Consider the following 222,074-nt stretch of genomic DNA (forward strand, 5'->3'; position numbering starts at 1 on the left):
TGAGGACAGTGATCAATGCCTCTTTTGCGAGGGAACGGCGTTCTTCGATAGCTTGGCAATCCATGACATCACCTTGATGGTTTGATGAGATGATTGCAGTTTGCCGGGAAAAATGCTGCAATTCCAATCGAACAACCGTCTGCATCCATAAAGAGAATTTATCCATGAAACTGTCGAAGCAGTTCCCGCTGAACGCGCTGCGCGTCTTCGAAGCCGTGGCCCGGCTCGGTAGTTTCACCAAGGCAGGCGACGAACTCGGCATGACGCAAACCGCCGTCAGCTATCAGATCAAGCTCCTGGAGGAGAATATCGGCGAGCCGCTCTTCCTGCGCCGTCCGCGTCAGATCGAGCTGACGGAAGCGGGCAAACATCTGGCACCTAAGGTCTCCGAAGCATTCAACATCCTGATCGAAGCCATGGCTTCGATGCGCAAGGCAACCGAGGAAACGCTGACGATTCATTCGACTGCGACCTTCGCCCAGCAATGGCTTTCGCGCTGCATCGGCGCGTTCCAGCTGCAGTTTCCCGATATCGCCGTCAGGCTCGTCACCTCGGGCAACATCGTCGACTTTCAGAAAGAGGCGGCCGATGTCGCGATCCGCTGGGGTCGCGGCGATTGGCCGGGCCTCATCAGCCATTGCATCATGAAGCTTGATTTCGCCCCCATGCTGAGCCCGAAGCTCGCGGCCGAAATCGGTGGCGTTCACGAGCCCGCAGATCTTCTGAAACTGCCCCTGATCAGCGCCGGCGATCCGTGGTGGGCGCAATGGTTTGCTGCCGCCGGCGTCAAGGATGCCGATCTCTCGCGCTATCCGAAAAGCGAATTCGGCACGCAGATCCTCGATGCCAGCATCGCCATGGCTGGAGGCGGTGTTGCCATGCTCAACCCAGGTCATTTCCAGGAAGACGTTGCCACCGGAAGGCTCTATCAGCCCTTCGAACTGACCGGCAACGACGGGCGCGACTATTGGCTGGCCTATCCCGAAAATAGGCGCAACGTTCCGAAAATCAGAAACTTCCGGAAATGGCTGCTGGAAAAATTCAATGTCGAGCAGGATTGAACTCGTCGCGCGAACGCGACAGATCTTAAATCTCGCTCAATAGCCCATCTCGGGCGCATAGAAACATCGCGGCGTATCCTCGTTCGGGAACAGGCAGAGATGGTAATCGCTGTCGCCCGAATGCATCGCCTTGGTCATCGGCAGCAGAAAGACATGGTAGCGCGTCACAAGTCGGTGATCGCCAGGCTTCAGCGTCAAACGATAACCATCCGGCGTGATGGCAACGGCCTTGGACGGGATCATCTGGCAATCGCCGGTTTCGGCATTTCCATTGCAACAATAGGGGTCGTAACTCCACCCAGTACCGGCGTCGTGGGCTGTCGCGAACGACGCATATGCAATCATCACGCATGTCAGAATGCTGCGCATGGGCATCTTCTCCGTCGATGAATGCGCCGCCGGTCTTTAGCGGTTTTCCACCTCATCCCGGCGGCTGCGTTTAAAAACTGTAACCCAAATTTCACATTTCAAGGAATCGGCTGTTCCACATTGGAGCATCAGCAGTGGATAAAATGCCGCAGAAATCGGCGATTTTTTAAGGCATACGAATGACACGCCCGCTCCACAGCGCAGCGCACAACCAGATTGCCACCTCAAATTGCGCGGATATAAATAATCTGATGGAAGAGCAGCGATATGCTTTCGGCCGTTTCACGCTCGACCCCGGCAGCGGCATGCTGCGACGGGACGGCCAGCCAGTTGCGCTCGGCCAGCGTGCGATTTCACTGCTCAAGGCACTGCTCGACGCCGACGGACGCCCGGTCGGAAAGGACGCGTTGATCGAAGCGGGCTGGCCGGGACTGATGGTCGAGGAAGGCAATCTTTCGGTACAGATCGCGCATCTGCGCAAGGCGCTCGGACAGCGGCCGGACGGGCAGGAATGGATCGTCACGCTGCCGCGCCTCGGCTATCGCCTTTTCAGGAGCCAGGCGCCGCTCGCCGATATCGGGGACGACGTGTTCCCTTCGCTCGCGGTGCTGCCCTTCGAAAATCTCAGCGGTGATCCTGAACAACAATATTTTGCCGATGGCATTGTCGATGACATCATAACGGCGCTCAGCCGCTTCAAATCCTTTGCCGTCATTGCCCGCAATACCAGCTTCGTCTACCGCGGCGCCGGCGACATCCGAAAGATCGCCGGCGAACTCGGCGTCAAATATGTGCTCGAAGGCAGCCTGCGCAAATCCGGCAACAGGCTGCGCATCTATGCCCGGTTGGTGGATGCCGCAGCCAATGTCCAGCTTTGGGCGCAAAGCTTCGACGGCGACCTCGAAGACGTCTTCGAGTTCCAGGACCGCATTACCGAATCCGTCGCCGTCGGGATCGAGCCGCATGTCCAGCGAGCCGAGTTGGAACGTGCGCGCCGGGAACGGCCCGGCAGCATCTCCGTCTACGACATCTGTCTGCAGGTCCTGCCGAAGATCTTGGCCGAAACCTCCGCTCAGAACGCGGAAGCCCATGCGCTGCTAACCGAAGCACTTGAGCGCGAGCCGGACAACGCCCGCATCCTGGGGCTAGCCTCTTATACGCTCGAACACCGCAGGACGATGGGTTGGCCGCCCTTTGGCCCGGATGACGCAGAAAAATGTGTCGCGCTCGCGCGCCGGGGCATCGAACTGGCGAGAGGCGACGCCACGATCATGGCCACCTGCGGCATGTCGCTCATTCAGGTCGGGCGTGAATATGATTGGGGCCTGGCGATCATGCAGGCCGCAGTCGACCTCAATCCGAACAGCCTTAACGTGGTCTTGAGGGCCGGAATTGCCCACCTTCATTGCGGCAATCTCGATCAGGCGCAGGAATATCTCATGCGCGCCCACCGCCTGAGCCCGCTTGATCCCTACGCCCACATCACCTTCAGTGGCCTCGCCGACATCGAGATGATCCGCGGCAATTACGAGCAATCGCTTCTCTGGGCGTCACGCTCTTTGGCGCTGAACCCGAATTTCGATCCAACGGTCTGGATTCTGATCACCGACAACATGCTTCTCGGACGGAAAGAAGAGGCAAAACGCTTCCTGCAGCATCTCCTGCGCATCGCGCCCGACAGCACGCTGGCAAGCATCGCGAGCGGACAGGCAACCAAAGTTCCCGAGCGCCTGGCCCTTGTCATCAACGGCCTGCGCGAGGCAGGCCTGCCGGAAGCTTAGGAATGTTTCGGCATTCTTTGGATCTTTTAGGCTGCTGCTAAAGGACCCGACGCAAGCAAGCGGGCCAATCTCCTTCCATCGCGCGCAAACAGCGCGCAGTGTGGGAGGTCCCCGATGCTATCGCCCTTGATGATCCTGTCGCTCGACCAAGGCAAGCTCACCCCTGCCCCACGGTCTGTCGGTCCATTCGATACCCGCCTGCTGGAGGACATTGCCGACTGTATCGTTGAGCCAGAGGTGCCAAGCTCAGCCGGTCCGCAGACCGCCGGACTAATGGCCTTTATCCGCAAAAGCTTGCGGTTCTGGCCGCGGACCCTTCCCGCTCAGCACAGCTGAACCGGCTGAAGCCGTAAACTAGTGCTTCTTCTGCTGCTGTTCGGCAGCCGCAACGCGGTTCAGCATCGCCACCATCTTTTTCTTGATCGAGCCGTAGGTGCCGAGTTCGAAATCGCAGCTGAAGCAGGTGATGATGTCGCTGTCGATCGGCTGCGGGCGCGGAAACTTCATGCGCGTGTTGCGGCACTTCGGGCAAGGGACTTCGATCTGCATGTTTCAGCGGCTCCTAATAGCGTCTCTGGCGATGCCTTAGCATATATGCCAAACCCAGCAAGCTCTTCCTGCAATGTCCACTGCGGGAAGAAACCCCACGATCCCCCTTTCTTCTCGTCAGAATTTCTCGCAATCTCACGAGTCGGAGGAAGAACAGGGGAACTGAATGTATGAATATGCCATAGCTTGGGAATGGCTGGCCTTTGCGGCGCGCTGGTTCCATGTCGTCACGGCGATTGCCTGGATTGGATCGTCCTTCTATTTCATTGCGCTCGACCTTGGTCTGGTGAAGCGCCCGCATCTGCCCGCCGGCGTCCATGGCGAGGAATGGCAGGTGCATGGTGGCGGCTTCTACCACATACAGAAATACCTGGTGGCGCCGGCCGAGATGCCGGAACACCTGACCTGGTTCAAATATGAGAGCTATTTCACCTGGCTCTCCGGCTTCCTGATGCTCTGCATCGTCTATTATGGTGGGGCCGATCTCTTCCTCATCGACCGCCATGTGCTCGATATTTCCAAGCCCGTCGCGATCCTGATCTCACTCGCGTCGCTCGGCTTCGGCTGGATCGTATACGACCTGCTCTGCAAGTCGCCGCTCGGCAAGAACACCTGGGGTCTGATGGCGGTGCTCTATGTCGTGCTGGTCTTCATGGCCTGGGGCTATACGCAGGTCTTCACCGGCCGCGCCGCCTTCCTGCATCTCGGCGCCTTCACCGCCACGATCATGTCGGCCAATGTCTTCATGATCATCATTCCCAACCAGAAGATCGTCGTCGCCGACCTGATCGCCGGCCGCACGCCGGATGCCAAATACGGCTACATGGCCAAGCAGCGTTCGCTGCATAACAACTACCTGACGCTGCCCGTCATCTTCTTCATGCTGTCGAATCACTATCCGCTGGCCTTCGGCACCGCCTTCAACTGGGTGATCGCAGCCCTCGTCTTTCTAATGGGTGTCACGATTCGACACTGGTTCAACACCACGCACGCCCGCAAGGGCCGGCCGACCTGGACCTGGATCGTCACAGTCGTGCTCTTCATCCTCATCATGTGGCTGTCGACCGTGCCCAAGCTGCTGACCGGCGAGGATCAGACCGTATCCGTCGCTCCAGCCTTCCAGCAATTTGCCGGCGATCCGCATTTTCCTGCGGTAAAGCAGTTGATCGGCACGCGCTGTTCCATGTGTCATGCGGCAGAACCGGTCTATGAAGGTATCGCCCGGCCGCCGAAGGGCGTAGTTTTGGAAAATGACGCAGAAATCGCCGCCCATGCGCGCGAAATCTATATACAGGCCGGCCGAAGCCATGCAATGCCGCCGGGCAACGTGACCGATATCACGCCCGACGAGCGCAGGCTGCTCGTCGCCTGGTTCGAAAGCGCAGTCGAAGGCAAACAAGAATGACCACAACACTTCTGCGCGGGCGCCTGCTCTCCTTCCGCCGCGCTCCGCTCAGCCTCGCCGATGGTGAGAGCTATTTTTACGAGACAGATGGTGGTCTGCTGATCGAAAATGGCATCATCGCCGCAATCGGCGCCTATGCTGACGTCAAGGCCAAGGCGCCTGTTGAGGTCGTCGAAATCGATCACCGTCCGCATCTGATCATGCCTGGTCTCATCGACATGCACCTGCATTTCCCGCAGATGCAGGTGATCGCCTCCTATGCCGCAAATCTGCTGGAATGGCTGAACACCTACACATTCCCGGAGGAATGCCGCTTCGTCGAAAGCGCCCATGCCGAGAGGATCGCCACGCATTTCTACGACGAGTTGATCCGCCACGGCACCACGACGGCCGTCGCCTATTGCTCTGTTCACAAGACTTCGGCCGACGCCTATTTCGCGGAAGCCATGCGCCGCAACATGCGCATGGTCGGCGGCAAGGTGATGATGGACCGCAACGCGCCGCAGGGCCTGCTCGATACACCTGAGATGGGCTACGACGAAACCCGGCAGGTGATTGCCGACTGGCACGGCAAGGGCCGCAACCACGTCGCCATCACGCCACGCTTTGCCATTACCTCGACACCGGCGCAGATGGAGGCGACGGCAGCGCTCGCCCGTGAATTTCCCGATCTTCACATCCAGACGCACCTCTCGGAAAACCACGACGAAATCAAATTCACCTGCGCGCTCTATCCTGATGCGACCGACTACACCGATATCTACGCCCGCTATGGCCTGCTTGGACCGAAGAGCCTCTTCGGCCACGCCATCCATCTTTCGGATCGTGAAGCAGATGCCATGAGCGAAAGCAGTGCAGTCGCCGTCCATTGCCCGACCTCGAACCTCTTCCTCGGCTCCGGCCTCTTCCCTCTGAAGGAGCTTGCCCGCCGGCACAAGCCGGTCCGTATCGGCGTTGCCACCGATATCGGCGGCGGTTCGAGCTATTCCATGCTGAAGACCATGGACGAGGCCTACAAGATCCAGCAGCTCCTGGGCGAACGCCTCAATCCGCTCGACAGCTATTATTACATGACGCTCGGCAATGCCGAGGCGCTGTCGCTGGCCGACAGGATCGGCACGCTGGAACCGGGTACGGACGCCGATATCGTCGTTCTCAACGCCGCCGCAACGCCAGCCATGGCCTTGAAAATGGAAGTGGTAAAGACATTGCCGGAGGAGCTTTTCCTGCTGCAGACCATGGGCGACGACCGCTCGGTGACCGAGACCTACGTGGCCGGCGTGGCGGTGAAGGGCCAGCTTTCCAAAACTGCCGGCTAAGGCAAAAACTGCCCTGGAATCAAATAGCAAAGCGCCGAAAAAGCGTGGTACATGAGCGAACTGTTCAGATCTGAAGGTTCGCTTCATGGCCAGACCGCTTACCATTGTCGATCTCAAGAAAATGGCTCAGCGTCGTGTGCCGAAGATGTTCTTCGATTATGCGGATTCCGGTGCCTGGACGGAATCGACCTATGCCGCGAACGAAGCCGATTTTCGCGACATCAAGCTGCGCCAGCGCGTGCTGGTCGACATGACCGACCGCACGCTCGAGACGACGATGATTGGCCAGACGGTGTCAATGCCGGTGGCGCTTGCCCCCACCGGTATGACCGGCATGCAGCACGCCGATGGAGAAATGCTCGCAGCCCGCGCGGCGGAAGAATTCGGCGTGCCCTTCACGCTCTCGACCATGAGCATCTGCTCGATCGAGGATGTCGCTTCGGTCACGACCAAACCCTTCTGGTTCCAGCTCTACGTCATGCGGGACCGGGATTTCGTCCTCAATCTCATAAACCGCGCCAAAGCAGCCGGATGCTCCGCTCTGGTGCTGACTGCCGATCTGCAGATTCTCGGCCAACGCCACAAGGACTTGCGAAACGGCCTGTCCGCTCCGCCGAAATTCACGCCGAAACATATCTGGCAAATGGCGACCCGCCCTCTCTGGTGCATGGACATGATGAAGACGAAGCGTCGCAGCTTCGGCAATATTCTGGGCCACGCCAAGGGCGTTACCGACCTCTCGTCGATCTCGACATTTACGCACGAGCAGTTCGACCCGCAGCTTTCCTGGAAGGACGTAGCCTGGGTCAAGGAACAGTGGGGAGGCCCGTTGATCATCAAAGGTATCCTTGACGTCGAGGATGCAAAGCAGGCCATCGATACCGGGGCCGACGCAATTATCGTCTCCAACCACGGTGGCCGTCAGCTCGACGGCGCCCCCTCCTCGATCCGCATGCTGCCTGATATCGTCGACGCCGTCGCCGACCGCATCGAGGTGCATCTGGATGGCGGCATCCGCTCCGGCCAGGATGTGCTAAAAGCCGTGGCACTCGGCGCCCGCGGCACCTATATCGGCCGTCCCTTCCTCTACGGCCTCGGCGCCATGGGCAAGGAGGGCGTCACGCTGGCACTCGAAATCATCCGCAAGGAAATGGACGTCACTATGGCGCTCTGCGGCAAACGCGATATCAAGGATGTGGACTCCTCGATTATTGCCTGATGTCAGCAAGATTGCGGCATCCGGCCAGTCGCGAGCGCGGATGCCCATTCCAGGCGGCCATTGGCTTCTGCCAAGACCGACATGGCCATGTTGTCGTATCGGATATTGCGGAATTGCGCCGTCCATCCGCTGGCCGATTTTTCCAGCACCGCATAACTCGCCATTGCGTGGCCGGTTTCGACCTTGTGCGGATAGGGTTTGTCATCGTCATAGGCGGGACCGCCGACACTGCCGGGATTGACGATAAGACGGCCGCCGGAAAGTGCTGCCATACGGGGAATATGCGTGTGGCCACACAGGATCAACGGGCTTTCGATACCTTCCGCCAGCACTTCGATCTCCGCCTGCGGCCTGAGCACCACGCTGCCGTCGGCAACGGCCATATCCAGCCAGTAGAGGTTATCGTCATGAGGCGTTGCATGGCAGAGATAGATCTCATCCCGGTAGACCAGGTCGACCGGTAGCGACCGCAGCCAATCGAAATGAGCTGCACCAAGCTGCGCATAGGCGGCGGCATCCGAGATATGCATCTCCTCCGGCGGTCCTTCGATCAGATAGCGGTCGTGATTGCCGCGCACGGTCGGAATGGAGAGCGATAGCAGACGATCCGCCACCTTGCCCGCCTCCAGCGGACCGCTGAAACAATCGCCGAGATTGACGATATCTGTAATCCCTTGGGCAGCGATGTCAGCCAACACGGCGTCCAGTGCCGGATAGTTGCCATGGATATCGGCAATAGCGGCAAAACGCATGTCAGCTCCCGCGATAGGTGGAATAGCCATAGGGCGAGATCAGCAGCGGCACATGATAATGCGCCGAGACATCGGCAATGCCGAAGCGGATCGGCACGAGGTCGAGGAAAGCCGGATGCGGCAGAGGCGTCCCGTTTGCCCTGAGGTAATCTCCGGCGTGAAAAAGCAGTTCGTAGGTACCGGCGCGAAAGCTCTCGCCGATCAGGATCGGCCCGCCATCGACACGGCCATCGGCATTGGTCTCTACGGTCTTGATATGGTGACGAAGCTCACCCTCGATGTGAAAGAGATCGATCCGCAACCCCTGTGCCGGCTTGCCGAGTGCAGTATCGAGAACATGGGTGGTCAGTCCGGTCATAGGCCTGGCTCTTTGATGATGAAGGGCTCGTCGAAGAAGAATTCTTCCAGATTGTTGCCTGGACCGTCACGGTCGACAACGAGAAAATCGCTCGGCTCTCCAAGCGCCATCAGCGGATGATGCCAGACATTGCGCCGGTAATTCACGCCCTGGTCGCCGCGGGCGAGGAAGACCCGCGGACGGCCGGGACGGCCATCTTCATCTTCCGAAACGACGACGAGGAAAGGGCGGCCCGAGATCGGCGAGAAGCTCTGACTGCCGAAAGGATGCCGCTCCATCATGCCGAGCTCATAGGGAAAGTCGCGTGGCTGGCCGCGAAAGAGATTGATGATGACGCGAGCGCCCTCGCCCACGGCTTCGGGTGCCGCAAGCGCGTGGAAGCGCTCGGTATTGCCGCCGTTGATATAACGCATGGTTGCGGGATCGGCTTCGATGACCTCACCGAAAGGTACAAAGGCGGATTTGGTAAGGGGGTGGATTTCCAGATATTGGGACATTGGACCTATTCGCCTTGGGCACGCCAGTTGCGGACAAGATCAAGCCGGTCAAGCAGATCAGGCACATCGTCTTTGGCTGTGGCCCAGACCTTCTCCAAATCAATGTCGAAATAGCCATGCGCGATGCGGTTGCGCATGCCGCGCATCGCGCCCCAAGGAAATTCGGGGTGTTCGACGGCGAATTCGGGATGGATCTTCATCAATTGAGCAGCCGTCTCCGACGCCATCAAGAGACTCATCCCGACAGCGCGCTGCAAGACGATATCCTCGAGAAACCGCTGCTTGCTGACATCAGCGATCATTGCGTGGGCCTCGGCCGCGGCTGATCGCATCCGCTCGAGAAGATACGGGATACGACTCTCGCTCATATGGGCTTGGCCTCGGAAAGAACCCGGGTGCGAATCGATTCGGGAAAATCGCCGGGGGTCAGAAGGTGGATCGACGTGCCAAGCATCATCTGCTCCAAAGCATCCTGCAAACCGCCAAGCGTCAGCAATGTGCTGCCGGGCAGCGCGTCCACCAGAATATCCAGATCGCTATCCGGCCGATCCTCGCCACGGGCTACGGAGCCGAAGACACGCGGGTTTGCTGCATTGAAGCGTTTGGTCGCTTCCCGGATCGCCTGCCTGTTCTTTTCCAACACTTCCGACGGTCTCATCGTCGTATCACTCCTGATGCCGCAAATATAAGTGACGCGCTTGAAAGAGGAAAGAACTCACGCCTTCACCTGGCACCAGTGGCAAAGGCTGGCAGGCTGGTATCAGGCGTATCGGTCATCAGGTCCCCGGAAGCATGGATGTCAGGCGCAACAGCGCGATCTTTTCGACCTCAGCTGCAGCAGTCACGAATTCCTCGTCGCTGGTATTGTCGATCCGCTTTTCGAAAGCGGCAAGGATATCGTCCTTGTTCAGCCCCTTCACGGCGATGATGAAGGGAAAGCCGAATTTCTGCGTATAGGCGGAGTTGAGTTCGGTGAAACGCGCGTGCTCCTCAGGGCTCAACCGATCGAGTCCGGCACCTGCCTGCTCCTTTTTGCTGTCTTCAGTCAGCTCACCCGATATCGCCAGCCGCCCGGCAAGATCGGGATGAGCGCGCAGGACGCCAAGGCGTTCCTCCTTGCTCGCGGCACGAAAAATAGCGACGAGTTCCGTGTGCACACGATCCACGGTCAGCTTGTCGCCGACCAAGCCGTCGTCATAGGCCCGTTCTGCAATGAAGGGCGAATGCTCGAAGACACCTCCGAAGCGGGACACAAACTCACTGCGCGAAATCATCAGACCGTTCCCGGCTTATGGTTCGCATGCCAGTGCTTCGCGATTTCGATGCGGCGCGGGATCCAGACCTTGTCGTGCTTCAGCACATATTCCATGAAGCGCTTGAGCGCCGCCGCACGTCCAGGCCGGCCGACGAGACGGCAATGCAGGCCGACGGACATCATCTTCGGGCTGCCTTCCTTGCCCTCTTCATAAAGCGTGTCGAACGCATCCTTGAGGTAGGTGAAGAACTGGTCGCCGGAATTGAAGCCCTGCGGCGTGGCAAACCGCATATCGTTGGTTTCGAGCGTATAGGGGATGATGAGGAAGGGATTTTCGTCGATGCCCTTCACCCAATAGGGAAGATCGTCGGCATAAGAATCGGAGGAATAAAGGAAACCGCCCTCCTCCTGAACCAGCCGCAGCGTATTGTCCGACGGCTTGCCCTGATACATCCCGTAAGGCCGCTCGCCCGTCAGTTCGGTGTGCAGCCGCACCGCTTCCATAATGTGCTTGCGCTCCAAATCTTCCGGAAAATCCTTGTATTCCAGCCAGCGATAGCCGTGGCTGGCAATCTCCCAGCCGGCTTCCTTCATGGCGGCGACGGCTTCCGGGTTGCGGGCCATGGCAAGCGTAACGCCGTAGACGGTCGCCTGCACCTTGAGGTCGGTGAAAAGACGCCAGAGCCGCCAGAAGCCGGCACGGGAGCCGTATTCATAGATCGACTCCATGTTGAGATTGCGCTGGTTCGGCCAGGGCTGCGCGCCGACGATTTCCGACAACAGGTTTTCCGAAGCCGGATCGCCGTCGAGGATGGAGCTCTCGCCACCCTCTTCGTAATTGATGACGAACTGCACGGCGACGCGCGCCTCGCCGGGCCACTTCGGATCGGGCGTCTTGCGCCCGTAACCGATGAGATTGCGCGCATAGGTCTCGGATACCATCAAATCACCTTTTGAAAAGTCGGGTGAAACGGTAGCATCCGTGAGCGGAATGTCGAGGCGTAAAAGTGCGTAACTGGCCTTTTGCCCGAGGCGGCGCCTCAGGCGATCCTGCGGGCGCTCACCTTGCCCATCGGATGCAGCGAGTGCACCCGGAACGGACCGCCGGCACCTTCCTCGATCATCAGCGCGACATTCGAGACCGTCACCGGATCGATAAGCACCGGATCGAAGATCGATCGCAACGCCTGCTCGATGCGCGGCATGTCGACGGCGTTGACTGGACCCGTGACCGGCATATGGAAGCGGAATTCGTCCATCACATAAGGGTTGCCCCAGCGATGCAGATTCGCGAATTGTGCAGCCGAAAGCCCGTCCGGATCGCTGCGCTCGATATCCGCCTCGGAGAGCGGCGCACGGAAACGATCGAACTCCTGAACGATCGCCGAAGCCAAGTAGTGAACCTGGTCGCAGGGCCGGATCGGTGACAGGCTGTAGAAGGTCCCGAGGCGCGCAACTTCCAGACGTGGAATCTGGAAGGGCGAAAGCGTCCCACAGAACCGCATGAGGTCGCGCAAGAGTTGCGATTCGGAAACCTCGGATGAGAGGTGGAAAGGGGCCTTCAACACGCCATGGAACCCGTAGCGCCGCGGCACCGCTGTATGAAAGGCGATCTCATGGATACCGAGGCCGCGGATTGCCGGCGGTTCGACCATTTCGCCTGAAAATACGTTGCGGCCAAGCCAATTGGCCGCCACATGCGAGAGCGGATCGCTCGCTGATGGCGTGAAGCAAATGGCATAGCGCATGCGATTTCCTCCATCTGATGAAATGAGCGCGGATCACTCCCAGCGCTCGCGATGCGCAAGCAGATAGGTGATTTGCATGACAGAATAACGAAGCGGAGCGGCTTCTAATTCACGTTTAACGTGAAGAGACTGCGATGTGGTTTGAAATTGCAAAGCTTTCCGGCAATAAAAAATCCGCGGGTGTATCGCTTGCAATGCATATTGCCGCCTCCGCCAACCGGTGCGCCAGCCCGAAGCTGACCTTGAAACCACCGGTCAGGGCAATGAGATTGTGATTCTCGGGATGCGCGCCGACCATCGGATCGCGGTCGATCGCCTTGGGGCGCAAGCCGGCCCAGCGCTCGATGACAGGCGCAGCGCGCAGCGCGGGAACCATGTCGCGGGCGGCTTCGATGAGCGCGTCAAGCTGCTCGTCCGTGGAAAAGGGATCGGCGAAGTTGTTCTCGCTGGTGCTGCCGACCGCCACATGCCCGCCCTCATGCGCAACGACATAAAGCCCGTCCCGAAAGATGGTCGGCAAGCCAGGATCGATATCGGCAGCAAGCAGCGCCGCCTGCCCTTTTACAGCTTGCCCGAGTGGTTTCTTCAGCCCCGGAGTCAGGTTCTCCAGGAGGGGAAAGGAGCGATAGCCCGCAGCAAGGATGCAGCGCCCGAAGGCGACGGCTCCGCCCTCGATCGAGGCCATTCCGCGTGCCGGATCGAGCCCTGTAATTTCCGTATTCTCCAGCACCCTCACATGGCGTGCCTTGCGCAGAAAGACCGCCAAGGCGGCGGTGAGCAAACGAGGAGCAACGCGAGCGGCAAGCGTGTCATGCACGAAACCACTTTCGCCAGCCGCCGGATCGATCCAGCCGTCACCCGGCGGCCGGTCCAGCACATGCCAGTGGAAACGCCGTTCCCCCGCCTTCCAATGGATCTCCGCATCCGCGGAATGGCCAAGTGCGATCTTGCGCAGATGCGGTTTCGGCAGGGGAATGAGCCGGCCGGAACGCCGGTAGCCGACCGAAAGCCCCGTCGCCGCCTCAATGGCCGCAATCTCCGCTTCCAGGGAGATAAGAGCATCAAACTGAAACTGCTTCTTTGCAGACCAGCGGTCCGGCATATGCGGCATCAAAGCGCCGAGCAGTCCGCCGCTTGCCCCGCTGCCGAGATGGCCGGCATCGACAAGCAGCGTCTCTATGCCGCGACGCTCGGCATGAACGGCTGCCCACAGTCCCATAATGCCGCCACCGACAATGAGGAGATCGATCGATGATTGACCCGAGGCCGGGGCGGGACTATCGGCTTTTTCCATGACAGACATCAATCCCGATCAGATCGGCGCGGGCAAGCCGCAGCCCCTCGAATGGCGCGACGGCGATATGCCTTATTCGACCGCCTTTGGCGACCATTTTTATTGCCAGACCGACGGGCGGCTCGAATGCGGCCACGTCTTCCTCGCCGGAAACGGCCTGCCCGAACGATGGAATGGCCGCTCGACCTTCCTCATCGGCGAACTCGGCTTCGGCACCGGCCTGAATTTTTCAGAGACCTGGCGACAATGGAAGCTTTACCGCCAGCCTGGCCGGCATCTGCATTTCATGTCCTTCGAACTCTATCCGATGCGCCGCGATGAAATCGATCGTGCGCTGGCGCACTGGCCCGAAATCGATGCCGAGCGCCAGGCGTTGGCCGCCCTCTGGCCGGATAGTCCTGAAGGCATCGTCTCGCTCGATCTGGATGAGCAGGCGAGGCTCAGCGTCGTCTGCGGCCGCGCAATCGATGGGGTTTCTGAAGCCGTTCCCGGTTTCGACGCCTGGTATCTCGACGGCTTCGCTCCGTCGCGCAACAGCGATATGTGGTCGGAAGAGCTGATGCGCCTCGTCTGTGAGAAGACTGTTCCCGGCGGCAGTTTTGCCACCTATGCCGCAGCAGGTTTCGTGCGCCGCAATCTCGCGGCCGCCGGTTTCGTCGTCGAGCGGCGCAAGGGCTTTGCCGGCAAGCGGGAAATGCTCTGCGGTTTGAAACTTTAGGCGGCGTGGACAAATTTAAGCCGGCATCGAACAGGGGCGACATGCACCATGCCGAGGAAACTACTGACCAACTGGTCATATCGGGTGGCGATAGCGCGGTTGATCTTGAGGTACCCAGACATCCGCTCGATACGGTTGCGCTGCTTGTAGAGGATCCGGTCATATTCGATCTTCACACGGCGGTTTGATCGGCCGGGGTTTCAAGTTTCGCTCGCTTGCGAAAATGTGAGCTTTCTACTCATTCTTGAAGGATGAGCATTTCCGCGATCAATTCCGCTGCTTTTATCTCCGAGGCGCTGCAAGGTGCCCAAGTCTGGACCATCAAAGATACGGACGGCTTCCCTACCTCGACAAACCCGTCCGGCGAAACCGCAATGCCCTTTTGGTCGTCGGAAAAGAAGGCGATGTCGATAATCGAAACTGTCCCAGCATACCGCGATTTCAAGCCGGAGCCGATTCCGTTGTCGGCATTCATCGAACGATGGCTACCGGGCTTGAAAAAGGATGGCCTCTATTGCGGCCTCAACTGGTCCGGTAAGAGGGCAACGGGATACGATCTGTCTCCGACGGATTTGATGGCTCGACTGGCAGCGGCCCAAGGAAAATTCTAATTTCGCCACTCAGCGAATTTGTCCAAGCCGCCTAGTAGCCGGAACGACCCGGCTGCAATTCACCGCGGCCGAGCCACTGGCGGATCTTGTCTTCCAGAAGTTCTGGGCTGATGGGCTTGGACATGTAATCGTCCATGCCCGCATCGAGGCAGAGTTCGCGGTCGCTTTCCAGCGCATGCGCCGTCACACCGATCACGGGCACGCGGTGCCCCTGCCCCTGTTCCTTCTGGCGGATCATTCTGGTTGCCTGGTGACCGTTCATGACGGGCATCGAGACATCCATCATAATCAGGCGCGGCGTGTACTGCTCCCAGGCCTCCACAGCCTCTTGCCCATTATTGACGACGAGGAAGGAAAGCCCGGTTCCCTGCAGGATCTGCGTGAAGACGATCTGGTTGACCTCGTTGTCTTCGGCCACGAGAACATCGACGAAATCGGCCGCCCGCTTCTTCGGAGCAAGTGTCGCCGCCGACGGTGGTGCGGCCTCCACTTCCTTCTGCAGCCGCATGATCTCGGTCTCGGAAGCTTGTTTGACGCGGCTTGCCCGTACGACCTCGACAACCGTATTGCGCATCACGTTGGCGCGTGCCGGCTTCATCAGATGCGCGTGGCCGTTTAGCGCCGCGAATTCCTTCTCCGTGCCAGAAATATCCATCGAGGTCAGGAAGATGATTGGCAAGTCTACGAAGCGGCTGTCGGCGCGCAGGCGGCGCGCGACCTCGGCGCCGTTCATGTCAGGCATATGATAATCGAGCACGACGGCATCGACCTTGATGCCGAGATCGGCAGCAGCCTCCAGAATGGCAAAGCCGGTGGCGCCACCTTCTGCGGCAACGCCGTCGAAGCCCCAGAGGCTCAGCTGTTCGGTCAGGATCCGGCGATTGACCTCGTTATCGTCGACAACCAGGATGCGCGCACCCTGCACGTTGATCGGCAGCGGCCTCGGCTCGACTCGGGCGGCGGCAACGGCGAAAGGCAGTTTGACGGTGAAGACCGAGCCCTTGCCCCATTCGCTTTCGACATTGATATAGCCGCCGAAGAGATCGACGAGGCCGGCCGTGATTGCGAGGCCCAGGCCCGTGCCTTCATGCCGTCGGGTCGATGAGGAATCGACCTGCGAAAACTTCTCGAAGACCGATTCCACCTTCTCGGTCGGAATGCCGATGCCGGTGTCCTCGATGCGCAGGTTGATCATGACCTCACCGCCTGCAGACGGCTCGAAACCGATATCCACGAAGACGTGCCCGCGCTCGGTGAATTTCACCGCATTGCCGACGAGATTGGTCACGATCTGGCGGAAGCGGCCCGCATCGCCGATGACGGCCGCAGGCAGATCAGGGGCGGCTCGAACCAGCAGTTCGATATTTTTCTCCGCCGCAGGCGAAGACAGCAGCGTCGCGACATCCTCGACAGCCTCCACCAGATCAAAAGCAGATTTGCGCAGTTTCATCTGGCCGGCATCGATCTTCGAGAAATCGAGGATGTCGTTGATGATCGTCAGCAGCGCATTGCCCGACTTGACGATGATGTCGACGAAGGTCTTCTGGCGGGTATCGAGATTGGTCTTGGCAAGCAGTTCCGCCATGCCGAGCACGCCGTTCATCGGCGTGCGGATCTCATGGCTCATATTGGCGAGGAATTCGGACTTGGCGCGGTCGGCGGCCTCCGCACGCGACAAAAGCTGCGTCAGCTCCTCCTCGCGCTGCTTGAGTTCAGTCACATCGGTAAACAGCGCCACCCAGTGCTGGCGCTCGCTGATGGTGGCTTCCATGTTCACCCAGCGCTCACCGCCGACATGGAAGACGGTGGAGATTGGCCGGCGCGCGGCGATATTAGCCCGCCACTCCTCCAGCGTTTCGACTGCCTTGTCGCGGAAATCACCGCGATTGGCGCAGAACTGAAAGAGATCGATCCAGCCTCGGCCCGCCTCAGTCAGCTCCGCCGGAATGCGCAGCACGTCGGCAAGCCCGTCATTGGAAAGCTTGATCACGCCGTCCTGGACGATCGCAAGTCCCTGCGACATGGCATGTGTTGCATCGCGCATCATCTCGCCGAGGCTTTCCAGCGCTGCGCGCGCCTCGTGGATTTCCTGCTCGCGTGCACGTACGGCGGAAATATCGGAATAGGTCAGCAGGATGCGGTTGCTCGAAATGCGCCTGGAATCGAAGATGACCGATTTGCCGGCAGCCCAGTCGAGCTCGATCGGCTCCGGATTGCTTGCCTCGAAAAGCCCTTTGCGAAATGCGTAGATCTCTTCCGGCGTTTGCGTCTCACCGTAACGGCCGAGCTCGTAATTGCGCTTGATGACATCGATGAACGGCCGCCCATCGAAGCGATCGTCGAGCGGCAGTTCCCAGATGCTGTAGAACTCGTCATTGACGTAGAGAATGGTGTGATCGTTATCGAGGATCAGCACGCCGACCGGCAGCGAACGCAGAATGCTCTCGATTTCCTGATGCAGCAGTTCTTCCTGCTCACGCGCCTCGATCAATTCCTTTTCGCGCGCTTTCAGCGGCGTGATGTCGGAGAAGGAACCGACGACGTAACGCTTGCCGTCAGGCGTCACGACCCGGTTGACACGGGAGATAACCTGGAAGATTTCGCCGTCGGTATTCGGCAGGGTGCTCTCGATCTCGGTCAGCACGCCGTTTTCCAGCGCCTGCAGGTTTTCCTGGTAGATCGCCTCGCCTGCCTCCTGCCCGAACATATCGTGCTCGGTCATCCCGAGCGCTTTGGATCGAGCGTAGCCGGTGAAGGTCTCGTAATACTGGTTGGCGTAGACCAGCCGGTGATCCTCGTCGCGCACGAAAGCGGCGACCGGAAGATCCTCCATGATGGTGCGCAGCAGGTCACGCTCCCGCACGCTCTCATGCCAGGCGCTCTCGCCTGTAGATTTGCTGCCGTCTGGCGCATACCTGCTGCCATCTGGCGCAGACCTGCTGCCCCCGCGATAGGCGGCGTTGACGATCAGCGGGCGGCCGTCTTCGGCGAAGATGCCGATCGGATGATCGAGATTTTCCAGCGCCTCGCGGATACGGCCGAGGTCGGCGGCGATCGTATCCGCAACGTCGGGAATCGCACGGCGCGTTTCGCGCGCATCGAAGATGCCGAGCACATAGGCTCGGTCCTGCGAGGGCGAAAAGCTCTCGATCAGCACCCGTTCATGGCTGAGTCCCGCGGCATCGAAGGCGATGGCGCTCTCTTCCGTGCCGAAAACCAGCGCACGGCGTTCGCGGTCCTCACGTTCTTCTTCTTCCGGCCGGTCGAAGAGTTCACGGCTGCGCCGGCCGATGAAATCGGAGATCTCGCGGCCGAAGAAGCGGGCATAGGCCTCGTTGACGGCAACATACCGGAGTTCGCTGTTTTTGACATAGGCCGGGGTATCCAGATCAGCGATCCGGCGGCAGGCCAGCTCCAAGAGTTCCCCGGTAGAAATCAAAAAATCTTCACTCCCGCAATGAATGAAATATCTCTTAGAACAACTATAACGCCAAGGCCTTTAACAAGCTGTTAACCATAAAATTCCGCAGGCAAAAATTCCGAGCCGGCTCGTGAAGGTGGTGGGTCACGGTGACAACAAGGGCTTGCACGGAGCTGACATGGTCAGAAGGTCGCGGGGAACTACCGCCAGCCCAATTCGACACTGACAAGCATGGAGAAAATTTAATCCCGGCGAGGCTTGCGCAACCATCAACGCGCCGCGATCGAGGTGGATTCTGCTCATGGCTTCAATGACAAGCCTACCACGAAAGGATTCGACATGTCCGTTCTTCATAAGACAGTGGCGGCGGGCCTGATTACACTGACATTCGCCGGTGCCTCACTGGCAACGGCCGATACCGCAAACGCCCGGCCGCACGATGCCTTCTGGGGCGGTGTTGCCGGCGGCGTCATCGGCGGCGTTGTAGGTGGGGCGATTGCCTCGCGTCCCGCTTACCCTGGACCCTACGCCTATTATCCACGGCCTTATGCCTATTATCCGGCCTATCCCGCATACCCTGCCTATTACGGTCCGCGCTTCTGCCATCCCGAGTGGCGCTATGACCGTTGGGGCGAGCCCTATCGCATCGAGGTCTGCAGGCGCTGAAGGTCTTACCGGCGCCGCTTGACCTCCCGCCGGCGCCGGGCCATGCATCGCGTGACCCGAGGGAGGATATGCGATGCCCGAACCACTCAAGAACCTTCTGCGTCCGGCGCTCGTGCACGCCATGGCGGAGATCATCGCCGCCGGCGCCCCTTCCTTCGACAGCGACCGGTTCACGGCACTCGCAACCGGCGGCATAGAATCGCTGGAGCTCATGGAGCGTGCTGCACTGATCCGCGACGCGCTTCTTGCGACCCTGCCCGAGGATTTCCCGCAGGCCGCGACAATCCTTCACGCGAGCCTGCCGGCCGCCGGCAAGGTTGGGCTGACCGGCTGGATGCTGCTGCCCGTCAACCAGTTCGTCGCCTCACGTGGCGTCGGCGATTTCGATATCGCACTCGATCTTCTGAAAGCGCTGACGCCGCATTTCACCGCAGAGTTCGGTATCCGCCAGTTCATCCATCAGGATCAACAGCGCGCGCTGGCAACGATCACCCGCTGGGTCGACGATCCCAACCATCATGTGCGGCGGCTGGCGAGCGAAGGCACCCGCCCCCGCCTGCCCTGGGCGATGCGCCTGCCGCAGCTCGTCAGGGATCCATCTCCCATCCTGCCGATCCTCACGGCCCTGATGGACGATCCCGAAGACTATGTCCGCCGCTCCGTCGCAAACAGCCTGAACGACATCGCCAAGCATCATCCCGATCTCGTCGCAACCTTCATTGCCAAACATATCGAAGAGGCTTCCGCCGAACGCCGTTGGCTTCTCAAACACGCCTCCCGGACGCTGCTGAAGAAGGGCCACGCCCAGGCGCTCGCCAATTTCGGCTTCGGCGCGGCATCGGCTCTGGAATGCGAACTGCGATTGCCCAAGCCATCAGTGCTTTTCGGCGAAGGTCTGGATTTCGAAATCCGCCTGCGCAATGCCGGCAAGGCCTCTCAATCCCTGATGATTGACTATGCCATCCATCACGTGAAGGCTGACGGCTCCCTCTCCCCAAAGGTCTTCAAATGGAAAACCGTGACGCTTGCAGCCGGTGAAGAACATGTCGTCCAGCGTCGCCACGCAATGCGGCCGATCACGACACGGCGCTACTATCCCGGCGAACATCGCATCGTCATTCTCATCAACGGTACCGAGGCGGCCTCGGGAAATTTCCTCCTTTCCATGCCCTCAGAGGTCATTGTCGGCTGATCCCCTTGACTTTCAGTGGGAAATAGACCACATGGCACTCAGCTTTCACCTTCCGGCCGCCGCGTGAGCGTGCCACTGCAACAGATGCTGAAGAAGGATAGAGCGCATTCCGATGATGCCGCGACCCAAGTGCGGCAAGACGCGCTGGAAAGCTTTTTCCAACTTACAAGTTCCCATTTCACGCGGGGTTCTTGACGCCAGATTGACACCGGACCGCATTCGGCGATCCGGCGTTTTCGTTTGGCGCGCCCTAAAAGGTTATGACTTGACCAATTTTGAATCGCTCGGTGTCTCCAAGCCGGTCGTCGCCACCCTGTTCCAGCTCGGCATCGAAACGCCGACCCCTATCCAGGAACAGGCCATCCCGCTTCTCATCCAGGGCCGTGACTTGATCGGCCTTGCCCAAACCGGCACCGGCAAGACGGCCGCCTTCGGCCTTCCGCTCATCGAGCGCCTGCTCAAGGAAGAGAGGCGTCCCGACAACCGCTCGGTCCGCACGCTGATCCTAGCGCCGACCCGCGAACTGGTGAACCAGATCGCCGACAGTCTCAGGAAGTTCATCCGCAAATCGCCGCTGCGCATCAACGTCGTCGTCGGCGGCGTCTCCATCAACAAGCAGCAGCTTCAGCTCGAGCGCGGCTCCGACATCCTCGTCGCCACCCCCGGCCGCCTGCTCGATCTCTGCAACCGCAACGCCATTACGCTGACGGCCGTGCGCTACCTCGTGCTCGACGAAGCCGACCAGATGCTCGACCTCGGCTTCGTGCATGACCTGCGCAAGATCGCCAAGATGGTGCCGAAGCGCCGACAGACCATGCTTTTCTCGGCCACCATGCCGAAGGCGATTGCCGATCTCGCCGGCGATTATCTCACCGATCCGGTTACGGTCCAAGTGACGCCTCCGGGCAAGGCTGCCGACAAGGTCGAGCAGTATGTGCACTTCGTTCCCGGCAAGAACGACAAGACGGTTCTCTTGAAGAAGTCGCTGACCGAAAACCCTGATGGCCGCGCCATCGTCTTCCTGCGCACCAAGCACGGCGCTGAAAAGCTCGCCAAGCATCTGGAGCAGGTCGGCTATTCCGTCGCCTCCATCCATGGCAACAAGAGCCAGGGCCAGCGCGAACGCGCGCTAAAGGGCTTCCGCGACGGCGCCATCAAGACGCTGATCGCAACCGACGTCGCCGCCCGCGGCATCGATATCCCTGCCGTCAGCCACGTCTTCAACTACGACCTGCCGGAAGTGGCTGAGGCCTACGTTCACCGCATCGGCCGCACGGCCCGTGCTGGCCGCGATGGGATCGCAATTGCCTTCTGCGCACCCGACGAAGCTCGCCTGCTGCGCGACATCGAAAAGCTGATGGGCATCGACATTGCCGTTGCCAGCGGCGAACCGCCGGCTGACATGCGTGCCGCTCCCCGTGCCAACAATCGCGGCCGCGGCCAGAACCAGCAGCGCGGCCAGGGTGGCCGTGGTGAAGGTGGCGAGCGTCGCGAAGGTGGCCGTCGTGAAGGCGGACGCAGCGAAACCCGCAATAGCGGCGGCCGTCCCACCGGCCATGGTGACCGCCGTCCGCGTAACGATGGCGACGTTACTGAAGTGCGCGCCGGCGAAGAGCGCCGCGCCCGCCCTCAGCACAAGAACAACCGCAATCAGGATTTCCGCGGACAGCGTCGCAACGAGCAGGCACCTGCTGTCGGCCCGGACAATGATCTGGTTTCGACCTCGGATTTCCGCCCCGCACGCAAGCCGCAGCAGCAGCGTTCGGCTCAGCCGGGTGAGGCTGCCGGCCATCATCGCGGCAACAAGCCACATGCCCATGGCCGCCCGGCACGCAACCACGGCGACCACCAGCCGAATGGCGAACAGCGCCGTGACGGCAATGGCGGCATGCGCCGCAAGGGCGGCCGCAATGGCGGCGGCCAGCGCAGCGAACGCGCTTGAGCTCGAGATATCACGAGGGGCCGGAGCGATCCGGCCCTTCCTTTTGACCGCTCGCTTTGTGATCGGCACGGACAGAGCTTGATCCGTCAGCCGGGCAGGAAATAATCACCTGCTCATCTTTTGTGCGCCATACCAGGATCGACATGAATCCGCGTCGCGCCGACTCCTGATAAATGCCCAGTTTTTCACCCGTTTTTGCATTGCAGAAGATTTTATGAATCTTCCATGCGAACTGTGCATGGTTCTTGCATTGCCCTTTGTGTTGTATTCAAATGAACAAAAAAGGGGAGCCACACCTTTGGCATTTGATGAAATGATCACCGGAGACGAAAGTCCCCGAGCGCCATATGAAAAATACTTTGAGTGGTACAACAGCCAAGACCGGGCGCACCTGATTTCAAAGTCCCGCGATGCCGAAAACATCTTCCGGAAAACCGGCATCACTTTTGCGGTTTACGGCCACGCCGACAGTTCCGAAAAGCTCATCCCCTTCGACATCATCCCGCGCATCATCTCCGCCCGCGAATGGCGCAAGCTCGCTCAGGGCATCGAGCAGCGGGTGATCGCGCTCAACGCCTTCCTCGACGACATCTATCACAAGCAGGAAATCATCCGCGCCGGCCGCATCCCGCGCGAGCTGATCGAGAAGAACGTTGCATTCCTGCCCGAGATGATCGGCTTCCGTCCGCCGGGCGGTGTCTACACTCATATCGTCGGCACGGATATCGTGCGCACCGGCGAGGACCAGTTCTACGTGCTGGAGGATAATGCCCGCACGCCCTCGGGCGTCAGCTACATGCTGGAAAACCGGGAAACCATGATGCAGATGTTCCCGGAGCTCTTCCACGAGAACAAGGTGCAGCGCGTCGAGGACTATCCCTATCTGCTGCGCCAGAGCCTGGCATCGCTCGCTCCCCCCGGCTGCAAGGGCAAGCCGCGTGTCGCGGTCCTGACGCCCGGTATCTATAATTCCGCCTATTACGAACATTCCTTCCTCGCCGACATGATGGGTGTCGAACTGGTCGAAGGCTCGGATCTGCGCGTCATCGACGGCAAGGTGAAGATGCGCACGACGCGCGGCTACGAGGCGATCGACGTACTCTACCGCCGCGTTGACGACGATTTTCTCGACCCCCTCACCTTCCGCCCGGAATCGGCCCTCGGCATTCCCGGCATCATGGATGTCTACCGCTCCGGCAACATCACCATCGCCAATGCGCCCGGCACCGGTATTTCCGACGACAAGGCGATCTATTCCTACATGCCCGAAATCGTTGAGTTCTATACCGGCCGCAAGCCGATCCTAGAAAACGTGCCTACCTGGCGCTGTTCGGAAGCCGGCAGCCTGAAATATGTGCTGGAGCACTTGGAAGAACTCGTCGTCAAGGAAGTGCATGGCTCCGGCGGCTACGGCATGCTCGTCGGCCCGACCGCTTCCAAGAAGGAACGCGCCGATTTCGCCGAGAAGCTGAAGGCAAAGCCCAGCAACTACATTGCCCAGCCGACGCTGTCGCTCTCCACCGTGCCGATCCTCGTCAACAAGGGTATCGCACCCCGCCATGTCGACCTGCGCCCCTATGTGCTGGTTTCCGACAAGGTGCAAATCATTCCGGGCGGGCTTACCCGCGTGGCGCTGAAGCAGGGCTCGCTGGTCGTCAATTCCAGCCAGGGCGGCGGCACCAAAGACACCTGGGTATTGGAGGACTGATGCTCGGAAGAACTGCAAACGGGCTCTACTGGATGTTCCGGTACATCGAGCGCGCTGAGAATATTGCACGCCTCGTGGATGCCGGCCTGCGCATGTCGCTGACACGCAGTGACGCCGGTGATGACAATTGGGACGGCGTTCTGCAGAGCGCCGGCGTGCGCGAACTCTATGATGAGAGCCATTCGAAGCTGACCGGACCCGACGTGATCGACTACATGCTGCGCGACCGCCAGAACGCGTCGAGCGTCATGTCCTGCATCGATTTCGGCCGCAACAATGCCCGCATGGTGCGCACGGCACTGACACGCGAGACCTGGGAAGCGACCAACGAATGCTGGATCGATCTCAAAGAGCTTTTGTCGAAAAAGCTGAAGGCGGCGGAGCTTCCTGAAGTCATCGACGTCATCAAGCATCGGGCGGGCCTGATCCGCGGCGCGTTTCATGGTTCGATGCTGCGCAACGAACTCTATAATTTCGCCCGCATCGGCACCTTCATCGAGCGTGCCGATAATACCAGCCGTATCCTCGACGTGAAATATTACGTGCTGCTGCCGTCGATCTCGCAGGTCGGCTCTTCGGTCGACAACGTTCAGTGGGAGTCGATCCTGCGCTCGGTCTCCGCCCATCGTTCCTATAGCTGGGCCTATGACGGCGAATACCGCGCCATGAACATCGCCGACTTCCTCATCCTGAACGGCCAGATGCCGCGTTCGCTCGCCTATTGCTACGAGAAGATCGTCAGCAACCTCGGCTACATCGCCAAGGACTATGGCGAGCGGCTCGCCGCGCACGAAACGGCGGATGCTATCCGTGCCACGCTGCAGACCCTGAAGATCAAGGATGTCATGGATCAGGGCCTGCATGAATTCCTCGAGGATTTCGTCGCGCGCAACAACAAGCTCGGCAACGAGATCTCTGATGGCTACCGGTTCTATGCTTAAGCGGGTCAGATCATGAGACTGAAAATCAGCCACCTCACCGAATACCGCTACGACGAGCCGGCGCAGTTTTCCCTGCAGCGCCTGCGCCTGACGCCGCCGACCATGATCGGACAGACCGTGATCAACTGGTCGCTGCATGTCGAAGGCGCCAGGCCCGAGGTCGAATATGACGACCAGTTCGGCAATCATGTGAACCTCGTCTCGCTGGAAGGCGAACAACAGGAGACCCGCATCGTTGCCGAAGGCGAGATCGAAACCGAGGATCGCAACGGCGTGATCGGTCCCCATACCGGCTTCTGCCCGCTCTGGCTCTTCCTGCGCGAGACGCCGCTGACCAAAAGCGGCAAGCTGGTGAAGGAACTGATCAAAGGCGTGACCGGTGAAACCGAGCTTGCCCGCATGCATGCACTGATGGCGGCGATCCACGAGGCGGTGGAATACCGGCCCGGCACCAGCGGCACCGAAACCACTGCCGAACAGGCGCTGGAGAAGAAGACCGGCGTCTGCCAGGACCACGCCCATATCTTCGTCTCCGCCGCTCGCGCACTGGATATGCCGGCGCGCTACGTCTCCGGCTATCTGATGATGGAAGAAAAGGTCGAGCAGGCCGCCACCCATGCCTGGGCAGAGACGCATATTCCAGGTCTCGGCTGGGTCGGCTTCGATCCCGCCAATAAGATCTGCCCGGATGACCGCTATGTCCGCACAGCCTCCGGTCTTTCTTACAAGGATGCAGCTCCGGTATCGGGCATGCGCATCGGCACACCTGGTGAGAAGCTGTCGGTCACGGTGAAGGTCGAGGACGGCAGCCAGATGCAAAGCCAAAGCCAGAGCTGACAAAACAGACTGATTTGCTTTGACCGTCCCGCCTGTTGAAACACGCAAAAATTGCCGTTGCAACCAATTCGCTACTTTGAACTAACCCGATGTTAAACCGGCTGGCGGAAGCTGTGTGCTCGTGGCTCGCAATTTCGTGGGCACCGGTACAGTGCGCGCCGGCCTGTTTAATTCAGCGTTTTCAGTAGGTCGTTTATGTCTCTTCTTATTATCGACGACAGCAAATCCAGCCTGCTTGCTCTCGAAACCGCCGTCCGTCGCTTCGCCAGCTGCCATATCGAGAGCTTCACCAATCCGCTGGAGGCCCTGGAGCGGACGAAGTCAGTTGAATTCGACGTCGTACTGGTCGACTACATGATGCCCGAGATCAACGGCATCGACGTTGTCCGCTGCCTGCGCGGCCAGCGCGGCTACGAGACGGTCCCTGTCGTGATGGTCACCTCCCAGACGGAGCGCTCCGTGCGCCTGGACGCCCTGGAGGCAGGCGCTACCGACTTCTTGGCGAAGCCCTTCGACCCGCTGGAGCTCGAGGCTCGAATTCTCAATCTCCTGACATTGCGCAACGCCCAGCTTGCGCTCGCCGACCGCGCCCGCTCGCTGGATAAGGCTTTTCGTCGCGCCAGCGAAGAGGCCGATATCCGCGAACAGGAGATCATCTGGTGCCTGGCGCAGGCGATGGCCTCGCGCGACGGCAATACCGGTGATCACATCGAGCGCGTTGCGAATATCGCCGAGCTGATCGCCGAAGGCCTCGGCATGGACCGCATCCAGCGCCGCAACATCTATCTCGCCGCACCGCTGCACGATATCGGCAAGATCGGCATTCCCGACGCCATCCTGCAGAAGCCCGGCAAGCTGGAGCCCGATGAGATCGAGAAGATGCGCGAGCATGTGCCGATCGGCGTCGCAATCCTGCGCAACAGCTCAGCTGAGCTTTCACGTGTCGCCACCGCCATCATTGGCGGCCATCACGAAAAATGGGATGGCACCGGCTATCCGCAGGGCCTTGCCGGCGATGAGATCCCGATCGAGGCACGTATCGTCGCCGTCGCCGACGTCTTCGACGCGCTGTGCTCCGAGCGCCCCTACAAGCAGGCTTGGCCGATGGAAAAGGCTTACCGCGAAATCATCGCCTGCAGCGGCACGCATTTCGACCCGGCCTGCGTGGCGGCCTTCCGTCGCAATTGGCCGGCAATCCGCATGCTCTTCGATCAGACCGGGGCGGAAGACGTTCGGCTTCGCTCCAGGGGTTGATACCCGGTTGGGTTAGTATTTTTCTCCCATAATACAACTTAGCATCATCATCTGACTGCCGTATTGTGCTAGAATTGCGCTGCAGGCCTGACAACTCTGGAGCGCTCTGTGTTCATTCGGACGCACAAAGGACGGTCTGGCACTTTGGATCGACGCTTTTGTGGGGGGACGTGCTATGTCATCAATCCAGACCGATACCTATTATTTGTTTGGCGTTCTCTGGCGCTTCATCGCCCGCAATCACGACACCGGCGGCACCTTCAGCCTCATCGAGGCAACCACTGCGCCGGGCGCCGGCGCTCCCCCCAACAAACATCCCGCAGACGATGAATCCTTCTATGTGCTCGAAGGGAAATACGAGTTTCTGATCCAGGGCGAAAAACGTGTCGCGACGCCAGGTACCTTCGTCAAGGTGCCCAGGGGTACCGTTCACGCCTTCACGAATATCGATGACAAGCCGTCGCGCATGCTGATCATCAACACACCCGGCTTCGTGCATGATGCATTCTTCTCTCAGGCCGGCGAGCCGATGCCGCCTGGCACGCGTGAACTGCCGCCGCCGAGCAATGAGCCGCCCGACATCCAGCGCGTGATCGATGCCGGCCGGCGCAATGGCGTCGAATTCCTGCTGCCGAAGGGCATGAGCCACTAAAAGCATGTCGCGCAAAACTGTACCGCAGTTTTGCGTCCAAAATTGCGTAAGAAAAAGAAAAGGCGGGCCAAGCCCGCCTCTCCCATATCCGTATTCCTAGAGCCTTAAACTAGTGGCTGTCCTTGCCGACAGCACTTCCGCGACATCCCTTGAGGAAGTCGAGGTCGGCGCCGGTATCGGCCCCTTCGACATGCTGCTGATGCAGGAAGGCATAGCCCGATGTCGGCAGGTCATGGTTCGGCTGCCATTCGGCCAAGCGCTTTGCCAGTTCCTCTTCGGAAATGTCGAGATGCAGGCGGCGGTTCGGCACATCGAGCTCGATCATGTCGCCGTTCCTGACGACCGCGAGCGGGCCGCCGACAGCCGCTTCCGGCGAGGTGTGCAGCACGACGGTGCCATAGGCCGTACCGGACATGCGGGCATCGGAGATGCGCACCATGTCGGTAATGCCCTTCTTGAGCACTTTCGGCGGCAGACCCATGTTGCCGACCTCGGCCATGCCCGGATAGCCCTTCGGCCCGCAGTTCTTCATGACCATGACGCAGTTCTCGTCGATGTCGAGGCTGTCGTCGTTGATCTTCGCCTTGTAGTCGTCGATGTCCTCGAACACGACCGCACGGCCCTTATGGACCATCAGATGCGGCGAAGCGGCAGAAGGCTTCAACACTGCGCCCTTCGGCGCAAGATTGCCGCGCACCACGACGATGCCGCCCGAGGACGTCAGCGCCTTTTCAGCCGGCAGGATGACGTCCTCGTTCCAGTTGACAACGTCCTTGACTTCGTCCCAGACGGTTTCCCCGGATACGGTCAGCGCATCCTTGTGCAGCAGGCCGGCTTCGCCGAGGCGCTTCAGCACGACCGGCAGGCCACCGGCATAGAAGAACTCTTCCATCAGGTACTTGCCCGACGGCATCAGGTTGACGATCGTCGGAACATCGCGGCCGCAACGGTCCCAGTCGTCAAGCGTCAGATCGATGCCGACGCGGCCGGCAATCGCCAGCAGGTGGATGACGGCATTGGTCGATCCGCCGATCGCCGCATTGGTGCGGATGGCGTTTTCGAAGGCCTGCTTCGTCAGGATCTCGGAGGGCTTCAGGTCGTCCTTGACCATCTGCACGATACGGCGGCCGGTGAGCTGCGCCATGACCTTGCGGCGGGAATCGACGCCCGGGATCGCGGCGTTGCCGGACAATGCCATGCCGAGCGCTTCAGCCATGGAAGCCATGGTGGAGGCCGTGCCCATCGTGTTGCAGGTGCCGGACGAACGGCTCATCGACGCCTCGGCCTCGAGGAATTCGGCCTGCGTCATCTCGCCGGCCTTCACCATTTCCGAGAACTTCCACAGATGCGTGCCGGAACCGACGCGCTCACCACGGAAATAACCATTCAGCATCGGGCCGCCGGTGACGACGATCGACGGCAGGTCGGTGGAGGCGGCACCCATCAGTAGCGACGGCGTGGTCTTGTCGCAGCCGACGAGCAGCACGCAGCCATCCATCGGCTGGCCGCGGATCGCTTCTTCCACCGCGAGCGCCGCCAGATTGCGGTACATCATCGCGGTCGGACGGAAGGTGTTTTCGGAGGCCGAAAAGACCGGCACTTCGAGCGGGAAACCACCGGCTTCCCAGACACCCGCCTTCACCTTTTCGGCGAGCTCGCGCAGATGACCGTTGCACGGCGTCATGTCCGACCAGGTATTGAGGATACCGATGACAGGGCGGCCGTCGAACAGGTCGTGCGGATATCCCTGGTTCTTGAGCCAGCCGCGATGGTAGATCACGTCGCGGCTCGTGCCGCCATACCATTCCTGCGACCTCAGCTTACGCGGCCATTCTGCTTTCTTCTTCATAGTCTCTGTCCTTCAGGATATCCCCTGACCGCCTCGTACGATCAAGGTTATCGCGCTTGGTCTCAAGCCAGCGTATAGGCGGTCTTGACGGTTGTATAGAATTCGGCGGCGTACTTGCCCTGCTCGCGCGGGCCGTAGGACGAGCCCTTGCGGCCGCCGAAGGGAACGTGGAAATCGACGCCGGCGGTCGGCAGGTTCACCATCACCATGCCGGCCTCGGAGTTGCGCTTGAAATGCGTCGCATGCTTGAGGCTGGTCGTGGCGATGCCCGCAGACAGGCCGAATGGCGTGTCGTTGGCAGTCGCCAGCGCCTCGTCGTAATCCTTGACACGGATGACGGAAACGACAGGTCCGAAAATCTCTTCGCGGGAGATGCGCATCTGGTTCGTGGCTTCGGTAAAGAGTGTCGGCTGCAGGTAGAAGCCGGGCGTGTCGCGCGAAATGAGTTCGCCGCCGAAGGCAAGCTTGGCGCCCTCTTCCTTGCCGATCTTGATATAGTCGGTATCGGTCTGCAGCTGGCGGGCATCGACGACAGGGCCGATATGGGTGCCGGGCTTCATGGCATGGTCGACGACGATGGTCTTCAGCTTCTCGGTCAACGCGGCAACGAACTTGTCGTGAATGCCTTCGGTGACGATCAGGCGCGACGAGGCCGTGCAGCGCTGGCCGGTGGAGAAGAAGCCGGAATTGGCGGCCGCCTCGACAGCGACGGTGAGATCAGCGTCATCGAGTACAACCATCGGGTTCTTGCCGCCCATTTCCAGCTGGAACTTGCGGTTATGCTCGATGGAAGAGGTGGCGACGCGCCTGCCGGTACCGGTCGAACCGGTAAACGTGATGCCGGCAATGTCGGGGCTGTCGAGCATCGCCTGGCCGACGACCGAGCCCTTGCCCATGACGAGGTTCAAAACGCCCTTCGGCAGGCCGGCACGGTGCAGGATGTCGGCGATCGCCCAGGAACAGCCAGGCACCAGATCGGCCGGCTTGAAGACGACGGTGTTACCGTAGCAGAGCGCCGGGGCAATCTTCCAGGCGGGAATGGCGATCGGGAAGTTCCAGGGCGTGATGATGCCGATGACGCCAAGCGGTTCGCGGGTGATCTCGACGCCGATGTTCGGGCGCACCGAGGGAACGACTTCGCCGGCAAGGCGCAGCGCTTCGCCTGCGAAGAATTCGAAGATCTGCGAGGCGCGGATCGTTTCGCCGATCGCTTCGGGCAGCGTCTTGCCTTCTTCACGGGCGAGCAGCGCACCAAGCTCGTCCTTGCGGGCCATGATCTCGTCGCCAGCCTTCTTCAGGATGACGTGGCGTTCCCAGATGCCGGAGCGCGACCAGGCCGGGAAAGCCGCCTTGGCAGCAGCGATTGCAGCCTTGGCATCCTCGGCGCTCGCCTGAGCGTAGAGGCCGACCACTTCGTTCGTGTCGGACGGATTGATGTTCTCGGCGGCATTTGTGCCGGTCCATTCGCCGGCAATGAGATTCTGATGGACGGTCATGGCCTTGGAGCCTCCTCTATGACAAATGACCGACGGCTTTCGTGGCGGCCGGCCCCTTGAGATGACAGTTGGAATCAGAGCTGCTTGACGACGATCTCTTCTTCGGCCGCAACCTTCACCGGATTGCGCAGCGGCAGGCCGAATTCGGCCACCTCGATTTCAAAGACATCGCCCTCTTCCGCCTTGATGCCATCGGCAAAGGAAAGCGTCGCCGTGCCGAACATATGGACGTGCACATCACCCGGCACGCGGAAGAGGCCATATTTGAAATGGTGATATTCCAGATTGGCGAAAGTGTGCGACATGTTCGCTTCGCCCGACAGGAACGGCTTCTCGAAGATCACCTGGTTGCCGCGCTTGATGCGCGAGGTGCCGCGGATATCCTCGGGCGCCACACCAATCCGGATCTCCGGACCAAAGCTTGCCGGGCGCAGCTTGGAATGGGCGAGGAAGAGATAGTTGATCCGCTCGGTGACGTGATCGGAAAACTCGTTCGACAGCGCAAAGCCGATACGGAACGGCGTGCCGTCCTTGGCGATGACGTAGATGCCGGCCATTTCAGGCTCTTCGCCGCCATCAAGCGCAAAAGAAGGCGAAACGAGCGGAGCGCCCGGAGCAGCAGCACCATAACCGTTGCCCTTGTAGAACCACTCGGGCTGAACGCCCTTCTGGCCGGCGGCCGGCTTGCCGCCTTCGAGACCCATCCTGAACATCTTCATGGAGTCGGTCAGCGTTTCCTCTGCCGCCTCTGATGTCTTCTTGTGCATGGAATCGCGCGTCGCAGCCGATCCCAGATGCGTCAGGCCCGTGCCGGTCAGATGCAGGTGTGCCGCATCCGGATGCGTGATCGGCGGCAGGAAGCGGCCTTCGGCGTAAGCCTTTTCAAGATCGACGGCATCGCCTAATCCGTGAGCCTCGATAACGGAAACGAGGGACTTGCCGCTGTCTGCGGCTTCCAGCGCCAGAGCATAGACGCTCTCAGCGCCCTTGACGGCCTTGGCGGCGGCACCCGGTTCGCGCACGGCGACGATGATCTCTCCGTTTGCGCCCTTGATCTGCGAAATAAGCACGGTCCTAATCCTTTCGTTTGGCGATGGCAAAGCTCCGCCGCTCCGGCTCCATCCGGAGCCGGAATTCAGTTTTCATATGACTGCGATGCGGGGGCTGAGCCTGAGCTCAGCCCTTGTTCTTGTTATAGACGTCGAAGAACACGGCAGCGAGAAGCACCGCACCCTTGACCATCTGCTGGAAGTCGATGCCGAGGCCGACGATCGACATGCCGTTGTTCATGACGCCCATGATGAATGCGCCGATAACTGCACCGGTGATCTTGCCGACGCCGCCCGAAGCCGACGCGCCGCCAATGAAGCAGGCCGCAATGACGTCAAGCTCGAACCCGACACCGGCCTTCGGCGTTGCCGAGTTCAGGCGCAGCGCAACGATCATGCCGGCGAGACCCGCAAGCACACCCATGTTGACAAAGGTGAAGAAGCTCAGGCGTTCGGTGTTGATACCGGATAGCTTGGTCGCCTTTTCGTTGCCGCCCATGGCGTAGATGCGGCGGCCGATCGTCGTACGGCGCGTGACGAAGCTGTAGGCAGCGATCAGCACCAGCATGACGATGAGAACGTTCGGCAGGCCCTTGTAGGTCGACAGCAGCCACCCGAGCCAAAGGATGGCGAACGAGATGAGGAGGTTCTGGCCAATGAAGAAGCCCATCGGCTCGACATCGATGCCGTGGCTCTCGTTCACCTTGCGGCGGCGCCAGGCGAGGTAGAAGAGAATGACCGGCAGGATGACCGTCAGGACCAGCGAGGTGAGCTGGGTCGGAACGCCGAAGATGTCGACCATGTCGCCCGGCAGGAAGCCGGTGCTGATGACCTGGAATTCCTTCGGGAACGGGCCGATGTTCTTGCCACCGAGAACGGTGAGCGTCAGGCCGCGGAAAACCAGCATGCCGGCAAGCGTCACGATGAAGGAGGGAATGCGGTGATAGGCGATGAAATAACCCTGTGCCGCGCCGATGAATCCACCGATGATCAGGCAGAGCAGACCCGCCAGCCAGAAATTCATGCCCCAGGAAACGGTGAAGATGGCCGCCAGCGCGCCGACGAAGGCAACGATGGAGCCGACCGACAGGTCGATATGCCCAGCAACGATCACCAGCAGCATGCCGAGCGCCATGATGATGATGAAGGAGTTCTGCAGCACGAGGTTCGTCAGATTGACCGGTTTGAACAGGATGCCGCCAGTGTAGAACTGGAAGAATGCCATGATTGCGACGAGCGCGATCAGCATGCCATATTCGCGGATGTTGCCGCGGATATAGTCGGCAATCGAAACGACGTTGCTTTCCTCTGATGTTGTCGGGTTGACAGGAGTCATTGTTTCTTCTCCCCTGAGCGCATGATAGCGCGCATGATGGTTTCCTGGCTTGCTTCTCCTTTCGGCAGTTCGGCGACGATGCGTCCTTCGTTCATCACGTAGATGCGGTCGCATGTGCCAAGCAGTTCCGGCATTTCTGACGAGATCATCAGAACGCCCTTTCCATCGGCGGCAAGCTGGTTGATGATAGTATAGATTTCGTATTTTGCGCCAACGTCGATACCACGTGTGGGCTCGTCCAGGATCAAAACATCGGGATCGGAGAACAGCCACTTCGACAGCACGACCTTTTGCTGGTTGCCGCCCGAAAGATTGACCGTTTCCTGGAAGATGCCCGATGACCGGATGCGCAGCTTCGAGCGATAATCCGTCGCGACCTTCATCTCCTTGATGTCGTCGATGACGGTGTTCTTCGAAATGCCGAGCAGATTGGCGAGCGTCGTGTTGTGCAGAATGTTGTCGTTCAGCACGAGGCCGAGATGTTTGCGGTCCTCCGTCACATAGGCGAGACCGGCGTCGATCGCCTTGCGGACCGTCGACGTATCGACCTTCTTGCCATCGACGAAAACCTCGCCGCTGACCTTATGGCCGTAGGACTTGCCGAAAACGCTCATGGCGAACTCGGTACGGCCGGCGCCCATCAGGCCGGCAATGCCGACGACCTCGCCCTTGCGGACATTCACGTTGATGTCGTGCAGGACCTGGCGGTCGCGATGCTGCTGATGAAAGGCGTTCCAGTTCCTGACTTCGAAGATCGTCTCGCCCACCGGCACGGAGCGCGCCGGATAACGGTCGGCGAGGTCGCGGCCCACCATGTTCTTAATGATGATGTCTTCGCTGATCTCGTCCGTGTGACAGTCAAGCGTCTTGACGGTCATGCCGTCGCGCAGGACCGTGATCTGGTCGGCGACCTTGCGGATCTCGTTCAGCTTGTGGGAGATGATGATCGAAGTGATGCCCTGCTTGCGGAATTCCATCAGCAGGTTGAGGAGCGCATCGGAATCGCTCTCGTTCAGCGATGCCGTCGGCTCGTCGAGGATGAGCAGCTTGACACTCTTCGACAGAGCCTTGGCGATCTCGACGAGCTGCTGCTTGCCGACGCCGATGTCGGTCACAAGCGTGTTCGGAGATTCGCGAAGGCCGACCTTCGCCAGAAGCTGCTTGGTGCGATTGTATGTCTCTTCCCAGCTGATGACGCCGTTCTTGGCGTTTTCATTGCCGAGGAAAATGTTCTCGCCGATCGACAGGAGCGGTACGAGCGCCAGTTCCTGATGGATGATGACGATGCCGATTTCTTCCGAATCCTTCAGGACCTTGAAATTGCGCACATCGCCTTCATAGACGATGTCGCCTTCATAACTTCCTGCCGGATAGACGCCGGAGAGCACTTTCATCAGGGTCGACTTGCCGGCCCCGTTTTCGCCCACCAATGCGTGGATCTCACCCTGGCGAACTCTGAGGTTCACATTCTCGAGCGCCTTCACGCCCGGGAACGTCTTGGTGATGTTCCGCATTTCGAGGATTGTATTTTCCATGACTAAAAACCCAACGCCGCGACCGAAACTGGCCCGGCGATCATAGAATCGAAGACCGGAACCCGCAATCACGCGGGTTCCGGTCATTCATAATTACTTCAGCTGGTCTTCGGTGTAGTAACCGCCGTCAACGAGAACCGTCTTGTAGTTCTCCTTGGTCACGGCGACCGGCTTCAGCAGATAGGACGGAACGACCTTGACGCCGTTGTCGTAGGTCTTCGTGTCGTTGACTTCAGGCTCCTTGCCGGACATGACGGCGTCAACCATCTGTACGGTGACCTTTGCGAGGTCGCGCGTGTCCTTGAAGATCGTCGAGTACTGTTCGCCGGCGATGATCGACTTGACAGACGGAACTTCGGCGTCCTGGCCTGAGACGACCGGCAACGGCTGGTCAGCCGTACCGTAGCCGACGCCCTTCAGCGACGAGATGATGCCGATCGACAGACCGTCATACGGAGACAGAACAGCGTCAACCTTGGCGTCGGTGTAGTTGGCCGAGAGCAGGTTGTCCATGCGGGCCTGGGCCGTTGCCGCGTCCCAACGCAGCGTGCCGACCTTGTCCATGCCGGTCTGGCCGGACTTCACGACGAGCTTGCCGCTGTCGATGTAGGGCTGCAGGACAGACATCGCGCCGTCATAGAAGAAGAAGGCGTTGTTATCATCCGGCGAGCCGCCGAAGAGTTCGATGTTGAACGGACCCTTGCCATCCTTGAGGCCGAGCTTATCGACGATCGTGCCAGCCTGGAGAACGCCAACCTGGAAGTTGTCGAACGTGGCGTAGTAGTCGACATTGGCAGAGTCGCGGATCAGGCGGTCATAAGCGATGACCTTGATGCCGGCGTCATGAGCCTTCTGAAGAACGTCCGAAAGGGTCGTACCGTCGATCGAAGCGATGACGAGAACCTTTGCGCCCTTCGTGACCATGTTTTCGATCTGCGAAAGCTGGTTCGGAATATCGTCGTCAGCATACTGCAGGTCGGTCTGGTAACCAGCGGCCTCAAGCTGCTTGACGATGTTGTTGCCGTCGTCGATCCAGCGGGCCGAGGACTTCGTCGGCATTGCGATGCCAACCAGGCCCTTGTCCTGTGCCAGAGCAGGCATAACGAACGATGCGACGCCGAAGGCAGCCGCAGCCATCAATGAGATAATGGATTTCATTTCTCTCTCCCTTGTTAAAGATTAGCGGACGAAAAATCGCCCGCCCCGAAACTGTGGCAGGTTCCGTATTGGATAGTTACTTCAGATGGTGAGAAACGAAGTAGGTCTCCTCCACGATCTCACACGTGTTGAGTGCCAACCAGCACACGGCGGCAAACTGGTATGGATTCCTATAACTGTCAAATAGAATAACTGGCAATATGCATAACAAATTTGGTATATCGTTAAAAAGTATTACTTTTGATGGAATGCCGTGGGGAGGCCGCAACCATGACGATTATCTCTGAGCCGTTTTCGTTGGAACATGTCGATATCAACAGCGACAATTTTGGCGATGATGGCCATTTGCGGGCGGGACTTAAGCTGAATCACCTGCGTATGATTGTCGCAATCGAAGATAGCGGGCAGATTTCGGCCGCCGCCGAGGTGCTGAACATCTCCCAGCCCGCAGCATCGCGAATGCTGTCCGATCTGGAATCGATCGTGAAGGCCCCGCTCTATGAGCGGGTAGCCCGCGGCGTGGTGCTCACCACCTTCGGACAGGCCCTCGCCAGACGTGCGCGCAAGATCCTCCTGGAGCTTCGGGAGGCGAGCCGCGAGATCGGCGAGTTGAAGAGCGGCAAGGGCGGCTCGGTCTTCATCGGCGCCGTCACCGCACCCGCCATGAGCCTCGTCGTCCCCGCCATCAACACGGTACGCAAGACCTTTCCGGGCATCGAGGTCAACATCCAGGTCGAGACCAGCAACGTGCTGGCGCGCGAGCTTCTTGCCGCCCGTCACGACTTCATCATCAGCCGCATCCCCGATGACCTCAACCCACGTCTCTTCGAAGTGCGCGAGATCGGCATTGAGAGGGCCTGCCTGATCGTGCGCAGCGACCATCCCCTACTGAAGAAGAGTAAACCGAGCAGCCTCACGGAGATCAGGGATTACGACTGGGTGTTCCAGCCGCCCGGCACGCTGCTGCGCCGCACGATCGAGGACATATTTCTGTCGCGCGCCGTTCGGCTTCCGGAAAACATCGTCAACACCTCTTCGCTGCTGCTCACCTGCGCGATCATCTGCGCGACGGATGCCATCGCCCCCGTCGCCATCGATGTCGCCCAGTTCCTTGCCTCGCAAAGTTCCAATGCATCGGATGTGCGCATCCTTCCGATCGACTTCGAGATCAACGTCAAGCCCTACAGCATGATCACCGTGCGCGAACGCGCCCTGCCGCCAAGCGCCCGGCTGCTCTACGATCTCATTCTGGAAGAAAGCACCCGCCAGGCCGAGGGCTAGGGTCTTCAAGGCGCCCGGACTGAACGACGCGCATGCTATGACAATCTTCTAAAAACGCCCGGGTAGTCCAGCACGATGCCGTCGCCGTCGACCTCGAGTTCGGCGGAAAATCCGGTTGATATGCCCTCATAGAGAAAACGGTTTCCGGCAAGTTTGGTATATCGCTGTTTGACAGGCTCGACGATCAGGTCCGGAACGGAAACATAAGCGGCGTTGATGTCCTGGGCGACGCCTGTTTTTTGTTCAAGCCGTCGAATTGGCAGGGTGTTGGTAAAGGGTGTCGCTGCAATATCGACATCTATGCACCTTGCCAAACCGGAAATCCCCGAGCCATTCTCGTTGACCCAACGACCGCAGCCATCGGACAGAATGTGCAGCCGTGGGCCATTAGCGATCTGAACCCGGACTTCGCGCACCCGCCAATGCGGGTCTATCATCAACCGGTAAGTCAGATCATATTTGCTGGCTTCGAAGTGTCCGGTCACAATACCGTCCGCAAGCACACCCTCGTCATTGTGGAGAATGGAAAGACACTCGAGTCCGTCCCCGTTCCAATCGGCCCATTGTACTGTCCGCTTCCACGCTGTCATACGCGCTCCCATTTCTCATTCGCATATGCTGTCTCTTGCCGCGGCACCCGGCTCCGGAGAGATCCCGTGATCCTGCCTCGAATCCAGCCCGGCGCCAAGTTGGCGCCGTCTAATGCGCCGCTCGAAAAGGAAGGCGCATGCTGTTCGGACAATCGATATTCCAATCCGTTCTCGAACGGTTGAAAAAGGAAGACGGCGGCGAAGCGGAAGAGCCGGCCGCCCGTCGCGTTTCCGGCTTCACCACCGGCCTCGCTTTCGATGTGATGGAAGGTGTGTCGGCGGCCTCCCAGCGTGTCGGCGAAGCCTATTTCGACAATCTCGGTCCGGAGCCCGCGATCGAGGCGCCTCCTCCGCCCGAACCCGTCATGCCCGCGCATCTGGCCCGCATTGCACCGGAAGAGATTGCCGCAGAACTTGCGATCTCATCTGCCGATACGCAGCAGACACTGAACGAGAAGCGGCGCGCCTTCGCCAAGGTCAATCATCCCGACGGCGTAGCGCAACCTTTCCGCAACAATGCCAACAGACGCATGACGATCGCCAACCTGCTGATCGACGAGGCGATGCGCCGACTGCCGCGCGCCTGAAGCTTTTCCGCCTAGTTTGCAGGCTGTTTACGCGCTTTCCTCTGACGAATCAACCGGCGCTGATCGTATCGCGATTGAATATTTCGCGCTTGAGTAGCAGATAAATCTCCAGCTTTTTGGTGCCGGCAACAGCATATTTCGGCATGCCAGGATACAGTGCCTACTCACTTTTCAGTAGGCCTCAACGCTATTTAGCGAAATTGAATGAAATACAACCTCTTGTAACATAGGCCGGTGCAAATGTTTTCAGAGGACACCCACCATGTCATCCACAGAAGACCCGAAGCTGCCCCGCAGTACTGCGCGCAGACATTTTCTAGGTGTTGCCGCTGCCGTCGGTGCCAGGCTTGCCGGCGCGGCTGCCGTGGCCACCACGATTTCCGCATCCCCGGCGAATGCGTTGGGGCGGCTTTGGGGCCGGGGCGGCTCCGGCGGGCATGGCGGTTCCGGTGGTCACGGGGGCTCCGGTGGGGGCGGTGGTTCCGGCGTCGGCGCAAATTGTTTCCTGCGCGGAACGGCGATCCTCACGGATTGCGGTGAAAAGCCTGTCGAGGATCTGCGCGTCGGCGACCGCGTTGCCCTTCTTGATGGCAATGCCCGTGCGATCAAATGGGTCGGCCGCCAAGCCTTCAGGAAGAGCGGCGCGCGCTGGCCTGAAAGCGTCGTGCCGATCCGTGTATCCCGCCATGCATTGGGCAGCCGCACGCCGCATTCCGATCTCTACCTGTCGCCAGGGCATGCGCTGTTTCTGAACGGTGCTCTGATCCGCGTGAAGGACCTCGTGAACGGCACGACCATTGCACCGGTCGTTCCGGCCGACGACGCCTCGGTCGAATACTATGCCGTGCTGCTCGATACGCATGAAGTCATCCTTGCCGAAGGGGCAGCGGCCGAGAGCTTCCGCGTCGTGAAGAACAACCATGAAGACTTCCCCAATTTTGCGGAATACAGGCGCCTCCATGACGAGGACCCCGCCGACATGACATCCTGTGCGCCGATGTTGAGCGGCGGCTGGCAGCATCTGAAAGCGCTTCTCCTGCTCGGCGTTTCGCCGCTGGTGCCGATGCGCGATCCGTTCGGGGATGCCTGCGAAAAAATCGACGCGCAAGCCAAGGAACTGTCGCCCTAACAGGACGGACATGCGCCGAAGATCGGCTTACGACACGCCAAAGCGTGCATCGGTTTTGAGATAGATAATGTGAACAACAATCTGAAGCGTGGCGCGCATCCAAAGGATCGCGACACGCTTTTATGATTCGCCCTTCTTCTCGTCTTCTATCGCCGGCTTAGCCCCGTCCCCGTCATCGTCATCGGGCGTGACGGCTGCGGCAGGTTCCGGCGGCTTGGGATCAAAGGCCCAGATCAGCATATAGAAGGAATAGGCGCCGGCACCGCCGGCAAGCATGCCCCAGAACGGGTCGCCGCCGATGAATTCGAAGATCGCCCATCCGAAACAGACCACCACGATGAGGACACGAACCCAAAGGTGTCGATAGGTCGGGTGGTTGGGGTCGATCAGCTGCATCTTTGTCTCATTGTTGTCATAGCGCCGTCTCACCCTGGTGATGACGTCACTTGTCTTTAGGATGGATTTCACAAATGTGAAAGGCCCGCGGGCTTGACGCGGCAAGCGGAAAATGGAATGAAAATTCCAAACTTATATCAATTCGGTTTATTTGTTCCGAATATAGGGAGGCAGTAATGACAGTAAGATTTGGTCTTCTCGGCGCCGGCCGCATCGGCAAGGTCCATGCGAAAGCCGTCAGCGGCGATGCCAATGCAAAGCTCGTGGCCGTCGCCGACGCCTTCCCGCAGGCTGCCGAAGCGATCGCCTCCGCCTATGGCTGCGACGTGCGTAGCATCGAAGCCATCGAAGCCGCAAAGGATATTGACGCCGTCGTCATCTGCACACCGACCGATACGCATGCCGACCTGATCGAGCGCTTTGCCCGCGCCGGCAAGGCGATCTTCTGCGAAAAGCCCATCGATCTCGACGTTGCGCGCGTAAAAGCCTGCATCAAGGTCGTGGAAGAAACCGGCGCCAAGCTGATGGTCGGCTTCAACCGCCGCTTCGACCCGCATTTCATGGCTGTGCGCAAGGTCATCGACGACGGCAAGATCGGCGATGTCGAGATGGTGACGATCACCTCGCGCGACCCCGGCGCCCCGCCGGTCGATTACATCAAGCGCTCGGGCGGCATCTTCCGCGACATGACGATCCACGATTTCGACATGGCCCGCTTCCTGCTCGGCGAAGAGCCGGTCTCGGTCGTCGCGACCGCCGCCGTGCTCGTCGACAAGGCGATCGGTGAAGCGGGCGATTATGACAGCGTCTCGGTGATCCTGCAGACCGCGTCGGGCAAGCAGGCCATCATCTCCAACTCGCGCCGCGCCACCTATGGCTACGACCAGCGCATCGAGGCGCATGGCTCCAAGGGCGTCGTCTCGGCCGAAAACCAGCGCCCGGTCTCGATCGAAGTCGCAAACGCCGACGGTTACACCCGCCCGCCGCTGCACGATTTCTTCATGACCCGCTACACCGAGGCCTATGCCAACGAGATCGCCAGCTTCATCGCCGCGATAGAAAAGGGCTCGAAAATCTCTCCGTCCGGTGCCGATGGCCTGGCAGCGCTGACACTCGCCGATGCCGCCGTCCAGTCCGTCAAGGAAGGCAAGCTCGTCAAGATCGGCTGACCGCCCTCTCCCGACGGTCGCCACAATGAGATGGCCGGGTGAGGAACCCGGCCATTTCTCGTTTCTGCGGAGTGAGGTTGCATCAGCCTTCCCGCTTCAATTGATTCCCTGGACACCGGCCACGACGATATCCTCATCGATGACGGCCAGAGCCCGGTTCAGGTGTCCTTCAAAGACGAGAATCTGTTCGTCTGCGACGACCCGGAGCTCCGGCATGCCCTCCATGCGCACCACATGGGACTGGCCGAGCCCCTCCTCGATCCCCTGCCGCAGCAGATCGTAATAGCGCGTGCCGACCCCGGTAATGGCAATCGGCATGCGCTCCGTCAGGCTCAGCATGCGTGACAATCCGTTGCCGAGTGCCAACCCCGCCTGCCGGAAGGCGAAGCCGGCGATACGGTGGCCCTGGCGGGCGCGTGCAGCGATCTTGTCGAGCTCGGCCAGCGGCACGAACTTTGCCGGGATCGTATCAAGCGGCACTTCGAAGGCGGTGCGCAGGATGGCGTAGAAGCCGGCATAGGCCTCGATGCAGCCGCGCGTGCCGCAGCGGCAAAGCCCGCCATTGGCCAGATGCAGCATATGCCCGAAATTGGGCGCAGAGACGTCACGCCCGCCATGGCTCGTCCGCCTGACGATTCCGAGCCCGATGCTGTGCCCGAGCGAAAGGGCAGCGAGCGAGCGAAAATCCGCGCCTTTGACATTCTCCTCGCGGGCACCGAGGGCGGCAGCCACCAGCAGCGTCTCGTTGTCGAGGATGATTTTTGCCGGCCAGTCCGACCTGAGGGCCGATTCGAAATCGATCTGCTCGCTGCCGAAGATCGGCGACCAGACGAGGACCGGCTCGGAGGAATTGACGAGCCCCTTGCTGCTGATCGAGATGAGCAGCACTTTCTCCCGCTCGATGCGCGAGCGCGACAGGACGCGCTCGAGCCCTTCCCGCACGCCGGTTACGAAGCGGGCGGCCCCATCAGGATCATGCGACCTCTCCTCGCTGAAGCGATCGATCAGCTTGCCCGAATAATCGACGAGGGAATATTGCACGGCATCCGAGGAGATGATGACGACGATGAGATAGCCGCAGTCGCACCGCTGGCGCAGAAGCACGCGCGGACGCCCGCGTCCGCTGGCCGCCTGCTGCTCGGATTTCTCGATGATCTGCGCTCTTTCCAGATCGGCGGTGATCGCAGAAACGGTCGCGGAGGACAGCCGCGTGAAATCGGATATTTCAGTGTGAGCAAGCGGCCCGTGGCGGCGAAGAGTGGCGAGCACGAGCACGCTGTTTCTCTGCCGTACGAGCTCCGTGCTCGACTTGGTCAGCATCTATCGCCGCCTCTTCCCCGTTCGTTCCGCCCCTCATTGCCACAGCATCTCCGGCCGCTTTCGTCAAAGGAAATTGAGCCGGCAGTGCGGTGTTGACAGTTGAAAAAATCTCTGACACTAAATTTCTCGACTGTCGAGAAAATAATCCAAACCTTTCTGGGCAGGCTTTCGCGGTGGCCGGAGGAGGCTGAGGCCGGGCCGGCTGCAATTCACTCGGGAGGACGAATATGAAGTCTATTTACAAGCTGATGGCCGGGGCGGCCATCCTCGTTTCCATGCATACGGCGGCCATGGCTGCCGACCTCGTCGTTGGCGTTTCCTGGTCGAACTTCCAGGAAGAGCGTTGGAAGACCGACGAAGCCGCCATCAAGAAGGCACTGGAAGCCAAGGGCGCAAAGTACATTTCCGCTGATGCCCAGTCTTCGGCTGCAAAGCAGCTCACCGACGTCGAGTCGCTGATCTCGCAGGGCGCAAACGCTCTCATCATTCTTGCCCAGGACTCCGACGCCATCGGCCCGGCCGTCGAAAAGGCCGCCAGCGAGGGCATCCCGGTCGTTGGTTACGACCGCCTGATCGAAAACCCGGCTGCCTTCTACATCACCTTCGACAACAAGGAAGTCGGCCGCCTGCAGGCGCAGGAAGTCTTCAAGGCAAAGCCGGAAGGCAACTACGTCTTCATCAAGGGCTCGTCTTCCGACCCGAACGCCGACTTCCTATTCGCAGGCCAGATGGAAGTCCTCAAGCCTGCCATCGACGCCGGCAAGATCAAGAATGTCGGCGAAGCCTATACCGATGGCTGGCTGCCGCAGAACGCCCAGCGCAACATGGAGCAGTTCCTGACCGCCAACAACAACAAGGTTGACGCTGTCGTTGCTTCGAACGACGGCACCGCCGGTGGCGCCGTCGCCGCTCTCGATGCGCAGGGCATGGCCGGTTCCGTTCCGGTTTCCGGTCAGGACGCCGACAAGGCTGCTCTCAACCGCATCGCTTTGGGCACGCAGACGGTTTCCGTCTGGAAGGACAGCCGTGAACTCGGCAAGCGCGCCGCTGAAATCGCTCTCGATCTCGCCGGCGGCACGACCATGGACAAGGTCGCAGGCGTTCAGACCTTCGAAGGCGGCCCGAAGAAGGTGAAGATGCAGTCCATCTTCCTGACCCCGCTCGCCATCACCAAGGACAACCTGAACGTCGTCATCGACGCTGGCTGGATTTCCAAGGCCGAAGCCTGCCAGGGCGTCAAGGCAGGCACCGTCAAGGCTTGCGACTAACCCTCGCCGGCTGATTTGAAAATACCGGCGCCGCAGCGGCCCTCCGCTGCGGCGCCGGATGCGGATGAAGCCCGCTCAGTGGCGCTTCTCCGTTCTCGCGCGCATCGCGGATGCTTTGATTCCCTGCCAGAATGGTGCCGTTGTGATCGGCTATTTTCGGAAGCGTCCCGGTGGTCACATCAAGAACAGGGCGATCGTCGGCCGGCATTCCATCCGGAAGCGGCCCGCGCCCAAACAAATGGGGGAAACGGCAAACCCATGGCAGACATCACCCAATCGACATCCTCAGGCCCGCGCACGGCAGTTGAAGGCCCCTTCACGCGCTTCCTCAGGGCGACGGAAATAGATACCCGGCTTCTCGGCATGATCGCCGCGCTGCTGGTCATCTGGATCGGCTTCCACTTCTATACCGGCGGCCTGTTCCTCACGCCCCGAAACCTCTGGAACCTCTCGGTCCAGACGACGGAAATCGCGGTGCTGGCGACCGGCATGGTGCTGGTCATCGTCACCCGCAACATCGACCTGTCGATCGGCTCGATCCTTGGCTTCGTCGCCATGATCATGGGCGTGGTCCAAGCGAAGTTCCTGCCGCAATATCTGGGCTTCGACAATTCCTTCACCTGGGTGATCACGCTGATATCAGGCCTCCTCGTCGGCTCGGCCATCGGCCTGCTCCAGGGTGTCATCATCGCCTTCATGGGTGTGCCCTCCTTCATCGTCACGCTGGGCGGCTTCCTCGCCTGGCGCGGCCTTGCCTGGTATGTCACGAGCGGCCAGACCGTCGCGCCGCTGGACACCACCTTCCGCATCATGGGCGGCGGCGCCGAAGGCGCAATCGGTGCCACCTGGAGCTGGATCATCGGCGCGGTCGCCTGCATGCTGATCGTCGTCTCGATCATCGGCTCGCGCCACCAGCGCCGGCGCTTCAACTTCCCGCGCCGTCCGCTCTGGGCCGAATATGTCCTCGGCGTTCTCGGCTGTGCCCTGGTGCTCGGCGCCATCTGGGTGTCGACGATCTATTACTGGCCGCCGGCAATCGCCAAGCGCTATGCCGAAGCCAACAACATCACCGTGCCGGAAACCGGCCTGATGATCCCCTACGGCATCGCCGTACCCGTGCTGATCGCCGTCCTCGTCGGCATCGTCATGACCTTCATCGCCACCCGCCTGCGCTTCGGCCGCTATGTCTTCGCGATCGGCGGCAACCCGGAAGCGGCCGAACTCGCCGGCATCAAGACCCGCTGGGTCACGGTGCGCATCTTCGCGCTAATGGGCTTCCTCGCAGCCGTCGCCGCCGCGATCTCTACGGCGCGCCTCAACGCCGCCGCCAACTCGCAGGGCACGACCTACGAGCTCTACACGATCGCAGCAGCCGTCATCGGCGGCACGTCTCTGGCAGGCGGCACCGGCACGATTGCCGGCGCCATGCTCGGCGCGCTCGTCATGCAGTCGCTGCAGTCGGGCATGGGTCTCGCCAATGTCGACACACCCATCCAGAACGTCGTCGTCGGCGCGGTGCTCGTCATTGCCGTCTGGCTCGACACTGTCTATCGCTCCCGTGCGAAGTAAGAGGAGTACGAACCATGGCTGAACAACGCACTCCCCTCGTCGAGCTGAAGAATATCTCGATCTCCTTCGGCGGCATTCACGCGGTCGACAATGCCTCGGTCGATCTCTATCCCGGCGAGGTCGTGGCCCTTCTCGGCCATAACGGCGCCGGCAAGTCGACGCTGATCAAGATCCTCTCCGGCGCCTACAAGCGCGATTCGGGCGAGATCCTGATCAATGGCGAACCGGCAGACATCCGCAATCCGCGCGATGCCAAGAAATTCGGCATCGAGACGATCTACCAGACGCTCGCCGTCGCCGATAATGTCGACGCCGCCGCCAACCTCTATCTCGGCCGCGAGCTCAAGACCCGCTGGGGCACGCTCGACGACGTCGCGATGGAAGCCTCGGCGCGCGAAGTGATGGGCCGCCTGAACCCCAACTTCAAGCGCTTCAAGGAACCAGTGAAGGCGCTGTCCGGCGGCCAGCGCCAGTCCGTGGCGATTGCCCGCGCCATCCTGTTCAACGCCCGCATCCTGATCATGGACGAGCCGACGGCAGCCCTTGGCCCGCAGGAAACGGCGCAGGTGGGCGAGCTCATCAAGCAGCTGAAAAAGGAAGGCATCGGCATCTTCCTCATCAGCCACGACATCCACGACGTCTTCGACCTCGCGGACCGTGTCTCTGTCATGAAAAACGGCCAGGTCGTCGGCCACGCACGCACCGAGGATGTCACCAAGGACGAAGTCCTTGGCATGATCATCCTCGGCAAAGTGCCCCCGAAGGCCATCCCCGGCCCCGGCGCCATGCAAATGTGATCGATCGATAGCTCGACAAACAAACTCCGCCGCCCGAAGGGGCCGGCGGAGTTTTCATTTCGGCAACAGCGCCCGGCCAATCTCACCTTAAAAGCCAAGCCACAGAAATTCCGTAAACTTCGCGATTGAAGCAGAGCCAAAGCTAGGCTAAGAACCACGACATCGGACGACGAGTCACATCGTCAGGCATGCACCCGTAGCTCAGCTGGATAGAGTGTTGGATTCCGATTCCAAAGGTCACAGGTTCGAATCCTGTCGGGTGCGCCATTTTTAGATGTGTCCGACCCGGACACATAGGTTACGGTTTCCTGAGACATAGGTAACACCTTTGCGCCGAAAGGGTCCGTCACTGTCAGTGCCCAGCTTGTTGACGCCGAGATTGCCGCGTGAGTGTGCAGGCTGCCTGCGACCACGCTTTGGATCGTACCATGCTGCCCTGATTGCGAATTCGGCTTTGCCATCCAGCGGTACATCGGGTTGCGTCGCGCTCATTTTGCCTCATCGAACCCTGCAGACGCTTCACTCGATCGCTCTCCGGACCGCCGAACTCCTTGCGCAAGCGGCAGTGAGCGGACTGCGTAACACCGCAACGATCGGCGGTCTGCGGATCCAATAGGGCCTTGGTCGCTGAGATGTCCCGAGCCGGAGGGCTCCACCTTCCATGTTTACATGCGACCGATATAGGGATATTTGATATCCATAATAAGGGTGATTTTCTCCACGCCGGAACGGATCAATGATTTTAAAGAGCCAAGTCGAGTGGGTGCTGCATTGCTGCGCCATTCTCGCTGGCCTGCCCGATGGGCGCTATCTGTCGACCAAGGCGCTGGCAGAATTGCACGGGCTTCCGAAGGAATACCTATCCAAGGCACTGCAGAGCCTGTCTCAGGCAGGGCTCGTTCATTCGACCCTCGGCCCATCCGGTGGCTATCGCCTCGCAAGACCGCCGGCGGAATTGACCTTTCTCGATATCGCGGAGGCGGTGGAAGGCAAAGCGCGGACCTTTGTCTGCGCCAACATCCGCGCCAACAACCCCTGCCGCCCGAAGGGCTATTGCGACAGCAGCCCCTGCGCCGTGGCTCGCATCATGTGGGAAGCCGACGAAGCCTGGCGCCAGAAACTGCGCGGCGTCACGCTGGCGGATCTTGGAGAAATACTGTCGCGAGAAACGCCTCCAGCCATCTGGAAGGATACCTTCGAGTGGGTTCTAAAGCGCGCTGGATGAGCGCGCTCCAGTACTCGGAGCGAAAGACCCGCCGCGGGTTGTTGCCGGCACATGCACGAGGCTTTCGGCAGGCACAGCCAGCGAAAGACCGCTTGCCCCGCATTGATCATGGATGAGATCGATGATCTCGTTCCTGGCTGAGATTCCTATGGCGAGACTGGGGACGCGGAACTGCAACTCCAGTTCGATCGCAATCGCGTCGATGGTCTTCAGGGCGACGGCCGGTGGCGGATCCTTGACAATACGGCTGCTGGCCTGAAGCACGGACCGCATGGCTTCCTCGACAAAGCTTGGCCTTTGCCCAGCGGCAAAGCGCACGGTTAACACGATCTGATGCGTCTCGTCGGGGCGGCTGAGGCTGGTCAGGCCTTGCCTCGCCAGCATACTGTTTGGCAGCACGACAATGTTGTTGGCGCCGGTCAGCAGGTTGGTGGAGCGCCAGTTAGTCTCGGTGACACGACCCGCGGTGCCGTCGTTCAATTGGACCCAATCGCCAATGGCATAGGCCTTGCCGAGCGTCAGTGCGATGCCGGAAAAGACGTCGCCGAGCGTGTTCTGTAAAGCCAGACCCAGGATGACGGCAACGATGCCGGAGGTCGTCACCAATGTAGCGATCGGCATACCGAAAACGAAGCCCGTGACCGACAGCGCCATGCCGACATAGACGACGGCTACAGCCATATCCAGGATGAGGTGGGCTTCCCGCGGCTTACGATTGAGTCGGACATAGAGATGGAGGAAGCCGATGATCGTCCAAGCGAGATGGGTCCACCAGAGAATTCTGGCCGATTTGGAGAGCAGCGCGACAAAACCCTCCGTGTAGACGTCATCGGGCTGATGCGGAGCGATGCCCCCCATGTAGAGCACGAGGCTCATGCCGGTGAAGAACAGGATCTGGGCGATCAGGCGTCCTGTCGGACGGTTACTGCCCTGTGAGTGCCATACGACGATACCGGCAATCCCCAGGATGTTGATCAGAAGGAACGGCAAGAAGTGGTCATCGCCAAACATGGTTAGGAATCACCGATAACGGTTGATCGCATCGAAGAACGGCCGTGCACCGGATCGGGCGCCCGGCCTGTTCATCTATTTTTTGATCGGAAACGTCAGTTCCTGCTGGGCAGTATCGACCACGAAGACCGCGAGCAGCTTCGCGGGCTCGGTCTTACTTGCATTCTCACTGACGCCGTGGCGATCGCCCGGCAGTTCCGAAAAGCTCTCGCCGGCCTTGTAGACCTTCACAGGGCCATCGTTGACCTGACTGCGTATCGCTCCTTCGAGGACTGTCGCGTAGATGAAGGCGGACGATGGGTGTGTGTGGCCCTCGGAGAAGCCGCCCGGACCGTATTCGACCAAAACACCTTTCATGCTTTTGCCGGGAACGTTCGGCAACTCGTGCTCGTAGACAAGAGTGACCTTGGCATCTTTTTCGTCGGCATCATTGGCAGCGGCCGTCGCGGACAAGAGAGCAGTCATGGCAAGGGCGAGAATTGGCTTGATCATCTCGAAATTCCTTTTCTTGAGAGTGGGACGGCGCGGAGCATGTGGCGGCGCACCGATATCCGATCATCTGCGGGCAGAGGTTGCGAACCATTGCTCGAAGGTGATGTGGCCGAGGCGCGGATTGTTGTCGGAAACGAGTGAGCCATCCTCCAGCCGGGCGCCGAAATATCGCGCCTCCGTATCCGCCTCGACTTCGCGCCCATCACCCATAGCCTTCAGATAACGGGCAACGAGTTCGTTGAGCCGGACACGTTCCGGACCGGAGATCTCGATAACGCCGTTGATCGGCGCCGCAGTCGCAGCGGCGGCCACGTTGTCGGCGACATCGTCAGAGGCGATCGGCTGCACATAGGCCGGCGATAGACGCACGGTGTTTCCGATCGTGCCGGACTGGGCGATACCGCCGAGGAATTCCATGAACTGCGTCGAGTGGACGATCGTATAGGGAATACCGGCCCCCCGAATGATCTTTTCCTGGGCGACCTTGGCACGCATGTAGCCGCTCTCGGGCAGGCGATCGACGCCGATGATGGAAAGGGCGATATGATGTTTCACGTCGGCGGCCTTTTCCGCCGCCATCAGATTACGACCCGATATCTCGAAAAAATCGAGCACGGCCTTGTCCTCGAAGGAGGGTGAGTTTGCGAGGTCGATGACGACGGAGGCACCAGCAAGCGTCTCGGCGAGACCCTCGCCGGTGATCGTGTTGACGCCGGTGTTCGGGGCGGCGGCAATGACTTCATGGCCTTGCCTGCGGAGGCGCTCGGCCGTCTTTGAACCGATAAGGCCGGTTCCACCGATGATGACAATTTTCATGAATTTCTCCATTTGCGGCTGCTTCGCGCACCGCGTTGTTCATTCGTTGCTGAATGGTTGGTCGAGTGTCTGGCCGGCCCTACTGGTGCCGGGGATCCAATCGGCTGAGCCGGCGCGTGGCCCCGAAGGCTGTGACTGGCTCGCCTCTGGCAATCAGGCGGTTAGTAGTCCCAGAAGACCGGCACCCAACGGAAGTGGTCGCCGTCGGCTGCCACGTGGCCAACCGAGGGGAACGGCATATGAGTGGCCACCAGAAGTTCGCCGGTCTCCGCCAGCTCCCGCAAAAGACGAACGCGGACGAGGGCAGCCTCTTCCGGGTCGTGCTCGAAGCCGTTGAACCAGTCGGGGTGATCGAAGCCGACCGCGAACACCGCATCGCCGGCGAACATCAGCCGGTCTTTGCCTGATGCCACGCGGACCACGCTGTGCCCGGGGGTGTGACCGCCGGTTCGGGAGACGACCACCCCCGGCGCCACCTCGTACTGTTCATCGAACAATTGCAGCTGACTCTCGTATACTTTTCTGAACTGCTTGGCGGCCGCTCGAAGCGCGTCCGGGAAGCCGGGCGGCATGGACACGTGAGAGAAATCGGGCGCCTCCCAGAATTTGACCTCGGCCGCCGCCACATGGATCCGCAGGTCTGGACGCAACCGCTCCTTCACTCCGTCGACGAGCAGCCCGCCAACGTGGTCCATATGCATGTGGGTGAGGACCACGTCAGTTACGGATCCAAGATCGATGCCGGCCGCCTCCAGTCGCTTGATCAATTGCCCGGCCCGCGGCAAGTTCAACTCCGGGTCCAATCCTAGGCCGGCGTCGATGAGAATGGTCTGCTCGCCGCTACGCACCACGACCACGTTCAACGCCCAGTCGAAAGCGTCCGGCGGCAGGAACATGCCGTTCAGCCATGCCGCGCGCTCAGTCGGGTCGGCATTGTGCCCCAACATCTTGGTTGGGAGCGGTAGCACGCCATCGCTGATCACCAGCACATCGATCTCGCCCACCCGCACCGCATAGCGCGAGGGAACCAACTCTTCGGAGCGTGACCCGCCGGGGGCCGGGGTGTTGTTTAAGTTCATATCTGTCTCCTGTTTCAAAAGATGCATTCATTCGCGTCCGCCTTTGCGGCGTGCGTCGTCCGATGGTCCATCAGGGGGAAGAGCCTAGTTAAGACCGGCCTTGTCGAGGCCGTAGAGCTTGTCGGCCGAGCCAGGCACGGTCTTGAAGGCGATGCTGGCGCGGTTCCAGGCGTTGATGACCATGATCGAAAAGGTCAGGTCTGAAATTTCCTTCTCGGAAAACTGGCCGCGCACACGCTCGTAGAGCTCATCCGGAATGCCGCCTTCCGGCAGCTTCGTCACAGCTTCGGTCCAGGCGAGGGCCGCGCGTTCACGTGGGATGAAAAGGTTCGATTCACGCCAGATGGCAACGTGATAGAGCCTGAGTTCGGTCTCGCCATGGATCTTGGCTTCCTTGACATGCATGTCCAGGCAGAAGGCGCAGCCGTTCATCTGCGATGCGCGGATTTGCACGAGATCTTCGATCTTCTGCTCAATGGCGCTGTCCTTCAGGGCCATGCTGAGGTCCGAAAGCTTCTTCAGGAGCTCCGGCGATTTCTGGGCGTAGTTCAGACGCAGGGTCATGGTCTCTCTCCAATTAAGGATATTTGACATCCTTAAGGATAAACAATATCTGTAATGCATCGGGCGTAAAGACCTTTCGACCCAAGTGGCGGACATAAGGCTTATGTCGAGAACGAAGGGGACGGTTATGGACATCGTTTGCGCGTTACGAACATTCCTGCGGGTTGCCGAGGCGGGCTCGTTTTCAGCGGCCGCAATCGATCTCAAGCTGACGCAGCCCGCGGTTTCCCGGCAGGTTTCGGCGCTGGAGGCCCAGCTCGACACACGTCTTCTGCATCGCTCGACCACGGCATTGGCACTCACGTCCGAAGGCGAACGGATGATCCCGATGGCGCTCAGGGTTATCGAAGCGGTTGAAGCACTCGGCGAGTCTGCCGGTCCGGAGGGAACCGCATCTGGCAGGGTACGCCTCTCCCTGCCGGCACCGTTGGGGCTTTACATGAGCGACCGGTTCGCAACTCTTCTCGACCGCCACCCGGAACTTTTCGTTGAACTGTTGTTTCGCGAAGAGCCATCCGATCTGATTGGAGAAGGCATCGACCTCGAAGTGCGCCTCGGCGCTGTTGCCGATTCCAGCCTGATATGCCGCAGGATCGGCTGGACGACGGCCTTTCTCGTCGCATCGCCAAGCTATCTGGAAAAACGAAGCATGCCGAGAATCCTCGAGGATCTGAGCCGCCATGACTGTATCTGCTATAGCCGCGGCGGCAGCGGTCGTTCCTGGCAGTTTTCCAACGGGGCCGATGAAGTCGCGGTGCGGATCGCGCCGCGTCTCGTCTTGGATAATGCCGTTGCCGTGCACCGCGCCGTGCTTGCCGGAGCCGGCATCGCGATCCTCACCCACATTCTGGCGGCACCCGATATCGGCGCCGGGCGATTGATCAATCTGGTGCCCGACTTCCTGCCGGCCCGCCTGCCGATCAACCTGGTCTACTCCTCGCGGCGCAACATGCCGCTTCGTGTAAGAACCATCATCGAATATCTCGTTGCGGCGATGCGGGAAGATCCGTTTATGGCTTCATCATCCGCTTCGGGACCAGATGAATCCTGCCTTGCGGGGAAAGCATAAGACGCTGACGATCCGGCGGATCAACGGTGCATCAGGCTGCGCTGTGATGTTACGTTATTCTGATACCCAGTTCAGTCATCTGTACAATAAGGAGGGCCCCGGAGAGCTATGGAGGAGATACCTAAATGCAAAGCCCCCCCTGCGCTGCAGCCAAGGCTGGGATTGCTGAACTGTCCGTCTCCTGACCAGCCCAGGCCTGACGAGCCATGCAGAACCTGTCGCGCCCAAGGTCAGCTCCAGACGGGTCACCGCCTGTTGCCGGCCTTACTTTCGTGAGAATGCAGCTACGGCCACCTTACTGTGCCGCAGTTCAATACCTGCAGGATAAAGCATTAGTCGGCCTGAAGCCCTGGCTGCATGCCGGGTTCCTCGAATGCCCAGGCTGATACTGGAAATCGGCGCTGTTTGAACTTCGATGAGCCGTGCACGATGAAGCCAGGATCTCCAATCCGATAACCAAGCCGGCGATCATCAGTGTCCGAACTCTGCTCATCACGGTCATCCTGCAGCGATAGCTCGAAACATAGAATTCATGGCGTATTCTGCAGTGTCAACGGAGAGCGGGGAGCCGGACGATCAAAAACCGAATTGAAGACGACTGGCGCGGAGCGATGGATGCAGGCGGACCGCACAGCCAACTTTAGTGGGGGTTAGGGCTCAATCAGTCCCCCGGCCGCACGGTCCGGCGTTTAACTCGGGATGAAGACTTAGGTTCCAGCGCCAGCGGACAAGATGAGTCACGAATATCAACCGAAATACAAATGACGTGAAACCTGACCGGCAGAAGGCAAGCAGGATTTTACCGGCAGTGACGGGGAAGACGTTGTCGGCTGCATCCGGATTGAGCCACGACATCGGGCCGAGAACACATGTGGCGCTGGATCCCACCTCCCCTGGCACACCCCTTGCATCGTTAACATCAAGCCATCCCATCTGGAGTATTGTGTCATGGAATGGGACACCCCAATCGAATTCGATCCCGTGATCCTGATGTTTCACGATCCGGATAGGCTCCTGTCCGTTCGCACGGCGATTGGAGCCGCCAATGCGCTCATGAAGGAATTCCCCTCAGATGACGGGGGGGAATTTCTTGCGGCGATCAAGGTCTGTCTTGATGTCGTGCAGGGCAACGCTGACCCTGAGAAATTGAGAGCGGCGATCATTCGCGCTGCTGCCGAGGCTGGGATTACTGCCATCGCCGTGCTCCACTGAGCAGTCTGTTCCTGGCCGAACAGGCAAGCTCGGCCAGTGCGGGACAGCCGGCCTTTGCTGCCCTCTATGCCTGAGATCGCTGGAAAGTTGTATGCTCTCGCCATTTCTACGCAAACTGGCGTCACGTTCTTTTCACGCGACAGTCATAGCTCGTCGTGATTTTTTCTATCGCCTGATGCGTGTCGGTGGACCCGAGCAGGGGGGCTCGCCTTTGTATAGAGTAGCCGCGAGCCCCGAACCACCGAGCGCTAAACCGCCCCTTGCCGGCCTTGCTTTCAAGGGAATGCGGCGATCTCCACTTGTGTAATCACCGTATTTTCCGGCAGATTTCGCAATGGCGTTCATCCAATTAATTCAGCATCTTAGAGGAAAATTGCCGATTACGAGATTACGGCGCATGTCCGCTTCTCATGAAGATTTGAAACGGCGATCGGGTCATTCTGCCCCGAAGGGCGGCGCTTCACTCGCAGAGCGCTTGGAAACTCGCGTCTCGACTTCGCCGGTCGTGCTCAAACTCGATGCGGCCATCGCCCCATCTCGCCCAGGGCTGAGCGTCTTTCGCGGCAACGGCGGCGTGACGGCCGAACTTTGTAAGCGGTCGTTTTTTCCTGTAAACTTTGTAAGCGCGCTTCATGAAAAGAATCAAATGCTTAACCTTCGCGCTTACAGACTTACGAAATTACAGCCTGTTTCCACTCTCACGAGAATGCCCTTACAAGACCATTTCTCTCACCTGAGTTTGCCATTCTCTCCGTAAATCTGTAAGCGGGGCAGTAAACACCTGAAAGCATTAGGGAAATACGCTTACAAAGTTCATGTAAGCAATCGTAAGCGCGGTAAGCAATTCTGCAGGTCGGCCTGCAAGGACACCCACACGCTCCAGCTGGATGTTCCATTCCCGCCCTGACGGGCTGGGCTCGAACCCGATGCCTCCATCCATGACTGCCCCTCTCTCCACGGCATCGGCACAGGTTCCATAGCCCCCTACGCCCCGGCAACCTGCTCCCAGCGCGCCGGGGTTCCGATATGGGTCTTCAATGCCTCCGAGAAGGCCCTGATCTTCGCGGAGGGAACCTGGAGCGCCCGCAGGAGGTAAATGCCGGAGGGATGGTTGTTCCAAGGCTCGCCATCGATGGGCAGCCGCACGAGATCGCCTGACTGCACCGCCGTTCCCGAAACCCAGCTCGGCAGCAAGGCGATGCCGATCCCGGATATGGCTGCGCCGTTCAGTGCCTCGAAGTCGTCGGATCGAAACGCGACCCGCTCGCATGCCGCTCCCGCCGGTCTGCCAAAGATATCCGCCCAGCCAAGCAGATCGTTACCGTGCAGCTTGTCGAGCAGGCGATGGTGGCGCAGCTCTTCAACGCTCGCCGGCGCCCGGTTGCCGTCGAGATAGGCCGGACTTGCCACCAAGATGCGGTTGAGCGGGGCAAGTTTCGTCGCGATCAGCGAACTGTCCTGCAGCGTCCCCATCCTGATGACGAGGTCTAGCCGCTCCGCGACCGGATCGGCAAGCCGTTCGGTGAGATCCAGTTCGACATGCAGGTCGGGATGCGCACGCGCAAGCGATGCCAGAACCGGGATGACATAGCGTTTACCGAAAGTCGGGAAACACGCGATGCGCAGCGTGCCGCTCACCGCATCGTCAAAGGCGGCCACCTCGGCATGTGTGTCGGCGAGGTCATCGAGCAGACGCCGGGCGCGATCAAAGAGGCGATGGCCGGCATCCGTCACGGCCAGTGCCCGCGTCGAGCGCACCAGCAGCGTGACGCCCAGGTCCCGTTCGAGCGCATCGATCTGCCGAACGATGGCCGAAGGGGTGACGGCACGGCGCCGGGAGGCGGCCGAGAAGCTGCCCGCGCGCACCACGTCGACATAGACGGCAAGATGTTCAGCGAATCGCGGATCCTTCATCTTTGCCTACTGCGCAAAATGGTTTCGAGCATTCAGTTCGTTATCATCGGCCGGCATCGGGGGCACATTCCTTCTCGTCAACGGGCGTTTCCCGCTCACTCAACAGAAGGAACAATGCCATGGTCAAGGTCCTCGATACGATTCTCTCCCAGTCCGCCTATTCCGCGAAAATCGACGTCCCGATCGAGAAAATCGACATTGCGGACTGGCTCTTCAATCTGCCCGAAGCTGAATATCTGCGTTGCTGCCCGCCGGATCATATCGCCGCCGGCGTCACCTGGACCGATGACGGGCGCCGCATGTCGATCAATGTCGAACAGATCGGCTCCGGCCTCGTCGTCCAGCACTATGTCGCCGAGGTCGCCGAGGCCGCCTATTGCCGAATGAATTCGATCTCGGATGTCTTCACCGCAAACGGCCGCACAAAGGTCAATGTCGTCTGGGAGCTGGTCGCCGAGAAAATCGACGACGCCAGCACCCGTTACACCAACCGCGTCACCGCCCATCCCACGGATGCCTTCATGACGTTCATTGAAGAACACACCATCAAATTCGAGGACGCCGCAGCGGCGCGACAGGCAGCGGGTGCAGACCACAACAGCCGCGAGACGCCGCTTTTCGCAGCAAGCATCGCCCGCCGGGCACTGGCGAGGTAAGCGGCGGCAGTAGCAGTTCTCCAGGTCGGTCCGCACGGAAAAACCGGCAAAGGCCCGGCGTCTCAGAACAATGCACCCACGCCCTTAGAAGCTCCGTTTCCGCCCTCACGCGCCGGCCTCGAACTCGATGCGTCCATCCAACCATCTCCCCCAGGGCCTGCCGCTCACGTCGCCGCGAACATAGACGCGCACAGCCTCGCGCCCGCGACTGGATACCGTCGACTGAGGTTCGAACCCCAGCCCGGCAAGCGCCCTCTGCAGGTTGCCGCGCCAGCCGGTGGGCAGGCGGCTGGCACCCTCGCTTCCGCCGGTCAAGAGCTTGAGTATATCCGCGCACGGCACCATCATGTCGCCGTCAGGGATCAGGTCGCGGATGATCTCGTAGGTGGGGCCGAAATCCATCACGGCCTGGTGCAGGGCTTCGAGGTCGGCCTCCAATGCCGGGTCGTCGAGCCATAGCGGCTCGCGCTCGTAGATCGTCATGACTTCGGCCCAGACCTGCGCGCGATCGGCCCGGATTGCCGCCATATCGATCGCCTTGGGCCTGACCGGCCACCAGCGGCGGTTGCCCGCCGTGTCCGTCAGGAATTCGTCGGCATTCGTCGTGGCGTAGAAGGCGAACTGGCGCGGCACGTCGTCGACCCTCTGCTGATACGCCCCGCGCGCGGTATCGACGCGAACCGTGATGAACTTCCTGATCGTCTCGATCTCCCGGGTCGACCGGCCGGCAAGCTCCGCGAGCTCGACGACCCAACGCCCCCTGGTGTTCTCGATCACTTCGCGCGCGCTTTCGCCCACCGTCACGCCGTCGGTCACCCATTCCTCGACCGGAACGAGCGCCCGGCCGAACGACGATTTTCCGAGCCCCTGCCTGCCCTGCAGGGTCAGCACGTGGTCGAACTGGCACCCGGGCTCAAAGACGCGTCTGGCAAGCGCCGAGAGCCATTTGCGCGCGAAGGCGCGATTCAGAGCCGTGTCCTCGGCGCCGAGATAACAGGTCAGGAACGTGTCGACCCGCCGCATTCCGTCCCATGCCGGCAGCGACGACAGCCAGTCTTTCACGGGGTGATAGGGATGCCGGCCGGCGACCTTGTCGATAACGGGATTGATGTTGAAAACCTTCGGCGTCAGGCCGAAGCCTTCCAGCCATTCCACCGCTTCGGCAAGGTCGTTGTTTCCGAGGGAGCGAGGCTTCCAGTCGCCCTTCCGCAAATCCCACGGCGGCCGGCGCAGCAACATCGTCCGGCCGCTGAATTCATCGAGGGCAAGCATTCCGCATGCGTCGGGGTGGCGCTCCAGCATCACGGTCCAGTTGAGTGTGAGGCCCGGAAGGGGATTGCCCTTGTCATTCGTCTTGAGCATGGCGAGCCAGTCGCACGGCGGCGCGTGTGCGGTCACAGGTGGCATAAGATTTTCCGCGTGGGGTGGGGTGGTTTACCCAGACCTATTCGGAAACGGTTGAGGTGTTGACATGATCGCCGAGGCAATGTGGCGCAGTTTCTGCGACCTTGCGCGGGAAACTGGTCTTCTCCTGCGCGACGATTCCAGACGATATGCAGAAACGGCAGGTCACTCGGGATAGGCCTCAGCGCCCTCCAGTGCTGCCTTGTGGAAGAGGATGAAAACCAGGGGGTTGCCGGGCTCGGACATTGCGTCGCTGCGCTGGCCCGTTATCTCTCCGGCCACGCCGCTCGTATATTCCGCGACCACTTCGCCGAAGCTGTTGCGCTGGATGGCGACCTTCTGTCCTGGTTCGACCTTGTCGTTGAGCTTGACCAGATGCTCGACGATCCCGCCCTGGGTTGCCAGGATCGGGAAGGCGCTGTTGCCGGTAAAGACGGTCAGGTCCTTGCCCGTCCGGCCCATCGGCCCGGCAACGATGCCGTGATGCTTCAGCACGTTCATCGTGCCTTCCACGAAGAGCGAGATCATCTCGAGGTCCAGAACGCGGGCAGCGCCGATCTCCGGCGTAAAGGAGGGGATGCCCACGTCCATGAACGCGTTGTGCAGGACACCGGGATAGACATGGTTGTCGAAAATCTGGCCGACGGGATAGAGCTCCACCATGGCTTTGACCTCGGGCACATCCATGCCGCCGATGTTGAATGCGGTGACTTCGAACCCGGTTGTTCCAGTGTGAAAGTCGATCGCAAAATCGGCATTCGGCCGCAGCAGCCGGTTGAACAGCAGCCCGGCATGTCGGCTGGGCGCGCTAAGACCGTTTTCGTTGCCCGGCCATTCCCTGTTCATGTCGATCAGATCGAGGCCCCTGCCCTGATTGGGCCACCTGCGCTGCATGCTTTCGATGGCCGGACGTGCCACGTCGGTGACCGCCATGACCGTGCCCGACATCTGCGCCGGATCGAGCTGGTTCATCACGGTCTGGACCGTGTGAATGTTGCTCATTTCATCGCCATGCACACCGCTGGTCAGGATGCCGCGCTTGCCCGGCCTTGCCCCCTTGGCGACCGTCACCGATACGTACCAGTATTGCCCTGTCGGCATCTGCGCACCCTGAAAATACAGGAAGTGCTTCTGCCCGGGCTCCAGGTCGTCGACGTCGAGCGCGCTCACGACCTTTTTCCCCTCGATAATATCGCCGGTATAGACCGTTCCCGATGCTGGAGCGGAAGCAGTGTCCTCGGCATCAGCGGCATCAGCGCTGACGGCGAGCGCAGCCGACGCGCCGACCGTTGCCAGTGATGCGATCATGAAATCACGGCGATCGATGCCGTTCTTCGATTTGTCCGACATGATGGAGCCCCTCTGTGATTTGAAAAGTTCAGTTAGAACAATGGCATGTGCATCGATCGCGAAATTCCGCACGACATCAACCCAGGGTATGCTGCTGAAAATTAGGGCACGCTGCCGAGTTCGCAAGTCCAGGCGGATCGGAGCGGTCAGATGGCAACCGCAGAGGCCCATCGGGCCGAGAGTGAACCGGCTTATTCCAGGCCCCCGATATCGTTGAGGCAATTGCGTCAAATAGGTACTCGCCACAGTTGCCGATCCCGATGGTTTGGGGAATATTCGTGCTCTGGCCCTGATGGCCTGCGCCGTGACGGATAAGGGGGACAATGTCATGCCTGTAAAATATCTTTTGGCCGCGGTAACGGTCGCGCTTCTGGCCCTTTCAGGGTGCGCAACCACCGGCACCGGCGGCGACAACACGACCTACGCAACTCCGCTGGGCATTGGTCCCGTTCGCGGGAGCGGCGTTATCGGCGACTATTAGTAGCTGCTGATGTCCATTGAGAGCAGTCACCGCGACAAGGCGAGGCGCTGTTCGGAAGCGGAGCCTGGGATTGCTTTCATGATAGATGACGTAAGCGCGGCGCGCCGCCAGAACATTGCCGGCCTGCGCCGGTTTCTCGATCTTGAGCAGCAGCGCGACTGGATGCGGGGCGAGACGATCCTGCGCGACGCCGAGGAGCGTTCCGAATCCCTGGAATTGCGTCTCAAATACGTCGCCAGGTTCGAAAAGCTGCTGCGCCGGCCGCAGGCGCAACAGGTTCTAGACATTCTTAGGCGCTACGGGAGAGACTGCATCCCGATCCCGCGCCGGACGGAGCGGCACTACTGGTCGGTTTCCTGCCTGCCGTCGACACCCGGCAAGGCGCTCGTTCGCGTCAATGCGAGCTGGATGGAGCTCTTCTCGCTCTATGCTGATGGTGAGGATACCAGCGCCTTGTTCCTGGTGCATCTTTCCGATTTCACCACCGACCGCTCGATCGATCAGGGCCAGGTCGACGAGGATTTCCTCGAGCGCTGTGTCATGCGGCCGGAAGACGTCAGCTATGTCTTCCCCAGAGGCGAGGACATTTTCGGCGTCAAGGTGCGCAGCTTCGCCTCGATCGGCAAATTTCTGGCGATGCCCCGCGCGCTGCAGGCGATCCGGGCATTCAACCTGACACATATGAACCGCGGCCGGAACGCCTATCAGGCGAGCCACTGCTACAGGCTGGCGGATCACATGCTGGGTGACCGCGAAGGTTGAACAACGATCGGAATTGGCGGCGGTGGCCGACATCCATACCGATCTCGTTCAGAACCTGGGCAAGGCGGCCTTCGATATCGCTCTCCGCGCCAGCCAAGTCACGCGATTACGTCGGCGCCAGGCCGGCGATCGAAGAGACCTCGTGCACCTTCGACCATGATCCGCAAATGCTCGGGATCGCGCACGCCTTGCCGATAAAGCTCCACCAAGATTGCGGCAATCCGCGCGGCCTCTTCGGAGGCCTTGTCGACACCCGCCTCTTTCAGAAGCATATCGAAAACAGGCTGACATACCGAAAGATCGTGCGCGTCGAATGGCTGCGGTCTTCGAACATCGATCGTTTTCATGTCGTTCGAAAGCCGGCGCCGTCAGATGGCGCCGGCTCCTCCCTCCTCTCCGGTTAAGCGACGTTCTTCTCGCCTTCGATCATCTGCATCGGCGCATCAGAACCCCCGGCGCTGCCGATCGCGATCTTGCGCGGTTTCATCGCTTCAGGGATTTCGCGCTTCAGCTCGATCGTCAAAAGGCCGTTCGTCAGCGAAGCGTTCTCGACCCGAACGTGGTCGGCAAGCTCGAAGCGCCGCTCGAAGGAGCGCCCGGCAATGCCGCGATGCAGATAGTCCCCCTGCTTCTCCTCGTTCTTCTCGCCTTTCACGACCAGCACGTTGCGTTCCTGCGTGACATCAAGATCGCCATAGGCAAATCCTGCGACCGCCATCTGGATGCGATAGTCGTTCTCGCCGAACTTGACGATATCGTAGGGCGGCCAGGTGTCGATGGCCTGCAGACGCTGCGGATTGTTCAGAAGGTTGAACACACGGTCGAAGCCGATGCTCGAGCGGTAGAAGGGTGCGAAGTCGAATTCGTTTCTCATGACCAAATCCTCCGTAAAGCGAGTTGGAAAGGAGACGCGTCGGAAACTGCGTCCCCGGCTTCCGGCCCCCATTGGGCTGCCGGCGAATATCGATTTGGTTTGGCTTTTTTTGCCTTTCAAGAGGCTTCGAAAATTTTTTTGAACGTTCGGCAGCGGCCCACTTGAACGCTGAAAACACGGAAACAATCTCTTATCCGCCTGGAGATTTTCTTCACCTGTCGAAAGTTTTTGGGAGATCGAATATGACTATCGAAGGCAAGACATCGGTCAACTCGGCCAAGACCCTCGATGCCATCTCGGCATCACATATCCTGCGCCCCCATCAGCACTTTTCCCATCCGGACGAAGTCCTCGCTTCGGAAAACATGACGACCGAAGAGAAGCGCGCGATCCTCGCATCGTGGGCGTCCGACCTTCACGCGGTCGAATCCTGTCCCGAGCTTCGCCACCCTCCCGGTGTCCCCTGCTCCATGCGCTGCCGGGACATTCTCGCTGCCCTGAAATCCCTGGATAGGGGCCGGCAGGATTTCACCATGAGAAGGCAGGGGCCGGTCCGCAAACCAACCGGCACCTTCGGCTAAGGAGAGCGGAATGCGACAGAGAGCGTCCCAGTCTCCGCCCCCTCCGGAAGGCAACCCGATCACCGACAGGCTTGTTCTCGCATCGAGATATCAGGACTGTCTGCGCCGGCTTGCGCGCGCCGCTGACCGGCTGCATCACGCCGATCTCGGTGAGAAGCTGATGGAGATCGCCAGATGCATGGACCGAATGAGCTACGACATCGCGGTCCACGACGCGGGTGTCGAAATCCTCAGACGCGCGGCGCGCCTCATCGGCATCGTGGAAGCATTGGTCGACCGCAAGGCGAAGGCGTCGATCCTGCACTGAGCGCGTGATCAATGTGACTGAATGAGCGCTTCCGCCGATTCCGTCTAAGCCGGAAGCGCTCAAAAGCGTATCGCGATCTTTCAGATTCGCCTGATACGCTTTAAGCTCTTGTTTTAGCATGTCGTTATCGCAAAACCGCTGCACACTTTTGCGCGACATGCTCTAATACTACAGTTGCGGTTTACCGGAAATCATGATTCACTTCCCGCATTTGGCGGGAGGGAAGTTCAATGTCGGTTGCGGGTTGGTCCGGGTCGGTTCTGGCGTGGCATCGTGAGCTCGATGCCTTGAAGGTGCGGTTGGGCTCGGTCTTTGGTCGCCGAGAATTGCGCGCATCGTGCGGTGCCTTTCTGGATGGGTTGTTGTCGGGAGTAGAGCGCAAGACTGGCTGGCTGATGGCGGAACAGGCAGGACTGGAGCGCCCTTATCGGATGCAATCGCTGCTGGGGCGCAGCCATTGGGATGCTGACGCATTGCGCGATACGGTTCGCGCTTATGCAATAGAGTCTCTCGGTGACGCGGACGGCGTTCTTGTGGTCGATGAGACCGGCTTCCTGAAGAAAGGCGCCCATTCAGTCGGTGTCGCACGACAATATTCCGGCACGGCCGGCCGGATCGAGAACTGTCAGATCGGTGTTTTCCTTGCCTATGCAAGCCGCTACGGTCAGACCCTGATCGATCGGCAACTTTATCTACCGAAGGAGTGGGCCGAGGATGAAGCCCGCCGTGCTTCGGCTCACGTCCCCCAGTCCCAAGCCTTCGCGACCAAACCGGCCATTGCAGCCAAGCTCATTGCCGATGCGCTGGATGCCGGCGTGCCTTGTGCCTGGGTATTGGCGGATGCGCTTTATGGTTCGGATTCCAAGCTGCGCCGGATGCTGGAAAGCCGTGGCCAGCCTTATGTTCTGGCAGTGCGCTCCAATCATTGCCTGCGCTTTGTGCGTGAGCAAGGGATCGAGCAGACCGATCCCGAAACGATGGCTGATGAGTTGAAACCGGAGGTTTGGCAGAGCCATGCAGCAGGCGAAGGTGCCAAGGGTCTTCGGCTTTATGATTGGGCCCGTATTCCTCTCAGCTCTCGCCCGGATCCACAATGGGAGCGCTGGCTTCTGATCCGGCGCAGCCGACGCGAACCCGATGCGCGCGCCTATTACTTTGTCTTTGCGCCCGCCGGTACCGAATTGAGCGAATTGGCGGGCGCTGCCGGGCTGCGTTGGACCGTGGAAGAATGCTTCCAGCGTGCGAAGGACGATCTCGGCCTGGATCATTGCGAAGCGCGATCCTGGCATGCTTGGAAGCGGCACATGACGCTCGTCATGGCAGCCGCTGCATTCCTCGCCAAACTCGGCGCCGATCTACGCCGCACCGCTGCTGGCAAACCGAACGAAACGAGTCCAAACCCGCCAATCGCCGCCTGACCAACACCATGGCCTTCGTGCCCAGCGTCGCAGAGATCCGCTATCTGATCAAACGCCTCCTGCTACAGCCCCCGATTAGAGTTCGCCTCATCTTGGCATGGTCACTCTGGCGACGCAGGCATCAAGCATCCGCAATGCTTTCTCACTACAAAGCAAGGCATCAAACGCAACTGTAGTACTAATGCGCGGTATAGGCCCCATCCACCAGGTAATGGGCGCCAGTAATGAAGCTCGCCTGTTCCGACAGCAGGAAACTGACCAGATTTGCCACTTCATCCGGTGTCCCGCGCCTGCCCATTGGCTGGAGCGCCGCCATGCGGCGCGTGCTCGCCGTTGCGAGATGCTCCGACAGGAGGGGTGTGTCGATCCAGCCGGGGCCGACTGCGTTGACCCGGATGCCGTATCGCGCATATTCCATCGCCGCCACTTTCGTCAGTCCGACGACCCCGTGCTTGGCGGCGGTATAGGCCGCCGCGGTCGGCAGGCCGACGGTGCCAAGCGTCGAGGACATGTTGACGATTGCCCCCCGGCCCCGCTTCAGCATCGCGCCGATCTCGTATTTCACACAATAGAAGACGCTGTTCAGGTTGACGTTCATCACTCTGTGCCAGTCTTCGAGCCGACAATCCGCAACCGGCGCCCGCACCCCATCGATCCCGGCATTGTTGACGGCGAGATCGAGGCTGCCGCATGTCTCGACGGTGAAGTCCACAAGGCTCTGCACGGCTGCGGGCTCGCTCACATCGACGACAAACGGGCGCGCACGTCCACCCTCCGCCCGAATTGCGTCGGCACTTTCATGCGCGGCTTCGGCATTGATATCGGCAACAATGACCTCGGCCCCTTCGACAGCGAGCTGTCGGGAAACAGCGGCCCCGATTCCCGAACCTGCCCCCGTCACAACTGCGACTTTTCCCTCCAGGCAAAGTTTCATCGTTTCCATCCATTTAAATATGCTAATGTTCAGACCAAACGCATGATTCATGCAAGGGGTTTCATGAGTGAGGGACACGCTATTTCAAGTTGCGCACCTTGTCCGCCCAACACGCACATAATCCGCAAAATTCGAACATCCCGGTTCATCGGCACGCTGCCGATCGGGCATCGTCAGGACTGAGGGGAGCGAAACGACTTGGGAGAACGACTTGGGCAGATGGAAATGAACGGACGAGCCGTTAAACGCCGGGGCTTCGTTTTGGGCAGCCTGGCTCTGATGCTTTCGGGATGCAGCACCACAACGGATGGCCCGCCGCTCGGCTATCGCGTATTCGGCAGCGACCCGGATGTCGATCCCCGCTATCGGCGGCAGGAGGTCGCCTATTCGGGAAATGAGCCGCCCGGAACCATCGTCGTCGATACCCGGGCGCGCTATCTTTATTTCGTCGAGGCCGATGGCCTTGCCACGCGCTATGGTGTCGCGGTCGGGGAAGAAGGACTGAGCTTCAAGGGAGAGGCGACGATCGGCCGGAAGGCCGAGTGGCCATCCTGGAAGCCTACCGACGACATGATCGCGCGCAAGCCGCATCTCGCCCAGTATGCCGAAGGCGTGCCGGGCGGACCGGACAATCCGCTGGGTGCGGCCGCCCTTTATCTCTACCAGGGCGGACAGGATACGCTGTTCAGGCTGCACGGAACCAATGCTCCCTGGTCGATAGGCAATGCCGTTTCGAACGGCTGCATTCGCCTGACCAATGCAAACATCGTCGATCTCTACGCACGCACACGTGTCGGAACGCGGGTGGTGGTCATATGACGGCATTTACCATTCGAAATTGCTGGATTGGCCACAACAGTAAGTATCTGCTAATGTAGATTCGTTGCACGTTGCATCACTCCCGCACTGTCCAAGGTGCTGATTATCGTCAAACTTTGAGGCATAGCCTGTCCTGGGCGATGCCAAGATGAGGAGAGGACTTGTTGATGAGCAGAATTTTATTCGTCATCCTCGCAGTACTTGCGGTGGCCAATCTGAGTGCCTGCGGGTCGATTGGCAAAGGCAAGGGGAAAGCTCCGCCGCCTGCGGCAACAGCCGTCTACAAATAAGTTCGCACGACTCTCAGGAAGGGCTCTTTCAGCCCTTCCCTTTTCTTGACATCCGAAACCGCTCAGGATTGGCCCCGCCGGCAATTCAGGGCGAAAGAATGGCATATCTGCCGGGTCGAATCCGCCTCGGGCAGAGCTTGCATATGGAGCGTGGTGATGGCGCTTGGAAGAGGCCGCCTGTGGCTGGTCGTTGCTTTGGCAATTGTGGCATCGTCGTGCCAGACGGAAGATAAAAGCCCCCTGCCGCACTATACGTCGGATAGCCGCGACCTGACGAAATCAGCGACGAACCAGAGCAGATCAGGTCGGAATTTCATCGAGTTCCGCTCGCGTTATGCGCTCACCTACGGCCATACCTACGTCGTCTTCGGGCGCGCGGACAAAAACGGCAAGATGATCAATCCGGAAGTGGCAGGTCTTGCCCCGGCTTCGCCCGATCCGGGGGCTTACGTCCTTGGCCATTTCGTTCCGGTTCCCGCCTCGACCGGCGCAACGGACGGCGACCTGGAGGAGCAATACCGCTCTGCAAGCTGGCGCGTGATGCTGACCGATGCCGAATATAACGATACGGTTGCCTATATACGCAAGCTGCAGGCGCGAAGCCGTCTCTGGGAGGCGACGGTCTACAATTGCAACGCCTTCGTGGCGGACATAGCAAAACACATGGGCTACAAGACACCCGGCATCTGGATGAGACCGCAGCAATTCGTTACAAATCTGCGGGAGATGAATACCTGAAGCAGGGCATAGTCCCAACCGTTGACGATCGCGGAAGCCGGATCGTGGAAAGGTTCTGGTGCCGACTTGAACGTGTCAGTCAATACCATTGGCGAGATCGTCTGGGTCCTCGGAATTATTGCCTGGTACATCATTCGATACCCGTTCGAGCGTCGCGGTAGGCGCGTGCCTGTCGTCAGCAGCCGGCGCAGCGTCTCGGAAAGAGTGGCACTGGCCGCCGCACTCGCCGGGTTGGCGATCGTGCCGGCATTTTACGTCGCGACGGGTATTCCCAGGGCAGCCGACCATTCTTTGCCTCTGTGGGCGGTCGTGATCGGGGCGGCGCTCTTCTGCCTGGCAATGTGGGTCTTTCGAAGAACGCATAAGCAGCTCGGACGAAACTGGTCCATCACGCTCGAAATCCGCCAGAAGCACGAATTGATCTGCGCCGGGCCTTACGCGCATGTCCGCCACCCTATGTACACCTCGTTCCTCCTGATGGGGCTTGCCCAGGCTTTTCTGCTGCCGAATTGGGTGGCAGGCCTGGCGGGGATCGCTGGTTTCGCCGTGCTGTTCTTTCTGCGCGTCGATAAGGAAGAGCGTATGATGCTGGATGTCTTCGGCCCCCAATACCGCGCCTATATGGACAAGACCAAGCGCATCATCCCCTATCTCTATTAGGGCGCTACGCTCTGACACTTTGCATCTCCGGGGGAGTAAGATGAGAGGGGGGAGTAAGATGAAAGGACGGGCAATCAGGCTTTCCGCAGCAAGGCGGCTGGTTGGAGATCTCATGAGATTTTCGATCGGCATACCGCGCGTGACCGTTCAGCGGCAGATGAACATCCGCCCCCTTCTCGACGCCAGGCGAACGTCCAATCCCCGCCCCTCCTGGACCGCGCTTTTCCTGAAAGGATACGCCCTCCTGTCGAAGGAGATCCCCGATCTCCGGCGCGCCTATATCAAATTTCCACGCCATCAGCTGTACGAATATCCGGCAAGCGTGGCCTCCATTGCCCACGAGCGTGAATATGAAGGCGAGCGGATCGTTCTCCTGAGCACGATCAAGACTCCCGAAGACCGCTCCATCTTGGAGCTGGAAACGCAGATCCGCGAGGCGAGGTCACGCCCCGTCCTGGAGATCAAGGAATTTCGCCGCTCGCTGAAGCTTGCGCGCGCACCGGCCCTGCTCAGGTGGTCGCTCATGTGGCTCGGGCTCAATATAGGGCGAAAACGGGCGCGCTATTTCGGCACCTTCCAGTTGTCGGTCTATTCGGGCCTCGGCGCGGAATCCCTTAACCCGCTCAGTCCCGTGACGACGCTCATGAATTACGGCCCGATCAATGAGAACGGATCGGTTACTGTCCGCATCCACTATGACCACAGGGTTATGGATGGAGCCAGCATCGCCCGGGCATTGGAGCGGTTCGAGAGGATCTTGAACGGCGCGGTCGTCGATGAGATACGAGGGCTCAGCCAGGACGGAATGTCCGCCCGCACGTCGATCGCGGGAGCCTCTCTCTAATGGCGGAGCAATTCGACGAGGGGCGTGCAGCGGTCTTGGGTCCGGAATTGAGTGAAAACAGGGAAACAGGACTTCGCCCTGTTGTCGTCGTCCTCGGCGCCTCCCGCGGCATTGGGCGGGCAATTGCCAGTGTTGCCGCGCGGGAAGGCAATATCGTCGTGCTCCTCGCCCGCTCGTCCGAGGGGTTGGCGGCCGCCGCCGCCGATGTGAAGCAGGCCGGCGGAGAAGCCTTCACGATCGAGCTCGACCTCACAGCATCGGACGCCTCGGCACGCCTGGAATCCTTTCTGGAAGCCAACGGTCTGATTTGCGATGTCCTCGTCAACAGCGCCGGATACGGATTACGCGGCGCGGCAACTTCGCTGCCAGCGGACGATCAGCTCGGAATCATCGATCTCAATATTCGGGCGCTCGCCGACATGACCCTTCGCTTCCTGCCAGGAATGGTTGCCCGCCGGTGTGGCGGCGTGCTCAATCTCGGCTCCGTCGCAGGTTTTACGCCCGGGCCTTACATGGCGTTCTACTATGCCAGCAAGAGTTTCGTACGCTCCTTTTCGGCGTCCCTTCATGAGGAGGTTCGCCGCTTCGGCGTCACCGTGACATGCGTGGCGCCCGGGCCGGTATCGACCGACTTTCTTGAAAAATCCGGCGCGGATCGCGCCGCTCTCTTCAAGGTATTGCCCAAGCTGAAGGCCGATTATGTCGCCGAGCAGGCCTGGCGCGGCTTCAAGTCCGGGCGCAGCCTCGTCGTTCCCGGCTTCTCCGCCAAGCTGACCGCCTTTATCGCGAGGGTTCTGCCATCGGCGGCCGCGCGCCGGCTGATCGGCCTGGTCCAGCGCCGAAGCAAAGATCCGAGCCCGCATGGATCGGGGACGGGAATCAAGTAAGCCAGTCGCACCGGCAGGGCCGCGCCACGGGCGTCACGACAAGATCGGCAGCGCCAACCTGCATCATTGCCGCTCTTCCAGGCGCACGAAAACCTGCTTCGAACTCTCCTTATTGTCCCCTTGCGATGCACCGCCTTCGGTCCGAAGCCACCAGTCGATCGTCAGGTGCGGCGGCGTCAACTGCCCGTTGTGAGGCGCCGGCTTCAGGACTTCGTTGCGCAGACGGCCGCCCTTTTGCGCCCCGCCATCATCGGCACTGGATATGGTCACGGAAAGAGCAAGAGCAGCGCCGGTGACGAGCGCGCTCCAGGCATGTCGTCTGATGCTGACGTGCTGGTTTCCCATCAGCCCATTCAGCCATAATATTAGCTTTTGCGGAAGTACGAAAACGACAAATGCGCGGCAGTAACCCTGAATATAACGGCGGCTCGCGCCCGCAACTCTCATACACATCAGGGCGGGCCTGACAGGTCAAGCATTCATTCGATTGACTGAAATAACGATAGGCGCTATACATGGGCCATGACTGATGAACAAACGCAACCAAACCGCGCCGAAATTACCCGCGAAAAGCTGCTGACAGCAGCCCTCGATGTCTTCGGCCGCCACGGCTTCGATGGCACATCGACGCGCCAGCTGAGCGAGGCTGCGGGCGTCAACCTGCAGGCCATTCCCTATTATTTCGGCGGCAAGGAAGGGCTCTATGTCGCAACCGCCGAATATCTGGTGACGCGCATCGAGCGCCATATCGGCGGCCTGCGGCAGCACATTGGTACCCATCTCATGGAACTCGCGGCCGCCGGACAGGAGCTCGGCGAAGAGCAGGCACGGCTCTTCCTGACGGATATGGCCACGACCATGGTCGGCCTTTTGGTCAGCAAGGAATCCGAGCCCTGGGCGCGCTTCATCATCCGCGAGCAGATGGAGCCGACGGAGGCTTTCACCCGCATCTATCAGGGCATTATGCGCCCGATGATCGAGATGGCACGCCGGCTTATTGGCACCATCCTGCGCGAAGACCCGGCCTCCGAACATGTGCGGCTGCGCACCCTCGCCTTCGTTGGCAACATCATGGTTTTCCGTCTCGCCCACGCCGCCGTTCTCGCCCAGATGGAGTGGCAGTCGGTCGGCCCTGAACAACTCCAGACCCTGCGGAATCTCGTTGCAGAACTTGTCGGGCAACTGCGTCAGGCGGAAGGAAATACCCGATGAGACGGATACTCCCCCTTGCCATCATTATTCTGATTGCCGCCGGTGCCGCTGCCTGGTGGTACGGCTTGCCCCAGAAGCTCGGCTGGCTGCCGCAAAAGAGCAAGGAATTCGCGCTCTACGGCAATGTCGATATCCGCCAGGTCTCTCTCGGCTTCCGCGTCAATGGCCGGATTGCCTCGCTTGCCGTCGATGAGGGCGACATGATCAAAAGCGGCGAGATGCTCGGCAAACTCGATGCCGCGCCTTTCCAGGCGGCCACCGCCTCTGCCGAGGCCAATGTCGCGGCTCTGCAGGCGACGCTCGACAAGCTGAAAGCCGGCCCGCGCCCGACGGAGATCGCCCAGGCCCAGGCGGCCTATGATGAAAGCCTTGCCGCGCTGCGCAATGCCAACATTGCCTATGACCGCGCCCGCCAGCTCCGTCCCCAGGGCACGATATCAGAGGCGAATCTCGACGAGGCGACTGCCAATCGCTCGATGGCTGTGGCGCGTTCGGATTCCGCCAATGAAGCGCTGAAACTACTGCAGGAGGGCAGCCGCGTGGAAGACATTGCCAATGCCGAGGCGCAATTGAAGGCCGCGCAATCCTCGTTGGCCGCCGCCCGCATCTCGCTTGCCGATGCCGAACTGCTCGCGCCAAATGACGGCGTCATCCTTTCCCGAGTGCGGGAACCCGGCGCCATCGTCTCGCCGGCCGATACCGTCTTCGTGCTCTCGCTGACAGAGCCGGTCTGGGTGCGCAGCTACGTCTCCGAAGGCGATCTCGGCCGCCTGCATCCCGGCATGAAGGTTCAGGTGACCTCCGATACGCAACCCGACAAGCCCTATGACGGCACGATCGGCTTCATTTCGCCGGTGGCCGAATTCACGCCGAAATCGGTCGAGACCCCCGAGCTTCGCACCGATCTCGTCTATCGCCTGCGCATCGTCATCGACAAGCCTGGCCCGGATCTGCGCCAGGGCATGCCGGTCACCGTGCACTTTCCCACGCTGGCCGCGCGATGAACCCTTCCCCGCAAACGGATGAGGTACTGGTCCGGCTGACCGACGTCACCAAGCGCTTCGGCGATGGCCCGGCCGCGCTCGATGCCGTCTCCGGCGAGGTCAAGGGCGGCGCGATCACCGGCCTCGTCGGCCCCGATGGCGCCGGCAAGACGACGCTGATCCGGCTGATGACCGGCCTCATGTTGCCGGACAGCGGCACGGTCGAGGTGCTGGGCTTCGATACACAGAAGAACCCGGCCGCCATCCAGGCCTCGATCGGCTACATGCCGCAGCGCTTCGGCCTCTATGAGGATCTCTCGGTTCAGGAGAACCTCGATCTCTATGCCGATCTGCGCGGCCTGCCGAAGCGCGAGCGCGCGAGCGCCTTCGACGAGCTTCTGACCTTCACCGACCTGAAGCGCTTCACCACACGCCTTGCCGGCAAGCTTTCAGGCGGCATGAAACAGAAGCTCGGCCTTGCCTGCGCGCTTCTGAAGAAGCCGCGCCTGCTGCTGCTCGACGAACCTGGTGTCGGCGTCGATCCGATCTCGCGGCGAGATCTCTGGAAAATGGTCGAGAACCTGACGCAGGAAGGCATCGGCGTCCTCTGGTCGACCGCCTATCTGGATGAGGCCGAGGCCTGCGACCATGTTCTGCTGCTCAATCAGGGCAAGCTGCTCTTTTCCGGCAAGCCGCATGACCTGACCGGCCGGGTGGAAGACCGCGTCTTCAAGATCTCGGGTGTAACGGGCCGCCGGCGGCAGGTGCTGGCCGAGCTGCTGCAGACGAAAGGCGTCGTCGACGGCGTCATCCAGGGCGATGCCATCCGCCTCGTCACCGGCAAGGATGAGATGCCTGATATCAGCGGCAACGGCGGTCAGGCAAAACTGACGCCCACCCCTCCCCGTTTCGAAGACGCCTTCATCGACATGCTGGGCGGCGGCCCCGGCGGCCGCTCGAAACTGGCGGAGGCGCAGGGGTCGCCGAGCGAAACGGGCGACCGTCCCGTCATCGAGGCGCGCGGCCTGACCAAGCGTTTCGGGGATTTCACCGCCGCCGACAAGATCACCTTCGATATCAGCCGCGGCGAGATCTTCGGCCTGCTCGGCCCGAACGGCGCCGGCAAGTCCACCACCTTCAAGATGCTCTGCGGCCTCTTGAAGCCGACGGAAGGCGAAGGCCGCGTTGCCGGCTTCGATCTGCGCAAGGATGCCGCAGAGGCGCGCAACCAGCTCGGCTACATGGCGCAGAAATTCTCGCTCTACGGCGATCTCACCGTCATGCAGAACCTCGAATTCTTCGCCGGCGTCTATGGCCTCTCCGGCAGTCGGCGCCGCGAACGCATAGAGCTGATGACCGAGATCTTCGATTTCGGCCGCCACGCGCGCCATTCCGCCAAAGACCTGCCGCTCGGCCTGAAACAGCGCCTGGCGCTCGCCTGCGCCGTCATGCACGAACCGCGCGCGCTTTTCCTCGACGAGCCCACTTCGGGCGTCGACCCGATCACGCGGCGCGAATTCTGGACCCATATCAATGCGCTCGTCGAAAAGGGTGTCACGGTGCTGGTGACGACGCATTTCATGGACGAGGCCGAATATTGCGACCGCATCTCGCTGATCTATCACGGCCGTTCGATCGCCCTCGGCTCGCCCGACGAATTGAAGGCACGTGTCGCGACGAAGGAACAGCCGGACCCGACGATGGAAGATGCCTTCATCGCGCTGGTTCAGGACTCCGAAACGGAGGAAGCCGCATGAGCACCTCCTCCAGAGCCCGTCGCTTTGCCGCCCTCGTGCGCAAGGAAAGCTATCAGGCGATCCGCGACCCCAGCACCATTCTGATCGCCTTCGTGCTGCCACTGATCCTGCTCTTCCTCTTTGGCTATGGCGTATCGCTGGATACGACGCGCACCCGCATCGGCCTGGTGCTGGAGCAGGCAACGCCGCTGACGCAGGATCTCTCCGCAAGCTTCCAGGCCTCGCGCTATTTCTCCGTCACGGTCGGGCGCGACCGGCGCCTGTTCGAGAATGATCTGGTGCTCGGCAATGTCCGCGGCATCGTCGTCATTCCGGCCGATTTCGCGACCGATTATGCCGCCGGCAACCGCCCGCAAATTCAGGTTCTCGTCGATGGTTCGGACCCCAACACCGCCAATTTCGTGCAGAACTATGCGCAAGGTGCGGTCGCCAACTGGGAGCGGCAGCGGCAATCCGAAACGGTAGCGGCGGGTCCCCCAATCTCCATCGAGCAGCGCTTCTGGTTCAATCCGGAGCTGACGAGCCGCAACTTCCTCGTCCCCGGCTCCATCGCCATCGTCATGACCCTGGTCGGCACGCTGCTGACCTCGCTTGTCGTCGCCCGCGAATGGGAACGCGGCACGATGGAAGCGATGATGGCAACGCCGGTGACGGCGGCCGAACTGCTGGCCGGCAAGATCCTCCCCTATTTCCTGCTCGGCCTCGCCTCTATGACGCTCTGCGTGCTGTTGGCGGTCTTCCTCTTTGATGTGCCCTTCCGCGGCTCGGTCGCAGCCCTCTACGCGCTGTCGGCCGCCTTCCTGATCCCGGCGCTCGGCCAAGGCCTGCTGATATCGACGGCGACGAAGAACCAGTTCCTCGCCTCGCAGATCGCCTTGACCAGCGGCTTCCTGCCGGCCTTCCTGCTCTCGGGCTTTCTCTTCGAGATCAATTCCATGCCTCAGATAATCCAGTGGATCACCATCATCGTGCCCGCCCGCTACCTCATCCCCAGCCTGCAGACGGTGTTTCTGGCCGGCGATATCTGGCCGATGTTTGGGCACGCAATCGCCGTCATGCTTGTCATCGGCGGCATCATGTTCCTGCTCGCCGCCCGCAGCACCAAAAAGAGGATCGGCTGAGATGTGGTGGACCCGGCTTAGCGCGCTCATGACAAAGGAACTGCTGGCCGTCCTGCGCGACCCCAAGGGCCGCTTCGTGCTCATCGTGCCGCCCGTCATGCAGCTTCTCGTCTTTTCCTATGCGGCGACGCTGGAGGTGCGCAATGTCGATGTCATGGTGTTGAACCGCGACAGCGGCCATTGGGGACAGGAGCTGATCGAGCGCATCCAGGGCTCGCCGACCTTCCGGCGCATCGAGACTGCCGGGAACCAGACCGACATCCGCGAGGCGATCGACGGCCAGACCGCCATTGCGGCCATCGAGATCGGCCCCGATTTCTCCCGCAACATCGAGGCCGGAGCATCGGCCGATCTGCAGATCATCCTCGACGGCCGCCGCTCCAATGCCTCGCAGATCGTTTCCGGCTATCTCACCCAGATCGGCATGACGCTTTCAGCCGAAACGCCGGCAGGCCGGCGCGCCATGGCGAAGACGGTCGCGACCGTGCCGCGCAACTGGTTCAACGCCAACCTCACCTATCAATGGTTCATGGTGCCGAACCTGATTGCCAGCATAGCCCTCGTGATCGGCCTCATCGTCACCGCCCTTTCCATCGCCCGCGAAAGGGAACTCGGCACCTTCGACCAGCTGATGGTCTCGCCGCTGCGCGTCCATGAGATCCTGATCGGCAAGCTCATTCCGCCTATGCTGATCGGCCTTTTCCATATGACGATTTATGTGCTGGCGGCGATCTTCGTCTTCGGCGTGCCGTTGCGCGGCTCGCTCGTCCTGCTTTACGGCGGCTCGATCTTCTATCTGGGTTCGGTCGCCGGCGTCGGCCTCTTCATATCGGCACTCTCAATGACACAGCAGCAGGCGATCCTCGGCGCCTTCCTGTTCATGGTACCCGCCATGCTGCTTTCGGGTTTTGCGACGCCGATCGAAAACATGCCGGACTGGCTGCAGCCAGTCACGATCATCAATCCGCTGCGCTATTTCCTCATCATCGTCAAAGGTGTCTTTCTGAAGAATATCCCCGCCGCCGAGGTGTTGAACCAGACGATTCCGCTGGCGCTGATTGCCTGCGCGACGCTTGGTGCCGCCGCCTGGCTGTTCCGCCGCAGGCTGGAATAGCGCGCCTCACGCTATGTAAACCGACCTCCCAAACCGTGACTCCGAAGCAGTTCTCTGGCCGGAACAACGACACGATGGGCTCGTTACCCAATTGCAAACCCAACCAATTCCCGCAGCGCTTTCGCGTCAGGAATTGTCTGAAAACAAGCGGATAGCATTTTCGTCTTTCCTTGAAAAACGCAAATGCTCTTGAGCTAAAGGAGAAGCAAAATGTACAAGATCATTCTTGTATCGAGTGCGCTTGCGCTCTCGTCCCTCGCCACGAATGCGATGGCCGATGGAGCCGTGACGGGCGCTGCCGGCGGCGCAATCACCGGCGCTATTGTCGGCGGCCCCGTGGGCGCTGCAATCGGCGGCGTGGCAGGCGGTGTAGCCGGTGCTGTGGTCGATCCGCCGCCGCGCGAGGTCGTCACCTACGTCCAGCAGCAGCCGGCCCCGCCGTCAGCAGTGGTGGTGCAGCAGCCGATCGTCGTCGGCAAGCCCCTGCCCGCAGACGTCCAGGTGATCCCGGTGCCGGATAATCCGCGTTATGCCTATACCGTCATCAACGACCGTCATGTGATCGTCGAGCCGCAGACCCATCGTGTGGTTCAAGTGATCGAATGAACGCAAAGGCCCCGCTCTCCGGCGGGGCCTCTTTCACGAGCAGTTTTCAAAAATGTCAGGGCTTGCGCGGTGTCGTCAGAACCGCGTCAGCCGTATCGACAACAAACACGGCGAGCAGCTTCGCCGGTTTCGTCTTGCTGGCATTGGCGCTGACATCGTGCCGGTCGCCGGGAAGCTCCGTGAAGTTCATTCCCTTGGTGAAGGTCTTCACCTCGCCACCATTCACCCCGCTCAAGATGGCGCCTTCGAGAACGGTCGCATAGATAAGCGCCGATTTGGCATGGGTATGCGCCGAGCTGTAGCCGCCGGGCTCGTATTCGACGAGGACACCTTTCACGCTCTTGCCCGGAACATCCGGAAGCGCGTGCTCGTAGACCTCCGTCACTTTCGCCCCTTTCGACTCGTAGACGAGTTCACCCTTGGTGCGGTCGTGCGCCGAGGCGACGGTGCCCGGCAGAACGAGGGCCATCATGGCATAAAGGATCGTTTTCATTATGCTTTCTCCACTTGCGATGCATGATTCTGTTGGCGGAGCCAATCCGCAAGCGCGGTCTGACCCTGCATGAAGGCGCCTGTCGGAACGAGCGAGGTAGCCGTGACCGGCGCCCCGAAATAGCCGAGGGTTGGATCGACGCCGACGCTGCGTTTGTCGCCCTTTGCGGCCAGGTATGTCCGCATGAGTTCGCCAAAGCCGGCGCGGTCCGGACCGGCAAGGTCGACAATCCCATTGTGCGGCTTGCCGAGCGCAATGCTCACCAATGCCGCCGCGACATCATCAGCCGCGATCGGCTGGAACAGGATATCGGGGACGTCTACCGCGCCGTCAGCGGAATAGGCCTCGGCCAGCGTCTCCATGAATTCGTAGAACTGCGTGGCGCGAACTATCGTATAGTCCTGTCCTGAGGCCTGCACCGCGTCTTCCTGCGCCTGCTTGCCGCTCACATAGGGATTGCCCGAGAGCTCGCTGGTGCCCACGATGGACAGCACGACATGGTGGCGAACGCCGGCCGATCTTTCGGCTGCGGTCAGGTTGCGGGTGGCGGTCGCAAAGAAATTGCGAATGATCGGCTCGTCGTAGGAAACGATGTTGGAGACGTCGATGACGGCATCCGTTCCTGAAAGTGCGGCTTCGAGTCCCTCGCCCGTAAAGGCGTTGATTCCGTTTCTGGAGCTGGCGACGACGACGTCATGACCGGCATTGCGAAGAATGGTAACGGCCCTGGAGCCGACAAGGCCCGTGCCGCCGATAACGACGACCTTCTTGGACGTGCTCATGATAGCTTCTCCTAAGACGAGGCCCGATTGCCCGCCTTTCTTTCGTTGAGTTCAAGGAAAGCGCAGCCGCGGGCGGCGATACCGCCGTCATCGTCTGCCATGACATCAGCCACGATGTCCGCGATGGTCACCTTGGCGAGTTCGGCGCGATAGGTCTTTTCGGCCTTCAGCATCGCCGCATTGATCTGGCAGGGTTTGGTGAAATACCACCCTGGCAGAGGATTGGGGCCGCGCTGACGGATTTCAGCGCAGCGAAAGGCCGGTGCGGCGCCTTCCACGGCCAGCACGACGTCAAGGAGAGTGATCTCCTCCTTCGCCTTCGCCAGCCTGTATCCGCCCTTCGGTCCCGGCGTCGTCACGAGCAGCCCGGCGCCCGATAATGCCTGCAGATGCTTCAGCAGGTAGCCCGCAGAAACGCCGTGAAGCTCCGCAAGTGCCGCCGCCGACAGTACCCCCTCCTCCGACAATCCGGAGAGGAAAGTCACGCAATGAATTGCCTGCTCTACGCCGTCCCTGAGTTTCATCTGCCGTTTCCAATCGTAGATAAACTTTATCCACGATTTAGGGCGTCGTCAATATGTCCTCGGGTGAACAATACGTTCAGCGATATTTCCACGCAGTCCAGCCGCGCAATTCAGGTCAGCGAATAAAGAAAAAGGCCCCGCATTGCAGGGCCTTCAACTTATGGATACGGTACAAGTCCTAATTTTTGTCACGCGCGGACTTGTCCCGACCATCTAAGCCGTAACCTTATCATCGACGTCGGCAGATGCTTGCACAGTGCCGAAGATGACCTTGGGCAAGCAGGAAGGTCCGTCTCAGCCGCGATTCCGCAAGGCTTCCGCCTGAGCGTAGAACTTCTTTTCCCACTCCTTGTGATTATCGAGCCCTTCGCGGATGAACGGCGTGAAAATCGCAAGATTGAGCAGGGTCCAGTTGATCAGCCGTGCCGGGAATTTCAGCGGCTTCACGAAATCGATGAACAGCACGACACGCGTTTTGTCCGTGTGGTTCCAGGCCTCGTGCTCATAGGCATCGTCGAAGATCAGCGCCTTGCCTTCCTGCCAATGGCAGATCTGGTCCTTGACGCGGATGGCGAGCTTGTCGACTGGTTCGGGCACGATCATGCCGAGATGCAGGCGCAGCACGCCATTATAGGGGCCGCGATGCGCCGGCAGGTGTTTGCCAGGCTCGAAGATCGAAAACATCGCCGTCTTCAGCCCCGGGATCTTCTGCACCGCCTTCCAGGTTTGCGGGCAAGCCCTGATATTCTGCTCCGACTTCACGCCAAAGCCGAGGAGGAAGAAGGTCTTCCAGCGATTATCCTTGGAAATTGTCGCGACGTCGGTGGAGATTTCCTGAAAGCTCGGCAGCTCGCTCTGGCGCACCAGCACACGGTCGAGTTCGGCGCGGATCTGCGGCCAGGCCTTTTCGACCTCCGTCGCCCACGGGAAGACTGAATTGTCATAAACAGGCGGATTGCCAAGCTTCGCATATTTGAAATTCAGGCCTTCCGCCCAGGCGACGATGCCCATGAAGAACCGCGTTATCGCGCTCGGCCGGTCCATGGGGGCGATTCCGGCGGTGGCGAAATCTTGTGTCTCGGGGGCGGTTTTTTCGGGAAGGGGTGTATTGGCGATAATGTCAGTCATGTGTTTTCCGTTGCAGACTAGAGCAATTCCAGCAAAAGTGCACAGCGATTTTTGCATCCGGAATTGCGTCAAAACGAAGAAAAGAGCACTTCCCTATTTTGAACAAAACCGGAAATGCTTTGGGAATGACATGGCCTTCCGCAGGAGCCGCCGATACGACGGTTGCAGCGTTGACCATCGAGTAAATATGGCTAGTGCTTGGCGTGGCTCAAGTACACTTAAGTACAGGTTTTAGCGATCAATTGCCGCATGTCACCGCCGTGCTCGGAGGGCGGCGGTGACAATCTCTCGGAGATGTCCTGGAGAAATATCAGACTTTCAGTTCGCGGCGTTCGCGCTCGGTGACCATGGCAAGGTCGAGCACCTTCTGCAGGTTTGCCGCATGACGGAAGTTCGGGTCGAGCTGCACCCCCGTTGCCACGGCCTCGGCAAAGCGCTGATAGTTGGTTGGAACCGGTGGCACGTCGACCGGCTTCCACGTCGCAGTTTCGACATCCTCGCCAAGGCAGCCGTGCAGCTCGGAGCCGCTTGGGCGATGGATGACTTCGAGGCTGCCTTTCTCGCCATAGATGCGCAGCTTCAGCTCGTTCAGGTGTCCTGTCGCCCAGCGGCTGGCATGGATGACACCGAGCGCGCCATTGGCGAAATCGACCGACATGGTGAAGCTGTCATTGGCGTCGAGCATATATTCGCCGATCTGGCCGCCCGGCGCCTTGTTGAAGGTTTTGAGCCGCGCAAAGACGTGGTCGATATCGGTAGCAGCGCCATAGGCGGCGAAATCGAGGATATGGATGCCGACATCGCCAAGCACGCCGTTCGAACCGTGACCGGTGGACAAGCGCCACAGCCAGGTCGATTCCGTGCGCCAGTCGCCCCAGGCGCGCGAAACGAGCCAGCTCTGAAGATAGGAGGCCTCCACATGCTTGATCGTGCCGAGCTCGCCCGAGAGCACCATCTCGCGGGCGCGCTGCAGGGGAGCGACGTTGCGATAGGTGAGGTTCACCATGTTGATGACGCCGGCCTTTTCAGCCGCTTCCGTCATCTCCAGCGCCCTTGGATAATTTTCCGCCAGCGGTTTCTCACAAAGCACATGCTTGCCGGCCGCAATCAGCGCCATCGTGGTCGGGTGGTGAATCCGGTCGGGCGTGATATTGGTCGCCGCATCGAATTCGCCCCAGGCGATCGCCTCCTCCAGCGTCAGAAACCGCTTCTCGATATTGAACTTATCGGCAAAGGCGGCCAGGCGTTCGGAATCCGTGTCGACGGCGCCGACGACGGTAACGCCGTCCATATTCATGAAGTGGGCGAGCTGGTTTTTCGCCATCACGCCCGTACCAAGAACGAGTAGTCGCATGGATGCTCCTCAGCGGTAACCGGCTTCGCCGGCCTGATGCAGTCTTGGGCCGCGTTCGACGATCGGCTCCAGTGCTTTTTCTACCGGCACATTTGGAGCATCGGTGATGCTCTTCAATGCACCCTCGGGGTTATAGGCCCACTTCACGCCGTTGATCAGCACCTTCTGCACATTCGCATCGTGATAGGTCGGATAGGTTTCGTGGCCGGGGCGGAAATAGAAGATGTTGCCGGCACCGCGCCGCCAGGTCAGGCCTGAACGGAAGACTTCGCCGCCCTGGAACCAGGAGATGAACACCGTTTCCAGCGGCTCCGGCACCGAGAATTGCTCGCCGTACATTTCCTCGTTTTCCAGTTCGAAATGCTCACTGATGCCGGCGGCGATCGGATGGCGCTGGTTGATCGTCCAAAGCCGCTCCCGCTCACCTGCCTCGCGCCATTTGAGCGCACAGGGCGTGCCCATCAGACGCTTGAAGATCTTCGAGAAATGACCGGAATGCAGCACCAGCAGGCCCATGCCTTCCCACACCCGCTTGGCGACACGCTCGACGACGACGTCGGAAACCGCGCCATGATCCTTGTGACCCCACCAGGTCAGAACGTCAGTCTCGGCAAGCCGGGCTTCGCTCAACCCATGCTCGGGCTCCTGCAGCGTGGCGGTCGTCGCCGAAATCGCCGGATCGGTGTTCAGTGCCTTGGCGATCGTCGTGTGCATGCCCTCGGGATAGATGCCCCGGACGATCTCATTGGTTGTCTCGTGGATGTTCTCACCCCAGACGATGGTGCGAATGGCCATGGCGGTGCTCCTCTGGAACCTTTGGATTTTGGGCAATCAGGAAGGCGGGATTCAAAGCGCTTTGGAAAGATGGCCAGCCAAAGCATTCCCTCCTCCACGTCAGAGGAAGACATAGACGTTTGTCGGTATTTTGACAAAGAGGATTTTTCCAGGCTTCGCGACCCGAGAAAACCCCTTTTCACATCAATGGGAAATGGACTTGGAGAACAGGTTGACGACGATCACGCCCGAGATGATCAGACCGAGGCCGATGATGGCGGGCGTATCCAGCCGCTGCTTGAAAAAGATAAGCCCGACGGAGGAAATCAGCACGATTCCCAAAGCGCTCCAAATCGCATAGGCGATGCCGACCGGAATATGCTTCAGCGTCAGCGACAGGCAGTAGAAGGCGGCCCCATAGCAGGCGACAACAAGTGCCGTCGGCCCGAGGCGGGTGAACTGCTGGGAAAGCTGAAGCGCTGTCGTGCCGATCACTTCAAGCACAATGGCTGCAACGAGTAGCCCATAGATGGTAGCCGGGTTCATCGCGGTATTCCTTCATAATCTACTTGTGGGTCAGCTCGACGAGGCGGGCGATCAGCTCTCGCCTCAGAGCATCGCTGATATCATGGCTTTCCAACGTATCTGCGAACCACAGACCGTCGGCGGCAAAACGCACGATCAGTGCGTCGAGCGCGGAGTCGGTGCCGATATATTCTTCGGCCCTTTCCGCCACCCATTGGCGCCATCGCAGGCGCAGCCGGGGTTCGGCGAGAAGCGCGATCGTCACCTGCGTCCAGCTTCTGGAATCGTCGGGACGATCCTTCAGCCCGGACACCGCCTGGAGATAGGCGCGCGAGAACCGGCCCTGCGGCCGCGGATCGGCGCGCATCAGCTCGTCTATATCCGCGTCGAACGTCTCCAGCAGGCTCTCGAACAGGGCGTCCAGCAGCGCATTCTTCGTCGGAAAGTGATGCAGCAGCCCGCCCTTGCTGACGCCTGACGCAGCCGAGACCGCATCGAGCGTCACGGCGCTCATGCCGCTCTCACCAGCAAGACGCGCGGCGACCTCCAGCAACTGCTGGCGCACGAGCACGGGTTGTTTCTTGCGATGATGAGCGTTTGACATGGATTATAAAGATACCGTCTGGACGGTTTTGTCAAGAATAATCTGCTGGAGATCCTGCCCTGCAAGGGATTATGCGCGAAATGACGCGGTGTTTTGATGACAGTTGCGATCCATTTTGATCGGGTGCATCTAGAGGACAGGACCGAAAACTGCGAAGCGGTTTTCGGATAATCCGACGCTTGAACAAAACCCGGAGCGGCGGAGGGGACGCCGCCGCTCCGGAGTGGGGTATAAAGGGATGGTTTCGTGACGGAAAATGTCACCACACTATACGAGGCGATCGGCGGCGAGCCGGCCGTCCGGGCGCTGACGCATCGTTTCTACGAGCTGATGGACACGCTGCCGGAGGCCAAAAACGTGCGCGCCGTGCACCCGCCAAGTCTCGAAGGCAGCGAAGAGAAATTCTACGAATACATGACCGGTTATCTGGGCGGCCCGCCGCTCTATACCGACAAGCGCGGCCATCCCCGCCTGCGCAGCCGCCATTTCGTTGCCGAGATCGGCCCCGTCGAACGCGACGAATGGTTGCTCTGCTTCCGCCAGGCAATGGATGAAACCGTCGCCAGCCAGGCACTACGCGACCTCATCTGGGCGCCGGTGGAACGGCTCGCCCATCATATGCAGAACAAGGAATAGTCATGAACCTGAACGCGCGTGTGGAACCGGCACTCTTCCTCTTCGCCGGCCTGTTCGGCCTCGCAGGCGTGGCGCTCGCAGCCCTCGCCGCTCATGGCGGCGGCGAGGCCCATCTCGCCGCCTCGGCATCCGCCATGTGCCTCGCGCACGCCCCAGCCCTTCTGGCACTGGCGCTGGGTGCCGGCAAAATCAAAACCGCCTGGTTGGCCGGTTTGCTAATGATCTTGGGAACTTTGCTCTTCGCCGGCGATCTCATCACCCTGCGCTTCACCGGCTCCGGCCTCTTTCCCTACGCCGCGCCCACGGGCGGCTGGGCGATGATGCTGGGCTGGCTGGCGGTTTCGGTGAGTGCATTTTGGCGGATTCGGACGTAATCCCTTCTCCCCGCTTGGGGAGAAGGGGGAGCAGCGGTAACCGCATCCGTAAGGGGGCGGCCCTTAGATGCCCTCGACTACATTAAACCCTTCAAAAACCGGCGGACCTTTATACATCTCCCTGCGCTCCCCCGCATTGCGATGCGCAGCCCGGAAATTCTCCGACTTCGTCCAGTTCAGAAAATCCTCTTCGCTGCGCCAGAGCGTGTGCGAGGAAAATAGCGTATAGCCCTCCTCCACATTGGCCTTGCCACGCAGCAGACGGAATTCGACGAACCCCGGAACCTCCGAAAGGCTGGAATCGCGATTGCGCCAGACAGTCTCGAAATCGCCTTCGGCACCGGCGGCCACCTTGAAGCGGTTCATCGCGATATACATCAAAAACTCCTCACGCCTTTTTCTTGCTCGCCCGCTCCGCATAACGCGGAAAGGCGACGATATTATTGCCATCAACAGCGTCCGTGCCAATGGGTTTTGCAGCCGCTTCACCGGGCATGCGCGCTTCCCAGGCGGGAAACAGCACGACATTCGGATAGCTGCGCTGGCGCGCGGCATTCTCCAGGAAAACTTCATACAGCTCCGGCACGAGGCCCTCACCGCCGTGAGCGGCGAGCTTGTGCAGGCCGATCATCGTGAACCCGTCAGGGCGCCCGTCATTCATCGGAAAAGTCCGTTCATCGGGAATTGTCTCGTTCGTTCATCGTGTTCAGCGCACGTTCCAGGCTGGACTTGCTGCCGTTGCGCAGCGGGATGAAAGCCTTGCCGAACTTCTTGCAGCCGGTCTTCACGCGCAGGCAGGCATCGTGGCTGATACAGTCGATGGGGCAGAACACGCAGTCGACCGAAGGAAGCACCGTATCGATGCGCGAAACGGCTTCGCGAAGCCCGCCATCGTGATGGATGAGTTCTGCGCCGAAATTGCTGGCGATCTGGCGCAGATGCGCCACCTGGCAATCCCGGCCGCCGACATAGAGGAAACTGCGGCCATCCAGCTTGGAGCGCCCGGAGGAGGACTCTTTCGTCTCCTGATCGGCCTGAACACGGATGTCCCGGTTCGCCCCCTTCTTCGCCTTTCGAGCCATTTACCACCCGTTCGCTCGTTGATCGTCACACGATTCCTGCGTGTGCGAACAGACCTTATTAAACTTGATTTTTAGAGTAAAGTATAAAGTTGATTATTTTTATCATATTAACGAGGGGTGACCTGGACCGGAAAGGTGTACGAGCGCGAGGAGCCGGCCATTTCATCCGGCAGAGCCGGAAGGTTACAAGACGCCACCCTACCGAGAGCGGCGTTATCGACCTCGGGGCGGCCCGATCCCCGGACAACGCCCGACGCCGTGATATCGCCGCTGCGGCTGATCGTGATGCGGACCGTCAAGGTGGCAGGATCTTTACGATACCGTGACTCCATCCGGTCGACGCAACGGAACAGGCGCGCGACAAGTTTGCCTTTGTAGTTGGCTTCCGCCGCCCCACCAGATCCGTTCCTTCCACCCGAGGTGCGCGAATTATTATCAGAAGTCGCGTCAGCCTGCCCGTCGGCGACGCCTCTGCGCGACTCCTGTTTGGCATCCCCTTCGGAACCCTGCGCCTTCTTTGGTGGCTGTTTTCTTTCCACCAGCTTCTTTTCCTCCGGCTTTTCGGGCTTCGGTTTTGGCTTAGGAGTGACAATCTCTGCCGGGGGCTCAGACTCAGGAGAAATTGCAGTCGTCTCGACGGGCTTTATCTCATCCGGCTCGGGTTGCATCGCCGTCGTCGCAGGCGGTTCGGCAGACATTGTTGGTACCGGCACCGCAGCCGTATCTGATGCTACAGGCATCTCCGCCGACCGCTCCGGCACCACCGCCGACATTGGCTGTGCTACCGAAGTTTCCGCAGGAGTTTCCGATACGAGAACCTCTGGTTCGGCAGTTGTCACCGCCTTAGCTGACTGACGCGCAACCTCCTGCGTGGGCTGAACAGTCTCGAGCGGCTCAGCATCAGTCGGCTGGACAGTTTCCGGCTGAACTGCCTCCGGCTGTATGTCCGCTGTCTCCACCGGACTGACCGTATCGGGTTCAACAGCTTCTGGAACAATTTCTTCCTGTATGGTTACGTCGGTCTCGCCGGCTGCACTCTGATCAGCGTCCGAACTACCAAGCATGACGACGCTGATTGCCTCGCCCGCCTCCATCAACGTTTCATCCGAAGGCTTGGGGATTACCATAAGAAGCGTGACGGCCAATGCAGCATGAAAAAAGAACGAACCGACGCACGTCAGCGCTACCCGCCGCCGCACTGGCGCCTTTTCTTCTTCCTGCTTCTCCACTGCCGCATCCATCGGCAATGGCGTGACTGGAGCAGCCGGCGCTGCTTCCGGATGATCGGGAAAAGATGAGATCTGCGCAAAACGCGCATAATGAATGACCTGCTCGCCGGCCGGCTGGCGCTGCGCATTGCGCAGATCGGACAGCTCATGGCCGGGATGCATCCCCGGATTGTTGTCGTTTAGGCTCTCGTCAGCGCCCTCCTCCTCGATGAGCACGTGTCTCGATCTGGACTTCGCTGAAATTGCCATTTTGCGCCTCGGACAGCCTGGAATACGCGCGCCGGGCTTCATCCCGGCCTTGGTCTTAGCCTTCGAAAGGAACTGATATTTGCGAGCGGGTCACCAGACCCTTCATGCATTCGCCGGCAGCCGGCCCATCACAGACCGGCGTATCGTTGATGAGGATGCGCGTAACCGTCTCGCACTTGACACCAGGCATATCGAACTGGCGCACGCGCTTCTTGCCCTGCGGCAGATCGCGGAAATCGAGCACGGTGATGCGGTCGACGGCATTCTTGTCGTTGAAGAAGGCGAGTTCGAAGGAGACCTTGTTGATCGGCGCCTGGAGATTGTTCTCGGCAACGAAGGTCATCATGCAGCCCTTCTGCGAGGGCGCCAGTGCATTGAGCTCGACATCAAGCTTGGCGGCGACGACATCCTGCGCATAGGCCTGTGCCGCGCCCGAAACCGAAAACAGCACACCGGCCGCAAGCGCAGCAAACCGACCCATCATTATCGTCTCTCCATAACTCAAATTGACCACCGTCAGGCGGCTTCAAACAGCAGCTTCAAAAACTTGACTGCTTTTGTCTTCAATTATTGCGTCTTTAAAAAACTATGAGTATGAGAGTCAAGATAATTGTCACCGGAACCGGGGTCTTGACCCCCGCAATCACGGAATAAGCCAACCGAAATGATGGTTGAAAAGCCAGATACCTTTAAGCTCGCACCACTGCGGAACGCACCTGCGGTGGCCGAGATCCGCGTTCTCGAAAGCGGCGATCTTTTTGCCGGCACCAACGAGATCATGATTCGGCACGATGGCGTGATCTATCGCCTGAAGATCACGCGTCAGGGCAAACTCATTCTCAACAAGTAGCTTGATAAGCAGGGTAGAACATGACCGAGCAGACCAGACCGGCACCATCCGAAATCCGCGCATTCCGCGCTGAAAATCCGAAGATGCGCGAGCGCAATATTGCCACGCAGCTCAAGATTTCCGAGGCGGCCCTCGTTGCCGCCGAAGTCGGCATCAGTGCTGTGCGCATAGATGCGAGCGCCACAAAACTCCTGGAGCGCGTCGCAGAACTCGGTGAAGTCATGGCCCTGTCGCGCAACGAAAGCGCCGTACACGAGAAGATCGGTGTCTACGAAAACATCAAGGTCGGTGAGCACAACGCCATCGTACTCGGCGAGAACATCGATCTGCGCGTCTTCCCGAGCCGCTGGGTCCACGCCTTTGCCGTCACCAAGAAGGATGGCGACACCGAACGCCTCAGCCTCCAGTATTTCGACAAGACGGGCAACGCCGTCCACAAGATTCACCTGCGCCCGGCATCGAATGTCCAAGCCTATCACCGCATCGTCGCCGACCTGAAGCTCGAGGACCAGGGCCAAGAACTCGTCGAGGCAGAAGCGTCTTCCGCTTCTGACGAGGACGGCAATGTCAGCCGCGAAGAGTTGCGCGACAACTGGAGCAAGATGACCGACACGCATGAATTCTTCGGCATGCTGAAGCGCCTGAAGATCGGCCGCCAGGCCGCCGTGCGCACCGTCGGCGACGACTATGCCTGGAAGCTCGACAACACGGCGACGGCTGACATGATGCATGCCTCCGTCAAATCAGGCCTGCCGATCATGTGCTTCGTTGCCAATCACGGCATCGTCCAGATCCATGCCGGCCCGATCTTCAACGTGCAGCCGATGGGTCCGTGGATCAACATCCTCGACGAAACCTTCCACCTGCATCTGCGTCAGGACCACATTGCCGAGACCTGGGCCGTGCGCAAGCCGACCAAGGACGGCCATGTCACCTCGCTCGAAGCCTATGACGCAAACGGCGACATGATCATCCAGTTCTTCGGCAAGCGGAAGGAAGGCTCCGACGAGAATACCGAATGGCGTGACATCATGGAAAACCTGCCGCGGGCAACAAGCGTCGCCGCATAAGGATCAGAGCGATGAAGATGCGTAAAAACCTGCGCCGGATCCGCCTCTGGGAACTGGCCTTGACGGCGGCTGTCATGGCCTTGCCGCTAATCCCGGCACCCGCTGGCGAGAGCTATGCATTCGTGCGCGCCGCGCATGCTGAGGAGAAGAAGCTCGACACCTCGCGGCTGGTTTCGGTCGGCGGCGACGTCACCGAGGTCATCTACGCGCTCGGCGAGGAAAGCAGGCTGATCGCCCGCGATACGACGAGCACTTATCCCGAAGCCGCCCTGAAGCTGCCCGACGTCGGCTACATGCGCGCGCTTTCGCCGGAAGGCATTCTCGCCATGAACCCGACGGCGATCATCGCCGTCGAGGGCTCAGGCCCGCAGGAAGCGCTGAACGTCCTGAAGAATGCCAGCGTCCCCTTCGAGACCGTGCCGAACGCCTATACGCGCGACGGCATCATCGCCAAGATCGATCGCGTCGGCACGCTGCTGAACGTTCAGGATAAGGCTAGGGCGCTTGAAGAAAAGGTCGGCGCCGATCTCGACGCCGCGGTCACTGACGCCGGAAAGCGCCCCGAGGCCGAGCGCAAGCGCGTTCTCTTCGTCCTCAGCGCCCAGAACGGCCGCATGATGGCTTCGGGCACCGGCACTGCCGCCGACGGCATCATCAAGCTTGCGGGCGCCATCAATGCGGTCGGCGAATTCCCCGGCTATAAGCCGCTCACCGATGAGGCGATCATCAGCGCCAGGCCCGACGTGATCCTGATGATGGACCGCGGTGATGGTGCCGGCACCAAGAACGAGGATCTGCTTGCCCAACCATCGATCGCGCTGACGCCGGCCGGCGAAAGAAAGGCGATCATCCGCATGGATGGCATGCATCTGCTGGGCTTTGGCCCGCGCACGGCAAGCGCCGTTCGCGAACTCAACGCGGCGATCTACGGGGGCTGACGATGGCCGTTCCGGAAGCCGTGATGGAAAACAGGCGATCTTTCTTTGTGGCGTTCCGCAGAGGCAGGCAGGCGGGCGATAGAACCAACCTCGCCCTGCTGGGCATCGCCTTCCTCGTCGTGGCTTCCGTCTTCGCCCTGCTCTTTTCCATCACGACGGGGGCGTCGGACGCTTCCGTTCTCGATGTCATGAAAAACATGGCAGGCTCCGAAACGGCACTCAACGCCCGTGACCGGATCATCATCTTCGATATCCGCCTGCCCCGCGCCATCCTCGGCTTCCTGATCGGCGGATCGCTCGCCGTCTCCGGCGCAGTCATGCAGGGCCTGTTCCGTAACCCGCTGGCCGATCCCGGTCTTGTCGGCGTCTCCTCCGGCGCAGGTCTTGGCGCAGTCGTCATGATCGTGCTCGGCGGCACGATCGCCGCTCCCCTTTACCTTGCGCTCGGCATCTATGCCCTGCCACTCGCGGCCTTCGGCGGCGGTCTCGCCACCACCCTGCTGCTCTACCGGGTCGCCACCACCAACGGCCAGACCTCCGTCGCCACCATGATGCTTGCCGGCATCGCACTCGGCGCGTTGGCCGGCGCATTGACCGGCGTGCTGATCTACATGGCAAACGACCAGCAATTGCGCGATCTCACCTTCTGGGGCATGGGCTCGCTCGCCGGCGCCACCTGGATCAAGATATCAGCAGCCGGCCCCATCATCCTCCTGTCCTTTGCCACGCTGCCCTTCATGGCCCGCGGATTGAACGCGATCACCCTTGGCGAAGCCTCAGCCTTTCATATGGGCGTACCCGTCCAGCGGCTGAAGAATATCGCGATCGTAGCGGTTGCCGCCGCCACCGGCGCTTCCGTCGCCGTCAGCGGTGGCATCGGCTTCGTCGGCATCGTCGTGCCGCATATATTGCGCATGGTGATCGGCCCGGACCATCGTTTCCTGCTGCCGGCCTCGGCTTTGCTCGGCGGTTCGCTGCTGATCTTCGCCGACGTGCTTGCCCGCACCATCGTCGCACCCGCCGAGCTGCCGATCGGCATCATCACGGCGGCCGTCGGCGGCCCCTTCTTCCTCTGGATCCTGTTGCGGCAGCGCTCGCGCCTGGCCCTTTGAGTGTGTGTCGATGATCGAAGTTTCCGGCGTCAGCGTGCGCCTTTCCGGCAAGACCATCGTGCACGACGTCGCCTTCACCGCGAAGGCCGGCGAACTGACCGCCATTGCAGGCCCTAACGGCTCCGGCAAGACGACGACGATGAAGGCCGTTTCCGGCGAACTCGCCTATGACGGCTCCGTACGACTGAACGGCGAAGAGGTACGCGCGCTCAAACCCTGGCAGCTCGCCTCCGTCAGAGGGGTCCTGCCGCAAGCGAGCGCCATCTCCTTTCCCTTCACGGTGCGCGAGATCGTCCGCATGGGCCTGACCTCCGGCCTCAACCTGCACGCCGACCAGGCCGACGAGACAGCCGCAAAGGCGCTTGCATCAGTCGATCTCGGCGGCTTCGAGGCGCGCTTCTATCAGGAACTCTCGGGCGGCGAGCAGCAGCGCGTGCAGCTTGCCCGCGTGCTCTGCCAGATCGCCGAGCCGGTCGTGGACGGCAAGCCCTGCTGGCTGCTGCTCGACGAGCCGGTCTCCAGCCTCGACATCAGCCACCAGCTGACGATCATGACACTCGCGCGCAATTTCTGCGAACACGGCGGCGGGGTCATCGCCGTCATGCACGATCTCAACCTGACGGCCCTCTTCGCCGACAGGATCGTGCTGATGAAATCCGGCCGGCTGGCAGCGTCCGGCAATGTGCGTGAGGTGTTGACGGACGAAACCATGCAATCCGTCTTCGGCTGCCCGCTGCGCGTCAACAAGGTGCCTGTCGATGGCACGCCCTTCGTGCTTGCACACAGCGCGCTTCCCGCCGGTTGAGGAACCTTTCCAGCCCAAATGCGTTGTCCGCAATGATTTGGGTCAAAGCCGGGCGCTCTCTTCCGTGCCATCGATGGTGCTGACCCCGTGAGAAACCGGGCGGCACTTCTTTGCGCCCAGCTATGGAGACAGTCATGGCCTATTCCTTCTTCCAGTCCAGCCGCAGTCGCCGCAACGGCGCTCTCCACAATCTCGAAACCAGCATCGAGGACCAGATCGAAGCCCTGCGCGACGAACTCGCCGAACTGACCCATGTTCTCGGCAAGACGTCCCGCCGTCGAGGTGAAACGCTGCGCTCACAGGCATCCGCAGGCTACGAGGACATTCTCGGCCGCAGCGAGGATCTGCTGAACGAGTTACAGCAACGCTACCTGCGTAGCGCCGGCGAAGTGCGCAATACGGTCCGCCGTCACCCGCTGGCAACGGTGGGCGCCGCTGCCGCCTTCGGCCTGCTCGTCGCCATGCTCGCCCGCCGCTAGAGTATTCCCGCTCTTTATAGAAAAACGGAAATACTCTATCTGTTCGTTTTAACGCAATTCCGGACGCAAAACCGCTGCGCACTTTTGCTGGGATTGCTTTAGGAGGCTCGATGCTCTTCCCAATCCTGAGCCTGCTCGTAGGCACGAGCGTCCACCGCACGGTGGAACGCACCAAGCGCAACGGCATCTTCGTCGCCGTTGCGCTGCTTTTTCTGCTGACCGCCTATGCGCTTGCCGTCACCGCCGGAGCCATCTGGCTGGCCGGCATCTACGGCGCTATCGGCGCAGCCCTCTTTCTGGCGGCCTGCGCGCTGCTGATCGCGATCGTCGTCTTCGTGATCATGGCGATCATCAATGCCCGGGAAGCCCGCCGCGCCCGCGAACGCCGCGCCGCGTTGGAATCTTTGGCAACCGTCGGCCTTGGCATCGTTCGCGCCCAGCCGCTGTTGACCGCCGGCATCGTGGCCGCTCTTGTCGCCGCCAATCTGGTGGGTTCGAAGCGGAACGATTAAATCCGCCGCCTCTCTTTATCCCTCGAGGAAGGCAGCCACTTGCCTCGCTCCATTAAAAAGCCGGCGCCCGATAGGGCTGCCGGCCATCCTTCCTCCCAGGAACACTTTGATCAGAAGGCGAAGGCCTTCGACGTCAACGGCGCCGACGTGGCATCCGGACCGAAATCCGCCTCGCCCGAAATCTGCAGCAGCTCCTGCAGACGCTGGCGCGCGCGGTTCACGCGGCTCTTGATGGTACCGACGGCGCAGCCGCAGATTTCCGCTGCTTCCTCATAAGAGAAGCCCGAAGCGCCGACGAGAACGATCGCCTCGCGCTGATCCGGCGGCAGCTGGTCCAGCGCCTTCTTGAAGTCCTGCAGGTCGAGCGCGCCATATTGGGACGGGTGGGTCGCCATGGATTCGGTAAACAAACCGTCGCTGTCCTGCACCTCGCGGCCGCTCTTGCGCATCTGGCTGTAAAGCTCGTTGCGCAGGATCGTGAAGAGCCAGGCCTTCATGTTCGTGCCCATCTCGAAATGGTCCTGCTTGGCCCAGGCCTTCATGATGGTATCCTGGACCAGGTCGTCGGCGCGGTCGTGCCGGCCGATCAGGGATATTGCAAAAGCGCGAAGGCTCGGCAGGGCCGCCAGGAGTTCGCGCTTGAAGCTCGGTTGCGCTTTTTCCATGCGGGTATTCCTATTCGGCCATCTTTGCGGAAGCCATCATTTCGGCCCGGTCGAGCTTTTCGAGCAGGTCGAGGAAGCGATCGGGAATAGCTTCCTCCTGGGCGGCAGCATAGAGTGACCGCAACCTGACGCCGATCTGGTTGTTCGGATCCAATATGTCGCTCGCCCGCACTTCCTGCTGGCGCTCATCCATTGCTTCTGTCTTTTGTGTCGTCATCAACTGATCACTTCTTGCCTGTTTCTCGGGATGAAAGGCAAAGTCTGCTGTGAAAATCAAATGGGACGAACACCCGACCGATCAAGCCGGTTCTTTCAAACCTTTGATGCAACAGATCCATCCCCTTCACACGGGTCAAAATGTAACGCCCTTCATTTGTCGGCTAGGATAATGCGACGCTGCAAAAATAGTTCCTCATTTTCCGGAACTTTTTTATGAAGATCGCGTTGTCAGGTCATTGAGACCATTTACTGGCCTGTAGACGGGAGTTTTTAATGACACTTTCCACTCGAATTGCGCCGCACCTTCCTTATCTGCGTCGCTATTCCCGCGCACTTACCGGCACTCAAACCTCTGGCGACGCCTATGTCGCTGCCGTCCTGGAAGCGATCATCGCCGATCTCTCCATTTTCCCGGATACCGTGAATGACCGCGTCGCACTCTACAAACTGTTCACGCAACTGTTTGGTTCCACTGCAGTCGAGATTCCCGAACCCTCCTCTCCTTATGCCTGGGAACAGCGCGCGACGCTGAACCTTTCCAAGGTTTCGCCGCTCGCCCGGCAGGCGTTCCTGCTCGCTTCAGTCGAGAATTTCCGCGTCTCCGAGATCGCGGACATTTTAGAAATCAGCGACGAGGAAACTATGCAGCTGCTCGACAAGGCCTCACATGAAATCTCGCGGCAGGTCGCGACCGATATCATGATCATCGAGGACGAGCCCCTGATCGCCATGGATATCGAGCAGATGGTCGAAAGCCTTGGCCACCGCGTCACCGGCATCGCCCGCACCCACACGGAAGCGGTCGCGCTCTACAACAGGACGAAGCCGAACATGGTGCTGGCCGATATCCAGCTTGCCGACGGCAGTTCGGGTATCGACGCCGTCAACGATATCCTGAAGACATCGAGCGTTCCGGTAATCTTCATCACCGCCTTCCCTGAGAGACTGCTGACCGGGGAGCGGCCGGAGCCTACTTTCCTCGTGACCAAGCCTTTCAACCCCGACATGGTCAAGGCGCTGATCAGCCAGGCGCTTTTCTTCAACGAAACGACCCGCGTGGCAGCCTGAAGCATGAATTTGGGCCGCGCCGGAACCATTTCCGGCAACGATGCGTTCCGGCTCTGCCGGAGCGTTTCGGTAGCTTTAACGGTTTTTGCAGCGCTTGCTTTTAAAATGATCGGCAGGTTTGTCGGGAGGGCTGACATCCTCCCATGTGTTCGAAGGGACTGAAGAAAGGCGGCCGCGTGAATACGACTGGACCATTGTCCGGAACGCCTTTCAATACCGAAGGCAAGACGGCCGTAATGGAGCGCGCGCTTGCCAGCGCCGGTATCTCGATCTTGTATCAGGATACAGGCCTAGGCATCCTCTATGCCGAAAATCTTCTCCCTTATTTCCAGAAGCGTTTTGTCGCCGGCGGCGATGACGGTTCGCTGTTTGGCGAAACACACGGCAAATCCCTTGCCGCGATGAAGCAGAGGGTGCTTGAGACCGGCGCCTCCAGCACTGCCGAGGTCGATGTTGCGATCGACGGCGAAGTCAGGACATTCGAACTGAAAGTTCAACGCACCGGCGCGCGCGGCAATTACGGCCTGCTCTCCGTAATTTCCGAAGTCACGGAAAGCCGCCACCGCGAAAAAGTGCTGAAATCTCTTCTGCGCGAGCTTTCCCACCGCTCCAAGAACCTGCTTGCCATCATCCAGGGTATTGCCACCCAGACGGCCCGCAACACTCTTTCGCTCGACGCTTTCCTGATGAAGTTCCGGGGACGCCTCCAGTCGCTTTCCAACTCTCAGGATCTGATCACCGACTCCAGCTGGCGCGGAGCCTTCCTGTTCGAACTCGCCGAAAAGCAGTTCGCCCCCTATTGGCCGGAAACTGCAGGCTCCATGCCGATTTATGGCGTCAACGCCCATCTGACGCCGAACGCCGCCGTGCATCTCGGCCTGGCGTTGCATGAGCTCATCGTCAACTCTGCCTCTTATGGCGCGATTGCCGGTGGTGCGACGTCAATCACTCTGAACTGCCGGGAAGCCGACATATCCGGCCGCAAGGCGATCGAGCTGGCATGGGTGGAGACACTCCCGAACAGCGCCGATGTGCACGAATTCAGCGAAAACAGCTTCGGCCGCACAGTGCTGGAGCGTGTCGTGCCCTCCTCCGTCAACGGCAAGGCCGAACTGACGCTCGCCCCCGGCCGCATTGAATACCACCTGACAGTTCCGGAAACGGAATTCGAAATCCTGAAGCGCACCTGAGACGTTTTATCTCCCACGCAATTCCGGACGCAGAACCGCCGCACAGTTTTGCGGGAATTGAATTGCTAAGGCCCAGACGGAAAAACAGCCGGTGCGAGGGCGGCGCACTGGCTGTTTCCACTCACCGGGAGGGGACCGTGAGTTCGTCCGAATGATGGGTTGGGGGCGCGCATGTTGGGTCGATGCGGTCATCATCCGGATATCGCATTAACTACGCTCGTTAACTTTGGTTCCGATGGTTCGCAAAAAAATTGGATTTTTGTCATTTTTTTCCGCAAGCCGAAATCCGAGTGTCGCTCCGGTCCATTCAATTGAAAGGCAGAGATTGCCCAAAGAATTATCACATCTAATAAAATCAATTGGTTAGAATGCAGGAACGAAAGAAAATTGCCAAAATTTTACCGTTTGATAAATTTTTGAACCTGAGTTACGATTCCCTCACTGGTCGTTACCAATAAAGAGGGAACTTCAATGGAACGTCTGGAAACTGGGATTCGTGCCGGCCGGCTTTCCCCTGCCGAGTACGAGGCTAATTTTTCCGATCTTCATCCGCGCCTCGACAACCACGAAGCGCTGGTCGCCGCCGACCGCTGTTATTTCTGTTATGATGCGCCGTGCATGACGGCCTGTCCCACCTCGATCGACATTCCGCTTTTCATCCGCCAGATTTCGACCGGCAATCCCTTGGGTTCGGCGAAGACAATCTTCGACCAGAATATCCTCGGCGGCATGTGCGCCCGCGTCTGTCCCACCGAAGAGCTCTGCGAGCAGGCTTGTGTGCGCAACACGGCCGAAGAACGCCCCGTCGAAATCGGCCGCCTGCAGCGCTATGCGACCGATGCGGCAATGGCCGCCGCCAAGCAGTTCTACCGGCGCGCCGAACCGACCGGCAAGAAGATCGCCGTCGTCGGCGCCGGTCCCGCCGGTCTCGCAGCCGCCCATCGGCTTGCCGTCAAGGGCAATGAGGTCGTGATCTACGACGCCAGGCCGAAGTCGGGCGGACTCAACGAATATGGCATCGCCACCTACAAGACGGTCGACGACTTCGCGCAGAAGGAGGTCGATTACGTCCTTTCGATCGGCGGCATTGAGGTGAAGCACGACCAGCAGCTCGGCCGCGATTTCTCCCTCTCCGACCTGCAGAGCCAGTATGACGCCGTCTTCCTCGGCCTCGGTCTCGCCGGCGTCAACGCGTTGCGCGTCGACAACGAAAATCTGCCCGGTGTCGATGACGCCGTCGATTTCATCGCCGCGCTGCGTCAGGCCGGCAGCAAGGGCGATATCGCCATTGGCCGCCGCGTCGTCGTCTTGGGCGGTGGCATGACGGCAATCGACGCTGCCGTCCAGGCAAAACTGCTCGGCGCAGAGGAAGTAACCATCTGCTACCGCCGTGGCAAGGAGCACATGAACGCTTCGGAATTCGAGCAGGATCTCGCCACTTCCAAGGGCGTGATCATCCGTCATTGGCTGGCGCCGAAATCCATCCTTTCCCAGGACGGCAAGGTCGCCGCGATCGAGATGGAATATACCAGCCTCGTCGACGGTCGCCTCACCGGCACAGGCGAGATCGGCGTCATCACCGCCGATCATATCCTGAAAGCCATCGGCCAGACCTTCGAAGCCTCGAGCCTCGGCGCGCTGCGCATGGAATCTGGCCGTATCGCCGTCGATGCCGAAGGCCGCACATCGATTGAAGGTGTGTGGGCCGGCGGCGACTGCGTCTTCGGTGGCGAAGACCTCACGGTATCCGCCGTCGCCCATGGCCGCGATGCGGCTGAATCCATTCACCGCACCCTCACTGCCGCAGCCGCTCCGGCTGTCGCCGTCGCCTGAAGGGGAGAATGAACAATGGCTGATCTCCGCAATAATTTCGTCGGCATCAAGTCTCCGAACCCCTTCTGGCTCGCCTCTGCGCCGCCGACCGACAAGGCCTACAATGTCGAGCGCGCCTTCAAGGCCGGCTGGGGCGGCGTCGTCTGGAAGACGCTCGGCGAAGAAGGCCCGCCGGTCGTCAACGTCAACGGCCCGCGTTACGGCGCGATCTGGGGTGCCGACCGCCGCCTGCTCGGCCTCAACAATATCGAGCTCATCACCGACCGCGACCTGCAGACCAACCTGCGCGAAATGAAGCAGGTGAAGATGAACTGGCCGGATCGCGCCCTCATCGCATCGATCATGGTTCCCTGCGAGGAAGAGGCCTGGAAATCCATCCTGCCGCTGGTGGAAGAGACCGGCGCCGACGGTATCGAACTGAACTTCGGCTGTCCGCACGGCATGTCCGAGCGCGGCATGGGCTCGGCCGTCGGCCAGGTGCCGGAATACATCGAAATGGTCGTGCGCTGGTGCAAACAGTACACGCGCATGCCGGTCATCACCAAGCTGACGCCCAACATCACCGACATCCGCCGCCCGGCCCGCGCCGCTAAGGCCGGCGGCACGGACGCCGTCTCGCTGATCAATACGATCAACTCGATCGTGTCCGTCGATCTCGACAACTTTGCCCCCAACCCGACCGTCGGCGGCAAGGGCAGCCACGGCGGCTATTGCGGCCCGGCCGTCAAGCCGATCGCGCTCAACATGGTCGCCGAGATCGCCCGCGACCCGGAAACCGACGGCCTGCCGATATCAGGCATCGGCGGCATCACCACCTGGCGCGATGCCGCGGAATTTCTGGTGCTCGGCGCTGGCAACGTGCAGGTCTGCACGGCGGCCATGACCTATGGCTTCAAGATCGTCCAGGAAATGATCACGGGCCTCTCGGACTGGATGGATGAAAAGGGCCACAAGACCCTCGACGACATCACCGGCCGCGCCGTGCAGAACGTCACCGACTGGCAGTACCTCAACCTCAACTACATCGCCAAGGCGAAGATCGACCAGGACGCCTGCATCAAATGCGGCCGCTGCTACATCGCCTGCGAGGACACCTCGCACCAGGCGATCACCAACTTCGTCGATGGCGTTCGCCATTTCGAGGTGATGGACGAGGAATGCGTCGGCTGCAATCTCTGCGTCAGCGTCTGCCCGGTCGAGAACTGCATCACCATGGAGCAGCTTCCGGCCGGCGCTCTCGACAAGCGCACCGGCAAGGTGGTCGACCCGAACTACGCCAACTGGACCACGCACCCGAACAACCCGATGGCCCGTCAGGCTGCGGAGTAAGATCTCTCAAACGCCCGATGAAAAAGCCGCCCGTCCACGGCGGCTTTTTCTTTATTCATCGGCTCTCAAAGCCCGAACGACTTGCGGTAGGCGCTCGGGCTCGTCCCGAGCCGACGGCGGAAATGGTGGCGCATGGTCGCGAGCGTGCCGAAACCGCTGGCGATGGCGATATCATCAAGTGAGACGGCAAGCTCCTTTTCGAGCAGATCGCGTGCGTGCCGCAACCGCTCCTTCAGCAGCCACTCACCGACACTGTCGCCCGTCGCTGCCTCGAAGCGGCGCTGGAAGGTGCGCATGCTCATGCCGGCCCTGCCGGCAAGCAAGCTGATCGGCTGCTCCTCGGAAAGCCGCTCGCGCATCCATTCGATCAATGGCCCGAGACGAATGCCTTCCCTTTCCTCAGGCACGGGAGCCGCAATGAACTGTGCCTGCCCGCCCTCACGGTGCGGCGGAACGACGAGACGCCGCGCCACGCTGTTGGCGGCGTCCGGGCCGAAATCGCCGCGCACGACATGCAGGCAGAGATCGATGCCGGCGGCACTGCCCGCCGCCGTCAGGATAGTTCCTTCGTCCACATAGAGCACATGGGCATCCAGAGCGATGTCGGGGTAACGCTCGGCAATCGAGGCGACATAACGCCAATGCGTCGTTGCGCGCCGCCCGGCGAGCAGGCCCGCCGCGGCAAGGACGGCGACACCCGAGCAGAGTGACATCACCCGCGCGCCGCGCTCGTGGGCGGTCCGGAGCGATGCGATCAGAGGCTCCGGCACCGGTGCATCGATCGATCGCCAGCCCGGCGCGATGATCAGGTCCGCCTCGTCGAGCAATTCAAGCCCTCTGTCGACCGCAACCGTCAGCCCGCCGGCAGCCCGCAGCGGGCCGGGCTCGACGCCGGCGACCGAGAAACGATACCAGCTCTCGCCCATTTCCGGCCGCGACAGGCCGAAGACCTCATAGGCAATGCCGAATTCGAAAGTGCAGAGCCCGTCATAGGCAAGCACTACGACATGCGGCCCCCGTGTCTTGTGAACATCCGATTCTGGCATGATCTTTACGCTATCAGTCACGATGGCCAATTTTGCTCATCACTATCATCGGCAATGATCGGCTGCAACCAAGTCAAGAAAGGACAAGATCATGCCGAGCCCGGTTTCCGAAATTCCCGCCGCCGCACCCGAAGCTGCCGCCGAACACTTCGCCCACAAACTCGCCTTCGAGACCGACTGTTCGGATGTGAACGCCGCCTTCGCTTCGGGCAAGGTCGATTTTGTGCTGCTCGACGTCCGCTCGCCGGCACTCTTCGCCCTCTCGCATGTTCCAGGCGCCCTCAACCTGCCGCACGGCAAGATGACCGGGCATCGCATGTCACAATGGCCTGCGGATACACTGTTTGTTGTCTATTGCGCCGGGCCGCATTGCAACGGCGCGGACAAGGCTGCACTTCGCCTGTCGCGTCTCGGCCTGTCCGTCAAGCTGATGATCGGCGGCCTGACCGGATGGGCAGACGAAGGTTTTGCTTTCGAGGGCGAGGCAGGCGCTGCCGCCTGATCAAGGATCCTCTCACCGGCAGTGCCCTTCGGGACCGCATTATATGCGGCCTCACACTGCCGGCCACGCAAACAGATCCCGAAGAATCGGATTGCCATTCTCAGCGAAATCCATGTTTTTCTATGATTTTCTCTGGAAATACGCCAAAGCTGCCGTATATCGCTAGTTTGGTCAGTCCTATCCGGGCGGCATCCTATGCGACAACTTGGAACACGGTCAGCATGTCACTTCGCAGTGCCCTACGCGCACAAACAGCAGATTGCCATGCCAAGGTGGACGCCCACTTCGGTAACTTCAGCCTTTCCGATATCCGCGATTACAAAGCTTTCTTGCGCGCCCATGCCCGTGCCGTTCCTTCGATTGAATCGGCTCTGGAACGGACCGGCATCATCAGGCTGCTGCCGGACTGGCCAGAGCGCCGGCGAACATCTCTTCTCCTTGCCGATATAGCCGCGCTGAACGAGCTGCCTCCTCAGCCCCTTCTACAGCCCGAGTTTCACGATGACGCATCCCTCTGGGGCGCGCTCTATGTACTGGAAGGATCGAAGCTTGGCGGGGCCATGCTCGCAAAGGCCGTGCCCGACCACCTGCCGAGCAGCTATCTCAGTCCCCAGGGTCCGAAGGGCGCCATGCGCGTATTTATGAAACGTCTGGATGCAAGTGGCGTTGACGATATCGCAGGCGCAGTTGCGGCTGCACGCGATGTCTTCGCTCTCTTTCTGAAGGCTGCACAGCTCGAACTGGAAGCGGCTTGATGAGCCAGACCACAGCTCCCGTCGATCTGACCAATTGCGATCGCGAGCCGATCCATCAGCTCGGTTCCGTCCAGCCCTTCGGTTTTCTGCTTGCGGCATCCTCGGACTGGATCGTCACCCGTGCCTCCGCAAATCTTTCGGAATTCCTGGCCATAACCCATGCCGAAGCGGTTGGCCGGCCTGTCTCGTCGATTCTTACGCCCGAAGCACTCCACAGCCTTCGCGACAGACTTGCCACCCTGCGCGGACCCGACATCGTCGAACGTATTTTCAGCATTGCGCTGACTTCGGCTAACCGGCGCTTTGACGTCGCAATCCATGTGAGCCACGGCCAGGTCATCATCGAGGGCGAACCTTGCAACGAAGGCAAGGCCGACGCGCCGTCGCTCTCTATGCGCAGCATGATGTCCCGCCTCGACCATACCGAAACGCTGGAGGCCTTCTTCCGCGAAGGCGCCCGCCAAGCCCGCGCCTTGACTGGTTTCGACCGCGTGATGGTCTATCGCTTCGACGATAGCGGCTCCGGCGAGGTCGTGGCAGAAGCTGCCCGGCCGGGTATCGGCTCGTTCCTCGGCCTGCATTATCCCGCGTCCGATATTCCGGTGCAGGCGCGCGCGCTCTATCTGCGCAATCTCTTCCGCATCATTGCGGATATCCATTCGACACCGGTGCCGATCCTGCCCGAACTCGACGAGCATGGCCGCCCGCTTGATCTCTCCATGTCCGTGCTGCGGTCGGTTTCTCCCATTCACATCGAATATCTGAAGAATATGGGCGTCGGTGCCTCGCTCTCCATCTCAATCGTCGCCGATGGCAGGCTCTGGGGCCTGTTTGCCTGCCACCACTACAGCGCCCGCCTACCTTCGGCCGAAAGCCGCTCCACGGCCGAGCTCTTCGGCCAGATGTTCGCCTCCCGCCTCGAAAGCCGCGAACGACGCCTGGCGCTCGACTACGAGACCAAGGCACGCCGCATCGCCGACCGGCTTCTCACCTCCGTTGCCGACAATGCAAGCCTGCTCGACGATCCGACGTGGCTGATCGACGCGCTGGCGGATGCCATTCCCGCTGATGGTATTGGTGTGTGGATCAACGGGCGGCTGGCGATTGCCGGCCTCGGGCCGAATGAAAAAAGCTTTGCCATCCTTGTCCGCCACCTCAATCGCAATGCCGCCGGCCGGGTCTACGCGGTGGATCGGCTTGGCGAAACCTATCCCGATATCGAAACCGATGGTGCCGTAGCCGGCATGCTCGCCATTCCGATCTCCCGCTCGCCACGCGATTACGTTGTGCTCTTCCGCCAGGAGATTGTGCGTACCGTCCGCTGGGCCGGAGATCCGCACAAGCCCGTGGAATATGGCCCGAACGGCCCGCGCCTGACCCCTCGCAAGAGTTTCGAAGCATGGTCCGAGCTGGTGCGCGGCCGCTCCCTGCCCTTCACCGAAGCAGAGCGCCGCGTGGCGGAAACCATCCGTGTTACGCTGATCGAAGTCGTACTGCGCCTGACCGATGAAGCAAGCATGGCGCGCCAGCTTGCCAATGAACGGCAGGAATTGCTGATCGCCGAGTTGAACCATCGCGTCCGCAATATCCTCGGCCTGATCGGCGGCCTGATCCGCCAATCACAATCGACCTCCATCAGCCTGCCGGATTATGTCCGCCAGCTTGAGGGCCGCGTCCAGTCGCTCTCCAGAGCGCATGACCAGATCACTCGCGACCACTGGGCGCCCGCCTCGCTTCGTCAGTTGCTGCTTGCGGAAGCCGCCGCCTATCTCGGGAAAAATGCCCAGCGTATACGCATGACCGGCGACGACGTGCTGCTCGAGCCGCAGGCCTTTTCCACCACCGCCCTCGTCTTCCATGAACTGGTGACCAACAGCGCCAAATATGGAAGCCTTTCCGGATCCGGCTTTATCGACCTTAGCTGGAGCACGGACGAGGAAGGCAATCTCCACCTGAACTGGCGCGAAAAGGATGGCCCGCCCGTGGTCGAACCGACGCGCCACGGTTTCGGCTCGACAATCATCCGCCGTTCAATCCCCTACGATCTCGGCGGCAGGGCCGAACTTCGCTACATCAGCGATGGCCTGGAGGCCGATTTTTTCATCCCCGCAAAACACGTCAATGCGGTGAGCGCCGCAGGCGAACGTCCCGCACCGGCCCCGGTGGAAATTGCCGAGCGCAGCAAGGCGGCGGCCAATGACGAGCTTCTCTCCGGGCTCAATGTGCTATTGGTCGAAAACAACCTCATCATTGCCATGGACGGCGAAGACATTCTGCGCCGTCTGGGCGCGGAGGTCGAGACCGCGCCAAGCGTCGCCGACGCGATTGAACTCGTGGCCGGCCAGTCCTTCGATCTGGCGCTTCTCGATGTCAATCTCGGCGATGAGACCAGCTTCGCCATTGCCGACCGTCTAGCCGCCAGTAACGTGCCTTTCGTTTTCGCGACAGGTTACGGTGAGGGGATCGCGCAGGCGCACAGCCATTCGTATGCGCCAGTTCTGCAAAAGCCCTATACGATCGAGGGAGTGACGGACATTCTGGTTCGCATGCCTCTCCCAAAGAGATCCTGATCGTCAGGTGCCGGAACGATCCGGCCTCAACCCGCCAATGAAAAGCTGCTCCAGGAAACGCGCCGCATCCTCGAAACGCCCGTCGCCCGAATGCTCTTCGCCGAGCACAGCGCGAACCTGCACGTCGAAATCGGCATAGTGCTGCGTCGTCGACCAGATCGAGAAGATGAGGTGATAGGGATCGCAATAGGCGATCTTGCCGCTCTTGATCCAGGTGCGGATGACGGCCGCCTTTTCATCGACCAGCTCTTTCAGCGGTCCCTTAAGCATATCGAGGACGTGCGGCGCGCCCTGCAGCATCTCGTTGGCAAAAAGCCGGCTCTCGCGGGGGAAATCGCGCGCCATCTCGAGCTTGCGGCGGATATAGCTGCGGATCTCCGATTCCGGATTGCCTTCCGCATCGAAGGCCCTCAGCGGCTCCAGCCAGTTGAAAAGCACCCGGTCGATCAGCGCGCGGTGCATGGCTTCCTTGGTGCGGAAATAATAGAGGAGATTCGGCTTCGACATGCCGGCCACCTCGGCGATCTGGTCGATGGTCGAGCCGCGGAAGCCGCTGACCGAAAACACATCGAGCGCCGCCTCCAGGATCTGCTCTTCCTTCTCCTCCTGGATGCGTGTCCGCCGAAGTGTCTTCGCCGCTCTCGGTATGGCCATCCGCTCTTTTCCCCTTGAAATTCAACTCCTTCGCTCAAGATTGAAAGAACGGCCCCTCCCGCCGCTTTAATGGGCACTTGCCGGTATGTTTGCCCTTATATTTCTATGTATTTTTCGTGATTTTCGTCTTGAGCGCAGCGATGGAAGTTGTAATGTTTACCAATCGGTCAAATTATCCGCCAGATAAAAAACAAAGGCAACTGGCGATTTTCCAGCGCTGACAGAACAACAAGCAGCAGCGGGATTTGACCACGGGAACATGGCGGGCATGCACCTTGCATGACTGCCGCAAAACAGGTGAGGACTTTCAATATGGTGGCAGCGCCAGGCGAAAACATGCGCGTCAACGGGGACCGTCTCTGGGACAGTCTCATGGACATGGCAAAGATCGGCCCGGGAATAGCCGGCGGCAACAACCGCCAGACGCTGACGGATTCGGATGCCGAGGGCCGCAGCCTTTTCAAAAAATGGTGCGAAGACGCAGGCCTGACCCTCGGCGTCGACAAGATGGGCACGATGTTTGCGACCCGCCCCGGCACCGACCCCGATGCGCTTCCCGTCTATGTCGGCTCGCATCTGGATACCCAGCCGACCGGCGGCAAGTATGATGGCGTGCTCGGCGTGCTCGGCGCTCTCGAAGTCGTCAGGACCATGAACGACCTCGGTATCAGGACCAAGCACCCCATCGTCGTCACCAATTGGACCAATGAGGAAGGCGCCCGCTTTGCGCCCGCCATGCTGGCATCAGGCGTCTTTGCCGGCGTTCATAGCCTGGATTTCGCCTATAATCGCAAGGATCCCGAAGGCAATCTCTTCGGTGACGAGTTGAAGCGCATCGGCTGGGTTGGCGATGAGGAAGTCGGCGCCCGCAAGATGCACGCCTATTTCGAATATCACATCGAGCAAGGCCCGATTCTCGAAGCCATGAACAAGCAGATCGGCGTCGTCACCCACTGTCAGGGCCTATGGTGGCTGGAATTCACGCTGACCGGCAAGGAGGCCCATACCGGTTCGACGCCGATGAACATGCGCGTCAATGCCGGCCTTGCCATGTCGCGAATCCTCGAAATGGTCCAGGGTGTCGCCATAGGCGAACAGCCGGGCGCCGTCGGCGGCGTCGGCCAGGTCTTCTTCTCGCCGAATTCCCGCAACGTGCTGCCGGGCAAGGTGGTCTTCACAGTCGACATCCGCTCGCCCGACAAGGCCAAGCTCGACCGCATGCGGGCAAAGATCGAGGCCGAAGCGCCGAAGATCTGCGATGCGCTCGGTGTCGGCTGTTCCATCGAAGCGATCGGCCATTTCGAACCCGTCACCTTCGACGAAAGGCTCGTCACCTCCGTCCGCTCCGCCGCAGACCGCCTCGGCTACTCCCACATGGACATTATCTCCGGCGCCGGACACGATGCCTGCTGGGCCGCCAAGGTCGCGCCTGCCACCATGGTCATGTGCCCGTGCGTGGGTGGTCTCTCGCATAACGAGGCTGAGGAGATTTCCAAGGAATGGGCAACAGCTGGCGCTGACGTGCTGTTCCATGCGGTCGTCGAGACGGCGGAGATTGTGGTGTGATGGCATCGGACTTACCAACGACTTATCTCGATTATCCTGATGCCTCTAAGTTATACTTTCAGCAAAATGCCGACGATCTTGCATGGGCGAGTGCCAATGAGACGCCGGTGAACGAAGGTCCGTGGGGCGACGTCCCCAGTGTGCGGATCTTCTACGTTGGCATCAACACGGCAGGCGAGCGGATCAGGCTTCCGCAAATATCGAGCTTTTGGCGCTATAAACCTTCTGGTGTTCAACTGGCCTGTTCAGATGACCACGCCCGAGATGCGCCCCACCAGACCTATTATCTTTCTGGGCCTGGGCCTAGCGTGGTTCGAATCGAACTCGGCCCTTCCATGCCCGGCATACTGATCGAACGTCCCAGGGGTAACCAACCCGTACAGTCAACCGGACTGATCGATGGCAAGGATTTCTACTTTCACGAAAGCGATGGTTTTTGGTCCTTGTCAGTCGGCGGCACAGATGTCGTTGACCAGCCCGACTGGTATTATGAGGAAGAGCACGACGCGCCCGACGAACTGAGTGAGGAAGCAGTCTACAGCCTCATCGCCAAGGGTGCAGCGCTCCTGCGAAGTGGCACGCCCACGATGACAGTTAAGCAGTAACAGGAACAAGACCGCACGGAAAAGGAACAGCAGCCATGACTACAGTCATCAAGAACGGCACCATCGTCACGGCCGACCTCACCTACAAGGCGGACGTGAAGATCGACGGTGGCAAGATCGTCGAGATCGGCCCGAACCTTTCCAGCAACGAAGTACTGGATGCCACAGGCTGCTACATTATGCCCGGCGGCATCGATCCGCACACCCATCTCGAAATGCCTTTCATGGGCACCTATTCCTCCGACGATTTCGAGAGCGGCACGCGTGCGGCGCTTGCCGGCGGAACGACCATGGTCGTCGATTTCGCCCTTCCCTCTCCCGGCCAGTCGCTGCTTGAAGCGCTGACCATGTGGGACAACAAGTCGACGCGTGCCAATTGCGACTATTCCTTCCACATGGCGATCACCTGGTGGGGCGAGCAGGTCTTCAACGAGATGAAGACGATTGTTCAGGACAAGGGCATCAACACCTTCAAGCACTTCATGGCCTATAAGGGCGCGCTGATGGTGAACGATGACGAGATGTTCGCCTCCTTCCAGCGCTGCGCCGAGCTTGGCGCCCTGCCGCTCGTCCATGCCGAAAACGGCGATGTCGTCGCCTCCCTGTCGGCCAAGCTGCTCTCGGAAGGCAACAATGGCCCGGAGGCGCACGCCTATTCGCGCCCGGCCGAAGTCGAGGGCGAGGCCACCAACCGCGCCATCATGATCGCCGACATGGCCGGCTGCCCTGTTTATATCGTCCACACCTCCTGCGAACAGGCCCATGAAGCGATCCGCCGTGCCCGCCAGAAGGGTATCCGCGCCTATGGCGAGCCGCTGATCCAGCACCTGACGCTCGATGAAACCGAATATTTCGACAAGGACTGGGACCATGCCGCCCGCCGCGTCATGTCCCCGCCCTTCCGCAACAAGCAGCATCAGGACAGCCTCTGGGCCGGCCTAGCCTCCGGCTCGCTGCAGGTGGTGGCAACCGACCACTGCGCCTTCACCACAGCGCAGAAGCGTTTCGGCGTCGGTGACTTCACCAAGATCCCGAACGGCACCGGCGGCCTCGAAGACCGCATGCCGATGCTCTGGACTTACGGCGTCAATACCGGCCGTCTGACGTTGAACGAGTTCGTCGCCGTCACCTCCACCAACATTGCCAAGATCCTCAACATCTACCCGAAGAAGGGCGCCATCCTCGTCGGCGCCGATGCCGATCTCGTGGTCTGGGATCCGAAACGCTCCAAGACCATTACGTCGAAGAGCCAGCAGTCGGCGATCGATTACAACGTGTTCGAAGGCAAGGAAGTCACCGGCCTGCCGCGCTATACCCTGACACGTGGTGTCGTGGCGATCGAGGAAGGGACCGTCAAGACCCGCTCGGGCCATGGCGAATTCGTCAAGCGCGAGCCGGTCACCGCCGTTAGCAAGGCACTGTCGACCTGGAAGGAGATCACCGCTCCCCGCAAGGTCGAACGCACGGGCATCCCGGCGAGCGGCGTGTGATACATATGCGCGGCCATCTGCTTCTGACAATCGTTTCCGTGGCCGCGCTTTCCATCGTGGCGAATGCTGACACGCTGCCCATCAAGGGCAGCTACGGCAACACGGATGGCTGCACCTACGCCAAGAGCGGCGAAAGCACAGGTTCCGATAATTTCTTTCTGCTGACTTCCGAGGGCATCACCACGGCAGCCTCTTACTGCGAAATCAAGAAAGTCCTGAAGACCAAAGGCAAGGATTTCACCGCCACGGTCGCTTGCCAGGCAGAGGGCGAAGAGGGCAGCAACGACGACACCGTCAAGATCATATCGGGGCCTGAAGGCTATACGATCGGGTTCGTGGCTGATGCCGCAATCAAGTGGGGGCCGCTGCCGCTATGCAAATAGCCTCACGCCGGCACCAACGCATCGAGCTCCGGCAGCAGGATCACGCTTTCCTGCTCGTTCGGATCGGTGCGGGCAATGATCGCCGTACAGGGCGTGCTGCTCAAGTTGGCCGGCAAATGCGGGACACCCGCCGGGATGTAGAAAAGCTCGCCGGCATGCACGACAATGTGGTTCTCGAGCTGGTCGCCGTACCAGGTATGCGCCTCGCCGGAGAGCATGTAGATCGCCGTCTCATGCGCTTCATGCAGATGCGCCTTGGCACGCACGCCGGGCGGGATCGTCAGAAGATGCATGCAGATGCCCTTCGCACCAACCGTCTCGGCGGCGATGCCCTGGAAATAGCTCAGCCCCTGCTTACCGTCATAGGTGTGGTTGGGGCGAACAATGTGGCAGGTGGGCTTTGATTTTGCGTCCATCCTCATCCTCCAAGGACTGTGCTGTCGGTAAGACCGGCGGCAATGATATCATGGAAAACCGCGACGGCGCGGCAAAAACAAGACTGGTTTATTGATGCAAGCACCCTCCGTCGTATCCGCCAAGGATCTCTGTCTCACCTACCAGACGAATGACGGCGCGGTGCACGCGCTTGCTGATGTCAATCTCGATATCCGCAGGGGCGAGTTCGTTTCTTTCATCGGCCCTTCCGGCTGCGGCAAGACGACCTTCCTGCGCGTCATCGCCGATCTCGAGCGCAAGACCTCCGGCGACATCGCCATCAACGGCATGACACCGGATGAGGCTCGCAAGGCCCGTGCCTATGGCTACGTCTTCCAGGCGCCCGCACTTTATCCGTGGCGCACGATCGAGAAGAACATCGCCCTGCCACTGGAGATCATGGGTTATTCGAAACCCGAACAGAAGAAGCGCATTGATGGGGCGCTCGACCTCGTCGAACTCTCCGGCTTCGAGAAGAAATTTCCCTGGCAGCTCTCAGGCGGCATGCAACAGCGCGCCTCGATCGCCCGCGCGCTCGCCTTCGACGCTGACCTGCTGCTGATGGATGAACCCTTCGGCGCGCTCGACGAAATCGTCCGTGACCATCTGAACGCCGCCCTTCTGAAATTGTGGGCACGCACCAACAAGACGATCTGCTTCGTCACCCACTCCATTCCAGAAGCAGTCTACCTCTCGACGAAGATCGTCGTCATGTCGCCACGCCCCGGTCGGGTGACCGACATCATCGACTCGACACTGCCGCAGGAGCGCCCGCTCGACATTCGCGAGACCCCGGAATTCCTGGAAATCGCCCACCGCGTTCGCGAGGGGCTGAGAGCGGGGCACAGTTATGAGCAGTAAGGCCTTGCGTTCGGTAGCTACCCCCCGCACCTGGAGGGACGCCGCATGAAACCCGACAGCCTCAAGGACAAAATCGTCCCTGTTCTCACCATCCTGCTGGTCCTGATCGCCGTCTGGTATATCGCCGCCGTGCTCCTCAACGCGCCTTTCCAGCGTGACATGGATACGCGCAACAACATCACCTCGACGACGATGGAATTCATCGGCAAGACGCTTTCCCAACCGAAGCCCGTCCTGCCGGCGCCGCATCAGGTGGCGCAGAACGTCTTCGAAAACACTTTCCTCAGAAAACTCTCCAGCAATCGCAGCCTCGTCTATCATGCGGGCGTCACGCTCTCCTCGACCGTTCTCGGCTTTGCGTTCGGCACATTGCTCGGCATCGTCATTGCTGTCGGCATCATCCATATCAAGGCGCTCGACCGCAGCCTGATGCCCTGGATCATCGCCTCGCAGACCGTGCCGATCCTGGCGGTCGCGCCCATGATCATCGTCGTTCTCGGCTCGATCAATATTACCGGCCTGATCCCGAAGGCACTGATATCGACCTATCTCTCCTTCTTTCCGGTCGCCGTCGGTATGGTGAAGGGGCTGCGCTCGCCCGAAGTCATGCATCTCGACCTGATGCGCACCTATAACGCCACGGCTGCGCAAACCTTCTGGAAGTTGCGCGTCCCGGCCTCCATTCCCTTCCTTTTCACCTCGATGAAGGTGGCGATCGCCGCAAGCCTCGTCGGCACCATCGTCGGCGAACTGCCGACAGGTGCTGTCGCCGGCATCGGCTCGAAGCTGCTTGCCGGCTCCTATTACAGCCAGACCATCGATATATGGGCGGCACTCGTTGCCGGCTCGGTCCTCGCGGCAATTCTCGTCACCGTCGTCGGCCTCGTTGCCAAGATCGTCGATCGCGCAATGGGCGGGAGACCGGCATGAAGCAGATAACGCTTTCCTGGCAGGGCTCGATCGCCCTTCTTTGCGCGGTAGCGGCCATGTTTATGCTGCCGCTCTATGCGGCAGGAGCCCCTGCGCCTCCATTATCCGCCACAACCGCACTGATTACCCTGCTCGTCATCGCCGCAGCGCTGGTCTGCTTCGCGCCCTTATCCACAGCGATCGCCGCAACCGCCCTCTTCATCGGCACTCATGGCGCCGCGTGGTTGCTGCTCGGCACGCTCTCGGGTAACGAGCGCTTCGCGGGCGCTTCCTTCTTCCTGCTGCTTGCCGCCGGCTGGCTGCTTGCCTCGCGCTGCGTCACGGAACTCTCGGAACTCCAACCGCCAACCCATGTTGGCAAATGGCTGCTGCGTCTCCTGATCCCGGCGATTTTCGGCGCCTGGATCCTCATCATCTGGGAAGCAATCACGCGCGGCGCCGGCATTCCTTTCGTCATCCTGCCTCCACCGAGCGCGATCTGGGCACGCATATCGGGCTCCTTACCAATCCTTGGCGAAGATATCAGGCAGACGATCTTCAAAGCGGTTCTGATCGGATACGCCATCGGCTGCCTGAGCGGCTTCGTGGTCGCGATCCTCGCCGACCGCTTCGCCTTCCTGCGCCGCGGCCTGCTGCCGATCGGCAATATGGTGTCCGCCCTGCCGATCATAGGCGTGGCGCCGATCATGGTCATGTGGTTCGGTTTCGACTGGCAATCGAAGGCCGCCGTCGTCATCATCATGACCTTCTTCCCGATGCTGGTGAACACTGTCGCAGGACTTGCCGCCTCCGGCAACATGGAGCGCGATCTGATGCGCACCTACGCATCGAACTATTGGCAGACGCTCGTAAAGCTCAGGCTTCCCGCCGCAATGCCGTTCATTTTCAATGCGCTGAAGATCAACTCGACGCTGGCGATGATTGGTGCCATCGTTGCGGAATTCTTCGGAACGCCGATCGTCGGCATGGGCTTTCGCATCTCCACCGAGATGGGCCGCATGAATGTCGACATGGTCTGGGCCGAGATCGCCGTCGCGGCGCTTGCAGGCTCGATCTTCTATGGTGTCGTCGCCCTTGCAGAGAGGGCGGTGACGTTCTGGCATCCGTCTATCCGTGGTGGTTAGACGCGCCCCGACCCTGCAGATGGGCCTGGGCATAACTTCAGAGGGAAAAAAGAAAATGAAAAAGTTGATGGTTGCAATGATGGCGAGCGCGATGTCGCTTGCCGCAGCACACGCGATGGCCGCCGACAAGGTGACGCTGCAGTTGAAATGGGTCACCCAGTCGCAGTTCGCCGGTTATTACGTCGCCAAGGACAAGGGCTACTACGAAGAAGAAGGCCTCGATGTCGATATCAAGCCGGGCGGCCCGGATATTGCGCCTGAGCAGGTGATTGCCGGCGGCGGCGCCGATGTGATTGTCGACTGGATGGGCGGCGCTCTGGTTGCCCGCGAAAAGGGCGTTCCGCTCGTCAACATCGCCCAGCCCTACCAGAAGTCCGGCATGGAAATGATCTGCCGTAAGGATGGCCCGGTCAAAACCGAAGCCGACTTCAAGGGCCACACGCTCGGCGTCTGGTTCTTCGGCAACGAATATCCCTTCTTCGCCTGGATGAACAAGCTTGGCCTCAAGACGGACGGAGGCCCTGACGGCGTGACCGTGCTGAAGCAGAGCTTCGATGTGCAGCCGCTGCTGCAGAAGCAGGCCGATTGCATCTCCGTCATGACCTATAACGAGTACTGGCAGGCGATCGATGCGGGCCTGAAGCCGGAAGACCTTGTTGTCTTCAACTATACCGCCATGGGCAACGACCTCCTGGAAGACGGCCTCTATGCAATGGAAGACAAGCTGAAGGATCCGGCCTTCAAGGAAAAGATGGTCAAGTTCGTCCGCGCTTCCATGAAGGGCTGGAAATACGCCATGGAAAATCCTGACGATGCAGCCGGGATCGTCGTCGACGCCGGCGGCCAGGACGAGAACCATCAGAAGCGGATGATGGGCGAAGTCGCCAAGCTGATCGGAGACGGCACCGGCAAGCTCGACACGACGCTTTATGATCGCACGGCCAAGGCCCTGCTCGACCAGAAGATCATCAACAAGGAGCCGTCGGGCGCCTGGACCCACGACATCACGGACGCCGCCGCCAAGTAACAGCATATCGATGCCGAAATACAACGCGCGCGGGAGATTGTCCCGCGCGTTTCTATTTTTTGCACTCCATGAAAAAATCGCCTTGCAACTGTCGCATTTATCGGGCGTCAAACGTCAAAGCATATGAGAGCCGATCAATCATCGTCATGTTCACATAACCCTCAGGTGATTGATGGGCATCGCAATGGTAATTAATAGTATCTTATGGGGTATTATTTTCTGCCGGGCTTGCACGTGGAGCAAATCGATACCACGTACTAGCCGGATTTGCCGGATTGGGACCATAAGTTCCGGCGAATGGGATGCGGGTAAATACCTCTGAGATTTGGAAGACGGCATTCGCCCGACCGCGAGCCTGTTTGAGAACGCGCGAGTTCGGCCGATCCCGTCAAGAGATTGGACGACGACGCATGGCACTCAAGCCGCACGCACTACTACGCGCCTCCACTTTCCCTGTCGCCGCTTTTGCGGTCTCGGCCCTTCTTGCCGCCGCTTTTGCGGCCTCGGCTGTATTTGCCGAGGAACCCCAGGTCACCCATGCGCAGACCCAGGCTTCCCAGAACCTGCCGGCAATCGTCGTCACCACGGCGGTGAACCGCACCCTTGTTGACCGTGTCATCGGCACGGGAACCGTCAAGCCTGTCGAGGAAGTCTATATCCAGCCGCAGGTTGAAGGCCTCTCCATTCGCACCCTGAAGGCCGATGTCGGCGACAAGGTTCAGGCCGAAAGCACGCTGGCGACGCTGAACGATGACGCTCTGGTGCTGACCAAGAGCCAGATGATGGCGACGAAAGCCAAGGGCGAGGCAAGCCTTGCCCAGCTGCGCGCCCAGCTCATCGAAGCACAGGCCAATGCCGAACAGGCAAGACAGCAGCAGGCCCGCGCCCAGGAAATGGGTAAGAAGGGCACGGTTTCGACCGCCCAGGTCGAGCAGGCCGACGCAACCGCCGCCGCCGCCAATGCGCGCGTCGCTTCCGCCGAGCAGGCGATCGAAGTCGCCGAAGCCGACCTCAAGGTTTTCGACAGCCAGATTGCCGATGCGGATCTGAAGCTCGCCCGAACCGACGTGAAGACGCCGGTTGCCGGCACGATCTCGGCAAAGAACGCCAAGGTCGGCGCCATTGCCGCCGGCAACGGCGATCCGCTATTCACTCTTATCCGCGACGGCGATATCGAGCTTGTCGCCGAAGTCGCCGAAAGCGACATTGTCAGGATCACGGCCGGCCAGAAGGCGACGATCTCGCTTTCCGGCAGCCGCGAGAAGCTTTCCGGCGCGGTGCGCCTGGTGTCGCCGACCGTCGATCCGGTCACCCGCCTTGGTCTCGTCCATATCTCCATCGACGACGACAGCAAGGCGCGTTCCGGCATGTATGGCAGCGCCGAGATCATCGTCCGCGAGACCGAGGGCGTATCCCTTCCGCTGACGGCGGTGCTCACCGGCAGCGAAGGCTCCTCCGCCCGCAGGGTCGAGAATGGCGTGGTGAAATTCGCCAAGGTCGAGACCGGCATTCAGGACGGGGCCTATGTCGAAATTACAAGTGGATTGAAGACCGGCGACGAAGTCGTGGCCAAGGCGGGCGCCTATGTCCGCGACGGCGACCACATCACGCCGGTGCGCGAACAGCCTTCGGCTTCCAACTAAAGAGACCATCCGATGAATTTTTCAGCCTGGTCCATTCGAAATCCGGTCGCGCCGCTCCTGGCCTTCTGCCTGCTGATATTCATCGGCATGCAGTCCTTCAACAAGCTGCCGATCACGCGCTTCCCGAACATCGACGTGCCGCTCGTTTCGATCAGCGTCACGCAGAGCGGCGCTTCGCCGGCCGAACTCGAAATGCAGGTGACGAAGGAGATCGAAGACGCGATCGCCTCGATCACCGGCATCGACGAAATCCAGTCGACAGTCACCGACGGCAGCTCGCAGACCAACGTCATGTTCCGGATGGAAGTGCCGACGGAGCAGGCCGTTCAGGACGTCAAGGACGCGATCGACCGCATCCGCAGCGATCTGCCGGCAACCGCCGAGACACCGATCGTCACCAAGGTCGACGTCGAAGGCCAGGCGATCCAGACTTTCGCCGTCTCCTCGCCCGATATGTCGCTGGAAGAGCTTTCCTGGTTCGTCGACGATACGATCAAGCGTGCGCTGCAGGGTCAGGCCGGCATCGGCCGCGTCGACCGTTACGGCGGCGCCGAACGCGAAGTCCGCATCGAACTCACCCCCGACAAGCTCAATGCTTACGGCATTACCGCCGCAAGCGTGAACCAGCAGCTGCGCGGCACCAACGTCGATCTCGGCTCCGGCCGCGGCCAGGTGGCGGGCAGCGAGCAGGCGATCCGCGTTCTCGGCGACGCCCGCAACGTCGCCGAGCTCGCCGACACGACGATTGCGCTGCCGAGCGGCCGTTTCGTCAAACTGTCCGATCTCGGCGTTATCAAGGATACATACGAGGAGCCGAAATCCTTCTCGCGCTTCAACGACACGCCGGTCGTCACCTTCGGCGTCTTCCGCTCGAAGGGGGCGAGCGAAGTCAGCGTCGCCGAAACCGTAGCGCAGAGCCTCGACAAGGTGCGGAGCGAAAACCCGAATGTGAAGATCGAGATGATCGACGATTCGGTCTATTTCACCTACGGCAACTACGAAGCCGCCATTCATACGCTGCTCGAAGGCGCGCTGCTCGCCGTCATCGTCGTCCTGCTGTTCCTCCGCAACTGGCGGGCAACCCTGATTTCCGCCATCGCCCTTCCGCTCTCCGCGATCCCGACCTTCTGGGTCATGGATATGATGGGCTTCTCGCTGAACCTCGTCAGCTTCCTCGCCTTGACGCTCGCGACGGGTATTCTCGTCGACGATGCCATCGTGGAAATCGAAAACATCGCTCGCCACATCAAGATGGGCAAGACGCCCTATCGAGCGGCGATCGAGGCGGCGGACGAAATCGGTCTTGCCGTCATTGCCACGACCTTCACGATCATCGCCGTCTTCGTGCCCGTTTCCTTCATGCCGGGCATTCCGGGCCAATACTTCATTCAGTTCGGCCTGACCGTCGCCTTCTCCGTTTTCTTCTCGCTGATGGTCGCGCGCCTCATCACCCCGATGATGGCCGCCTATCTCATGCGCGCCGAAGACGGCATGGAAGACCATCATGACAATGACGGTCTGCTGATGCGTGGATACACACGTCTCATACGCGGCACGACCGGCCGCTGGTATACGCGTTATGCGACATTGCTCGTGGCGATCGGCTTTCTGGTCGGTTCTGTCATGTTGCTCATGCAGGTTCCCGGCAGCTTCCTGCCGCCGGAAGACGCCTCGCGCATCGTTCTCTCGGTCGAACTACCGCCGAACGCGCGGCTCGACGACACCGAGAAGACGACCGATGCGATCTATGACAGGGTCAAGGATATCGACGGCGTGGAAAGCGTATTCGTCCTCGGCGGCGCTTCACCGAAGGGTGATCTCGAATTGCGCCGCGCGACCATCACGCTCGCACTCGACAAGCTCGACCAATCGCTGGTCAAGAAGGTGGTCAACGATGTGCTTGGCCATATCCCAGTCATCGGCCCGATGCTTCCAAAGGTGGAAGTCCATGGCCGTGAACGCCCGCAATGGAATATCGAGAAGGAAGTCTTCGCCAAATTGCGCGACATTCCCGACGTTCGTATCCTGAAGCTCAACGACCGCGGCGAACGCGACCTTTCCTTCAACTTCCTCTCGAAGAACGAGCAGGATCTGAACGATGCGGTCGGCATTCTGGAATCCAAGCTCCGCGCCGATCCGCTGCTTGCCAATGTCAGCGCCGACGGCGCCCTGCCCCGTCCGGAACTGCAGGTTCGTCCGCGCAAGGACGAGGCTGCCCGCCTCGGCATCACGCCGCAGCAGATCTCCGAAACGATCCGCGTCGCCACCATCGGCGATGTCGATGCGGCCCTTGCCAAGATCTCGCTCGACGACCGCCAGATCCCGATCCGGGTCCAGGCTTCGCTCGACATGCGCCGCGATCTCTCGGCCATTCGGGCGCTGAAGATCCAGACCGCCAGCGGCGGCACCGTTCCGCTCGCAACCGTCGCCGATATCGACTATTCGGAAGGCGTAAGCTCGATCAAGCGCAACAACCGCTACCGCGTCGTCTCGATCGGTTCCGACCTGCCTCAGGGTGTCGCCCTCGACACGGCCTCGGCCCGCTTCCGCCAGATCGTCAACGAGGCCAAGATCCCGGCCACGGTGCATCTTGCCGAAAGCGGCGATACCAAGGTGCAGACGGAGATGCAGCAGAGCTTCGTCAACGCGATGCTGATGGGCCTTCTCCTGGTGCTGACCGTGCTGATCCTGCTCTTCAAGGACGTGATCCAGCCCTTCACCATCCTGTTCTCGCTGCCGCTCGCCATCGGCGGCGTGGCGGCGGGCCTGATCGTCACCAGCAATCCGCTGTCGATGCCGGTCATGATCGGCATCCTGATGCTGATGGGTATCGTCACCAAGAACGCCATCCTGCTCGTGGATTTCGCAATCGAGATGCGCCACCAGGGCATGGCTCGTGTCGAGGCCATGGTCGAAGCCGGCCGCAAGCGCGCCCGCCCGATCATCATGACCTCGATCGCCATGTCTGCCGGCATGCTGCCGTCCGCACTCGGCGTCGGCGAAGGCGGCTCATTCCGCGCGCCGATGGCGATCGCGGTGATCGGCGGCATCATCGTCTCGACGGTGCTCTCACTCGTCGTCGTGCCCTCCTTCTTCCTGATCATGGATGACCTGTCTCGCCTGCTTGGCTGGATCTTCGGCCGTCTCGTCGGCAGGAAGGACGAGGAAGAACTGCCGCTGTCGCGCGAAGATCTCACCCGCGTCACCCGCGAGAACAGCAGCGATATCGATGCGCTGGAAGAGCGCCTGAATGCGATCGAGAAGCCGGAGAGCAAGCGCAAGACCGGCAGCGACACCAACGTGCTGCGCCTGCCGCCCTTCGCGGCCGAGTAATCAGGACATCACAAGAGAAGAGGCCGGGCATCGACCCGGCCTTTTTGTTTTCCTGACTTACCGCAGCCTTGGCGCCGCCGTGCTGTCTCTCACGACAAGTTCGAGATCGAGCGCCTCATGGTCTGCCGGCAGCGCATTTTCGAGAATCGCCGTCACTGCGCGCCGGGCGATTTCGGCAAAAGGCTGGGCGACCGTGGTCAGGCGCGGCAGCGAGGTCGCCGCCTCGGGCACGCCATCAAAGCCGATGATGGAAACATCCTCGGGCACCTTCAGCCCCTGTTCGGCCAGCCACTGCATGGCAAACAGCGCAACCTTGTCCGACATCGCCAGAATGGCCGTCGGCGGATTGCCGGAGGAGAACAGGGCTTCCATTGCCGTCAGCGTGCTCGGCCTGTCATGCAGCGTTCCCTGGATCGGGACGGCTTCACGCGGGATGCCGTATTCTGCCATCGCCTGCCAGTAGCCGTGCATGCGGTCGCGCGGCGTGGCCTCCATTTCGGGGTCCACACGCTCCGGCGCCACCAGGCCGACAAGACCATCGACATCGCCGATAGACAGGATCGCGATGTCACGGTGCCCGAGTTGCAGCAGATGCCGCGCGGCCACAGCCCCGCCCGAGACATTGTCGATCCCGATTGCCGGAATGGTCTCGTCCTCGATGCCGAGCGCAAGCGCGATGAACGGCAGCTGACGTTGGCGGGTGAGCTCCACCAACCTCTCCCCACCCTCCACGCATAGCAGGATGAAGCCGTCGACAAGCGCGCTGTTGATGTTCCAGGCAAGCCGTTCCTCGTTCATCGCCGATACGACGGCAATACCGGTGCCGCTGGCATCACAGACCTCACCGATCGCAGTCATCAGGGAGCGTGCCCAGGGATCGTCGAAGAAATAGGCGAGCGGCTCGACGGCGGCGACGCCGATCGCGTTCACCCGCCCTGCCCTGAGCAGCCTGCCCTTGATATCAGGCCCGCCGTAACCGAGCTCCCGGGCGACATTGAGCACCCGTTCCCGCACTTCCTCCCGGACCACGTCCGGACGGCTGAAGACATTCGATGCCGTACCCTGCGATACGCCTGCCGCCTTGGCGACATCAGCCAATCTCACATGCCCTTTACCCAAAGCTACTCCTTGCAGGTACGAATTTGGCGCACTCTAGCAAAAGATTGTATCGGTTCAAAATGAACTTGACAGCATTGGGAATGAGGAGGAGAATTGAATCGGTTCAATAAATATGGCCATAAATTGAATCGATTCAATAATATGGAGAAACGAGCGATGCTGCCGATCACTTCGCTATTCAAGGATCTCTATGAAGACCGCTGGGGTAACCCGCGCAACAGGCAGCCTGCCAAGGAGGCCGAACGCGGCAAGCGTCTGTTTGTGTTCCTGCCCTTCATCCGCCGGTTCATCAGCAACCGTAAAGGTCCGGACGCCTGGTCCTTTACCATCCCGATCGATCGCCGGCTTCGATGAGAGGCTCACCTGCAGCGTTTGACCAAAATCAATCCCCGCACGCTCCGCTTCCCCTATTCTGGCATCATTAAGGGGATATTGGCGGCATCGACCGCTGCCGGAGGCCGAAACATGAACAGGATGCTGATGCCGAGCAGCCGCGAGCGGGCGCTGCTTTCCAGAGCCGGAATATTTGCAGAACTGGATAGCGCGGAGACCGAGGCGCTTCGCGCCTGCTCCACCGTGATCTCTTCCGTTTCGCACGACATTCTCTTTCAGGAAGGCGAACCCGGCGTTTATTTCTACAGCGTTCTCGAGGGCTACGTTCGGCTCTTTCGTCCGAACGGAGAGGGTCGCGAGGCAGACATCCGCATCTGCGAGCCAGGCGACAGCTTTGCCGAATGTCTGATCCAGGCAGGCGGCGTCTATCGTTATGGCGCCCAGTCGATGGACAACACGGTACTTGCCCGTTTCCACATCGGTAAGGTACGCGCTCTCTTGGCCGAACACCCACAGATCGGCACTGCGATCATGCGCAGCCTGTCGCTGCATCTGCTGGCGACGATGGAATGCCTTGCCAATGACCGGATGCAGACGGCACCGCAGCGCGTGGCGCACTACCTTCTCTCGCATTGCGTGGAGGAAGGACCGGCAACGGCATCGCTGCGGCTGCCCTTCCCGAAGAACCTGCTCGCGCGCAAGCTCGGCCTGGCGCCGGAGGCATTATCCCGTGCCTTCTCGACGCTCAAATCGGCAGGCGTTACCGTGCGCGGCCGCTTCATCGCCATCAGCGACGTTAATACGCTCAGGCAGATATGAAACTAGGAGACCAGGTCCCAGAAGCCATACTTCTTGTCGTGTCGGCGTTTCAGTTCCGCGAGATAAGCTTCGTGGGTGCCGGCGCTGCTGAAATCAGTGATGTGTGGGGAGAGAGACACGCATTCCGCAAGATGTCGCGCCGCATGCTTGTAGCGGCTGGATCGCCCGCTATCGAGCGTAAAGTCGATCATTGAACGCAAAACGAGTGTGGCCGCGAGCGGATGTTTCACGGCCAGCGCTTCGGCAGCCGGTGTCATCAGTTCGTAAAAGTCACCATCGAGTTCTGCCTTCCGCTTGACGACAAGCTTTGCCGCCTCTGCTAGCGCCGGCCAACCCAGGAAAAAAGTCAGCGCCCGGTGCACGTCCGGGAAAGCATGGACATAGACGAACGCCTTTTCCTCGGCCTCGATATCATCGAAGTCTGGCAATCGCTTCAGGAATGCACGCAGATGCACGTCGTTCAGCGACTGCTCGAACGACTTCCATCGATCGGCCTGAGCCTCGTCCGCGCGTCCCAAGGCGTCGAGCGTCTCGGCGCGGGCGAGTTGCCACTCGACGGGAATTTCAGTTCGGCCTCCGGTATCGACTCCGTCCAGCATCTGAAGTGCTTCGTGAGCGCGCCCTGAGAAAAGCAGACGGCCGGCGATATCTGCAGCCACCAAGGGGAACCTGCGAGTCTTTTCGGGCTGCTGGGCGATATATGCATCGACATCGCCCTGAGCGTCCGCGATCTCCTGCAGAGCGATACGCACCGTCAGCTCACGCTGATTCCCATAGACTTCGTCCTCGTAGATCGGACCCTTGGCGCTCCAGCCGATGACCCGGCGGTCGTCGGCTGCGGGCTTTGTCTGAGGCTCTTTCGACCACTGCACGAACAAGGTTTTCAGATATTCAAGGCCATCGTTGCCGAGCGCTGCAACCATAGCCGTGATCAGCTCGTCATACTGGCCGTATGCGTTACCTTGAACGGCTGCGAAGATCTTGTCGGCGAGGGTCTCGGCATCGACACCCGCCGCCCTGGCGATAACACCGGCATCTGTGCAAGCTTGATGAAAACTCTCGATGAGCGAGCCGCTGCCGTCGTCGGATCGCTCGAAGATCGAATCGGCGAGCGCCAGAAATTGCCAGATCAGCTCAAAGCCTTCTTTCGGATCGTCCACGGCAACGATATCGACAATCGCCTTGCGCTGCGTTTCGAGATCCGCCTTGAGCTTCTTTACCTTGTGCCAGTCTATGAAGGTACGGGCGCGAGCGATACTTGCGAGCCGCTTGCGTATTTCACGCGCCATTTCGGCGCTGCTTGCGTTGCCGGCGAGCTCCATGCGAAGCCGTTGCTTGTGAGCGGCGCTGCCGGTGCTGATTTCGATCAGCAGCTCGGCAAGTCGCTGCGCACCGAGCGCTTCCAGGTTCTTCGCATTGAGGGTCGTCTTCGCCGCCATCGCTCTTCGTTCTCTGATTTGTGCGAACGTTACCCTGCAAGGCGTGTCAGTCCAAGATCGGGCGCCGGATTATCCAAAGCCCTTCCTGATCGGATTGAAACATTCCGTCCGTTCGAACGGCGTCGGGTGGTCGACCAGCCGGCGCGCCGTTGCCGGGCTCACATCTAGAGACCGCCCTGCACCCGCAGGAAGTCGACGATCGAACTGATGCCGTCGCCGCGCTTCATGTCGGAAAAGACGAAGGGGCGGGTCGCCCGCATGCGCGCCGCATCTCGGTCCATCACCTCGAGGTCAGCACCGACATAGGGTGCCAGATCTGTCTTATTGATGACGAGAAGGTCCGATCGGGTGATGCCCGGCCCGCCCTTGCGCGGAATTTCCTCGCCCTGGCAGACGGAAATCACATAGATGGTGATATCGGCGAGATCGGGCGAGAAGGTCGCAGCCAGGTTGTCACCGCCGGACTCGATGAAGACGACATCAAGATCCGGGATGCGCTCGTTGAGATTGGCGATCGCCTGCAGGTTGATCGTCGCATCCTCGCGTATGGCAGTATGCGGGCAGCCGCCGGTCTCCACACCGACAATGCGTTCGGACGGCAGCGCCTGCATGCGCACCAGCGCCTCTGCGTCCTCGGTCGTGTAAATGTCGTTGGTCACGACAGCGACGGAATAGTCGTCACGCATCGCCTTGCAGAGCTTTTCGGTCAGCGCCGTCTTGCCCGAGCCGACCGGCCCGCCGATACCAACCCGCAGGGGTCCGTTTCTTGATTTCATGTGTCTTACTCCAATCGAAGTCAGATGATAGCGAAGCGCTGCTTTCCCGCCACCGTCAAATGACGCAGCTGCGCGGATAATTTCACCTCACGAGCGGAACAGCCGTGTCTGCTGCGTCTCGTGACGAAGGCCCGCAATATCGGCCTGAACCGTCGCCGAACCCAAATCGTCGAGGCTGGAGCGGGCTGCACGCGCGGCAATGTTCATTACATGCTCCTCCAGTCCGGCGAGGATGGCAACGCCGTCCTTCTGCCCCGCAACACCGAGCCGGATACCGGCGGAAACGGCCTGGGAGAGATAGGCATGCAGAAAGGCGGCAAGTGCCTTGTCCAGCTGAATGCCATGCGCGCCCGTTACTGCGCCGATGGCGACTGGATAGGCTGCCCTTTTCGGCAACCGACCGAACACTTCGTCCGGCCAGGCTTGTGCAGCGGCAAGGAAAGCCTCCCCGAGCAAGATCGTTTCCTGATGTCGTTCGCGCGAGCCGGCAAGGGCGGCGGCAAGTTCGGCAAGCTCAGCAAGGTGGGCCGCGTCACTGTGGCTGCGATGACCTTCGGCAAGGAGCACCGCATCGTTCCATACGGAGCCATTGCCGGTCAGCGTCTCCAGCCAATGCCGCAGCATGCCGGCATCTTTGACGAGACCGTCGGCCACGGCCCGCTCAAGACCGCCCGAATAGGCGAATGAACCAACGGGAAAAGCCGGAGAAAGCCATGCCGTCAGACGCAGCAGAGCCTGCAGCTCCCGATCCTCACCCATCAGGTTTCAGTCGTGCTTGTGATGATGGCCGTGGTCGTGTCCATGCTCGTGGTCATGGTCGTGATGATCGTGCCCATGCTCATGGCTGTGCCCGTGATCATGGTGGTCGTGGTCATGATTGTCATGCCCGTGCGAATGATAGGCGCCGCGTGCCGGCTGGAAGGGCTCGTTGATCTCGAGCACCATCGCGCCCAGTCCCTGCAGCATGCTGCGAATGACGTGGTCGCGCAGGATCAGGATGCGATCCTCCTCGATCTGCGCAGAAAGATGGCGGTTGCCGAGATGCCAGGCGAGTTCGATCAGATGCGCGCGGTCGCGGCCGCGCACTTCGAACAGCTTTTCATCGGCAGCAAGGATTTCGATCAGCTCGCCATCCTCGCGCACCAGCATGTCGCCATTGGCAAAAAGCACCGGCTCTTTGAGATCGAGCATCACCATCTCGCCGTTCTCCAGATGCAGGAGCTTGCGGCGCAGGTGCCGCAGATCATGCGGCAGCTTGACCTGCGCGGTCGGGTGAGAGGAAGGGGTACCGGCGGGAAGATAAGAGGTGACGCGCTGCATGACATATCCGTTAAACTGGGACCTAGACCATGCAAAATAGCCCTTCGCGATGCAAGCACCAATGCACGTTTCGTAAACGCCCCGTCGGAAAAGGTCCTAAATTCCGGATGCCTGCAGCAGGCTCACCTCATTGGGTCCAATACCCTGCACGCCAAGCCCATTTTCGACAAGGCCATGCCAGGCATGATTCAGCCCTTCCCGCTCATGAACGACGCGATTGCGGCCGAGCGCCTTGGCGAGATAGAGCGCCTTGTCGGCAGAGGCATAGACCGCCTCCTTGTCGCGTCCCTCATGGAGATCGGCAATGCCGCCCGATATCGTGATGGTAACCTCATGCCCGTCCGCCAGAATCGGCCGCGCGGCAACCTGTGCCCTCACCCCTTCGATGCGCGCCACCCGTTCCGCCGGCGTCCCGCCCTGAACGACGACACCGAACTCCTCACCACCGAGCCGCGCTACGACCGACGCGCCATCAAAAGCCGCGGAAAGCATGGCTGAGACGGCAGTGATGACAGCATCTCCGCAGCCATGGCCGAAACGATCGTTGATCGCCTTGAAACGATCGACGTCGAAAATGGCGAGACAGGCATCCCCTTCCACCTTCTCCAAAGCATCGGTGAAAGCGCGTCGGTTCAACAGCCCGGACAGCGTATCGGTGCGGCTGAGCTTTTCGAACTTGGCACGCGAAACGGTCAGGTCATGAATGGCGAAGCCTGCAACGAGCGACAGCACGCCCGACACCATTCCACCGATCAGCCAGGAAAGGAGGATGGCGAAGACCATGGCATGCCCAAGAGTGATCGGCAGCATTCCCATTAAGTCGAGCGGAGGCAGCGTTATCAGGATGATGAAGCCGGACAGGATAACCGCCAGAAAACTCATCTTCAGCGCAAAAGTATAAACGGTTCTGCGATGCTCGAAACTGCCTAGCTCAGCCTGAAGCGATATCCAATTTTCCATGAGAATCGACCTTCCTGCTCAGCGTTTCCTGGGCATTGATAGGGGCGCAATTGCTGCGGGGGTCTTAATCCAATCGCTAAAATTCGAGTGATTTCAGGGGATTCAGTCAATCTGTTTTTTCTAGCAGGAGGTGCAACTTTTCGGGACAGGAATTATCATTATGAGAAACAAACATAAGACACTGATTCTAAAGTAACTTTATAGAGTATAATCGAGGCCTGTTTCAGAATGATCTATGGCTGAAAAACCACAGTCTATCTCCTGATTTTCACAACCCTCTGGAGAGTGATGTTCAGATTTCACTTTAAGGGCCGCAACGCGGGGAAGCGCGTCAAAAAGACAAGGGCCAAAACGGAAAATAACGCGGCGTCATCAGCAGCGCCAAAGTTGTGGGACCACGATTGTACTTCAATTAAAGAGGAGAAGTGAAAGCGCCAAAGTTTGCGGCAGCGGGTTCCAGAAACCGCTTCGCAAGCCGCCTTTGCACAGTGCAGCCGCAGTCTATGTGTTTGCCTCCGGCAACATCGACATGCATCACCGATCTGTCGATCGTCAACGCGCGAAACACCGGCATCGGCTTCAGGTCAGCCCAGGTCGGCGTCTCCAGATAGAAGGAACGACCGCCCCATCCGAAAATCAGCCATTGGGCGGCAGGATCGCTCACCGGAATGCCCGCATCTTCAAGAAAGGAAAACGACGCCCGGAGCCGATCATCGAGCGGGATCGCAATATCCGTATGGATCGGGCCGGAAAGCAGCAGAATGCGTTGCGAGGGTGTCATACCAGAGGCTTCGGCTGCGACGAGCAGCGGCCCTGGAATGAAGGGCCACCCGCCCCCAATAGCAGAAGCAGCGCGATTGCCCGTATCAGCCATCGCGCTGCCAGCTTCAAACCGCCCATAGATGAGACGGCGTCAGAACAGGAAGTAACGCTGTGCCATCGGCAGCACCGTTGCCGGTTCGCAGGTCAGCAACTCGCCATTTGCCCGCACCTCGTAGGTTTCCGGATCGACCTCGATATCAGGTGTCAGATCATTGTGGATCATCGACGCCTTGGAAATGCCGCCACGCGTGTTCTTGACGGCCACGAGATCCTTGGCGACACCGAGACGACCCTTGATGCCGGCATCGAGCGAGGCCTGCGAGACGAAGGTGACCGAGGAATTCGTCAGGCTCTTGCCGAAGGAGGCAAACATCGGTCGGTAATGCACCGGCTGCGGCGTCGGGATCGAAGCGTTCGGATCGCCCATCGGAGCCGCCGCGATGGAGCCGCCGAGCAGCACCATATCCGGCTTCACGCCGAAGAAGGCCGGGTTCCATAGAACGAGGTCGGCACGCTTGCCGACTTCGATGGAGCCGATCTCGTGCGACAGGCCATGCGCGATCGCCGGGTTGATCGTGTATTTGGCAACATAGCGGCGGACGCGGAAATTGTCGTTGTCGCCCTTTTCTTCCTTCAGGCTGCCGCGCTGGCGCTTCATCTTGTCGGCCGTCTGCCAGGTGCGGATCAGCACTTCGCCGACACGGCCCATGGCCTGGCTGTCCGACGAGATGATCGAGAAGGCGCCGATATCGTGCAGGATGTCTTCGGCCGCGATCGTCTCCTTGCGGATACGGCTTTCGGCAAAGGCGATATCTTCGGGGATCGACGACGACAGGTGATGGCAGACCATCAACATGTCCAGATGCTCGGCGATGGTGTTGACCGTATAGGGCCGCGTCGGATTGGTCGATGACGGAATGACGTTCGGCTGGCCGCAGATCTTGATGATGTCGGGTGCGTGACCGCCACCCGCACCTTCCGTGTGGAAGGCATGGATGGTGCGGCCCTTGATGGCGCCGATCGTATCTTCCACGAAGCCGCTCTCGTTCAGCGTATCCGTGTGAATCATCACCTGCACATCATAGTCGTCGGCAACCGACAGGCAGCAGTCGATGGCGCCTGGTGTCGTGCCCCAGTCCTCGTGCAGCTTCAGCGAGGTGGCGCCAGCCAGCACCATTTCCTGCAGCGCGCCCGGCAGCGACGCATTGCCTTTGCCGGCAAAGGCAAGGTTCATCGGGAAGGCATCGGCAGCCTCGATCATGCGCGCAATGTGCCAGGGGCCGGGCGTGCAGGTCGTCGCCAAGGTGCCATGTGCCGGCCCTGTGCCGCCGCCGAGCATGCAGGTCACGCCGCTCATCAGCGCCTCCTCGATCTGCTGCGGGGCGATGAAATGGATATGGCTGTCCATGCCGCCAGCCGTGAGGATCTTGCCTTCTCCGGCAATCGCTTCCGTACCGGGACCGACGATGATATTGACGCCGGGCTGCATATCCGGATTGCCCGCCTTGCCAATCGCCGCGATACGACCGTCCTTCAGGCCGATATCGGCCTTGTAGATGCCGGTGTGGTCGACGATGACGGCATTGGTGATAACGGTATCGACCGCCCCACCTGCCCGCGTCACCTGGCTCTGGCCCATACCGTCACGGATGACCTTCCCGCCGCCGAACTTCACCTCCTCGCCATAGGTGGTGAAATCCTTTTCGATCTCGATGAAAAGCTCCGTATCGGCAAGGCGGACCTTGTCGCCGGTGGTCGGACCAAACATGCGGGCATAAGCCGCGCGGGAGATCTTGTAGGGCATCTATCAGGCTCCTTGGGAGGAAGAGACGAGCGGTTTTCCGGCAAGCCGCCTGAGGCGGCCGGCTGCAATATAGGAATCGACGAGTTGCTTCTCGGCGGCAAAGGGATGCCATTCCCAGCCCACATGGCCGAAGCCTGCGAGTGTCACCTCGTCGTCGGGAAATCTGTCGAGCACTTCGCCAATCACGATCATGCCGCTGCTCGGCACGACATAAGGCGCTGGCGAGAAAGCAGAAAGCGCCTGATCGACGGCGTCATGAATCTCTTTGTCAACGACCCGATGCTGCTTGCCAGCTTGCATGCAGAAGTCACTGAATTGGCTGGTGTAATCGTCGCAGAAATCATCGAGTTCGGGATGAGAAACGGCAAGCGGCGCGCGCATCGCCTCGAATTTTGCGGGATCGCGCACACTCCAGATTTCGGAGGCTTCGACAACACCGGGATGGGTGCGCCAGCTTTCGGAGCCGAGCATGGCCTTGGCGGGACGGCCGGTATTGCACACGGCGACCACATCGGTATGCGTGCCGCCAGCATCATAGGAGCGGCACTCGTTGAAGCGGATGACAAAGTCGGCGGCATCGATGATCTCCGCCGCTCCTTCTCCGACTTCGCCGTTGCCCACGATCATGATTGTCCTGCCCACTTAATTGCCCATTCCTTCGGCGAGCGCCTTAAGCTCTTTGGTTCTCAGATCCGTCATATCGGCAAGGCAACCTGCCACCAGCATTGGCTCCATCGTGCCGCCGCGTGCCTGGAAGCCGTAGTTTTCGCACTGGGCGTCGCGATAGGTGATCCAGGCGCGCTGCGCCTTGAGCAGCGCCTGCTCGGCGCCCTTCATGTCGGCATCGAGATCCTTGTCGATCGCCACCATGGCAGCACGGGTCTTCTTGTATTGGGCATTGAGCCCCTTGTCGGCCTCTTCATAGCGCGCCTGCGCGCAGCTCGTCATGTCGGATTGTGTCTGCGCATTGTCGCAGTCTACGTCCTCGGCATGGGCGGCACCAGCGGCAAGCAGCATAAGCGCTCCACCGATGAGCCCTATCTTCATTCGCATGAATGTCCTCCCGTCATTTTCTTTTGATTAGAGCCGGCCCATGACGAGCTGGCGGAAGCCATAGACTTCGCGTTTGCCGGACAGCGGAATGAGCGTCACCGAGCGGGTCTGGCCAGGCTCGAAGCGCACCGCCGTACCCGAGGGAATATCGAGCCGCATGCCGTGGGCCTTGTCGCGATCGAAGGACAGGCCGGCATTGGTCTCGGCAAAATGATAGTGGCTGCCGACCTGTACGGGACGGTCGCCGGTATTGGAGACCTCGAGCGTCACAGTCGGCGCGCCGGCATTGAGCTCGATCTCGCCGCCTACAGCAATGATTTCGCCAGGGATCATCTGTTTCTCCTTAAGCCGCCTTGGGCGCGCAGCCCTCGGCCTTCAGAACACGTTTCGTGGAGGCCGGATTGTTCGCAAGTTTTGCCGCAGGCCGGATCGGCCTGACAACGAGATTGCCACCGCAATTCGGGCACTCACCCTTGAGGATATTGTCAACGCAATCCGCACAGAACGTGCATTCGAATGTGCAGATCATAGCTTCCGCGCTGTGAGGCGGCAGATCCTTGTCGCAGCATTCGCAATTGGGTCGAAGCTCCAGCATGGCGTACTCCTCAGCGGATCGGTTCGTGCACGGTCACCAGCTTCGTGCCATCGGGGAAAGTCGCCTCGACCTGCACGTCATGGATCATCTCGGCAATGCCCTCCATAACCTGGTCGCGACTGATCACATGGGCGCCGGCCTCCATCAGTTCGGCGACCGGGCGGCCATCACGCGCGCCCTCGATGACGAAATCACTGATAAGGGCAATGGCTTCCGGATAGTTCAGCTTGACGCCGCGCTCCAGCCGTCGGCGCGCCACCACGGCGGCCATGGAAATCAACAGCTTGTCTTTTTCTCTCGGGGTGAGGTTCATCGTCTATCCGCTTGTTTAACTCATAGATTCCAGACTTTCGGCACAGGCGCTCCATTGCGCAAGGCGGAAATGACAGGGATGAGGATTTTTCTGAGCGCAAAGCCATCGGCTGCGGCAAGGCGCACGACGATCTTGTCGCTCCAGGCGCTTGCCCCGCCCATATGCCCGTCCACCAGCGGCCGGACCTTGGCAAGATAGGCTTCCGACATCGGCCCGGCATACAGCACTGTCGCAAAGGCAACCTGCCCGCCAAGCACAGCCTGCTCTGCCGCCAGTAGCGCCACCGCATCGGAAAGGCGCAGTTCCTCGGCATGAACAAGTTGGCCCGAGCGGCGGATGCGCCAACGATCGCGAAACAGCCCCGTCTCCATCGTCTCACCCATTGCCGTGCGGCCGAGCAGGATGGCTTCGACGGCAAGGAACTCCGCGCTGTCGTCGAGATCGACATCCAGACGGCGAAACAACGAGGCGCGATCGAAAAGAATGGTCTCCTGCGGCAGCCAGTCGACGCGGGCACCCGGCCCGACCTCGATCTGCGTCGTCACTTCTGCCGTGCCGGCCGATGACTTGTAGATCTTCTCGCAGGCCTGCGTCGTTACATCGATGCGCGTACCCGCCCCCGCCGATACGTTCCAGTTCATCCGGTCGCCACCGGTCAGCCCGCCGGCCGTGTTGATAATAACAGCCTCCATCGAGGCATCGAATGTATCCGGCAGACGGATCTTTGCCGCACCTTCCTGATAAAGCTCACGGATTCGCGTACGCCCATCCTGCACCTTGGCAGCAAGATGCCCGCGTCCTTCCGCTCTCTGCGGTCTCGTGATACCCGCCGCCGCGCCTGTCATGCCACCCCCGTGCAGATGCCATCCTGTCTGGCATCTTGCGTTGAATGTGTCTGTTGACTGCAACAAAGCAAGTCCCGTGCCGCTTTCCGAAAGCCCGCACCCCCACGGGCCATAAGGATGGCGCGGAAGGCATCTGCCGCAAAATGCGGCAGATGCCAGCGCGTTGGCCAGAAAGATCATACGGTTAGATGACGGCGCGCTTCCGGCGTATCCAGCGTCTCGGCAAGACCCTCATGCACGATCTCGCCGCGATCCATGATGTAGACATAGTCGGCAAGCTCGCGGCAGAAATCGAGATATTGCTCGACCAGCAGGATCGCCATGCCGGTGGAATCGCGCAGGTAACGGATCGCCCGGCCGATATCCTTGATGATGGAAGGCTGGATACCCTCGGTCGGCTCGTCGAGTACAAGAATTTTCGGCCGCGTGACCATGGCGCGCCCGATCGCCAACTGCTGCTGCTGCCCGCCCGAAAGATCGCCGCCGCGACGCGACAACATCGACTTCAGCACCGGGAAGAGACTGAAGATATCGTCGGGGATGTTGCGGTCGCGGCGGCCAAGCGGAGCAAAGCCGGTTTCGAGGTTTTCCTTGACGGTCAGCAGCGGAAAGATCTCACGCCCCTGCGGCACATAGCCGATGCCTTGCTTGGCCCGGGCAAAGGGCGGCAAGCCATTCAGCTTTGCCTCATTGAAGGTAATCGTGCCGGCCGAAAGCGGATGCTGGCCGGTGATGGCGCGCAGCAGCGAACTCTTGCCGACGCCGTTACGCCCGAGCACGCAGGTGATCTTGCCCATCTCGGCCTTGATCGAGATGCCGCGCAGCGCCTGCGCAGCACCATAATGAAGATTTGCGTTTTCAACGGTCAGCATCTCAGCGCCCCAGATAATTCTCGATCACTTTCGGATCGTTGCTGACGAAATCGATGGATCCTTCCGCCAGCACCGAGCCTTCCGCAAGGCAGGTCACCTTCACACCGAGATCGCGGATGAAGCCCATATCGTGCTCTACGACAACGACGGATCGTGTCTTGGCAATATCCTTCAGCAGGATCGCCGTTTCCGCCGTCTCGGCGTCCGTCATGCCGGCAACAGGTTCGTCGACAAGCAGCAGCTTCGGCTCCTGCGCAAGCAGCATGCCGATCTCCAGCCACTGTTTCTGCCCATGCGACAGGTTGGCGGCGAACTCATCGCGGCGATGCGTCAGCCGCACCGTTTCCAGGATCTCATCGATACGGTCCTTATCTTCACCTGACAGCCGATAGAACAGCGTCGAAAACACCGTGCGGCGGCGGTTGAGCGCCAGTTCGAGATTGTCCCAGACCGTATGGCTTTCGAAGACCGTCGGCTTCTGGAATTTCCGGCCGATGCCGAGCTGGGCAATATCGGCCTCGTCTCTCTTGGTCAGATCGATATTGCCATTGAAAAAGACCTCACCTTCATCCGGCCGGGTCTTGCCGGTGATGATGTCCATCATCGTCGTCTTGCCGGCACCGTTCGGGCCGATGATCGCTCTCAGTTCACCCGGTTCAATGACGATAGAGAGCGAGTTCAGCGCCTTGAAACCATCGAAGGAGACCGAGACACCATTAAGATAGAGCACGCTGTTGGGTTTGACGTCGGGGATCATGGGTCTACTCCGCAGCCTGGATTTTTGCGTCGACGCCTTCTTCATCTGCCGCTGGCGGCACGCCGTTGGATACAGGCTTCCGCTTGCCGAAATATTGCGCGAGCGTGCCAACGATGCCCCTCGGCAGCAAAAGCGTGACAAGCACGAAGAGACCGCCGAGCGCAAACAGCCAGTAATCGGGGAAGAGGCCGGTAAAGATCGTCTTGCCGCCGTTGACGAGGATCGCACCGATGATCGGCCCGATCAGCGTCGCCCGCCCGCCGACAGCCGTCCAGATGACGACTTCGATGGAGTTGGCCGGCGCGAATTCGCCGGGATTGATGATGCCGACCTGCGGCACGTAGAGCGCGCCGGCAATGCCCGCCATCATCGCCGAGACAACAAAGGTGAAGAGCTTGAAATGCTCGACACGATAGCCGAGGAAGCGCGTGCGGCTTTCCGCATCACGCACGCCGACCAGCACCTTGCCAAATTTCGACCGCACGATCGCCGAGGCAATCATCAGCGAGAGTGCCAGGAAGATTGCGGTGGCTGCGAAGAGCGTGGCCCGTGTGCCGTCCGCCTGCACGTTGAAACCAAGGATATCCTTGAAGTCGGTCATGCCATTATTGCCGCCGAAGCCCATGTCGTTGCGGAAGAAGGCAAGCAGCAGCGCATAAGTCATGGCCTGCGTGATGATGGAGAGATACACGCCGTTGACGCGCGAGCGGAAGGCGAACCAACCAAAGATGAAAGCGAGCAGACCGGGTACGAGCAGCACCATCAGTGCCGCAAACCAGAACTGGTCGAAACCGTACCAGAACCAGGGCAGTTCCTTCCAGTTCAGGAAGACCATGAAATCCGGCAGGATCGGATCGCCATAGACGCCCCGCGGGCCGATCTGACGCATCAGATACATGCCCATGGCATACCCGCCGAGCGCGAAAAAAGCGCCATGTCCGAGCGAAAGGATGCCGCAGAAGCCCCAGACGAGATCGAGCGCCAGCGCCAAGAGCGCATAGGTCAGATACTTGCCGAACAGCGCCATGATATAGGTCGGCACATGCAGCGGATTATCCGCCGAGGTCGCGAGGTTCAGCACCGGCACCAGCACTGCGACAGCCAGCAGGATGGCAATGGCAATGGAGATCCGGCGATCGAGAGACCGGAGAAGGAAGGCCGTAATCATGCTTCCACCGCCCTTCCTTTGAGTGCGAAGAGCCCGCGCGGACGCTTCTGTATGAAGAGAATGATGAGGACAAGCACCAGGATCTTGCCGAGCACGGCGCCGGCAAAGGGCTCGAGGAACTTGTTGACGACACCGAGCGACAGAGCACCGACCAGCGTGCCCCAGAGATTGCCGACGCCGCCGAAGACCACGACCATGAAGCTGTCGATGATGTAGCTTTGGCCGAGGTTCGGCGAGACGTTGTCGATCTGCGAGAGCGCCACACCCGCCATGCCGGCAATGCCGGAGCCGAGCGCGAAGGTGAAGGCATCGACCCAGCCGGTACGGATACCCATGGAGGAGGCCATGCGCCGGTTCTGAGTGACGGCGCGCATCTGCAGGCCAAAGGCAGAGCGCTTCAAGAGCATCAGCAGCGCCACGAACACCGCCATTGAGAAGACGATGATCCAGAGACGGTTCCAGGTGATCGACAACCCGCCGAGTTCGAAAGCACCCGACATCCAGCTCGGATTGCGCACTTCACGATTGGTCGGGCCGAAGACCGTGCGCACCGCCTGCTGCAGGATCAGTGACACGCCCCAGGTGGCGAGCAGCGTTTCCAGCGGCCGGCCGTAGAGATAGCGGATGACGATGCGCTCGATGATCAGACCGACGAAACCGGTGAAGACGAAGGCGGCAGGCACGGCAAAGGCCAGCGAATAGTCGGCCATGCCGGGAAAATTCGCGGTGATATATTCCTGCACGACATAAGTCGTGTAGGCGCCGATCATCACCATCTCGCCGTGCGCCATGTTGATGACACCCATGACGCCGAAGGTGATCGCGAGGCCGATGGCCGCAAGCAGCAGCACCGAACCGAGCGATAGCCCGTACCAGACGTTCTGGACGATGTTCCAGAGGGCCAGGCTGCGGTTGATTGTGCTGACATGTGCCTGAATGGCAGGCTTGAGATCATCAGGCGCGGTTGCCAGCGCCGTGGTCAGGATGGTCAGCGCATCGCGGCCGCCGCGCGCGGCAACCGTATCGATCGCCTGCCGCTTTTCATCGGCGCTCGCATCGCTCTTCAGCACCATGACGGCTCGCGCCGCTTCCATCGTGCTCTTGATCTCGGCGTCCTTTTCATCCGCCAGTGCGGAATTGAGCAAATCAAGATTGGCTGGGTCGGCATCCTTCAGGAGCCCCTGGGCGGCCGCGAGGCGGGCACCACGATCAGGGCTCAACAGCGTCATCTGGCTCATCAATGTGCCGATGAGCGTACGCACCGAATTGTTGATCCTGACCTTCGACATCGTATCGGGATCGATATCTGCAATTGCTTCACCGGTGAGCGGATCGGAAAAGGTCGGCTCGTCATCCGTGCCGCCCTGAACGAGGACGGGGCCTCCCGCATCGGAATTGACGTAAAGAAGGCCATCGCTCAGTTGCTGCAATATCTGGCTGACATGCGCATCCTTGGAAGCGACGAGCGCCTTGATGGCCGCTTCGCGCTCCGGAAAACCGCCGACGCCAAGCGCATCGACAAGAGTGTGGACATCATCCTGGGCCTTCAGGCCTGCCGTCACGCCGGTAAGCGTCAGGCAAAGGGTTAAAAGAAAGATCTTGATGGCGCGATACATCGGCTTTCCCGCCTAAATCGTTGGCCTGTCGGCAATACCGCTGGGGACGGAGCTTCCGCCCGGATATGAAATCCGGACGGAAGTCTTAATGGCTCATGTCGGACAGGCGAACTCAGGACCCCTTGCCGCCGCACTTGCCGGTAGCAACGTTGAAGTTGCCGCAGTTCATCGGCTTGCGCCAATCGGAGATCAGGTCCTTGGAGTCCGGCAGGAAATCGGACCATTCGTCGCCGACGACTGCGGGGGTCTGCTGGACGATTTCGAACTGGCCGTTCGCCTGGATTTCACCGATCAGCACCGGCTTGGTGATGTGGTGGTTCGGCATGACGGTCGCCGTGCCGCCCGAGAGGTTCGGAACAGAGACGCCGATAATGTGGTCGAGAACCGCATCCGTATCGGTCGTGCCGGCAGCCTGAACGGCCTTAACCCAGGCATTGAAGCCGATATAGGCAGCTTCCATCGGGTCGTTGGTCACGCGCTTGTCGTTCTTTGTGTAAGCATGCCATTCCTTGATGAACTTCTTGTTGATCGGCGTATCGACCGATTCGAAGTAGTTCCAGGCGGCCAGGTGGCCGACGAGCGGCTTGGTGTCGAGACCGGCAAGCTCTTCTTCGCCGACCGAGAAGGCGACAACAGGAATATCGGTTGCCTTGACGCCCTGGTTGCCGAGTTCCTTGTAGAAGGGAACGTTGGCATCACCGTTGATGGTGGAGACGACGGCCGTCTTCTTGCCGGCCGCACCGAATTCCTTGATCTTGGAGACTTCCGTCTGCCAGTCGGAGAAACCGAACGGCGTATAGTTGATCAGGATGTCTTCCTTCGGAATGCCCTTGGATTCGAGATAGGCTTCCAGGATCTTGTTGGTCGTGCGCGGATAGACATAGTCGGTGCCTTCGAGCACGAAGCGCTTCACGCCTTCAGTGTTCATCAGGTAGTCGACGGCCGGGATCGCCTGCTGGTTCGGAGCGGCACCCGTGTAGAAGATATTGCGGGAGGATTCTTCACCCTCGTACTGGACCGGGTAGAAGAGCAGCGAGTTCAGCTCTTCGAAAACCGGCAGGACCGACTTGCGCGAAGAGGAGGTCCAGCAACCGAAAACGGCCGCAACCTTGTCCTTTTCGATCAGCTCGCGGGCCTTTTCGGCAAAGAGCGGCCAGTCGGAAGCCGGATCGACGACGACGGCTTCGAGCTTCTTGCCGAGGAGACCGCCCTTCTTGTTCTGCTCGTCGATGAGCATCAGCATGGCGTCTTTCAGCGTGGTTTCGGAAATCGCCATCGTGCCGGAAAGCGAGTGCAGAACGCCGACCTTGATCGTGTCGTCGGCGGCAACCGCACCGTGGAAGGCGGCCGATGCGGCCATGACCGCGCCGAGTGCTGCGCCTGTAATAGTGGATTTGAGATTCATCTGGTTGAACTCCCCTCTTCTTGTTCCGCAACAGGGCCGGAAACGGAGATTAACTGTTGCTTAAAGAACTATCGGGTGCTGCAACGCAAAAACACATACGCAAAATGACGTAGGCGGCAGGGGCAAACGGGCAGGTAAAGACAAGACAGGGCATCCCGCGGAGGACGCCCTGCCAGTTCGATATTATCCGCCGATCGTCAAGGTGACCGATGTCGGGCCATAGGAAAGGGTCGCCTTGTGGCCGGAAATGGTGAACCTGTCGAAAATGCCGGTGACGGCTCCCGCTTTCAGGATCTCGATCTTCGTTCCGGGCGCCGGGGCGTAGCCCGGGGCAAGTGTGACGTCGAGGTCGCCGGAGAGCGCCGCATTGCCCGCGATGATCAGGGTGCCCGCGCCGTCGGCGCCGAGCGTCGGCTTCGCCACGGCATTGGCGAGCTGCTGGTAATCACCGCCCACGGTGAGGGGCTTATCGGCCGCCAGGACGAGAGAACCGCCCTTCACGGACAGTCCGCCGGTGCCGAAGGCCGAGGGCGAGCCTGCCACCAGCACGCCTTCTTCCAGCACCGTGCCGCCGGCATAGCTGTTGACGCCGGAAAGGCCGAGAATGCCGCTACCACGCTTCGCCAGTTTGCCCTTGCCGCCAATATCGTTGCGCCAGGTATCGATCGCATTGAAGCCGCCCTTTGCGGCATCCATCGTCACGGTCACGTCCTGATCGAAGGCGCCATAGCCGTCTGCGGCGGCAAACAGGTTGAGGCGACCGTAGCCTTCAGCATCATCGAGCAGCGGATAGCCAGAGGCGATCTCCGTCGTGCCAAGCACGTCGCGGCGCTGCTCGCCGTCGAGATAGGGCAGACGCGTTTCGAGAAGCGCTTCGGCTCCTTGCGGCACGCGGGCCGGCTGGTCGGTCCCATGGATGGTGGGCAGGCCGTAGCTCAGGCGCTGCAGCACGTAAGCGCGGTTGGCGTAATGATCAGCGAAACGGTCTGCGGCGAGCGGCGCTGCATGAGCCACGACTTCGAGAGCGCCCGCATCCGCAACGCCCGATTTAGCAATGAGCCATGACTGCGCTTGGGCGTAAGCATCGCTCTTCAGCGCGGCGTTGTCGGCCTTGTTCAGATTATAGACGACCGTGGCGGTGCCGAGCATGCGACCGCCCATCACGTCGAGCGGAGAATGCATGCCGGCAAGGATACGGTCTTCGCCCAGTTCGGCGGCGCGCGTGATCATTTCCTGGAAGCGCTGTGGCACGAGATAGGCCATGGCGAGCGCATCCCGCCAGGCCTCCGCCGTGTGCCCGCTCGGGAAGCCACCGTCCTCGACCGGCTTCCCGCTCTTGGCGGGCTCAAGCGTCGGCACCACCGACACCTCCTGGCTCCAGCGGTAGGGACGGCCATATTTGAAATAACGCTTTGCAGGCTCCGTCGAACCGTCACCGCTTGCGGCGTTGATGAAGTCGATTGCAAGCCCCATGTCCGGATTGGCGTCGGTTTTGTTTTCCGCGTCCGGCTTGCTGCCGGCGCCGCGATTGTTGCCCTTGTCGTCATGTTTGACCGTCTTCGCATCGGCCGCGACCTCAGTGATCGTCGTGGTCTGCTTGGAGCCCGCCTTCCAAGCATCCATCAGCGGGCCGAGGCCATCGACGATGCTGGCATTCTTGCCGCGGCGATCGTCGAGATAGGCGGCTACCGCCTGTTCGGCCGTCCGCGCCTTCGTCGCCTTGACGACATAAGCGATATTCGCATCGTGGACGAGCTTGTTGACGACCTGGCCGTCGGTTTTGCTGAAGGGAATGCCGTCCCAATCCGTTTTGGCAACCGCGGGGCAATTGTCCTTGGCTGGGGCCTCTACGCCGGCATCGACGAATGGCGTGCGCGGCGTCCATACGTCGAGGAAGCCGGAGAGAAGATGGACGGCGGCATTGGTGTCCACTGTCGAGAAGCAGGCATCGCCGCGCTTGTTGGTGTTTCCGGCCTCCGAATAAGGCGCTTTCGCCGCCGTTGCCTGCTCGGCAGCGGCAAGCGATGGCACGATCGAAAGAAGGCAGACGAGCGCGGTGCTCAGGCGGCAAAGGCTTGCAACAGACATGGTGATACCCGAGATGGTTGAACGGACGGCGGGAGAGTTAGAGCCCTTATGTGACAGACCAGTTTCAAAAATATTGCCGTTCTGTGAATCTGTCGGCGTTCCGCCTCTTGCCTTTCCCGCCCATCCCGCCAAAAGTGGCTCGGAGACGATAAGCTGACCGGAACGCCGGAAAGAGGGCATGACAGCGCGCCAACGCATCATTCCGGTGAGACGCGAATATAATCGCTGGGTCGCCAACCAGACGCTCGAAGATTACGCGCTGCGTTTCACCGCAAAGAGCGCCCGACGCTTCTCCTCCCAGCGCATCTCGCAAACAGCGATCGGCGCCATTTCCTTCCTGGCGCTGGAAGCGATCGGCGGCGCCATCACGCTGTCCTACGGCACGACCAACGCCTTCTTCGCCATCATCGTCGCCTCCATCGCCATGCTCGCGATCGGTCTGCCAATCAGCCGCTATGCCATCCGCCACGGCGTCGATATCGACCTGCTGACGCGCGGCGCGAGCTTCGGTTACATCGGCTCGACGATCACCTCGCTGATCTATGCAAGCTTCACCTTCATGCTGTTTGCAATCGAGGCCTCGATCATGTCGGGCGCACTGGAACTGACGCTCGGCATACCCCTATGGATCGGCTACATCATCAGCGCCGTCATGGTGATCCCGCTCGTCACCCACGGCGTGCGGCTGATCAGCAGGTTCCAGCTCATGACCCAGCCCTTCTGGATCGTCCTGAATATCCTGCCCTTCATCTTCATCGCCCTGATGGATTGGCAGCAATTCGATGTCTGGCGCGCTTTTGCGGGCATCCGCCATGCCTCCGGCCCGCCCGGCACGGTCGCAGATTTCAATCTTGTGGAATTCGGCGCGGCCTCCGCCGTCATCCTCGCGCTCATGTCGCAGATCGGCGAACAGGCGGACTTCCTGCGCTTCCTGCCGCCGGATCCGCAGCGCAAATGGCGCCACCGCCTCGCCGTTTTCCTCGCCGGTCCCGGCTGGGTCATCATCGGCGCACCGAAACTGCTGGCCGGTTCATTTCTCGTCGTGCTGACTTTCACATCCGGCGTGCCGGTCGACCGGGCCGCCGACCCGGCACAGATGTACCTGACTGCCTTCGGCTATATGATCCCCTGGCACAATGCCGCCCTGTTGCTCATGGTCGCCTTCGTGGTCGTCTCGCAGCTGAAGATCAATGTGATGAATGCCTATGCCGGCTCGCTCGCCTGGTCGAACTTCTTCTCGCGTCTGACGCACAGCCATCCCGGCCGCGTTATCTGGTTGGTCTTCAACGTGGCGATCGCCCTGCTGCTGATGGAGCTCGGCATCTATCGGCTGCTTGAAGAAACGCTCGGTATCTTCTCGATCATCGCCATGGCCTGGCTCTGCACCATCTCGGCCGATCTCTTCATCAACAAGCCGCTCGGCCTTGCCCCTCCCGGTATCGAATTCAAGCGCGCCCACCTCTACGATATCAATCCGGTCGGCCTGGGCGCCATGACATTGTCGGCCGGCATCGCGCTGATTGCCCATTTCGGCACCTTCGGTTCGATCGCCGCCTCGCTTGCCCCTTACATCACGCTTGTGATCGCGCTGGTCGCCTCGCCTGCGCTCGCCTGGGCAACCAAGGGCAAGTTCTACCTCGCCCGCAAGCCGCGCCATGCCTGGAAGAACCTGACGACCATCACCTGCTCCGTCTGTGAGCACCCCTTCGAGCCCGAAGACATGGCGTGGTGCCCGGCCTATGCCGCGCCGATCTGCTCGCTCTGCTGCTCGCTCGACAGCCGTTGCCACGATATGTGCAAGCCGAACGCCCGCCTCAACGCGCAGGTCGGCGCCGTCGCAAAGACCCTGCTGCCGGAAACCATCGTCCAGAAACTGACGACCCGCCTCGGCCGCTACGGCATTGCTGTGGCACTGGCACTGACGGCCGTGGGCGCGATCCTTGCGATGATCGCCCATCAGGTGGCCTCGGCCTCGCCGGAGACTGCCGAAGTCGTCAACCGCACCATCCTGATCGTCTTCTTCGTCTTCTCTGTTATCGCCGGCATTGCCTGCTGGTTCTATGTGCTCGCCCATGACAGCCGCGTCGTTGCCGAGGAGGAATCCTCCCGCCAGAACACGCTTCTGCTCAAGGAAATTGCCGCTCACAAGAAGACCGACGCAGCCCTGCAGACCGCCAAGGAAACGGCCGAAGCCGCCAACCGCGCCAAGAGCCGCTACGTTGTGGGCTTGAGCCACGAACTGCGCACGCCGCTGAATGCTGTCCTCGGTTACGCCCAGATCCTCGAACGCGACGAGACGATCCCCGCCCCGCGCCAATCCTCCATCAAGGTCATCCGCCGCAGCGCCGAGCATCTTTCCGGCCTGATCGATGGCCTTCTGGACATCTCGAAAATAGAAGCCGGCCGCCTGCAGGTCTATTCGAACGAGATCAACATCCAGGACTTCCTCGACCAGATCGTCGATATGTTCCGGCCGCAGGCGCAGGCGAAAGGCCTGTCCTTCATTCACGAACGCTCGCAGGCCCTGCCGCAATTCGTGCGCACCGACGAAAAACGACTGCGCCAGATCCTCGTCAACCTGCTCTCCAATGCGATCAAATTCACCGATGAAGGCAGCGTCACCTTCGATGTCGGCTACCGCAGCCAGGTCGCGACCTTTACCGTCTCCGACACCGGCCGTGGCATCGCCGAACAGGATCTGACGCGCATTTACGAACCCTTCCAGCGCGGTGAAGCAGAAAGCGTGCGGCCCATGCCCGGCCTCGGGCTTGGCCTGACCATTACCCGCCTTCTGACCAACACGCTCGGCGGCGAAATCGCGGTCGACAGCGAAAAGGACAGAGGCTCGACCTTCCGTGTCCGCCTGATGCTGTCGGCCGTGATGCGCCCTGCCGCTCCGCCGCAGGAAAAGAAGATCGTCAGCTATGACGGCCCACGCCGCACGGTCGTCGTCGTTGATGACAACGAGGATCATCGCGAGATGATGCGCGAGATCCTGGTGCCGCTCGATTTCATCGTGCTGACGGCAGCAAGCGGCCTGGACTGCCTGACGCTCGTCGAAGGCATCGAGCCAGATCTCTTCCTCGTCGATATCTCCATGCCAGGCATGAACGGCTGGCAGCTCGTTTCCCGGCTGCGTGAGACGGGAAGCGCCGCGCCGATCGTGATGCTGTCAGCCAATATCGGCGACGCAGCCGCTCACAGCGACAGCGACGACAGCCACAATGATGCGATCGGCAAGCCGGTCGATATCAAACAACTGCGCGATAAGCTGGCCCTGCATCTCGGCCTGAAGTGGCTCTATGCCGACGATCAGGTGCCGGCTCCGGCACCTGCAGCCATATCGCTGAAAAGCCCGGGGACTGCACATCTGCAGGAACTGCTGCGGCTTGGCGAGATCGGCTACATCAGGGGCATAGAAGCCAAGCTCGCCGACCTTGCCAAAGTGGAGGCAAATCAGCCATTCACCGAGGAACTCCGCTCCTATGTCGCCGCTTTCGATCTCGCCGGCTTCATGGATTTCCTGCACAAATTCGAAGAAAAGGGTGAAACCGTTGGCTGAGCTTCCTCGCGACATCGTTCTCTTGGTTGACGATTCGCCCGAAGCGCTCGGCTTTTTGACCGACGCGTTGGAACAGTCTGGCTTTTCCGTGCTGATCGCCACATCAGGCTCGGCCGCGCTCAACATCGTTGAGCGTATCACGCCGGATCTCATCCTGCTAGATGCGGTCATGCCTTCGATGGACGGTTTCGAAACCTGCCGCAGGCTGAAGGCCAATGCCGCCGTCGCCCAGGTACCCGTCATCTTCATGACGGGGCTGACCGAAACCGAGCATGTCGTACATGCCTTGGAATCGGGCGGAGTCGACTACCTGTCGAAACCGATCAACATCGATGAACTGCGTGCCCGCATTCGCGTTCATCTGCGCAACGCCCGCTCGGCCCAAAGCGCGCGCGTGGCGCTCGATGCCGCCGGCCGTCACTTGCTGGCCGTGAAGGGCAATGGCGCGATCCATTGGTCCACGCCACAGGCCACCCGCCTCGTCAATGCCGCCATGGGAAGCGACGATGGCATGGAGGTCGTCTCCCGCACAATCGGCACCTGGATGAAGGAGCGTGCCACTGCCGCGCGTGACGCCCTCATCTCCATCGCTCATGTCGGTCAGGCCGCTCTTCAGCTCGCCTTCCTCGGCGCCATCGGCCCCGACGAATATCTCTTCCGCCTGACGGCTGCCAACCAGCGCAGCGACGACGAAGTCCTGCGTCGGCATTTTTCACTGACGCAGCGCGAGTCCGAAGTGCTGATGTGGATCGCCAAGGGCAAGGCCAATCGCGATATCGGCGAAATTCTCGGCCTGTCCGCGCGCACGGTGAACAAGCACCTCGAACAGATCTATGTGAAGCTTGGCGTCGAAAACAGGGCATCCGCCGCCGTGAAGGCGGCGCATGTCTTGCATGAGATGTGAGGATGCCGGAAGGCCTCAGGCCACACGATCCGGCACGTCCCTCCCCTCGAAGAATTCAGTCACATTTTCTACGACCTTCATCCCCATCGCCGTGCGCGTCTCCTCCGTCGCGCTGCCAAGATGCGGCAGCAGGACGACATTTTCCATCCGCCGCAGCGCTTCCGGCACTTGCGGCTCCGCCTCGTAGACATCGAGCCCTGCGCCCCGGATCGTGCCGTTGGCAAGTGCGGCAATCAGTGCCGTCTCATCGACCACATCACCCCGCGCAGTGTTGATGAGGAAAGCGCCACGCCTCATTGCCGCGAACCGTGCCGGATTCATCAGATGCCGGTTTTCCGCTCCTCCAGGGCAATGCAGGGAAACGAAATCGGAAGTCGCGAGCACCGCCTCCACCGAAGCAAGCTGACGTGCGCCGTAGCGCGCCGCTTCAGCCGGATCGACCTGTGAGCGATTGTAGAACACGACATCCATGCCGAAGCCGAAATGGCAGCGTTGTGCAAAAGCCTTGCCGATCCGCCCGAAGCCGATGACACCGACAGTCTTGCCGGTCACCTTCGTGCCGATCATATGCGTCGGGCACCAGCCCTTCCATTCGCCAGCACGCACCTGCCGCTCGCCCTCTCCGCCGCGGCGCGCGACGGACAGCAGGAGCAGCATGGCAATATCGGCGGTGCAATCGGTGAGCACGCCCGGCGTATTCGTCACCGCGATGCCCCTCGCCTTGGCTGTGGCGATATCGATATGATTGAAGCCGACCCCGAAATTGCCGAGGATCTTCGTGCGGAGATCACCCGCAAAGACCGCTGCCGGCAGCTTGTCGGAGACGGTCGGCAGCACCGCATCATAATCCGCCAGCGCCTGACGCAGCTCGTTTTCGCCGAGCGGCACATCATCCGTATTGAACGTTACGTCGAAACGCTCGGCGAGCACGGCTTCAACCGCGGCAGGCCAGCGCCGGGTGACGAGAATGCGGGGTCTGGGCATCGATCTGGTTCCTCCATCCTTTGCCTTTGGCTTAGGACATGCCGGCCGGGAATGGAATGGTCTTTGAGTTGACGAGCACCAATCCGATGCCGCTGGGCAAGACGAAAGAAGCCCGGTCGATGACCGGGCTTCCATGAGAGGCATCACTGCCAGAAGCTGAAATTAGTCGGCCTTCTGGAAGTAGCTGTACTTGCCGTCTTCGCCCTTCTTCCATTCATACATGACGTAGCCCGGAAGCTTCGGGTCGCCCTTTTCGTCGAAGGAGATGTCGCCGAGAACGGTCGGGAACGGACCCTTTTCCTTCATGGCCGCAGCAACGGCTTCAGCGTCCGTAGAACCGGCAGCCTTGGCAGCAGCAGCGATCGTCTGCAGCGCGGCGTAGGAATAGAGCGTGTAAGCTTCCGGGTTGAAGCCGGCAGCCTTGAACTTCGCGACGAGGTCCTTGTTGGCCGGGTTGACCGTCGGATCCGGGCCGAAGGTGTTCAGCGTACCGGCAACGGCGTCACCAGCGATGGAAGCAAGTTCGTTCGAGACGATACCGTCACCCGAAACGAGCGCTGCCTTCAGGCCCTGGTCGGCCGACTGGCGGATGATGAGACCGGCTTCGGTGTGCAGACCGCCCCAATAGATGATGGTAACGCCGGCTTCCTTCATCTTTGCGATGAGGGCCGAGAAGTCCTTGTCGCCGACGTTGACGCCTTCGTACATGGCTTCGGTGACGCCAGCGGCATTCAGAGCCTTCTTGGTTTCGTCAGCGAGGCCCTGGCCATAAGGAGTCTTGTCGTGAATGACGGCGATCTTGGCGTCCTTGAAGTGGTCGGCCAGATACTTGCCGGCGATGGCGCCCTGCTGGTCGTCGCGGCCGCAGGTGCGGAAGGTGTTCCAAAGGCCACGCTCGGTGAAGACCGGGTTGGTAGCAGCCGGTGTGATTTCGAGAATGCCGTTTTCGGCATAAACTTCCGAAGCCGGGATCGAAACGCCCGAGTTGAAGTGGCCAACAACGAACTTCACGCCGTCAGCAACGAACTTGTTGGCAACGGAGATACCCTGCTTCGGGTCAGAAACGTCGTCGCCGAGCTCGATTTTGATCATCTCGCCGTTGATACCGCCAGCAGCGTTGATGTCAGCAGCTGCCTGCTCGGCACCCTTCTGCAGCTGCGCGCCGAATGCAGCGTTTGGACCCGTCAGCGGGCCGCCAACGCCGACAAGGATGTCAGCTCGTGCGATGCCGCCGAAAGCGACGATCGCCGTCAGTGCCACCGCTGACAAGAGAGACTTCTTCATATTGTTACTCCCAATTTTTGGGCGGGTTCTTCCAAGGCCCGACGCAAACCCCACCTTTGACTGCGCCGGGAAAGCTGTTCCGCTCTGAAGGCAATTCATGCCTAGTTTCAACGGGCTGTCAATGTTTCTCCTTCCACGAAAACGCGGAAGTTTTTTCGTACAGCCAGTAATAGTTGTTGACCATTTGATTGGTACGGCGATAGCGGAACCCGGCTGTCGAGAAGATCAGCAAAGTTACGAAATCGATAATATAGAAGAGGGCGCTGAGCATTGGGCCGTTAAACAGCGCATGATGCAGGAACTGCATCGCCCATGCGAGCAGGAACGTATAGAAGACGACCAGCGGATAGTTGTTCCAGCCGTCCGCAACCGCCCTGCCGGCACGCCACGCCGTCCAGAAACCGATGAGCACAACGAGAGCTCGGATGACGAGCTTCACGCCGTTGTCGCTTTCGAAGAAAAGTCCCTGCATAATCAAACTCTCCCTTCTGCCGCGATCAATGCCGCCCGCCTTCGAGATAGGCAGCACGCACCTCAGGATTAGCAAGCAGTTCCTTGCCGCTGCCGCTCATCGTTACCTTGCCGTTGACCAGCACATAGGCCCGGTGTGACAGCTTGAGCGCTGCGAATGCGTTCTGCTCCACGAGGAAGACGGTCAGCCCCTCCTTCTCGTTCAGCATCTTGATAGCTTCGAAGATGCCTTTCACGATCAGCGGAGCGAGGCCGAGCGACGGTTCGTCGAGCAGCAGCAGCTTCGGGCGCGCCATCAGCGCGCGGCCAATCGAAAGCATCTGCTGTTCGCCACCTGAAAGCGTGCCGCCACGCTGCGACTGACGCTCCTTAAGACGCGGGAACATAAAGAAAATCTTTTCCACATCCTCATGAAAGTATTTGAGATTATCGAGACCGGCGCCCATCTGGAGATTTTCCAGCACGGTCATTCGCGGAAAGATGCGTCGTCCTTCGGGCGACTGAGCGATACGTAACCGCGCGATCTCATGCGTCGGCAGCTTGGTGATATCCTGACCGTCGAAGACAATCGAGCCGGTACGGGCCTGCGGGCTGCCGCAGATCGTCATCATCAGCGTCGACTTGCCGGCGCCGTTCGCGCCAATGAGGCTGACGATTTCACCCTTCTTTACCTCAACATCGATGCCGGCGAGCGCGCGAATATTGCCGTAATAGGTCTCGACGCCCTGGACCTTGAGAAGCTGTTCTCCGGCCGCCATCAGATTGCGCCCCCTTCTACGGTCGCGATGACCTCTTCGACTTCTTCATCCTCGACACCAAGATAGGCTGCAATAACCCTCGGGTCGTTCTTCACGTGGTCGGGGTTTCCGTCGGAAATCTTCTGGCCGTATTCCAGAACGATGACGTGGTCGGAAATTTCCATGACCACCGACATGTCGTGCTCGATGAGCAGGATAGAGGTGCCGGTTTCGGTGCGAATCCCTTTCAGCAAAGCATTGAGCGCTGCCGATTCACGCGGATTGAGACCGGCAGCCGGCTCGTCGAGGCAAAGCAGCTCCGGACCGGTGCACATGGCGCGAGCGATTTCCAGACGACGCTGGGCGCCGTAAGGCAAGTCGCCGGCCGGATCGTCGGCACGGTCGATAAGGTCGGCCTTCTCCAGCCAGTGGCGTGCAAGCTCGATGGCTGCTGCCGCTTCCTTCTTGTAGGGACCTATGCCGAGCAGGCCGAGCACCGTGTAGCCCGACGCTTTCATCAACTTATTATGTTGGGCGACCAGCAGGTTTTCCAGAACGGTGAGGCCCGAGAACAGGCGGATGTTCTGGAAAGTACGGGCAACCTTGGCTTCCTTGGTGATGCGGAAGTCCGGCAGGCGCTCGAGAAGGTACTGCTTGCCGCTGTTCTGCGTCAACGTAATCATGCCCATCGTCGGCTTGTAGAAACCGGTGATGCAATTGAAGACGGTCGTCTTGCCCGCACCGTTCGGGCCGATCAACGCGGTGATTTCGCCGCGCTTGGCCTCGAAGGAGAAGTCGTTGATGGCCATCAGGCCGCCGAACTTCATCGACAGGTGCTCGACCTTGAGCAAAGTGTCATTCGACATCGTATTCTCGACGGGGCTCATCAACCATGGCCCTCCTTGGTAAAGCTTCCGGATACGGCCTTACGTTCCTTCAGGAAGGCAGTCGGCTCACGGGAGCCGACGAAACCGCGCGGCTTGAACAGCATGACGATGACCATGGCAAGGCCGAAGAGCAGCATGCGGTAGAGTTCAGGCGTGAACTCCGGTCCGAAGACGACTTTGAGGAAGTCCATTTCGCGGAGCACTTCCGTACCGCCGACCATGACGACGGCGGCGATCGCAATGCCCGTCAGCGAGCCCATGCCGCCGAGAACGACGATCGCGAGGATGACAGCCGACTCCAGGAACACGAAGGATTCCGGCGAGACGAAGCCCTGACGTGCGGCGAAGAAGGAGCCGGCGAAGCCACCAAACATCGCGCCGGTCGCGAAAGCCGTCAGCTTCGTCGTCACCGTGTTGATGCCGAGCGAGCGGCAGGCAATTTCGTCCTCGCGCAACGCTTCCCACGCACGACCGATCGGCATGCGGCGCAGCCGGATCGTCACATAGGCGGTCAGCATGCAGAGCGCCAGGATAACGTAGAACAAGAAGATTTTGTAATAGGCCGATGATGACGGCAGGCCGAAGGCCTTGGTGAAGTTGTTCGCCTTGCCGACATCGAAGGTCCAGATACCGAAGACCGAAGCCTTGGCGATCCCGGAGATGCCGAAGGTACCCTTGGTCACTTCCGTCCAGTTGATGATGACGAGGCGAATGATTTCACCGAAGGCAAGCGTGACGATCGCCAGATAGTCGCCGCGCAGGCGCAGCACGGGGAAGCCGAGAATAACGCCCCAGAGAGCGGCAAAAATACCGGCGAGCGGCAGCAGCACCCAGAAGGACAACCCGAAATGGGCCGACAACAGCGCATATGAATAGGCGCCGACTGCGTAGAAGGCGACATAGCCCAGGTCGAGCAGACCGGCGAGACCAACGACGATATTCAGACCCCAGGCAAGCATCACGTAGATCAGGATCTGGATGCCGAAATTGTCCACCCACTTCAGCGCGCCCTGCGGACCGAGGAAATAGGCTGTCAGCAGCGGATAAACCACCAGGAACAGCAGGGCGATCTTCAGGAAATGCGTCCGGAAGAAACCTTTCTCCGTCGAGATCTCCAGTTCACCATGACGCGCCTTCGAAAGCTTGCGCTGATCAAGATGCGGCCTGACGAAAACGACCATGATGAAACGGCCGATGGCAGCAACCAGCACGAAAATGGCCAACAATCCCCAACGCTGAACGACGATCAACTCGTTGTTGATGTTCTGCTGCGTGCCGAGACCGACATAGAGGACGAACAGGCCAAGTGCGATGAGGCCGGAGAAGAAGGCTTCCCTAAGCCCCTTCTGGACAAGCCCGGCGTCGGACTTGCCAGCGGAAGTGTCGATGTTTGCCATGACTTATACCTTCTCGACTTCCGGCCGGCCGAGAATGCCCGTCGGCTTGAAGATCAGCACGAATGCAAGAATGGCGAAGGTAGCGACATCCTTGTACGCGATGGTGAAATAGGCCGACCACAGGGATTCGATGAGACCGATCATCAGCCCGCCGAGAACAGCGCCCGGCAGTGAGCCGATGCCGCCGAGAACGGCCGCAGTGAAGGCCTTGACGCCCGGGATGAAACCATCATTGAACGACGCGACACCATAATACATCAGGTACATCGTGCCGGCGACAGCTGCGAGTGCCGCACCCATGATGAAGGTAATCGAGATGGTCTGGTCGACATTGACGCCCAGAAGGGCGGCCATCTTGCGGTCCTGTTCGGTCGCGCGCTGAGCACGTCCGAGTGCCGTCTTGTTGACGAGATACCAGAAGGCAGCAAGCAGAACGACGGTCACGACAATGATGATGATCTGCTTCAGCGAGATCGAGAGACCGCCGATATTATAAACCGTGCCGACGAGTGGTGGAATCGGCTTGTTGCGCGGACCCTGCGTGACCTGGATGAAGTTCGACAGCGTGATCGACATGCCGATCGCGGTAATCAGCGGTGCCAGGCGGAATGAGCCGCGCAGCGGGCGGTAGGCGACGCGCTCTATCGTCCAATTCCACAAACTCGTCATCAGCATCGCGACCACAAGCATCGCCAGCAGCAGCACGGCTACCGGAAGACCTGCGAAGATGGATGTGAGAACGAGAAAGACGATAAGAGCAGCGAAGCCACCGAGCATGAAAATGTCGCCATGGGCGAAGTTGATCATGCCGATAATGCCGTAAACCATCGTATAGCCAATAGCCACAAGGCCATAGATGGATCCGAGAGTCAGCCCATTGAAGAGCTGCTGGACGAAATACTCCATATGTCATTTCCCCTGGATGCGAACCAAATTTTAAGTTGCATCTCTTATTGGTTTTATCGCTCATGCTTTCACATGCGCCACTAGCTCGCATTGCATAGCGGTTTCGTCGGAAATGTGAAGACAAAAAGGATTTACTGCGTCAGAATCTTGGGCAAACAGGCGTAGATGGCGCAATTCGAACCAAAATCCACACAAAAGCGGCATCGTTTGGCAAATTTTTAGCCAGATCAGGCTTCGTCAATTAATCTTTGGGCACCGAACGAAACCGAAGATGCTCGCCCTCTGCGCAAACTGTTCCACACGTAAGGAAGTTGACGAAATTTCAAACTCCAAGATGCCATCTATTGCAAATGACATTTCGCGGGCAGCCGCTTCTGACGCGGTTTGTGCAAACCTCGCGAGCCTGTGCTAATGTTGCGGCATTCCGGCAAAAGGGTGCGGCATCACTTCCTATACATTATATGTAGCGCGGTGGTCTCAAGACGAATTTGCAGACGAACGGCAGGAATATGCTGAAAACATTTGAACGGGCGGCACTCGAAGCCGGCAAAGCCATCATGGAAGTCTTCTGCGATGGCTGCCCAGTGGAAATGAAAGCTGATGAAAGCCCGGTGACGATCGCTGACCAGGAGGCCGAGCGCACCATACTGGCGCATCTGAAACGCAGTTTCCCTGGGATCCCCGTTATCGCCGAAGAATCGGTAGCCGCTGGCAGAGTGCCTGATATCGTCGGAAAGTCCTTCTTTCTGGTCGATCCGCTCGACGGCACCCGCGAATTCCTGGATAAGCGTCAGGAATTCACCGTCAATATCGCCTATGTGGAAGATGGCATTCCCGTCGCCGGAATCGTCTATGCCCCAGCGCTCGGCATCGCTTTTTCCGGCGACCGCGGAAGCGCGGAGAAACTGCTGATCGACGACAACTTTGCGATAACGAAGAGAATGCCGATCAAGGTGCGCAAACAGCCGGCAGAGAGTATGGCGCTCGCGAGTTTCCGGCATGACAGCCCGGAGACCGGTCTCTTCCTCGCCAGGCATGCAATCTCCAAATGCACCAACATCGGCTCCTCCCTGAAATTCTGCCTGCTGGCGGAGGGCAAGGCCGACGTCTACCCGCGCTTCACCCGCACCATGGAATGGGATACCGCGGCCGGCGATGCGGTCTTGCGGGCGGCCGGTGGATCGACTGTCACGATGGATGGCCAGCCGCTCATCTACGGCAAAACCGGTGCAGCTGCCGATTTCGACTTCGCAAATCCCCATTTCGTCTCTTGGGGCGGCACCAAGCCTGCGCTCGGGCGGGCATGACGGGACGGTCGCCGAAGTTGGCCTCTTTCGGCCTCTTCGCGTTAATATTGCAGCAGGGCGATCTTACATCGGCGCCCGGATGCCCCTCGGCCTGGAGAATCACTCGATGATTTCCGTCTCCGGTCCTCACTTTCGTTTCGGAGCCAGCGCCTTTTCCTTTCCGGTCGCATGCTCTCTCGACACAATGTCGCCACAATCAGCAAAGCGCACGTCGTGTGACTTCGGTAACATTGCTGCGGCAGGAAGACACAATTATGGTAGCTAAACCATAGTTTCGGAATATCGGCTCCAGCAGTTTCTCTGCTCCCATTCTGGCACAATAGACGATAAATTCGATCCTGGTGAAATCGGGATCGCCCCGGCCCTGCCGGGAATGAACCGTTTTGGCACGGTGTAAGCCACAACCAACGCAACCGTCGTTTGCTGTGTCGAATCTGCCAAGCACATATAATTCCTAATAAAAACCCCGGTTGAAAAATAAAACTCCTGATTTTGCATTAACTTAACGCAACTGCGAAGTTTGCTGCGATGCGAAATTTCTCTGGACTCGGTTAAACAAATGTCGCAAATTTAGGATGTAGTAGGGTTAAACGTCGCCTAACATTGTCGCGCCTTAATCTGGCGCTAACCAAGCCATCGAATGACACCGCCGAGAGCTTCAAAATACAAAGGGTAGATCCTTGAGCGTCATGGACCTTAACAAAAGTATTTCTGAAGAGAGCTTTCGCGTTACGCCTGTTCATCAGGTCAACGCGAGGTTCCCAGTTGCCGCACTCGACAGCATCGTTCTGCCACCTGCCTCCGTGCAGTTCGCGCTGAAACGAGCCTTCGATATTTTTGCTTCGATCAGCGCACTTATCGTGCTTGCTCCGCTTCTTCTGGTCGTCGCCGCCCTGATCAAGATGGACAGCCCCGGTCCGGTGCTTTTCAAGCAGACCCGCTGGGGCAAGAATTGCCGCGCCATCAAGGTCTACAAGTTCCGCTCGATGCGTACCGACATGTGCGACGTCACGGGCGTTGCCCAAACCGTGAAGAACGATCCACGCGTCACCCGCGTCGGCGCTTTCCTGCGTCGCTCGAACATTGATGAACTGCCGCAGCTTCTCAACGTACTGAAGGGCGACATGTCGGTTGTCGGGCCGCGCTGCCATGCAATCGGCATGCGTGCCGGCGGCATGCTCTACGAAGAGCTGGTTCCGCAATATCATCACCGCCACGCCATGCGTCCCGGCATCACCGGTCTGGCGCAGATGCGCGGCCTGCGTGGCCCGACAGACCGCCCGGCCAAGGCCCGCGCCCGCATCGCCAGCGATCTCCATTATGTCGAGAACTTCTCGCTGGTGATGGACATCCGCATCATCATCGGAACGCTGATTTCCGAACTGAACGGCGGCAAAGGCTTCTGATTGGAAAAAGAGAGGGTATCGGCCGTCAGAGCAGCCGATACCGGAATGCGCGGGCGACAGCCTGCATGCGGTTGACCGAATCCAGCTTTCGCATGGCGCTCTTCAGATATCCCACCACTGTATGCGACGAGAGATCGAGAATGATTGCAATTTCGTCGCTGCTCTTGCCCGCGGCCGACCAGCGCAGGCATTCGATCTCCCTCCGTGTGAGGCTTTCCGATGGCCGGTCTTCCGGCTTCTCGTCGCTCGGAAGCGTGTCCAGAAGCTCCATGCAGCCATAAAGCAGCGTCGTTGCTTCTTCGCGAGAGGGCATCGCACGCGTACCCGAAAAAGCGAAGATGTATTGTTTCAGGTCAGCGTCGTGCAGCGCGAAAGCGAAGGTATGCTTCAGCCCGTGCATCTGAAACATCGTGTTCAGACGACGGTTTTCCTGATTCGCTGCATTGCCGCCAAAAGGCCCCTCATCGCAGAAGACGGGCATAATGGTGCGCTTCATGACAGCAACCAGCTTGCTGCAATAGAAAAGGTCCGCCTCCTCGTAAAAGTTGACGAGGCTCTGCGGCCAGTTGCTGATCAGCTTGTTTTCGAGAAAGGCCGTTCGATCCCCACGCGGGAATACGGAAAACAGGTGGAATTCGAACCCGGCAGCCTTCGTCAGCTCGTCCAGGCGGTCTGCACCGTCGACGGCGGAAATGCCCGTAGAACCGGCTCCGAAAGGCGAAAATGCGGTATCATCGGCGCAGTCACGGACTGCGCGTTCACGTCTCTTCATTCTCTTTGTTCCTTCACGGGCCTGGCTTCGGCTCGGCCTCGCAACCGGCCGCGGATTGGACGCGCCGGACGATCAGGAAAGACAGCGTTTGCCCCGCATCCGAAGGATACGAAGCATTCAAATGGCAATCTTTATTGATACTGCGAGAAGAACGGAGACGAAGTCTTTGCGCTCATACTTATGTTGCAGCGCTTATAAAATTATCTGGGAAAAATATGTAACATTTATTCCGCATGGCTCCCATGCAGCCGCCTCAAATTGACGTAACGGCAGGAGATCCGCAAATCACCGGCAACTGGCGTCTAAAGTTGTTATCAAAGTCTTACGATGGGTTTAGGCAATTTTTAAATGTGGCAAGTTAGAGTGGCGTCCGTGGTCTTGCGTTGTGTAGAGAGTCCAATGACCGAAATGATACGTCCCCGAGTAAAATATGTCATCGGCCCCGATGGCAGCCCCCTGACGATTGCGGATCTCCCGCCGCCAAATACGCGGCGCTGGGTCATCCGCCGGAAGGCAGAGGTTGTCGCGGCCGTTCGCGGTGGCTTGTTGAGCTTGGAAGAAGCCTGCGAGCGTTACACGCTCACTGTCGAAGAATTCCTGTCCTGGCAGTCCTCCATCAACAGCCATGGTCTCGCCGGCCTGCGCACTACGCGCATCCAGCAGTACCGCCACTGATCACGTTCCATTCGATTTGATTATTTCGGGCCGGACGCATTTCCCTCGAGGGAGTGAGGAAGGCCCGAAATCATTGCCGAGGCTGCGTAACACCAGAGGCCGGGCTGCGTAAACGCATTCGCAAGTCCGGTCGTCTTCGCCGCCGCAATCACGATCGCGACGAGCAGCACGTCCATCATGGACCACTTGGACAGATGCGGCACGACGTTGCGATAAAACAGGCTGCCGGTACTGCCGGCAGCCATGGATTCCGCCGCGACCCCGATCATCTTCAGAAGCGGCAGCACAATCGAGACGAGCGCAACGAGTGCCGCAAGCGCCACGTCGTCGCCACTCCAGAGCGAAGCCACGATTTCCAGGAGCGACGGCGTCTCGTCGAAGAACCAGAGCTTCTCGAAGCGGACAAGCGGCAGGACAAGGCCAAGCGCCAGAAGAAACGGTGCTGCCACCAGCAATATGGGCCGGACTGCCGAAAGCCTGTTCAATTTCCCGCCTCCTCTTTGAACACACTGTCTCCTGCCGCCACGGCTTGGCATGCCGATGCCGCCATGTCACGTTCCCGATCACATAATTCGTCAGGAGACAGACATGGATATCAGGATTGAGGAAAATACGTCAGGCGGCCGCTATGTTGCAGCGCTGGAAGGCCATGAAGCGGAAATGACCTATTCCCGCACATCGCCGAAACTGATCATCATCGATCATACCGGTGTGCCGGACGCTTTGCGTGGTAAGGGCATCGGCCAGGCGCTCGCCCTTCATGCGGTTGAGGCCGCCCGAAATGGCGGTTGGAAGATTATCCCGCTCTGCCCTTTCTTTAAATCACAGGCGCAGCGCCACCCCGAATGGAACGATGTGGTGAACTGATCGCGCCCGTTATCCGACGGAAACACCAAAAGCCATGCATGACGGACACCGCGCCCGTCATGCATGGCTTCTGTGGTTATCTCCCAAGGCGCCGGGATCGGCGCCTGCAATATTCGTCAGGCCCGGGCGCGAACTGCGCCGTCGCGCTCTTCGAGTGCGGTTGCCCTGGCATATTCCGCCTGCATTTCCTCCAGCACCAGTTCCAGCGCCTCCTCCTGAACCTTCAGTTCCTTGATCGAAACCTGAAGATTGTCGGCGCGCTGACGTGCGGCCTTTGCAAAGGTCGGATATGCGAAGTGATTCGGGTCGGAAATACCGGACTTCTTTTCCTCGACGACGATCTGGCTCTCCAGATCCTTCGTCATCCGTTCAAATTCGGACATCATCATCTGCAACTGCTGCAGCTGACGACGTTTTTCGTTCACCTGAAACTCTTTCAGACGAACGAGGCTCTCTCGCGACTTCATACGCATTACTCCCGTGATGCGAGACCCCGGCTCAACTTGAAACCGCCCTTACGCGCCGCTTTGACACGGTTTGCCGAAAAAATTCCTGCGATATTAACAAAAACCTACCGCTGGTAACCTTTCGTTTACGGGCATCGTTAATGATAGGCCCGATGATTTAAGGGTCGGTAAACACCAGGACAGGAATGCCGAACCTTTTCATTGGCGAGTCAGATGAATCACTTAGCGCGGCTTCTTAATGTCATAGTTGAGAAATGTGTTTTGAGATTCCTATTGGAAAACAGTGAAATGGAAAAATTATTTAATAAATTCGATACACCTTGCCAGAGTGAATTAGAATTTGTTAACCATTTCGTGGCAGCTTCCAAATCACGTAGCTTATTCGGTATCGCGTAGGGGGCCATGCCACCTTTCGGCGGCGGTAAAGGGGATAATTATGCGGGTACTTCTCATTGAGGACGATAGCGCTACGGCGCAGAGTATCGAATTGATGCTCAAATCTGAGAGTTTTAATGTTTATACGACAGATCTCGGCGAAGAAGGCGTGGATCTGGGCAAGCTGTATGATTACGACATCATCCTTCTGGATCTAAATCTTCCCGACATGTCCGGATATGAAGTGCTTCGTACTCTCCGCCTGTCGAAGGTCAAGACACCGATCCTGATCCTCTCGGGCATGGCCGGTATCGAAGACAAGGTTCGCGGTCTCGGCTTCGGTGCCGACGACTATATGACCAAGCCCTTCCATAAGGATGAGCTGGTCGCCCGCATCCACGCCATCGTTCGCCGTTCCAAGGGCCATGCCCAGTCGGTCATCGTCACGGGCGAGCTTATCGTCAACCTCGACGCCAAGACCGTCGAAGTCGGCGGCCAGCGCGTTCACCTGACGGGCAAGGAATACCAGATGCTGGAGCTTCTTTCGCTCCGCAAGGGAACCACGCTCACCAAGGAAATGTTCCTGAACCACCTTTACGGCGGCATGGACGAACCGGAACTGAAGATCATCGACGTCTTCATCTGCAAGCTGCGCAAGAAGCTCGCAAATGCTGCCGGCGGCGCCAACTATATCGAAACCGTCTGGGGCCGCGGCTACGTGCTGCGCGAGCCCGATGGTGCAGAATACGCCGAAACCGCCTGATCCGCCGAATCCCCCTTATCCTTAAAAATCCCGCCCTTGTGGCGGGATTTTTGTTTTGGCGCTGCTATCCCGACATGAAAAAGCCGCCCCGAAGGACGGCTCCCGTTAACGATTTGCGCGACCTGCTCAGGCGGCGATTGCGCGATTTCCGAACACGGCGGTGAGGATCTTGCGGTCGAAAGGCTTGAGCAGGAAGTCGGTGGCCCCTGCCCGCTTGCCGGCCATCAGCTTCTTCAGGTCGGCCTCGATGACACAATAGTAAATCTTCACCTCTTTGCCGCCGTCCATGGTACGGATGCTGGCGATGAGATCGAGCGCGCCTTCCATACCTGAATCGACGATCAGATATTCGGGAAGTTCGGCCTGGCAGTGCTGCAGCGCCTCTTCGGCACTCGAAGCTTCGCTGACCAGAAAATCGAGTTCGGAAAGGATTCGCTTGCCGACCTTGCGAACAATGTCCGAACTGTCGGTGATCATGAATCTCTGCATGGCGGCTCCTTATCCCTCGCGCTGTCTCCGTCGAGGGCCTTCCTAACCTTTGAGGATAGGTTCATCAGGCTAAGGAATCGTTACCGCACCCGCGTCGGCCAGCGATCGATGAACTAGGCTGCGGCGACCTTGGCTGTGAAGACGATCTCTTCGGCGCTGGCCGAATAATCCAGAATCATGCCGCATTCTTCGGCCAATAACACAGTGTAATAAGGCTGGATCGAATGCGCATCGATCGCCTCCTCGACGGTACCGGTGGCGATTTCGACGAATTTCGGCGGCATGCGCATTAGTTTGCCCCTGGCGACGAGCCTGAAGCTGGCATCGAATTCCGGGTTTTCCAGCGTAATATCCAGATTGCCGCCGCGCGGAATGGACGAATAGGCGACGAGGAAGAGATTGAGGAGCAGCTTGACCCTGTTCTTGGCGACGATCGCGCGCGGGCCGCTCCAGCTCACTTCGGTCTTCTTCTCGGCCACGGCAAAATCCTTGGCTGCACGTTCGGCCTCGCCGGTATCGATCGAGGCGCCGACGGAACCGGATGCACCGAAGGCAAGGCGAGCGAATTTGAGACGGACCGAAGCATTGAGCGCACTGGTGCGGATGAGATCCATCGCGTCCGAATCCGCTCCGCCTTCGTCAAGAAGCTCCAGACCGTTATTGATCGCGCCGACCGGCGAGATCACGTCATGGCACACACGACTGCACAGAAGCGCAGCCAGGTCCGGGCCGGACAGAGTGAGATTCGGGTTCTTGGACATCATCGTCTCCTGAGGGCGGCAGTGTCATTCCGCCCGGTAGTGTGCCTGATCAAAATTGCGCGAAGTTTGCGACCGTACTCGTCGCCATAATGACACCATATTTGGTAAACCGATTGTTAAGACGATCGGCGCAAAATGCATCAAATGCCAATGGCCCGACAATGACGAATGGATGACATCATGCGCCTCCAATTTCTCGGAAGATTTATCGGCTTCTGCAAGTTGCTGACCGCTATCATGGTATCGTCGGTGATGATTACGGGACAAGCCGCAGCGCAGCAGAACAACGGCCAGTACACGGTGCAGGAAATCGTCGATGCCGGTCACTCCTTCTTCGGCGAGACCAGCGGCGGCCTTGCCAAGGTCGTTGAAAGCGCCTTTCAGAAATACGGCCTGCCGAACGGCTATATTCTCGGCCAGGAAGGCGGCGGCGCCTTCATCGCCGGCCTCACTTACGGCGAAGGCCAGCTCAATACGAAGAATGCCGGCGAGCACCCGCTTTACTGGCAGGGTCCGTCTCTGGGTCTCGACTACGGCGGCCAGGGCTCCCGCGTCATGATGCTGGTCTATGACCTGCCCTCCATCGACTCCATCTATGCGCGCTTTGGCGGCGTCAGCGGCTCCGCCTATGTCATCGCCGGCTTCGGCATGACGCTTCTCAAGAACAACAATGTTCTGGTCGTGCCGATCCGCACGGGCGTCGGCGCCCGCCTCGGCATCAATGTCGGCTATCTGAAAATCACGCCGAACCCGACCTGGAACCCCTTCTGAAAAGCTGAAATCGGCGCTAATATCCTTGGGAATATGGTCTTGCCGGTGCCCGCAGCCTTGTCGATGCGCCCACTGCGTGCTTAATCAACCGGACTGACCCGTATCAACCTTCGAATCGATGGCCGCGCCGTGATCGAATATGCTCTCTTGTTCGGATTGGGCTTCCTGACCGCGGCCTTTCTCGTCTTTCTGATCTCGCCTGCCGTTCACCGCCGCATCGTCTGGTATACTGAAAACCGCCTCAAGGCTACGATGCCGTTGAGCCCGCAGGAAGTGCGGGCGCAGAAGGATATGGTACGCGCCCTCTACGCCGCCGAAAACGCCCGTACCGCGCAGGACCTTCATCGCGAACGCGAGAAGTCGCTTTCCCTGCAGCTTCGCCATGATTCCCTCGCCGTCGATGCCGGCAGGCTTGCCTCGGAAGTCAATGAGGCGCGCGCGCAGATCGGCGAAATGCAAGTTGAGGCTGCAGAGCAGCGCTCACACCTGCGCAAGGACGAGAACTATATAAGCCAGTTGAAGACGAGCCTGCATATTGCCGAACAGGCGGGCTCCAACAAAGATACCGAGCTGGAAACGCTGCGTGCCCGGCTTTCCAGGCTCGCGGAGCAGACCGACAATCTGAAGATCGATCTTGCTGCGCGCGATACTGAGGCCGAGAGCCTGAAGTTCCGCGCCAATGCCCTGCGCGACGAACGCGATACGATGCGCCAGGACATGACCGTACTGCAGAAGCGCGCCAAGGACGCCGAACAGAAGCTCAGCCAGCAGCAGCACATGGTCATTCGCCTGGAAGACAAGGCTGCCCGTGAGGCTGCCTCTGCCGCGGACAAGGAGGCCCTGCTCGGCCGCCGGCAACAGGAAATCGCCAAGCTGAAGGATCAGTTGAAGGCTGCCAATGCCGAACTCCGCAAGGTAGCCAAGGTGCTGCGTGATGCGGGCCTCTCCAAGGCTGTTGCCGATCTGCCCGCCGAAGCGACCAGTGAAACAGAAACCTCTGAACTCGATCTCTCTGCTGTGACAGCGCAGATGAGCGACAATGTGCGCCGGCGCAGCGCAGCACTTGCCGACCATCTGCAGAAGGCAAGAAACAATACCGGCCGTGATGGCGCTCTTCGCGAGGAAATCACCTCGATCGCCGCCAACGTAGTAGCGCTCACGGCGCTAAAGGAAGGCCCGTCCTCTCCGATCCTGCCCCTTCTGCCTGATGGCAGGGAGAAGAAGGGAGCAAACGATCGTGTGAACCTCGCGGACCGCGCAGCTGCTGTTATCGCCGATCCGCAGCGCTGAACCCGTCAGATACGCGCCATCGCCGAAGATATGGCAAAGAGCGCAATGCCCGTCGCCGTCGCCACGTTGAGGCTGTCCAGCCCTTCGGACTGCGGAATGCGTGCGCTGCGGAAACGGGAAAGCACCGCCTCCGGCAGCCCCTCGCCCTCGGTACCGACGACGAGCGCCATGCGATCAGAAGCCGGTATCCGCCGGATATCCGTCTCGCCACGTGGGGAAAGCGTCCAGATCGCAAAGCCGCGCTCGGCAAGACCAGAGAGAAGAGCGAGCGCATTGCCGCCGCGATGATAGGGCATGCTCAAGACCGAACCGACGGAAACACGCAGCGCCTTGCGATAGAGCGGATCACAGCAGGTCTCGTCGAAGAGGATCGCATCCGCCTTGAAGGCAGCGCCGTTGCGAAACATCGACCCGGCATTGTCGTGATTGGAAATGCCGCAGCCGACGAGCACAAGCGCCTGCTCCGGCAGCGTATCGAGAAACACGGTTTGCGCCGACTGTTCGCGGCGACCGAGCGCTAACACACCGCGATGCACGTTGAAGCCGACAATGCCGTCAAGAACATCGGCGTCCGCCACATAGACGGGCACGTCGTCGGGAAAGCGGTCGAGAATCTCCGCCACGCCGTCGAGCCGGTTGCGGAGCAGCAAGATCTTCTCCGCCGAAAATTCCCTGCCTGAGGCATGCGCCGCGGCGAGCATGCGCAACACGACGGTACCCTCGGCGATAAAGCGGTTCTGCCGGCCCGTCAGGTCGCGCTCACGAATATCACGAAATTCCACAATACGCGGATCGTCGGCGCTTTCGATCGTGAGGGGCGTTCCGGCCATGCAGGCCTCAATTGCCCGATAGCGTGATGTCAGCCACGATGCGGCTCGCCCTGATATCGAAGACCAGCGCCTTGCGCTTGCCGTTGACATCTGTGCCATAGAACAGGATCTGCCCGCCTGAAAGCGACGTTTGCTCGACCTTGAAGCCAAGCGGCAGTGAGGCCGTCGAACTCACCGGCGCGTCTGAGGGAACACCGGAAGAGCCTGCAGATGCTGTGGTCTGGGAGGGTTCAGCGCGCGTCACCTTGTAGACAACGGCGCCGAAGACCGCCATAAGGCTCACGAACATGATGGCGCCTGAGACGATCTGCAGGCGAACCATCTTGCGCCGGACACTTTCCATAGCCGGGTCGAGGGGCTTTTCTTCCTGCTCGTCGTCGGCTGGCTCGAATTTCGTCATCTATGGCGTCCCGTTCTAAAAATACGTCGGAGAAGAAGCGTCTTGAGCGACCCCTTTAAACAAGCAGATGACAATAGAAAAGTCCTGACCGCCGACGAGACAGCCGAAGGCCGTCTCGACGCATGGCTGACCGCGCAGGTTGGCGAGGAATTTTCCCGCAGCCGCATCAAGGCACTGATCAAGGACGGACAGGTCTTTTTGAAGGGCGCGCCGATTACCGATCCTCAACGGAAGGTGCGAGCCGGCGACAGCTACGAGATCACCCTGCCCGAGCCCGAAGATCCGGCCCCGAAGGGCGAGGACATTCCGCTCGATATCCTCTACGAGGATGAAGACGTCATCGTCATTTCCAAGCCGGCTGGCCTGGTGGTTCACCCTGGCCCCGGCAACTGGACGGGCACGCTCGTCAACGCGCTGATCCACCATTGCGGTGACACTCTCTCCGGCATCGGCGGCGTGCGCCGTCCCGGCATCGTTCATCGCCTCGATAAGGATACGACCGGCGTCATGGTCGTCGCCAAGAACGATATGGCGCATCGCCATCTCTCGCTGCAGTTCGCCGATCACGGCCGCACCATGCCGCTGGAACGCGCCTATCAGGCGATCGTCTGGGGCCGTCCGCGTTCGCTCTCTGGGACAATCGACGCGCCGCTCGGCCGCGCCACCGGCGACCGCACCCGCCGCGCCGTCAAGCGCCCCGAAAACGAGAACGCCGACGAGGCGATCACCCATTACGAAGTGCTTGAGCGCTTCCATGAAAGCCCGGATGCGAGCGCGCTTGCCTCCCTCGTCGAATGCCACCTGGAAACCGGCCGCACACACCAGATCCGCGTCCACATGGCTCATATCGGCCATCCGCTGCTGGGCGACGGCGTCTACGGCGCCGGCTTCAAGACCAAGGCCAATCTTCTGCCCGACGAGGCTCGCAAAGTCGTCAAGGCTTTCGACCGCCAGGCGCTGCATGCCTATATGCTGCAATTCGAGCATCCGCGCACCGGCGAGGTGATGCATTTCGAAGTGCCCCTGCCGGATGACATGGTGGAGCTCGCTGACGCCCTGCGCGGATGAGAAACGGCCGCTGCTACTTCTTGGAGCCGGCACCCAGGACCCGATGCGTGGCATTGTCGAGAGCGTGGCTGGTGTCACGCCCGTCCTGCGCCAATCCCCTTGCGGTATTCCCACAGGATGAAAGAGCGGCCGAAAGCGAAAGCAGCAGGATGACGGCAAGAGCTGGTCTGATCATCAGTTTCCCTCATAAAAGCGGCTGGGCAAGAGTGCCACCGCCACTGGAAAAATGCGGCAGCTGTCGGTAAAATCAATGCCTGTGGTTGGCTCTGGCAAAGACCGGATAACGCCCTCGTGAACGCCGAGGCGACCTTGAATCCCTGTTTCGCCATACTTATTTGTAAATAGACTTATTGCGGGCTTGGAGAGAGCCGCATGTCCCGGTTTGCCTTTAACGCGAGGGCGCGTTCCATCGGGAACCGGAATCCATATAAGGAGGGTGCATCATGGCCCGAAATAACTTGCCGTCCATTACCGCCGGCGAAGCCGGTCTCAATCGTTACCTCGACGAAATCCGCAAATTCCCGATGCTGGAACCGCAGGAAGAGTACATGCTCGCCAAGCGTTACTCCGAGCACGGCGATCGTGACGCCGCCCACAGGCTCGTCACCAGCCACCTGCGTCTCGTCGCGAAGATCGCCATGGGCTATCGCGGCTACGGCCTGCCGATCGGCGAAGTCGTGTCGGAAGGTAACGTCGGCCTCATGCAGGCCGTCAAGAAGTTCGATCCGGAACGCGGTTTCCGCCTTGCCACCTACGCCATGTGGTGGATCAAGGCCTCGATCCAGGAATATATCCTGCGCTCATGGTCTCTAGTGAAGATGGGTACGACCGCCAACCAGAAGCGCCTGTTCTTCAACCTGCGCCGCCTGAAAGGCCGTATCCAGGCCATCGACGACGGCGACTTGAAGCCGGAACACGTGACCGAGATCGCCACCAAGCTGAACGTCTCTGAGGAAGAGGTCGTTTCGATGAACCGCCGCCTTTCCGGCGACGCCTCGTTGAACGCGCCGATCAAGGCCTCCGAGGGCGACAGCGGCCAGTGGCAGGATTGGCTCGTGGACGACCATGACAGCCAGGAAGACGTGCTGATCGAGCAGGATGAGCTCGATACCCGTCGCCGCATGCTGGCCAAGGCCATGAGCGTCCTGAACGACCGCGAACGCCGCATCTTCGAGGCCCGTCGCCTCGCCGAAGATCCGGTAACGCTGGAAGACCTTTCGGCCGAGTTCGACATCAGCCGCGAGCGTGTCCGCCAGATCGAAGTACGCGCCTTCGAAAAGGTGCAGGATGCGGTCCGTAAGGAAGCGCTGGAGCGCGCAAAGGCTGTGCGTGTGGTCGAAGCCACCGCGTAAGCCGATTGTGTCTGTATGAAATCAAAAAGGCGGGTCCTTGTGGCCCGCCTTTTGTTTTGCGTGATTTTTAAGCTCCGGAAGAACCGGCCTTACTGGCTGGTGGAAAGGTCCCCGAGCGCAGTCCATTCCTTAATCGCCGTGGTGAACGCATTCCCGCCGGTGGCGCCCTTCTGCATGGTCAGCAGCGCACGACGACCGTTGCGGTAGGTGATTGGAATGTCGATCCAGTCGCGGGTGCCAAGCAGATCCAGATTGGCCTTGCGCGCATCCGGATAGTCGTTGAGCGCGATCATGTGGAAATCGTCGGTAATCTTGGCGGGCACGGCAATCAGCGGATCGCCGCGATCCTGCTCCGTGCGCTTCATCGAGATGCGCTGGACGCTGTCGATGCTGCCGCCCTCGAAATTCGGCGGAACGGAGAAGACGATCTCGACGAGATGGCTTGCCGGCAGCGACGGGTCGGAATTGCGCTTGAAGGTCAGGAGAGCAGAAAGGTTACGCTCCGGCACGGTGACGTTGCCCTGCACGGTGGCTTCCTGCCGGCCGTCTTGCCCGGCTTCATGCTGTATGGTCCAGACAACCGAACCTTCGATCGCCGTCGGCGAGCTTTCGCCGATCCGCTCCTCGTAGAGGAACATCTTTTCCGTGGTGCCGACTGGCGTATTCTGCGCCGGTGCGGCCACCGGACCATTCGGCGTCAGATTTTCGGCAGGCGCAGCATCGGACTGGACGCTCGGCGTGCTGGTATCGGCTGCAGCGACGTTCTGTTCGGCAACCGACTTGCCTTCCGCCGTCGGCGTACCCGGCATTGCTGCCGCGCCGCTATCGACTTCCGTGCCATCGGCGAGCAGCCGCTGGGTGAACTTGGTATTGGCGGCCGAGCCGTCCAACGAGGCAACTTCCTGATTGGGTCGCGCCGGAGGCACCGCGGCACCCTGATTTGCCGGCGGCGTCGTGGCCGGCGTACTGCTCGGCGACACCGGTGTTGTCGCCGGCGTGGCTGTCTCGTTGCGCACGGCTTGTGACGGTGCGGAGCTGACGAGGCCGTCCACCATCTCCTTCACCGCCTCGCGGTTCATCCAGCCGGCATAGGCGCCACCACCGATAATGCCGAGCGTAACAAGGATCGCCAGAATGGTCCCGATGCCGAAGCGGCGACGCTTCGGCTCCATGCGGAAGCTCTTGCCCTGCATCTTGGAAGCGACGATCTGGTCCAGATCCATCGGCGGGTTGCCGTCGTCGTCATCGGCAACAGCAGCGTTGCGGCGGTCGTAACCGCGCAGCGCACGCGCCTCACGCCAGCCTTCGCCTGGCGCGGCCGGTGCTGGAGCCGCAGAGCCGGAACCATTGCCGGCATGTACTTCGGCGAAGATATCGACGTCGTCGAAATGAGCGGAAGCCGGTGTCTTCTTGCCCGTGCCGGCCTCGAGCGGCGGCAGGTCGTCGAAAGCGGCCGCTTCCCAGGAGAAATTCTCCTTGGCTGCCGGCATGACGGCCGGCGAAGCGCTGTTTCCGAGCGTAGAGATGACCTCATCGAAAGCGCGTGCCGAAGCATCGGCGGGAACGGCAGGCGCAGCCTCTGCATAGGACTGGAGTTCTTCGCGCGCCCATTCGGTCTCGGCTTCCTGTGGCGCAGGGGCCGGCGTTTCCGCAGCCGGTTCGGACCACATGCGATCGAAATGAGCCGCCGCATCCGCAACAAGCGGCTCCTCGCGTGTATGCTCGACGAATTTCTCGACTTGCGGCGGCGGCTCGAAATCAGCCATCGGCTCTACGAGCCGGTTCGACGCACGCTCCATGCCGCGTGGAATCGGCTGCTGAACCTCTTCGTGCCGAAGCTCTTCTTCCACTTCGTGAACGGTTTCGGCCACCGGCTCGGCAGCGACCTCTTCGGGCAGCGGCTCTTCCGGATAGTGCTCTTCTGGATGATGCTCTTCTACAGGCTCATGAAGACGCACGGGTTCGGCATGAATCTCTGCCTGCTCCGGCGCACGCCATTCCTCTGCTGGAGCCTCTTCCTCATGAGGCGGATGCCACTCGGCATGCTCGGGCACTACCTCTTCGGCGGAAGTGGCCGCATGAACGACCTCTTCCGGTTCGGCGGGCTGCTGCTCGGGGGCGGGATGTTCTGCTTCCTGCTGCTCAAGGCTTTCATCAGCAGAGGCTACGGCAACAGGCGCTGCCGCTGCGACAGGCTCGTGTTCTAGAGAAGGTTCCTCTTGGGAGATCTCGGGCTCCGGAGCGGCTGCGACCGGCTCTTCGACATCGGCAGCTTCTGCATGCTCGGCCTCGACGTCACGGATTGCGGCCTCGAGCTTGTCCAACTGGCGTTGCAGCATCGCTTCCGGCGGACGCGGCTTCATGTTCTCGAGCTGCCGCTGCACAGCGCCGCGCGCACGCTCGTAGACCTTCACCCGCATCTCGGGCGTATTTTCAGACAGGCCGTCGACTGCCCGCCGAATAACTGCAATAAAATCCGCCATCAGTACTTTCTCAAGAAGTCCGGCACACTCCCGAACGGTCGCCCTAGGTGACCCGCGACATTAATCCTCAAACGGATCGGTCACAAGTATGGTGTCGTCACGCTCAGGACTTGTGGAAAGAAGCGCGACAGGCGCCCCGATCAGCTCTTCGACCTGGCGAACATATTTGATCGCCTGCGCCGGCAGATCCGCCCAGCTGCGGGCGCCGACCGTCGATTCCTTCCAGCCTTCCAGCGTGACGTAGATCGGCTCCACTCGAGCTTGCGCCGCCTGGCTTGCCGGAAGATGGTCGATCTGTTCGCCATCGAGCATGTAGCCGACGCAGATCTTCAATTCATCAAGGCCATCGAGCACGTCGAGCTTTGTCAATGCAATCCCGCTGATGCCGTTGGTGGCGACCGACTGGCGAACGAGTGCGGCGTCGAACCAGCCGCAACGGCGCTTGCGGCCCGTCACCGTGCCGAATTCATGGCCCTTCTCGCCGAGGAACTGACCGATCTCGTCCGTCAGCTCGGTCGGGAACGGACCTTCGCCGACGCGCGTCGTATAGGCCTTGGTGATGCCGAGGATATAGCCGAGCGAACCCGGACCCATGCCCGAACCGGCAGCGGCCTGACCGGCCACAGTGTTGGATGAGGTCACGAAGGGATAGGTGCCGTGATCGATATCGAGCAGGCTGCCCTGCGCACCTTCGAAAAGGATACGGGCGCCTTTGCGGCGCTGCTTGTCAAGGAACAGCCAGACCGTATCGCGGAAGGGCAGAACGCGGTCGGCGATCGACGTCAGTTCGTCCATGATCGTCTGGTGGCTGACTTCGGCAACGCCCAGACCACGGCGAAGTGCGTTATGGTGGGTCAGGATGCGATCGACCTTGCCCGGCAGAGCTTCGAGATCGGCAAGATCCATCACGCGGATGGCGCGGCGGCCGACCTTGTCTTCATAGGCCGGGCCGATGCCGCGCCGCGTCGTGCCGATCTTTGTCCCGCTGTTGGATGCTGCATCTTCGCGGTAGGCATCGAGCTCGCGGTGCAGGGAAAGAATGAGGGTCGCGTTGTCGGCGATGCGCAGATTTTCCGGCGTGACCTTCACGCCCTGCGCTTCCAGCCGGCCGATCTCGGCGATCAGCGCATGCGGATCGACGACGACGCCGTTGCCGATGACGGCCATCTTGCCGGGGCGCACGACGCCGGAGGGCAGGAGCGAGAGCTTGTAGCTCGTGCCGTCGATGACGAGCGTATGTCCGGCATTGTGTCCGCCCTGATAGCGTACAACGATGTCAGCACGTTCCGAAAGCCAATCGACAATCTTGCCCTTGCCTTCGTCACCCCACTGCGAACCGACCACGACCACGTTCGTCATCAAACTCTTCCTGTTACCGGCGGAGAACCGCACACCTGCTCAAACCCGCGCATCTATAAAGCTTTGTTTTTGGGAAAGCGACCCTGTTATCACCGCAGATTCGGCTTTTTACGTGACAAATCAGCCGCCGGCAGGCTAAGCCCGGTCATGAAAGCCTGCCAGAGACGCCCCAAAGACGACAAAGACGGGAAGATCACCCTTTGCAAGCCACAGCCTATATCTGCCTCGTCATTGCAACTCTTTGCTGGGGCGGCAATGCCGTTGCAGGCAAGCTGGCACTCGGCCATGTCAGCCCGATGATGCTGACTTTTCTGCGCTGGTTCCTGGCCGTCGTGCTGATCGCCGCCGTCTCGCTGCCGCAGTTGCAGAAGGACTGGCCGGTGGTGCGCAAAAACCTGCCCCTCCTCTTCTTCTATGGCGTGATCGGCTACACGACCTTCAACGCCATGCTCTATTCGGCCGTGCAGTACACGACGGCGATCAATGTCGCCATCGAACAGGCCGGCATTCCCATGCTGATCTTCCTGCTGAATTTCGTCTTTTTCCGCACCGGCGTTTCGCTGGCCCAGGTCGTCGGCTTCGGCATGACGCTTGTCGGCGTCGCATTGACGGCTGCCCATGGCGATCTCGTCACCCTGCTGCAGCTCAGCCTCAACCGCGGCGATGCGCTGATGCTGATCGCCGTCGCCGCCTATGCCGTCTATACGATCTTCCTGCGCTGGAAGCCTATCGTCGACTGGCGCACGCTGATGGCAATCCCAGCTCTCGGCGCGGCCCTGACCGCCCTGCCCTTGCTCTTGTGGGAAGCCTCCCGCAGCGCGGCCCAATGGCCTGACGCAGAAGGCTGGGCGATTGCCTTCTACACGGCGATCTTCGCTTCCCTGCTGGCGCAGATACTTTATATCAGAGGCGTCGAGAAAATCGGCGCCAATCGCGCCGGCCTGTTCATCAACCTCGTCCCGGTTTTCGGCACGCTGCTTTCGGTCGCCCTGCTCGACGAAACGCTGCAGCTTTTCCACATGATTGCGCTGGCGCTGACACTCGGCGGCATCGCCATCGCCGAAAAGGGACGTCCGAAGGCTTCCGCAGCCACGGTGCCCGCTTCGCCTGTCGACTAACCAAGCTCCAGTGTCGTCACGCCATAGACGTTCTTCAGCGGGATTTCCGGCGCCGGACCGCGATACATGCGTGCGGTTTCCATGACCGGCTCGAGCCCCACGCTTTCCGCCAGCGAGATCGCCTCGGCATTGGCAGCAGGGATATCGATAAAGATCGACGCGCCGTGCGCCTGGGGGATGAGGCCGGCCAGAAGGGCGGCGGCACTGTCCGCATCACTCGCGAAAAGCGGACCGATCTTATAGCCTTCATAACAGCGGCGGATCGTGCCGTAACCGCGGATCTTGCCGCTCTTGCGCACGACGAGCGAACTGCGCCCCTTGCGGCCCGTGCACCAGGCGGCAAGGAAAGCGGCACGAGGCTGCGGAAAAATACCGCTGTCGTATCGCACAAGGCCTTCGAGTCGCGCATCAGGAACCGGCTGCGCGACGAGCGACGCCTGCGGCACAGATGTCGGCACACCGCCATAGCGGATTGTCGTGTAGGCGGCGTCGAAACCGGCTTTGCGATAGGCTTCCTGCTGGGCGGCAACACCATCGAGACCGATCGTACGGTCTCCTGCCGAAGCGATGCCGGCGTTCCAGATCGCCTTGCCGAAACCCCGGCCACGGAAATCGGGATGCACGATGTAAAGACCAAGGAAGGCGAATGTATCGCCATATTTGACGACCGAAATGGATCCGACCGGCACCTCGCCGATGGCACCAACAAAAAATCCGGAAGGATCGGCTTCATGGAATGCGATCGCATCGTCGAGGCCTGGATTCCAGCCCTCCTGACGTGCCCATTCCAGCGCAAGCTCCAGTTCACCGGGCCGCATGGAACGAACGGCAAATTCCGAATTCATGCAACCTTCCCAGATTAAGACCCGCAAGTCCATTCCGCGATCCACCCAGCAATCGTCAAGTCGATTGTCAATATGCCCAGACCGGTCATGATGAACTCGCGTTCACGGCTTGAATGATGCGTGTCGTCGTTTTTCAATACAAATGCAAAAGAACTTCGACCCCGCCTTACCATGAAACAATGTAATTGCAATCTCAAGAAAATTACTGCGCCCGCAAGATGCTTCCGGCGGGCGCAAATCGAAAAACGGCAGCATCAAGTATTTAAGCTTCAGTGCAGAAACGGACCCAGCGCTTCGGCAGCACCGATGGTCTGGGTAGCCTGGGTCAGAACGCTGTCGAAAACGAAGCCGACGACGATGGTCAGCTGCCGCGAATAGGCTTTCAGCTCATATCCCTCGCTCTCGGCCTGAGCCGGCGCGTGCAGAGCGAAAGGAACGTTCGGGCGAACGAAGCCGGCGCTCGTGGTCAACGGCTCCTCCGGCATATGACCAATGGCCGAGGTGTACATGAGGTCGCGGCCGAAACCACCCGGGCCAAAAGCAAAAGCCGGCTGGCTTGCGGTCGATACAGTGATTGCGAGCGTCGCGGCAAGAAGAAGTCTGCTCATCTTGAGTTCCCCGTTTTCCAGTCGGCCGGGCGATGTCTGCCTGGCCGCAGCGCCGGTCGCATCTGTCCATGCCCGGTCACTTTCATGAGGGTCACTCTACATGCCGGTATTTGCAGGGTTTTTAAGCCGATCCGTACAATTTTATTGAAACGCGATTTTTTAGACTGCCGCTCTTCAAGCAGAAAACAATCTTTACCATACGCCTTGACGGTATCTTCGCATCCTTACTTCTAAGGTGCCTCAAAACGAAACAGGGGCAAAAACGATGCACGAAGTTCCAGTCAAATCCAGGATTATCCAGAACGTCTATTTCAGCCAGGAGGATGGGCGCCTGCGCATCTGCTTCCGCAACGGTGAAGAGCGCTTGTTCGAAGGCGTACCGGCCGACGACGTCAATACGATGGTGACGGCACCCTCGCCGGGTCAGTATTACATCGACCGGATCAGAAAACAGTACCGTCGCATCGCGGCTTAACGCGCTTCGATATTTTTCCCGGCGTGGCTTTAAATCGAATATGCCACGCTCCGGTCGAGATCGATTGCCACATCGGTGCGAGCCTTATAAATGATGACTTCCGTTGTCCGAGGTCTCGCGAACTGACGATGCCATCGTCCGATCAGAACATGAAACTGGCGCCGCAGCCGCGAAAGGGCCGCGCCGTCATGTGGCTGTTGATTGTTCTGTCCGTTTCAATAGTTGGCGCAACGGTGCTGCTGTCGAATGACATGCGGCACCTGAAGTCGCTGGCTCACCACTTCGGCATAGAGCTTTTCCCGCCCGCGGCACCCCCGCCTCCCCCGCCGCCCAAGGTCTTCCGCCGCACCGAACCCGTCAGTGTCAAGATCCCGCCGCGCATGTTCGAGCAGCCGCAGCCGGCTCTCGCGAGCGTTTTCCTGCGAACCTGGCGGATTTCCGGCCCGGCCATGTGCGAGGCGCTGCGTTCTGCCGGCATCGAAACAAGCGAATGGACGGAAACGGCCTTCAATTCCGATACGTTCGAATGCTCTTACGAGCATATCTATAAGAAGGAGAAGGACCACGTCGTCAGCTCGCTCTTCCTCGTCGTGCGCGGCAATGGCAGAGGCACGATTACGAGCATGCGCGTGAAGCTCGTTGGTCCCGCGACCGACGGCAACGGACAGCTCGATCCGAGCATATTGCGCGTCTTCGAAACCATGCTGACGCAGCCGGCGTGGCTGGATTTCCATGATGCGCTGGCGGCAATCCGCAATCTCAGGGATGTGAAGGAGGAAGGCTTCGGTGCCCTCATCAACTTCACTCAGGAATATTCGCGGCCGGGCGCCTTCAACTTCACGCTCCTGCTTCAGGAGACCTCCGCCCAACAGCGCCGCACGAAGGATTATTTTTCCCCTAAGACCTGGTTGCCCGCGCCCAATCCCTCCTGGCAGGTGCCGGAGCTCATCTTCTGGCGACGCGCCTGATCATTTCGCGCTGGCAACGAACTGCACCTCAGGCATGTCATTGAGCAGCCCGGCAAGGTCCTGACCGTCCCGCCGGCAGAATCACCCGCAAGGACATCCCCATTTCAAAGCCGGACGAAACGCCTTGAACGCTCGCTGAGAGAGCATTGTTCCGCTGCAGGTTGCGCTTGATTGTCATAATGCTCCCGGCTCAATTTAGCGCGTCAAACTTCAGGCGCATTTAACTCAAAATAGGTGCGGCCAAGCTCTTTCGATCCTTGACTTGAATCGGCCAGGGATTAGCTTTGACGCTGTCTTGAACCGCTCGTCGGATCCAGCAGCCACTTCTCTCGCGCTAAACACTTCGGGGAGTACCGCATGGAAACTAGACTGCAGTCCAAACTCATTGAAGCGATCGATTACAAGCGCGAGACCCGACACCTCACGCTCTATCTGACCAACGGCCAACGCCGTCATTACGAAGATGTCCCTGAAGGCATCGTCGTCGGACTCGCCGCAGCTGCTTCTCCTGGCGACTTCTACATGAGCCAGATCCGGGGCCGCTTCCGCACGACCTGAAAAGTACGGCACGCACCCAAGGCGTGCCGTCTCGGTGCATCGAGGTTTACTTCGACGCATTCAACAATTGGACCATTCGCAACCGAGATTGGTTCTCTTCCATTCATCGATTACATTTATACGGTCTGAGAAACTTCAGCCGGCCACACTGCGCGATTTGTCGTTGTGGCCGGTTGGTGCAAGAAGGTGTCCCATATCGGCGGCGCTTGAGGGATAGCCGAGCGCAAAGCCCTGCAGGCTGTCGCAGCCCAGCCATGACAGCGTGAGGGCATGAGCTTCGGTCTCCACCCCTTCGGCGATCACTTCCACACCGAGAGCCTTGGCGATTTCGACGATCGATCCGACCACACGCCTCTGCTCAGCCGATTCCACGACATCGGTGACAAGTTGGCGGTCGATTTTAAGTCGCTTCGGTTTCAGTCGTACGAGGCCGATGAGCGAGGCGTGACCGGAACCGAAGTCATCGATCTCGATATCGATGCCCATCTGCTTGATGAGGTCGATATTGGCGAGGAATTTCTCATCGCAATCGTCGAGGAAAATCGTTTCCACCAACTCGAAGACGATGGCGCCCGGCGGAATGGCGAGCCGGCGCAGCTTGTCCAGCAGAGCTGGATCGGCAAGACGCGCAGGCGAGATATTCACGGCGATGCGCGGCACACTGCAGCCCACGGCCTGCCAAGCGGCGCGATCTTCGAGCGCGCGCTGGAGGACCATGGCATCGATCTCTGCGGAGAGCCCATATTCGTCGGCAATGCGGAGGAAGACGCCCGGCGCAAGCACGCCCTTTTCCGGATGGTTCCAGCGTACCAGCGCTTCCAGTCCGGTGATCTCGCGAGTGCGCGCATCGAGCTGAACCTGATAGTAGGGAACGACCTGACCCTGCTCCAGGGCTTGAGCGAACTCCTCGGCGAGGCGGCGCCTGCCGCGCAGGTCTTCTTGAAGCTGCCAGCTGAAAAATTCGATACGGTTGCGGCCGAGTTTTTTCGCCTGATAGAGCGCCAGATCGGATTCAGCGAGCAGATTGCGCGCCTGCCTGTCGCTGCTCCAGGATACGCCGATAGACGCGCCGGATTGCAGCATCTCCTGCCCGAAACGGATTTTCTTCCGCAATCGCCGCTGCATATCCTCGACGATAGCCTTCAGTTCGTCGAGGCCGACGAAGTTGGTCAGCACGATGACGAATTCGTCGCCGCCGACACGCGCAGCCATGCCATTTGCGGGAATGGCTGCGGCGATTCTGAGCGATGCCGCGCGCAACACGGCATCGCCGGCGGCGTGACCATGGCTGTCATTGATCTGTTTGAACTGGTCAAGATCGAGATGCAGAACGGCAAGCGTGGACACGCCCTTGTCCGTTGGCAGTTCCGCAAGCCGCTTATCGAGCAGACGCCGGTTCGGCATTCCCGTCAAGTAGTCGTGGTCGGCCACATGCTCGATCCGCGCATTGCTTTCCTCAAGCGCCTGCGCCCGGGTCTCGGCCACCATCTTCTGCTTGCCGAGTTCGACGTTGAGCAGCACGTCAGATGTCACGTCCCATTCCGCGCCGATGAAGGACGGAGTGCCTTCCTCATCGACGTAGAAATGTGCACGCGACCTTAAATGCCTTATCTCTCCGCTCGGCAGAATGATGCGAAACTGCGAGTCATAGGCGCCGCGGGCGGCGACCGCTCGCTCGAAATCCTGCTCGGCCCGTTCCCGGTCCTCAGGATGCAGGGCATTCGACCAGACCCAGGTCGGCACTGTCGGCTCCGCCTGGCCGGTACTGTATAGGCGATGCATCTGCGCATCCCAGAGAATAACATCCCGGTTGATGCTGTGCTCCCACACACCGATCTGCGAAGCGTCCAGCGCAAGCTCCAGCCTCCGGAGAAGATTCTGGAACTCTCGCTCGGATCGCGTTGGTTTGTCCTCGGGCAATTCGGTTTCAGCCTTCGAAGCCTGCAAAACTCATAGTATAGTCGCAAGCCCCCATTAATGAAGGCTTTTCAGAAGTACCGAACTAGTTACTAGGTGAACTGTTCGTACGACTGCCTCCTTTTCGATCAATGTTGTTTTTAGCCGGAAATCCCCTCAATCAGTGATTGTGGCGCGGTGAATTCTTGGCAATCTGCCGGAAGTCAGCCGCCCCCTCGATGACAGCACCGTCCGAGAGCTGTGTCACCGAGTTGCGGTAGATGCGCTGCCACGGCGTCGCATCGGCCGGCACTGGCGGAATTCCGTCGCCTTTGCGTCGTTCGATTTCGGCCTCGCTGATCAGCATATCGCAACGTCCATGGTTGAAATCGATGCGGACGATGTCGCCCGTCCGGAGCCAGGCAAGTCCACCGCCGGCTGCACTTTCGGGCGAAGCATTGAGGATCGAGGGGCTGTCCGACGTGCCGGACTGGCGCCCATCACCGATCGTCGGCAGGCTGTTGATGCCACGCTTCAGGATATGATCAGGCGGCTGCATGTTGACCACTTCGGCAGACCCCGGCCAGCCGAGCGGACCGGCACCGCGGATGACGAGGATCGTGTTCTCGTCGATACCAAGCTCCGGATCGTTGATGCGCTTGTGGTAATCCTCGGAGCCATCGAAAACGACGGCCCTGCCTTCGAACACGCCTTCGCGGCCCGGTTCCTGCAGATAACGCTTGCGGAAATCCTCGGAGACGACGCTCATTTTCATTATGGCGAAATCGAAGAGATTGCCCTTGAGCACAAGGAAGCCGGCCCGCTCCTTCAAAGGCTCGTTGTAGGGCTTGATGACATCGCGGTCGCGCGCCTCACGCCCTCTCAGATTCTCGGCCATGGTCTTGCCGGTGACCGTGCGACAGTTCCCGTTCAGCTTATCCGCCTGCAGCAGCTCCCACATGACCGCGGGCGTGCCGCCGGCACGATGGAACTTCTCGCCAAGATAGGCCCCTGCCGGCTGCACATTCGCCAGCAGCGGAATGTCAAAGCCGTGCACCTGCCAGTCCTCAGGGTAGAGCTCGACGCCCGCATGTTTCGCCATGGCAGCAAGATGCGGCTGGGCGTTGGTCGAGCCACCGATTGCAGAATTGGTCTTGATGGCATTGAGGAAGGCGTCACGCGTCAGGATATCCGACGGCTTCAGGTCTTCGAACACGATCTCGACGGCGCGACGGCCGGTGCGATAGGCCATCTGGCCGCGTTCGCGATAGGCGGCGGGGATGTTGCCACAGCCCGTCAGTGACAAGCCGAGCGCCTCGGCCAGCGCGTTCATTGTCGAAGCCGTGCCCATCGTGTTGCAATGACCGACGGAGGGTGCCGAATCGAGCGCCGTCTGCAGAAATTCCTCTTCGTCGATCTCGCCGGCCGCAAGCTTCCGGCGTGACTGCCAGATCGCCATTCCGGAGCCGGCAAGCTTGCCCTCGTGCCAGCCATCGAGCATCGGCCCGCCCGAGAGAACGATGGCGGGAATATCGACCGTCGACGCCGCCATAATTGCCGAAGGCGTTGTCTTGTCGCAGCCCGTCGTCAGGACGACACCGTCGAGCGGATAGCCGTAGAGGATTTCAACGAGGCCGAGATAGGCGAGGTTGCGGTCGAGTGCTGCCGTCGGGCGCTTGCAGTTCTCGAAGATCGGATGGGTCGGAAATTCAATCGGGATGCCGCCTGCATCGCGGATACCGTCACGCACGCGCTTGGCCAATTCGATGTGGACACGGTTGCAGGGCGTCAGATCGCTGCCGCTCTGGGCAATGCCGATGATCGGCTTGCCGGACCGCAATTCCTCGGGCGTCACACCGTAATTCATGAAGCGCTCCAGATAGAGTGCCGTCATATCGATATGATCGGGATTATCGAACCAGTCCTGCGAACGCAGGCGGCGCTTGGCGGTCTTGCTATCGGTCATCTCTTTCCTCCCGGTCGGGCATTCCTGTCTTCGAGATGGAGCAACAGGGCACTGTGATCCGTCTCGCCGTTGCCTTTGGCAACAAATTCGGTGAATTCGGCATGCACCGCTTCCGTCAGCGGCAGCGTGAGGGACAAGGCCTTCGCCGTCGCCATGACCGCGTCGAGATCCTTCAACTGATTGGCTGAAGAACCGCCCGGCGCGAACTGCCGGTCGATCATGCGTTTGCCGTGGATTTCCAGAATGCGGCTGTCGGCAAAGCCGCCGCGCACGGCATCCCGGAACGCCGCCGGCGAACCACCGCCGGCCTCGATCAGCATCATCGCCTCCGCGACAGCACCGATCGTCACTGCAACGATCTGCTGGTTGGCGAGCTTGGCAAGCTGCCCTGACCCATCGGGCCCGACATGGGTGACGCGCCCCATCGGCGCGAAGACATCGGCCAATTCGGTAATGACGGAAGCATCCCCGCCCGCCATAATGGCAAGCGTCCCGGACGAGGCCCCGACCACGCCGCCGGAAACCGGCGCGTCGATATGGCGGATACCCCGTGTGGCAAGCTTCTCCGCATGCGCGCGCGCGAAAGGCGGCGCGATGGAACTCATGTCGATGACCACAGCGCCTGGTCTCATGGCTTCGGCAGTGCCCATGTCGAACAGCACCTGTCCTACGGCCTGGGCGTTGGTCAGCATGGAGATGACGATATCGGCTGCAGAGGCGGCTTCGGCGGGCGTGGAAGCGACATTGGCGCCATCGCTGGAAAGAGCCTCCGCCTTGGCGCGATCGCGGTTCCAGACAGTGACGGAAAAGCCTGCGCCAAGCAGTCGCCGCACCATCGGCGCCCCCATGAGCCCGGTGCCGAGGAAAGCGATCTTGCGCTTTCCGCTGTCATCAGATGCGTGTGTCACCCAGCCCTCCCCGAACTGTTGCCTGCCCTTGATAATCTCCTCACCTCAGCATGCAACCGTTTTGACGGACGTAACGCATTTTTGTCGCAGCGCTCACAAACGAAACGGGCGAGGACCAAGGTCCCCGCCCGATTTACCCGACAAAGGAGAGGTTACTCCGCAGCGACCTTCATATGGTCGTCTTCGTCCTGCGGATGATTGTCGTTGTGCTGGATGAGCGGACGGTTGCCCGTCATCCGGCGCAGGAGCACATAGAACACCGGCGTCATGAAGATGCCAAAGAAGGTCACGCCGATCATACCCGAGAACACCGCGACACCCATGGCCGCACGCATTTCCGAACCGGCACCAGTCGAGGTGACGAGCGGCACGACGCCCATGATGAAGGCCATGGAGGTCATGAGGATCGGGCGCAGGCGCAGACGGCTTGCCTCGATTGCGGCTTCCCGCGGCGTCCTGCCTTCGAACTCCAGTTCGCGGGCAAATTCCACAATCAGGATCGCGTTCTTGGCCGATAGACCGACAAGGACGACGAGGCCGATCTGCGTGAAGATGTTGTTGTCTCCGCCGGTGAGCCAGACGCCGGTCAAGGCGGCAAGAACACCCATCGGTACGATCATGATGATCGCCAGTGGCAGCGTCAGGCTCTCATACTGGGCAGCGAGCACCAGGAAGACGAGCAGCAGGGCGAGCGGGAAGACGACGACGCTGGAGTTGCCGGCAAGGATCTGCTGGTAGGTCAGGTCGGTCCACTCGAAGTCGATGCCGGCAGGCAGCGTCTCATTCAGGATCTTTTCGATCGCAGCCTGTGCCTGGCCGGACGAGAAGCCCGGAGCCGGACCACCGTTGATATCGGCAGCGAGGAAGCCGTTATAACGGTTCGCACGCTCCGGACCCGTACTTGCATCCACCTTCAGGAGAGCTGCGAGCGGAATCATCTGGCCCGATGCCGAGCGAACCTTCAGCTGGCCGATATCTTCCGGCTGAGCACGGAACTTGGCATCGGCCTGTACACGAACGCTGTAGGTGCGGCCGAAAGCGTTGAAGTCGTTCACGTAGAGCGAACCGAGATAGATCTGCAGCGTCTGGAAGACGTCGGTGACGGAGACCCCAAGCTGTTCGGCCTTGGCACGGTCGAGATCGGCGTAGAGCTGCGGCACGTTGATCTGGAAGCTGGAGAACAGGCCGGCAAGTTCGGGCGTCTGGTAGGCCTTGGCAAGCACGGCCTTGGTTGCTTCGTCGAGCGCCTGGTTGCCCAAGCCTGCTCGATCCTCGATCTGCAGTTTGAAACCGCCCGTCGTGCCGAGACCGTTGACCGGCGGCGGCGGGAACATGGCGATGAAGGCATCCTGAATGGCACCGAACTTCTGGTTCAGGGCCATGGCAATCGCCCCGCCCGAAAGATCGGGCGTCTTGCGTTCCTCGAAATCCTTCAGCGTCACGAAGACGATGCCGGCATTCGACGAGTTGGTGAAGCCGTTGATCGACAGGCCCGGGAAGGCGATCGCGTTGGCAACGCCCGGCTGCGCCAGAGCGATGTCGGTCATGCGCTTGATGACGTCTTCCGTGCGGTCGAGGCTTGCGGCATCCGGCAACTGGGCAAAGCCGATCAGATACTGCTTGTCCTGCGACGGCACGAAACCGCCCGGCACCGTATTGAAGATGCCGTAGGTCGCTCCGACCAGCGCAAGGTAGATCACCATGACGATGCTCTTGCGCGACACGAGACCACCAACGCCCTTGCCATAGGCGTTCGAACCGGCGCCGAAAGCGCGGTTGAAGCCGCGGAAGAACCAGCCGAAGATCGCATCCATGAACCGCGTCAGCCAGTCCTTCGGCGCATGATGCCCCTTCAGAAGAAGGGCAGCGAGCGCCGGAGACAGCGTCAGCGAGTTGAAGGCAGAAATGACGGTCGAGATCGCGATCGTCAGCGCGAACTGGCGATAGAACTGACCCGACAGGCCGGAGATGAAGGCGAGCGGCACGAAGACCGCGACGAGTACCAGCGCGATCGCGATGATCGGGCCGGAGACTTCCTTCATGGCCTTGTAGGTCGCCTGGCGCGGACTGAGACCGGCCTCGATGTTGCGTTCGACGTTTTCAACGACGACGATCGCGTCGTCCACGACGATACCGATCGCCAGCACCAAGCCGAAAAGGCTGAGCGCATTGATCGAGAAGCCAAACATATACATGACCGCGAACGTACCGATGATCGATACCGGAACGGCGATCAGCGGGATGATCGAGGCACGCCATGTCTGCAGGAAGAGGATGACGACGAGAACGACGAGCGCGATGGCTTCGAGCAGCGTATCGATGACCTTCTCGATCGAGGCGCGGACGAACTTCGTCGTATCGTAGACGATCTCGTACTTCACGCCTGTCGGCATGGCCAACTGCAACTCGTCCATGGTCGCACGGACATTGTCGGCGATCTCGATGGCGTTCGAACCCGGGGCCTGGAGAACGGCGACAGCGACAGCCGGCTTGCCGTCGAGGAGCGAACGCAGCGTGTAGTCGGCGGCACCGAGTTCGATCCGGGCAACGTCGCGCAGGCGGGTGATTTCGCCATTGGCGCCCGTCTTGACGATGATGTTGCCGAATTCCTCGGGCGTGCGCAGTCGGCCCTGGGCATTCACGTTGAGCTGGAGATCGACCCCCGGCTGGCTGGGAGAGGCGCCGATGATACCGGCAGCAGCCTGGACGTTCTGTGAGCTGATCGCGTTACTGATGTCGCTGGCGGCAAGATTATGCTCGGCAGCCTTCTGCGGATCGATCCACACGCGCATCGAATAGTCGCCGGCGCCGAAGACCTGCACCTGGCCGACGCCGGCGATGCGGGCGAGCCGGTCCTTGATGTTCAGCGTCGCATAATTGCGCAGATAGGTGATGTCATGGCTGTTCCCATCGGAAACGAGGTTGACGACCATGATGAAGTCCGGCGAGCTCTTGACCGTGGTAATGCCGAGCGCACGAACTTCGGCCGGCAGGCGGGGTTCGGCCTGCGACACGCGGTTCTGAACGAGCTGTTGCGCCTTGTCCGGGTCGGTGCCGAGCTTGAAGGTGACCGTGACGTTCAAAACGCCGTCCGATGTCGCCTGGCTGGACATATAGAGCATGCCCTCGACACCGTTGATCTGCTCTTCGAGCGGTGTGGCCACCGTTTCGGCAATGACGGTCGGGTTCGCGCCGGGATAGGTGGCGCGCACGACGACCGACGGCGGCACGACCTCGGGATATTCCGAGATCGGCAACGCCCTGAGGCCGATCAGACCGGCGACCACGATGAGGACCGAAAGAACACCGGCAAACACCGGGCGGTCGACAAAGAATCTGGATATGTTCATTTTAAAGCCCTCTCCGGGGTGAACATGGATGCAAAATCCCTCCCCGGCGGCCTGAAGGCTCGCCGGCGGGTCATGTTATTTCGGCCAATGCCCCCTCCCTGAGGGAGGGGACTGCATCTTATTGAGCGGTCGCGACCTTCTCTTCCATCTGCGGTGCGACGACTGTGCCCGGACGGATGCGCTGCAACCCATTGACGACGATCTTGTCGCCGACCTCGAGGCCGCCTTCGATCACGCGTTGGCCATCGAACAGCGAGCCGAGCTGGATCTGCCGGTAATTGACCTTGTTTTCACCGTCGACGACGAAGACAAACTTCTTGTCCTGGTCGGTGCCGACGGCGCGGTCACTGATAACGATCTTGTTCTCGGCCTTCGGCTGGCCCATGCGCACCCGCACGAACTGGCCGGGGATCAGCCTGCCGCCGGGATTGTCGAAGACTGCCCGCACGGCAATGGTGCCGCTGGCAGCATCGACTTCGTTGTCGACGAGCTGAAGCTTGCCCTTGATCGGCGTTCCCTCATCGGCAAGCGTGCCGATTTCGACCGGGATCTGTTCAACCGCCGGCAATGCGGCGTCAGTTGCCGGAAGCTCCGAAAGAGCCTTCGTGACCATCTCTTCGCTCGCGTTGAAGCTTGCATAGATCGGATCGACGGAGACGAGCGTCGTCAGCTCAGGCGAAGCCGAACCGGCAGCGACAATGTTGCCGACCGTGACCTCGATCTTGCCGATGCGGCCGGAAACCGGAGCGCGCACCTGCGTGTAGTCGAGATCAAGCTGCGCGGACTGGAGGGCGGCCTGCGCCGAACGCAGGCTTGCCTGGGCTTCGGCCAGCGTGCTCTGGCGCTGGTCGAGATCGCTCTGTGAGATTGTGCGGTTGTCCGAGAGACGGCGGCCACGGTCGAGTTCGGTCTGCGCCAGGCTGACCTTGGCTTCGGCCGAAGCGACCTGGCCCTGCGCCTGAGAGACGGCCGCCTGATAGGGAGCCGGATCGATGGCGAACAGCAGGTCACCCTGCTTGACCAAGGCACCTTCACGGAAATGGACCGATTGGATGGCGCCCCCGACGCGGGGACGGATCTGCACACGGTCGATAGCTTCCAGACGACCGGAGAAGTTCTCCCAGTTCGTCACGTCGCGGCTGGCGACGACAGCAACTGTCACCGGCACGGCCGGAGGCTGCGCAGGTTCGGAGGCGGCCGTGGCGGTTGCGCTCATCGGCAGTTCGAAAAAGATGGCAGCGGCCGAAACGGACGCAGCAACACCCAGACCGGCGCCCACCAGGGCCCAGCGCTTACTTCTGGACGTCATTGGTACTCTCCTTGCGGCCCCGAATGGCCGTAAAAAATCAGTTCGTCTTCAATGTAATTGTGGCTGAACGCTCACGTCCTGAAGGAAATCTCCGAAGTGGCGGCTGACGTTGCCCTGCCACGTGGAAATCCCCTCAGATTTTCCGCCGTAAATGGATGGCCAACCTGTCCCGGCGGGGAGAACATGCTGGCGCACCCCAACGCCTGCCTTCTTCAGGCGAGCGGCGTAACCGATTGTTTCGTCATGCAGCGGATCATCCTCCGCCGTAAAAATCAGGGCCGGCGCAACACCGGCAATACGCGAACAGAGGCACGGCGCAGCATAGGGATGGCAGCCGCCGCCGCTCAGATAATGGCTCCAGCCTTCCGTCCAGCGCTGGCGCATACCGATCCTGTCCGCCTTGCGAATCGAAGACGTACCCATGAAAGGATCGAGAAGAGGAGAAATCAGGATCTGGCCGTCAAGCGCATCCGGAATCTGATCACGCGCCTTTAGCGCGACGCCGGCGGCGACATTGCCACCCGCCTCTTCACCGGCGACGAAAAGCAGCGACTTGCGGTCACCAAGACCGGCTTTCTTGAGGGCAAGATAGGAAAGGATCGAGAAGGAAACTTCGAGCGCCTTCGGAAAAACGTTGCCCGACAGCGTGCTGTAATCGGCAGATACGACGATCGCACCCGCCTTTGCGAGGCTGCTGGCGATTGGGCGGTCGGCATTCGGATCGCTATCGAGGAATGCCCCGCCATGAAGATAAAGCACGATCGGCGGACCCTTGCCGAAATCAGCGCCCATATAGACGCGCGCAGAAACGGGGCCAGCGGCCACCTTTTCCAGCACCATGTCTTTGATCTCGGGCACCATCGTCTCTATCTCTTTGCATATGACGGACAACGCCCGCCTCTTGCATTTTGAACCAAAAAGATATTGTTATTCAATTCGGGGAATAAGAAGCGATATCGCGATAACACTATTCCAAATTCCGAACAATGTTGCAACGCAAACTGCGGACTTGAACCGATGGATCAGCTCTCGGCAATGCGCGTCTTCATCCGCGTGGTGGAGACGGGCAATTTCACCCGCGCCGCCGACATGCTCGCCATGCCCAAGGCGACGGTGACCAATCTCATTCAGGGGCTGGAAGCGCACCTGCGCACCAAGCTCCTCAACCGCACCACCCGCCGCGTCATGGTGACGACGGACGGTGCCCTTTACTACGAACGCGCCGCGCAGATCATTTCCGAACTTGAGGAGCTGGACGGCAGTCTTTCAAACTCTCAGAGCCTGCCGACGGGACGGTTGCGAGTCGAGATGGCCGGCGCCTTTGCCGACTCCATCATCGTGCCGGCGCTTTGCGATTTCTACCAGCGTTACCCCGATATCCGCATCGACCTCGGAGTCAGCGACCGCACTGTCGATTATCTCGCCGAAAACGTCGACTGTGCGCTGCGTGCCGGCACGCCGGCCGACCAGTCGCTCATCGCCAGACGCGTTTCCGAGATCGAAATGATCACCTGCGTTGCGCCTCTTTATGTCGAGAAATTCGGCTTGCCGCAGCGGCCGGAAGAACTTGAAACGGAACATTATTCCGTCAATTATTTCCGCGCCCAGAACAATCGCACGGTGCCTTTCGAATTTCGCAAGGACAATGAGGTTGTCGAGGTCAATCCGCGCTACATTGTTTCCGTCAATGACAGCCGCACCTACATGACCGCGGCTCTTGCCGGCCTCGGCCTCGCCCAGATTCCGATCTTCATGGCACGTGAACCACTGGCAAAAGGTGAGCTGGTTCAGACCCTGAAGGAATGGACGCGTGAGTCACTGCCGCTCTACGTTGTCTATCCGCCTAACCGGCACCTCAGCAACAAGGTTCGTGTTTTTGTCGACTGGCTGGTGAAACTGCTGGCGGATGCAAATCTCAACGCCCGCTGAAAACGCCGACTCACAAAAAGAAAGCGGCCCGTGACGGGAGGGATAACCGTCACGGGCCTTGATCTGATGTCTTGAACTGAAGGCCTGTCGCACCGCAGGAAGGCGCGGCAGGCCCTGGAGTGGAGGTCAGGACGCTGGCGGCAGTGTGCCACCCGCGTCCGTCTATCCTGATATAGGCGCGCTTAGCCGGATAGTAAGGGGCTGTACTCAGCAGACTGTTCACAACTTTGCGACAGGCGGTTATCTCCTGATAGCAGGTTTCAGCAGATCCTCGATGCCAATGCGGCGGAAGAGTTCGGCCCGGACACGATCGGCAACGCCGTTGACGATTTCCGCACCGTCTTCCGACGGGTCGATATGTGTGCGAAACGGCCGCTTGCCGAAAGGCATATTCACCACATCGACAATGGCAGTCGCAACGGAAGCAGCATCCGCATCGGCAGGTTCGAGCGAGGCAAGACCCTTCAACGCCAGTTCCGACAGACCCCTATAGGGACCTTCGTTATATTCAGCAGCGCGGGCCGTATCGGCAGGCGAACCGGAATGGGCGAAGTGGTTCGTGCCCTTGGTGAAGGCACCGGGAACGATGATCGTCGTTTCGATGCCCCAGCGTGTCAGTTCACTGGCATAGGAGACGGCAAGCGAGTCCATGGCGGCCTTGGCGGCGAAATAGGGAGCAAGATAGGGAGGCGTGCCGCCGCGTGCGCTCGAAGAGGAGACCCAGACGACCAGCCCCTGCCCCTGCTTGCGCAGATGCGGAAGCACTGCGCGGTTCACGCGCTGGGTCGAAAGCACGTTGATATCGAAAAGCTCAGCATATTGCTGCGGCGTGAAGGCTTCGGCCGGGCCGAAAGACATATGGCCGGCATTGTGGATGATCGTGTCGATTTGGCCTTCGGCGGCGATCACCTTCGCGACACCGGCTTCGACGGAAGCATCGGAAGCGACATCCAGTTCGACAGCCTTCAGATTGACGCCGTTTTCTCTGGAGAAGGCTTCGACGGCCTCGACCTGCGGCCCGTTGCGGCCTTCGGTTTCGCGCATCGAGGCATAAACGGTATGGCCGGCCTTGGCGAGCGCGCGAGCGGCAAGGGCGCCGAAACCGCTGGAAGCGCCGGTGATGACGATGACTTGCTTGTTCATGATCCTGTTCCTTCTGTGCGTGGGGTTGGTTGAAAAAATGCGAGGGAAAACCTTGGCGGCGCGTCACGCCGCCACGAAACCTGCGTCAGACCATGCCGCCATTAGCGCGCAGCACCTGACCGTTGATCCATGCGCCGTCAGGACCGGCGAGGAAGGCAACGACGCCTGCTATATCCTCCGGCGTGCCGAGGCGTTCGAGCGGGTTTGCCTTGGCAAGGCGGTCGATCAGCTCGTCGGACTTGCCGTTGAGAAAGAGGTCGGTGCCTGTCGGGCCGGGAGCGACCGTATTGACGGTGATCTGGCGGCCACGCATTTCCTTCGACATGATAGCGCTCATCGTCTCGACGGCGGCCTTCGTGGCGGCATAGACGCTGTAGGTTTCCGGCTTCAGGCCGACGATCGAGCTCGAGACGTTGATGACCCGGCCACCGTCATGCAGACGCTTGGCAGCCTCACGCAGCGTATTGAACGTACCCTTGAGGTTGACGCTGATCTGACGGTCGAAGGTCGCGTCGTCGACATCGGCAAGGCGGGAAAGCAGCATGATGCCGGCATTGTTGACGAGGACGTCGACACCGCCGAAGGCTGCTTCTGCAGCGTCGAACATACGGCGCACGGCCTCGGCATCGGCATCGGCAACATCGGCCTGTGCCGTCAGCGCCTTGCCCCCGGCCTTTTCGATCTTCTGGGCCAGTTCTTCAGCGAGCGCTGCATTGCCGGCATAGTTGATAACGACGGTGAAGCCATCCTTTGCGAGACGTTCGGCGATCGAAGCGCCGATGCCACGGGAAGCGCCGGTAACGAGAGCGACCTTGTTTTGATTGGCAGACATTTTTCTTCTCCTTTGGTTCGGCGCCCGCAGCGCCCTTTCGATGAGAAGAAGATGTCCCTTTTCACTTGACGGATAATGAGCCATTATTCGGCATCACTATCCGGAGAATACGAACAAACAAAATGGACAGGTTCGATGCCATGCGGGTCTTTTCCCGCGTCGTGGAGCGCCGCAGCTTCACGCTTACCGCCGAAGATACCGGCCTGCCGCGCTCGACGGTGACGGATGCGGTCAAGCAGTTGGAGGCGCGCCTTGGCGTGCGCCTGCTCCAGCGCACGACGCGCCATGTCAGCCCGACGCTCGACGGTGAGGCCTATTATCAGCGCTGCCTGTCGATCCTCGCCGATATCGAAGATGCTGAAGGCGCTTTTGCCGGCGCCAAGCCGAAAGGGCTGCTGCGGGTGGACGTCCATGGCACGCTGGCCCGGCATTTCGTGCTGCCGAGCCTGCCATCCTTTCTGGAGACCTATCCCGATATCGAGTTCTATATGAGTGAAGGTGACCGGTTGGTGGACCTGGTGCGCGAAGGCATCGATTGTGTGCTGCGCGTTGGCATACCGCAGGATAGCGACATGGTCGCCCGGCGGGTCGCCATGCTGGACGAGATCACCCTCGCCTCGCCGTCCTATATCGCCGCTTTCGGTCTGCCCGAGCATCCCGACAGGCTGGATACGCATCGCATGGTCGGCTTCCGCGCGACCGGCAGCGCCGGCCCGCTGCCGCTGGAATTCATCATCGATGGCAACGTCCGCAACATCACCATTCCCGCAACCGTGACCGTCAACGCCGCCGAGAGCTACATTTCCGCCGCCCGAATAGGCCTCGGCATGATCCAGGTCCCGCGTTATCACGCCGAGCACGATCTTGCCGCCGGCACTCTCGTCGAAGTGCTCGCCGATTTTCCGCTCACGCGGACGCCGGTATCGCTGCTTTATCCACGAAACCGCCAGCTTTCGCCGCGCGTGCGCGTCTTCATCGATTGGCTCGTTAAGGTCTTTGCTCGACAAACCGCCGAAAACACGGTTCACTCATATTAGCGTTTTCGGAGGAACGGACATGGCACTCAGCGATATCATCGTCTACCAGACCGGTGAAGGCTTCGTCGTCGAGTTCGGCGGTGAAGGCGAAGACCGGATCGCGGTCACCCTGCGCGAAGCGTCCGATCTCACCCATGACAATGCAATCGCCAAGGCCAGAGCGCTGCTGACCTCCGCATTCGAACCCGTTCACGGTGATAGCGCCCGCAGCAAGGATGCTGCAGTGCTGGAGGAGGAATTGAACGAAGGGTTGGAGGATTCCTTCCCGGCAAGCGATCCGGTCTCCGTGACCGTCACCTCCATTCCAATGCGCGATCCCAACGCCGGACACTAAACCTGTGTCGAGACGATGTTATCGACGCGGACCTCACCGCGCACGATGCCACGCTCGGTGATCTCAGTGTGCGCCGCTTCTTCGATGACGGTATAGAGTTTTTCGTTGCGGAACGCGCTCGCATTCTTTGTCGACTTGTCTTCCGCCGGCGAACCGTCGATTTCCAGAAAATCGAGCTCGGCTTCTGCAGCGACGATACGTGCATCGCCAGGCGTCAGAGCTGCAACGACCACCACGCCATGGGAAGGCGCAAGATCCCAGTTGGGATCATCAGGAGCGGCGACAGGCACCAGCCGATAGAGCTTGAGATCATCCATGATCCATTTCCTTGTAATTGTTGGCTTGCGTTCCAAACGCCAGCCGGCAAATCATTGTTCCGGGTGGTGGATGAGCAAAGAGGATGTTATCGGCACTCTTCATGACAACCGACATGATCAATGGCGCGATCGGCGCCGGCCCGCTTGCCGGGGAAAGCCTGCGCCATTTCTTTGAACGTGATGCGATCGAGGTCGCCCGCGACCTGCTCGGCTGCCACCTCACGGTCAACGATGCAGGCGGGCGGATCACCGAGACGGAAGCCTATTACCCCGACGACCCGGCCTCCCACAGTTTCCGCGGCCCGACCAAGCGCAACGGCGCTATGTATGGCCGTCCAGGCAATGTCTATATTTACCGCATCTACGGCATGTACTGGTGCCTGAACTTCGTCTGCTCACCGGGCTCGGCGGTGCTGATCCGTGCCCTGGAGCCGGAAATCGGCCTGCCGATCATGATGGAGCGGCGGGGCACCGATGTGCTGGCGCAACTCTGCAGCGGCCCCGGCAAGCTCTGCCAGGCACTCGACATCGATATAGCCATCAACGACCGGACGCTCGACAAGCCGCCTTACGCGATCTCACCGTCTGCGCCCGTACCAATCGTCTCGGGCAAGCGCATAGGCATCACGAAAAATGCCGAAGCACCGTGGCGCTTCGGCATTCAGGGATCGCGATATCTGAGCAAGCCGTTCCGCTAATGGCGGAACTTCACTGTCACTCCATAACGGCGCTGTGGTCCACGGCCGGCGCAGCCTTCGGCTTGCGAAGCAGCAGCACCAGCGGCATGACGGCAAGCGACATCAGCATCAGCAGTTTGAAGTCATCTATATAGGCGATGATGGTCGACTGCAGCGTGATGACGTCGTTGAGCGCCGCACGGCCGATCGCCGTCAAAGGACTCAGGCCCTGTGCCGCCGTCGCATTAAAGGCGTGGTTGAACGGCGTCACATAGGCCGCGATCGACTCGTGATTGCTCTGCGTATTCTCGACGATCAGCGCCGAAACGATCGAGATGCCGACCGAGGAGCCGATATTACGCGACAGATTATAGAGGCCCGTTCCGTCGCCGCGCATCTGGGCTGGCAGCGTCGCAAAGGCAATTGTCGTCAGCGGCACGAAGAGGAAACCGAGGCCGGCACCCTGGATGAAGCCGACCGAGATGATCGTCCACTGCGACACGTCAGGCGTCCAGCCGGTCATGTCGTACATTGCCCAGGCCGTCAGGCCGAGACCGAGCAGCAGCAGCCAGCGCGTATCCACCTTGCCGATCAACCGGCCGACGATGAACATGCAGAGCATGGTGCCGAGGCCGCGCGGTCCCATGACAATACCCGCGGTGATGACCGGATAGCCCATCAGCGTCTGCAGATACGGCGTCATCAGCGCCAGCGAGGCGAGATAGGTGATGCCGATCACGAAGATGAAGACCATGCTGACGGTGAAATTCTGGTCGAGGAACAGCCGCGGATTGACGAAGGATTTCTCCGCCGTCAGCGTATGCACCAGGAGCAGATAGAAGGCCGCGGCGCAGACGATCGCTTCGATCATGATCTCGCCGGAGGAAAACCAGTCGAGCTGCTCGCCGCGGTCGAGGAAAAGCTGCAGCGAAGCAATAAACAGGCTCATCATCCCGAAGCCGAACCAGTCGAGCTTGGCGAGCACATCCCTTTTCGTCTCCGAGACGAATATGACGATGCCGGCAAAGGCGAGCGCACCGATCGGAATGTTGATGTAAAAGACCCAGCGCCAGCTGATATTGTCGGTCAGCCAGCCGCCGATGACAGGACCCAGAACCGGCCCGACCATGACCGAGACGCCGAATAGGGCCATGGCCGAGCCGCGCTCCTCGACGGAATAGATGTCGAGAAGGATGCCCTGGGAAAGCGGAACCAGCGAGGCGCCGAACAGGCCCTGCAGCAGGCGGAAGGCGACGATCTGCGGCAGCGATTGCGCCAGACCGCAGAGCACGGAGGCGACGACGAAGCCGACGATCGCCGTCAGCAGTACGCGCTTGCGGCCAAACTTGGCGGCAAGAAAGCCCGACGGCGGCGTCATGATCGCGGCAGCGACGATGTAGGAGGTCAAAACCCAGTTGATCTGGTCGGCGGAAGCCGAAACGCTGCCCTGGATGTAGGGCAGCGCCACGTTGGCGATCGTCGTATCGAGCGCCTGCATGATGACGGCGAGAATAACGCAGGCCGTGATCGCGCCGCGATTGGCAACCGGGGTTGCCGGTGATGCAGGAGCAGTGCTCATGGCCGTTACTCTTGGCTCTTGGCTTGGCCCAGGAGATTGTTGACGAAATCAGGCAAGCCCCGCGCATGACCTGTATCGACATCGACGACCGTGCTCATGCCGACGCGGAGCGGCGGTTTGCCCTGAGAGTCGTCGATGCTGACGCGCATCGGAATACGCTGCACGACCTTCACCCAGTTGCCGGTCGTATTCTGTGCCGGCAGCAGCGAGAAAGAAGAACCCGATGCCGGGCTGATGCTCTCGACCTTGCCCTTCCACAGGACGCCCGGATAGGTGTCGACGTAGATATCGACCGACTGGCCAGGCTTGACGTAGGTGAGTTCGGTTTCCTTCGGGCTTGCGGCGATCCACAGGTGCGAGGTCGAAACAAGCGAGAAGGCCTGCTGTGAAGCCTGCAGGTAGGAGCCGACCTGCAATGCGTTCACGTTGGTCACGACGCCATCGAACGGCGCCTTGACGACGCTGTGATCGAGCTCGCGCTGAGCGTTGTCGACCTGCGACTTGGCCTGCAGGTACAGCGGATTTTCCTCGACTGGCTGGTCGGCATTGCCGCCGAGCTGGGCAAGCGTCGTTGCGGCTTCCGCCTTGGCGACCGAAACCTTCTGCTGCGCGGCCTCGAGATTATGCTTGGCTTCGTCATAGGCCGATTGCGTCGCGCTGCCGTTGTTGACGAGGCTCTGCTGCCGGTCGAACTGCTCCTGGTAATAGGGCAGATCGGCTTCGGCCTGGGTGATCTCGGCAAGCGACTGCTGGTAGCTGGCCTTGAGGTTCATGATCTGGTTGCGCTGCGCGCCGAGCTGCGCCTTGGCGCCGTCAAGCGCGATCCTGAAGGCGTCGGACTGCAGGCTGAAAAGCACCTGTCCCGCCTTGACCTGTTCGTTCTCATGCACGTTGATCTTCGCGACGATGCCCGAAACATCGGTCGTGATGCCCACCATGTCCGCCTGGATATAGGCGTTGTCGGTCGACATGACCTGGCCGCCATTGACGTAATAATAGCCGCCGACGACGAGCGCCAAAGGCAGCAGGGCAAAGAGGACGGGGCGGGTGAAGCTGCGCCGGCGGCGGACCTTGTTGCCGCCAGGCGCAGCCACCGCGGCAGCCGCGGGCGCTGAATTGGATGAAGGCGCCTCAGCCACCGTTTCCGGTTGTTGGGGAATGTCTTTTTCTTCGAGAGGGTTCTTGGCATTCGCGTCGGACACGACGCGCAGCGAGGATTGGTCAGCCATGTTTTGTCTCATTCTCGGCGACCGGAGACCGGCACGCCTGCACCAGGTTCGTCTTCATTACGGACAGGATGTGGAAAAGCTGGTCGCGCTGTTCGGGCGTGACGCTTTCCAATGCTTCGCCGCGCGTCACGTCGCCGATTTTGCGCATTTCGGCGAGAATCGGATGGGCTGCTTCTCGCATGTAGAGCAGCCAGATGCGCCGGTCGGTCGGATGCTGGCGGCGTTCGATCAGGCCGCGCTCGGCAAGCTTGTCGAGGATGCGGACCAGCGTGATCGGTTCGATTTCGAGGATCTCGGCAAGCCCACTCTGATGGATGCCTTCATTATTGGCGAGATAGGCAAGTGTCTGCCACTGAGACCGCGTCAGCCCAAGGTCCTTTGCGCGCTGCTCAAACCGCTTGCGAAGCAGGCGGGCAACGTCGTGCAGAAGAAAACCGAGTGTTGGATTGTTGGTCATATACCTTCGCCGGCTAGTAATAAGCATCCTTATGATGTTAATAGATATATTGAGCATGTACGGCGCACAAGGATGCAGCCTCAAGATTCCGCACCTGCGGCCAAAATGCCGCAGCCGGCACTAAGGAGGGCCTTCGATCCGGTCTTTCGAGAGATTCAAGCAGCGGCCGAAACTCGTCACAGTAATGCGATAAAGCGACACATCGGCAGAAGTGCCGGGGTTTGAGGAACTCCAAATCAACGCAATCAATTGACATTTGCAATTTTTGGATTCTCCCGTTTATAGTCTGCCTTCATAGAGTTAGGGGGGAAGCAGAATTTTCTCCCTCCGGTTGATTTCGAGGCGCTGGCTTGCACCTGTCATCTTCCCGGCAGCCAAGCATGACTAGAATTCGGACTTGGGACGAAGGCTCATGCTTTCGTTCCAGCAGGTATGAACAGCTTATCTCAAGCATAGGTTCAGGCGGCTGCATTCGGCCGCCCGCAAGGGGGACCGGAATGGCTTATTCACTTCGACAGACACTAGCGCTCGGCTGCTTCGCGGCCCTCCTGCCGCTTACCGTTGAGGCGCAACAGGCGTCTGCTCCCCCACCCGTCACCGTTGCCAAGCCCGTGGTGCGCGATGTGGTCGACAATGATGAGTTCATCGGCCGCTTCGAGCCTGTCGATGAGGTATCCGTCCGCTCGCGGGTCGGGGGTTACCTGCAGGAGATCGACTTCACCGACGGCGCTCTGGTGAAACAGGGCGACCGCCTCTTCGTCATCGATCAGCGCCCGTTTGTCACCGCGCTCAATCAGGCGAATGCCGCGCTCGAGGCGTCGAAATCGGCTCTGGTCTTTGCCGATGCGCAATATAAGCGCGCCCAGTCGCTGGCTTCGAGCGGCAGCCAGTCGGCGCAGACGCTGGACGATCGCCGCCGCGAATTCGATTCAGCCCAGGCCAATGTCCGCGGCGCTCAGGCTGCAGCCGATCGCGCAGCTCTCGACATGGAATATACGGAGATCACTGCGCCGCTCAGCGGCCGCATCGACCGGCGCCTGATCTCTGCCGGCAATCTCGTGCAGACAGATCAGACCGTGCTCACGACGATCGTCTCACTCGATCCGATCGATTTCTATTTCGATGTCGACGAGCGCCGCCTGCTCAATTTCGCTGACACTGCACGCAAGCTCGGCAAGGACCTCCAGCAGGGCGGCGGCGGACTGGATGTGACAGTCACGATCTCTGATCCCAATGCCAAGCCATTCAAGGGAAAACTCGATTTCGCCGAGAACCGGATCGACAATGAGAGCGGCACCATTCGTCTGCGTGCCCGCTTCCCCAACCCCGATCTCGTCCTTCAGCCCGGCCTCTTCGGCCGCATTCAGGTCGAAGCCTCGAATACCTATCAGGCCGTTCTTGTCCCGGACGAGGCGATCGGTTCCGACCAGAACGAGCGTGTCGTTTACGTCGTCGGCGCCGACGGCACGGTTTCGACCAAGCCCGTGAGGCCCGGCCCGCGGCTCTATGGCTACCGCGTCATTCGCGAGGGACTCGACGGCACCGAGACGATTATCGTCAATGGCCTGATACGCGCTCGGCCCGGCGCAAAGGTCACGCCTCAGATGACCGAATTGCCGAAGGAGCGGACGGACGCGCCGCCGGAAACCGCCGGTGCGGAGAGCGGCCAATGAGATTTGCCCATTTCTTCGTGGACCGGCCGATCTTTGCGGCCGTCATCTCCATTGTTCTTCTCGTCGTCGGCAGTATTGCTTACACGCAATTGCCGGTCTCCCAATATCCGGAGATCGCACCGCCGACCATCGTCGTTCGCACCTCCTATCCAGGCGCCGACCCGCAGACGATCGCCGATACGGTTTCGACCCCGCTCGAACAGCAGATCAACGGCGTCGAAGACATGCTCTACATGTCTTCTTACTCCAGCGCCGACGGCGCCATGTCGCTGACGATCACCTTCAAGCTCGGCACCGATCTCGACAAGGTGCAGGTTCTTGTGCAGAACCGCGTTTCCATCGCCCTGCCCCGTCTTCCCGAGGAAGTCCAACGGCTTGGCGTGACCACCGACAAGAGCTCGCCTGACCTGATGATGGTGGTGCATCTGCTGTCGCCGTCGCATCGTTATGACCAGCTCTACGTCTCGAACTATGCGCGCAACCGCATACGCGACGTTCTCGTGCGCCTTGATGGCGTCGGTGACGTGCAACTCTTCGGTGAACGCCAGTATTCGATGCGAATTTGGCTGGACCCGGAGAAGCTCTCCGCCTACGGGATGACTTCAGATGACGTCGTCGCCGCATTAAGAGACCAGAACGTCCAGGTATCGGGAGGCAAGATCGGCGCTCCGCCGGTGACCGGCAAGAATGCGTTCGAATATACGGTACGAACGGACGGGCGTTTCTCGGATGTACGCCAGTTCCGGTACGTCATTGTGAAATCGACGGCCACCGGCCGGCTCGTGTCGCTGCAGGATGTCGCCCGTATCGAACTTGGCGCACAGGATTACGTCACCAACAGCTATCTCAATAATGACCCTGCCGTTGCTCTCGGCATCTTTGCCCGGCCAGGAACCAACGCACTGGATACCGCCCATCAGATCCAGGCCATCATGAAGGACCTGTCTCAGAATTTCCCGCAGGGGCTGGAATATCGCATCGTCTATGACACGACCGAATTCATCTCGGATTCGATCTACGAGGTCTATAGGACCATCGCTGAAGCGGCGATCCTCGTGGCGATCGTCGTCCTCGTTTTCCTGCAATCCTGGCGAACCGCCCTCATTCCGATCATCGCCATCCCCGTATCGCTGATTGGCACTTTCGCAGTCCTGCTCGCCTTTGGCTTCTCGCTCAACATGCTCACCCTGTTCGGCCTCGTACTGGCGATTGGTATCGTTGTAGACGATGCGATCGTGGTGGTGGAAAATGTCGAGCGAAACCTGGCGCGCGGCATGACTCCGAAACAGGCGGCGCACGTCACGATGGACGAAGTCGGAACCGCCGTCGTCGCCATCTCGCTGGTGCTGATCGCAGTCTTCGTGCCGACGGCCTTCATTCCGGGGATTTCCGGTCAGTTCTACAAACAGTTTGCGGTGACGATATCAGTCACCACGGCAATTTCCGCATTGAATTCACTGACCCTTTCGCCTGCGCTCGCAGGCATCTTGCTCAAAACCCATAATCATGAAAGCAAGCGCAGGAATATCTTCTCCCAGTTGGGGAGCGGTCTTGCAAATGGCTTCAACCGCGGCTTCGATCGAATGAGCTTGGGCTATTCCTGGATCGTCCGGCATCTGGTCAGCAGCTGGGTCGGATTGACCGCTTCGCTCGTCGTCTTCGCCTGCCTGCTAGGCGCGACTTGGTATATGGGACAGAAGGTTCCCTCGGGCTTCATCCCGACTATGGACCAGGGTTATGCGATCGTCGTCATCCAGCTTCCGGACGGCGCCTCGCTGGCACGTACCGACGCCGTCGTCAAACAGGTGGGTGACATCGCCCGCACGGTGCCAGGCGTCGGTAATGCCGTGCAGTTTGCCGGTTTCAGCGGGGCGACCTTTACCAATGCCTCGAATGCCGGCGTCGTCTTCGTCCCGTTCAAATCCTTTGCCGACCGTGAAGAAGGCGGCGAGACCGCCAACAAGATCATCGGCGAGCTCTACGGCAAGCTTCAGAGCATCCAGGAAGCCTTCATCATTGCCATCCCGCCGCCATCCGTGCGTGGCGTCGGCAATTCGGGCGGCTTCAAGATGCAGATTTTGGATCTTGAGAGCTCTGACATGACGCGTGTCCTGGGTCTCGCTCGCCAGATGATGGGCGCCGCTGCAACGACCCCGGGACTGACCGGCGTCTTTACGACATTCTCGGATGCAAGCCCGCAATATTTCCTTGCAATCGACCGCGACAAGGCACGTTTCCTGAACGTGCCGATCCCCAATATCTTCAACGCATTGTCCATCAACCTTGGTGTCGCCTATGTGAACGATTTCAATGCGTTCGGGCGCGTCTACCAGGTTCGCGCCCAGGCTGACCGGCAATATCGCATGGATAGGGACGACATTCTCGCGCTGAAGGTTCGATCGGCAACCGGCGCGCTGGTTCCGCTTGGCACCCTGATGGATATCCAGGATTCCAGCGGTCCGGCACTTGTCCAGCGCTACAACATGTATGTCTCGGTGCCGCTTCAGGGCAATCCGACGCCCGGCACATCGACCGGCGACGCCATCAAGAAGATGGAAGCGCTGGCGGGGCAGATCCTGCCGCCCGGAACGAGCTTCGAGTGGACTGAGCTTGCCTATCAGGAAACCCACACCGGCAATACCGCGATCTATATCTTCGCCCTATCGGTGATCTTCGTCTTTCTTGCGCTTGCGGCACAATATGAAAGCTGGGTCCTGCCTCTGGCAATCATCCTCATCGTTCCGCTCGCAGTGCTCGCCGCATTGATCGGCGTGTGGCTCAGGGGGATGGACAACAACGTCCTGACACAGATCGGCCTGATCGTGCTGATTGGTCTTGCTGCCAAGAACGCCATCCTGATCGTCGAGTTTGCAAGACAGGCGGAAGAGGAAGGGAAAAGCGTCGTGGATGCCGCAATCGAAGCAAGCCATCTTCGCCTGCGCCCGATCCTGATGACGGCCTTCGCCTTCATTTTCGGCGTCCTGCCGCTTGCCATCGCCACCGGCCCCGGTGCTGAAATGCGTCAGTCGCTCGGCACGGCCGTCTTCTCCGGCATGCTGGGTGTAACGTTCTTCGGCCTGTTCCTGACGCCGGTCTTCTACGTCGCGCTGCGCCGCTGGCGCAAAAAGCCGGCGAAGGTACCGGCTGCTCATGCAGATGCCGAGGAAAACGCAGCCTAGTACTACAGTTGCGGTTTACCGGAAATCATGATTCACTTCCCGCATTTGGCGGGAGGGAAGTTCAATGTCGGTTGCGGGTTGGTCCGGGTCGGTTCTGGCGTGGCATCGTGAGCTCGATGCCTTGAAGGTGCGGTTGGGCTCGGTCTTTGGTCGCCGAGAATTGCGCGCATCGTGCGGTGCCTTTCTGGATGGGTTGTTGTCGGGAGTAGAGCGCAAGACTGGCTGGCTGATGGCGGAACAGGCAGGACTGGAGCGCCCTTATCGGATGCAATCGCTGCTGGGGCGCAGCCATTGGGATGCTGACGCATTGCGCGATACGGTTCGCGCTTATGCAATAGAGTCTCTCGGTGACGCGGACGGCGTTCTTGTGGTCGATGAGACCGGCTTCCTGAAGAAAGGCGCCCATTCAGTCGGTGTCGCACGACAATATTCCGGCACGGCCGGCCGGATCGAGAACTGTCAGATCGGTGTTTTCCTTGCCTATGCAAGCCGCTACGGTCAGACCCTGATCGATCGGCAACTTTATCTACCGAAGGAGTGGGCCGAGGATGAAGCCCGCCGTGCTTCGGCTCATGTCCCCCAGTCCCAAGCCTTCGCGACCAAACCGGCCATTGCAGCCAAGCTCATTGCCGATGCGCTGGATGCCGGCGTGCCTTGTGCCTGGGTATTGGCGGATGCGCTTTATGGTTCGGATTCCAAGCTGCGCCGGATGCTGGAAAGCCGTGGCCAGCCTTATGTTCTGGCAGTGCGCTCCAATCATTGCCTGCGCTTTGTGCGTGAGCAAGGGATCGAGCAGACCGATCCCGAAACGATGGCTGATGAGTTGAAACCGGAGGTTTGGCAGAGCCATGCAGCAGGCGAAGGTGCCAAGGGTCTTCGGCTTTATGATTGGGCCCGTATTCCTCTCAGCTCTCGCCCGGATCCACAATGGGAGCGCTGGCTTCTGATCCGGCGCAGCCGACGCGAACCCGATGCGCGCGCCTATTACTTTGTCTTTGCGCCCGCCGGTACCGAATTGAGCGAATTGGCGGGCGCTGCCGGGCTGCGTTGGACCGTGGAAGAATGCTTCCAGCGTGCGAAGGACGATCTCGGCCTGGATCATTGCGAAGCGCGATCCTGGCATGCTTGGAAGCGGCACATGACGCTCGTCATGGCAGCCGCTGCATTCCTCGCCAAACTCGGCGCCGATCTACGCCGCACCGCTGCTGGCAAACCGAACGAAACGAGTCCAAACCCGCCAATCGCCGCCTGACCAACACCATGGCCTTCGTGCCCAGCGTCGCAGAGATCCGCTATCTGATCAAACGCCTCCTGCTACAGCCCCCGATTAGAGTTCGCCTCATCTTGGCATGGTCACTCTGGCGACGCAGGCATCAAGCATCCGCAATGCTTTCTCACTACAAAGCAAGGCATCAAACGCAACTGTAGTACTAGAGCAACTCCAGCAGCAAAGGTGCTTAGCGGTCCTGCCTCCGGAATTGCGAGAAAACAAAGGGAGGACATTTCGTGTTTCGAAGAAAAACGGAAATACTCTCAGGCTCAGGTGGAGAAGAGGTGAACCTGCCCCTGCCAGAAACGGGCAACGGAGAGCTTGCCGCTCCTGAAGGCGCGGGTATCGAGGTTCAGCCGCATCGGCTGTACATCCGGCTGGTCGCTGGGTGTATGTCCGTGCACGATGAGTTTCGGCAGCGGCAGTGGGCTTTCCAGGAAGCGCTGGCGGATGAAGGCCAGGTCGTCATCCGCTTGCTCTTCGAGCGGCACGCGCGGATCGATACCGGCATGCACGAAGACGACGTCAGGCGTATCAAGCATGATCGGCATGGCGCGGATAAAGTCGATATGCGTATGCGGCAGCGACTGGCGGATAAAGGCGTCGAGCTGCGCACCGGAGCGGAAGACAAGCGGCAGATGATCGGGATCGAGGCCGTAAGATCGCAGAAGCTCGGCAGCACCCATGGTCATCCAGTCGTCATAGGATGCCCAGCCGTCGATATAGTCGAGCATGACGATCTCATGGTTGCCGGCAAGGCAGATGCGCTCGAAGCCTTCGGGCGCCGGATCCATGAGATGGCTGAGGACATGCGCCGATTGAGGGCCGCGATCGACATAATCGCCGAGCATGACGATGAGCTTGGTGCCCGGCAGATGCTCGGCATCGCGCACGATCGCCTCTTCGGCTTTCTGCAGCAGGTCGAGACGCCCGTGCACGTCGCCAATGGCATAGGTCGGGACTTCGGCTATATCCATGTTCACGCGCGGACGCGGCTGACGTCCAGCCTTCGAACCCTCGCGGTTTCGTGCAAGAGAATCGCTCATCATCATTCCTGATCAGTTGGCCGTCCCTTAACCATAAGTAGAGCATACGGCAAGGCGATCAAGCTGGTAAGAAAATTCGGCCGGCCGGGCTTTTGTGGAAAAACCGGCCTTACCTAAGCCGATGCAATCGCGCACTTTTTTAACACTAGGAAAGAGTGGCAGATGGGCACCGTATCGCAGTTGCACGACAATGTGCGCCCTCCGGCGCACCGCATCGAGACCGAGGAAGAAGCCGTCTCCGCGGCCCGCAAGCTTGCGGCTGCCTTTCGCCGGCAGGCAAACGAGCGCGACATCAACCGCCTCATGCCCAATGCCGAGCTCGACACGCTCTCGCAATCCGGCCTGACGGCAATCACCGTGCCCCCGGAATATCAGGGACTCGATGTTTCGAACGCCCTGCTCGCCGAGATCGTCGCCATCATCGCCGAAAGCGACGCCTCGATCGGCAGCGTGCTGGCATCTCACTTCCGCGTGCTGGAAGGGCTGCGCAACCAGCCTTCGGAAGAGCTGAAGAGCACCCTCTTTGCCCGCGCACTGGACGGCGACCGTTTCGCCGCCACCCGCTTTAGCGATCAGGCAACCCTCGTTGCCGAAGGCTCCGGCTTTCGCCTGACAGGCCGGTCGGAACAGGCACCAGCCATTCTCTTTTCCGACTGGATCGCCGCGGCAGCGATCGATCCCGGCGGCCGCAGGGTAACGCTCCATCTTCAGCGTGACAGCGACGAATTGCAGGCGGTGGACGATTGGGACGCCTTCGGCCTGCGCACCAACGGCACGGCAACGCTGATTGCCGGCAAGCTGCATGTGAATGCCGATACCGTCACCGCCGCCCTATCCGGCGATTACGCCATGGAAAAATCCTTGGGCCTTCTGTTGCAGGCAGCCGTCGGCCTCGGCATAGCCCGTGCCGCCTTTTCCGATCTGCTTGTCATGGCGAAGGACCCCTCTGCCCTCTCTGGCAAAATCGGCGAGCATGCAATCCGTATCGAAACCGCGACCGGGGCACTGGAACAGGCGGGCCGCAAGCTTGATATCGCCCAGGTAAGCCCCGCCGAAGCAGCCATGGCGGAAGCCTGTTTCTCCGCCTCATCCACCTGCCTTGTCGCAACCGAGGTGGCGCTGAACACGGCAAATGCTCTCTTCGAACTGGCCCGAGGTGCGACCGGCAGCATAGCGCTCAACCTCGACCGTCACTGGCGCAACGCCCGTATTCACGACATGGCGATTCACCGCGAGCCACTGCTGAACGCAGCTGGGGCGCATATTCTGAAAATCAGGGAAAACTGAAGCAATTCCAGCAGAAGTGTACAGCGGTTTTGCTGGAATTGCGGAAAACGAAGAGAGCGGATCAGCTCGCGGCAGAAACCGGGAGCTTTTCCTCGACGGTTTCGATACAGCCACCGGCAACGAACTGCTCGAGCGTCATATTGTCGAGAATGGCGGCGATCGCGTCCCGGACTTCGGTCATCGAGCGCCGCACCTGACAGGTCTCGGGATCGGCACAATCGTCGCAGGCCTCATAAGCCGTGCGGCTCGCGCAGCGGATCGGCGCAAGCGGTCCATCCAGCGTGCGGATGACGTGACCGATGCGAATCTCCGACGCGGGCCGCGAGAGCGAATAGCCCCCGCCCGGCCCCTTCTTCGATCGCAGAATGCCGACATTGCGCAATTCCAAGAGGATCGTATCGAGAAACTTCTTCGGGATGTTGTTGCGCGAGGCGATATCGTTGATGAAGGCGGTTTCGCCCGGCGCCAGCCGAGCCAGATCAACCAGTGCCTTCAATCCGTATTTTCCCTTTTTCGTCAACATCTGGGTCGCCCTGCACTTTGCGGCATTATGCTTTTGTAATAGCAGGCAAATAGAGTCAAAACCATGAAGAGACAACAAAATAACCCGTTTTTATAGGTTATTTTAGCGATTTATGTTGCCGCGAAACCGTTCTTCCGAAGTCTTCTGAAGTTTAATGCCGGTCCCCACACCAACAGGCTGATGCGGGACCGGAAATCGCGGGAGCTAGACTGTTTTCAGCATGCCGCCATCGACGAAATAGGTAGAACCGATGCTATAGCTCGACCGGTCGGAGCAGAGGAAGACGAAGAAGTTTGCGAGCTCCTCCGGCGTGCCGAAACGCTTGGATGAGGCATGTTCATCTGCCACGCTCTGCAGGTAACCCTCCCAGTCACCGCCAGTCTCGGCCGTCAGTTGCTTGGCAGTCTTGATCCAGTCGGGTGTCAGGATGAGGCCGGCATTGACGCAATTGACGCGAATCTTGTCCTTCACGAGCTCAGTGGACAGCGTCTTGGAAAACATCATGAGCGCCGCCTTTGTGACATTGTAGATCGGCTCGTACCACAGCGGCTGCACTGCGCAAATCGAGGCATTGTGAAGGATTACCCCGCCGCCGCGCTTCTTCATCTGCGGCGCAATTCCGCGGGCAAGGCGCACCGCGGCCATCACATGCAGATCAAAATACGCCTGCCACTTCTCGTCGGGCGCTTCCATGACCGTCTCGTTGGAGCCGGTGCCGGCATTGTTGATGAGAATATCCGCTCCACCACGGTCGGCTGCCGCCGCGATGATCGCCTCCGTACCTTCGACAGTCGCCACATCGCTTTCGACCGCAATGGCACTGACACCGTATTTTTCAGCGATGCGCACGACTTCGGCATCCAGCCGCTCGCGTCCACGCGCAGACAAAATGAGGTTGGCGCCCTCGGCCGCCAGCCCTTCGGCGATCGCCAGCCCGATGCCGACGGAACCGCCGGTGATGACCGCAGTCTTTCCCTTCAATCCCAGATCCATGAAATCCTCCCGATTGCGGCCGGCAGTTCCGGCCGATCCGTCAACTCTTCCGGCATTGGTTCTGCCCGTCAAGCCGTGACGGAAAATCATCGGCGTCAGAACCCGATCCCTCTTGCCGCAAGCTGCGATCTGTCGCATGCCTGCAGGCGTGGCGGAGGAATTTTCATGCGACTTTATTCAGCTTGCATCGAATGGCTGTTTGCCGAAGAAGGCGATCATTTCGCTGATCGCATCCGCCGTGCCCATGCCGCCGGTCTCGAGGCGATCGAATTCTGGCGCTGGACGGACAAGGATCTCGACGCGATCGAAGCTGCATTGAAGGAAACCGGCCTCAAGGTAACGAGCCTTGTCGCCGAGCCGATGATTGCGCTCACCAACGCCGCCAATCGCGAGACCTGGCTGAAGGGCCTTGCCGATTCCGTTGCCGTCGCAAAACGCCTCGGCGCGCCTGTCCTGATCGCGCAGGCCGGCGACGATCTTGCAGGCTTCATGCGGGATGAACAGCGCAAGGCGCTCACCGAAACGCTGCGGGCCGGCGCCGATATCCTTGATGGCAGTGGCGTGCGCCTCGGCATCGAGCCGCTCAATATCCGCATCGACCATGTCGGCTATTTTCTCGATTCCACCAGCGAGGGGCTGGATATCGTCGATGAAATCGCCCGGCCGGAAATCGGCATCGTCTATGATATCTATCATTCTGCCGTGATGGACGAGCGCTCGGAAGACGTTCTGGCGGGCCGTGTCGACCGCGTCTTCCACGTCCATGTCGCCGACCATCCCGGTCGCAATGAACCCGGTACCGGCACTATCGATCTCGCCGACCGCCTCAACTGGATCTTCACTGCCGGCTACACCGGAGCTGTCGGTCTGGAATACAGGCCGACAGCATCGGATGCCGATGCGCTAAAAGCGGCAATTGCGACCTTGGGCTGACGTTCAGCATTCTGCCGTCCTCCGGCAGCATCGGCCCGATCACGTTACAAGAGCGCTGTGCCGGTCAGTTTCCGATCCCGGCTTTGCTGGATCGGCCGCTGCCACCACCTTGCACGGACCGGCCGAACGGCGCACGACGATGCGTGACGCGATCATTACGCGTCGGGCAGGCATGCCGGGCAAGCGCGGATTTTCGATACGTTCGAGGAGCAGCCGGAGGCCGACGGCCCCACCTTCCTGTCCTTCCATCTTCACTGTCGTCAGCGGCGGAGAAATCTGCGTAGCCGGCGAGAAATCACCGAAACCGACGACCGAAACATCGTCGGGAATACGATAACCCTGCCCCAGCAGCTCGGAAACCACCGTCAGCGCCAGTCCGTCATGAGCGCAGAAGAAGGCCGTCGGATGGATGCCTTTTGCTTTGAGGTCCCGGAAGACTTCGCCGAAGCCGATCTGCTCATCGAACCGCAACACATGCAGCGAAACGTCCTCGTGGCGTTCGGCAATCTCGCGCGCGCCATAAAAGCGTTCACGACGGCCACGGAAGCCAGGCGTGCCGTTGACATAGGCGATCGATCGGTGCCCGAGCTCGATAAGGTATTGCAGGACCGCCTGTCCCGCCTCATGGTCAGTCCCGGTAACCTGATCGGCCTGTTCCAGCGGATCGACCCAACCAAAGCGCACGATGGGAACTCCGGTGGCCGTTGCCGCCATGATCGCTTCCCGATCATGCGGTCCGACGAGCAGCAGACCTGCGCAGGAGCGCCCCAGCTCTTCCAACTGATCGGCACTATGGGTCCAGCGGATGCGCAGGGCCATGCCCAGCCGATGGGCCTCGCGCTGCACACCATTCTGGATCTGCATGTAGAGTTCACTGTTGACCGCATCGAGATCATGGAAGACGACGGCGATATCGTTCGTCTGCGATTGGCCGACAGGACGCGTATAGCCCAGCCGCTCGGCCGTCGCGCGGATCAGCGCGCGCGTCTCCTCACTGACGCCGCTCTTGCCTGCCAGCGAGCGCGAGACCGCATATTTCGAGAGGCCGACCTCCCGCGCGATCGTCTGTAAGGTAACTCGCCCCCTGCTTCCCACTCTACACCTCGATTTCCCGTCCGGCATTCGGAGCGCTTCGCTACACCTTCCCTACCGGAATTGCAAATTCTTGCGCTAACAAAACATAACGCTTTACCTAACAATATCCAAATGTATTCTCTCCGTTATCCCAGCCTGACACCAAAAAATAACGATAAGGGCTGGGAATTTTTGGAGGAGAACCCAATGATCAAGCTGAAACGTCGTGCGTTTCTGGCCGGGACTTCGGCCGTTCTGATCCTGCCGGCCCTGCCGGTTTTTGCCGCCGACCTCAAGGAAGCGGATATTCTGAAGGAGAAGGTTTCAAGCGGCGCGCTGCCGGCCCTGAAGGACCGGCTGCCGGAAAATCCGCTCGTTGTCAAACCGGTTGAAAGCGTCGGCAAATATGGCGGCGACTGGAATATGGCGCTCGTCGGCGGCGGTTCGCTGTCGATGCTCTTCCGCTATCAGGCCTACGAGCCTCTGCTGCGCTACACGCCCGACTGGTCCGGCGTGACGCTCAACGTCGCCGAAGCCTTCGATGGCAATGCGGATTCCACCGAATACACCATCCGCCTGCGCAAGGGCATGAAGTGGTCGGACGGCCAACCCTATACCACCGCGGACGTGAAATTCTGGTACGACACCATTCTGACCGACAAGCGCGTTGCCGTGAACGGCCAAGGTCACTGGAAAACTGCCGGCAAGCCGGCCAAGCTCGAAATCGTCGACGAACAGACGTTTAAAGTTATCTTCGCAAAACCTAACGGTATGTTCCCGCTTCAAGTCGCCTGGTCCAACAGCGACCACACGACCCGCTGCCCCAAACATTACCTCGAGCAGTTCCATATCGACTATAACCCGAAGGCCGACGAGCTTGCCAGGGAACGCGGTTTCGAAACCTGGATCGCCGCCTTCCAGTCCGCCTCCGGCTTCCAGGACGACAATGCCTTCTTCCTGAACTCCTCGAAGAAGCCCTGCCTGCATGCCTGGATGTTCACGACAGCGCCCGGCGAGAATACCGAACGCGCTATTGCCGAACGCAACCCCTTCTACTGGAAGGTGGATACGGAGGGTAACCAGCTCCCCTACATGGACCGCATCGTCTATCAGATGGTCGCCGATCCGCAGGTGCTGCTCCTGAAGGCCATGCAGGGCGAAATCGACCTGATGGACCAGTATATCGCCACGCCGAACAACAAGTCGGTGCTCTACGATGCGCGCGAACAGGGCAAGTATGATTTCTACACGCTGACTTCGACCGAAGCCAATGTGATGAATTTCATCTTCAACCTGAACCACAATGACGAGACCAAGCGCCAGCTCTTCCGCAACAAGGATTTCCGCGCAGCACTCTCCATGGCGCTCGATCGCCAGTCGCTGATCGATGCCGTGCTCGTCGGCCAGGGTGCGCCTGCCCAGCCTTCGATCAAACAGACCGATCCGCTCTACAACGAGCAACTCGCCACACAGTTCACGAGCTACGATGTCGACAAGGCGAATGCCATGCTCGATACGCTGATCCCGAAACGCGACGACCAGAACTTCCGTCTCGACGAGAAGGGCCGCCGCCTGACGGTGATCTTCGAGATCGACCAGGCGCGCGCCGTCTTCCTCGATCTGTTCCAACTCGTCATCCCGATGTTCCAGGCGGTCGGCATCGATGCGCAGATGCGCACTATGGACCGTTCGCTTTGGGAAACCCGCGTCCGCCAGGGCCGCGATTTCGATGCGACGGCCCACCAGTTCGGTGCGAATGGCGGCGTCGCTGCGATGCTCGACCCGCGCTACTACGTGCCGACGGATTCGAATGCCATGTACGCTCCGGCCTGGCAGCTTTGGTATCTCGACCGCAACAATGCCAATGCGGAAGAACCGCCGGAAGAAACGAAGAAGCAGCTCGAACTCTACGACAAGCTGAAATCGACCTCCGACCCGGCGGGTCAGCAGGAGATCATGAAACAGATCCTGCAGGGTGCTGCCGACAACTTCTATGTCTTCGGCATTTCCCTGCCGCCGGATGGCTACGGCATCGTCAAGAACAACATGAAGAACATCACCAAGACCATGCCGAATTCCTTCGGCTGGCCGACACCCGCGCCCACCATGCCGGAGCAGTTCTACAAGGTCTGACGGCCTAAAACAGCTTGATGCATTGCAAGCACCGGCCCCGCTGGCCGGCGCCGCGGCCCCTCCTTTGCCGATGATTGGATGAAGACGATGCTCGACGCCAGAAGACAGAATACCGACACCCTGCGAACGCCCGACTGGTTCAAGACCGCAACGCGCTGGACCCAGCTCACCTTCGTGGAGGACGACCCGGAGAAATATGATCCGGCCTTCTGGGTCGACGTCTTCAAGCGCACGAAATCGAATGCGGTCTGCCTCAGCGCCGGCGGCTATATCGCCTATTATCCGAGCGAAGTGCCCTATCACTACGTAAGCAAATATCTCGGCGACAAGGACATCTTCGGCGCGCTCGTCGATGCCGCCCGCAAGCTCGACATGCATGTCATGGCCCGCGTCGACCCGCATGCGATCCATGACGATGCCGCCAAGGCTCATCCCGAATGGGTGATGATCAATGCCGACGGCACGCCGCGCCGCCACTGGGCCTATCCGGATGTCTGGGTCACCAATGCCTATGGCGATTATAACACCGTCTTCATGCCGGAAGTGGTCAAGGAGATCGTCCGCAAATACGATATCGACGCCGTCTTCGCCAATCGCTGGCAGGGCCATGGCGTCGATTACAGCGAAGACAGCGCCCGCCGCTTCAAGAATATGTTCGGCCACACCCTGCCGAAGAAGCCCGATGCCGAGGATCCGGCATGGCAGGCCTGGGTGCAATGGCGCCGCCGCGTTCTGACCGACATGATCGCCCAGTGGGACGAAGCGGTCAAAGCGATCCGTCCGCACGCGAGTTTCATCCCGAATATGGGCGGCGCCTCGCTGATGGAATTCGACCTCTCGGTCATCGCCAAACACTGCCCCTTTCTCGTCGTCGACCATCAGGGCCGCAAAGGCCTCGAGCTCGGCTGGTCCGCCGGCCGCAACGGCAAGCGCATCCGCGCCACCTTCCCCGATCGGCCTGTCGTCCTCATCACCTCGATCGGTCCTGAGGAGGAATATCGCTGGAAGGATGCTGTCACCTCGGGCGAAGAGATGCAGCTCTGGATCAACGATGGCACGGCCCATGGCCTCTATGCCTGGTTTACCAAGTTCAACGGCGTCGTGCCCGACAAGCGCTGGGTGGAACCAGTCGCCGAGGCCTTTGCGTTGCAGGCAGCCGTCGAGCCGGTGCTCGAAAGCATGCATCCGACGGCCGAAATCGCCGTCATCGATCCCTCAACCACGCTCCGCCACTGGGCGCCGGAAGAGCGACACAGCGCCGAGAAGCATGATCTCGGCTTCTACCATGCCCTCGTCGAAGCCCGCTTGCCCTTCGAGCTTGTCTCCGATCAGGTTCTGACGAAGGAAAATCTCGACCGCTTCAAGCTGATCATTCTCGCCAACGCTTCCTGCCTTTCGGATGCTCAAAACGAGGCGATCCGCGCCTATGTGGAGCGCGGCGGCAGCGTCATCGCCTCCTATGAAACCTCGCTTCGCGACGAGTTCGGCAAGAAGCGTAGCGAGTTCGGCCTCTCCGACGTGCTGGGCGCCAAATTCGTCTCCGGCCCGCGCGGCATCGTCAAGAACACCTATGTAGCGCTGTCGGGCGATCATCCCATCAATCAGGGCTATGACGGTGCCGAACGCATCATGGGCGGGACACGCCTCATCCATGCCAACCCGACCGGCAATGCGACGACGCCTTTCCTCTATGTGCCCGATTTCCCGGATCTGCCGATGGAAGAAGTCTATCCGCGCAAGGCTCCGGAAGGCGCCGGCGTTATCGCCCGTGAAACCGGCAAGGGCGGCCGCACGGTCTATATCCCCTGGAACATCGGCGAAATCTTCTGGGAAGTCTTCGCCGTCGACCATGGAAGGTTGATTGCCAATGCGGTGCGCTGGGCGCTGGGCAAGAACTCGCGCGTCACCGTCGAAGGTCCTGGCGTCATCGACATAGCGCTGCGCGAAAATGCCGAAGGCATCGCACTCAGCCTCTTCAACCTCACCAATCCGATGATGATGAAGGGGCCGATACGCGAAAATTACCCTCTGGCGGCTCAGACGGTTTCAGTGGAAATTCCTCAGGGCCAGTCGGTAGCCAAGGCCTGGCTGACGGTGTCCGACCGCGCCGCAGACTTCAGCGTCAAGGATGGTCGTGCACTGGTGGAGGTGCCGGGCATTGAACGGCTGGAGGTGTTGCACCTCACCTGGAAATGAGGTGGACGAGCCCAAGAGGAACGCTTTCGGCCTGGAGAGGCCGAAAGCGGATGGGAGATCCGAAGGAAGCGCCTGACCGGCGCTCTCAACGGGAGGAGAAACATTCCGATGCTTGGCTATATTTTCAAGCGCGTACTCTACATGATTCCGACGCTGATCGGCATGTCGCTGATCTCGTTCCTGATCATCCAGCTGCCACCGGGTGACTACCTGACCTCGATGATCGCGACGATGAGCGACAGCGGCCAAGCCGTCGATCCCGCGCAGATCGAGCGGCTGAAAGAGATCTACGGCTTCGACGATCCCTTCTACATTCAATATCTCAAATGGATGTGGGGCATCGTCAGCCGCGGTGATTTCGGCTGGTCCTTCGAATGGAACCAGCCGGTCTCCGGCCTCATCTGGGCACGCATGGGCTCGACGCTGGTCATCTCGCTATTGAGCCTTCTCTTCGTCTGGATCGTCGCCCTGCCGATCGGCATTTATTCCGCCGTGCGCCGCCACTCGATCAGCGACCACGTCTTCACCTTCTTCGGTTTTATCGGACTGGCAGTGCCGAACTTCATCCTGGCGCTGACACTGATGTATGTCGCCTATCGTTATCTCGGCCAAAGTGTCGGCGGCCTCAACTCGCCCGAATTTGCCGAGGCGCCCTGGAGCCTCGCCAAGGTCGGCGATTTCCTCGCCCATCTCTGGATACCGATCATCATCATCGGCGCGTCGGGTACGGCCGCCCTCATCCGCATCCTGCGCGCCAATCTGACGGATGAGTTGCACAAGCCCTATGTCATCACCGCGCGTGCCAAGGGATTGCCGGAATACAAGGTGATCATGAAATACCCGGTGCGCATTGCACTCAACCCCTTCGTCTCGGCGATCGGCTGGGTACTGCCGCATCTCGTCTCCGGCGTCACGATCACCGCCATCGTCCTGAATCTGCCGACCGCGGGTCCCCTGCTTTTCCGTGCGCTCGTCTCGCAGGACATGTACCTCGCCGGCAGCTTTATCCTGCTACTCTCGGCATTGACCCTCGTCGGCATGCTCCTGTCGGACCTGCTGCTTGCGCTGCTCGATCCGCGCATCCGGTTCAATTGAGGAGGCGCCGATGACGCACGAAACATTCGCAACCCATAACGGTCCCCTGCATGTCGCCGCCGACGGCCCTTCGATCAGCCCGCTGAAGCAGGGCAAGACCGTATCGACAGCAGCCATCGGTCCCTGGCGGCTGATTGCCGGCAAGCTGATCCGCCAGAAGGTGGCGATGGTCGCCGGCGTGATTATCCTGCTCCTCTATCTCATCGGTCTCTTTGCCGAATTCCTGGCGCCTTCCCTGCCCACAACCTCCAAGCCGCAATATACCTACGCGCCCCCGCAGGGCCTCAGCTTCTTCGTTACCAAGCCGGATGGCAGCTCGGAATTCAATTTCCATGTGAAAGGCTACAAGGTGGAAATCGACAAGGTGGCGCTGAGGCGCACCTTCGTAGTCGACGATAGTAAGGTCGTGCCGGTCGGTTTCTTCGTCAAGGGCCCAGCCTATTATCTATGGGGCCTGATCCCGATGACCACGCACTTCTTCGGCCCGATCAATCCTAACGATCCCATGTACCTGCTCGGCGCTGACCGCCTCGGCCGTGACGTTCTCACGCGGCTGATCTACGGCACCCGCATTTCCATGTCGATCGGCCTCGTTGGCGTCGCCATGTCACTGGTGCTCGGCGTCGTGCTCGGCTCGATCTCCGGCTTCTACGGCGGCTGGGTGGATACGCTGATCCAGCGCGTCATCGAAGTCGTCAGCGCCATGCCGACCATCCCGCTCTGGCTCGGCCTGGCCGCTGCGATCCCACTCACATGGTCGCCGGTCAACGTTTATTTCGTCATCACCATCATCGTCTCACTGCTTGGCTGGACAAGTCTTGCCCGCGAAGTGCGAGGCCGCTTCCTGGCACTGCGCAGCGAGGATTTCGTGACCGCCGCGAAACTCGACGGCTCAAGCGAAGCAAGGCTGATCTTCCGCCACATTCTGCCGTCGCTGACGAGCCATATCCTCGCCGTCGTCACACTCGCAGTGCCGACGATGATCGTTGCCGAAACCTCGCTTTCCTTCCTCGGCATCGGCCTCAAGCCGCCTGTTGTCAGCTGGGGTGTGCTGCTGCAGGACGCCCAGAACATCCGCACGGTCGCGACCGCGCCCTGGCTGCTGATCTGGCCGTCACTGGCGGTCGTCATCGCCGTCCTGTCCTTCAACTTCTTCGGTGACGGCCTGCGCGATGCGGCCGACCCCTATGACAATTGAGGAGGAAGCCATGACCGATCTTCCCGATGACGTCGTCCTCTCGGTTGAAAACCTCTCGATCGACTTCCGGCTGCGCACGCATATCCTGCACGCCGTCGAAGATGTCAGCTTCCAGCTCAAGCGCGGCCAGACGCTCTGCCTCGTCGGCGAAAGCGGCTCAGGCAAGAGCGTGACGGCCCGCTCGTTGTTGCAGATCGTCGACAAGCCCGGCACCATCGTCGGCGGCCGGATCCTCCTGCGCAATGGAAGCGAGATCACCGATATCGCCACCCTTCAGCCCGGCAGCCGCACCATGCGGGAGATCCGCGGCCGGCGTATCGGCCTTATCTTCCAGGAGCCGATGAGCTCGCTCTCACCGGTCCACACGATCGGCTCGCAGATCGTCGAGGCGATCCGCCTGCACAGCAATCTCGACAAGAAGGCGGCCCGTGCCCGCATGGTCGAGCTGCTGCGGCAGGTCGAGATCCCCAATCCCGACAAGATGGCTGATCGCTACACGTTCGAATTCTCTGGCGGCATGCGCCAGCGCGCCATGATCGCCATGGCGCTAGCAGGCAATCCTGACATCCTGATCGCCGACGAGCCCACGACCGCTCTCGACGTGACGACGCAGGCAGAAATCCTCGATCTCATCAAACGCCTGCAGGTGGAGCGCGGCATGGCGATGCTGCTCATCACCCATGATATGGGCGTGGTCGCGGAAGTGGCTGACGACGTCGCCGTCATGCGCTTCGGCCATATCGTGGAGCGCGGCTTGGTCGATACCATCTATCACGCCGCCACCCATCCCTATACGCGCCAATTGCTGGCCTCGACGGTGAAGCTCACCCATCACGTCGAAGGCAGGCTGCCGGCCATCGCGCTCTCACCGGAAGCGCCGCAGCCGATCCTGTCGGTGCGCAATCTCAGCAAGACCTTTGGTTGGCACGGCAATGCCAATACGCTGCGCGCCGTCGACGACGCCAATTTCGACCTCTATCCCGGCGAAAACCTTGGCATCGTCGGTGAAAGCGGCTCGGGTAAGACGACGCTCGGCCGCCTTATCCTGCGCACCGTGGAACCGACGACCGGTACCGTCCTCTATCGCGGCAGGGACGGCGGCGAGACCGACGTCACCAAGCTCGGCAAGAAAGAGCTTCGCAACTTCCACCGCGAAGTCCGCCTAGTCTTCCAGGATCCTTTCGCCTCGCTCAACCCACGCATGACCGTCAAAGAGGTGATCGGCGACCCGCTGATCGTCAACGGCCTTGCCAAGGGCAAGGCGCTGGAAGATCGTGTCGCCGAATTGATGCGCCTCGTCGGCCTCGATCCGATGGGCATGGAGCGCTATCCGCACGCTTTCTCGGGCGGCCAGCGCCAGCGCATCGGCATCGCCCGCTCACTCGCGCTCGATCCGCGCATCATCATCGCCGATGAAGCAACCTCGGCGCTCGACGTGTCCATCCGCAGCCAGATCCTCGACCTTCTGCTCGATATCCGCCAGCGGCTGAACCTGAGCTTCATCTTCATTTCCCACGATATTTCCGTGGTACGCTACTTCTGTGACCGCGTGGCCGTCATGCATCGCGGCAAGATCGTCGAACTCGGCGAGGCCGAACAGATCTGCACCGCGCCGCAGGAAGCCTATACGAAGAGCCTCATTTCAGCCGTTCCCAATCCCGACCCGCGCGATAAGCGCATGCTGCACCGGCATCGTTTCATCGCTACCGCCAATGCCTGAGGATGTTCCAGTGCCGAAATTCTCCGCCAATCTTTCCTTTCTCTATCAGGACCTCGCCTTCCTTGACCGTTTCGCCGCCGCCGCAAAAGACGGCTTCGGTGCGCTCGAATATCTCGGCCCCTATGCCGAACCGAAGGAAAAGGTCGCCGATGCGCTCAAGGCAAACGGCCTGAGGCAGGCGCTCTTCAACGTTCCCTCTGGCGATTGGGCCGGCGGCGAACGCGGCATTGCCTGCCTGCCGGATCGCATCGAGGAATTCCGCAACGGCATTTCGCTGGCCCTCGACTATGCCAAGGCGCTCGCCTGCCCGCAGGTCAACGTCATCTCCGGTCTCGTGCCTGATGGTGCCGATCTCGATACGCTGGAGAAGGTGCTGGTCAAGAACCTGAAATATGCCGCTGAGCGTGCTGCCGACGCCGGCGTGAAGCTGCTGATCGAGCCGATCAACTTGCGCGATATTCCCGGCTTCTTCCTGTCCAGCACCGATCATGCCGAGCGCATCCTCGACAAGGTCGGTTCCGACAATCTCTACATCCAGTATGATTTCTACCACATGCAGATCATGCAGGGCGACCTGATCCCAACCTTCATCCGGCTGAAGGACCGGATCGCCCATGTGCAGATCGCCGACAATCCCGGCCGCAACGAACCCGGCACGGGCGAGATCAATTACGGCTTCATCCTCTCCGAACTCGACCGCCTCGGCTACGACGGCTGGGTTGGCTGCGAGTACAAGCCCAAGGCCGGCACCAGCGAAGGTCTTGGCTGGATGAAACCCTATCGGAAGTGAGCGAGACATGAATATCGGTTTTATCGGACTGGGCGTCATGGGCCGCCCGATGGCGGAACACCTGATCGATGCCGGCCATACGCTGCATCTGAGCCGCGTGAAGGAAGCCTCCCAGCATCTCGTCACCAAGGGCGGCAAGGCCGCTCACAGCGCCAGGGCAGTCGCGGAAGCCGCCGACATCATCATCCTGATGCTGCCGGATACACCTGACGTCGAAGCCGTGCTCTTCGGCGATAACGGTGTTGCCTCCGGCTTGTCTGCAGGCAAGCTCGTCATCGACATGAGCTCGATCTCGCCCGTCGCCACCAAGAGCTTTGCTAAACGCATCGAAGCGTTTGACTGCGACTATCTCGATGCGCCCGTCTCCGGCGGTGAAGTCGGCGCCAAGGCCGCCTCGCTGACGATCATGGTCGGCGGCAAGGAGCAGGCCTTCGAGCGCGCCCGGCCACTCTTCGAGAAGATGGGCAAGAACATCACGCTGGTCGGCGGCATCGGCGACGGCCAGACGGCCAAGGTCGCCAACCAGATCATTGTTGGCCTGACCATCGAAGCCGTCTCCGAAGCTCTGCTCTTTGCCAAACGCGCCGGCGCCGATCCGGCCAAGGTTCGCGCCGCCCTGATGGGGGGCTTTGCTGCCTCGCGCATCCTGGAAGTTCACGGCGAACGCATGGTCAAAGAAACCTTCGATCCCGGTTTCCGCATCCGCCTGCACCGCAAGGACATGACGCTTGCCGTAGACGCCGCCCGCGCGCTTGATCTGTCGTTGCCGAACACGGCGGCCACCCAGCAGCTGATGAATGCCGCTGTTGCCAATGGCGACGGCGAACGCGACCATTCCGCCCTTATCCGCACGCTCGAACTCCTCGCCGGAGGGCCGCGCTAGATCAGGACCACCTAGAACACCCGGACGACATCTTCGATTGCCTCCTGCCGGAGCCTTTTCTCCGGACGGCGAAGCCATGTCCGGACATCGATAGAAGGACAGGACAATGCTTAGAAACGATATCCAATTCCCTTTCGGCGCCGTCTATTTTCGCAAGTCCAATCCGCCGCGCGACGATTGGGAACGCGACTACACGACGGCAGGCGAAGATGGCCTGAACATCTTCCGCCACTGGTTCATGTGGAGTGCGATCGAAGTGACCCCCGGCGTCTACGACTGGGAAGAATATGACCGCCAGCTCGATCTCGCCGCCAGGAACGGCATCAAGACTGTTATCGCCGAACTCATTCATGCCGTGCCGGACTGGGCGGTACGCAAGTATGCCGATGCACTGCAGGTCAATGCCGACGGCACCAAGCTCGGCTCCTATATGGGCGTCTCGGCTGCAACCGGCGGCTTTTCCAACAATGGCGGCGGCGCCGGTGCGCTAACTCTGAACTGCCCGGAAGTGAAGGAGGCGGCCGGCAGGTTCCTGACGGCACTCGCCACTCGCTACAAGGATCACCCGGCGATCTACGGCTATGACGTCTGGAACGAGGTCAACTATTCCGCCGATGTCGATTACAGCAGCTATGCCAAGGCCGCCTTCCGCAAATGGCTGGAGAAGAAATACGGCAGCCTGAAAGTGCTGGCCAAAGCCTGGCATCGCTACAGCTACGCCGAATGGGATGATGTCGAGCCGCCGGTCCACATGGCTCCCTATCCCGAATGCATCGACTGGCTGCAGTTCAAGCGCGACAACTTCTATGGCCAGATGCAGTGGCGTATCGATACGATCCGCGCCGTTGATCAGAAGAATGTCATCGCCGCCCACGGCATATCAGGCGCGATCCCCAACATGGCCGCCAATGGCTGCGACGACTGGCTCGCCGCCTCCAAGGTGGAAATCTACGGCTTCACCTGGATCCAGGCCCGCAAGGGTACCGAACCCTGGAAGACCTGGTATGGTGTCGATATCAACCGCGCCGCTGCTCGCGGCAAACCCTTCTGGCATGCCGAGCGCCAGGGCGGGCCGCTCTGGCTGCAGCCGCAGGTCATTGGCCGCGACAAAGAAGACGGCCGTGTCGCCGAGCCCGAGGATATCCGCATCTGGAGCATGACCTCCTTCGCTGGCGGCGCCCGCGGCGTGCTGAACCTACGCTGGCGCCCGCTACTCGACGGCCCGCTCTTCGGCGCCTTCGGCGCCTATGGCATGGACGGCAGCCGCACGCCGCGATCCGACATGCAGAGCGCCATGGCAAAGTGGGCGAACGACCCGGCGCAGAAGACACTCTGGGACGCAAAGCCGGTGCGTGGCGAAGTCGGCATTCTCGTTATCCCCGAGACGCAGGAATGGGATTATCTGCTGAATTACGACCGCAAGGAAAAGCCCTATCCGGAAGCCATGTGGGGCGCCTATCGCGCCTTCCTCGCACAGGGACTGCAGCCGGATTGGGTCCATATCGACGATATAGACGCCTACGATTTCCTCTATTTCCCCTACCCGATCATGTTTACCGCCGAACAGGCAGCACGCCTTAAGGCCTGGGTGGAAAAGGGCGGCACGCTGATTGCCGAGGCCTGCCCCGGCTATTTCGGCGACCGCGGCCATGTCGGCCAGGTGCAGCCGAATATGGGGCTCGACGAGGTCTTCGGTGCCCGCGAGGAAGAAGTGGAATTCATGCCCGATATCGGCAACCGTATCCACTTCAAGTTCGACGACTTAGCCGTCGATGGCGGCGGTCTCCTCCAGTCCTACCGCCTGACCGGCGGCACCGGCCGCGGCACGTTCGATGGCGGGCGTCTTGCCGTCGTCGAAAACCGCTTCGGCAGGGGTCGCACCCTTCTGATCGGCACCAACCCCTCGGTCGCCTTCTACCGCACCGACGGCAAGGCCAATGCCGCCTTCTTCGCCGAACTGGTGAAATGGAGCGGCAGGACACATCATGCGACGCTTTCCAATGATGCGGTCTTCGCCCGTATCCATAAGGGCGAAAAAGGCAGCTTCCTCTGGCTGGTCAATCCGACGCGCAAGCCCCAGACAACGACAGTCACGCTCGCAAACGGGAAACTGTCAGGCGGCAAGCCGGCATGGCCGGTAAACCATGCCTATAATGCCGAGCGTATCGAAGTGCCGGCCCGCGATGTCCTGATCTTGCCCCTCGCGTAACTAGCGTGCGGCAAGCTGCTCGACCCAGCCGCCTTGCGAAAGCGCGGCGCGGTCGAGTTCGCTTTCGATGCGACCGGCCTGCATCAGCACGGCCCGGTCGCACATATGCGCGACGACCCCGGGATCGTGGCTGACGAGCACGAAAGTCATGCCATGCGAGGCCTTCAGGTCGTTCAGCAGGTTCAGGATTTCGGCCTGCACCGAGACGTCGAGCGCCGAAGTCGGCTCATCGAGCAACAGCAGCCTCGGCTTCAAAAGCAGCGCGCGGGCGATCGCCACGCGCTGCCGCTGCCCTCCTGAGAGCTGGTGCGGATATCGCCCGGCTGCAGAGGCTGGCAGGCCGACTTGATCGAGTGCGATGCGCACCTCTTCCTCGATATTGCGCATACCACGCAGCGCCAACGGCTCGCCGAGAATACGGGAAATGCGATGGCGCGGATGCAGCGAGGAATAAGGATCCTGAAACACCATCTGGATGTTGGAGCGCAGCGCGCCGGTGATCTTATGTCCTGGCAGCAATTTCTCATCGAAGACCGTGATGGAGCCCTGCCAGTTGGTGTTCAACCCGGCGACAGCACGCAGCACCGTCGTCTTGCCGCAGCCGGAGGGACCGATCAGACCGAAGGTCTCGCCCGGCGCGACCTCGAAGCTAACGCCGCGTACGGCGGTAAAACCCTTACCGTCGCCCTGAAAGGTCACCGAGAGATCGGAGACGGAGAGCGCGCTCATGCCTCGCCTCCGTAAACCGGCAACCGCGTCCCGTAGGTCGCGGCCGAAGGCCGGGCAGCCCAGAGCGCCCGCGTATAATCCGATTTGGCATTGGCAAGATCGGCAGACGCCATCTGCTCCTCGATCCTGCCGTGCCGCATCACCATGACGCGATCGGCATAGCGCGAGACCTGCTGCAGATCATGACTGATGAGCAGCAGCCCCATGCCGAGCTCTTCGGTCAGCGATCGCAACAGCGTCAGGATCTGCTCCTGCAGGCCGCGATCCAGCGCCGAAGTGGGCTCGTCGGCGATCAACAGTTTCGGCCGGTTGATCAGCATGGCGGCGATCATCACGCGCTGTCCCATGCCGCCGGAAAGGGTGGCCGGATAGCTCGAATAGACGCGCTGCGGATCGGGCAGACCGACCTTGTCCAGCATATCGAACGCCCGCTCGCGCCGCTCGGCAGCAGAAAGCCTCGTATGCAGGAGCAACGCCTCTTCCACCTGCCGGCCAACCCTGTGGGCTGGGTTCAGTGAATATTTCGGATCCTGCAGGATCAGCCCGAGGCCGCTGCCGCGCAGCCTGTTCCAGCCGGATGCGGAAAGCGTCGTCAACTCCTGCCCGTCGAAGGCGAGACGCTTTGCCCTCACTTCCGCCCGACGCGGCAAAAGACCCATGATCGCCCTACCCGTCATCGACTTGCCGGAACCGGATTCGCCGACGAGCGCAACGACCTCGCGCCCGACCGAGAAGGAGATACCATCGACAACATGCACCGACCCTGCCTCCGATGGAAAGGCGATCGACAGATCCTCAACGGAAAGCAGCGGCTCAATCATGGCGCGGATCCAGGATATCGCGCAGGCCATCGGCCAGCAGGTTGAAGGCGAAGGAGGTGATCAGGATGGCAAAGCCCGGCACGGCCGCCACCCACCACTGATCGAAGATCACCTGCGTGCCCTCCGAGACCATCGAGCCCCATTCCGCCGTCGGCGGGCGCACGCCGAGACCGAGGAAACCAAGGCCGGCTGCCGCAAGAATGATACCCGAGAGATCGAGCGCCAGACGGATGATCGCCGAAGGCAGTACTAACGGCAGGATATGCCCCCAGAGCAACCGCACCCCGCGAATGCCAACCATTTCGGCCGCCGCCAGATAATCGCTGCGTCTGAGCGCCGCAGTCTCGACGCGGGCCTGGCGCGCATAGGCGGGCCAACTCGTCAGCGCCAGCGCCAGCGCGCCGTTGATCAGCCCCGGCCCCATGATGGCAACGAAGGCGAAGGCGAGCAGCAGTCGTGGAAAGGACATGACGATATCGGTCATCCGCATCAGCACGCGCTCTGTGATGCCGCCGAAGAAGCCCGAGAGAATGCCGACGAGAATGCCGAGCGGAGCCATCAGTAGCACCACGACAAGCACGAGCAACAATGTCGGCCGCGCGCCATAGATAATGCGCGAGAGAATATCCCGTCCGAAACCGTCGGTGCCCAACCAATGCGCAGAACTCGTCGGCATCAGGCGATTGGCCGTTTCCTGCAGGTTCGGATCATAGGGTGTAATCAGCGGCGCCAGTATGGCCAGCACCAGAATAAGGAGAACGACCGCGCTGCCCACCGCCGCCGAGGGCGAGCGCAGGATGCGGCGTAGGAAGGATGGACCGCCGAGCGGTGCCTGTACGATGGCGCTCATCGTTTCTTCCCAGATTCCAGCCACGCGACACCGAGATCGGTCAGCGCGTTGAGAAGCACAAAGGAAGCTCCGACGACCAACGTCGCGCCAAGAATAGCCGGCATATCACCGGCGAACATGGCCGTTGTCAGATAACGGCCGATGCCCGGCCAGGCGAAGACGGTTTCCGTCAGCACGGCACCTTCCAGCAGGCTCGCATAGGAGATGGCTATCACCGTCAGCAACGTGCCGGAGACGTTCGGCAGGATATGGACGAAGACGATGCGCCCAAGGCTCGCACCCTTGGCCCGCGCGGTCGTCACATATTCCTGCCCAAGTTCGGTCAGGATCGCGGCGCGCGTCAGCCGCGAAATCGCGGCGAGCGCATGGAAGGCAAGCACGATCGCCGGCAGCGCCAGATGCGCCAGCGCATCACGGAAAGCCCCTGCCTTGCTCGATATCCAGGTATCAACAAGCGCAAAGCCGGTGACGGTTTCGACCGCATATTGGAAGACGACATCAGCCCTGCCCGGCCCTGGCGCCCATTGAAGCCGCGCATAGAAGAGAAGCAGCATCAACAGGCCGAGCCAGAAGATCGGCACGGAATAGCCAAAGAGGGAAACGAAACGGGCGAGACCATCGACCCAGGTGCCCTGCCGCATGGCAGCGGCGATTCCAAGAGCAAGCCCGATGCCAGCGCCGAGAATGATCGCCGCGGTCGCAAGCTCGATGGTCGCCGGGAAAGTGCGGGCAATGTCCTTTGCTACCGGCTGGCCGGTCGAGATCGATTGGCCGAAATTGCCCGAAAGCGCCGTCTCGATATAGCGGAAGAACTGCACCGGTAGCGGCTGGTCGAGACCAAGCTCAACGCGCGCCTGTGCATAAGTCGACTGGCTCGCATGATCGCCGACGAGCTGCAGCGCCGGATCGATCGGTGAAAGCCGCGTCATCGTGAAGGTCACCAGCGCCAGGCTGAAGAGCGTCAGCCCAAAGGACCACAGCCACTTCGAAAGCGGCCAGACGAACGACAACTCCCGCCAGCTGTTGCGCTGGCGGGAGTTGGTCATGTCAGCATGATTGTTCGTTGCCGTTTGCGGCACTTATTTTGCTACCTTGTCGTAGTAGACCTGGTCTGCGTTCAGGCCCTGGGCATAATTCTTCACCTTGTCGCTTAGCACGACCTGATCATTGCCTTGAAGCATGAAAACGAAGGGCGAGCTTGCCTGGACCTTCTTCTGAAGATACTGATAGAGCGAAGCGCGCTTGGCCGCATCCTGCTCCTTGACGGCGGCAAGCGTTTCGTCGGTCAACTCGGGGATGACCCAGCCGGCATATTTCGCTGCGGTATTAGCCGAATTATCCTTGTTGATTGCGAAGGCGCTCGCATTGGAGTGCGGATCGAAATAGTCCGGGATCCAGTAACGCAGGGTCATCTCGAACTTGCCGGAGCGGCCGCGAGCATAGATGTCGCTCGCAACACCCGGCTGGATGTCGAGCGTGATGCCGGCCTGCGCAAAGGTCGACTGCAGCGACTGGGCGATCGACAGGAATGGCTGGTCGTTGAAGACGATGAATTCGACCTTGAACGGGGTCTTGATGCCGGCGTCGGCAAGAACCTTCTTCGCCTTCTCCACATCGAGCTTGAAGGGCGTGTCGCTGAGCGCGCCGGGGAAACCGTTCGGCAGGAAGGCCTGGTGGACGCTGCTCTGGCCGCGCAACAGGTTCTTGGAAATGCCGTCATAATCGACGAGGTAACGTGCCGCTTCCCAGAAGGCCGGGTTGCCGATCGTCGGGTTCGCCTTGCTGTTCAGCAAAATATAGTCCTGGCGGGCGGAGGGAACCGAGAGCACCTTGATGCCACTCTTGTCCTTCAGCGCTTCGATCTGGTCGGCAGACAGGCCGCGGGCGATATCGGCATCACCCTGCTCGACGAGCAGGCGGCGAGCGCCGACGTCGGGCACGTTGCGGATGATGACGCTTTCAAGCGCCGGCTTGTCGGAGGAGTTTGCATTGGCCTGCAGCACCAGAGCCTCATGCGGCGTGTAAGTGGCAATCGCGAATGCACCGCTGCCGGCCGAATTGGTCTTCAGCCAGCCATTGCCGAAATCATTGTCCTTGGCCTGCGGCGAAACCGTCTGCTCGTCGACGATGGAGGCGATCGGCGCAGTCAGCAGCGAGAGCGCAAAGCCGGAGCCAACATCAGCCGTCCAGGTGAGCTTGACGTGCTTGTCGTCGACCTTGGTGATGGCAGCATCGACATTGTTGGCCTTCCAGCCAAGTTCATTGAGGATGAAGGCCGGCGACTTGTTGAGCTTCACGGCGCGCGTCAGCGAGAAGATTACGTCTTCGGGGCGAACCGGATTGCCGGAGGCGAACTTGGCGTCGGCGAGCGCAAAGGTCAGGCTCTTGCCATCGCTGCCGGCTTCCCAGGTGGCAGCGAGTGCGGCCTCGATCTTTGTCCCGTCATCGCGGTTGGACTGCACGAGGCGCTGATAGATATTGTTGAAGGACTGAACCGTCGTCAGCTCGAAGCCTTCGGCCGGATCGAAGCTGACGGCATCGTCGATCGACTGGGCAAGGACGAGCACATTTGGCGGCGTTTCGGCGTGTACGGCCGGCGCGCTGAAAACCAGAGCCAGGCTGAAAACGGTGCCGAGCAATTTGGCGCGGCTGGTGATGATGGACATGGAAAACTCCCCTCGGGTGATGAAAAACTCAGTTGGCGCTTTCGGCAAAAGCTTCAAGCTCGGGGTCGAAATCAACCTCGACAACATTGATGTAGACGGCAGTGGCAATCATGACGCCGGCAAAGGCCACGAGATCGACGAGCACCTTGGTGTCGTAGCGCGCCTTCAGCTTGGCCCAGATATCGGCGGGAACGGCATTGGAATCGGCGACAATAGCCGCGCCAAAACGTTTAAGCAGCGATTCGGTCTCGCTCAACTCCAGAGCATCGGGGTTGAACCCGTTCTTGATCAGCGCCCGGCGAAAGAAGGTGATGGCGATATCGGACTTCAGGGCCTTGGAGATCGAGTGCGAGAAGATCCAGATTTCCCGGTCGCTGATGGCCGGATTGAGCTCGGCCCGCAGGGTAAACCATTCGGCGTAGATGCGGTGCGCCTCCGGCGAATGCAGCAGCGTCCGCTTCATGTTGGTCATGTTGCCGCGAACCCGCACTTCTTCGTCATGAGCTGCGCGAATCTCTTCGGAAGCGGTGTCGTAATCGATATGGGGAAGCTGGCTCATGCGGATTGCTCTTTCTTTGTGCGATAAAGGCTAACGACGTGGCGAGATATTGTGCAGTCCATATTCATCCAGCTTTTTCCGGTTTTGACGAAAAATATTCCGCGCATCGTAACTGGCTACAAACGAACTTTTCGCCACAGATATATCAGCATTTCCGTACTAGACGTTCTTGACATCAGCATACAAATGACACGATGAAACCGATTTGAAGCGTACATGATGGGGTGCAGAAGCCAACTCGCCGGCCCTGAACCCGCAGTGGTAGACGATCCTCACAGGCCGCCTCCGGGCGGCCTGTTTGGCGTCAAGAGGTCAGGCGCGGAAAATAGGTCGTCGGCACGATGACCGGCGGCTGGCCTGGGTGAAAATCGCCGGGATTGGCGATGAAATCCACGATATGCTCGACATAGATGCCCTTGTCGTAGCCGATCGAGGAAATCGGATAGGCATCGAAATCGGTCAGCGACAGGTTGTCGAAACCGTAGAGACGGAAGCGCGTCGGCCGGTTGGCGGGAAAATCGGCTCGGCAGACATCGAGAATGCCCATGGCCATCGCATCCGACGTGCAGAAGATCGCATCCGGGCAATCGGCGCCGGTCAGTTCCCTTGCCGCCGCATGCCCGCTCTCATAGGAATAGTCGCCTTGCACCGTGCGCACCAATTCTATGCCGTTCTTCGCGAAAGCCTGCTTGTAGAAAGCGATGCGCGCCTGCTCCATCGGCGAGGACGAACGGCCGGTAACGAGCCCCGCCCGGTCCACGCCTTTCTTCGCCGCATCGGCAACGGCTTCGGCGATGCCGATGCCCTCATCGGGAATGACAACCGGCGAAAGATCGTCATGCAGACCGTTCAGCATGACGACAAGATCGGAGCGGAACATGCGCCTCACCGTGGCCGCATCCGCAAAATCCGAAAAGACCAGCGCCGCATCGACATGGTAGGCGACGCCATTACGCAGAAATTCCTCGACGCGGGCGACCGACCCAATGCGGATCATGATGACCTGCTTGCCGATCGCCTGGATCTGGTCGAGCAACCGGTCGAAAAGGTCGAGGTCGGACAGATCATGGATGTGGTTGACGACCACGGCGACGAGATTGACCGTCTTGGTCGTCAGGCTCTGCGCCAGAAGATTCGGCTTGTAGCCAAGCCGGGCGGCCGCCTCGACCACGCGTTCACGTTTATCGGCCGAAACCGGCCGTGGCTCGTTGGAAAGCGCCCGGCTCGCAACCGCGCGCGACACTCCTGCCAGCTTTGCAACATCGGCAATCGTCGGAGCGGCATCGCGGCCAGTGTTCTGTGTCATATTCGAGCGCTTTCCAACCTGTCATGGCGTGATAGCGCACAGTCGTGCATCTTCGCTATCGGAAACTTCCGATCCTCCACTTCCACGGCACTGAAACCGATGCCAACCGGCCTTTTTCGCCGCAATGCCAGCCAGCAACTCTTGGCCGCTGGCCTCGCCTTACCTAGATTGCCATGAGAAGCAGGAGGAGCGGCATGAGCGACGATGACGGCCACGAGCATATCGACTGGCGCGAACATGGCGTGAAGGTCATCCCCGGCAATGCGCTCGATCCGAATACCGCCCAGACGCCGGGCATGAATCGCGCGACCGCCATCAACAATGCACGTGCGGGTGCGGAAAAAATCTGGGCGGGCACGGTAACGATTCATGCTAACGCCAAGACTGGCGCCCATCACCACGGCGATCTCGAAAGCATCATCTATGTGGTAAAGGGCAAGGCCCGCATGCGCTGGGGCGAAAAACTCGAATTCACCGCCGAAGCCGGCCCCGGCGATTTTATCTACGTGCCGCCCTTCGTGCCGCATCAGGAGATCAATGCCAACCGTGACGAGACGCTGGAATGCGTGGTCGTGCGTTCAGGCCAGGAACCCGTCGTCGTCAACCTCGATATCGAGCCGGTCGAAAAGCCCGAAGACGTGCCGTGGATCGACCCGATTCACCGCCACTAGGTGCAAATTTAGGCGGCGGCGAGGATCATCGCCGCGCCCTTCTCCGCCACCATCATCGTCGGCGCATTGATATTGCCGGCCGTGATGTTCGGGAAGATCGAGGCATCGACGATCCGCAGACCATTGATGCCGTGCACCTTCAGCGAAGCATCGACGACGGATGTCGTTGCATCCGGCCCCATCGCAGCCGATCCGCAGAGGTGATAGATCGAACCGGAATTGCCCCGGAAATAGGTGAGCAATTCCTCGTCAGTCTGGGCCTCTGCCGAAGGCGGCATCTCCATTTCGGTAATGGCCCGCAGCGCCGGCGCTTCCATGATCCGGCGCACCAACCGGCTGCCCTGGATCACCTCTTCCTCGTCATGGACGGTGCCGAGATAGTTCGGCCGGATCTGCGGTGCGTCCGTCAGCTCGGGAGAGATGATGTTGATAGAGCCTCGGCTCGTCGGCCGGCAGGAATTGAAAGCAAGTAGAAAGCCCGAATAGGGTTCCGGCTTCAACCCCGCCTTCGGATCGGTCGGGATGCGGTATGAGAGCGGGTTGAAATAAAGCTGGATATTCGGCCGCTCTTCCTCCGGACTGCCGCGCAGGAAGGCGCCAGCCTGATTGACGCTGAGCGCCAGCGGCCCCCGTCGCGTCAGAATATAACGCAAGGCCTGCCGCGCCTGCCCGAAGATCGTGCCGAGTTCGTCATTCAGCGTCGGCACGTTAGAGCGGTAATAGAAGCTGACGCAGAGGTGGTCCTGCAGATTCTTGCCGACCGCCGGCAGATGCCGGATCAGCGGAATGCCGAGGGATTGCAGAAGGCCACCATCGCCGATACCAGAAAGCTGCAGCAGCTTGGGCGTATCCACGGCACCGGCCGAGAGAATAACCTCCTGGCGCGCCGAATAACTGGTGATGCCACCCGGACCGATTACCTCGACACCAGTCGCGCGGGCTTCAGCATCGACGATCACCCGGCGCACCCGGCTATCGCGCAGGATCGCGAGATTGGGTCGCCCTAGCGCCGGCCGCAGATAGGCGAGCGATGAGGAGGAGCGCACGCCGTTCCGCGTGTTGATATCGTAAATGCCGGCGCCTTCGATGCTCTCGCCGTTGAAATCCGCATTCAGCGGCAGCTGCAGTTCGGCACAGGCTTCCAGGAAACAGTCGGTAATCGCATGCGACTGGCCGCGCATCGGCGTCACATGGATTGGGCCGCCACCGCCATGATATTTGCTCTCGCCGTCCGCATGCGTCTCCAGCTTGCGGAAGAAGGGCAGCACATCCTCATAGCCCCAACCGAGATTACCGGCAGCCTTCCAGTCGTCGAAATCGTCGGCGGCACCGCGCACGAAGATCATCGCATTGATGGAGCCGGAACCGCCCTGCACCTTACCGCGCGGCGCATAAATGCGCCGGCCGTTGAGCGCCGCTTCCGGCTCGCTCCAATACATCCAGTTGACCTTCGGATCGTAATAGGAGCGCGCATAGCCGACCGGAATGCGGAACCACGGGGAGCTGTCATTGCCGCCGGCTTCGATCAGCAGCACATTGTGCCTGCCGCTCTCGCTAAGGCGCGCGGCGAGAATGCAGCCGGCCGAGCCGGCGCCGACGATGATGTAATCATATGTCGTCATCTTCGTTCTCAGCCGCGGGCCGGCGCGAATGCCTTGACGTCGGCGGGCTTGTCATCCATTTGCAGATGCAGTCGCTGCCCTTCGTAGGGCGAGTGTTTTGCGACGACATCGAGATTGAGCTCCACGCCCAGTCCCGGTTCATCTGACGGGATCAGGTAGCCGTCCTCGAAGTGCAGCGGTATCTTCAGGATCTCAGCATAGAAGCCCGAGAAATCGACAATCGCTTCATGGATCAGGAAATTCGGCGAGGAAGCAGCAAGCTGAATGCTCGCCGCAGCGCCGATCGGGCCGTTGTAGAGATGCGGCGCGATCTGCGCATAATGCGCCTCCGCCATACCGGCGATCTTCTTGGATTCGAGAATGCCGCCGGCACGCGCCACGTTCATCTGCAGGATCGAGGCCGCTCCCGTTTCCAGCACGCGTTGGAACTCGTATT

General features: G+C 60.3%; 219 protein-coding genes, 1 tRNA gene and 1 pseudogene (2 of these 221 only partly in view). 105 read left to right on the top strand and 116 right to left on the bottom strand.

Annotated features, from left to right (window positions below):
• A protein-coding gene (locus ACK9YZ_RS15145; RefSeq protein ID WP_416066749.1) for a hypothetical protein crosses the window boundary here: on the bottom strand, nt 1-64 show its beginning. Its footprint begins 134 nt before the window's first position; 64 of the gene's 198 nt are visible here — the first part of the coding sequence; its start codon is at nt 62-64; the stop codon falls past the left edge of the window.
• A gap of 100 nt (nt 65-164) precedes the next feature.
• Between ACK9YZ_RS15145 and ACK9YZ_RS15150 the strand changes: the two genes are divergently transcribed.
• Nucleotides 165-1,061: a LysR substrate-binding domain-containing protein gene (locus ACK9YZ_RS15150; RefSeq protein WP_416064359.1), complete on the top strand. Its 897-nt coding sequence runs from the start codon at nt 165-167 to the stop codon at nt 1,059-1,061.
• Between the two features lie 36 nt (nt 1,062-1,097).
• Here the strand turns inward: ACK9YZ_RS15150 and ACK9YZ_RS15155 are convergent, their stop codons facing one another.
• Complete coding sequence (locus ACK9YZ_RS15155) at nt 1,098-1,430, bottom strand: hypothetical protein (RefSeq protein WP_216755466.1); 333 nt, start codon at nt 1,428-1,430, stop codon at nt 1,098-1,100.
• A 251-nt stretch (nt 1,431-1,681) separates the two neighbouring features.
• On the opposite strand from ACK9YZ_RS15155, the gene ACK9YZ_RS15160 reads away from it, so the two are divergent.
• Nucleotides 1,682-3,211: a winged helix-turn-helix domain-containing protein gene (locus ACK9YZ_RS15160; RefSeq protein WP_416064360.1), complete on the top strand. Its 1,530-nt coding sequence runs from the start codon at nt 1,682-1,684 to the stop codon at nt 3,209-3,211.
• A 354-nt stretch (nt 3,212-3,565) separates the two neighbouring features.
• On the opposite strand, the gene ACK9YZ_RS15165 is transcribed toward ACK9YZ_RS15160, so the two are convergent.
• Complete coding sequence (locus ACK9YZ_RS15165; RefSeq protein ID WP_216755469.1) at nt 3,566-3,760, bottom strand: hypothetical protein; 195 nt, start codon at nt 3,758-3,760, stop codon at nt 3,566-3,568.
• A 166-nt stretch (nt 3,761-3,926) separates the two neighbouring features.
• Between ACK9YZ_RS15165 and ACK9YZ_RS15170 the strand changes: the two genes are divergently transcribed.
• The 3 genes from ACK9YZ_RS15170 (at nt 3,927) to ACK9YZ_RS15180 (ending at nt 7,703) form a co-directional block, all read left to right on the top strand.
• Complete coding sequence (locus ACK9YZ_RS15170; RefSeq protein ID WP_216755470.1) at nt 3,927-5,165, top strand: urate hydroxylase PuuD; 1,239 nt, start codon at nt 3,927-3,929, stop codon at nt 5,163-5,165.
• Nucleotides 5,162-6,484, top strand: coding sequence for a guanine deaminase (gene guaD, locus ACK9YZ_RS15175; protein WP_216755471.1), 1,323 nt, complete (start codon nt 5,162-5,164; stop codon nt 6,482-6,484). The genes ACK9YZ_RS15170 and guaD overlap by 4 nt, the downstream gene beginning before the upstream one ends.
• An 85-nt stretch (nt 6,485-6,569) precedes the next feature.
• Nucleotides 6,570-7,703, top strand: coding sequence for an L-lactate dehydrogenase (locus tag ACK9YZ_RS15180; RefSeq protein WP_416064361.1), 1,134 nt, complete (start codon nt 6,570-6,572; stop codon nt 7,701-7,703).
• Between the two features lie 2 nt (nt 7,704-7,705).
• Here the strand turns inward: ACK9YZ_RS15180 and ACK9YZ_RS15185 are convergent, their stop codons facing one another.
• From ACK9YZ_RS15185 to ACK9YZ_RS15225, 9 genes are all read right to left on the bottom strand, one after another.
• Entirely contained in the window at nt 7,706-8,455 is a 750-nt protein-coding gene (locus ACK9YZ_RS15185; protein ID WP_416064362.1) for a metallophosphoesterase family protein, read from the bottom strand.
• Between the two features lies 1 nt (nt 8,456).
• Nucleotides 8,457-8,813 carry a hydroxyisourate hydrolase gene (gene uraH, locus ACK9YZ_RS15190; protein ID WP_216755474.1) on the bottom strand — a complete coding sequence of 119 codons (357 nt, stop codon included), beginning with the start codon at nt 8,811-8,813 and terminating at the stop codon, nt 8,457-8,459.
• Entirely contained in the window at nt 8,810-9,310 is a 501-nt protein-coding gene (locus tag ACK9YZ_RS15195; RefSeq protein ID WP_416064363.1) for an ureidoglycolate lyase, read from the bottom strand. Before ACK9YZ_RS15195 ends, uraH begins: the two co-directional genes overlap by 4 nt.
• Nucleotides 9,311-9,315: 5 nt before the next feature.
• On the bottom strand, nt 9,316-9,612 hold the full coding sequence (locus ACK9YZ_RS15200) for a DUF86 domain-containing protein (RefSeq protein WP_416064364.1): 297 nt from the start codon (nt 9,610-9,612) through the stop codon (nt 9,316-9,318).
• 62 nt (nt 9,613-9,674) lie between these two features.
• Complete coding sequence (locus ACK9YZ_RS15205) at nt 9,675-9,968, bottom strand: nucleotidyltransferase family protein (RefSeq protein ID WP_183731915.1); 294 nt, start codon at nt 9,966-9,968, stop codon at nt 9,675-9,677.
• A 118-nt stretch (nt 9,969-10,086) separates the two neighbouring features.
• Nucleotides 10,087-10,584 (bottom strand): 2-oxo-4-hydroxy-4-carboxy-5-ureidoimidazoline decarboxylase, encoded by a 498-nt coding sequence (uraD, locus tag ACK9YZ_RS15210; protein WP_416064365.1) that lies wholly within the window; start codon nt 10,582-10,584, stop codon nt 10,087-10,089.
• Nucleotides 10,584-11,507 (bottom strand): allantoinase PuuE, encoded by a 924-nt coding sequence (gene puuE / locus ACK9YZ_RS15215; RefSeq protein WP_416064366.1) that lies wholly within the window; start codon nt 11,505-11,507, stop codon nt 10,584-10,586. Before puuE ends, uraD begins: the two co-directional genes overlap by 1 nt.
• Nucleotides 11,508-11,605: 98 nt before the next feature.
• The gene (locus tag ACK9YZ_RS15220; protein WP_416064367.1) at nt 11,606-12,313 is read right to left on the bottom strand and encodes a DUF1045 domain-containing protein; all 708 of its coding nucleotides are present in this window, start codon (nt 12,311-12,313) and stop codon (nt 11,606-11,608) included.
• Between the two features lie 115 nt (nt 12,314-12,428).
• Nucleotides 12,429-13,607, bottom strand: a complete 1,179-nt coding sequence (locus ACK9YZ_RS15225) for an NAD(P)/FAD-dependent oxidoreductase (protein WP_416064368.1) — start codon at nt 13,605-13,607, stop codon at nt 12,429-12,431.
• Here ACK9YZ_RS15225 and mnmD point away from each other — a divergent pair.
• Both mnmD and ACK9YZ_RS15235 read left to right on the top strand, forming a co-directional pair.
• Entirely contained in the window at nt 13,606-14,325 is a 720-nt protein-coding gene (gene mnmD / locus ACK9YZ_RS15230) for a tRNA (5-methylaminomethyl-2-thiouridine)(34)-methyltransferase MnmD (protein WP_416064369.1), read from the top strand. The genes ACK9YZ_RS15225 and mnmD overlap by 2 nt on opposite strands.
• 251 nt (nt 14,326-14,576) lie before the next feature.
• Nucleotides 14,577-14,936, top strand: coding sequence for a DUF2750 domain-containing protein (locus tag ACK9YZ_RS15235; RefSeq protein WP_416064370.1), 360 nt, complete (start codon nt 14,577-14,579; stop codon nt 14,934-14,936).
• 31 nt (nt 14,937-14,967) lie between these two features.
• On the opposite strand, the gene ACK9YZ_RS15240 is transcribed toward ACK9YZ_RS15235, so the two are convergent.
• The gene (locus tag ACK9YZ_RS15240) at nt 14,968-18,375 is read right to left on the bottom strand and encodes a response regulator (protein ID WP_416064371.1); all 3,408 of its coding nucleotides are present in this window, start codon (nt 18,373-18,375) and stop codon (nt 14,968-14,970) included.
• Nucleotides 18,376-18,696: 321 nt separating this feature from the next.
• Here ACK9YZ_RS15240 and ACK9YZ_RS15245 point away from each other — a divergent pair, with 321 nt between their 5' ends.
• From ACK9YZ_RS15245 to ACK9YZ_RS15280, 8 genes are all read left to right on the top strand, one after another.
• Nucleotides 18,697-19,023, top strand: coding sequence for a hypothetical protein (locus ACK9YZ_RS15245; RefSeq protein ID WP_416064372.1), 327 nt, complete (start codon nt 18,697-18,699; stop codon nt 19,021-19,023).
• 73 nt (nt 19,024-19,096) lie between these two features.
• Entirely contained in the window at nt 19,097-20,215 is a 1,119-nt protein-coding gene (locus ACK9YZ_RS15250) for a DNA alkylation repair protein (protein ID WP_416064373.1), read from the top strand.
• A gap of 217 nt (nt 20,216-20,432) precedes the next feature.
• Entirely contained in the window at nt 20,433-22,157 is a 1,725-nt protein-coding gene (locus ACK9YZ_RS15255) for a DEAD/DEAH box helicase (RefSeq protein WP_416066750.1), read from the top strand.
• A gap of 298 nt (nt 22,158-22,455) precedes the next feature.
• Nucleotides 22,456-23,865, top strand: coding sequence for a circularly permuted type 2 ATP-grasp protein (locus tag ACK9YZ_RS15260; RefSeq protein ID WP_216755485.1), 1,410 nt, complete (start codon nt 22,456-22,458; stop codon nt 23,863-23,865).
• Nucleotides 23,865-24,806 carry an alpha-E domain-containing protein gene (locus tag ACK9YZ_RS15265; protein WP_216755486.1) on the top strand — a complete coding sequence of 314 codons (942 nt, stop codon included), beginning with the start codon at nt 23,865-23,867 and terminating at the stop codon, nt 24,804-24,806. The genes ACK9YZ_RS15260 and ACK9YZ_RS15265 overlap by 1 nt, the downstream gene beginning before the upstream one ends.
• A 12-nt stretch (nt 24,807-24,818) precedes the next feature.
• A complete protein-coding gene (locus ACK9YZ_RS15270; protein WP_416064374.1) occupies nt 24,819-25,643 on the top strand; it encodes a transglutaminase family protein in 825 nt (274 codons plus the stop codon).
• 195 nt (nt 25,644-25,838) lie between these two features.
• Entirely contained in the window at nt 25,839-26,897 is a 1,059-nt protein-coding gene (locus ACK9YZ_RS15275; RefSeq protein WP_216755488.1) for an HD domain-containing phosphohydrolase, read from the top strand.
• Between the two features lie 175 nt (nt 26,898-27,072).
• Entirely contained in the window at nt 27,073-27,549 is a 477-nt protein-coding gene (locus ACK9YZ_RS15280; RefSeq protein ID WP_416064375.1) for a cupin domain-containing protein, read from the top strand.
• A 109-nt stretch (nt 27,550-27,658) separates the two neighbouring features.
• On the opposite strand, the gene araD is transcribed toward ACK9YZ_RS15280, so the two are convergent.
• The 6 genes from araD to chvE all read right to left on the bottom strand — a co-directional run bounded on the left by araD (nt 27,659) and on the right by chvE (nt 35,972).
• The gene (araD, locus tag ACK9YZ_RS15285) at nt 27,659-29,398 is read right to left on the bottom strand and encodes an L-arabinonate dehydratase (protein ID WP_416064376.1); all 1,740 of its coding nucleotides are present in this window, start codon (nt 29,396-29,398) and stop codon (nt 27,659-27,661) included.
• 62 nt (nt 29,399-29,460) lie between these two features.
• Nucleotides 29,461-30,894 carry an aldehyde dehydrogenase family protein gene (locus tag ACK9YZ_RS15290; RefSeq protein ID WP_416064377.1) on the bottom strand — a complete coding sequence of 478 codons (1,434 nt, stop codon included), beginning with the start codon at nt 30,892-30,894 and terminating at the stop codon, nt 29,461-29,463.
• 74 nt (nt 30,895-30,968) lie between these two features.
• Nucleotides 30,969-31,964: an AraD1 family protein gene (gene araD1, locus ACK9YZ_RS15295; protein WP_416064378.1), complete on the bottom strand. Its 996-nt coding sequence runs from the start codon at nt 31,962-31,964 to the stop codon at nt 30,969-30,971.
• A gap of 106 nt (nt 31,965-32,070) precedes the next feature.
• Nucleotides 32,071-33,279, bottom strand: coding sequence for a multiple monosaccharide ABC transporter permease (gene mmsB, locus ACK9YZ_RS15300; protein ID WP_216755493.1), 1,209 nt, complete (start codon nt 33,277-33,279; stop codon nt 32,071-32,073).
• Nucleotides 33,276-34,814 (bottom strand): multiple monosaccharide ABC transporter ATP-binding protein, encoded by a 1,539-nt coding sequence (mmsA, locus tag ACK9YZ_RS15305; protein WP_416064379.1) that lies wholly within the window; start codon nt 34,812-34,814, stop codon nt 33,276-33,278. The genes mmsB and mmsA overlap by 4 nt, the downstream gene beginning before the upstream one ends.
• Before the next feature lie 93 nt (nt 34,815-34,907).
• Complete coding sequence (gene chvE / locus ACK9YZ_RS15310; RefSeq protein ID WP_416064380.1) at nt 34,908-35,972, bottom strand: multiple monosaccharide ABC transporter substrate-binding protein; 1,065 nt, start codon at nt 35,970-35,972, stop codon at nt 34,908-34,910.
• Nucleotides 35,973-36,242: 270 nt separating this feature from the next.
• On the opposite strand from chvE, the gene ACK9YZ_RS15315 reads away from it, so the two are divergent.
• Nucleotides 36,243-37,253, top strand: coding sequence for a LysR family transcriptional regulator (locus ACK9YZ_RS15315; RefSeq protein ID WP_416064381.1), 1,011 nt, complete (start codon nt 36,243-36,245; stop codon nt 37,251-37,253).
• A gap of 35 nt (nt 37,254-37,288) precedes the next feature.
• Here ACK9YZ_RS15315 and ACK9YZ_RS15320 read toward each other — a convergent pair whose 3' ends face one another.
• On the bottom strand, nt 37,289-37,843 hold the full coding sequence (locus tag ACK9YZ_RS15320) for a putative glycolipid-binding domain-containing protein (protein ID WP_416064382.1): 555 nt from the start codon (nt 37,841-37,843) through the stop codon (nt 37,289-37,291).
• Between the two features lie 137 nt (nt 37,844-37,980).
• Here ACK9YZ_RS15320 and ACK9YZ_RS15325 point away from each other — a divergent pair, with 137 nt between their 5' ends.
• Both ACK9YZ_RS15325 and ACK9YZ_RS15330 read left to right on the top strand, forming a co-directional pair.
• Nucleotides 37,981-38,430, top strand: coding sequence for a hypothetical protein (locus ACK9YZ_RS15325; protein WP_416064383.1), 450 nt, complete (start codon nt 37,981-37,983; stop codon nt 38,428-38,430).
• Nucleotides 38,431-38,692: 262 nt separating this feature from the next.
• Nucleotides 38,693-39,559, top strand: coding sequence for a Hint domain-containing protein (locus tag ACK9YZ_RS15330; protein WP_416064384.1), 867 nt, complete (start codon nt 38,693-38,695; stop codon nt 39,557-39,559).
• Between the two features lie 120 nt (nt 39,560-39,679).
• On the opposite strand, the gene ACK9YZ_RS15335 is transcribed toward ACK9YZ_RS15330, so the two are convergent.
• The gene (locus ACK9YZ_RS15335; RefSeq protein ID WP_416064385.1) at nt 39,680-39,955 is read right to left on the bottom strand and encodes a hypothetical protein; all 276 of its coding nucleotides are present in this window, start codon (nt 39,953-39,955) and stop codon (nt 39,680-39,682) included.
• A gap of 176 nt (nt 39,956-40,131) precedes the next feature.
• Between ACK9YZ_RS15335 and iolG the strand changes: the two genes are divergently transcribed.
• Nucleotides 40,132-41,124, top strand: a complete 993-nt coding sequence (iolG, locus tag ACK9YZ_RS15340) for an inositol 2-dehydrogenase (protein WP_416064386.1) — start codon at nt 40,132-40,134, stop codon at nt 41,122-41,124.
• 96 nt (nt 41,125-41,220) lie between these two features.
• On the opposite strand, the gene ACK9YZ_RS15345 is transcribed toward iolG, so the two are convergent.
• Nucleotides 41,221-42,444, bottom strand: coding sequence for an ROK family transcriptional regulator (locus tag ACK9YZ_RS15345; RefSeq protein WP_416064387.1), 1,224 nt, complete (start codon nt 42,442-42,444; stop codon nt 41,221-41,223).
• Between the two features lie 227 nt (nt 42,445-42,671).
• On the opposite strand from ACK9YZ_RS15345, the gene xylF reads away from it, so the two are divergent.
• From xylF to ACK9YZ_RS15370, 5 genes are all read left to right on the top strand, one after another.
• Nucleotides 42,672-43,712 carry a D-xylose ABC transporter substrate-binding protein gene (gene xylF / locus ACK9YZ_RS15350; protein ID WP_416064388.1) on the top strand — a complete coding sequence of 347 codons (1,041 nt, stop codon included), beginning with the start codon at nt 42,672-42,674 and terminating at the stop codon, nt 43,710-43,712.
• Between the two features lie 258 nt (nt 43,713-43,970).
• Nucleotides 43,971-45,281: a sugar ABC transporter permease gene (locus ACK9YZ_RS15355; RefSeq protein WP_416064389.1), complete on the top strand. Its 1,311-nt coding sequence runs from the start codon at nt 43,971-43,973 to the stop codon at nt 45,279-45,281.
• 14 nt (nt 45,282-45,295) lie between these two features.
• A complete protein-coding gene (locus tag ACK9YZ_RS15360) occupies nt 45,296-46,078 on the top strand; it encodes an ATP-binding cassette domain-containing protein (RefSeq protein ID WP_416064390.1) in 783 nt (260 codons plus the stop codon).
• 190 nt (nt 46,079-46,268) lie between these two features.
• Nucleotides 46,269-46,345: transfer RNA gene (locus tag ACK9YZ_RS15365), tRNA-Arg, on the top strand.
• A gap of 469 nt (nt 46,346-46,814) precedes the next feature.
• Nucleotides 46,815-47,303 (top strand): RrF2 family transcriptional regulator, encoded by a 489-nt coding sequence (locus ACK9YZ_RS15370; RefSeq protein WP_416064391.1) that lies wholly within the window; start codon nt 46,815-46,817, stop codon nt 47,301-47,303.
• Here ACK9YZ_RS15370 and ACK9YZ_RS15375 read toward each other — a convergent pair.
• From ACK9YZ_RS15375 to ACK9YZ_RS15395, 5 genes are all read right to left on the bottom strand, one after another.
• Nucleotides 47,286-48,314 carry a mechanosensitive ion channel family protein gene (locus ACK9YZ_RS15375; RefSeq protein ID WP_416064392.1) on the bottom strand — a complete coding sequence of 343 codons (1,029 nt, stop codon included), beginning with the start codon at nt 48,312-48,314 and terminating at the stop codon, nt 47,286-47,288. The genes ACK9YZ_RS15370 and ACK9YZ_RS15375 overlap by 18 nt on opposite strands.
• Nucleotides 48,315-48,389: 75 nt before the next feature.
• Nucleotides 48,390-48,806, bottom strand: coding sequence for a cupin domain-containing protein (locus ACK9YZ_RS15380; protein ID WP_416064393.1), 417 nt, complete (start codon nt 48,804-48,806; stop codon nt 48,390-48,392).
• 63 nt (nt 48,807-48,869) lie between these two features.
• A complete protein-coding gene (locus ACK9YZ_RS15385) occupies nt 48,870-49,622 on the bottom strand; it encodes an SDR family oxidoreductase (RefSeq protein WP_416064394.1) in 753 nt (250 codons plus the stop codon).
• Between the two features lie 161 nt (nt 49,623-49,783).
• Entirely contained in the window at nt 49,784-50,701 is a 918-nt protein-coding gene (locus tag ACK9YZ_RS15390; protein ID WP_416064395.1) for an MBL fold metallo-hydrolase, read from the bottom strand.
• 84 nt (nt 50,702-50,785) lie between these two features.
• Nucleotides 50,786-51,265, bottom strand: a complete 480-nt coding sequence (locus ACK9YZ_RS15395; RefSeq protein ID WP_183728060.1) for a carboxymuconolactone decarboxylase family protein — start codon at nt 51,263-51,265, stop codon at nt 50,786-50,788.
• A 127-nt stretch (nt 51,266-51,392) separates the two neighbouring features.
• Here ACK9YZ_RS15395 and ACK9YZ_RS15400 point away from each other — a divergent pair, with 127 nt between their 5' ends.
• Together ACK9YZ_RS15400 and ACK9YZ_RS15405 are read left to right on the top strand one after the other, a co-directional pair.
• Nucleotides 51,393-52,334: a LysR family transcriptional regulator gene (locus tag ACK9YZ_RS15400; RefSeq protein ID WP_216755509.1), complete on the top strand. Its 942-nt coding sequence runs from the start codon at nt 51,393-51,395 to the stop codon at nt 52,332-52,334.
• A gap of 948 nt (nt 52,335-53,282) precedes the next feature.
• Complete coding sequence (locus tag ACK9YZ_RS15405) at nt 53,283-53,546, top strand: DUF982 domain-containing protein (RefSeq protein ID WP_416064396.1); 264 nt, start codon at nt 53,283-53,285, stop codon at nt 53,544-53,546.
• 984 nt (nt 53,547-54,530) lie between these two features.
• On the opposite strand, the gene ACK9YZ_RS15410 is transcribed toward ACK9YZ_RS15405, so the two are convergent.
• Nucleotides 54,531-55,460, bottom strand: a complete 930-nt coding sequence (locus ACK9YZ_RS15410; protein WP_416064397.1) for a LysR family transcriptional regulator — start codon at nt 55,458-55,460, stop codon at nt 54,531-54,533.
• A 119-nt stretch (nt 55,461-55,579) separates the two neighbouring features.
• Between ACK9YZ_RS15410 and ACK9YZ_RS15415 the strand changes: the two genes are divergently transcribed.
• Nucleotides 55,580-56,116: a hypothetical protein gene (locus tag ACK9YZ_RS15415; protein WP_416064398.1), complete on the top strand. Its 537-nt coding sequence runs from the start codon at nt 55,580-55,582 to the stop codon at nt 56,114-56,116.
• Nucleotides 56,117-56,221: 105 nt separating this feature from the next.
• Here the strand turns inward: ACK9YZ_RS15415 and ACK9YZ_RS15420 are convergent, their stop codons facing one another.
• Nucleotides 56,222-57,523 carry a VapE domain-containing protein gene (locus tag ACK9YZ_RS15420; RefSeq protein WP_416064399.1) on the bottom strand — a complete coding sequence of 434 codons (1,302 nt, stop codon included), beginning with the start codon at nt 57,521-57,523 and terminating at the stop codon, nt 56,222-56,224.
• Between the two features lie 162 nt (nt 57,524-57,685).
• Nucleotides 57,686-58,870 carry a succinylglutamate desuccinylase/aspartoacylase family protein gene (locus ACK9YZ_RS15425; RefSeq protein WP_416064400.1) on the bottom strand — a complete coding sequence of 395 codons (1,185 nt, stop codon included), beginning with the start codon at nt 58,868-58,870 and terminating at the stop codon, nt 57,686-57,688.
• A 328-nt stretch (nt 58,871-59,198) separates the two neighbouring features.
• On the opposite strand from ACK9YZ_RS15425, the gene ACK9YZ_RS15430 reads away from it, so the two are divergent.
• Together ACK9YZ_RS15430 and ACK9YZ_RS15435 are read left to right on the top strand one after the other, a co-directional pair.
• Nucleotides 59,199-59,351 carry a hypothetical protein gene (locus tag ACK9YZ_RS15430; RefSeq protein WP_216755514.1) on the top strand — a complete coding sequence of 51 codons (153 nt, stop codon included), beginning with the start codon at nt 59,199-59,201 and terminating at the stop codon, nt 59,349-59,351.
• Between the two features lie 78 nt (nt 59,352-59,429).
• Nucleotides 59,430-60,113, top strand: a complete 684-nt coding sequence (locus ACK9YZ_RS15435; protein ID WP_416064401.1) for a hypothetical protein — start codon at nt 59,430-59,432, stop codon at nt 60,111-60,113.
• A 98-nt stretch (nt 60,114-60,211) separates the two neighbouring features.
• On the opposite strand, the gene ACK9YZ_RS15440 is transcribed toward ACK9YZ_RS15435, so the two are convergent.
• Together ACK9YZ_RS15440 and ACK9YZ_RS15445 are read right to left on the bottom strand one after the other, a co-directional pair.
• Nucleotides 60,212-60,460 (bottom strand): hypothetical protein, encoded by a 249-nt coding sequence (locus ACK9YZ_RS15440; protein ID WP_416064402.1) that lies wholly within the window; start codon nt 60,458-60,460, stop codon nt 60,212-60,214.
• A gap of 53 nt (nt 60,461-60,513) precedes the next feature.
• Nucleotides 60,514-60,987, bottom strand: a complete 474-nt coding sequence (locus tag ACK9YZ_RS15445; protein WP_416064403.1) for an Hsp20 family protein — start codon at nt 60,985-60,987, stop codon at nt 60,514-60,516.
• Nucleotides 60,988-61,229: 242 nt separating this feature from the next.
• Between ACK9YZ_RS15445 and ACK9YZ_RS15450 the strand changes: the two genes are divergently transcribed.
• The 3 genes from ACK9YZ_RS15450 to ACK9YZ_RS15460 all read left to right on the top strand — a co-directional run bounded on the left by ACK9YZ_RS15450 (nt 61,230) and on the right by ACK9YZ_RS15460 (nt 63,293).
• Complete coding sequence (locus ACK9YZ_RS15450) at nt 61,230-61,568, top strand: hypothetical protein (protein ID WP_416064404.1); 339 nt, start codon at nt 61,230-61,232, stop codon at nt 61,566-61,568.
• A gap of 10 nt (nt 61,569-61,578) precedes the next feature.
• Nucleotides 61,579-61,875 carry a hypothetical protein gene (locus ACK9YZ_RS15455; protein WP_216755518.1) on the top strand — a complete coding sequence of 99 codons (297 nt, stop codon included), beginning with the start codon at nt 61,579-61,581 and terminating at the stop codon, nt 61,873-61,875.
• 230 nt (nt 61,876-62,105) lie between these two features.
• Entirely contained in the window at nt 62,106-63,293 is a 1,188-nt protein-coding gene (locus ACK9YZ_RS15460) for an IS701 family transposase (protein WP_216755744.1), read from the top strand.
• 178 nt (nt 63,294-63,471) lie between these two features.
• Here ACK9YZ_RS15460 and ACK9YZ_RS15465 read toward each other — a convergent pair whose 3' ends face one another.
• Nucleotides 63,472-64,227 carry an SDR family NAD(P)-dependent oxidoreductase gene (locus ACK9YZ_RS15465; RefSeq protein ID WP_416064405.1) on the bottom strand — a complete coding sequence of 252 codons (756 nt, stop codon included), beginning with the start codon at nt 64,225-64,227 and terminating at the stop codon, nt 63,472-63,474.
• 225 nt (nt 64,228-64,452) lie between these two features.
• On the opposite strand from ACK9YZ_RS15465, the gene ACK9YZ_RS15470 reads away from it, so the two are divergent.
• From ACK9YZ_RS15470 to ACK9YZ_RS15495, 6 genes are all read left to right on the top strand, one after another.
• Nucleotides 64,453-65,046: a L,D-transpeptidase gene (locus tag ACK9YZ_RS15470; RefSeq protein WP_416064406.1), complete on the top strand. Its 594-nt coding sequence runs from the start codon at nt 64,453-64,455 to the stop codon at nt 65,044-65,046.
• A gap of 167 nt (nt 65,047-65,213) precedes the next feature.
• A complete protein-coding gene (locus ACK9YZ_RS15475) occupies nt 65,214-65,336 on the top strand; it encodes an ABC transporter (RefSeq protein ID WP_113298940.1) in 123 nt (40 codons plus the stop codon).
• A gap of 156 nt (nt 65,337-65,492) precedes the next feature.
• Entirely contained in the window at nt 65,493-66,074 is a 582-nt protein-coding gene (locus ACK9YZ_RS15480) for a hypothetical protein (RefSeq protein ID WP_216755521.1), read from the top strand.
• A gap of 72 nt (nt 66,075-66,146) precedes the next feature.
• Nucleotides 66,147-66,734 (top strand): protein-S-isoprenylcysteine O-methyltransferase, encoded by a 588-nt coding sequence (locus ACK9YZ_RS15485; protein ID WP_216755522.1) that lies wholly within the window; start codon nt 66,147-66,149, stop codon nt 66,732-66,734.
• A 58-nt stretch (nt 66,735-66,792) separates the two neighbouring features.
• Nucleotides 66,793-67,578, top strand: coding sequence for a hypothetical protein (locus ACK9YZ_RS15490; RefSeq protein WP_416064407.1), 786 nt, complete (start codon nt 66,793-66,795; stop codon nt 67,576-67,578).
• The gene (locus ACK9YZ_RS15495) at nt 67,578-68,465 is read left to right on the top strand and encodes an SDR family NAD(P)-dependent oxidoreductase (protein ID WP_416064408.1); all 888 of its coding nucleotides are present in this window, start codon (nt 67,578-67,580) and stop codon (nt 68,463-68,465) included. Before ACK9YZ_RS15490 ends, ACK9YZ_RS15495 begins: the two co-directional genes overlap by 1 nt.
• A 63-nt stretch (nt 68,466-68,528) precedes the next feature.
• Here the strand turns inward: ACK9YZ_RS15495 and ACK9YZ_RS15500 are convergent, their stop codons facing one another.
• Nucleotides 68,529-68,810: a hypothetical protein gene (locus ACK9YZ_RS15500; RefSeq protein WP_216755525.1), complete on the bottom strand. Its 282-nt coding sequence runs from the start codon at nt 68,808-68,810 to the stop codon at nt 68,529-68,531.
• A 177-nt stretch (nt 68,811-68,987) separates the two neighbouring features.
• Between ACK9YZ_RS15500 and ACK9YZ_RS15505 the strand changes: the two genes are divergently transcribed.
• The 6 genes from ACK9YZ_RS15505 to ACK9YZ_RS15530 all read left to right on the top strand — a co-directional run bounded on the left by ACK9YZ_RS15505 (nt 68,988) and on the right by ACK9YZ_RS15530 (nt 75,258).
• On the top strand, nt 68,988-69,677 hold the full coding sequence (locus ACK9YZ_RS15505; RefSeq protein WP_416064409.1) for a CerR family C-terminal domain-containing protein: 690 nt from the start codon (nt 68,988-68,990) through the stop codon (nt 69,675-69,677).
• Nucleotides 69,674-70,681, top strand: coding sequence for a secretion protein HlyD (gene hlyD, locus ACK9YZ_RS15510; RefSeq protein ID WP_416064410.1), 1,008 nt, complete (start codon nt 69,674-69,676; stop codon nt 70,679-70,681). The genes ACK9YZ_RS15505 and hlyD overlap by 4 nt, the downstream gene beginning before the upstream one ends.
• Nucleotides 70,678-72,417 carry an ATP-binding cassette domain-containing protein gene (locus ACK9YZ_RS15515; RefSeq protein ID WP_416064411.1) on the top strand — a complete coding sequence of 580 codons (1,740 nt, stop codon included), beginning with the start codon at nt 70,678-70,680 and terminating at the stop codon, nt 72,415-72,417. Before hlyD ends, ACK9YZ_RS15515 begins: the two co-directional genes overlap by 4 nt.
• Complete coding sequence (locus ACK9YZ_RS15520) at nt 72,414-73,538, top strand: ABC transporter permease (RefSeq protein ID WP_216755529.1); 1,125 nt, start codon at nt 72,414-72,416, stop codon at nt 73,536-73,538. The genes ACK9YZ_RS15515 and ACK9YZ_RS15520 overlap by 4 nt, the downstream gene beginning before the upstream one ends.
• Before the next feature lies 1 nt (nt 73,539).
• The gene (locus ACK9YZ_RS15525) at nt 73,540-74,652 is read left to right on the top strand and encodes an ABC transporter permease (RefSeq protein WP_416064412.1); all 1,113 of its coding nucleotides are present in this window, start codon (nt 73,540-73,542) and stop codon (nt 74,650-74,652) included.
• A gap of 210 nt (nt 74,653-74,862) precedes the next feature.
• Nucleotides 74,863-75,258: a DUF1236 domain-containing protein gene (locus tag ACK9YZ_RS15530; protein ID WP_113322509.1), complete on the top strand. Its 396-nt coding sequence runs from the start codon at nt 74,863-74,865 to the stop codon at nt 75,256-75,258.
• 55 nt (nt 75,259-75,313) lie between these two features.
• On the opposite strand, the gene ACK9YZ_RS15535 is transcribed toward ACK9YZ_RS15530, so the two are convergent.
• The 8 genes from ACK9YZ_RS15535 to ACK9YZ_RS15570 form a co-directional block, all read right to left on the bottom strand.
• A complete protein-coding gene (locus tag ACK9YZ_RS15535; protein ID WP_416064413.1) occupies nt 75,314-75,751 on the bottom strand; it encodes a cupin domain-containing protein in 438 nt (145 codons plus the stop codon).
• Entirely contained in the window at nt 75,751-76,533 is a 783-nt protein-coding gene (locus ACK9YZ_RS15540) for an SDR family oxidoreductase (protein WP_416064414.1), read from the bottom strand. Before ACK9YZ_RS15540 ends, ACK9YZ_RS15535 begins: the two co-directional genes overlap by 1 nt.
• An 11-nt stretch (nt 76,534-76,544) precedes the next feature.
• Nucleotides 76,545-77,057, bottom strand: a complete 513-nt coding sequence (locus ACK9YZ_RS15545; protein ID WP_416064415.1) for an RrF2 family transcriptional regulator — start codon at nt 77,055-77,057, stop codon at nt 76,545-76,547.
• Nucleotides 77,058-77,351: 294 nt separating this feature from the next.
• Complete coding sequence (locus tag ACK9YZ_RS15550; RefSeq protein WP_416064416.1) at nt 77,352-78,185, bottom strand: aspartyl/asparaginyl beta-hydroxylase domain-containing protein; 834 nt, start codon at nt 78,183-78,185, stop codon at nt 77,352-77,354.
• Nucleotides 78,186-78,495: 310 nt separating this feature from the next.
• Entirely contained in the window at nt 78,496-79,539 is a 1,044-nt protein-coding gene (locus tag ACK9YZ_RS15555; protein WP_416064417.1) for a Gfo/Idh/MocA family protein, read from the bottom strand.
• 9 nt (nt 79,540-79,548) lie between these two features.
• Nucleotides 79,549-80,334, bottom strand: a complete 786-nt coding sequence (locus ACK9YZ_RS15560; RefSeq protein ID WP_416064418.1) for a ThuA domain-containing protein — start codon at nt 80,332-80,334, stop codon at nt 79,549-79,551.
• Nucleotides 80,335-80,517: 183 nt separating this feature from the next.
• Nucleotides 80,518-80,859: a DMT family transporter gene (locus ACK9YZ_RS15565; protein ID WP_416064419.1), complete on the bottom strand. Its 342-nt coding sequence runs from the start codon at nt 80,857-80,859 to the stop codon at nt 80,518-80,520.
• Nucleotides 80,860-80,878: 19 nt separating this feature from the next.
• Entirely contained in the window at nt 80,879-81,442 is a 564-nt protein-coding gene (locus ACK9YZ_RS15570; protein ID WP_416064420.1) for a TetR/AcrR family transcriptional regulator, read from the bottom strand.
• A gap of 246 nt (nt 81,443-81,688) precedes the next feature.
• Here ACK9YZ_RS15570 and ACK9YZ_RS15575 point away from each other — a divergent pair, with 246 nt between their 5' ends.
• Both ACK9YZ_RS15575 and ACK9YZ_RS15580 read left to right on the top strand, forming a co-directional pair.
• Nucleotides 81,689-82,078, top strand: coding sequence for a group II truncated hemoglobin (locus tag ACK9YZ_RS15575; protein WP_416064421.1), 390 nt, complete (start codon nt 81,689-81,691; stop codon nt 82,076-82,078).
• Between the two features lie 2 nt (nt 82,079-82,080).
• A complete protein-coding gene (locus ACK9YZ_RS15580) occupies nt 82,081-82,452 on the top strand; it encodes a DUF423 domain-containing protein (RefSeq protein ID WP_216755538.1) in 372 nt (123 codons plus the stop codon).
• A gap of 63 nt (nt 82,453-82,515) precedes the next feature.
• Here ACK9YZ_RS15580 and ACK9YZ_RS15585 read toward each other — a convergent pair whose 3' ends face one another.
• The 5 genes from ACK9YZ_RS15585 to ACK9YZ_RS15605 all read right to left on the bottom strand — a co-directional run bounded on the left by ACK9YZ_RS15585 (nt 82,516) and on the right by ACK9YZ_RS15605 (nt 85,496).
• Nucleotides 82,516-82,830 (bottom strand): antibiotic biosynthesis monooxygenase family protein, encoded by a 315-nt coding sequence (locus ACK9YZ_RS15585; RefSeq protein ID WP_216755539.1) that lies wholly within the window; start codon nt 82,828-82,830, stop codon nt 82,516-82,518.
• Nucleotides 82,831-82,840: 10 nt separating this feature from the next.
• On the bottom strand, nt 82,841-83,113 hold the full coding sequence (locus tag ACK9YZ_RS15590) for a hypothetical protein (RefSeq protein WP_216755540.1): 273 nt from the start codon (nt 83,111-83,113) through the stop codon (nt 82,841-82,843).
• A gap of 13 nt (nt 83,114-83,126) precedes the next feature.
• A complete protein-coding gene (locus tag ACK9YZ_RS15595) occupies nt 83,127-83,534 on the bottom strand; it encodes a DUF2325 domain-containing protein (RefSeq protein WP_416064422.1) in 408 nt (135 codons plus the stop codon).
• Between the two features lie 107 nt (nt 83,535-83,641).
• A complete protein-coding gene (locus ACK9YZ_RS15600; protein ID WP_416064423.1) occupies nt 83,642-85,012 on the bottom strand; it encodes a TonB family protein in 1,371 nt (456 codons plus the stop codon).
• Nucleotides 85,013-85,067: 55 nt separating this feature from the next.
• Complete coding sequence (locus tag ACK9YZ_RS15605; protein ID WP_216755543.1) at nt 85,068-85,496, bottom strand: hypothetical protein; 429 nt, start codon at nt 85,494-85,496, stop codon at nt 85,068-85,070.
• A 180-nt stretch (nt 85,497-85,676) separates the two neighbouring features.
• Between ACK9YZ_RS15605 and hemP the strand changes: the two genes are divergently transcribed.
• The 7 genes from hemP (at nt 85,677) to ACK9YZ_RS15640 (ending at nt 90,778) form a co-directional block, all read left to right on the top strand.
• On the top strand, nt 85,677-85,862 hold the full coding sequence (hemP, locus tag ACK9YZ_RS15610; protein WP_416064424.1) for a hemin uptake protein HemP: 186 nt from the start codon (nt 85,677-85,679) through the stop codon (nt 85,860-85,862).
• Between the two features lie 20 nt (nt 85,863-85,882).
• Complete coding sequence (locus ACK9YZ_RS15615; RefSeq protein ID WP_416064425.1) at nt 85,883-86,932, top strand: hemin-degrading factor; 1,050 nt, start codon at nt 85,883-85,885, stop codon at nt 86,930-86,932.
• An 11-nt stretch (nt 86,933-86,943) separates the two neighbouring features.
• A complete protein-coding gene (locus ACK9YZ_RS15620; protein ID WP_416064426.1) occupies nt 86,944-87,870 on the top strand; it encodes a heme/hemin ABC transporter substrate-binding protein in 927 nt (308 codons plus the stop codon).
• Between the two features lie 2 nt (nt 87,871-87,872).
• Complete coding sequence (locus tag ACK9YZ_RS15625) at nt 87,873-88,982, top strand: FecCD family ABC transporter permease (RefSeq protein ID WP_416064427.1); 1,110 nt, start codon at nt 87,873-87,875, stop codon at nt 88,980-88,982.
• A gap of 10 nt (nt 88,983-88,992) precedes the next feature.
• Nucleotides 88,993-89,787, top strand: coding sequence for a heme ABC transporter ATP-binding protein (locus ACK9YZ_RS15630; protein ID WP_416064428.1), 795 nt, complete (start codon nt 88,993-88,995; stop codon nt 89,785-89,787).
• Between the two features lie 134 nt (nt 89,788-89,921).
• Nucleotides 89,922-90,266: a DUF883 family protein gene (locus ACK9YZ_RS15635; protein ID WP_416064429.1), complete on the top strand. Its 345-nt coding sequence runs from the start codon at nt 89,922-89,924 to the stop codon at nt 90,264-90,266.
• 110 nt (nt 90,267-90,376) lie between these two features.
• The gene (locus ACK9YZ_RS15640; RefSeq protein ID WP_216755550.1) at nt 90,377-90,778 is read left to right on the top strand and encodes a hypothetical protein; all 402 of its coding nucleotides are present in this window, start codon (nt 90,377-90,379) and stop codon (nt 90,776-90,778) included.
• A 110-nt stretch (nt 90,779-90,888) separates the two neighbouring features.
• Here the strand turns inward: ACK9YZ_RS15640 and ACK9YZ_RS15645 are convergent, their stop codons facing one another.
• Together ACK9YZ_RS15645 and ACK9YZ_RS15650 are read right to left on the bottom strand one after the other, a co-directional pair.
• The gene (locus ACK9YZ_RS15645) at nt 90,889-91,443 is read right to left on the bottom strand and encodes an RNA polymerase sigma factor (RefSeq protein WP_216755551.1); all 555 of its coding nucleotides are present in this window, start codon (nt 91,441-91,443) and stop codon (nt 90,889-90,891) included.
• Between the two features lie 10 nt (nt 91,444-91,453).
• On the bottom strand, nt 91,454-91,660 hold the full coding sequence (locus tag ACK9YZ_RS15650) for a NepR family anti-sigma factor (RefSeq protein ID WP_416064430.1): 207 nt from the start codon (nt 91,658-91,660) through the stop codon (nt 91,454-91,456).
• 275 nt (nt 91,661-91,935) lie between these two features.
• On the opposite strand from ACK9YZ_RS15650, the gene ACK9YZ_RS15655 reads away from it, so the two are divergent.
• From ACK9YZ_RS15655 to preA, 4 genes are all read left to right on the top strand, one after another.
• On the top strand, nt 91,936-92,730 hold the full coding sequence (locus ACK9YZ_RS15655; RefSeq protein ID WP_183732144.1) for a response regulator: 795 nt from the start codon (nt 91,936-91,938) through the stop codon (nt 92,728-92,730).
• A 194-nt stretch (nt 92,731-92,924) separates the two neighbouring features.
• On the top strand, nt 92,925-93,920 hold the full coding sequence (locus tag ACK9YZ_RS15660) for a sensor histidine kinase (protein ID WP_416066751.1): 996 nt from the start codon (nt 92,925-92,927) through the stop codon (nt 93,918-93,920).
• Nucleotides 93,921-94,391: 471 nt separating this feature from the next.
• Nucleotides 94,392-95,753 (top strand): NAD(P)-dependent oxidoreductase, encoded by a 1,362-nt coding sequence (locus ACK9YZ_RS15665; protein ID WP_416064431.1) that lies wholly within the window; start codon nt 94,392-94,394, stop codon nt 95,751-95,753.
• A 15-nt stretch (nt 95,754-95,768) separates the two neighbouring features.
• Entirely contained in the window at nt 95,769-97,082 is a 1,314-nt protein-coding gene (gene preA / locus ACK9YZ_RS15670; protein ID WP_416064432.1) for an NAD-dependent dihydropyrimidine dehydrogenase subunit PreA, read from the top strand.
• A 65-nt stretch (nt 97,083-97,147) separates the two neighbouring features.
• Here the strand turns inward: preA and ftrA are convergent, their stop codons facing one another.
• Nucleotides 97,148-98,149: a transcriptional regulator FtrA gene (ftrA, locus tag ACK9YZ_RS15675; protein ID WP_416064433.1), complete on the bottom strand. Its 1,002-nt coding sequence runs from the start codon at nt 98,147-98,149 to the stop codon at nt 97,148-97,150.
• Between the two features lie 70 nt (nt 98,150-98,219).
• Between ftrA and ACK9YZ_RS15680 the strand changes: the two genes are divergently transcribed.
• From ACK9YZ_RS15680 to ACK9YZ_RS15690, 3 genes are all read left to right on the top strand, one after another.
• Complete coding sequence (locus tag ACK9YZ_RS15680; protein WP_416064434.1) at nt 98,220-98,630, top strand: rhodanese-like domain-containing protein; 411 nt, start codon at nt 98,220-98,222, stop codon at nt 98,628-98,630.
• A 221-nt stretch (nt 98,631-98,851) separates the two neighbouring features.
• Nucleotides 98,852-99,385, top strand: coding sequence for a biliverdin-producing heme oxygenase (locus tag ACK9YZ_RS15685; RefSeq protein ID WP_416064435.1), 534 nt, complete (start codon nt 98,852-98,854; stop codon nt 99,383-99,385).
• Nucleotides 99,385-101,955 (top strand): HWE histidine kinase domain-containing protein, encoded by a 2,571-nt coding sequence (locus ACK9YZ_RS15690; RefSeq protein WP_416064436.1) that lies wholly within the window; start codon nt 99,385-99,387, stop codon nt 101,953-101,955. The genes ACK9YZ_RS15685 and ACK9YZ_RS15690 overlap by 1 nt, the downstream gene beginning before the upstream one ends.
• Nucleotides 101,956-101,958: 3 nt before the next feature.
• On the opposite strand, the gene ACK9YZ_RS15695 is transcribed toward ACK9YZ_RS15690, so the two are convergent.
• Complete coding sequence (locus ACK9YZ_RS15695; RefSeq protein ID WP_216755561.1) at nt 101,959-102,609, bottom strand: TetR family transcriptional regulator C-terminal domain-containing protein; 651 nt, start codon at nt 102,607-102,609, stop codon at nt 101,959-101,961.
• Between the two features lie 312 nt (nt 102,610-102,921).
• Between ACK9YZ_RS15695 and ACK9YZ_RS15700 the strand changes: the two genes are divergently transcribed.
• Genes ACK9YZ_RS15700 through ACK9YZ_RS15715 form a run of 4 tightly spaced genes read left to right on the top strand, consistent with a single transcriptional unit; the run spans nt 102,922 to nt 106,653 of the window.
• On the top strand, nt 102,922-104,175 hold the full coding sequence (locus tag ACK9YZ_RS15700) for a Zn-dependent hydrolase (RefSeq protein WP_416064437.1): 1,254 nt from the start codon (nt 102,922-102,924) through the stop codon (nt 104,173-104,175).
• On the top strand, nt 104,175-104,780 hold the full coding sequence (locus ACK9YZ_RS15705; RefSeq protein ID WP_416064438.1) for a hypothetical protein: 606 nt from the start codon (nt 104,175-104,177) through the stop codon (nt 104,778-104,780). Before ACK9YZ_RS15700 ends, ACK9YZ_RS15705 begins: the two co-directional genes overlap by 1 nt.
• Before the next feature lie 35 nt (nt 104,781-104,815).
• The gene (hydA, locus tag ACK9YZ_RS15710; RefSeq protein ID WP_416064439.1) at nt 104,816-106,270 is read left to right on the top strand and encodes a dihydropyrimidinase; all 1,455 of its coding nucleotides are present in this window, start codon (nt 104,816-104,818) and stop codon (nt 106,268-106,270) included.
• A gap of 5 nt (nt 106,271-106,275) precedes the next feature.
• The gene (locus tag ACK9YZ_RS15715) at nt 106,276-106,653 is read left to right on the top strand and encodes a hypothetical protein (protein WP_416066752.1); all 378 of its coding nucleotides are present in this window, start codon (nt 106,276-106,278) and stop codon (nt 106,651-106,653) included.
• A gap of 2 nt (nt 106,654-106,655) precedes the next feature.
• Here the strand turns inward: ACK9YZ_RS15715 and ACK9YZ_RS15720 are convergent, their stop codons facing one another.
• Nucleotides 106,656-107,069 (bottom strand): cupin domain-containing protein, encoded by a 414-nt coding sequence (locus ACK9YZ_RS15720; protein WP_416064440.1) that lies wholly within the window; start codon nt 107,067-107,069, stop codon nt 106,656-106,658.
• A 94-nt stretch (nt 107,070-107,163) separates the two neighbouring features.
• On the opposite strand from ACK9YZ_RS15720, the gene ACK9YZ_RS15725 reads away from it, so the two are divergent.
• The 6 genes from ACK9YZ_RS15725 to ACK9YZ_RS15750 all read left to right on the top strand — a co-directional run bounded on the left by ACK9YZ_RS15725 (nt 107,164) and on the right by ACK9YZ_RS15750 (nt 116,006).
• A complete protein-coding gene (locus ACK9YZ_RS15725) occupies nt 107,164-107,949 on the top strand; it encodes an ABC transporter ATP-binding protein (protein WP_416064441.1) in 786 nt (261 codons plus the stop codon).
• A 45-nt stretch (nt 107,950-107,994) separates the two neighbouring features.
• Nucleotides 107,995-108,879 (top strand): ABC transporter permease, encoded by an 885-nt coding sequence (locus tag ACK9YZ_RS15730; protein ID WP_416064442.1) that lies wholly within the window; start codon nt 107,995-107,997, stop codon nt 108,877-108,879.
• On the top strand, nt 108,876-110,003 hold the full coding sequence (locus ACK9YZ_RS15735; RefSeq protein ID WP_416064443.1) for an ABC transporter permease: 1,128 nt from the start codon (nt 108,876-108,878) through the stop codon (nt 110,001-110,003). The genes ACK9YZ_RS15730 and ACK9YZ_RS15735 overlap by 4 nt, the downstream gene beginning before the upstream one ends.
• 55 nt (nt 110,004-110,058) lie before the next feature.
• Entirely contained in the window at nt 110,059-111,030 is a 972-nt protein-coding gene (locus tag ACK9YZ_RS15740; protein WP_183732190.1) for an ABC transporter substrate-binding protein, read from the top strand.
• A 410-nt stretch (nt 111,031-111,440) separates the two neighbouring features.
• The gene (locus tag ACK9YZ_RS15745) at nt 111,441-112,673 is read left to right on the top strand and encodes an efflux RND transporter periplasmic adaptor subunit (RefSeq protein ID WP_416064444.1); all 1,233 of its coding nucleotides are present in this window, start codon (nt 111,441-111,443) and stop codon (nt 112,671-112,673) included.
• 12 nt (nt 112,674-112,685) lie between these two features.
• Nucleotides 112,686-116,006, top strand: coding sequence for an efflux RND transporter permease subunit (locus ACK9YZ_RS15750; protein WP_416064445.1), 3,321 nt, complete (start codon nt 112,686-112,688; stop codon nt 116,004-116,006).
• A 57-nt stretch (nt 116,007-116,063) separates the two neighbouring features.
• Here ACK9YZ_RS15750 and ACK9YZ_RS15755 read toward each other — a convergent pair whose 3' ends face one another.
• The gene (locus ACK9YZ_RS15755; protein WP_416064446.1) at nt 116,064-117,125 is read right to left on the bottom strand and encodes a LacI family DNA-binding transcriptional regulator; all 1,062 of its coding nucleotides are present in this window, start codon (nt 117,123-117,125) and stop codon (nt 116,064-116,066) included.
• A 156-nt stretch (nt 117,126-117,281) separates the two neighbouring features.
• On the opposite strand from ACK9YZ_RS15755, the gene ACK9YZ_RS15760 reads away from it, so the two are divergent.
• Nucleotides 117,282-117,479 (top strand): hypothetical protein, encoded by a 198-nt coding sequence (locus ACK9YZ_RS15760; RefSeq protein ID WP_416064447.1) that lies wholly within the window; start codon nt 117,282-117,284, stop codon nt 117,477-117,479.
• A 111-nt stretch (nt 117,480-117,590) separates the two neighbouring features.
• Nucleotides 117,591-118,277 (top strand): Crp/Fnr family transcriptional regulator, encoded by a 687-nt coding sequence (locus ACK9YZ_RS15765; RefSeq protein ID WP_416064448.1) that lies wholly within the window; start codon nt 117,591-117,593, stop codon nt 118,275-118,277.
• Nucleotides 118,278-118,279: 2 nt separating this feature from the next.
• Here the strand turns inward: ACK9YZ_RS15765 and ACK9YZ_RS15770 are convergent, their stop codons facing one another.
• From ACK9YZ_RS15770 to ACK9YZ_RS15860, 19 genes and pseudogenes are all read right to left on the bottom strand, one after another.
• Complete coding sequence (locus ACK9YZ_RS15770) at nt 118,280-119,716, bottom strand: DUF6880 family protein (protein ID WP_416064449.1); 1,437 nt, start codon at nt 119,714-119,716, stop codon at nt 118,280-118,282.
• 164 nt (nt 119,717-119,880) lie between these two features.
• Nucleotides 119,881-120,492 carry an urease accessory protein UreG gene (gene ureG, locus ACK9YZ_RS15775; RefSeq protein WP_416064450.1) on the bottom strand — a complete coding sequence of 204 codons (612 nt, stop codon included), beginning with the start codon at nt 120,490-120,492 and terminating at the stop codon, nt 119,881-119,883.
• Nucleotides 120,493-120,579: 87 nt separating this feature from the next.
• On the bottom strand, nt 120,580-121,251 hold the full coding sequence (locus ACK9YZ_RS15780) for an urease accessory protein UreF (RefSeq protein WP_416064451.1): 672 nt from the start codon (nt 121,249-121,251) through the stop codon (nt 120,580-120,582).
• 6 nt (nt 121,252-121,257) lie between these two features.
• Nucleotides 121,258-121,812: an urease accessory protein UreE gene (ureE, locus tag ACK9YZ_RS15785; RefSeq protein WP_416064452.1), complete on the bottom strand. Its 555-nt coding sequence runs from the start codon at nt 121,810-121,812 to the stop codon at nt 121,258-121,260.
• 96 nt (nt 121,813-121,908) lie between these two features.
• Nucleotides 121,909-122,772 (bottom strand): GGDEF domain-containing protein, encoded by an 864-nt coding sequence (locus tag ACK9YZ_RS15790; RefSeq protein WP_416064453.1) that lies wholly within the window; start codon nt 122,770-122,772, stop codon nt 121,909-121,911.
• 408 nt (nt 122,773-123,180) lie between these two features.
• Nucleotides 123,181-123,663, bottom strand: a pseudogene (locus ACK9YZ_RS15795) (TIGR02117 family protein).
• Between the two features lie 22 nt (nt 123,664-123,685).
• Nucleotides 123,686-125,398, bottom strand: coding sequence for an urease subunit alpha (ureC, locus tag ACK9YZ_RS15800; protein ID WP_216755582.1), 1,713 nt, complete (start codon nt 125,396-125,398; stop codon nt 123,686-123,688).
• Between the two features lie 3 nt (nt 125,399-125,401).
• Nucleotides 125,402-126,025 (bottom strand): Urease operon accessory protein, encoded by a 624-nt coding sequence (locus tag ACK9YZ_RS15805; protein ID WP_416064454.1) that lies wholly within the window; start codon nt 126,023-126,025, stop codon nt 125,402-125,404.
• A gap of 15 nt (nt 126,026-126,040) precedes the next feature.
• Complete coding sequence (locus tag ACK9YZ_RS15810) at nt 126,041-126,451, bottom strand: lysozyme inhibitor LprI family protein (protein ID WP_216755584.1); 411 nt, start codon at nt 126,449-126,451, stop codon at nt 126,041-126,043.
• A gap of 27 nt (nt 126,452-126,478) precedes the next feature.
• Nucleotides 126,479-126,784 carry an urease subunit beta gene (locus ACK9YZ_RS15815; RefSeq protein ID WP_216755585.1) on the bottom strand — a complete coding sequence of 102 codons (306 nt, stop codon included), beginning with the start codon at nt 126,782-126,784 and terminating at the stop codon, nt 126,479-126,481.
• A 10-nt stretch (nt 126,785-126,794) separates the two neighbouring features.
• The gene (locus ACK9YZ_RS15820) at nt 126,795-127,046 is read right to left on the bottom strand and encodes a DUF1272 domain-containing protein (protein ID WP_216755586.1); all 252 of its coding nucleotides are present in this window, start codon (nt 127,044-127,046) and stop codon (nt 126,795-126,797) included.
• A gap of 10 nt (nt 127,047-127,056) precedes the next feature.
• The gene (locus tag ACK9YZ_RS15825) at nt 127,057-127,359 is read right to left on the bottom strand and encodes an urease subunit gamma (protein ID WP_416064455.1); all 303 of its coding nucleotides are present in this window, start codon (nt 127,357-127,359) and stop codon (nt 127,057-127,059) included.
• 20 nt (nt 127,360-127,379) lie between these two features.
• Nucleotides 127,380-128,204 carry an urease accessory protein UreD gene (locus tag ACK9YZ_RS15830; RefSeq protein WP_416064456.1) on the bottom strand — a complete coding sequence of 275 codons (825 nt, stop codon included), beginning with the start codon at nt 128,202-128,204 and terminating at the stop codon, nt 127,380-127,382.
• Between the two features lie 176 nt (nt 128,205-128,380).
• A complete protein-coding gene (gene urtE, locus ACK9YZ_RS15835) occupies nt 128,381-129,076 on the bottom strand; it encodes an urea ABC transporter ATP-binding subunit UrtE (protein ID WP_416064457.1) in 696 nt (231 codons plus the stop codon).
• A 1-nt stretch (nt 129,077) separates the two neighbouring features.
• Nucleotides 129,078-129,833: an urea ABC transporter ATP-binding protein UrtD gene (urtD, locus tag ACK9YZ_RS15840; RefSeq protein ID WP_216755589.1), complete on the bottom strand. Its 756-nt coding sequence runs from the start codon at nt 129,831-129,833 to the stop codon at nt 129,078-129,080.
• A gap of 4 nt (nt 129,834-129,837) precedes the next feature.
• Nucleotides 129,838-131,001 carry an urea ABC transporter permease subunit UrtC gene (urtC, locus tag ACK9YZ_RS15845; protein WP_416064458.1) on the bottom strand — a complete coding sequence of 388 codons (1,164 nt, stop codon included), beginning with the start codon at nt 130,999-131,001 and terminating at the stop codon, nt 129,838-129,840.
• Nucleotides 130,998-132,617 carry an urea ABC transporter permease subunit UrtB gene (gene urtB / locus ACK9YZ_RS15850; protein ID WP_416064459.1) on the bottom strand — a complete coding sequence of 540 codons (1,620 nt, stop codon included), beginning with the start codon at nt 132,615-132,617 and terminating at the stop codon, nt 130,998-131,000. The genes urtC and urtB overlap by 4 nt, the downstream gene beginning before the upstream one ends.
• Nucleotides 132,618-132,729: 112 nt before the next feature.
• The gene (urtA, locus tag ACK9YZ_RS15855; RefSeq protein WP_416064460.1) at nt 132,730-134,022 is read right to left on the bottom strand and encodes an urea ABC transporter substrate-binding protein; all 1,293 of its coding nucleotides are present in this window, start codon (nt 134,020-134,022) and stop codon (nt 132,730-132,732) included.
• Nucleotides 134,023-134,205: 183 nt separating this feature from the next.
• The gene (locus tag ACK9YZ_RS15860; RefSeq protein WP_416064461.1) at nt 134,206-136,110 is read right to left on the bottom strand and encodes a phosphatase PAP2 family protein; all 1,905 of its coding nucleotides are present in this window, start codon (nt 136,108-136,110) and stop codon (nt 134,206-134,208) included.
• Nucleotides 136,111-136,288: 178 nt separating this feature from the next.
• Here ACK9YZ_RS15860 and ACK9YZ_RS15865 point away from each other — a divergent pair, with 178 nt between their 5' ends.
• Both ACK9YZ_RS15865 and ACK9YZ_RS15870 read left to right on the top strand, forming a co-directional pair.
• Complete coding sequence (locus ACK9YZ_RS15865; RefSeq protein WP_416064462.1) at nt 136,289-139,672, top strand: ATP-binding protein; 3,384 nt, start codon at nt 136,289-136,291, stop codon at nt 139,670-139,672.
• Nucleotides 139,665-140,576 (top strand): response regulator transcription factor, encoded by a 912-nt coding sequence (locus ACK9YZ_RS15870; protein WP_216755595.1) that lies wholly within the window; start codon nt 139,665-139,667, stop codon nt 140,574-140,576. The genes ACK9YZ_RS15865 and ACK9YZ_RS15870 overlap by 8 nt, the downstream gene beginning before the upstream one ends.
• A 15-nt stretch (nt 140,577-140,591) precedes the next feature.
• Here the strand turns inward: ACK9YZ_RS15870 and ACK9YZ_RS15875 are convergent, their stop codons facing one another.
• The 7 genes from ACK9YZ_RS15875 to ACK9YZ_RS15905 all read right to left on the bottom strand — a co-directional run bounded on the left by ACK9YZ_RS15875 (nt 140,592) and on the right by ACK9YZ_RS15905 (nt 147,242).
• Complete coding sequence (locus ACK9YZ_RS15875) at nt 140,592-141,560, bottom strand: 2-hydroxyacid dehydrogenase (RefSeq protein WP_416064463.1); 969 nt, start codon at nt 141,558-141,560, stop codon at nt 140,592-140,594.
• A 162-nt stretch (nt 141,561-141,722) separates the two neighbouring features.
• Nucleotides 141,723-142,844: a branched-chain amino acid ABC transporter substrate-binding protein gene (locus tag ACK9YZ_RS15880; protein WP_216755597.1), complete on the bottom strand. Its 1,122-nt coding sequence runs from the start codon at nt 142,842-142,844 to the stop codon at nt 141,723-141,725.
• Between the two features lie 118 nt (nt 142,845-142,962).
• On the bottom strand, nt 142,963-143,316 hold the full coding sequence (locus ACK9YZ_RS15885; protein ID WP_216755598.1) for a DUF6867 family protein: 354 nt from the start codon (nt 143,314-143,316) through the stop codon (nt 142,963-142,965).
• Between the two features lie 25 nt (nt 143,317-143,341).
• A complete protein-coding gene (locus tag ACK9YZ_RS15890; RefSeq protein ID WP_216755599.1) occupies nt 143,342-144,073 on the bottom strand; it encodes an ABC transporter ATP-binding protein in 732 nt (243 codons plus the stop codon).
• The gene (locus tag ACK9YZ_RS15895) at nt 144,073-144,939 is read right to left on the bottom strand and encodes an ABC transporter ATP-binding protein (protein ID WP_216755600.1); all 867 of its coding nucleotides are present in this window, start codon (nt 144,937-144,939) and stop codon (nt 144,073-144,075) included. The genes ACK9YZ_RS15890 and ACK9YZ_RS15895 overlap by 1 nt, the downstream gene beginning before the upstream one ends.
• Nucleotides 144,939-146,336, bottom strand: a complete 1,398-nt coding sequence (gene livM, locus ACK9YZ_RS15900; RefSeq protein WP_216755601.1) for a high-affinity branched-chain amino acid ABC transporter permease LivM — start codon at nt 146,334-146,336, stop codon at nt 144,939-144,941. The genes ACK9YZ_RS15895 and livM overlap by 1 nt, the downstream gene beginning before the upstream one ends.
• A gap of 3 nt (nt 146,337-146,339) precedes the next feature.
• Nucleotides 146,340-147,242 (bottom strand): branched-chain amino acid ABC transporter permease, encoded by a 903-nt coding sequence (locus ACK9YZ_RS15905; protein ID WP_037104538.1) that lies wholly within the window; start codon nt 147,240-147,242, stop codon nt 146,340-146,342.
• Between the two features lie 509 nt (nt 147,243-147,751).
• On the opposite strand from ACK9YZ_RS15905, the gene cysQ reads away from it, so the two are divergent.
• Entirely contained in the window at nt 147,752-148,549 is a 798-nt protein-coding gene (gene cysQ, locus ACK9YZ_RS15910) for a 3'(2'),5'-bisphosphate nucleotidase CysQ (protein ID WP_416064464.1), read from the top strand.
• Between the two features lie 689 nt (nt 148,550-149,238).
• Nucleotides 149,239-149,955: a sugar transferase gene (locus ACK9YZ_RS15915; protein WP_416064465.1), complete on the top strand. Its 717-nt coding sequence runs from the start codon at nt 149,239-149,241 to the stop codon at nt 149,953-149,955.
• Nucleotides 149,956-149,980: 25 nt separating this feature from the next.
• Here ACK9YZ_RS15915 and ACK9YZ_RS15920 read toward each other — a convergent pair whose 3' ends face one another.
• Complete coding sequence (locus ACK9YZ_RS15920; protein ID WP_216755604.1) at nt 149,981-150,727, bottom strand: helix-turn-helix transcriptional regulator; 747 nt, start codon at nt 150,725-150,727, stop codon at nt 149,981-149,983.
• A gap of 399 nt (nt 150,728-151,126) precedes the next feature.
• Here ACK9YZ_RS15920 and ACK9YZ_RS15925 point away from each other — a divergent pair, with 399 nt between their 5' ends.
• On the top strand, nt 151,127-151,402 hold the full coding sequence (locus tag ACK9YZ_RS15925; protein ID WP_007533628.1) for a DUF1153 domain-containing protein: 276 nt from the start codon (nt 151,127-151,129) through the stop codon (nt 151,400-151,402).
• Nucleotides 151,403-151,422: 20 nt separating this feature from the next.
• Here the strand turns inward: ACK9YZ_RS15925 and ACK9YZ_RS15930 are convergent, their stop codons facing one another.
• Nucleotides 151,423-151,938 carry a paraquat-inducible protein A gene (locus ACK9YZ_RS15930; RefSeq protein WP_416064466.1) on the bottom strand — a complete coding sequence of 172 codons (516 nt, stop codon included), beginning with the start codon at nt 151,936-151,938 and terminating at the stop codon, nt 151,423-151,425.
• 52 nt (nt 151,939-151,990) lie between these two features.
• On the opposite strand from ACK9YZ_RS15930, the gene ACK9YZ_RS15935 reads away from it, so the two are divergent.
• The gene (locus ACK9YZ_RS15935) at nt 151,991-152,269 is read left to right on the top strand and encodes a GNAT family N-acetyltransferase (protein ID WP_216755606.1); all 279 of its coding nucleotides are present in this window, start codon (nt 151,991-151,993) and stop codon (nt 152,267-152,269) included.
• A gap of 116 nt (nt 152,270-152,385) precedes the next feature.
• Here ACK9YZ_RS15935 and ACK9YZ_RS15940 read toward each other — a convergent pair whose 3' ends face one another.
• Nucleotides 152,386-152,736: a flagellar export protein FliJ gene (locus tag ACK9YZ_RS15940; RefSeq protein WP_132653380.1), complete on the bottom strand. Its 351-nt coding sequence runs from the start codon at nt 152,734-152,736 to the stop codon at nt 152,386-152,388.
• A gap of 436 nt (nt 152,737-153,172) precedes the next feature.
• Between ACK9YZ_RS15940 and ctrA the strand changes: the two genes are divergently transcribed.
• A complete protein-coding gene (gene ctrA / locus ACK9YZ_RS15945; RefSeq protein ID WP_112562832.1) occupies nt 153,173-153,874 on the top strand; it encodes a response regulator transcription factor CtrA in 702 nt (233 codons plus the stop codon).
• A gap of 126 nt (nt 153,875-154,000) precedes the next feature.
• Here the strand turns inward: ctrA and ACK9YZ_RS15950 are convergent, their stop codons facing one another.
• Both ACK9YZ_RS15950 and chpT read right to left on the bottom strand, forming a co-directional pair.
• Nucleotides 154,001-154,363 carry a response regulator gene (locus ACK9YZ_RS15950; RefSeq protein WP_216755607.1) on the bottom strand — a complete coding sequence of 121 codons (363 nt, stop codon included), beginning with the start codon at nt 154,361-154,363 and terminating at the stop codon, nt 154,001-154,003.
• A gap of 113 nt (nt 154,364-154,476) precedes the next feature.
• Complete coding sequence (chpT, locus tag ACK9YZ_RS15955) at nt 154,477-155,124, bottom strand: histidine phosphotransferase ChpT (protein ID WP_183732302.1); 648 nt, start codon at nt 155,122-155,124, stop codon at nt 154,477-154,479.
• A 180-nt stretch (nt 155,125-155,304) separates the two neighbouring features.
• On the opposite strand from chpT, the gene ACK9YZ_RS15960 reads away from it, so the two are divergent.
• Together ACK9YZ_RS15960 and ACK9YZ_RS15965 are read left to right on the top strand one after the other, a co-directional pair.
• Nucleotides 155,305-155,895: a DUF1134 domain-containing protein gene (locus ACK9YZ_RS15960; RefSeq protein ID WP_216755609.1), complete on the top strand. Its 591-nt coding sequence runs from the start codon at nt 155,305-155,307 to the stop codon at nt 155,893-155,895.
• 129 nt (nt 155,896-156,024) lie between these two features.
• Nucleotides 156,025-157,185 (top strand): hypothetical protein, encoded by a 1,161-nt coding sequence (locus tag ACK9YZ_RS15965; protein ID WP_416064467.1) that lies wholly within the window; start codon nt 156,025-156,027, stop codon nt 157,183-157,185.
• 5 nt (nt 157,186-157,190) lie between these two features.
• Here ACK9YZ_RS15965 and ACK9YZ_RS15970 read toward each other — a convergent pair whose 3' ends face one another.
• Nucleotides 157,191-158,015 (bottom strand): TrmH family RNA methyltransferase, encoded by an 825-nt coding sequence (locus ACK9YZ_RS15970; protein WP_416064468.1) that lies wholly within the window; start codon nt 158,013-158,015, stop codon nt 157,191-157,193.
• Nucleotides 158,016-158,022: 7 nt separating this feature from the next.
• Entirely contained in the window at nt 158,023-158,415 is a 393-nt protein-coding gene (locus tag ACK9YZ_RS15975) for a hypothetical protein (RefSeq protein ID WP_216755612.1), read from the bottom strand.
• A 42-nt stretch (nt 158,416-158,457) separates the two neighbouring features.
• On the opposite strand from ACK9YZ_RS15975, the gene ACK9YZ_RS15980 reads away from it, so the two are divergent.
• On the top strand, nt 158,458-159,483 hold the full coding sequence (locus ACK9YZ_RS15980) for an RluA family pseudouridine synthase (RefSeq protein WP_416064469.1): 1,026 nt from the start codon (nt 158,458-158,460) through the stop codon (nt 159,481-159,483).
• 13 nt (nt 159,484-159,496) lie between these two features.
• Here ACK9YZ_RS15980 and ACK9YZ_RS15985 read toward each other — a convergent pair whose 3' ends face one another.
• Complete coding sequence (locus tag ACK9YZ_RS15985) at nt 159,497-159,658, bottom strand: entericidin (RefSeq protein ID WP_216755614.1); 162 nt, start codon at nt 159,656-159,658, stop codon at nt 159,497-159,499.
• A 268-nt stretch (nt 159,659-159,926) separates the two neighbouring features.
• Between ACK9YZ_RS15985 and rpoH the strand changes: the two genes are divergently transcribed.
• Nucleotides 159,927-160,835, top strand: a complete 909-nt coding sequence (rpoH, locus tag ACK9YZ_RS15990) for an RNA polymerase sigma factor RpoH (RefSeq protein ID WP_183732320.1) — start codon at nt 159,927-159,929, stop codon at nt 160,833-160,835.
• 89 nt (nt 160,836-160,924) lie between these two features.
• Here rpoH and ACK9YZ_RS15995 read toward each other — a convergent pair whose 3' ends face one another.
• Complete coding sequence (locus ACK9YZ_RS15995; protein WP_416064470.1) at nt 160,925-163,318, bottom strand: hypothetical protein; 2,394 nt, start codon at nt 163,316-163,318, stop codon at nt 160,925-160,927.
• 60 nt (nt 163,319-163,378) lie between these two features.
• Complete coding sequence (locus ACK9YZ_RS16000) at nt 163,379-164,677, bottom strand: adenylosuccinate synthase (protein ID WP_007815162.1); 1,299 nt, start codon at nt 164,675-164,677, stop codon at nt 163,379-163,381.
• A 200-nt stretch (nt 164,678-164,877) separates the two neighbouring features.
• On the opposite strand from ACK9YZ_RS16000, the gene ACK9YZ_RS16005 reads away from it, so the two are divergent.
• Nucleotides 164,878-165,795 carry a DMT family transporter gene (locus ACK9YZ_RS16005; RefSeq protein WP_416064471.1) on the top strand — a complete coding sequence of 306 codons (918 nt, stop codon included), beginning with the start codon at nt 164,878-164,880 and terminating at the stop codon, nt 165,793-165,795.
• Here the strand turns inward: ACK9YZ_RS16005 and ACK9YZ_RS16010 are convergent.
• Nucleotides 165,792-166,640: a GNAT family N-acetyltransferase gene (locus tag ACK9YZ_RS16010; protein ID WP_416064472.1), complete on the bottom strand. Its 849-nt coding sequence runs from the start codon at nt 166,638-166,640 to the stop codon at nt 165,792-165,794. The two genes, ACK9YZ_RS16005 and ACK9YZ_RS16010, sit on opposite strands and share 4 nt — an antisense overlap.
• A 269-nt stretch (nt 166,641-166,909) precedes the next feature.
• The gene (locus ACK9YZ_RS16015; RefSeq protein ID WP_416064473.1) at nt 166,910-167,248 is read right to left on the bottom strand and encodes a hypothetical protein; all 339 of its coding nucleotides are present in this window, start codon (nt 167,246-167,248) and stop codon (nt 166,910-166,912) included.
• A 265-nt stretch (nt 167,249-167,513) separates the two neighbouring features.
• Between ACK9YZ_RS16015 and ACK9YZ_RS16020 the strand changes: the two genes are divergently transcribed.
• The 3 genes from ACK9YZ_RS16020 (at nt 167,514) to ACK9YZ_RS16030 (ending at nt 169,249) form a co-directional block, all read left to right on the top strand.
• Nucleotides 167,514-167,723, top strand: coding sequence for a KTSC domain-containing protein (locus ACK9YZ_RS16020; protein WP_183732335.1), 210 nt, complete (start codon nt 167,514-167,516; stop codon nt 167,721-167,723).
• 128 nt (nt 167,724-167,851) lie between these two features.
• On the top strand, nt 167,852-168,691 hold the full coding sequence (locus tag ACK9YZ_RS16025) for a DUF6030 family protein (protein WP_216755620.1): 840 nt from the start codon (nt 167,852-167,854) through the stop codon (nt 168,689-168,691).
• Between the two features lie 357 nt (nt 168,692-169,048).
• The gene (locus ACK9YZ_RS16030) at nt 169,049-169,249 is read left to right on the top strand and encodes a KTSC domain-containing protein (protein ID WP_113299799.1); all 201 of its coding nucleotides are present in this window, start codon (nt 169,049-169,051) and stop codon (nt 169,247-169,249) included.
• A 135-nt stretch (nt 169,250-169,384) separates the two neighbouring features.
• Here the strand turns inward: ACK9YZ_RS16030 and ACK9YZ_RS16035 are convergent, their stop codons facing one another.
• The 6 genes from ACK9YZ_RS16035 to ACK9YZ_RS16060 form a co-directional block, all read right to left on the bottom strand.
• The gene (locus tag ACK9YZ_RS16035) at nt 169,385-171,196 is read right to left on the bottom strand and encodes a putative bifunctional diguanylate cyclase/phosphodiesterase (RefSeq protein WP_416064474.1); all 1,812 of its coding nucleotides are present in this window, start codon (nt 171,194-171,196) and stop codon (nt 169,385-169,387) included.
• 130 nt (nt 171,197-171,326) lie between these two features.
• Nucleotides 171,327-173,111 (bottom strand): IlvD/Edd family dehydratase, encoded by a 1,785-nt coding sequence (locus ACK9YZ_RS16040; RefSeq protein ID WP_416064475.1) that lies wholly within the window; start codon nt 173,109-173,111, stop codon nt 171,327-171,329.
• A complete protein-coding gene (locus tag ACK9YZ_RS16045; RefSeq protein ID WP_416064476.1) occupies nt 173,108-174,019 on the bottom strand; it encodes an NAD(P)-dependent oxidoreductase in 912 nt (303 codons plus the stop codon). The genes ACK9YZ_RS16040 and ACK9YZ_RS16045 overlap by 4 nt, the downstream gene beginning before the upstream one ends.
• 152 nt (nt 174,020-174,171) lie before the next feature.
• Entirely contained in the window at nt 174,172-177,369 is a 3,198-nt protein-coding gene (locus tag ACK9YZ_RS16050) for an efflux RND transporter permease subunit (protein ID WP_216755624.1), read from the bottom strand.
• A 118-nt stretch (nt 177,370-177,487) separates the two neighbouring features.
• Nucleotides 177,488-178,678: an efflux RND transporter periplasmic adaptor subunit gene (locus tag ACK9YZ_RS16055; protein ID WP_416064477.1), complete on the bottom strand. Its 1,191-nt coding sequence runs from the start codon at nt 178,676-178,678 to the stop codon at nt 177,488-177,490.
• 48 nt (nt 178,679-178,726) lie between these two features.
• A complete protein-coding gene (locus ACK9YZ_RS16060; RefSeq protein ID WP_216755626.1) occupies nt 178,727-179,539 on the bottom strand; it encodes an alpha/beta hydrolase in 813 nt (270 codons plus the stop codon).
• 156 nt (nt 179,540-179,695) lie between these two features.
• On the opposite strand from ACK9YZ_RS16060, the gene ACK9YZ_RS16065 reads away from it, so the two are divergent.
• A complete protein-coding gene (locus tag ACK9YZ_RS16065; RefSeq protein ID WP_216755627.1) occupies nt 179,696-180,607 on the top strand; it encodes a LysR family transcriptional regulator in 912 nt (303 codons plus the stop codon).
• A gap of 240 nt (nt 180,608-180,847) precedes the next feature.
• Here the strand turns inward: ACK9YZ_RS16065 and ACK9YZ_RS16070 are convergent, their stop codons facing one another.
• Together ACK9YZ_RS16070 and ACK9YZ_RS16075 are read right to left on the bottom strand one after the other, a co-directional pair.
• Nucleotides 180,848-181,750 carry an SDR family oxidoreductase gene (locus ACK9YZ_RS16070; RefSeq protein WP_216755628.1) on the bottom strand — a complete coding sequence of 301 codons (903 nt, stop codon included), beginning with the start codon at nt 181,748-181,750 and terminating at the stop codon, nt 180,848-180,850.
• An 85-nt stretch (nt 181,751-181,835) separates the two neighbouring features.
• The gene (locus tag ACK9YZ_RS16075; RefSeq protein WP_416064478.1) at nt 181,836-182,582 is read right to left on the bottom strand and encodes an SDR family oxidoreductase; all 747 of its coding nucleotides are present in this window, start codon (nt 182,580-182,582) and stop codon (nt 181,836-181,838) included.
• A gap of 122 nt (nt 182,583-182,704) precedes the next feature.
• On the opposite strand from ACK9YZ_RS16075, the gene ACK9YZ_RS16080 reads away from it, so the two are divergent.
• Both ACK9YZ_RS16080 and ACK9YZ_RS16085 read left to right on the top strand, forming a co-directional pair.
• Nucleotides 182,705-183,619: a LysR family transcriptional regulator gene (locus tag ACK9YZ_RS16080; RefSeq protein WP_416064479.1), complete on the top strand. Its 915-nt coding sequence runs from the start codon at nt 182,705-182,707 to the stop codon at nt 183,617-183,619.
• 19 nt (nt 183,620-183,638) lie between these two features.
• Nucleotides 183,639-183,953 carry a hypothetical protein gene (locus ACK9YZ_RS16085; protein ID WP_216755631.1) on the top strand — a complete coding sequence of 105 codons (315 nt, stop codon included), beginning with the start codon at nt 183,639-183,641 and terminating at the stop codon, nt 183,951-183,953.
• On the opposite strand, the gene ACK9YZ_RS16090 is transcribed toward ACK9YZ_RS16085, so the two are convergent.
• The gene (locus ACK9YZ_RS16090) at nt 183,950-184,270 is read right to left on the bottom strand and encodes a hypothetical protein (protein ID WP_253958244.1); all 321 of its coding nucleotides are present in this window, start codon (nt 184,268-184,270) and stop codon (nt 183,950-183,952) included. The two genes, ACK9YZ_RS16085 and ACK9YZ_RS16090, sit on opposite strands and share 4 nt — an antisense overlap.
• 83 nt (nt 184,271-184,353) lie before the next feature.
• Here ACK9YZ_RS16090 and ACK9YZ_RS16095 point away from each other — a divergent pair, with 83 nt between their 5' ends.
• Entirely contained in the window at nt 184,354-184,968 is a 615-nt protein-coding gene (locus tag ACK9YZ_RS16095) for a DNA-3-methyladenine glycosylase (RefSeq protein ID WP_416064480.1), read from the top strand.
• A 16-nt stretch (nt 184,969-184,984) separates the two neighbouring features.
• On the opposite strand, the gene ACK9YZ_RS16100 is transcribed toward ACK9YZ_RS16095, so the two are convergent.
• From ACK9YZ_RS16100 to ACK9YZ_RS16110, 3 genes are read right to left on the bottom strand one after another with little or no spacing between them, the layout of a single operon-like run.
• Nucleotides 184,985-186,526 carry a DHA2 family efflux MFS transporter permease subunit gene (locus ACK9YZ_RS16100; RefSeq protein WP_216755633.1) on the bottom strand — a complete coding sequence of 514 codons (1,542 nt, stop codon included), beginning with the start codon at nt 186,524-186,526 and terminating at the stop codon, nt 184,985-184,987.
• 5 nt (nt 186,527-186,531) lie between these two features.
• The gene (locus ACK9YZ_RS16105) at nt 186,532-187,755 is read right to left on the bottom strand and encodes an HlyD family secretion protein (RefSeq protein WP_216755634.1); all 1,224 of its coding nucleotides are present in this window, start codon (nt 187,753-187,755) and stop codon (nt 186,532-186,534) included.
• A complete protein-coding gene (locus tag ACK9YZ_RS16110) occupies nt 187,748-188,212 on the bottom strand; it encodes a MarR family winged helix-turn-helix transcriptional regulator (protein ID WP_216755635.1) in 465 nt (154 codons plus the stop codon). Before ACK9YZ_RS16110 ends, ACK9YZ_RS16105 begins: the two co-directional genes overlap by 8 nt.
• A gap of 497 nt (nt 188,213-188,709) precedes the next feature.
• On the opposite strand from ACK9YZ_RS16110, the gene ACK9YZ_RS16115 reads away from it, so the two are divergent.
• The 3 genes from ACK9YZ_RS16115 to ACK9YZ_RS16125 all read left to right on the top strand — a co-directional run bounded on the left by ACK9YZ_RS16115 (nt 188,710) and on the right by ACK9YZ_RS16125 (nt 194,316).
• A complete protein-coding gene (locus tag ACK9YZ_RS16115) occupies nt 188,710-189,885 on the top strand; it encodes an efflux RND transporter periplasmic adaptor subunit (RefSeq protein ID WP_216755636.1) in 1,176 nt (391 codons plus the stop codon).
• The gene (locus tag ACK9YZ_RS16120) at nt 189,882-193,064 is read left to right on the top strand and encodes an efflux RND transporter permease subunit (RefSeq protein ID WP_216755637.1); all 3,183 of its coding nucleotides are present in this window, start codon (nt 189,882-189,884) and stop codon (nt 193,062-193,064) included. The genes ACK9YZ_RS16115 and ACK9YZ_RS16120 overlap by 4 nt, the downstream gene beginning before the upstream one ends.
• Before the next feature lie 64 nt (nt 193,065-193,128).
• A complete protein-coding gene (locus tag ACK9YZ_RS16125; protein WP_216755744.1) occupies nt 193,129-194,316 on the top strand; it encodes an IS701 family transposase in 1,188 nt (395 codons plus the stop codon).
• Nucleotides 194,317-194,603: 287 nt separating this feature from the next.
• Here ACK9YZ_RS16125 and ACK9YZ_RS16130 read toward each other — a convergent pair whose 3' ends face one another.
• Nucleotides 194,604-195,380 (bottom strand): metallophosphoesterase, encoded by a 777-nt coding sequence (locus tag ACK9YZ_RS16130; RefSeq protein WP_416064481.1) that lies wholly within the window; start codon nt 195,378-195,380, stop codon nt 194,604-194,606.
• A 162-nt stretch (nt 195,381-195,542) separates the two neighbouring features.
• On the opposite strand from ACK9YZ_RS16130, the gene ACK9YZ_RS16135 reads away from it, so the two are divergent.
• Nucleotides 195,543-196,667: an acyl-CoA dehydrogenase family protein gene (locus ACK9YZ_RS16135; RefSeq protein WP_416064482.1), complete on the top strand. Its 1,125-nt coding sequence runs from the start codon at nt 195,543-195,545 to the stop codon at nt 196,665-196,667.
• A gap of 61 nt (nt 196,668-196,728) precedes the next feature.
• Here the strand turns inward: ACK9YZ_RS16135 and ACK9YZ_RS16140 are convergent, their stop codons facing one another.
• Both ACK9YZ_RS16140 and ACK9YZ_RS16145 read right to left on the bottom strand, forming a co-directional pair.
• Nucleotides 196,729-197,190: an RrF2 family transcriptional regulator gene (locus ACK9YZ_RS16140; RefSeq protein WP_416064483.1), complete on the bottom strand. Its 462-nt coding sequence runs from the start codon at nt 197,188-197,190 to the stop codon at nt 196,729-196,731.
• Between the two features lie 204 nt (nt 197,191-197,394).
• Nucleotides 197,395-198,183, bottom strand: coding sequence for an SDR family NAD(P)-dependent oxidoreductase (locus ACK9YZ_RS16145; protein ID WP_416064484.1), 789 nt, complete (start codon nt 198,181-198,183; stop codon nt 197,395-197,397).
• A 165-nt stretch (nt 198,184-198,348) separates the two neighbouring features.
• On the opposite strand from ACK9YZ_RS16145, the gene ACK9YZ_RS16150 reads away from it, so the two are divergent.
• Complete coding sequence (locus ACK9YZ_RS16150; RefSeq protein ID WP_416064485.1) at nt 198,349-199,116, top strand: TIM barrel protein; 768 nt, start codon at nt 198,349-198,351, stop codon at nt 199,114-199,116.
• Between the two features lie 39 nt (nt 199,117-199,155).
• On the opposite strand, the gene ACK9YZ_RS16155 is transcribed toward ACK9YZ_RS16150, so the two are convergent.
• The gene (locus ACK9YZ_RS16155) at nt 199,156-200,211 is read right to left on the bottom strand and encodes a LacI family DNA-binding transcriptional regulator (RefSeq protein WP_416064486.1); all 1,056 of its coding nucleotides are present in this window, start codon (nt 200,209-200,211) and stop codon (nt 199,156-199,158) included.
• A gap of 186 nt (nt 200,212-200,397) precedes the next feature.
• Between ACK9YZ_RS16155 and ACK9YZ_RS16160 the strand changes: the two genes are divergently transcribed.
• From ACK9YZ_RS16160 to ACK9YZ_RS16195, 8 genes are all read left to right on the top strand, one after another.
• Nucleotides 200,398-202,323, top strand: a complete 1,926-nt coding sequence (locus ACK9YZ_RS16160; protein WP_416064487.1) for an ABC transporter substrate-binding protein — start codon at nt 200,398-200,400, stop codon at nt 202,321-202,323.
• A gap of 87 nt (nt 202,324-202,410) precedes the next feature.
• Nucleotides 202,411-204,519: a family 10 glycosylhydrolase gene (locus ACK9YZ_RS16165; RefSeq protein WP_416066753.1), complete on the top strand. Its 2,109-nt coding sequence runs from the start codon at nt 202,411-202,413 to the stop codon at nt 204,517-204,519.
• A gap of 108 nt (nt 204,520-204,627) precedes the next feature.
• Nucleotides 204,628-205,614 (top strand): ABC transporter permease, encoded by a 987-nt coding sequence (locus ACK9YZ_RS16170; protein ID WP_037104433.1) that lies wholly within the window; start codon nt 204,628-204,630, stop codon nt 205,612-205,614.
• A 10-nt stretch (nt 205,615-205,624) separates the two neighbouring features.
• Nucleotides 205,625-206,812, top strand: a complete 1,188-nt coding sequence (locus ACK9YZ_RS16175; RefSeq protein ID WP_416064488.1) for an ABC transporter permease — start codon at nt 205,625-205,627, stop codon at nt 206,810-206,812.
• A gap of 10 nt (nt 206,813-206,822) precedes the next feature.
• Nucleotides 206,823-208,532, top strand: coding sequence for an ABC transporter ATP-binding protein (locus ACK9YZ_RS16180; protein ID WP_416064489.1), 1,710 nt, complete (start codon nt 206,823-206,825; stop codon nt 208,530-208,532).
• A 10-nt stretch (nt 208,533-208,542) separates the two neighbouring features.
• The gene (gene otnI, locus ACK9YZ_RS16185) at nt 208,543-209,322 is read left to right on the top strand and encodes a 2-oxo-tetronate isomerase (protein WP_416064490.1); all 780 of its coding nucleotides are present in this window, start codon (nt 208,543-208,545) and stop codon (nt 209,320-209,322) included.
• 7 nt (nt 209,323-209,329) lie between these two features.
• Nucleotides 209,330-210,205 (top strand): 2-hydroxy-3-oxopropionate reductase, encoded by an 876-nt coding sequence (locus ACK9YZ_RS16190; RefSeq protein ID WP_416064491.1) that lies wholly within the window; start codon nt 209,330-209,332, stop codon nt 210,203-210,205.
• 106 nt (nt 210,206-210,311) lie between these two features.
• Entirely contained in the window at nt 210,312-212,414 is a 2,103-nt protein-coding gene (locus tag ACK9YZ_RS16195) for a beta-galactosidase (protein ID WP_416064492.1), read from the top strand.
• On the opposite strand, the gene ACK9YZ_RS16200 is transcribed toward ACK9YZ_RS16195, so the two are convergent.
• The 7 genes from ACK9YZ_RS16200 to ACK9YZ_RS16230 all read right to left on the bottom strand — a co-directional run bounded on the left by ACK9YZ_RS16200 (nt 212,415) and on the right by ACK9YZ_RS16230 (nt 219,345).
• A complete protein-coding gene (locus tag ACK9YZ_RS16200) occupies nt 212,415-213,143 on the bottom strand; it encodes an ABC transporter ATP-binding protein (protein WP_216755649.1) in 729 nt (242 codons plus the stop codon).
• Entirely contained in the window at nt 213,140-213,964 is an 825-nt protein-coding gene (locus ACK9YZ_RS16205; protein WP_416064493.1) for an ATP-binding cassette domain-containing protein, read from the bottom strand. The genes ACK9YZ_RS16200 and ACK9YZ_RS16205 overlap by 4 nt, the downstream gene beginning before the upstream one ends.
• A complete protein-coding gene (locus ACK9YZ_RS16210) occupies nt 213,957-214,814 on the bottom strand; it encodes an ABC transporter permease (protein WP_416064494.1) in 858 nt (285 codons plus the stop codon). The genes ACK9YZ_RS16205 and ACK9YZ_RS16210 overlap by 8 nt, the downstream gene beginning before the upstream one ends.
• A complete protein-coding gene (locus ACK9YZ_RS16215; protein WP_416064495.1) occupies nt 214,811-215,893 on the bottom strand; it encodes an ABC transporter permease in 1,083 nt (360 codons plus the stop codon). The genes ACK9YZ_RS16210 and ACK9YZ_RS16215 overlap by 4 nt, the downstream gene beginning before the upstream one ends.
• Nucleotides 215,894-217,480, bottom strand: a complete 1,587-nt coding sequence (locus tag ACK9YZ_RS16220; RefSeq protein ID WP_416064496.1) for an ABC transporter substrate-binding protein — start codon at nt 217,478-217,480, stop codon at nt 215,894-215,896.
• 28 nt (nt 217,481-217,508) lie between these two features.
• Nucleotides 217,509-218,039, bottom strand: a complete 531-nt coding sequence (locus tag ACK9YZ_RS16225; protein WP_416064497.1) for a hypothetical protein — start codon at nt 218,037-218,039, stop codon at nt 217,509-217,511.
• Nucleotides 218,040-218,343: 304 nt separating this feature from the next.
• Nucleotides 218,344-219,345 (bottom strand): LacI family DNA-binding transcriptional regulator, encoded by a 1,002-nt coding sequence (locus tag ACK9YZ_RS16230; protein WP_416064498.1) that lies wholly within the window; start codon nt 219,343-219,345, stop codon nt 218,344-218,346.
• Nucleotides 219,346-219,539: 194 nt separating this feature from the next.
• Between ACK9YZ_RS16230 and ACK9YZ_RS16235 the strand changes: the two genes are divergently transcribed.
• Nucleotides 219,540-220,016 carry a cupin domain-containing protein gene (locus ACK9YZ_RS16235; RefSeq protein WP_416064499.1) on the top strand — a complete coding sequence of 159 codons (477 nt, stop codon included), beginning with the start codon at nt 219,540-219,542 and terminating at the stop codon, nt 220,014-220,016.
• Between the two features lie 8 nt (nt 220,017-220,024).
• Here ACK9YZ_RS16235 and ACK9YZ_RS16240 read toward each other — a convergent pair whose 3' ends face one another.
• Entirely contained in the window at nt 220,025-221,638 is a 1,614-nt protein-coding gene (locus tag ACK9YZ_RS16240; RefSeq protein ID WP_416064500.1) for a GMC family oxidoreductase, read from the bottom strand.
• 8 nt (nt 221,639-221,646) lie between these two features.
• Nucleotides 221,647-222,074, bottom strand: partial view of a mandelate racemase/muconate lactonizing enzyme family protein gene (locus ACK9YZ_RS16245; RefSeq protein WP_216755660.1) — the 3' portion only. 790 nt of this gene lie beyond the right edge of the window; 428 of the gene's 1,218 nt are visible here — the last part of the coding sequence; its start codon lies beyond the right edge, outside the window; its stop codon occupies nt 221,647-221,649.

Origin of the sequence: Rhizobium sp. ZK1 (assembly GCF_047782645.1) — a bacterium.
In the GTDB taxonomy this organism is placed as follows: domain Bacteria; phylum Pseudomonadota; class Alphaproteobacteria; order Rhizobiales; family Rhizobiaceae; genus Rhizobium.

What these genes read in the sequence shown, in the direction of transcription:
- ACK9YZ_RS16220 (WP_416064496.1), bottom strand. Translation starts at nt 217,480, where the DNA reads ATGTCCATCATCACCAGCCGCGCCAAATTGCTCGGCACCGTTTTCAGC.
- ACK9YZ_RS16225 (WP_416064497.1), bottom strand. Translation starts at nt 218,039, where the DNA reads ATGAGCCAGCTTCCCCATATCGATTACGACACCGCTTCCGAAGAGATT.
- ACK9YZ_RS16205 (WP_416064493.1), bottom strand. Translation starts at nt 213,964, where the DNA reads ATGATTGAGCCGCTGCTTTCCGTTGAGGATCTGTCGATCGCCTTTCCA.
- ACK9YZ_RS15750 (WP_416064445.1), top strand. Translation starts at nt 112,686, where the DNA reads ATGAATTTTTCAGCCTGGTCCATTCGAAATCCGGTCGCGCCGCTCCTG.
- ACK9YZ_RS15920 (WP_216755604.1), bottom strand. Translation starts at nt 150,727, where the DNA reads ATGAAGAGACGTGAACGCGCAGTCCGTGACTGCGCCGATGATACCGCA.
- ACK9YZ_RS15765 (WP_416064448.1), top strand. Translation starts at nt 117,591, where the DNA reads ATGAACAGGATGCTGATGCCGAGCAGCCGCGAGCGGGCGCTGCTTTCC.
- ACK9YZ_RS15860 (WP_416064461.1), bottom strand. Translation starts at nt 136,110, where the DNA reads ATGTCTGTTGCAAGCCTTTGCCGCCTGAGCACCGCGCTCGTCTGCCTT.
- ACK9YZ_RS16050 (WP_216755624.1), bottom strand. Translation starts at nt 177,369, where the DNA reads ATGAACATATCCAGATTCTTTGTCGACCGCCCGGTGTTTGCCGGTGTT.
- urtD (WP_216755589.1), bottom strand. Translation starts at nt 129,833, where the DNA reads ATGATCCCCGACGTCAAACCCAACAGCGTGCTCTATCTTAATGGTGTC.
- ACK9YZ_RS16105 (WP_216755634.1), bottom strand. Translation starts at nt 187,755, where the DNA reads ATGGCTGACCAATCCTCGCTGCGCGTCGTGTCCGACGCGAATGCCAAG.
- ACK9YZ_RS15430 (WP_216755514.1), top strand. Translation starts at nt 59,199, where the DNA reads ATGCCTGTAAAATATCTTTTGGCCGCGGTAACGGTCGCGCTTCTGGCC.
- ACK9YZ_RS15225 (WP_416064368.1), bottom strand. Translation starts at nt 13,607, where the DNA reads ATGGAAAAAGCCGATAGTCCCGCCCCGGCCTCGGGTCAATCATCGATC.
- ACK9YZ_RS16235 (WP_416064499.1), top strand. Translation starts at nt 219,540, where the DNA reads ATGAGCGACGATGACGGCCACGAGCATATCGACTGGCGCGAACATGGC.
- ACK9YZ_RS15740 (WP_183732190.1), top strand. Translation starts at nt 110,059, where the DNA reads ATGAAAAAGTTGATGGTTGCAATGATGGCGAGCGCGATGTCGCTTGCC.
- ACK9YZ_RS15805 (WP_416064454.1), bottom strand. Translation starts at nt 126,025, where the DNA reads ATGATCGTGGGCAACGGCGAAGTCGGAGAAGGAGCGGCGGAGATCATC.
- ACK9YZ_RS16010 (WP_416064472.1), bottom strand. Translation starts at nt 166,640, where the DNA reads ATGAATTCGGAATTTGCCGTTCGTTCCATGCGGCCCGGTGAACTGGAG.
- ACK9YZ_RS15165 (WP_216755469.1), bottom strand. Translation starts at nt 3,760, where the DNA reads ATGCAGATCGAAGTCCCTTGCCCGAAGTGCCGCAACACGCGCATGAAG.
- ACK9YZ_RS16065 (WP_216755627.1), top strand. Translation starts at nt 179,696, where the DNA reads ATGGATCAGCTCTCGGCAATGCGCGTCTTCATCCGCGTGGTGGAGACG.
- ACK9YZ_RS15935 (WP_216755606.1), top strand. Translation starts at nt 151,991, where the DNA reads ATGGATATCAGGATTGAGGAAAATACGTCAGGCGGCCGCTATGTTGCA.
- ACK9YZ_RS16115 (WP_216755636.1), top strand. Translation starts at nt 188,710, where the DNA reads ATGGCTTATTCACTTCGACAGACACTAGCGCTCGGCTGCTTCGCGGCC.
- ACK9YZ_RS15925 (WP_007533628.1), top strand. Translation starts at nt 151,127, where the DNA reads ATGACCGAAATGATACGTCCCCGAGTAAAATATGTCATCGGCCCCGAT.
- ACK9YZ_RS16240 (WP_416064500.1), bottom strand. Translation starts at nt 221,638, where the DNA reads ATGACGACATATGATTACATCATCGTCGGCGCCGGCTCGGCCGGCTGC.
- ACK9YZ_RS16075 (WP_416064478.1), bottom strand. Translation starts at nt 182,582, where the DNA reads ATGTCTGCCAATCAAAACAAGGTCGCTCTCGTTACCGGCGCTTCCCGT.
- ACK9YZ_RS15220 (WP_416064367.1), bottom strand. Translation starts at nt 12,313, where the DNA reads ATGCGCTATGCCATTTGCTTCACGCCATCAGCGAGCGATCCGCTCTCG.
- ACK9YZ_RS15370 (WP_416064391.1), top strand. Translation starts at nt 46,815, where the DNA reads ATGATTTTAAAGAGCCAAGTCGAGTGGGTGCTGCATTGCTGCGCCATT.
- ACK9YZ_RS15715 (WP_416066752.1), top strand. Translation starts at nt 106,276, where the DNA reads ATGCGCGGCCATCTGCTTCTGACAATCGTTTCCGTGGCCGCGCTTTCC.
- ACK9YZ_RS15720 (WP_416064440.1), bottom strand. Translation starts at nt 107,069, where the DNA reads ATGGACGCAAAATCAAAGCCCACCTGCCACATTGTTCGCCCCAACCAC.
- mnmD (WP_416064369.1), top strand. Translation starts at nt 13,606, where the DNA reads ATGACAGACATCAATCCCGATCAGATCGGCGCGGGCAAGCCGCAGCCC.
- ACK9YZ_RS15565 (WP_416064419.1), bottom strand. Translation starts at nt 80,859, where the DNA reads ATGAACCCGGCTACCATCTATGGGCTACTCGTTGCAGCCATTGTGCTT.
- ACK9YZ_RS15885 (WP_216755598.1), bottom strand. Translation starts at nt 143,316, where the DNA reads ATGCAGGGACTTTTCTTCGAAAGCGACAACGGCGTGAAGCTCGTCATC.
- ACK9YZ_RS16030 (WP_113299799.1), top strand. Translation starts at nt 169,049, where the DNA reads ATGGAAACTAGACTGCAGTCCAAACTCATTGAAGCGATCGATTACAAG.
- ACK9YZ_RS16175 (WP_416064488.1), top strand. Translation starts at nt 205,625, where the DNA reads ATGACGCACGAAACATTCGCAACCCATAACGGTCCCCTGCATGTCGCC.
- ACK9YZ_RS15490 (WP_416064407.1), top strand. Translation starts at nt 66,793, where the DNA reads ATGAAAGGACGGGCAATCAGGCTTTCCGCAGCAAGGCGGCTGGTTGGA.
- ACK9YZ_RS15950 (WP_216755607.1), bottom strand. Translation starts at nt 154,363, where the DNA reads ATGCAGAGATTCATGATCACCGACAGTTCGGACATTGTTCGCAAGGTC.
- ACK9YZ_RS15245 (WP_416064372.1), top strand. Translation starts at nt 18,697, where the DNA reads ATGTCCGTTCTTCATAAGACAGTGGCGGCGGGCCTGATTACACTGACA.
- rpoH (WP_183732320.1), top strand. Translation starts at nt 159,927, where the DNA reads ATGGCCCGAAATAACTTGCCGTCCATTACCGCCGGCGAAGCCGGTCTC.
- ureC (WP_216755582.1), bottom strand. Translation starts at nt 125,398, where the DNA reads ATGCCCTACAAGATCTCCCGCGCGGCTTATGCCCGCATGTTTGGTCCG.
- ACK9YZ_RS16125 (WP_216755744.1), top strand. Translation starts at nt 193,129, where the DNA reads ATGTCGGTTGCGGGTTGGTCCGGGTCGGTTCTGGCGTGGCATCGTGAG.
- ACK9YZ_RS15180 (WP_416064361.1), top strand. Translation starts at nt 6,570, where the DNA reads ATGGCCAGACCGCTTACCATTGTCGATCTCAAGAAAATGGCTCAGCGT.
- ACK9YZ_RS15280 (WP_416064375.1), top strand. Translation starts at nt 27,073, where the DNA reads ATGTCATCAATCCAGACCGATACCTATTATTTGTTTGGCGTTCTCTGG.
- ACK9YZ_RS15570 (WP_416064420.1), bottom strand. Translation starts at nt 81,442, where the DNA reads ATGTCAAACGCTCATCATCGCAAGAAACAACCCGTGCTCGTGCGCCAG.
- ACK9YZ_RS15440 (WP_416064402.1), bottom strand. Translation starts at nt 60,460, where the DNA reads ATGAAAACGATCGATGTTCGAAGACCGCAGCCATTCGACGCGCACGAT.
- ACK9YZ_RS15970 (WP_416064468.1), bottom strand. Translation starts at nt 158,015, where the DNA reads ATGGCCGGAACGCCCCTCACGATCGAAAGCGCCGACGATCCGCGTATT.
- ACK9YZ_RS15410 (WP_416064397.1), bottom strand. Translation starts at nt 55,460, where the DNA reads ATGAAGGATCCGCGATTCGCTGAACATCTTGCCGTCTATGTCGACGTG.
- ACK9YZ_RS15960 (WP_216755609.1), top strand. Translation starts at nt 155,305, where the DNA reads ATGCGCCTCCAATTTCTCGGAAGATTTATCGGCTTCTGCAAGTTGCTG.
- ACK9YZ_RS16095 (WP_416064480.1), top strand. Translation starts at nt 184,354, where the DNA reads ATGTTATCGGCACTCTTCATGACAACCGACATGATCAATGGCGCGATC.
- ACK9YZ_RS15355 (WP_416064389.1), top strand. Translation starts at nt 43,971, where the DNA reads ATGGCAGACATCACCCAATCGACATCCTCAGGCCCGCGCACGGCAGTT.
- ACK9YZ_RS15560 (WP_416064418.1), bottom strand. Translation starts at nt 80,334, where the DNA reads ATGGCCATTCGCACCATCGTCTGGGGTGAGAACATCCACGAGACAACC.
- ACK9YZ_RS15760 (WP_416064447.1), top strand. Translation starts at nt 117,282, where the DNA reads ATGCTGCCGATCACTTCGCTATTCAAGGATCTCTATGAAGACCGCTGG.
- ACK9YZ_RS16150 (WP_416064485.1), top strand. Translation starts at nt 198,349, where the DNA reads ATGCGACTTTATTCAGCTTGCATCGAATGGCTGTTTGCCGAAGAAGGC.
- ACK9YZ_RS15880 (WP_216755597.1), bottom strand. Translation starts at nt 142,844, where the DNA reads ATGAAGAAGTCTCTCTTGTCAGCGGTGGCACTGACGGCGATCGTCGCT.
- ACK9YZ_RS15590 (WP_216755540.1), bottom strand. Translation starts at nt 83,113, where the DNA reads ATGAATGACGGGCGCCCTGACGGGTTCACGATGATCGGCCTGCACAAG.
- ACK9YZ_RS16170 (WP_037104433.1), top strand. Translation starts at nt 204,628, where the DNA reads ATGCTTGGCTATATTTTCAAGCGCGTACTCTACATGATTCCGACGCTG.
- ACK9YZ_RS15495 (WP_416064408.1), top strand. Translation starts at nt 67,578, where the DNA reads ATGGCGGAGCAATTCGACGAGGGGCGTGCAGCGGTCTTGGGTCCGGAA.
- ACK9YZ_RS15640 (WP_216755550.1), top strand. Translation starts at nt 90,377, where the DNA reads ATGCTCTTCCCAATCCTGAGCCTGCTCGTAGGCACGAGCGTCCACCGC.
- ACK9YZ_RS16135 (WP_416064482.1), top strand. Translation starts at nt 195,543, where the DNA reads ATGGGCACCGTATCGCAGTTGCACGACAATGTGCGCCCTCCGGCGCAC.
- ACK9YZ_RS15335 (WP_416064385.1), bottom strand. Translation starts at nt 39,955, where the DNA reads ATGCAGCTGATCGACCCCAACCACCCGACCTATCGACACCTTTGGGTT.
- ACK9YZ_RS15200 (WP_416064364.1), bottom strand. Translation starts at nt 9,612, where the DNA reads ATGATCGCTGATGTCAGCAAGCAGCGGTTTCTCGAGGATATCGTCTTG.
- ACK9YZ_RS15390 (WP_416064395.1), bottom strand. Translation starts at nt 50,701, where the DNA reads ATGAACTTAAACAACACCCCGGCCCCCGGCGGGTCACGCTCCGAAGAG.
- ACK9YZ_RS15385 (WP_416064394.1), bottom strand. Translation starts at nt 49,622, where the DNA reads ATGAAAATTGTCATCATCGGTGGAACCGGCCTTATCGGTTCAAAGACG.
- ACK9YZ_RS15680 (WP_416064434.1), top strand. Translation starts at nt 98,220, where the DNA reads ATGCCGAGCCCGGTTTCCGAAATTCCCGCCGCCGCACCCGAAGCTGCC.
- ACK9YZ_RS16160 (WP_416064487.1), top strand. Translation starts at nt 200,398, where the DNA reads ATGATCAAGCTGAAACGTCGTGCGTTTCTGGCCGGGACTTCGGCCGTT.
- ACK9YZ_RS15555 (WP_416064417.1), bottom strand. Translation starts at nt 79,539, where the DNA reads ATGCGACTACTCGTTCTTGGTACGGGCGTGATGGCGAAAAACCAGCTC.
- ACK9YZ_RS16025 (WP_216755620.1), top strand. Translation starts at nt 167,852, where the DNA reads ATGCCATCGTCCGATCAGAACATGAAACTGGCGCCGCAGCCGCGAAAG.
- ACK9YZ_RS15790 (WP_416064453.1), bottom strand. Translation starts at nt 122,772, where the DNA reads ATGGAAAATTGGATATCGCTTCAGGCTGAGCTAGGCAGTTTCGAGCAT.
- ACK9YZ_RS16055 (WP_416064477.1), bottom strand. Translation starts at nt 178,678, where the DNA reads ATGACGTCCAGAAGTAAGCGCTGGGCCCTGGTGGGCGCCGGTCTGGGT.
- ACK9YZ_RS15270 (WP_416064374.1), top strand. Translation starts at nt 24,819, where the DNA reads ATGAGACTGAAAATCAGCCACCTCACCGAATACCGCTACGACGAGCCG.
- ACK9YZ_RS15930 (WP_416064466.1), bottom strand. Translation starts at nt 151,938, where the DNA reads ATGCCAAGCCGTGGCGGCAGGAGACAGTGTGTTCAAAGAGGAGGCGGG.
- ACK9YZ_RS16110 (WP_216755635.1), bottom strand. Translation starts at nt 188,212, where the DNA reads ATGACCAACAATCCAACACTCGGTTTTCTTCTGCACGACGTTGCCCGC.
- ACK9YZ_RS15445 (WP_416064403.1), bottom strand. Translation starts at nt 60,987, where the DNA reads ATGAGAAACGAATTCGACTTCGCACCCTTCTACCGCTCGAGCATCGGC.
- ACK9YZ_RS15730 (WP_416064442.1), top strand. Translation starts at nt 107,995, where the DNA reads ATGAAACCCGACAGCCTCAAGGACAAAATCGTCCCTGTTCTCACCATC.
- ACK9YZ_RS16060 (WP_216755626.1), bottom strand. Translation starts at nt 179,539, where the DNA reads ATGGTGCCCGAGATCAAAGACATGGTGCTGGAAAAGGTGGCCGCTGGC.
- ACK9YZ_RS15905 (WP_037104538.1), bottom strand. Translation starts at nt 147,242, where the DNA reads ATGGAGTATTTCGTCCAGCAGCTCTTCAATGGGCTGACTCTCGGATCC.
- ACK9YZ_RS15975 (WP_216755612.1), bottom strand. Translation starts at nt 158,415, where the DNA reads ATGACGAAATTCGAGCCAGCCGACGACGAGCAGGAAGAAAAGCCCCTC.
- ACK9YZ_RS15735 (WP_416064443.1), top strand. Translation starts at nt 108,876, where the DNA reads ATGAAGCAGATAACGCTTTCCTGGCAGGGCTCGATCGCCCTTCTTTGC.
- ACK9YZ_RS15275 (WP_216755488.1), top strand. Translation starts at nt 25,839, where the DNA reads ATGTCTCTTCTTATTATCGACGACAGCAAATCCAGCCTGCTTGCTCTC.
- ACK9YZ_RS16180 (WP_416064489.1), top strand. Translation starts at nt 206,823, where the DNA reads ATGACCGATCTTCCCGATGACGTCGTCCTCTCGGTTGAAAACCTCTCG.
- ACK9YZ_RS15265 (WP_216755486.1), top strand. Translation starts at nt 23,865, where the DNA reads ATGCTCGGAAGAACTGCAAACGGGCTCTACTGGATGTTCCGGTACATC.
- ctrA (WP_112562832.1), top strand. Translation starts at nt 153,173, where the DNA reads ATGCGGGTACTTCTCATTGAGGACGATAGCGCTACGGCGCAGAGTATC.
- iolG (WP_416064386.1), top strand. Translation starts at nt 40,132, where the DNA reads ATGACAGTAAGATTTGGTCTTCTCGGCGCCGGCCGCATCGGCAAGGTC.
- ACK9YZ_RS16070 (WP_216755628.1), bottom strand. Translation starts at nt 181,750, where the DNA reads ATGAACAAGCAAGTCATCGTCATCACCGGCGCTTCCAGCGGTTTCGGC.
- urtA (WP_416064460.1), bottom strand. Translation starts at nt 134,022, where the DNA reads ATGAATCTCAAATCCACTATTACAGGCGCAGCACTCGGCGCGGTCATG.
- ACK9YZ_RS15170 (WP_216755470.1), top strand. Translation starts at nt 3,927, where the DNA reads ATGTATGAATATGCCATAGCTTGGGAATGGCTGGCCTTTGCGGCGCGC.
- ACK9YZ_RS15235 (WP_416064370.1), top strand. Translation starts at nt 14,577, where the DNA reads ATGAGCATTTCCGCGATCAATTCCGCTGCTTTTATCTCCGAGGCGCTG.
- urtE (WP_416064457.1), bottom strand. Translation starts at nt 129,076, where the DNA reads ATGCTGACCGTTGAAAACGCAAATCTTCATTATGGTGCTGCGCAGGCG.
- ACK9YZ_RS15520 (WP_216755529.1), top strand. Translation starts at nt 72,414, where the DNA reads ATGAGCACCTCCTCCAGAGCCCGTCGCTTTGCCGCCCTCGTGCGCAAG.
- ACK9YZ_RS16190 (WP_416064491.1), top strand. Translation starts at nt 209,330, where the DNA reads ATGAATATCGGTTTTATCGGACTGGGCGTCATGGGCCGCCCGATGGCG.
- ACK9YZ_RS15655 (WP_183732144.1), top strand. Translation starts at nt 91,936, where the DNA reads ATGACACTTTCCACTCGAATTGCGCCGCACCTTCCTTATCTGCGTCGC.
- ACK9YZ_RS15525 (WP_416064412.1), top strand. Translation starts at nt 73,540, where the DNA reads ATGTGGTGGACCCGGCTTAGCGCGCTCATGACAAAGGAACTGCTGGCC.
- ACK9YZ_RS15615 (WP_416064425.1), top strand. Translation starts at nt 85,883, where the DNA reads ATGACCGAGCAGACCAGACCGGCACCATCCGAAATCCGCGCATTCCGC.
- ACK9YZ_RS15690 (WP_416064436.1), top strand. Translation starts at nt 99,385, where the DNA reads ATGAGCCAGACCACAGCTCCCGTCGATCTGACCAATTGCGATCGCGAG.
- urtB (WP_416064459.1), bottom strand. Translation starts at nt 132,617, where the DNA reads ATGTATCGCGCCATCAAGATCTTTCTTTTAACCCTTTGCCTGACGCTT.
- ACK9YZ_RS15325 (WP_416064383.1), top strand. Translation starts at nt 37,981, where the DNA reads ATGCTGTTCGGACAATCGATATTCCAATCCGTTCTCGAACGGTTGAAA.
- ACK9YZ_RS15665 (WP_416064431.1), top strand. Translation starts at nt 94,392, where the DNA reads ATGGAACGTCTGGAAACTGGGATTCGTGCCGGCCGGCTTTCCCCTGCC.
- ACK9YZ_RS15545 (WP_416064415.1), bottom strand. Translation starts at nt 77,057, where the DNA reads ATGAAACTCAGGGACGGCGTAGAGCAGGCAATTCATTGCGTGACTTTC.
- ACK9YZ_RS15875 (WP_416064463.1), bottom strand. Translation starts at nt 141,560, where the DNA reads ATGCCCAGACCCCGCATTCTCGTCACCCGGCGCTGGCCTGCCGCGGTT.
- uraH (WP_216755474.1), bottom strand. Translation starts at nt 8,813, where the DNA reads ATGACCGGACTGACCACCCATGTTCTCGATACTGCACTCGGCAAGCCG.
- preA (WP_416064432.1), top strand. Translation starts at nt 95,769, where the DNA reads ATGGCTGATCTCCGCAATAATTTCGTCGGCATCAAGTCTCCGAACCCC.
- ACK9YZ_RS15645 (WP_216755551.1), bottom strand. Translation starts at nt 91,443, where the DNA reads ATGGAAAAAGCGCAACCGAGCTTCAAGCGCGAACTCCTGGCGGCCCTG.
- ACK9YZ_RS15455 (WP_216755518.1), top strand. Translation starts at nt 61,579, where the DNA reads ATGCGACAGAGAGCGTCCCAGTCTCCGCCCCCTCCGGAAGGCAACCCG.
- ACK9YZ_RS15395 (WP_183728060.1), bottom strand. Translation starts at nt 51,265, where the DNA reads ATGACCCTGCGTCTGAACTACGCCCAGAAATCGCCGGAGCTCCTGAAG.
- ACK9YZ_RS15360 (WP_416064390.1), top strand. Translation starts at nt 45,296, where the DNA reads ATGGCTGAACAACGCACTCCCCTCGTCGAGCTGAAGAATATCTCGATC.
- ACK9YZ_RS15915 (WP_416064465.1), top strand. Translation starts at nt 149,239, where the DNA reads ATGGACCTTAACAAAAGTATTTCTGAAGAGAGCTTTCGCGTTACGCCT.
- ACK9YZ_RS15580 (WP_216755538.1), top strand. Translation starts at nt 82,081, where the DNA reads ATGAACCTGAACGCGCGTGTGGAACCGGCACTCTTCCTCTTCGCCGGC.
- ACK9YZ_RS16230 (WP_416064498.1), bottom strand. Translation starts at nt 219,345, where the DNA reads ATGACACAGAACACTGGCCGCGATGCCGCTCCGACGATTGCCGATGTT.
- ACK9YZ_RS15290 (WP_416064377.1), bottom strand. Translation starts at nt 30,894, where the DNA reads ATGACCGTCCATCAGAATCTCATTGCCGGCGAATGGACCGGCACAAAT.
- guaD (WP_216755471.1), top strand. Translation starts at nt 5,162, where the DNA reads ATGACCACAACACTTCTGCGCGGGCGCCTGCTCTCCTTCCGCCGCGCT.
- ACK9YZ_RS15810 (WP_216755584.1), bottom strand. Translation starts at nt 126,451, where the DNA reads ATGCGAATGAAGATAGGGCTCATCGGTGGAGCGCTTATGCTGCTTGCC.
- hemP (WP_416064424.1), top strand. Translation starts at nt 85,677, where the DNA reads ATGATGGTTGAAAAGCCAGATACCTTTAAGCTCGCACCACTGCGGAAC.
- ACK9YZ_RS15825 (WP_416064455.1), bottom strand. Translation starts at nt 127,359, where the DNA reads ATGAACCTCACCCCGAGAGAAAAAGACAAGCTGTTGATTTCCATGGCC.
- ACK9YZ_RS15150 (WP_416064359.1), top strand. Translation starts at nt 165, where the DNA reads ATGAAACTGTCGAAGCAGTTCCCGCTGAACGCGCTGCGCGTCTTCGAA.
- cysQ (WP_416064464.1), top strand. Translation starts at nt 147,752, where the DNA reads ATGCTGAAAACATTTGAACGGGCGGCACTCGAAGCCGGCAAAGCCATC.
- ACK9YZ_RS15630 (WP_416064428.1), top strand. Translation starts at nt 88,993, where the DNA reads ATGATCGAAGTTTCCGGCGTCAGCGTGCGCCTTTCCGGCAAGACCATC.
- ACK9YZ_RS16085 (WP_216755631.1), top strand. Translation starts at nt 183,639, where the DNA reads ATGGCACTCAGCGATATCATCGTCTACCAGACCGGTGAAGGCTTCGTC.
- ACK9YZ_RS15425 (WP_416064400.1), bottom strand. Translation starts at nt 58,870, where the DNA reads ATGTCGGACAAATCGAAGAACGGCATCGATCGCCGTGATTTCATGATC.
- ACK9YZ_RS15500 (WP_216755525.1), bottom strand. Translation starts at nt 68,810, where the DNA reads ATGGGAAACCAGCACGTCAGCATCAGACGACATGCCTGGAGCGCGCTC.
- ACK9YZ_RS15770 (WP_416064449.1), bottom strand. Translation starts at nt 119,716, where the DNA reads ATGGCGGCGAAGACGACCCTCAATGCGAAGAACCTGGAAGCGCTCGGT.
- ACK9YZ_RS16140 (WP_416064483.1), bottom strand. Translation starts at nt 197,190, where the DNA reads ATGTTGACGAAAAAGGGAAAATACGGATTGAAGGCACTGGTTGATCTG.
- ACK9YZ_RS16165 (WP_416066753.1), top strand. Translation starts at nt 202,411, where the DNA reads ATGCTCGACGCCAGAAGACAGAATACCGACACCCTGCGAACGCCCGAC.
- ACK9YZ_RS16195 (WP_416064492.1), top strand. Translation starts at nt 210,312, where the DNA reads ATGCTTAGAAACGATATCCAATTCCCTTTCGGCGCCGTCTATTTTCGC.
- ACK9YZ_RS16015 (WP_416064473.1), bottom strand. Translation starts at nt 167,248, where the DNA reads ATGAGCAGACTTCTTCTTGCCGCGACGCTCGCAATCACTGTATCGACC.
- ACK9YZ_RS15600 (WP_416064423.1), bottom strand. Translation starts at nt 85,012, where the DNA reads ATGGCAATTTCAGCGAAGTCCAGATCGAGACACGTGCTCATCGAGGAG.
- ureG (WP_416064450.1), bottom strand. Translation starts at nt 120,492, where the DNA reads ATGAAATCAAGAAACGGACCCCTGCGGGTTGGTATCGGCGGGCCGGTC.
- ACK9YZ_RS15620 (WP_416064426.1), top strand. Translation starts at nt 86,944, where the DNA reads ATGAAGATGCGTAAAAACCTGCGCCGGATCCGCCTCTGGGAACTGGCC.
- mmsA (WP_416064379.1), bottom strand. Translation starts at nt 34,814, where the DNA reads ATGGAAAATACAATCCTCGAAATGCGGAACATCACCAAGACGTTCCCG.
- ACK9YZ_RS16090 (WP_253958244.1), bottom strand. Translation starts at nt 184,270, where the DNA reads ATGGATGATCTCAAGCTCTATCGGCTGGTGCCTGTCGCCGCTCCTGAT.
- araD (WP_416064376.1), bottom strand. Translation starts at nt 29,398, where the DNA reads ATGAAGAAGAAAGCAGAATGGCCGCGTAAGCTGAGGTCGCAGGAATGG.
- ACK9YZ_RS15700 (WP_416064437.1), top strand. Translation starts at nt 102,922, where the DNA reads ATGGTGGCAGCGCCAGGCGAAAACATGCGCGTCAACGGGGACCGTCTC.
- ACK9YZ_RS15375 (WP_416064392.1), bottom strand. Translation starts at nt 48,314, where the DNA reads ATGTTTGGCGATGACCACTTCTTGCCGTTCCTTCTGATCAACATCCTG.
- ACK9YZ_RS16020 (WP_183732335.1), top strand. Translation starts at nt 167,514, where the DNA reads ATGCACGAAGTTCCAGTCAAATCCAGGATTATCCAGAACGTCTATTTC.
- ACK9YZ_RS15540 (WP_416064414.1), bottom strand. Translation starts at nt 76,533, where the DNA reads ATGAGCACGTCCAAGAAGGTCGTCGTTATCGGCGGCACGGGCCTTGTC.
- ACK9YZ_RS15725 (WP_416064441.1), top strand. Translation starts at nt 107,164, where the DNA reads ATGCAAGCACCCTCCGTCGTATCCGCCAAGGATCTCTGTCTCACCTAC.
- ACK9YZ_RS15685 (WP_416064435.1), top strand. Translation starts at nt 98,852, where the DNA reads ATGTCACTTCGCAGTGCCCTACGCGCACAAACAGCAGATTGCCATGCC.
- ACK9YZ_RS15650 (WP_416064430.1), bottom strand. Translation starts at nt 91,660, where the DNA reads ATGACGACACAAAAGACAGAAGCAATGGATGAGCGCCAGCAGGAAGTG.
- ACK9YZ_RS15985 (WP_216755614.1), bottom strand. Translation starts at nt 159,658, where the DNA reads ATGATCAGACCAGCTCTTGCCGTCATCCTGCTGCTTTCGCTTTCGGCC.
- ureE (WP_416064452.1), bottom strand. Translation starts at nt 121,812, where the DNA reads ATGCAGCGCGTCACCTCTTATCTTCCCGCCGGTACCCCTTCCTCTCAC.
- ACK9YZ_RS15330 (WP_416064384.1), top strand. Translation starts at nt 38,693, where the DNA reads ATGTCATCCACAGAAGACCCGAAGCTGCCCCGCAGTACTGCGCGCAGA.
- ACK9YZ_RS16200 (WP_216755649.1), bottom strand. Translation starts at nt 213,143, where the DNA reads ATGAGCGCGCTCTCCGTCTCCGATCTCTCGGTGACCTTTCAGGGCGAC.
- ACK9YZ_RS15435 (WP_416064401.1), top strand. Translation starts at nt 59,430, where the DNA reads ATGATAGATGACGTAAGCGCGGCGCGCCGCCAGAACATTGCCGGCCTG.
- ACK9YZ_RS16120 (WP_216755637.1), top strand. Translation starts at nt 189,882, where the DNA reads ATGAGATTTGCCCATTTCTTCGTGGACCGGCCGATCTTTGCGGCCGTC.
- livM (WP_216755601.1), bottom strand. Translation starts at nt 146,336, where the DNA reads ATGGCAAACATCGACACTTCCGCTGGCAAGTCCGACGCCGGGCTTGTC.
- ACK9YZ_RS15695 (WP_216755561.1), bottom strand. Translation starts at nt 102,609, where the DNA reads ATGGCCATACCGAGAGCGGCGAAGACACTTCGGCGGACACGCATCCAG.
- mmsB (WP_216755493.1), bottom strand. Translation starts at nt 33,279, where the DNA reads ATGACTCCTGTCAACCCGACAACATCAGAGGAAAGCAACGTCGTTTCG.
- ACK9YZ_RS15605 (WP_216755543.1), bottom strand. Translation starts at nt 85,496, where the DNA reads ATGATGGGTCGGTTTGCTGCGCTTGCGGCCGGTGTGCTGTTTTCGGTT.
- ACK9YZ_RS15595 (WP_416064422.1), bottom strand. Translation starts at nt 83,534, where the DNA reads ATGGCTCGAAAGGCGAAGAAGGGGGCGAACCGGGACATCCGTGTTCAG.
- chvE (WP_416064380.1), bottom strand. Translation starts at nt 35,972, where the DNA reads ATGAAATCCATTATCTCATTGATGGCTGCGGCTGCCTTCGGCGTCGCA.
- ACK9YZ_RS15705 (WP_416064438.1), top strand. Translation starts at nt 104,175, where the DNA reads ATGGCATCGGACTTACCAACGACTTATCTCGATTATCCTGATGCCTCT.
- hlyD (WP_416064410.1), top strand. Translation starts at nt 69,674, where the DNA reads ATGAGACGGATACTCCCCCTTGCCATCATTATTCTGATTGCCGCCGGT.
- ACK9YZ_RS15815 (WP_216755585.1), bottom strand. Translation starts at nt 126,784, where the DNA reads ATGATCCCTGGCGAAATCATTGCTGTAGGCGGCGAGATCGAGCTCAAT.
- puuE (WP_416064366.1), bottom strand. Translation starts at nt 11,507, where the DNA reads ATGGTATCCGAGACCTATGCGCGCAATCTCATCGGTTACGGGCGCAAG.
- ACK9YZ_RS15465 (WP_416064405.1), bottom strand. Translation starts at nt 64,227, where the DNA reads ATGAAACTTTGCCTGGAGGGAAAAGTCGCAGTTGTGACGGGGGCAGGT.
- ACK9YZ_RS15820 (WP_216755586.1), bottom strand. Translation starts at nt 127,046, where the DNA reads ATGCTGGAGCTTCGACCCAATTGCGAATGCTGCGACAAGGATCTGCCG.
- uraD (WP_416064365.1), bottom strand. Translation starts at nt 10,584, where the DNA reads ATGATTTCGCGCAGTGAGTTTGTGTCCCGCTTCGGAGGTGTCTTCGAG.
- ACK9YZ_RS15450 (WP_416064404.1), top strand. Translation starts at nt 61,230, where the DNA reads ATGACTATCGAAGGCAAGACATCGGTCAACTCGGCCAAGACCCTCGAT.
- ACK9YZ_RS15415 (WP_416064398.1), top strand. Translation starts at nt 55,580, where the DNA reads ATGGTCAAGGTCCTCGATACGATTCTCTCCCAGTCCGCCTATTCCGCG.
- ACK9YZ_RS15940 (WP_132653380.1), bottom strand. Translation starts at nt 152,736, where the DNA reads ATGAAGTCGCGAGAGAGCCTCGTTCGTCTGAAAGAGTTTCAGGTGAAC.
- ACK9YZ_RS16145 (WP_416064484.1), bottom strand. Translation starts at nt 198,183, where the DNA reads ATGGATCTGGGATTGAAGGGAAAGACTGCGGTCATCACCGGCGGTTCC.
- ACK9YZ_RS15195 (WP_416064363.1), bottom strand. Translation starts at nt 9,310, where the DNA reads ATGTCCCAATATCTGGAAATCCACCCCCTTACCAAATCCGCCTTTGTA.
- ACK9YZ_RS15625 (WP_416064427.1), top strand. Translation starts at nt 87,873, where the DNA reads ATGGCCGTTCCGGAAGCCGTGATGGAAAACAGGCGATCTTTCTTTGTG.
- ACK9YZ_RS15530 (WP_113322509.1), top strand. Translation starts at nt 74,863, where the DNA reads ATGTACAAGATCATTCTTGTATCGAGTGCGCTTGCGCTCTCGTCCCTC.
- xylF (WP_416064388.1), top strand. Translation starts at nt 42,672, where the DNA reads ATGAAGTCTATTTACAAGCTGATGGCCGGGGCGGCCATCCTCGTTTCC.
- urtC (WP_416064458.1), bottom strand. Translation starts at nt 131,001, where the DNA reads ATGATTACGGCCTTCCTTCTCCGGTCTCTCGATCGCCGGATCTCCATT.
- ACK9YZ_RS15890 (WP_216755599.1), bottom strand. Translation starts at nt 144,073, where the DNA reads ATGGCGGCCGGAGAACAGCTTCTCAAGGTCCAGGGCGTCGAGACCTAT.
- ACK9YZ_RS16000 (WP_007815162.1), bottom strand. Translation starts at nt 164,677, where the DNA reads ATGACGAACGTGGTCGTGGTCGGTTCGCAGTGGGGTGACGAAGGCAAG.
- ACK9YZ_RS15320 (WP_416064382.1), bottom strand. Translation starts at nt 37,843, where the DNA reads ATGACAGCGTGGAAGCGGACAGTACAATGGGCCGATTGGAACGGGGAC.
- ACK9YZ_RS15895 (WP_216755600.1), bottom strand. Translation starts at nt 144,939, where the DNA reads ATGAGCCCCGTCGAGAATACGATGTCGAATGACACTTTGCTCAAGGTC.
- ACK9YZ_RS16040 (WP_416064475.1), bottom strand. Translation starts at nt 173,111, where the DNA reads ATGACCGATAGCAAGACCGCCAAGCGCCGCCTGCGTTCGCAGGACTGG.
- ACK9YZ_RS16210 (WP_416064494.1), bottom strand. Translation starts at nt 214,814, where the DNA reads ATGAGCGCCATCGTACAGGCACCGCTCGGCGGTCCATCCTTCCTACGC.
- ACK9YZ_RS15185 (WP_416064362.1), bottom strand. Translation starts at nt 8,455, where the DNA reads ATGCGTTTTGCCGCTATTGCCGATATCCATGGCAACTATCCGGCACTG.
- ACK9YZ_RS15400 (WP_216755509.1), top strand. Translation starts at nt 51,393, where the DNA reads ATGGACATCGTTTGCGCGTTACGAACATTCCTGCGGGTTGCCGAGGCG.
- ACK9YZ_RS15470 (WP_416064406.1), top strand. Translation starts at nt 64,453, where the DNA reads ATGAACGGACGAGCCGTTAAACGCCGGGGCTTCGTTTTGGGCAGCCTG.
- ACK9YZ_RS16080 (WP_416064479.1), top strand. Translation starts at nt 182,705, where the DNA reads ATGGACAGGTTCGATGCCATGCGGGTCTTTTCCCGCGTCGTGGAGCGC.
- ACK9YZ_RS15460 (WP_216755744.1), top strand. Translation starts at nt 62,106, where the DNA reads ATGTCGGTTGCGGGTTGGTCCGGGTCGGTTCTGGCGTGGCATCGTGAG.
- ACK9YZ_RS16130 (WP_416064481.1), bottom strand. Translation starts at nt 195,380, where the DNA reads ATGAGCGATTCTCTTGCACGAAACCGCGAGGGTTCGAAGGCTGGACGT.
- ACK9YZ_RS15315 (WP_416064381.1), top strand. Translation starts at nt 36,243, where the DNA reads ATGACGATTATCTCTGAGCCGTTTTCGTTGGAACATGTCGATATCAAC.
- ACK9YZ_RS15745 (WP_416064444.1), top strand. Translation starts at nt 111,441, where the DNA reads ATGGCACTCAAGCCGCACGCACTACTACGCGCCTCCACTTTCCCTGTC.
- ACK9YZ_RS15380 (WP_416064393.1), bottom strand. Translation starts at nt 48,806, where the DNA reads ATGATCAAGCCAATTCTCGCCCTTGCCATGACTGCTCTCTTGTCCGCG.
- ACK9YZ_RS15250 (WP_416064373.1), top strand. Translation starts at nt 19,097, where the DNA reads ATGCCCGAACCACTCAAGAACCTTCTGCGTCCGGCGCTCGTGCACGCC.
- ACK9YZ_RS15995 (WP_416064470.1), bottom strand. Translation starts at nt 163,318, where the DNA reads ATGGCGGATTTTATTGCAGTTATTCGGCGGGCAGTCGACGGCCTGTCT.
- ACK9YZ_RS15585 (WP_216755539.1), bottom strand. Translation starts at nt 82,830, where the DNA reads ATGTATATCGCGATGAACCGCTTCAAGGTGGCCGCCGGTGCCGAAGGC.
- ACK9YZ_RS15550 (WP_416064416.1), bottom strand. Translation starts at nt 78,185, where the DNA reads ATGACTGACATTATCGCCAATACACCCCTTCCCGAAAAAACCGCCCCC.
- ACK9YZ_RS16100 (WP_216755633.1), bottom strand. Translation starts at nt 186,526, where the DNA reads ATGAGCACTGCTCCTGCATCACCGGCAACCCCGGTTGCCAATCGCGGC.
- ACK9YZ_RS15405 (WP_416064396.1), top strand. Translation starts at nt 53,283, where the DNA reads ATGGAATGGGACACCCCAATCGAATTCGATCCCGTGATCCTGATGTTT.
- chpT (WP_183732302.1), bottom strand. Translation starts at nt 155,124, where the DNA reads ATGTCCAAGAACCCGAATCTCACTCTGTCCGGCCCGGACCTGGCTGCG.
- ACK9YZ_RS15155 (WP_216755466.1), bottom strand. Translation starts at nt 1,430, where the DNA reads ATGCGCAGCATTCTGACATGCGTGATGATTGCATATGCGTCGTTCGCG.
- ACK9YZ_RS15535 (WP_416064413.1), bottom strand. Translation starts at nt 75,751, where the DNA reads ATGAAAACGATCCTTTATGCCATGATGGCCCTCGTTCTGCCGGGCACC.
- ACK9YZ_RS15830 (WP_416064456.1), bottom strand. Translation starts at nt 128,204, where the DNA reads ATGACAGGCGCGGCGGCGGGTATCACGAGACCGCAGAGAGCGGAAGGA.
- ACK9YZ_RS15480 (WP_216755521.1), top strand. Translation starts at nt 65,493, where the DNA reads ATGGCGCTTGGAAGAGGCCGCCTGTGGCTGGTCGTTGCTTTGGCAATT.
- ACK9YZ_RS15865 (WP_416064462.1), top strand. Translation starts at nt 136,289, where the DNA reads ATGACAGCGCGCCAACGCATCATTCCGGTGAGACGCGAATATAATCGC.
- ACK9YZ_RS15515 (WP_416064411.1), top strand. Translation starts at nt 70,678, where the DNA reads ATGAACCCTTCCCCGCAAACGGATGAGGTACTGGTCCGGCTGACCGAC.
- ACK9YZ_RS15635 (WP_416064429.1), top strand. Translation starts at nt 89,922, where the DNA reads ATGGCCTATTCCTTCTTCCAGTCCAGCCGCAGTCGCCGCAACGGCGCT.
- ACK9YZ_RS15505 (WP_416064409.1), top strand. Translation starts at nt 68,988, where the DNA reads ATGACTGATGAACAAACGCAACCAAACCGCGCCGAAATTACCCGCGAA.
- ACK9YZ_RS15780 (WP_416064451.1), bottom strand. Translation starts at nt 121,251, where the DNA reads ATGGGTGAGGATCGGGAGCTGCAGGCTCTGCTGCGTCTGACGGCATGG.
- ACK9YZ_RS15205 (WP_183731915.1), bottom strand. Translation starts at nt 9,968, where the DNA reads ATGAGACCGTCGGAAGTGTTGGAAAAGAACAGGCAGGCGATCCGGGAA.
- ACK9YZ_RS15345 (WP_416064387.1), bottom strand. Translation starts at nt 42,444, where the DNA reads ATGCTGACCAAGTCGAGCACGGAGCTCGTACGGCAGAGAAACAGCGTG.
- ACK9YZ_RS15475 (WP_113298940.1), top strand. Translation starts at nt 65,214, where the DNA reads ATGAGCAGAATTTTATTCGTCATCCTCGCAGTACTTGCGGTGGCCAAT.
- ACK9YZ_RS15160 (WP_416064360.1), top strand. Translation starts at nt 1,682, where the DNA reads ATGGAAGAGCAGCGATATGCTTTCGGCCGTTTCACGCTCGACCCCGGC.
- ACK9YZ_RS15420 (WP_416064399.1), bottom strand. Translation starts at nt 57,523, where the DNA reads ATGCCACCTGTGACCGCACACGCGCCGCCGTGCGACTGGCTCGCCATG.
- hydA (WP_416064439.1), top strand. Translation starts at nt 104,816, where the DNA reads ATGACTACAGTCATCAAGAACGGCACCATCGTCACGGCCGACCTCACC.